Annotated in this window: 193 protein-coding genes and 18 pseudogenes (1 of these 211 cut by a window edge); 94 read left to right on the forward strand and 117 right to left on the reverse strand. The window is 71.2% G+C overall.

From position 1 onward, the window contains the following. Positions 1-50: 50 nt before the first annotated feature. The 8 genes from NLX86_RS11050 to NLX86_RS11085 form a co-directional block, all read right to left on the reverse strand. Positions 51-764, reverse strand: coding sequence for a 4'-phosphopantetheinyl transferase superfamily protein (locus tag NLX86_RS11050; RefSeq protein ID WP_254371465.1), 714 nt, complete (start codon positions 762-764; stop codon positions 51-53). Further along, a complete protein-coding gene (locus tag NLX86_RS11055; RefSeq protein WP_254371466.1) occupies positions 764-4,702 on the reverse strand; it encodes an amino acid adenylation domain-containing protein in 3,939 nt (1,312 codons plus the stop codon). The genes NLX86_RS11050 and NLX86_RS11055 overlap by 1 nt, the downstream gene beginning before the upstream one ends. After that, on the reverse strand, positions 4,699-5,937 hold the full coding sequence (locus tag NLX86_RS11060; protein ID WP_254371467.1) for a cytochrome P450: 1,239 nt from the start codon (positions 5,935-5,937) through the stop codon (positions 4,699-4,701). Before NLX86_RS11060 ends, NLX86_RS11055 begins: the two co-directional genes overlap by 4 nt. Position 5,938: 1 nt before the next feature. Continuing rightward, positions 5,939-6,238, reverse strand: coding sequence for an MbtH family protein (locus NLX86_RS11065; protein WP_374213867.1), 300 nt, complete (start codon positions 6,236-6,238; stop codon positions 5,939-5,941). After that, complete coding sequence (locus tag NLX86_RS11070; RefSeq protein ID WP_254371469.1) at positions 6,235-6,984, reverse strand: thioesterase II family protein; 750 nt, start codon at positions 6,982-6,984, stop codon at positions 6,235-6,237. The genes NLX86_RS11065 and NLX86_RS11070 overlap by 4 nt, the downstream gene beginning before the upstream one ends. Positions 6,985-6,987: 3 nt before the next feature. Next, on the reverse strand, positions 6,988-9,096 hold the full coding sequence (locus NLX86_RS11075; RefSeq protein WP_254371470.1) for a non-ribosomal peptide synthetase: 2,109 nt from the start codon (positions 9,094-9,096) through the stop codon (positions 6,988-6,990). Next, a complete protein-coding gene (locus NLX86_RS11080) occupies positions 9,093-10,604 on the reverse strand; it encodes an aldehyde dehydrogenase family protein (protein ID WP_254371658.1) in 1,512 nt (503 codons plus the stop codon). Before NLX86_RS11080 ends, NLX86_RS11075 begins: the two co-directional genes overlap by 4 nt. A gap of 329 nt (positions 10,605-10,933) precedes the next feature. Further along, positions 10,934-11,893: a BTAD domain-containing putative transcriptional regulator gene (locus tag NLX86_RS11085; protein ID WP_254371471.1), complete on the reverse strand. Its 960-nt coding sequence runs from the start codon at positions 11,891-11,893 to the stop codon at positions 10,934-10,936. Positions 11,894-12,191: 298 nt separating this feature from the next. Between NLX86_RS11085 and NLX86_RS11090 the strand changes: the two genes are divergently transcribed. The 3 genes from NLX86_RS11090 to NLX86_RS11100 all read left to right on the forward strand — a co-directional run bounded on the left by NLX86_RS11090 (position 12,192) and on the right by NLX86_RS11100 (position 15,751). Continuing rightward, a complete protein-coding gene (locus NLX86_RS11090; protein WP_254371472.1) occupies positions 12,192-13,796 on the forward strand; it encodes a tryptophan halogenase family protein in 1,605 nt (534 codons plus the stop codon). A gap of 121 nt (positions 13,797-13,917) precedes the next feature. Continuing rightward, on the forward strand, positions 13,918-14,472 hold the full coding sequence (locus tag NLX86_RS11095) for a flavin reductase family protein (protein WP_254371473.1): 555 nt from the start codon (positions 13,918-13,920) through the stop codon (positions 14,470-14,472). Beyond that, positions 14,459-15,751 (forward strand): cation:proton antiporter, encoded by a 1,293-nt coding sequence (locus tag NLX86_RS11100; protein ID WP_254371474.1) that lies wholly within the window; start codon positions 14,459-14,461, stop codon positions 15,749-15,751. Before NLX86_RS11095 ends, NLX86_RS11100 begins: the two co-directional genes overlap by 14 nt. A 68-nt stretch (positions 15,752-15,819) precedes the next feature. On the opposite strand, the gene NLX86_RS11105 is transcribed toward NLX86_RS11100, so the two are convergent. The 7 genes from NLX86_RS11105 to NLX86_RS11135 all read right to left on the reverse strand — a co-directional run bounded on the left by NLX86_RS11105 (position 15,820) and on the right by NLX86_RS11135 (position 21,021). Then, entirely contained in the window at positions 15,820-16,122 is a 303-nt protein-coding gene (locus NLX86_RS11105; protein WP_254371475.1) for a DUF1876 domain-containing protein, read from the reverse strand. Positions 16,123-16,444: 322 nt separating this feature from the next. Then, complete coding sequence (locus NLX86_RS11110) at positions 16,445-17,428, reverse strand: radical SAM protein (RefSeq protein ID WP_254371476.1); 984 nt, start codon at positions 17,426-17,428, stop codon at positions 16,445-16,447. A 5-nt stretch (positions 17,429-17,433) separates the two neighbouring features. Then, positions 17,434-18,243 carry a phosphate/phosphite/phosphonate ABC transporter substrate-binding protein gene (locus tag NLX86_RS11115; protein ID WP_254371477.1) on the reverse strand — a complete coding sequence of 270 codons (810 nt, stop codon included), beginning with the start codon at positions 18,241-18,243 and terminating at the stop codon, positions 17,434-17,436. A gap of 61 nt (positions 18,244-18,304) precedes the next feature. Then, positions 18,305-19,429 (reverse strand): acyl-CoA dehydrogenase family protein, encoded by a 1,125-nt coding sequence (locus tag NLX86_RS11120; RefSeq protein WP_254371478.1) that lies wholly within the window; start codon positions 19,427-19,429, stop codon positions 18,305-18,307. Then, a complete protein-coding gene (locus NLX86_RS11125) occupies positions 19,426-19,848 on the reverse strand; it encodes a hypothetical protein (protein ID WP_254371479.1) in 423 nt (140 codons plus the stop codon). The genes NLX86_RS11120 and NLX86_RS11125 overlap by 4 nt, the downstream gene beginning before the upstream one ends. 28 nt (positions 19,849-19,876) lie before the next feature. Then, positions 19,877-20,425 (reverse strand): TQO small subunit DoxD, encoded by a 549-nt coding sequence (locus NLX86_RS11130; RefSeq protein ID WP_254371480.1) that lies wholly within the window; start codon positions 20,423-20,425, stop codon positions 19,877-19,879. A 449-nt stretch (positions 20,426-20,874) separates the two neighbouring features. After that, the gene (locus tag NLX86_RS11135; protein ID WP_254371481.1) at positions 20,875-21,021 is read right to left on the reverse strand and encodes a hypothetical protein; all 147 of its coding nucleotides are present in this window, start codon (positions 21,019-21,021) and stop codon (positions 20,875-20,877) included. 3 nt (positions 21,022-21,024) lie between these two features. On the opposite strand from NLX86_RS11135, the gene NLX86_RS11140 reads away from it, so the two are divergent. Then, a complete protein-coding gene (locus NLX86_RS11140; RefSeq protein ID WP_254371482.1) occupies positions 21,025-22,713 on the forward strand; it encodes an HEXXH motif-containing putative peptide modification protein in 1,689 nt (562 codons plus the stop codon). On the opposite strand, the gene fxsT is transcribed toward NLX86_RS11140, so the two are convergent. From fxsT to lnt, 7 genes are all read right to left on the reverse strand, one after another. After that, the gene (fxsT, locus tag NLX86_RS11145) at positions 22,673-27,130 is read right to left on the reverse strand and encodes an FxSxx-COOH system tetratricopeptide repeat protein (RefSeq protein WP_302061224.1); all 4,458 of its coding nucleotides are present in this window, start codon (positions 27,128-27,130) and stop codon (positions 22,673-22,675) included. The two genes, NLX86_RS11140 and fxsT, sit on opposite strands and share 41 nt — an antisense overlap. After that, positions 27,127-28,248: a MoxR family ATPase gene (locus tag NLX86_RS11150; RefSeq protein WP_254371484.1), complete on the reverse strand. Its 1,122-nt coding sequence runs from the start codon at positions 28,246-28,248 to the stop codon at positions 27,127-27,129. The genes fxsT and NLX86_RS11150 overlap by 4 nt, the downstream gene beginning before the upstream one ends. Continuing rightward, a complete protein-coding gene (locus NLX86_RS11155) occupies positions 28,245-29,723 on the reverse strand; it encodes a hypothetical protein (RefSeq protein ID WP_254371485.1) in 1,479 nt (492 codons plus the stop codon). Before NLX86_RS11155 ends, NLX86_RS11150 begins: the two co-directional genes overlap by 4 nt. Then, the gene (locus tag NLX86_RS11160; protein WP_308409573.1) at positions 29,720-30,712 is read right to left on the reverse strand and encodes a trypsin-like peptidase domain-containing protein; all 993 of its coding nucleotides are present in this window, start codon (positions 30,710-30,712) and stop codon (positions 29,720-29,722) included. The genes NLX86_RS11155 and NLX86_RS11160 overlap by 4 nt, the downstream gene beginning before the upstream one ends. 72 nt (positions 30,713-30,784) lie before the next feature. Continuing rightward, on the reverse strand, positions 30,785-31,138 hold the full coding sequence (locus NLX86_RS11165; protein ID WP_254371486.1) for a CU044_2847 family protein: 354 nt from the start codon (positions 31,136-31,138) through the stop codon (positions 30,785-30,787). 97 nt (positions 31,139-31,235) lie between these two features. Beyond that, positions 31,236-31,715, reverse strand: coding sequence for an NUDIX domain-containing protein (locus tag NLX86_RS11170; protein ID WP_254371487.1), 480 nt, complete (start codon positions 31,713-31,715; stop codon positions 31,236-31,238). 32 nt (positions 31,716-31,747) lie between these two features. Continuing rightward, complete coding sequence (gene lnt / locus NLX86_RS11175) at positions 31,748-33,361, reverse strand: apolipoprotein N-acyltransferase (RefSeq protein WP_374213863.1); 1,614 nt, start codon at positions 33,359-33,361, stop codon at positions 31,748-31,750. Positions 33,362-33,541: 180 nt separating this feature from the next. Here lnt and NLX86_RS11180 point away from each other — a divergent pair, with 180 nt between their 5' ends. After that, a complete protein-coding gene (locus NLX86_RS11180; protein ID WP_254371488.1) occupies positions 33,542-34,606 on the forward strand; it encodes an O-antigen ligase in 1,065 nt (354 codons plus the stop codon). A gap of 689 nt (positions 34,607-35,295) precedes the next feature. On the opposite strand, the gene NLX86_RS11185 is transcribed toward NLX86_RS11180, so the two are convergent. Then, positions 35,296-35,856: a hypothetical protein gene (locus NLX86_RS11185; RefSeq protein WP_254371489.1), complete on the reverse strand. Its 561-nt coding sequence runs from the start codon at positions 35,854-35,856 to the stop codon at positions 35,296-35,298. A 69-nt stretch (positions 35,857-35,925) separates the two neighbouring features. Beyond that, the gene (locus tag NLX86_RS11190) at positions 35,926-36,714 is read right to left on the reverse strand and encodes a glutamate racemase (RefSeq protein WP_254371490.1); all 789 of its coding nucleotides are present in this window, start codon (positions 36,712-36,714) and stop codon (positions 35,926-35,928) included. A gap of 58 nt (positions 36,715-36,772) precedes the next feature. Between NLX86_RS11190 and NLX86_RS11195 the strand changes: the two genes are divergently transcribed. Beyond that, positions 36,773-37,948, forward strand: coding sequence for a glycosyltransferase (locus tag NLX86_RS11195; RefSeq protein ID WP_254371491.1), 1,176 nt, complete (start codon positions 36,773-36,775; stop codon positions 37,946-37,948). A gap of 13 nt (positions 37,949-37,961) precedes the next feature. On the opposite strand, the gene NLX86_RS11200 is transcribed toward NLX86_RS11195, so the two are convergent. Continuing rightward, a complete protein-coding gene (locus NLX86_RS11200; RefSeq protein ID WP_254371492.1) occupies positions 37,962-39,266 on the reverse strand; it encodes a TerD family protein in 1,305 nt (434 codons plus the stop codon). A 270-nt stretch (positions 39,267-39,536) separates the two neighbouring features. Between NLX86_RS11200 and NLX86_RS11205 the strand changes: the two genes are divergently transcribed. From NLX86_RS11205 to NLX86_RS11215, 3 genes are all read left to right on the forward strand, one after another. Beyond that, entirely contained in the window at positions 39,537-39,986 is a 450-nt protein-coding gene (locus NLX86_RS11205) for a DUF6643 family protein (protein WP_254371493.1), read from the forward strand. 44 nt (positions 39,987-40,030) lie between these two features. Beyond that, positions 40,031-40,855, forward strand: coding sequence for an MOSC domain-containing protein (locus NLX86_RS11210; protein ID WP_254371494.1), 825 nt, complete (start codon positions 40,031-40,033; stop codon positions 40,853-40,855). A 194-nt stretch (positions 40,856-41,049) separates the two neighbouring features. Next, the gene (locus NLX86_RS11215) at positions 41,050-43,461 is read left to right on the forward strand and encodes a right-handed parallel beta-helix repeat-containing protein (RefSeq protein ID WP_254371495.1); all 2,412 of its coding nucleotides are present in this window, start codon (positions 41,050-41,052) and stop codon (positions 43,459-43,461) included. Here NLX86_RS11215 and NLX86_RS11220 read toward each other — a convergent pair. Continuing rightward, complete coding sequence (locus tag NLX86_RS11220) at positions 43,421-45,805, reverse strand: hypothetical protein (RefSeq protein ID WP_254371496.1); 2,385 nt, start codon at positions 45,803-45,805, stop codon at positions 43,421-43,423. The genes NLX86_RS11215 and NLX86_RS11220 overlap by 41 nt on opposite strands. A 232-nt stretch (positions 45,806-46,037) precedes the next feature. Between NLX86_RS11220 and NLX86_RS11225 the strand changes: the two genes are divergently transcribed. Both NLX86_RS11225 and NLX86_RS11230 read left to right on the forward strand, forming a co-directional pair. Further along, positions 46,038-46,937 (forward strand): DeoR/GlpR family DNA-binding transcription regulator, encoded by a 900-nt coding sequence (locus NLX86_RS11225; RefSeq protein WP_254371497.1) that lies wholly within the window; start codon positions 46,038-46,040, stop codon positions 46,935-46,937. Positions 46,938-46,999: 62 nt separating this feature from the next. Further along, positions 47,000-47,479, forward strand: a complete 480-nt coding sequence (locus NLX86_RS11230; protein WP_254371498.1) for an SRPBCC family protein — start codon at positions 47,000-47,002, stop codon at positions 47,477-47,479. A gap of 6 nt (positions 47,480-47,485) precedes the next feature. Here the strand turns inward: NLX86_RS11230 and NLX86_RS11235 are convergent, their stop codons facing one another. Further along, positions 47,486-48,619: a PLP-dependent cysteine synthase family protein gene (locus NLX86_RS11235; protein WP_254371499.1), complete on the reverse strand. Its 1,134-nt coding sequence runs from the start codon at positions 48,617-48,619 to the stop codon at positions 47,486-47,488. Positions 48,620-48,846: 227 nt separating this feature from the next. Here NLX86_RS11235 and NLX86_RS11240 point away from each other — a divergent pair, with 227 nt between their 5' ends. Together NLX86_RS11240 and NLX86_RS11245 are read left to right on the forward strand one after the other, a co-directional pair. Beyond that, the gene (locus NLX86_RS11240; RefSeq protein WP_254371500.1) at positions 48,847-49,167 is read left to right on the forward strand and encodes a hypothetical protein; all 321 of its coding nucleotides are present in this window, start codon (positions 48,847-48,849) and stop codon (positions 49,165-49,167) included. Positions 49,168-49,333: 166 nt separating this feature from the next. Beyond that, positions 49,334-49,864 carry an ATP-binding protein gene (locus NLX86_RS11245; RefSeq protein WP_254371501.1) on the forward strand — a complete coding sequence of 177 codons (531 nt, stop codon included), beginning with the start codon at positions 49,334-49,336 and terminating at the stop codon, positions 49,862-49,864. A 56-nt stretch (positions 49,865-49,920) separates the two neighbouring features. Here NLX86_RS11245 and NLX86_RS11250 read toward each other — a convergent pair. Then, positions 49,921-50,414: pseudogene (locus tag NLX86_RS11250) on the reverse strand (ABC transporter permease); the annotation flags it as partial. Positions 50,415-50,430: 16 nt separating this feature from the next. Next, positions 50,431-50,964, reverse strand: a pseudogene (locus tag NLX86_RS11255) (ABC transporter ATP-binding protein). Positions 50,965-51,276: 312 nt separating this feature from the next. Here NLX86_RS11255 and NLX86_RS11260 point away from each other — a divergent pair. The 4 genes from NLX86_RS11260 to NLX86_RS11275 are packed head-to-tail and all read left to right on the forward strand — an operon-like array spanning position 51,277 to position 53,344. Further along, complete coding sequence (locus NLX86_RS11260; protein WP_254371502.1) at positions 51,277-51,684, forward strand: hypothetical protein; 408 nt, start codon at positions 51,277-51,279, stop codon at positions 51,682-51,684. Further along, entirely contained in the window at positions 51,681-52,445 is a 765-nt protein-coding gene (locus NLX86_RS11265; RefSeq protein ID WP_254371503.1) for a transcriptional regulator, read from the forward strand. Before NLX86_RS11260 ends, NLX86_RS11265 begins: the two co-directional genes overlap by 4 nt. Before the next feature lie 37 nt (positions 52,446-52,482). Continuing rightward, positions 52,483-52,923, forward strand: a complete 441-nt coding sequence (locus NLX86_RS11270; protein WP_254371504.1) for a roadblock/LC7 domain-containing protein — start codon at positions 52,483-52,485, stop codon at positions 52,921-52,923. Between the two features lie 46 nt (positions 52,924-52,969). Then, on the forward strand, positions 52,970-53,344 hold the full coding sequence (locus tag NLX86_RS11275; RefSeq protein ID WP_254371505.1) for a hypothetical protein: 375 nt from the start codon (positions 52,970-52,972) through the stop codon (positions 53,342-53,344). Positions 53,345-53,398: 54 nt separating this feature from the next. Here NLX86_RS11275 and NLX86_RS11280 read toward each other — a convergent pair whose 3' ends face one another. The 3 genes from NLX86_RS11280 to NLX86_RS11290 are packed head-to-tail and all read right to left on the reverse strand — an operon-like array spanning position 53,399 to position 56,344. Continuing rightward, positions 53,399-54,634, reverse strand: a complete 1,236-nt coding sequence (locus NLX86_RS11280; protein WP_254371506.1) for an ROK family protein — start codon at positions 54,632-54,634, stop codon at positions 53,399-53,401. 34 nt (positions 54,635-54,668) lie between these two features. Then, entirely contained in the window at positions 54,669-55,364 is a 696-nt protein-coding gene (locus NLX86_RS11285; protein ID WP_254371507.1) for an alpha-ketoglutarate-dependent dioxygenase AlkB, read from the reverse strand. Next, a complete protein-coding gene (locus NLX86_RS11290) occupies positions 55,361-56,344 on the reverse strand; it encodes a helix-turn-helix transcriptional regulator (RefSeq protein WP_254371508.1) in 984 nt (327 codons plus the stop codon). Before NLX86_RS11290 ends, NLX86_RS11285 begins: the two co-directional genes overlap by 4 nt. A 61-nt stretch (positions 56,345-56,405) precedes the next feature. Here NLX86_RS11290 and NLX86_RS11295 point away from each other — a divergent pair, with 61 nt between their 5' ends. Further along, entirely contained in the window at positions 56,406-57,629 is a 1,224-nt protein-coding gene (locus NLX86_RS11295) for an MFS transporter (protein ID WP_254371509.1), read from the forward strand. Positions 57,630-57,759: 130 nt separating this feature from the next. On the opposite strand, the pseudogene NLX86_RS11300 reads toward NLX86_RS11295, so the two are convergent. After that, positions 57,760-57,984, reverse strand: a pseudogene (locus NLX86_RS11300) (BBE domain-containing protein); the annotation flags it as partial. Between the two features lie 92 nt (positions 57,985-58,076). On the opposite strand from NLX86_RS11300, the gene NLX86_RS11305 reads away from it, so the two are divergent. Further along, positions 58,077-58,895 carry a hypothetical protein gene (locus NLX86_RS11305; protein ID WP_308409574.1) on the forward strand — a complete coding sequence of 273 codons (819 nt, stop codon included), beginning with the start codon at positions 58,077-58,079 and terminating at the stop codon, positions 58,893-58,895. 8 nt (positions 58,896-58,903) lie between these two features. Further along, positions 58,904-59,389 carry a hypothetical protein gene (locus NLX86_RS11310; RefSeq protein WP_254371510.1) on the forward strand — a complete coding sequence of 162 codons (486 nt, stop codon included), beginning with the start codon at positions 58,904-58,906 and terminating at the stop codon, positions 59,387-59,389. A gap of 269 nt (positions 59,390-59,658) precedes the next feature. On the opposite strand, the gene NLX86_RS11315 is transcribed toward NLX86_RS11310, so the two are convergent. Further along, entirely contained in the window at positions 59,659-59,811 is a 153-nt protein-coding gene (locus NLX86_RS11315; protein WP_254371511.1) for a hypothetical protein, read from the reverse strand. 23 nt (positions 59,812-59,834) lie between these two features. Here NLX86_RS11315 and NLX86_RS11320 point away from each other — a divergent pair. The 3 genes and pseudogenes from NLX86_RS11320 to NLX86_RS11330 form a co-directional block, all read left to right on the forward strand. Then, positions 59,835-60,161, forward strand: a pseudogene (locus NLX86_RS11320) (MFS transporter); the annotation flags it as partial. 72 nt (positions 60,162-60,233) lie between these two features. Beyond that, positions 60,234-60,578, forward strand: a complete 345-nt coding sequence (locus tag NLX86_RS11325) for an SCO4225 family membrane protein (protein WP_254371512.1) — start codon at positions 60,234-60,236, stop codon at positions 60,576-60,578. 21 nt (positions 60,579-60,599) lie between these two features. After that, positions 60,600-61,343, forward strand: a complete 744-nt coding sequence (locus NLX86_RS11330; RefSeq protein WP_254371513.1) for a maleylpyruvate isomerase family mycothiol-dependent enzyme — start codon at positions 60,600-60,602, stop codon at positions 61,341-61,343. Between the two features lie 58 nt (positions 61,344-61,401). On the opposite strand, the gene NLX86_RS11335 is transcribed toward NLX86_RS11330, so the two are convergent. Both NLX86_RS11335 and NLX86_RS11340 read right to left on the reverse strand, forming a co-directional pair. After that, positions 61,402-62,547, reverse strand: a complete 1,146-nt coding sequence (locus NLX86_RS11335; RefSeq protein WP_254371514.1) for a transposase — start codon at positions 62,545-62,547, stop codon at positions 61,402-61,404. Next, positions 62,502-63,128 (reverse strand): transposase, encoded by a 627-nt coding sequence (locus tag NLX86_RS11340; RefSeq protein WP_254371515.1) that lies wholly within the window; start codon positions 63,126-63,128, stop codon positions 62,502-62,504. Before NLX86_RS11340 ends, NLX86_RS11335 begins: the two co-directional genes overlap by 46 nt. A 64-nt stretch (positions 63,129-63,192) precedes the next feature. Between NLX86_RS11340 and NLX86_RS11345 the strand changes: the two genes are divergently transcribed. Then, entirely contained in the window at positions 63,193-64,425 is a 1,233-nt protein-coding gene (locus NLX86_RS11345) for an IS4 family transposase (RefSeq protein ID WP_254371516.1), read from the forward strand. 173 nt (positions 64,426-64,598) lie between these two features. Here NLX86_RS11345 and NLX86_RS11350 read toward each other — a convergent pair whose 3' ends face one another. Next, positions 64,599-64,997: a MarR family winged helix-turn-helix transcriptional regulator gene (locus NLX86_RS11350; RefSeq protein ID WP_254371517.1), complete on the reverse strand. Its 399-nt coding sequence runs from the start codon at positions 64,995-64,997 to the stop codon at positions 64,599-64,601. 87 nt (positions 64,998-65,084) lie between these two features. Between NLX86_RS11350 and NLX86_RS11355 the strand changes: the two genes are divergently transcribed. Both NLX86_RS11355 and NLX86_RS11360 read left to right on the forward strand, forming a co-directional pair. Next, entirely contained in the window at positions 65,085-66,578 is a 1,494-nt protein-coding gene (locus NLX86_RS11355) for an MFS transporter (RefSeq protein WP_254371518.1), read from the forward strand. 71 nt (positions 66,579-66,649) lie between these two features. Next, positions 66,650-66,781: pseudogene (locus tag NLX86_RS11360) on the forward strand (DUF6332 family protein); the annotation flags it as partial. Positions 66,782-66,895: 114 nt separating this feature from the next. Here the strand turns inward: NLX86_RS11360 and NLX86_RS11365 are convergent. Then, on the reverse strand, positions 66,896-67,465 hold the full coding sequence (locus tag NLX86_RS11365) for a recombinase family protein (RefSeq protein ID WP_254371519.1): 570 nt from the start codon (positions 67,463-67,465) through the stop codon (positions 66,896-66,898). 305 nt (positions 67,466-67,770) lie between these two features. Between NLX86_RS11365 and NLX86_RS11370 the strand changes: the two genes are divergently transcribed. Continuing rightward, complete coding sequence (locus NLX86_RS11370; RefSeq protein WP_254371520.1) at positions 67,771-68,148, forward strand: hypothetical protein; 378 nt, start codon at positions 67,771-67,773, stop codon at positions 68,146-68,148. Between the two features lie 28 nt (positions 68,149-68,176). Here the strand turns inward: NLX86_RS11370 and NLX86_RS11375 are convergent, their stop codons facing one another. The 8 genes and pseudogenes from NLX86_RS11375 to NLX86_RS35010 all read right to left on the reverse strand — a co-directional run. After that, complete coding sequence (locus NLX86_RS11375; RefSeq protein WP_254371521.1) at positions 68,177-68,686, reverse strand: hypothetical protein; 510 nt, start codon at positions 68,684-68,686, stop codon at positions 68,177-68,179. 5 nt (positions 68,687-68,691) lie between these two features. Beyond that, complete coding sequence (locus NLX86_RS11380; protein ID WP_254371522.1) at positions 68,692-69,048, reverse strand: hypothetical protein; 357 nt, start codon at positions 69,046-69,048, stop codon at positions 68,692-68,694. Between the two features lie 114 nt (positions 69,049-69,162). After that, on the reverse strand, positions 69,163-69,783 hold the full coding sequence (locus NLX86_RS11385) for a polymorphic toxin-type HINT domain-containing protein (RefSeq protein ID WP_254371661.1): 621 nt from the start codon (positions 69,781-69,783) through the stop codon (positions 69,163-69,165). A gap of 195 nt (positions 69,784-69,978) precedes the next feature. Next, positions 69,979-75,888: pseudogene (locus NLX86_RS11390) on the reverse strand (DNRLRE domain-containing protein); the annotation flags it as partial. A gap of 385 nt (positions 75,889-76,273) precedes the next feature. Beyond that, entirely contained in the window at positions 76,274-76,765 is a 492-nt protein-coding gene (locus NLX86_RS11395) for a DUF6245 family protein (protein ID WP_254371523.1), read from the reverse strand. A gap of 171 nt (positions 76,766-76,936) precedes the next feature. Next, a complete protein-coding gene (locus NLX86_RS11400) occupies positions 76,937-78,652 on the reverse strand; it encodes a Tn3 family transposase (protein ID WP_254371524.1) in 1,716 nt (571 codons plus the stop codon). 48 nt (positions 78,653-78,700) lie between these two features. Beyond that, positions 78,701-79,321: a hypothetical protein gene (locus NLX86_RS11405; protein ID WP_254371525.1), complete on the reverse strand. Its 621-nt coding sequence runs from the start codon at positions 79,319-79,321 to the stop codon at positions 78,701-78,703. Between the two features lie 259 nt (positions 79,322-79,580). Next, positions 79,581-79,979 (reverse strand): annotated as a pseudogene (locus NLX86_RS35010) (DUF4158 domain-containing protein); the annotation flags it as partial. Positions 79,980-80,173: 194 nt separating this feature from the next. On the opposite strand from NLX86_RS35010, the gene NLX86_RS11410 reads away from it, so the two are divergent. Then, positions 80,174-80,269: a hypothetical protein gene (locus NLX86_RS11410; RefSeq protein ID WP_254371662.1), complete on the forward strand. Its 96-nt coding sequence runs from the start codon at positions 80,174-80,176 to the stop codon at positions 80,267-80,269. On the opposite strand, the gene NLX86_RS11415 is transcribed toward NLX86_RS11410, so the two are convergent. Then, positions 80,230-80,835 carry a response regulator transcription factor gene (locus NLX86_RS11415; protein WP_254371663.1) on the reverse strand — a complete coding sequence of 202 codons (606 nt, stop codon included), beginning with the start codon at positions 80,833-80,835 and terminating at the stop codon, positions 80,230-80,232. The genes NLX86_RS11410 and NLX86_RS11415 overlap by 40 nt on opposite strands. Beyond that, the gene (locus tag NLX86_RS11420; protein WP_254371526.1) at positions 80,736-82,118 is read right to left on the reverse strand and encodes a sensor histidine kinase; all 1,383 of its coding nucleotides are present in this window, start codon (positions 82,116-82,118) and stop codon (positions 80,736-80,738) included. Before NLX86_RS11420 ends, NLX86_RS11415 begins: the two co-directional genes overlap by 100 nt. Before the next feature lie 214 nt (positions 82,119-82,332). On the opposite strand from NLX86_RS11420, the pseudogene NLX86_RS11430 reads away from it, so the two are divergent. Further along, positions 82,333-82,760 (forward strand): annotated as a pseudogene (locus NLX86_RS11430) (nitroreductase family deazaflavin-dependent oxidoreductase). Here NLX86_RS11430 and NLX86_RS11435 read toward each other — a convergent pair. Further along, positions 82,744-84,063, reverse strand: coding sequence for a geranylgeranyl reductase family protein (locus tag NLX86_RS11435; RefSeq protein ID WP_254371527.1), 1,320 nt, complete (start codon positions 84,061-84,063; stop codon positions 82,744-82,746). The pseudogene NLX86_RS11430 and the gene NLX86_RS11435 overlap by 17 nt on opposite strands. A 161-nt stretch (positions 84,064-84,224) precedes the next feature. Here NLX86_RS11435 and NLX86_RS11440 point away from each other — a divergent pair, with 161 nt between their 5' ends. After that, positions 84,225-85,589: a dipeptidase gene (locus NLX86_RS11440; protein WP_254371528.1), complete on the forward strand. Its 1,365-nt coding sequence runs from the start codon at positions 84,225-84,227 to the stop codon at positions 85,587-85,589. Between the two features lie 83 nt (positions 85,590-85,672). Further along, positions 85,673-86,422, forward strand: a complete 750-nt coding sequence (locus NLX86_RS11445) for an MBL fold metallo-hydrolase (RefSeq protein ID WP_254371529.1) — start codon at positions 85,673-85,675, stop codon at positions 86,420-86,422. On the opposite strand, the gene NLX86_RS11450 is transcribed toward NLX86_RS11445, so the two are convergent. Continuing rightward, entirely contained in the window at positions 86,381-87,418 is a 1,038-nt protein-coding gene (locus NLX86_RS11450) for an NUDIX domain-containing protein (RefSeq protein WP_254371530.1), read from the reverse strand. The genes NLX86_RS11445 and NLX86_RS11450 overlap by 42 nt on opposite strands. A gap of 350 nt (positions 87,419-87,768) precedes the next feature. After that, the gene (locus NLX86_RS11455; RefSeq protein WP_254371531.1) at positions 87,769-88,728 is read right to left on the reverse strand and encodes an ROK family protein; all 960 of its coding nucleotides are present in this window, start codon (positions 88,726-88,728) and stop codon (positions 87,769-87,771) included. Between the two features lie 124 nt (positions 88,729-88,852). On the opposite strand from NLX86_RS11455, the gene NLX86_RS11460 reads away from it, so the two are divergent. Together NLX86_RS11460 and NLX86_RS11465 are read left to right on the forward strand one after the other, a co-directional pair. Continuing rightward, positions 88,853-89,917 (forward strand): LacI family DNA-binding transcriptional regulator, encoded by a 1,065-nt coding sequence (locus NLX86_RS11460; RefSeq protein ID WP_254371532.1) that lies wholly within the window; start codon positions 88,853-88,855, stop codon positions 89,915-89,917. Between the two features lie 398 nt (positions 89,918-90,315). Beyond that, positions 90,316-90,516, forward strand: a complete 201-nt coding sequence (locus NLX86_RS11465; RefSeq protein WP_254371533.1) for a DUF4236 domain-containing protein — start codon at positions 90,316-90,318, stop codon at positions 90,514-90,516. Between the two features lie 138 nt (positions 90,517-90,654). Here the strand turns inward: NLX86_RS11465 and NLX86_RS11470 are convergent, their stop codons facing one another. The 5 genes from NLX86_RS11470 to NLX86_RS11490 form a co-directional block, all read right to left on the reverse strand. Beyond that, entirely contained in the window at positions 90,655-91,962 is a 1,308-nt protein-coding gene (locus NLX86_RS11470) for an aldolase/citrate lyase family protein (protein WP_254371534.1), read from the reverse strand. 152 nt (positions 91,963-92,114) lie between these two features. After that, on the reverse strand, positions 92,115-93,077 hold the full coding sequence (locus NLX86_RS11475) for an electron transfer flavoprotein subunit alpha/FixB family protein (protein ID WP_254371535.1): 963 nt from the start codon (positions 93,075-93,077) through the stop codon (positions 92,115-92,117). 57 nt (positions 93,078-93,134) lie between these two features. After that, positions 93,135-93,920 (reverse strand): electron transfer flavoprotein subunit beta/FixA family protein, encoded by a 786-nt coding sequence (locus tag NLX86_RS11480; protein ID WP_254371536.1) that lies wholly within the window; start codon positions 93,918-93,920, stop codon positions 93,135-93,137. A 190-nt stretch (positions 93,921-94,110) separates the two neighbouring features. Next, positions 94,111-94,617: a flavin reductase family protein gene (locus NLX86_RS11485; protein ID WP_254371537.1), complete on the reverse strand. Its 507-nt coding sequence runs from the start codon at positions 94,615-94,617 to the stop codon at positions 94,111-94,113. A 134-nt stretch (positions 94,618-94,751) separates the two neighbouring features. Beyond that, positions 94,752-95,165 (reverse strand): thioredoxin family protein, encoded by a 414-nt coding sequence (locus NLX86_RS11490; protein WP_254371538.1) that lies wholly within the window; start codon positions 95,163-95,165, stop codon positions 94,752-94,754. Between the two features lie 76 nt (positions 95,166-95,241). Here NLX86_RS11490 and NLX86_RS11495 point away from each other — a divergent pair, with 76 nt between their 5' ends. Both NLX86_RS11495 and NLX86_RS11500 read left to right on the forward strand, forming a co-directional pair. Beyond that, positions 95,242-95,658 carry a DUF4395 domain-containing protein gene (locus tag NLX86_RS11495; RefSeq protein ID WP_254371539.1) on the forward strand — a complete coding sequence of 139 codons (417 nt, stop codon included), beginning with the start codon at positions 95,242-95,244 and terminating at the stop codon, positions 95,656-95,658. Positions 95,659-95,803: 145 nt separating this feature from the next. Beyond that, positions 95,804-96,526: a 1-acyl-sn-glycerol-3-phosphate acyltransferase gene (locus NLX86_RS11500; RefSeq protein WP_254371540.1), complete on the forward strand. Its 723-nt coding sequence runs from the start codon at positions 95,804-95,806 to the stop codon at positions 96,524-96,526. A gap of 23 nt (positions 96,527-96,549) precedes the next feature. Here NLX86_RS11500 and NLX86_RS35015 read toward each other — a convergent pair whose 3' ends face one another. The 7 genes and pseudogenes from NLX86_RS35015 to NLX86_RS11535 form a co-directional block, all read right to left on the reverse strand. Continuing rightward, the gene (locus NLX86_RS35015; RefSeq protein WP_374213864.1) at positions 96,550-96,684 is read right to left on the reverse strand and encodes a hypothetical protein; all 135 of its coding nucleotides are present in this window, start codon (positions 96,682-96,684) and stop codon (positions 96,550-96,552) included. A gap of 184 nt (positions 96,685-96,868) precedes the next feature. Beyond that, positions 96,869-97,453 (reverse strand): transglutaminase domain-containing protein, encoded by a 585-nt coding sequence (locus NLX86_RS11510; protein ID WP_254371541.1) that lies wholly within the window; start codon positions 97,451-97,453, stop codon positions 96,869-96,871. A gap of 75 nt (positions 97,454-97,528) precedes the next feature. Further along, positions 97,529-98,590 carry a low specificity L-threonine aldolase gene (locus NLX86_RS11515; protein WP_254371664.1) on the reverse strand — a complete coding sequence of 354 codons (1,062 nt, stop codon included), beginning with the start codon at positions 98,588-98,590 and terminating at the stop codon, positions 97,529-97,531. Further along, on the reverse strand, positions 98,587-99,342 hold the full coding sequence (locus NLX86_RS11520; protein ID WP_254371542.1) for an SDR family oxidoreductase: 756 nt from the start codon (positions 99,340-99,342) through the stop codon (positions 98,587-98,589). Before NLX86_RS11520 ends, NLX86_RS11515 begins: the two co-directional genes overlap by 4 nt. Positions 99,343-99,368: 26 nt before the next feature. Beyond that, entirely contained in the window at positions 99,369-100,754 is a 1,386-nt protein-coding gene (locus tag NLX86_RS11525; RefSeq protein ID WP_254371543.1) for a DUF6421 family protein, read from the reverse strand. An 81-nt stretch (positions 100,755-100,835) separates the two neighbouring features. Further along, positions 100,836-101,117: an alpha/beta hydrolase fold domain-containing protein gene (locus NLX86_RS11530; RefSeq protein WP_308409576.1), complete on the reverse strand. Its 282-nt coding sequence runs from the start codon at positions 101,115-101,117 to the stop codon at positions 100,836-100,838. A gap of 54 nt (positions 101,118-101,171) precedes the next feature. Further along, positions 101,172-101,995 (reverse strand): annotated as a pseudogene (locus NLX86_RS11535) (LLM class flavin-dependent oxidoreductase). A 125-nt stretch (positions 101,996-102,120) separates the two neighbouring features. Between NLX86_RS11535 and NLX86_RS11540 the strand changes: the two are divergent. The 3 genes from NLX86_RS11540 (at position 102,121) to NLX86_RS11550 (ending at position 103,550) form a co-directional block, all read left to right on the forward strand. After that, complete coding sequence (locus NLX86_RS11540) at positions 102,121-102,291, forward strand: hypothetical protein (RefSeq protein WP_254371545.1); 171 nt, start codon at positions 102,121-102,123, stop codon at positions 102,289-102,291. Positions 102,292-102,384: 93 nt separating this feature from the next. Continuing rightward, on the forward strand, positions 102,385-102,681 hold the full coding sequence (locus tag NLX86_RS11545) for a hypothetical protein (RefSeq protein ID WP_254371546.1): 297 nt from the start codon (positions 102,385-102,387) through the stop codon (positions 102,679-102,681). Between the two features lie 185 nt (positions 102,682-102,866). Beyond that, positions 102,867-103,550, forward strand: coding sequence for a glycerophosphodiester phosphodiesterase family protein (locus NLX86_RS11550; protein ID WP_254371547.1), 684 nt, complete (start codon positions 102,867-102,869; stop codon positions 103,548-103,550). Here the strand turns inward: NLX86_RS11550 and NLX86_RS11555 are convergent. After that, entirely contained in the window at positions 103,540-104,100 is a 561-nt protein-coding gene (locus tag NLX86_RS11555; protein WP_254371548.1) for a GNAT family N-acetyltransferase, read from the reverse strand. The genes NLX86_RS11550 and NLX86_RS11555 overlap by 11 nt on opposite strands. A gap of 199 nt (positions 104,101-104,299) precedes the next feature. Here NLX86_RS11555 and NLX86_RS11560 point away from each other — a divergent pair, with 199 nt between their 5' ends. The 5 genes and pseudogenes from NLX86_RS11560 to NLX86_RS11580 all read left to right on the forward strand — a co-directional run bounded on the left by NLX86_RS11560 (position 104,300) and on the right by NLX86_RS11580 (position 108,138). After that, complete coding sequence (locus NLX86_RS11560) at positions 104,300-104,869, forward strand: DUF5134 domain-containing protein (RefSeq protein WP_254371549.1); 570 nt, start codon at positions 104,300-104,302, stop codon at positions 104,867-104,869. A gap of 103 nt (positions 104,870-104,972) precedes the next feature. Further along, positions 104,973-105,908: a M56 family metallopeptidase gene (locus tag NLX86_RS11565; RefSeq protein WP_254371550.1), complete on the forward strand. Its 936-nt coding sequence runs from the start codon at positions 104,973-104,975 to the stop codon at positions 105,906-105,908. Positions 105,909-105,941: 33 nt separating this feature from the next. Further along, on the forward strand, positions 105,942-106,652 hold the full coding sequence (locus NLX86_RS11570; RefSeq protein ID WP_254371551.1) for a phosphatase PAP2 family protein: 711 nt from the start codon (positions 105,942-105,944) through the stop codon (positions 106,650-106,652). Further along, a pseudogene (locus NLX86_RS11575) lies at positions 106,649-107,352 on the forward strand (HAD family hydrolase). Before NLX86_RS11570 ends, NLX86_RS11575 begins: the two are co-directional and overlap by 4 nt. Before the next feature lie 159 nt (positions 107,353-107,511). Further along, the gene (locus NLX86_RS11580) at positions 107,512-108,138 is read left to right on the forward strand and encodes a TetR/AcrR family transcriptional regulator (protein ID WP_254371552.1); all 627 of its coding nucleotides are present in this window, start codon (positions 107,512-107,514) and stop codon (positions 108,136-108,138) included. On the opposite strand, the gene NLX86_RS11585 is transcribed toward NLX86_RS11580, so the two are convergent. Then, entirely contained in the window at positions 108,129-109,625 is a 1,497-nt protein-coding gene (locus NLX86_RS11585; RefSeq protein ID WP_254371553.1) for a hypothetical protein, read from the reverse strand. The genes NLX86_RS11580 and NLX86_RS11585 overlap by 10 nt on opposite strands. A gap of 139 nt (positions 109,626-109,764) precedes the next feature. On the opposite strand from NLX86_RS11585, the gene NLX86_RS11590 reads away from it, so the two are divergent. Together NLX86_RS11590 and NLX86_RS11595 are read left to right on the forward strand one after the other, a co-directional pair. After that, complete coding sequence (locus NLX86_RS11590) at positions 109,765-110,433, forward strand: DUF305 domain-containing protein (RefSeq protein WP_302061252.1); 669 nt, start codon at positions 109,765-109,767, stop codon at positions 110,431-110,433. A 99-nt stretch (positions 110,434-110,532) separates the two neighbouring features. Then, positions 110,533-111,906, forward strand: coding sequence for an FAD-dependent oxidoreductase (locus NLX86_RS11595; RefSeq protein WP_254371554.1), 1,374 nt, complete (start codon positions 110,533-110,535; stop codon positions 111,904-111,906). Between the two features lie 35 nt (positions 111,907-111,941). Here NLX86_RS11595 and NLX86_RS11600 read toward each other — a convergent pair whose 3' ends face one another. Next, positions 111,942-112,304: a helix-turn-helix transcriptional regulator gene (locus tag NLX86_RS11600; protein ID WP_254371555.1), complete on the reverse strand. Its 363-nt coding sequence runs from the start codon at positions 112,302-112,304 to the stop codon at positions 111,942-111,944. A 168-nt stretch (positions 112,305-112,472) separates the two neighbouring features. On the opposite strand from NLX86_RS11600, the gene NLX86_RS11605 reads away from it, so the two are divergent. Next, entirely contained in the window at positions 112,473-113,552 is a 1,080-nt protein-coding gene (locus NLX86_RS11605; protein WP_254371556.1) for an NADH:flavin oxidoreductase/NADH oxidase, read from the forward strand. A 99-nt stretch (positions 113,553-113,651) separates the two neighbouring features. Here the strand turns inward: NLX86_RS11605 and NLX86_RS11610 are convergent, their stop codons facing one another. Beyond that, positions 113,652-115,013, reverse strand: coding sequence for a wax ester/triacylglycerol synthase family O-acyltransferase (locus NLX86_RS11610; protein ID WP_254371557.1), 1,362 nt, complete (start codon positions 115,011-115,013; stop codon positions 113,652-113,654). A gap of 201 nt (positions 115,014-115,214) precedes the next feature. Here NLX86_RS11610 and NLX86_RS11615 point away from each other — a divergent pair, with 201 nt between their 5' ends. The 4 genes from NLX86_RS11615 (at position 115,215) to NLX86_RS11630 (ending at position 119,010) form a co-directional block, all read left to right on the forward strand. After that, the gene (locus NLX86_RS11615) at positions 115,215-116,300 is read left to right on the forward strand and encodes a sialidase family protein (RefSeq protein WP_254371558.1); all 1,086 of its coding nucleotides are present in this window, start codon (positions 115,215-115,217) and stop codon (positions 116,298-116,300) included. A gap of 35 nt (positions 116,301-116,335) precedes the next feature. After that, on the forward strand, positions 116,336-117,013 hold the full coding sequence (locus tag NLX86_RS11620; RefSeq protein ID WP_254371559.1) for a uracil-DNA glycosylase: 678 nt from the start codon (positions 116,336-116,338) through the stop codon (positions 117,011-117,013). Continuing rightward, positions 117,010-117,993: a BadF/BadG/BcrA/BcrD ATPase family protein gene (locus tag NLX86_RS11625; protein WP_254371560.1), complete on the forward strand. Its 984-nt coding sequence runs from the start codon at positions 117,010-117,012 to the stop codon at positions 117,991-117,993. The genes NLX86_RS11620 and NLX86_RS11625 overlap by 4 nt, the downstream gene beginning before the upstream one ends. Before the next feature lie 96 nt (positions 117,994-118,089). Further along, positions 118,090-119,010 carry a sirohydrochlorin chelatase gene (locus tag NLX86_RS11630; RefSeq protein ID WP_254371561.1) on the forward strand — a complete coding sequence of 307 codons (921 nt, stop codon included), beginning with the start codon at positions 118,090-118,092 and terminating at the stop codon, positions 119,008-119,010. A 76-nt stretch (positions 119,011-119,086) separates the two neighbouring features. Here NLX86_RS11630 and NLX86_RS11635 read toward each other — a convergent pair whose 3' ends face one another. From NLX86_RS11635 to NLX86_RS11645, 3 genes are all read right to left on the reverse strand, one after another. Next, positions 119,087-120,136 carry a lactonase family protein gene (locus tag NLX86_RS11635; protein WP_254371562.1) on the reverse strand — a complete coding sequence of 350 codons (1,050 nt, stop codon included), beginning with the start codon at positions 120,134-120,136 and terminating at the stop codon, positions 119,087-119,089. A 52-nt stretch (positions 120,137-120,188) separates the two neighbouring features. Beyond that, complete coding sequence (locus tag NLX86_RS11640) at positions 120,189-121,490, reverse strand: nitric oxide synthase oxygenase (RefSeq protein ID WP_254371563.1); 1,302 nt, start codon at positions 121,488-121,490, stop codon at positions 120,189-120,191. Between the two features lie 157 nt (positions 121,491-121,647). Continuing rightward, complete coding sequence (locus NLX86_RS11645; protein ID WP_254371666.1) at positions 121,648-123,150, reverse strand: FUSC family protein; 1,503 nt, start codon at positions 123,148-123,150, stop codon at positions 121,648-121,650. A 646-nt stretch (positions 123,151-123,796) separates the two neighbouring features. Between NLX86_RS11645 and NLX86_RS11650 the strand changes: the two genes are divergently transcribed. Beyond that, positions 123,797-124,276: an Lrp/AsnC family transcriptional regulator gene (locus NLX86_RS11650; protein WP_254371564.1), complete on the forward strand. Its 480-nt coding sequence runs from the start codon at positions 123,797-123,799 to the stop codon at positions 124,274-124,276. A gap of 80 nt (positions 124,277-124,356) precedes the next feature. Here the strand turns inward: NLX86_RS11650 and NLX86_RS11655 are convergent, their stop codons facing one another. The 9 genes from NLX86_RS11655 to NLX86_RS11695 all read right to left on the reverse strand — a co-directional run bounded on the left by NLX86_RS11655 (position 124,357) and on the right by NLX86_RS11695 (position 131,934). Then, positions 124,357-124,632 carry an SCO5918 family protein gene (locus NLX86_RS11655; protein ID WP_254371565.1) on the reverse strand — a complete coding sequence of 92 codons (276 nt, stop codon included), beginning with the start codon at positions 124,630-124,632 and terminating at the stop codon, positions 124,357-124,359. Positions 124,633-124,677: 45 nt separating this feature from the next. Next, complete coding sequence (locus tag NLX86_RS11660; RefSeq protein WP_254371566.1) at positions 124,678-126,222, reverse strand: DEAD/DEAH box helicase; 1,545 nt, start codon at positions 126,220-126,222, stop codon at positions 124,678-124,680. Between the two features lie 195 nt (positions 126,223-126,417). After that, positions 126,418-126,621: a cold-shock protein gene (locus NLX86_RS11665; RefSeq protein WP_018536328.1), complete on the reverse strand. Its 204-nt coding sequence runs from the start codon at positions 126,619-126,621 to the stop codon at positions 126,418-126,420. 340 nt (positions 126,622-126,961) lie between these two features. Then, positions 126,962-127,438 carry a DUF3574 domain-containing protein gene (locus NLX86_RS11670; RefSeq protein WP_254371567.1) on the reverse strand — a complete coding sequence of 159 codons (477 nt, stop codon included), beginning with the start codon at positions 127,436-127,438 and terminating at the stop codon, positions 126,962-126,964. Positions 127,439-127,445: 7 nt separating this feature from the next. Continuing rightward, the gene (locus tag NLX86_RS11675; protein ID WP_254371568.1) at positions 127,446-128,363 is read right to left on the reverse strand and encodes a DNA-binding protein; all 918 of its coding nucleotides are present in this window, start codon (positions 128,361-128,363) and stop codon (positions 127,446-127,448) included. 59 nt (positions 128,364-128,422) lie between these two features. Next, entirely contained in the window at positions 128,423-129,640 is a 1,218-nt protein-coding gene (locus NLX86_RS11680; RefSeq protein ID WP_254371569.1) for an MAB_1171c family putative transporter, read from the reverse strand. A gap of 2 nt (positions 129,641-129,642) precedes the next feature. After that, positions 129,643-130,113 (reverse strand): toxin, encoded by a 471-nt coding sequence (locus NLX86_RS11685; protein WP_254371570.1) that lies wholly within the window; start codon positions 130,111-130,113, stop codon positions 129,643-129,645. 212 nt (positions 130,114-130,325) lie between these two features. Beyond that, positions 130,326-131,303 (reverse strand): polyprenyl synthetase family protein, encoded by a 978-nt coding sequence (locus NLX86_RS11690; RefSeq protein ID WP_254371667.1) that lies wholly within the window; start codon positions 131,301-131,303, stop codon positions 130,326-130,328. A gap of 208 nt (positions 131,304-131,511) precedes the next feature. After that, positions 131,512-131,934: a secondary thiamine-phosphate synthase enzyme YjbQ gene (locus NLX86_RS11695; RefSeq protein WP_254371571.1), complete on the reverse strand. Its 423-nt coding sequence runs from the start codon at positions 131,932-131,934 to the stop codon at positions 131,512-131,514. A 581-nt stretch (positions 131,935-132,515) separates the two neighbouring features. On the opposite strand from NLX86_RS11695, the gene NLX86_RS11700 reads away from it, so the two are divergent. The 4 genes from NLX86_RS11700 to NLX86_RS11715 are packed head-to-tail and all read left to right on the forward strand — an operon-like array spanning position 132,516 to position 137,744. Further along, positions 132,516-133,679, forward strand: coding sequence for an FAD-binding oxidoreductase (locus NLX86_RS11700; RefSeq protein WP_254371572.1), 1,164 nt, complete (start codon positions 132,516-132,518; stop codon positions 133,677-133,679). Between the two features lie 39 nt (positions 133,680-133,718). Continuing rightward, the gene (locus NLX86_RS11705) at positions 133,719-135,059 is read left to right on the forward strand and encodes a VOC family protein (protein ID WP_254371668.1); all 1,341 of its coding nucleotides are present in this window, start codon (positions 133,719-133,721) and stop codon (positions 135,057-135,059) included. Next, on the forward strand, positions 135,056-136,612 hold the full coding sequence (locus NLX86_RS11710; protein WP_254371573.1) for an aldehyde dehydrogenase family protein: 1,557 nt from the start codon (positions 135,056-135,058) through the stop codon (positions 136,610-136,612). Before NLX86_RS11705 ends, NLX86_RS11710 begins: the two co-directional genes overlap by 4 nt. 43 nt (positions 136,613-136,655) lie before the next feature. Then, the gene (locus NLX86_RS11715) at positions 136,656-137,744 is read left to right on the forward strand and encodes an NAD(P)-binding domain-containing protein (RefSeq protein ID WP_254371574.1); all 1,089 of its coding nucleotides are present in this window, start codon (positions 136,656-136,658) and stop codon (positions 137,742-137,744) included. Between the two features lie 74 nt (positions 137,745-137,818). Here NLX86_RS11715 and NLX86_RS11720 read toward each other — a convergent pair. Both NLX86_RS11720 and NLX86_RS11725 read right to left on the reverse strand, forming a co-directional pair. Continuing rightward, a pseudogene (locus tag NLX86_RS11720) lies at positions 137,819-137,971 on the reverse strand (aminodeoxychorismate lyase); the annotation flags it as partial. Between the two features lie 122 nt (positions 137,972-138,093). Beyond that, entirely contained in the window at positions 138,094-139,938 is a 1,845-nt protein-coding gene (locus NLX86_RS11725; protein ID WP_254371575.1) for an ABC transporter ATP-binding protein, read from the reverse strand. 110 nt (positions 139,939-140,048) lie between these two features. Between NLX86_RS11725 and NLX86_RS11730 the strand changes: the two genes are divergently transcribed. Together NLX86_RS11730 and NLX86_RS11735 are read left to right on the forward strand one after the other, a co-directional pair. Further along, a complete protein-coding gene (locus tag NLX86_RS11730) occupies positions 140,049-140,492 on the forward strand; it encodes a MarR family winged helix-turn-helix transcriptional regulator (RefSeq protein WP_254371576.1) in 444 nt (147 codons plus the stop codon). 178 nt (positions 140,493-140,670) lie between these two features. Next, complete coding sequence (locus NLX86_RS11735) at positions 140,671-140,967, forward strand: hypothetical protein (protein ID WP_254371577.1); 297 nt, start codon at positions 140,671-140,673, stop codon at positions 140,965-140,967. A gap of 27 nt (positions 140,968-140,994) precedes the next feature. On the opposite strand, the gene NLX86_RS11740 is transcribed toward NLX86_RS11735, so the two are convergent. Beyond that, complete coding sequence (locus NLX86_RS11740) at positions 140,995-142,596, reverse strand: peptide-N4-asparagine amidase (protein ID WP_254371578.1); 1,602 nt, start codon at positions 142,594-142,596, stop codon at positions 140,995-140,997. Positions 142,597-142,740: 144 nt separating this feature from the next. Between NLX86_RS11740 and NLX86_RS11745 the strand changes: the two genes are divergently transcribed. Both NLX86_RS11745 and NLX86_RS11750 read left to right on the forward strand, forming a co-directional pair. Next, positions 142,741-144,552, forward strand: a complete 1,812-nt coding sequence (locus NLX86_RS11745; protein ID WP_254371579.1) for an ABC transporter ATP-binding protein — start codon at positions 142,741-142,743, stop codon at positions 144,550-144,552. Next, the gene (locus tag NLX86_RS11750; protein WP_254371580.1) at positions 144,549-146,339 is read left to right on the forward strand and encodes an ABC transporter ATP-binding protein; all 1,791 of its coding nucleotides are present in this window, start codon (positions 144,549-144,551) and stop codon (positions 146,337-146,339) included. The genes NLX86_RS11745 and NLX86_RS11750 overlap by 4 nt, the downstream gene beginning before the upstream one ends. Positions 146,340-146,528: 189 nt before the next feature. Here NLX86_RS11750 and NLX86_RS11755 read toward each other — a convergent pair whose 3' ends face one another. Further along, on the reverse strand, positions 146,529-147,320 hold the full coding sequence (locus tag NLX86_RS11755; RefSeq protein ID WP_254371581.1) for a metal-dependent hydrolase: 792 nt from the start codon (positions 147,318-147,320) through the stop codon (positions 146,529-146,531). A 130-nt stretch (positions 147,321-147,450) separates the two neighbouring features. Between NLX86_RS11755 and NLX86_RS11760 the strand changes: the two genes are divergently transcribed. Together NLX86_RS11760 and NLX86_RS11765 are read left to right on the forward strand one after the other, a co-directional pair. Continuing rightward, positions 147,451-149,964 carry a DEAD/DEAH box helicase gene (locus NLX86_RS11760; RefSeq protein WP_254371582.1) on the forward strand — a complete coding sequence of 838 codons (2,514 nt, stop codon included), beginning with the start codon at positions 147,451-147,453 and terminating at the stop codon, positions 149,962-149,964. Between the two features lie 36 nt (positions 149,965-150,000). Beyond that, positions 150,001-150,903, forward strand: a complete 903-nt coding sequence (locus NLX86_RS11765; RefSeq protein WP_254371583.1) for an acyl-CoA thioesterase II — start codon at positions 150,001-150,003, stop codon at positions 150,901-150,903. Between the two features lie 18 nt (positions 150,904-150,921). Here NLX86_RS11765 and NLX86_RS11770 read toward each other — a convergent pair whose 3' ends face one another. Continuing rightward, the gene (locus tag NLX86_RS11770) at positions 150,922-152,139 is read right to left on the reverse strand and encodes a CdaR family transcriptional regulator (RefSeq protein ID WP_254371584.1); all 1,218 of its coding nucleotides are present in this window, start codon (positions 152,137-152,139) and stop codon (positions 150,922-150,924) included. A 55-nt stretch (positions 152,140-152,194) separates the two neighbouring features. Continuing rightward, positions 152,195-152,359: a hypothetical protein gene (locus NLX86_RS11775; RefSeq protein WP_254371585.1), complete on the reverse strand. Its 165-nt coding sequence runs from the start codon at positions 152,357-152,359 to the stop codon at positions 152,195-152,197. Between the two features lie 165 nt (positions 152,360-152,524). On the opposite strand from NLX86_RS11775, the gene NLX86_RS11780 reads away from it, so the two are divergent. The 10 genes and pseudogenes from NLX86_RS11780 to NLX86_RS11825 all read left to right on the forward strand — a co-directional run bounded on the left by NLX86_RS11780 (position 152,525) and on the right by NLX86_RS11825 (position 164,720). Then, positions 152,525-153,490 (forward strand): DUF3068 domain-containing protein, encoded by a 966-nt coding sequence (locus tag NLX86_RS11780; RefSeq protein ID WP_254371586.1) that lies wholly within the window; start codon positions 152,525-152,527, stop codon positions 153,488-153,490. Between the two features lie 155 nt (positions 153,491-153,645). Next, positions 153,646-154,824, forward strand: a complete 1,179-nt coding sequence (locus NLX86_RS11785) for a glycosyltransferase family 4 protein (RefSeq protein ID WP_254371587.1) — start codon at positions 153,646-153,648, stop codon at positions 154,822-154,824. Positions 154,825-154,830: 6 nt separating this feature from the next. Further along, positions 154,831-155,613: a class I SAM-dependent methyltransferase gene (locus NLX86_RS11790; protein WP_254371588.1), complete on the forward strand. Its 783-nt coding sequence runs from the start codon at positions 154,831-154,833 to the stop codon at positions 155,611-155,613. After that, positions 155,606-160,279: an alpha-(1->3)-arabinofuranosyltransferase family protein gene (locus NLX86_RS11795; RefSeq protein ID WP_374213865.1), complete on the forward strand. Its 4,674-nt coding sequence runs from the start codon at positions 155,606-155,608 to the stop codon at positions 160,277-160,279. Before NLX86_RS11790 ends, NLX86_RS11795 begins: the two co-directional genes overlap by 8 nt. Then, complete coding sequence (locus NLX86_RS11800) at positions 160,276-161,649, forward strand: condensation protein (RefSeq protein ID WP_254371589.1); 1,374 nt, start codon at positions 160,276-160,278, stop codon at positions 161,647-161,649. Before NLX86_RS11795 ends, NLX86_RS11800 begins: the two co-directional genes overlap by 4 nt. Continuing rightward, the gene (locus NLX86_RS11805) at positions 161,646-162,365 is read left to right on the forward strand and encodes a bifunctional 2-polyprenyl-6-hydroxyphenol methylase/3-demethylubiquinol 3-O-methyltransferase UbiG (RefSeq protein WP_254371590.1); all 720 of its coding nucleotides are present in this window, start codon (positions 161,646-161,648) and stop codon (positions 162,363-162,365) included. Before NLX86_RS11800 ends, NLX86_RS11805 begins: the two co-directional genes overlap by 4 nt. A 4-nt stretch (positions 162,366-162,369) precedes the next feature. Continuing rightward, positions 162,370-163,278, forward strand: a complete 909-nt coding sequence (locus NLX86_RS11810) for a DMT family transporter (protein WP_254371591.1) — start codon at positions 162,370-162,372, stop codon at positions 163,276-163,278. After that, the gene (locus NLX86_RS11815; RefSeq protein ID WP_254371592.1) at positions 163,268-163,477 is read left to right on the forward strand and encodes a Trm112 family protein; all 210 of its coding nucleotides are present in this window, start codon (positions 163,268-163,270) and stop codon (positions 163,475-163,477) included. Before NLX86_RS11810 ends, NLX86_RS11815 begins: the two co-directional genes overlap by 11 nt. Next, positions 163,474-164,276, forward strand: a pseudogene (locus NLX86_RS11820) (FkbM family methyltransferase). The gene NLX86_RS11815 and the pseudogene NLX86_RS11820 overlap by 4 nt, the downstream one beginning before the upstream one ends. Positions 164,277-164,288: 12 nt before the next feature. After that, complete coding sequence (locus tag NLX86_RS11825) at positions 164,289-164,720, forward strand: YchJ family protein (RefSeq protein WP_254371593.1); 432 nt, start codon at positions 164,289-164,291, stop codon at positions 164,718-164,720. Here NLX86_RS11825 and NLX86_RS11830 read toward each other — a convergent pair. After that, positions 164,684-165,517 (reverse strand): DUF6397 family protein, encoded by an 834-nt coding sequence (locus NLX86_RS11830; RefSeq protein WP_254371594.1) that lies wholly within the window; start codon positions 165,515-165,517, stop codon positions 164,684-164,686. The genes NLX86_RS11825 and NLX86_RS11830 overlap by 37 nt on opposite strands. Before the next feature lie 156 nt (positions 165,518-165,673). Continuing rightward, positions 165,674-166,072, reverse strand: coding sequence for a roadblock/LC7 domain-containing protein (locus NLX86_RS11835; protein ID WP_254371595.1), 399 nt, complete (start codon positions 166,070-166,072; stop codon positions 165,674-165,676). A gap of 101 nt (positions 166,073-166,173) precedes the next feature. On the opposite strand from NLX86_RS11835, the gene NLX86_RS11840 reads away from it, so the two are divergent. Then, the gene (locus tag NLX86_RS11840; RefSeq protein WP_254371596.1) at positions 166,174-166,602 is read left to right on the forward strand and encodes a PPOX class F420-dependent oxidoreductase; all 429 of its coding nucleotides are present in this window, start codon (positions 166,174-166,176) and stop codon (positions 166,600-166,602) included. A 13-nt stretch (positions 166,603-166,615) separates the two neighbouring features. On the opposite strand, the gene NLX86_RS11845 is transcribed toward NLX86_RS11840, so the two are convergent. From NLX86_RS11845 to NLX86_RS11865, 5 genes are all read right to left on the reverse strand, one after another. Further along, positions 166,616-167,233 carry an ATP/GTP-binding protein gene (locus tag NLX86_RS11845; protein WP_254371597.1) on the reverse strand — a complete coding sequence of 206 codons (618 nt, stop codon included), beginning with the start codon at positions 167,231-167,233 and terminating at the stop codon, positions 166,616-166,618. Then, the gene (locus NLX86_RS11850; RefSeq protein ID WP_254371598.1) at positions 167,214-167,627 is read right to left on the reverse strand and encodes a DUF742 domain-containing protein; all 414 of its coding nucleotides are present in this window, start codon (positions 167,625-167,627) and stop codon (positions 167,214-167,216) included. The genes NLX86_RS11845 and NLX86_RS11850 overlap by 20 nt, the downstream gene beginning before the upstream one ends. A gap of 5 nt (positions 167,628-167,632) precedes the next feature. After that, a complete protein-coding gene (locus tag NLX86_RS11855; protein WP_254371599.1) occupies positions 167,633-168,070 on the reverse strand; it encodes a roadblock/LC7 domain-containing protein in 438 nt (145 codons plus the stop codon). Next, complete coding sequence (locus tag NLX86_RS11860) at positions 168,067-170,670, reverse strand: nitrate- and nitrite sensing domain-containing protein (RefSeq protein ID WP_254371600.1); 2,604 nt, start codon at positions 170,668-170,670, stop codon at positions 168,067-168,069. The genes NLX86_RS11855 and NLX86_RS11860 overlap by 4 nt, the downstream gene beginning before the upstream one ends. Positions 170,671-170,753: 83 nt before the next feature. After that, positions 170,754-171,530 (reverse strand): MHYT domain-containing protein, encoded by a 777-nt coding sequence (locus NLX86_RS11865; RefSeq protein ID WP_254371601.1) that lies wholly within the window; start codon positions 171,528-171,530, stop codon positions 170,754-170,756. Between the two features lie 151 nt (positions 171,531-171,681). Between NLX86_RS11865 and NLX86_RS11870 the strand changes: the two genes are divergently transcribed. Then, positions 171,682-172,281, forward strand: coding sequence for a class I SAM-dependent methyltransferase (locus NLX86_RS11870; protein WP_254371602.1), 600 nt, complete (start codon positions 171,682-171,684; stop codon positions 172,279-172,281). A gap of 29 nt (positions 172,282-172,310) precedes the next feature. Here NLX86_RS11870 and NLX86_RS11875 read toward each other — a convergent pair. Further along, positions 172,311-172,610: pseudogene (locus NLX86_RS11875) on the reverse strand (oxygenase MpaB family protein); the annotation flags it as partial. Positions 172,611-172,992: 382 nt separating this feature from the next. Here NLX86_RS11875 and NLX86_RS11885 point away from each other — a divergent pair. Continuing rightward, positions 172,993-173,193, forward strand: a pseudogene (locus tag NLX86_RS11885) (aldo/keto reductase); the annotation flags it as partial. 403 nt (positions 173,194-173,596) lie between these two features. On the opposite strand, the gene NLX86_RS11890 reads toward NLX86_RS11885, so the two are convergent. The 9 genes and pseudogenes from NLX86_RS11890 to NLX86_RS11925 all read right to left on the reverse strand — a co-directional run. Then, the gene (locus tag NLX86_RS11890; protein WP_254371603.1) at positions 173,597-174,307 is read right to left on the reverse strand and encodes a transposase; all 711 of its coding nucleotides are present in this window, start codon (positions 174,305-174,307) and stop codon (positions 173,597-173,599) included. Then, positions 174,285-174,554 (reverse strand): hypothetical protein, encoded by a 270-nt coding sequence (locus tag NLX86_RS11895; protein ID WP_254371604.1) that lies wholly within the window; start codon positions 174,552-174,554, stop codon positions 174,285-174,287. Before NLX86_RS11895 ends, NLX86_RS11890 begins: the two co-directional genes overlap by 23 nt. Positions 174,555-174,776: 222 nt before the next feature. After that, complete coding sequence (locus NLX86_RS11900; RefSeq protein WP_254371605.1) at positions 174,777-175,091, reverse strand: AAA family ATPase; 315 nt, start codon at positions 175,089-175,091, stop codon at positions 174,777-174,779. 123 nt (positions 175,092-175,214) lie between these two features. Beyond that, positions 175,215-177,653, reverse strand: coding sequence for an excinuclease ABC subunit UvrA (locus NLX86_RS11905; protein WP_254371606.1), 2,439 nt, complete (start codon positions 177,651-177,653; stop codon positions 175,215-175,217). Positions 177,654-177,892: 239 nt separating this feature from the next. Next, positions 177,893-178,087: pseudogene (locus NLX86_RS11910) on the reverse strand (pyridoxamine 5'-phosphate oxidase family protein); the annotation flags it as partial. 157 nt (positions 178,088-178,244) lie between these two features. Further along, positions 178,245-178,655, reverse strand: coding sequence for a VOC family protein (locus NLX86_RS11915; RefSeq protein WP_254371607.1), 411 nt, complete (start codon positions 178,653-178,655; stop codon positions 178,245-178,247). 10 nt (positions 178,656-178,665) lie between these two features. Further along, positions 178,666-179,109, reverse strand: a complete 444-nt coding sequence (locus NLX86_RS11920; RefSeq protein ID WP_254371608.1) for a helix-turn-helix transcriptional regulator — start codon at positions 179,107-179,109, stop codon at positions 178,666-178,668. A gap of 101 nt (positions 179,110-179,210) precedes the next feature. Beyond that, entirely contained in the window at positions 179,211-179,324 is a 114-nt protein-coding gene (locus tag NLX86_RS34415) for an AAA family ATPase (RefSeq protein WP_302061230.1), read from the reverse strand. Positions 179,325-179,415: 91 nt separating this feature from the next. Beyond that, a pseudogene (locus NLX86_RS11925) lies at positions 179,416-179,753 on the reverse strand (DUF2236 domain-containing protein); the annotation flags it as partial. Positions 179,754-179,917: 164 nt separating this feature from the next. On the opposite strand from NLX86_RS11925, the gene NLX86_RS11930 reads away from it, so the two are divergent. Further along, positions 179,918-180,154, forward strand: a complete 237-nt coding sequence (locus tag NLX86_RS11930) for a hypothetical protein (protein ID WP_254371670.1) — start codon at positions 179,918-179,920, stop codon at positions 180,152-180,154. 12 nt (positions 180,155-180,166) lie between these two features. On the opposite strand, the gene NLX86_RS11935 is transcribed toward NLX86_RS11930, so the two are convergent. Continuing rightward, positions 180,167-180,499, reverse strand: coding sequence for a zf-TFIIB domain-containing protein (locus NLX86_RS11935; protein ID WP_308409577.1), 333 nt, complete (start codon positions 180,497-180,499; stop codon positions 180,167-180,169). 119 nt (positions 180,500-180,618) lie between these two features. Between NLX86_RS11935 and NLX86_RS11940 the strand changes: the two genes are divergently transcribed. After that, complete coding sequence (locus NLX86_RS11940; RefSeq protein WP_254371609.1) at positions 180,619-181,446, forward strand: hypothetical protein; 828 nt, start codon at positions 180,619-180,621, stop codon at positions 181,444-181,446. 17 nt (positions 181,447-181,463) lie between these two features. Here the strand turns inward: NLX86_RS11940 and NLX86_RS11945 are convergent, their stop codons facing one another. From NLX86_RS11945 to NLX86_RS11955, 3 genes and pseudogenes are all read right to left on the reverse strand, one after another. Then, on the reverse strand, positions 181,464-182,009 hold the full coding sequence (locus NLX86_RS11945) for an MOSC domain-containing protein (RefSeq protein WP_254371610.1): 546 nt from the start codon (positions 182,007-182,009) through the stop codon (positions 181,464-181,466). A 77-nt stretch (positions 182,010-182,086) separates the two neighbouring features. Continuing rightward, a complete protein-coding gene (locus tag NLX86_RS11950) occupies positions 182,087-182,269 on the reverse strand; it encodes a hypothetical protein (protein WP_254371611.1) in 183 nt (60 codons plus the stop codon). Positions 182,270-182,309: 40 nt separating this feature from the next. Continuing rightward, positions 182,310-183,178: pseudogene (locus tag NLX86_RS11955) on the reverse strand (fatty acid desaturase). Between the two features lie 253 nt (positions 183,179-183,431). On the opposite strand from NLX86_RS11955, the gene NLX86_RS11960 reads away from it, so the two are divergent. The 3 genes from NLX86_RS11960 (at position 183,432) to NLX86_RS11970 (ending at position 188,874) form a co-directional block, all read left to right on the forward strand. Beyond that, positions 183,432-186,416 carry a DEAD/DEAH box helicase gene (locus tag NLX86_RS11960; RefSeq protein WP_254371612.1) on the forward strand — a complete coding sequence of 995 codons (2,985 nt, stop codon included), beginning with the start codon at positions 183,432-183,434 and terminating at the stop codon, positions 186,414-186,416. Further along, complete coding sequence (locus NLX86_RS11965; protein WP_254371613.1) at positions 186,413-187,708, forward strand: SWF or SNF family helicase; 1,296 nt, start codon at positions 186,413-186,415, stop codon at positions 187,706-187,708. Before NLX86_RS11960 ends, NLX86_RS11965 begins: the two co-directional genes overlap by 4 nt. A gap of 800 nt (positions 187,709-188,508) precedes the next feature. Further along, positions 188,509-188,874, forward strand: a complete 366-nt coding sequence (locus NLX86_RS11970; RefSeq protein ID WP_254371614.1) for a VOC family protein — start codon at positions 188,509-188,511, stop codon at positions 188,872-188,874. A gap of 9 nt (positions 188,875-188,883) precedes the next feature. On the opposite strand, the gene xylA is transcribed toward NLX86_RS11970, so the two are convergent. After that, the gene (gene xylA / locus NLX86_RS11975; RefSeq protein WP_254371615.1) at positions 188,884-190,056 is read right to left on the reverse strand and encodes a xylose isomerase; all 1,173 of its coding nucleotides are present in this window, start codon (positions 190,054-190,056) and stop codon (positions 188,884-188,886) included. A gap of 94 nt (positions 190,057-190,150) precedes the next feature. On the opposite strand from xylA, the gene xylB reads away from it, so the two are divergent. The 10 genes from xylB to NLX86_RS12025 all read left to right on the forward strand — a co-directional run bounded on the left by xylB (position 190,151) and on the right by NLX86_RS12025 (position 219,005). Next, a complete protein-coding gene (gene xylB, locus NLX86_RS11980) occupies positions 190,151-191,605 on the forward strand; it encodes a xylulokinase (RefSeq protein ID WP_254371616.1) in 1,455 nt (484 codons plus the stop codon). Then, entirely contained in the window at positions 191,602-192,813 is a 1,212-nt protein-coding gene (locus tag NLX86_RS11985) for an ROK family transcriptional regulator (protein WP_254371617.1), read from the forward strand. Before xylB ends, NLX86_RS11985 begins: the two co-directional genes overlap by 4 nt. A gap of 55 nt (positions 192,814-192,868) precedes the next feature. Beyond that, positions 192,869-193,465, forward strand: a complete 597-nt coding sequence (locus NLX86_RS11990) for an N-acetylmuramoyl-L-alanine amidase (RefSeq protein ID WP_254371618.1) — start codon at positions 192,869-192,871, stop codon at positions 193,463-193,465. A gap of 74 nt (positions 193,466-193,539) precedes the next feature. Continuing rightward, positions 193,540-194,790, forward strand: a complete 1,251-nt coding sequence (locus NLX86_RS11995; protein ID WP_254371671.1) for a GAF domain-containing protein — start codon at positions 193,540-193,542, stop codon at positions 194,788-194,790. Positions 194,791-194,941: 151 nt separating this feature from the next. Next, positions 194,942-196,411: an aldehyde dehydrogenase family protein gene (locus tag NLX86_RS12000; protein ID WP_254371619.1), complete on the forward strand. Its 1,470-nt coding sequence runs from the start codon at positions 194,942-194,944 to the stop codon at positions 196,409-196,411. Then, positions 196,408-197,991 (forward strand): APC family permease, encoded by a 1,584-nt coding sequence (locus NLX86_RS12005; RefSeq protein ID WP_254371620.1) that lies wholly within the window; start codon positions 196,408-196,410, stop codon positions 197,989-197,991. Before NLX86_RS12000 ends, NLX86_RS12005 begins: the two co-directional genes overlap by 4 nt. Positions 197,992-198,023: 32 nt before the next feature. After that, complete coding sequence (locus NLX86_RS12010; RefSeq protein ID WP_254371621.1) at positions 198,024-199,598, forward strand: GMC family oxidoreductase; 1,575 nt, start codon at positions 198,024-198,026, stop codon at positions 199,596-199,598. Positions 199,599-199,699: 101 nt separating this feature from the next. Further along, positions 199,700-201,223: an aldehyde dehydrogenase family protein gene (locus tag NLX86_RS12015; RefSeq protein ID WP_254371622.1), complete on the forward strand. Its 1,524-nt coding sequence runs from the start codon at positions 199,700-199,702 to the stop codon at positions 201,221-201,223. Positions 201,224-201,543: 320 nt separating this feature from the next. Continuing rightward, positions 201,544-209,079 carry a SpvB/TcaC N-terminal domain-containing protein gene (locus tag NLX86_RS12020; RefSeq protein WP_254371623.1) on the forward strand — a complete coding sequence of 2,512 codons (7,536 nt, stop codon included), beginning with the start codon at positions 201,544-201,546 and terminating at the stop codon, positions 209,077-209,079. A 29-nt stretch (positions 209,080-209,108) separates the two neighbouring features. Next, entirely contained in the window at positions 209,109-219,005 is a 9,897-nt protein-coding gene (locus tag NLX86_RS12025) for a neuraminidase-like domain-containing protein (RefSeq protein ID WP_254371624.1), read from the forward strand. A gap of 92 nt (positions 219,006-219,097) precedes the next feature. On the opposite strand, the pseudogene NLX86_RS12030 reads toward NLX86_RS12025, so the two are convergent. The 8 genes and pseudogenes from NLX86_RS12030 to NLX86_RS12065 form a co-directional block, all read right to left on the reverse strand. After that, positions 219,098-219,334: pseudogene (locus NLX86_RS12030) on the reverse strand (hypothetical protein); the annotation flags it as partial. Further along, a complete protein-coding gene (locus tag NLX86_RS12035; RefSeq protein ID WP_374213868.1) occupies positions 219,256-219,675 on the reverse strand; it encodes an SDR family NAD(P)-dependent oxidoreductase in 420 nt (139 codons plus the stop codon). The gene NLX86_RS12035 and the pseudogene NLX86_RS12030, both read right to left, overlap by 79 nt. Next, positions 219,572-219,814 (reverse strand): hypothetical protein, encoded by a 243-nt coding sequence (locus NLX86_RS12040; protein ID WP_254371625.1) that lies wholly within the window; start codon positions 219,812-219,814, stop codon positions 219,572-219,574. The genes NLX86_RS12035 and NLX86_RS12040 overlap by 104 nt, the downstream gene beginning before the upstream one ends. Next, on the reverse strand, positions 219,811-220,548 hold the full coding sequence (locus NLX86_RS12045; RefSeq protein WP_254371626.1) for an isoprenylcysteine carboxylmethyltransferase family protein: 738 nt from the start codon (positions 220,546-220,548) through the stop codon (positions 219,811-219,813). The genes NLX86_RS12040 and NLX86_RS12045 overlap by 4 nt, the downstream gene beginning before the upstream one ends. A 26-nt stretch (positions 220,549-220,574) precedes the next feature. Then, entirely contained in the window at positions 220,575-220,841 is a 267-nt protein-coding gene (locus NLX86_RS12050; protein ID WP_254371627.1) for a hypothetical protein, read from the reverse strand. A gap of 140 nt (positions 220,842-220,981) precedes the next feature. Beyond that, entirely contained in the window at positions 220,982-221,203 is a 222-nt protein-coding gene (locus NLX86_RS12055) for a hypothetical protein (protein ID WP_254371628.1), read from the reverse strand. After that, entirely contained in the window at positions 221,200-222,186 is a 987-nt protein-coding gene (gene lgt / locus NLX86_RS12060; RefSeq protein ID WP_254371629.1) for a prolipoprotein diacylglyceryl transferase, read from the reverse strand. Before lgt ends, NLX86_RS12055 begins: the two co-directional genes overlap by 4 nt. 102 nt (positions 222,187-222,288) lie before the next feature. Continuing rightward, positions 222,289-222,627, reverse strand: coding sequence for a hypothetical protein (locus NLX86_RS12065; RefSeq protein WP_254371630.1), 339 nt, complete (start codon positions 222,625-222,627; stop codon positions 222,289-222,291). 369 nt (positions 222,628-222,996) lie between these two features. Here NLX86_RS12065 and NLX86_RS12070 point away from each other — a divergent pair, with 369 nt between their 5' ends. The 5 genes from NLX86_RS12070 to NLX86_RS12090 all read left to right on the forward strand — a co-directional run bounded on the left by NLX86_RS12070 (position 222,997) and on the right by NLX86_RS12090 (position 228,633). Then, entirely contained in the window at positions 222,997-223,227 is a 231-nt protein-coding gene (locus NLX86_RS12070; protein WP_254371631.1) for a heavy metal-associated domain-containing protein, read from the forward strand. Further along, positions 223,224-225,749 carry a heavy metal translocating P-type ATPase gene (locus tag NLX86_RS12075; RefSeq protein ID WP_254371632.1) on the forward strand — a complete coding sequence of 842 codons (2,526 nt, stop codon included), beginning with the start codon at positions 223,224-223,226 and terminating at the stop codon, positions 225,747-225,749. Before NLX86_RS12070 ends, NLX86_RS12075 begins: the two co-directional genes overlap by 4 nt. A 28-nt stretch (positions 225,750-225,777) precedes the next feature. After that, positions 225,778-226,491 (forward strand): response regulator transcription factor, encoded by a 714-nt coding sequence (locus NLX86_RS12080; protein WP_254371633.1) that lies wholly within the window; start codon positions 225,778-225,780, stop codon positions 226,489-226,491. Next, entirely contained in the window at positions 226,472-227,884 is a 1,413-nt protein-coding gene (locus tag NLX86_RS12085) for an ATP-binding protein (RefSeq protein WP_254371634.1), read from the forward strand. The genes NLX86_RS12080 and NLX86_RS12085 overlap by 20 nt, the downstream gene beginning before the upstream one ends. A gap of 302 nt (positions 227,885-228,186) precedes the next feature. Beyond that, a complete protein-coding gene (locus tag NLX86_RS12090; RefSeq protein WP_254371673.1) occupies positions 228,187-228,633 on the forward strand; it encodes a heavy metal-responsive transcriptional regulator in 447 nt (148 codons plus the stop codon). Between the two features lie 115 nt (positions 228,634-228,748). Here NLX86_RS12090 and NLX86_RS12095 read toward each other — a convergent pair whose 3' ends face one another. Both NLX86_RS12095 and NLX86_RS12100 read right to left on the reverse strand, forming a co-directional pair. Then, on the reverse strand, positions 228,749-229,081 hold the full coding sequence (locus NLX86_RS12095; RefSeq protein ID WP_254371635.1) for a hypothetical protein: 333 nt from the start codon (positions 229,079-229,081) through the stop codon (positions 228,749-228,751). A gap of 201 nt (positions 229,082-229,282) precedes the next feature. Further along, on the reverse strand, positions 229,283-229,984 hold the 3' end of the coding sequence (locus NLX86_RS12100; protein ID WP_254371636.1) for a 2Fe-2S iron-sulfur cluster-binding protein. Its footprint extends 843 nt past the window's final position; the window shows 702 of its 1,545 coding nt (coding positions 844-1,545); the start codon falls outside the window, past its right edge; the stop codon is at positions 229,283-229,285.

The raw sequence follows: 229,984 nt of genomic DNA on the forward strand, positions 1-229,984 counted from the left end.
GCGACCGACGACAACGCGGCGAGGCGCGGCCCGCCGCGGAGCGGCTGATGTCACTGCGGGCACGCGAGCCCGGCATGCGGCCGGACAGGGCCTAGCAGCCGCAGTCGTACGTGTTCCCGGGCCGCCACGCATCCGACGGCACCTCCGCCACCCCAGTCCGTCAGCCGCCAGTCCGTCAGCCGCCAGTCCCGCCAGCGGGGCGCCTCGTCCCCGTACACCGGAACGTCGAGGCAGCCCAGCTCGTCGAGCGAGGCCACCCCGACCTTGACCAGGGACTCCTTGCGCACCCACTGGCGCAGGAACGCCCGCCGGGGGTCCGGGTGCGCTCGCAGTGCCGCCAACTCCCTTTCGTTGCAGGCCAGTTGGGCGAGCCGCCAGTCCAGTGGCCCGCCGCCGTCGGCCTCCACATCGATGCCCACCGGGCCGTGGGCCGCGACGGCCGCGACCCAGCCCCTGGTGTGCGCGAAGCTGACTCCGAGTCCGGGCGACTCCACGAGCCGCGGCCGGCCGTGCGGCCGGTCGCACTGCCCGCAGCTCTGCACGACGGTGAGGCTCTGCGCCGGGCAGCCGAGGAGCCGCCCGGCGCAGAGCCTGACCAGGGCGTGGGCGGCCAGGAAGTCGTCCCGGTCGCCCGCCGACCGGAGGGCGTCGGCCCGGGCCAGTTCGGTACGGGTCAGCAGCGCCCGTACGTCACCGGCCGCGGCCAGCGCCTCTCCGGTCCGCGCGGCCAGCGCGATCCCGCCCCTCTCACCCAGCTTGCCCATCACTGCTTGCGGCGCAGCACCGCGTAGTAGCCCGGCAGCCGCAGGGCGTCGGAGTCCGACTGCGGGTCGATGGCGTGCAGTTCGATCGCCTCGTCGTCGACGACCTCCCAGTCCGTCTCGGGGAAGGCCTCGGTCAGCTCGGGCCGCGTGAAGCGGTGCGAGTGCCGGACACCGGCCGCCTCCAGCGGGCCGACCAGGTCCTCGGCCCGGCCGCGCTTGCCGCCGACGAAGCCGAGGTAGCCGAAGGAGTTGCTGGAGTAGTCGGGCTCGTGCACGATCAGCACCCCGTCGGGGCCGAGCAGCCGGCCGGCGACGGTGGCGAGCCGGGCCCGGGCGGCGCTGTCCAGCACATGGAAGACACCGCGGACGAAGATGTTGTACGGCCCGTCGGCCAGCGCCACGGCCTGCTCGGCATCGGTCATGTCGATCGCCAGGTACGCGACGTTCGGCAGCCCTGCCGCCTCGCGCCTGGCGTGCTCGATGGCGCTGGCCGAGACGTCGACGCCGACGACACGAGGGTAGTGCGGGGCGAGTTCCCGGCTGTAGCGGCCGTTGCCGCAACCCAGGTCGATGACCGGCAGCCCGGCCTTGAAGTGCCGCTCGGCCTGGCCGAGCAGCCAGTGGAACTCCTCGCCGCTGTCGGCGTCCCAGATGACGTCGCCGCCGCGGCCGGTCCGCTCGATGCCGGCCCAGTAGCGCTCCCAGGCGTCGCCCGTGTCACGCTCCTCAGTCTGCCCGGGGACTGAGGTCTCGTCGCCGGGCGGCGGCGAGAAGCGCTCCCAGATCTCCTCCTCGCCGAGCGCGTCGAGCAGCGCGAGGAACTCCTCGAACATCGCCTCGATGACGCCGTCCGGGTAGACGGCGGGCAGGAAGTCCCAGTTGAAGGTGAGGCCGCCGGCCTTCTCGAAGACCTGGAAGTCCAGGGAGACCTGGGGCGTCTGGGAGATGCCGTAGACCGGTACGCCCAGCTCGGTCTCCTCGTACTGCGGCGGGTGTCCGGCGAGGCTCGTCATCACGATGGGCATGGCGGGCGCAAGGGAGCCGCGCAACTTGGTCAGTTCGCGCAGCACCTGCACTCCGCTGAAGTAGCGGTGCTCGAGGTCGGCCCACAGCCGGCGCTGGATCGCCTGGGCGCGCCTGGCGAAGGTGGTGTCCTGCTGTTCGACGGCGAGCAGCAGGGTGGTCGTGGTGTCCGCGAGCAGCGCGTTGACCTGGGGGTGCAGCGGCAGCCGGTTGAAGAGGGGGAAGTTGATGGTGAAGCGAGCCTGCCCGGCGGCCCGGCCGAGGATCTCGGCGTAGGCGGCGGCCAGCACACCGGAGGGAGTCACCTCGCGGGCGTGCGCCCGCTCCTGGATCCGGGTCCACAGGTCCGGGTCCACGACGTGGCTGCGCCGCTCGAACCGTACGGGCAGTGCGGGTGCGTCGGCCGGGCGCTCCGGCAGCTCGGGGGCGGGCGGCAGGGTGGCGAGCCGGTCGCGCCAGTACCACTCGGAGCGGCGGTACAGCTCGCTGTCACGCAGCGAGTTCCCGACTGCGAGCACATAGTCGCGGAAGGTCAGCTCCAGCGGCGCCGGGTCGGCGTCCGGCTCGGTGTAGAAGGTGACCAGGTCGGGGATGAGGACCTGGAAGTAGCTCCAGGCGTCGGCGACCAGGAAGTCCAGCGACAGATGGATCCGGGCGCGGCCGCCGCCGAGCAGGCTGATCCGTACGTCGAACAGCGGCCAGCTGTCGGCGTCCAGCACCTGGTGGGACAACTGCTCGCGCAGGGCGGTCAGTTCGGCTTCCCGCGTCGCGTTTTCGAGACCGCCGAAGTCGGTGACCGGGATCTCGTACGCCGGGATCTGCGCGTACACCTGCTGCGTGCCGTCGGGGAGGATCCGCGTGCGCAGCGCGTCGTGCCGCTCGACGAGCCGTCGCCAGGCGCCCTCGAACCGGGGGACGTCGAGCCGCTCGCTCTCCCACTCGAAGTACCCGTGGCAGCCGACGTTGCCCAGCTCGACCAGTCCGCCGCGGCCGATCCACAGCGCCTGCTGGCTCTCCGTGAGGGGGAACGGCTCGAAGCGCCGCTCCGGGTCCGGGACGATGGCTGGGAGTCCGCCGAACTCACCGCGTCCGGTGGCACGTTCGCTGGTGATGAGGGTGGCGAGTTCGGCGACGGTCGGACAGGTGGACAGATCGGAGAGGCTGAGCTCGACGCTGTAGCGCCGGCGGATCTCGTCGATCAGCTGGAACGCCAGCAGCGAATGCCCGCCCAGTTCGAAGAAGTTGTCGTGGATACCGACGCCGCTGCTGCGGAACGCCTCCTCCCACAGCCGGACGATTCCGTCCTCGACCTCGTTGCGCGGCGCCTCGTAGCCCGCGCTGACGCCCTCGCGGATCTCCGGGGGCTCGGGCAGCCGGCGACGGTCCACCTTGCCGTTGGCCAGCCGCGGCAGTTCGGGCAGCACGACGACCGTGCCGGGCACCATGTAGTACGGCAGTGTGCGGGCCACCTCGGCGCGCACCGCACCGGAGTCCGGCTCCGCGCCGGCCTCGGGCGACACATAGGCGATGAGCCGCTTGTCGCCCGGACCGCGCTCCTGGGTGACGACGACGGCCTCGGCGACGCCGTCCAGCCGAGCGACATGGGTCTCGACCTCGCCCAGCTCGACCCGGAAGCCCCGGATCTTCACCTGCGAGTCCGATCGGCCCAGCAGTTCCACCGCGCCGTCCTCGCGGCGGCGGGCCAGGTCCCCGGTGTCGTACAGCACCGGGTGCGGGTCCCCGTCGACCACGTTGGGACGGAACTTCGTCGCGGTCAGCTCGGGCCGGCCGTGGTAACCGGCGGCGACACCGGCGCCGGACACATGCAGGCGGCCGACCTGCCCCGTCGCCACCTCACGGTCGTCCTCGTCCAGCAGATGGACCCGGAGGTTGGCGATGGGCACACCGACCGGCACCTGCCGGGTCGTGCGGATCTCCTCGGGTGTGGCCTGGCTGGTGAAGTCGATGCCGGCGCCGAGGTCGAGGCAGGACAGCACGTTCGTGGTCTCGGTGGTGCCGTACGTCATCACCACGCGGAACGGCGTGTCGGTGAGCGGCCAGCTGTGCACCCGCTCGGCCGTGGTCACCAGGATCCGCAGCGCGCTGTCGGCCGGCCAGTCGAGGCCCCAGACGGGCTCGGCGAGCGCGGCGACCAGCATGGTGTGCGTGATGCGCTCCCGCACCAGCCAGTCGCGGATCTGCTCGGGGGTCTGCGCCTGTCCGGCTTCGGGGATGTGGATCGCGGCGCCCGTCGGCAGATAGGGCAGCCACTCCATGATCTGTACGGCGAAGCCCGGCGTGGACATCCACGAGGCGCGGTCGCCGGGGCGGACCCCGTACGCGCGCTCGGTCCAGTGCACCAGATTGGTGAGCGCCCCATGCTGCTCCAGGACGGCCTTGGGGGTGCCGGTGGAGCCGGAGGTGTAGATGAGGTGGCTGACGGTGTCCGGGCCGGTGGGGACGCCGGTCGGCGCCTCGGACTGGCCACGGCCGGCCGTGGCCACCTCGGCCCGCACCACGCCCTCGGGTATCCGCGGGCCGAGTTCGGCGGAGGTGAGGACCAGCAGCGGCCCGGCGTCGCCGATCATCGCGGCGAGCCGGTCGTCGGGGTTGACCGGGTCGAGGGCGACGATCGCGGCGCCCGTCTTGAGGATCGCGAGCGAGCCGATGACATAGTCCGCGCTGCGCGGGTAGCACAGTCCGATCCGCTCGCCGGGGCCGGCGCCGTGGGCGATCAGCGCGTGGGCCAGCCGGTTGGTGGCGGCCTCGAGTTCCGTGTACGTCCAGGACCGGTCGCCCTGCACCAGGGCGGGGGCCGCGGGGGTGCGGGCGGCCTGCTGGGCGAGCAGCTCGGGGTATCCGGTGGCGGGGAAGTCGGTGTCGGTGCGGTTGAAGTCGACGAGTGCGGTGGTCACAGCGCGGCCCTTTCTGCTTCTGCGAAGGCTCGGCTGCGCAGCAGCCGCACCGGGAGACTCTTGATCCCCCAGGTGAAGTTGGATGAGTTGAAGACGGCGGGACCGGTGAGTTCGAAACCGTCCAGCACGGCGAGCATCTCGGTCAGCAGGGCGCCGAGTTCGAAACGGGCCAGCCGGGCGCCGAGGCAGAGATGGCGTCCGTGGCCGAAGGCGACATGCCGGTTGGGGCGGCGGTCGACCCGGAAGGTGTGCGGGTCGGTGAAGACGTCCTCGTCCCGGTTGGCCGAGACGTTCCACAGCGTCACCCGGTCGCCCGCGGCGATCGAGACCCCGTTGATCTCGGTGTCGCGCCCGGCGGTGCGCAGCGCGTGCACACCGGGGGTGGTCCAGCGAAGGATCTCCTCGACCGCCGGGGCGATGCCGTCGGGGCCGAGGCGGCGCAGCAGCTCCCACTGCTCCGGCTGCTCGGCGAACATGTGCACCGCGCCGGCGGCGGAGTAGCGGGTGGTCTCATTGGCGCCGGAGAGCACGCCATTGCAGTTGAAGACGATCTCCTCGTCGCTGAGCGGGCGCGCGGTGCCGTCGCCCTCGTCGACGAGGGTGTCGTGGGCGATCTGGCTGACCAGGTCGTCGCCGGGGCGGGCCCGGCGCTCGCCGAGCAGCTCGATGAAGTAGAGGAAGATCTCCGAGTGCGCGTTGCTGCGCACCGTCTCGTCCGGCGAGTCGAAGGCGTCGGTGGTCAGGGCCCCGATCCAGGCCCAGTCGGCGCGCGGAATGCCCATCATCGCGCAGACGACCCGGTTGGGGAGCTGCTTGGCGAGGTCGATGAAGTCCAGCTCGTCGCGCTCGGCGGCCTCGGCCACCAGCTCGCCGACGACCATCTCGACCAGGGCCTCGAGCCGGGGCATCTGCTGCGGTCCGAACGCCTGGTACAGCGCCCGCTTGAGACGGGTGTGCTGGGGCGCGTCGGAGACGATCAGCATCCGCTGGGTGACGGCGGCGACGGCGGCCGGATCGCTGCCCAGCCGCATGCCCTGCCCGGAACTGAAGGTGTCGCTGTCCGCGTAGACCCGCACGATGTCGCGGTGCTTGCTGAGCACCCAGAAGCCGTCGTCGCCGTCACCGCCGCCGGGTTCGGGGTGCCAGTGGACCGGCGAGTTGGCGCGCAGCCAGGTGAACGCGGGCCAGAAGTCGTTGCGGCCGTACGGGGCCGGGTCGAGCAGATCGATCCGCATCTCAGACTCCTCCGCGGGTTGACGCGCGCAGGCTCAGCGGCCGGGTGTCGGTCCAGTGCGCGTCCACATGGGCGGCGCACTCGTCCTCGGTGCCGGTGAACCCGGCCGGCGTCCAGCCGTCGGGCAGAGCGCGCACGGCGGGGTACAGCGCGTACTGCTCCTCGTGGTTGACCAGGACCTGGTAGGTGGTGGGCACGGTGTCCTCCGGGCTCGGGCGGGGTGTTCGGGCCGAGGCACTAGGGGCTGTCCGGCCGATCAGGGCCGGGTAGGAAAGATCCGCCGGACAGCCCCTAGCTGTCAGGCGGGACGGGAGAGCAGGGCGTCGTCGCCGCGCAGCAGCCCGGCCAGGTGCTTCAGTACGGGCTCGGGGCGGCGCAGTACGGCGTGGTGGCCACCGGTTGTGCGGTGCCGGTGGAAGCCGGCCGTGGTGACCGCGGCCCAGCCGTCCAGCTCCGCGGAGGTGACGGTCTCGTCGCCGTCGGCGCCCCAGGCGTGTACGGGGAGGTTGAGGCGGGCGCCGGGCGTATGCGCGTAACTCAGCGACAGCCGCGCGTCCTTGCGGAGCATCTCGACCATCAGGGCGCGGGTGTCGTCGTCCAGGAAGGCGGGGTCGAGCCCGGCCGTGTCGAAGAGCTTGTCCAGCTCCTCGTCGTCGTCGACGATGCCCCGGCCGGCGCCGTCCCAGTGGCCGGGCGCCCGGCAGGCGCTGACGACCAGGGCCCGCGGCGGGACCAGGCGGGCGAGTTCGTAGCCGAGCAGTCCGCCGAAGCTGTGGCCGAAGACGACCAGCGGCCGGTCGGCGGCGACGGTGCGGACCAGTTCACCGGCGATGGCCTCGACTGCCTCGCCGAAGGTGTCCGGCATGGCCTCACGCCAGCGGTTCTCCCGCCCCGGCAGCTGGACGCCGTACACCTGGGCGGTACCGGCCAGCACCGGCTGCCAGGCGCGGAACTGCTGGCACCCGGCGCCCGCCGGGGGCAGACAGAGCAGTGCGGGCAGGGCGCTGTCCTCGGGCCCGCCGGGCCAGGTGGAAATCCAGGTACCCATGACTCAGCCTCCCCCGCCGACGAACTCGCCCGGACGCGCGGCGGCGACGCCGTCGGCGACGGGCCCGTCCGTGCTCGCGGCGGTGGAGCCTGCGTGGGGAGGCTCGCCCGAAGGCGCAGCGGCGGGCGCGGCCGGGTTACCGGCGGCGGGCGCGGCTGCGGTTGCCGGTTCGGCCGGTGGACCGGTCACCGCCGGCCCCGCCGGCCCCGCCGCGAGCCGGTCGAGTGCGGCGGCGAGGGCCGCCGCCGTCGGGTGGGCCAGCAGTGTGCCGAGGGTCGGCCGGAGTCCGGTGCGGCGGCGCAGCTCCGCCACCGCGCGGGCGGCGGCCAGGGAGTGGCCGCCCAGGTCGAAGAAGTCGGCCTCGGGGCCGGGCACTTCGCACTCCAGCACCTCGGCCCACACGGCCATCACCTCGCGCTCGCGCGCGCTCGCGTCGACCACCGGCGCCGACTGCCCGTCGGGGGCGGTCAGTTCGCGCGCCAGCGCCTCCCGGTCGGCCTTGCCGGTGCTGAGGGTGGGCACCCGGTCGAGCACCCGTACGGTGGCGGGCACCGCCGCCTCCGGCAGCAGCTTGCGGCAGCGGTCGGCGACCCGGCCGGCCAGTGTCACCGGGTCGGTACCCGGTGCGGCCACCACGGCGAGGCCCAGCGTCTGCCCGGAGGAGAGCGGGCAGCAGGCCGCGGCGACCACCTCGGGCAGTTCGGCGGCGATCCGTTCCACCTCCCCGAGTTCGATGCGGTGGCCGCGGATCTTCACCTGGTCGTCGCGGCGCCCCCGGTACTCCAGTTCGCCGCTCGGGCGGCGCACCACCAGGTCGCCGGTGCGGTACATCCGGGAGCCGCCGCCCTGGAACGGGTCGGGCACGAAGCGCGAGGCGGTCATTCCGGGCCGTCCGCGGTAGCCCCGGGCGACGGCGGGGCCGCCGAGGTACAGCTCCCCCTCCGACCCGCCCGGCACCGGCCGCAGCTCGTCGTCCAGTACGTACGCCCGGTAGCCGGGCAGCGGTCGTCCGATGGCGCTCACATCGTCACCCCGCTCACTGTCGGCCCAGGTCGCCGCGATGGTCACCTCAGTCGGTCCGTACACATTGAGCAGCCGGCGATCCCGTGCGAAACGCTCGGCGAGCGCGGCCGGGCAGGCCTCCCCGGCCACCACGACCACCTCGGCGGAATCGAGCCCTCCGCCGTGCGCGGCCAGCAGCGAGGGAGTGAGGGATGCGGTGCGCAGCCCGGCGGGCAGCGCCTCGCGCCCCTCGGCGGCGGCCTCACGCAGCCCGTCGAGGGAGAGATCGACCAGGGCCACGCCCTGGCCGTGCACGAGATAGAGCAGCGTGCACCACAGCCAGCCGTCGAACGCGGGCGAGACGGCGTTGAGTCCGAGCCCGCCGGGGGTCAGACCGAGTCCGGCGAGCGCGTCGATGAACGTGTCGAGGCCGCGGTAGGTGACCTCAACTCCCTTGGGGCGGCCGGTTGTTCCGGAGGTGTAGATCAGATACGCGCAGGTGTCGGGGACGGGGACGGTCACCGCGAGCGACCCGGCGGCGGCACGCCGGCACTCAGCCGGGCTCAGGGTGCGGACTCCGGTGAGGTCGAGCCCGGCCGGTACGTCGGCGGCGGCGACCAGTACGGCGGCCTCGGCGTCCCGCAGTACGTGCCCGAGCCGCTCAACCGGATGCCCGGCATCCAGGGGTACGGCGGTGGCACCCAGGCTCCAGACGGCGAGGAGGGCGGGCACGCTCTCCCGGGACCGGCCCAGCAGCAGCCCGACGGCGGTCTCGGGTCCGGCGCCGGCGGCAGCGAGCGCCGCGGCGATCTTTGCCGTACGGGCAGTGAGTGCCGCATACGTCAGGGTCCCGTCGGCGGCGCTGACGGCGGTCTCGTCCGGCCGCTCGCGAGTCCACCGCTCCAGAACCGCGAACAGCGGCGGCAGTGCGCCCCGTTCGTGTCCCGCGTCGCTGTCGTCGGGCGCGGCGTACCGGGGCGGCACACCGCGACGTCCGGGTCCGCCGACCCCGGCGCGCGGTGACCCGCCGTCCTGGGCCTGTGGCGTGCCGCCGGCCGGAATGCCAGGGGTGGCGGTCGCCTGCGCGGGCACGGCGTGCTGGGCGGTCATCCCTCGTTCCTCTCCGTGTCCGAGGGGCGGGCGGGCGCGGTCGCCCGCAGCCGGGGGCCGACCACCTGGCCGCCCGGACCCTGCGGCAGCTGCATCGACTTGGTCTCCAGGAACGCCTCCAGTCCGGCGGTTCCGCACTCGCGGCCGATCCCGGACTGCTTGAACCCGCCGAACGGCGCGGCGGGGTTGAACTGTCCGCCGTTCACGTCGACCAGTCCGGTGCGGAACCGTCGCGCGATCCGCTCGGCACGGTCGTCGGCGCCCGACCAGACCGCGCCGTGCAGCCCGTAGCGGGTGCCGTTGACGATCCGCACCGCCTCGTCCTCGTCGTCGTACGGCATGACGCACAGCACCGGCCCGAAGATCTCCTCCTGCCCGATCGTGGTCAGCGGGTCCACATCGGCGAAGATCGTCGGCCGGACGTAGTACCCGGTCTCCAGTCCGGCCGGGCGCTCCGGACCGCCGCGTACCAGGCGGGCCCCGCCCTCGGCGGCGCCGCGCCGTATGTAGCCGGTCACCCGCTCGTGCGCGGCCGCGGACACCAACGGGCCGAGGTCGGTCGCCGGGTCGCGCGGGTCGCCGGTCACGTATCCGTCCATCGCGTCGCCGGCGATACGTATCGCCTCGTCCTGGCGGTCCCTGGGCACCAGCAGGCGGCTCCACTGCAGGCAGGTCTGGCCGGAGTTGAACAGCATCTGGTCGACGGTGGCGCGCACCGCCGCGTCCAGGTCCGCGTCGTCCAGGACCAGGCTGGCGTTCTTGCCGCCCAGCTCCAGATGGACCCGCTTGACGCCGTCGGCCCCCAGCGCGGACACCTCGCGGCCGGCGCGGGTGGAACCGGTCAGCGACACCACATCGACCAGCGGATGGGTGACGAGGGCCGCGCCGACCGTGCCGCCGGCGCCGACGACCATGTTGAAGACGCCCGGCGGCAGATCGGCCTCGGCGAACACCTCGGCGAGCAGCCGGGCGTGCAGCGGGGTGATCTCGCTCGGCTTGTGCACCACGGTGCAGCCGGCCGCCAGCGCGGGGAGGAGCTTCTGCACGGTAAGGAGCAGCGGGGTGTTCCACGGGGTGATACAGGCGGCGACCCCGGCGGGTTCGCGCACCACGAGCGAGTGTCCGACCCGCTCCTCGAAGGCGTAGGAGGCGGCGGTCTCGACGCAGTGGGCCGCCATGCCGATGGAGAGGCCGACATGGGTCTGACGGGCCATCCGGGCGGGCGCTCCCACCTCGGCGGTGATCACTTCGGCGAACCGGCCGGCCCGCTGTTCCAGGCCCTCGACCACCCGGCGGAGCAGGGCGGCCCGTTCGCGTACGGGCGTGCCGGCCCAGCCGGCGAACGCCGCGGCGGCGGCGCGCGCGGCCAGGTCGCCATCGCGGGCCGTGCCCGCGGGCACGGTGGCCAGGGGCTGTTCGGTACTCGGGTCGGTCACCACGAGGCGGCCGTCGGCGTCGGAGGTGGTCCAGCGGCCGCCGATCCACTGGTCGTCGTAACGGGGCGGCAAGGGGGGCGCGTACGGCTCGGCCTGTGGTGCGCCGGAGTCCTGCGGCACGGTCAGCACGGTCACGGTGGGGTCCTCACTGAGTCGCTTGATCGCTGGATCGCTGAATCACTAAGTCGCTGAAACGCTGAATCGCTGAATCGCAGATCGACGTGCGGGCGGGGCGAGGGCGGCCGGCGGGGCGGCCGGACAGCCCCAGGGGTGTCTTGACGATCAGGCCGCTCAGCCTGCGCCCGCCGGGGAGCGGCTGGTGGACGCGGCGGGGCGCGGTGCGCCGGGCGGCCGCGGGCCGGCGTGATCCGCGTGATCCGCGTGATCCGTCGGACACCCCCTCAACCGGCCAGCCGGGCGAGGCCGGCGGCACGGGCGTCCGGCCTGGTGCGCCGTACCGGCCGGAGCCGGCCGGTCGCGAGGGTGGCGGCCTCCGCCGGGACGGGTGCGGTCGTCCGCATGGCCGCGGTCCTGGCAGTACGGGCCGTACGAACGGCGGCGGGCGCGGCGGGCCCGGCAACAGTCCCGGCACCGGACCGGGCGGCCGGAATCATCGCGCGCAGCAGCAGCTCGGTCTCCCGGGCGGGTGCCACGGCCAGCTCGTCGCGCAGACGCCGCGCGCACAGCTCGTACCAGCTCCGTACGGCCGCGAGTTCGCCCCGCCTGCCGTGCGCCGTCATCAGCGCACGGTAGGTCTCCTCGTGGTGGCGGTCGATCTCCAGCGTGCGCCGGCAGCTCTCGATCAGCTCCGCGAAGTCCTCGCGACCCTCGGCATCGGTGCGCAGGACGACCAGCGCGCGCAGTGCCAGGGACCTGAGGTACTCGCGCTGCTCGGCGACCCAGTCGGCGCTCTCGCCCCGGAGGAACTCGCCGCCGTACAGCGCGATGGCGGCCCGTAAGCGGGTGCGGGCGAGCACGGTGTCGCGCTTGGCCGAGGCCCGCAGTCCCGCGTGCACCAGTTCCTGGAAACGGTCCACGTCGGACCACAGGTCGGCCACGTCCAGGACATAGCCGAAGTCGCGGTAGAGCAGCCGGATCCCGGAGTCCGAGGGCCGTTCCGGGTGCGCGTCGAGCACCCTGCGCAACGCGTGCGCCGCGACCTTCAGGGAGCTGCCTCCGGAGGATCCGTCCGAGCCGGGCCACAGGGCCTCGTACAGCCGGTCACGGGTGAGCGTCTGGCCCCGGTGGATCACCAGGTACTGGAAGAGTCCGCGCGCTTTGCCGGCCCGCCACCGCTCGACGGGGCTGCCGTTCACGGTCAGCTCGAAGTCTCCCAGGAAACGGATCCGAACCTTCCCCAAGCTCTCGGCTCCTCCCCCGAGCTCTCGGCTTCGCTCGAGCAGGGGGGACCCCCATGAGCAGGGGATGCCCCTGTGCCGCGCTTCCTCGGTCACCGCGGTGGTCATCGCTTCCTCCCGGAGGTCCGTCCGTCACATACCGATCTGCGTGCCGATCTGCGTGCGGCGAGTGTGTTCCGGGCCCCTACAACCGCCCTATACCGGCCAGGACTTACGCGTGTAGCTCCGTAATAGGGCGGCTGCCCACACTGATGCCTCGACCACCCCGACCGGCGCCGTTCTCCGAAATGAGGGCTGATACATGACCAGCACCGACACCCGGCTCCAGAAGGTCGTCATCCTGGGCGGCGGCACGGCCGGCTGGATGACCGCCGCGTATCTCGGCAAGGCACTCCAGGGCACCGTCGACATCACCGTGCTCGAGGCGCCGACGATTCCGCGCATCGGCGTCGGCGAGGCCACGGTGCCGAACCTGCAGCGCTCCTTCTTCGACTACCTCGGTATCGCCGAGGACGAGTGGATGCGGGAGTGCAACGCCAGCTTCAAGATGGCCGTACGGTTCGTGAACTGGCGCACCGAGGGGCAGGGTGAGGCCGCGGCGCGTGAGCTTCCCGACGGCCGGCCGGACCACTTCTACCACCCGTTCGGCCTGCTTCCGGACTACGACCAGACTCCGCTGTCGCACTACTGGTTCAAGCGCAAGTACGAGGGCCGCACCACCGAGCCGTTCGACTACGCCTGCTTCCGTGAGCCCCCGGTGATGGACGCGATGAAGGCGCCGCGCTGGCTCGACGGCCGGTCGGCCACCCGCTACGCCTGGCACTTCGACGCCCAGCTCGTCGCCGACTACCTGCGCCGCTTCGCCACCGAGAAGCAGGACGTGAACCATGTCCAGGACGAGATGACGCGCGTCCAGCAGGACGAGCGCGGCTATGTCACGGCGCTGCACACCAAGAGCGGTCAGGTCCTGGAGGCCGACTTCTTCGTGGACTGCTCGGGCTTCCGCGGTCTGCTGATCAACCAGGCGATGGCGGAGCCGTTCATCGACATGAGCGATCACCTGCTGTGTGACAGCGCGGTCGCCACCGCCGTCCCGCACGACGACGAGGCGAATGGCGTGGAGCCGTACACCTCGGCGATCGCGATGTCGTCCGGCTGGGCCTGGAAGATCCCGATGCTGGGCCGCTTCGGCACCGGCTATGTGTACTCGAGCAAGTTCACCGACCAGGACGCGGCCACAGCCGAGTTCTCCGAGATGTGGGGTCTGGACCCCGAGGAGACCAAGTTCAACCACATCCGCTTCCGGGTCGGGCGCAACCGCCGCGCGTGGGTGAAGAACGTCGTGAGCATCGGTCTGTCGTCCTGCTTCCTTGAGCCGCTGGAGTCGACCGGCATCTACTTCATCACCGCGGCGATCTACCAGCTGGCCAAGCACTTCCCGGACAAGACGTTCAACGACGGGCTGGTCAACAGCTTCAACCACGAGATCGAGGTGATGTTCGACGACACCCGAGACTTCATCCAGGCGCACTTCTTCTACGCGCCGCGCAACGACACGCCGTTCTGGCAGGCCAACAAGAAACTGACCCTCCCCGACAACATCCAGCAGAAGATCTCCGCGTACAAGGCCGGTCTGCCCATCAACTCGCCGATCACCGACGAGTCGACGTACTACGGGAACTTCGAGGCCGAGTTCCGCAACTTCTGGACGAACGGCAGCTATTACTGCATCTTCTCCGGCCTGGGCCTGGTCCCGGACGCGCCACTCCCCGCGCTCGCGCACAAGCCCGAGTCGGTGGCCGGCGCCGAGCCGCTGTTCGAGGCGGTCAAGCGCCAGCAGCAGAACCTGCTGGAGACGCTGCCCAGCGCTTACGACTATCTGCGGCGGCTGCACGGCGGCGTGTAGGGCGAACGACCTTCGCCGTCCCCTCGGCGCGGCGGCCCACCGCCGCTTCCACGGCCCGGCAGCACGGCTCTCCCGCCGGCTGCCGGGCCGCACTGCTCCAGCGACCCTTCAGGAGTCAGACATGCCCAACTCCGCGCCCCAACCGGCCGATCTGCGCCCCTTCATGGCCGGGTTCCCGTCCGGGGTCTCGGTCGTCACGACCCTCGACGCCGATGCCTCCCCGCGTGGCATGACCTGCAGTTCCCTGGCGAGCGTCGCGCTCGGCCCACCCACCCTGGTGGTGTGCATACGCACGGCGAGCCCGACTCTCGACGTCCTGCTCGCGCAGGGCCAGTTCGCTCTCAACCTGCTGCACGAGCGGGCGCGGGCCACCTCGGATCTGTTCGCCTCGGGGGCGCCCGACCGGTTCGAACGCACCGAGTGGCGGCTGCCGCTGGGCGCGGGCGGCCCGCATCTGACTGCCGACGCGCACGCCATCGCGGACTGCGCGGTCGTCAAGACCGTCGGCTTCGGGGACCACACGGCGGTCTTCGCCGAGGTGAGCCGGGTGACAGTACGGGAGACGGCGCAGCCGCTGCTCTACGGCCGCCGCCGCTACGCCCGCTGGTCCGACGCCGCGGCGGTACCGCAGCCGGCCGCGGCGCCGTCCGAAGGAGCCGCCCGTGTCCGCCGCTGATCCGCTGCCCGCGCTGCTGGTCGCCGTACCGGTGGTGATCCTCGTCTGCCAGGCGGGCGCGGCGCTCTTCCGCCGGTTCGGGCAGCCGCCTGTGGTCGGCGAGATCGCGACCGGCATTCTGCTCGGGCCGTCACTGCTGGGATGGGTGTGGCCGGGGGCGCAAGCCTGGCTCTTCCCGGACGCCGTGCTCCCGTTCACCTCGATGCTCGGCCAGCTGGGCCTGCTCTCGTTCATGTTCCTGGTCGGTCTGGAACTGGACCTGGGCGCGCTGCGCGGTCACAGCCGGATCGCGGTCGCCGTCAGCCAGGCGGGCATGCTGCTGCCGATGGCGCTCGGCGCCGTGCTGGCGCTCGGGATGTACGGGCAGCTCGCCCCGGACGGGGTCGGCCGGCTGCCGTTCGTCCTGTTCGTCGCGGTGGCGATGAGCATCACGGCGTTCCCGGTGCTGGCCAGGATCCTCATCGACCGGGGCCTGTACGGCACTCCGCTGGGCGCGCTCGCGATGGCCTGCGCCGCCGTGGACGATGTCACCGCGTGGTGCCTGCTGGCCGTGGTGGTCGCGCTCGCGTCGGCCGGCTCCCCGATGGATGCGGTAACCACGGCCGCGCTCGCCGTGGCCTTCGCGGCGTTCATGCTCTACGCGGTGCGGCCGCTGCTCGCCCGGTGGGCGGCACGGGCCGACCGGGCGAACGACGCGATGGTGCTGGTGGCGCTGTGCAGCGGACTGAGCCTGTCCGCCCTGGCCACCGACGCGATCGGGGTGCACGCCCTCTTCGGGGCCTTCCTGTTCGGTGTGGTCACCCCGCGAGGAGCCCAGCGCGTCGAGGTCTCGGCCGCCCGGCTGCGCGCCGTCGCCGTGCCCGTACTGCTGCCCCTGTTCTTCGTCCACACGGGCCTGCGCACGGACATCGAGGTCCTGGCGGCGGACCCGGTGCAGTGGCTCTGGGCGGGTGCGGTCCTCGCCGTCGCGGTGCTCGGCAAATGGGGCGGTGCGGCGGGAGCGGCCCGCGCCTGCGGCCGGTCCTGGCGGGAGGCCCTGTCGATCGGCGCGCTGATGAACTGCCGCGGTCTGACGGAACTGGTGGTTCTCAACATCGGTCTGGAACTCGGCGTCATCGGGCCGCAGTTGTTCACCATGCTGGTCCTGATGGCCCTGATCACGACGGCCATCACCTCCCCGGCGGTCAGCCGGCTGCACCCCGCCCCGACCCCGCTTCCGGCACCACCTCTGGACGTCGCCCCGGATATTTCACCCGCCGTCACGCCGTCCCGGGGCTGACCGACGGCGCGGTGCGACGAGCCGGCCCACGGCAGACCATGCCGTGGGCCGGCTCGACCATCGCCGCCCTAGGTCGCCGTGACCGTCCAGCCGTACGGCGGCGGCTCCTCCCGCCCTTCCACGGTTCCGGCGCCGACGGCCTCCAGGTCGTGGTCGGCGGCCCTCATCAGCTGTACGGCGACATCTCGCATGGCACGGCTCGCCGCCAGCTCGTCACCGATCGCGGGCACGTCCACGTCCTGGGGGTTGCATCGGGCCACTCCATGACCGGTGAGCGTCATGGCCCCGGTATCCAGCACCGCCCGGGCCCGCGTCGTGCCGTCCTCCTCGGCCAGATAGAGGCGAACCTGCCACTCCAGCGTCCGAGTCATCGCGTACCTCCTCGCCCGCGTTCGGCCACTGCGCGCCGCCGCGACGCAGTCCTTCCTGCCTCCAGGATCCACCTCGGGCGGTCAGGCCGCTGGCTGGAGCTCCTGCCGCACCGCGACCGCGTTGAGGCGAATCGTGTACGGCGCGATGTCCTCGATGGTCAGGGAGCCGAGCTTCGCCGCCGGTTTCCTCGTCCTGGAGCGCGAACAGCAGGTCGCGGTAGTAGCTCGTGCTGTCCGCGGCCTCCCGGTAGAAGGAGAGGCCGCACTCGCGCCCGGGATCAGTATGCCGTCCGGGCCGCCGCCGTCCGGCCGGTGCTGCCGGTCACGCGCAGGGGAACGTGCGGGCGGTGGAATCCGCGGCGTTCCGGTAGGCGCGGAACTGCTCCCGTACGAGATCGATGGCGGCATCGAGAGGGAAGATGTCGCGGGTGACGAGCTGTTCGTCGTTGTCGGCTCCGACGGGGTGCCAGTAGACGCCGTCGGCGGTGATGGTGACCTCGGGGATCAGGGTCTGCACGGTGAGTTCCAGGCCGTCGTCGGCGGCCCCCTCATGAGCGAGGGGGCGCACCACCTGGTGCTCGCGGGCGATACCGAGCGAATCGAGGAAGGTCCGCAGGTCCCTCTCCTCGTGCCGGTCGTCGGTGGTGAGCGTGGCGGCCACCCGTACGGTGAAGCCCTCGCCGAGGGCGGTGCGGATGCCGGCGACGGCTTTGGCCCAGGTTCCCTTGCCGCGATGGGAGTCGTGCAGGTCGGGGGTGGCCGAGTCGAGGCTGATCTGCAGAGCGAGGCTGTCGCGGGGCATCGCCCGGAGCATCTCGAGCCGGTGTCCGCGGAAGAGCATGCCGTTGGTGAGGAGAGTGGTGGGCAGCGCGGAGGTGCAGTGGGCGACGATGTCGCCGAGGTCCGGCAGGAGGAACGGTTCACCGCCGGTGAGCAAGATCTCAAGGACTCCGGCGGCCGGGGCTGCGTCCGCGATCTGCTGGACCCGGTCCACGCCCAGAGCGCGCCGGGCTGTCTGCGGTGACGACCGGGCGCAGCAGTAGTCGCAGGCGAGGTTGCAGTCGAAGTTGGTGTAGAGCCACAGGCGTGCCCCGGGACGGCGGTCCGCACGCAGTACGGCGATGGGATCCGGGGGGCGCCCGCGCCGTACCGTAATGCTGGTGCCGTCGCCGGCCACGAACGTGTTGCCGGTACGGACGCACCACGCGGCGGCCAGTTCCGCTTCGTCCGATGACGCGACAGGCAGCGTGACGGCGTCTCCGTCCGCTGTGGCGGAGAGTTTCTCGATCAGCTCAAGGATATCCATCGGGATCACCATCGGGGCGCGATCTGCTGTTCCTCGACCGCTTCGAACAGGTCGGCGTACCCATCGAGTTCAGGGCGCACCCAGCGCTTGAGGCCTTCCAGTTCCAGGATCCTGCGGTGCTCGGGATCATCCCAGTCCATGGCCAGCAGATGTGCTGTCCAGGCGCTGGCGCGGTCGGGGTCGAGGGTGTCGAGCGTGCTGAAGTTGCAGTGGCAGTAGGTGGGACTGGTCCAGAAGGACTCCAGCGTGCCGGGCATCAGCTCGTCCCGTCCGATGGACTCCCAGGTGGTGATGCCGATCGCGGCGGCGTCGGCGTCGCCGTCGAGTACGGCCCGGATGGAGTCGAGTTCGCTGCGGCCGGTGTCGCCGTGCTTGCCGATGTCGCTGTCCGTACGCAGGAGTTCCACGTCCGCGAGAGCGAGGCCCTGGCGGCTCAGATAGTGCAGCGGCAGGATCGCCGCCTGCGCCGAGTCGCGGCTGCCCAGCGCCAGGCGTCGCCCGGTGAGGTCGCCGGGGCCGCGCAGTCCGGCTCCCGCGCGGCATACGAGGTGGCTGCGGAACGCCAGGTCGGTGTCGCGCATGGCCAGCGCCCGGGCGCGGCCATCGGTCTGGAGCACGGTGCGGACCCAGGCCAGGTTGGTGTTCCAGGCGATGTCGACCGTACCGGCAAGCAGTGCGTCGACCTGCCGGCCGTAGTTGGAGAACAGGACGAAGTCCATCTCGACCGGGGCAGTGCGGAAGTAGTCGCGGATGCCTTCCCAGATGGGCACCACGTTGGGGGTGTAGGCCACTGCTCCGACGACCAGCGGTTCCATGCGACTCTTCCTTTCCTGGTTGGCCTTTCCTGGTTGGCCTTTCCTGGTTGGCCTTTCCTGGTCAGCCGAAGACCGGCTGGCCGGTGATGGCCTTGCCGTAGAAGTCGTAGAGGGCGTCGGCGGTGGGGGCCATGACATGTCCGGCGCGTGCGTCCCGGAAGAACCGTTCGATGGCGAGGTGGTTGGAGAAAGCGGCGCCGCCGCATACGCGCATGGCGTCGTCGGTGACAGCGAGAGCGGTGTCGTTGGCCAGCGCCTTGACCCCGAGGACATGGAGGGGCGTCTGCTCGTCGGGGGCGGCGATGGACTCCGCCGCCCTCCGCATGTAGGCGCTCGCCGCTTCGAGCTGCAGCGACATCCGGGCCAGCCGGGCACGGATGGTGGGCAACTCGGCGAGTGTCTGGCCGGTGTGCTCCAGTCTGGCGCTGCTGGTGTGCCGGACTGCCGCCTCGAGGGCCGCTCGGGCAAGGCCGAGCGAGACGGCGGCGTTTCCGAGGTTGAACCAGGGCATGACCGTGTCGGTCATCAGGGCAAGCCCCGTACCGGCAGGGCCCAGACGCGTCGGGTCGGGTGCGGTCACCTCGAACCGCATCGGTGCGGATGCGTTGCCGCGCAGTCCGAGTCCTCGGAACGAACCCGTGACGCTCACGCCTGGCCGGTCCGCTTCGATGGCGTAGAGGTCGACCGTGCCGGGTTCGTCGGCCGACAGTACGGAGGTGACGTAGAGCCCGGCGTGTCCGGCGGAGGTCACCCAGCTCTTGTCCGCGGTGAACCGCACGTCCTCGCCGCCGTTGCGCTTGGCCTGCGAGACCGGCGCCCAGAAGTGCGAGCGGGAGCCGGGCTCGCTGAACGCCAGGGTGGCCAGGGTCCTGCCGGTGGCCAGGCCGGCCGCCAACGCGGGCAGTGCCGGGGGTGGTGCGGCCAGTACGGTCATGGCGCCGCAGACGTGCATCAGGTAGACCATGGCGGTCGAACCGCAGACGGCCGCGAGCTCCGCCGCCACATGGGCGAACTCCCGCGGACCGGCTCCCGGTCCGCCCTCCCGTGCGGGAATGGTCAGGCCGAGCAGGCCGGACTCACCCAGAGCCGAGACCGCCTCCTCGGGGAACCGGCCGTCCGCGTCGACCGCGGGGGCGTGCTCCGCGGCCACGGCCAGAACCGGCTTGAGTGCGCTGTCCAGGTTCATATGGGGTCATGCCTTCCCTGGGAGGGAGCGGAGGACGGAGTCTGGGTGGCGGCAGGGGTGACAGCAGGGGCGAGGCCGAGAGCGAGCAGTCCCACGGCGAAGCCGAGCAGCAGGGCCACGGTGGAGCCGTCGCCGCCGAGCAGGTTCGCCCCGGTCCAGCCGATCTGAACCAGTTGCAGGACGGCGGCCGCCAGGAATCCGGTACCGGCCAGTACGATCAGCGCCCGCACCCCGGAGAGCCCCGCGGCAATCGCCACGGCGGCCAGGATCAGCAGGACCAGCGTTCCCGTCCCGCCGAGCGTGACCAGCCGCCACGGCGTCCCGTCCGCGATCCCCAGTACGGTGCTCGCCGCCGCCCCCAGGCCCAGGCCGACGGCGGTCCGGGCGGTCGCCGTACGTGGTGCGCGGGATGCGTTCACCGGATGCCTCCTTGGGACTTCGGGGCCGTTACGACGTGCGCAGCAGCAGGCGTGAGAACCGGCCACCCTGCTGCCGCCAGACGGGGCGCAGGGCGCCGTCCACGCCGTACGCGCGTCCCGCCGCGGTGGCCAGGAGCGCCAGGTGCGCGACGTACATGAGGATGTACGACCAGAACCACTCGTGCGGGGTGTTCAGCACGGAGAACGTGATGGCTGTCGTCTGTGCCAGGCCGACCAGCGCCCAGAACCGGGTGGCCAGGCCGACCAGCAGGAACGCGCCGAGGCACGCCTCGACTGCGAACGCGGCCCACGCGAATACCGCGAAGTGCGGAAGGATCACGTGCTCGACGAGCCAGGCCCATGGGGCGAAGACCTCGTTTTCGACCCCTTTGAGCGTCCAGTCGTACAGGTCGCGCGGCGGGTCGGACTTGTTGCCGAAGCGGGGTGGGTGCTTCCAGGAGACGTTCTGGATCCACAGCAGGCCGACCGCGACACGGCATACGGCCAGCACCACACGGGAGGGCCGTGAAGCCGCCAACGGCTCCGGTCCGGGAGTCGTTCCGCTTCCCACAGCCATGGTGAGCGACCCCTCTCGTCACTCCATCCGGACTCGTTGCACCCAGGTGGTCTCCTTCGATCCACTCACACTCTCGAACGGGCGGCAACCCGTGTCGTCCTTACGGAATACGGACGTCCCGCCCGGGCACAGTGGTCGCGAGGCGGAGCTGTCCGGGAGTGGGTCTTCCCCAGCGGGGGCGCTTCGGTCACCATGAGGGTATGGCGTATACGGCGGGAACCATCGAGAGCCTGCGCTCGGACCTCATCGATCTGTCAGCTGTGCCCTTGGGCGAGCTGAGAGAGGTGAATGGCCTGCCGGAGGCACTCACCTTGCTGCACGAGCAGCTGGCGCATGCCGCGGCTCCGTTGTGCGAGAGCGGCATGGCCCCCACGTGCGGAGGTGCGCCCGGCGGTGCACCGAGTGCGCACCCGTGACATTTGATCACGCCTGAGCCCTATCGGATCCCGTTACGGACCCTCGTCGGCGTTGCTGTCGGCGATGTGGAACAGCGGGATCTCGTACTGCTCGGGTCGGCGCAGCGCAGCCGCCTGCTCCTGGCGCTCACCGCCATCCTTGAGCTGGCCAAGCACCCGGACGACGGGCGGTCGCGGCATGGCGTGCCACCGACGCGTCCCGCTGCCGCGTGGGCTCTGCTGGGCGCCGTACAGCACGCCGAGCCCGAAGCTGTGGAGGCCGTGCTGCGCGATCCCGCCGTCGGTGCCTGGGCGTTCCAACTGCTGCGGCAGCTCGCGCACGCATCGGTGGCCGCCTCGTCGGATGCCCCGCCGTGGGCAGGGACGGCTGTGCTGGGATCGCTGGCCGCCGCCGCCGCGATACGTGCCGGCACCCGGTGCTCGCTTCGGGTGCCGGCACGCAGAGGGCGGCTCTGGCTGCCCTCATTGGGGCTGACCGGTGCTGTGAGCCGCGGCGAGTGGCCGGTGGTGGGGGTCGAACGCGGCCCGAGCGGTACGGTGATCTTCGGTGACAGCGGGTCGGTGCGCCTACCGAAGGATCTGTCGTCCCCCGCTGAGGGCTGGTCTCCCCTGCCGCGCGTCGGCGCCGCCCAGCAGGGCCGCGAACCGGCCGCCGGACTGGACCACCTGTCGCCGTACCGCGACTTCCGCTCCCTGCGCGATCCTGTTGACCTGGCGCCGGAAGACGTGGAGCTATGGCGTGCCCGGACGGCTGACGCCTACGAGTTGCTGCGTGCGTGGGATCCCGCCGCGTACCGTGTGGTGACCGGGACGGTCCGGTCGCTGGTCCCCATCGAAGGAGCGGGGGCGTCACGGATCACCAGTGCGTCGGTTCCTGACGCCTACGGTGCGGTGTCGATGTCGCTGCCCGCCGACCCGCTGTCCTTCGCGGCAACCCTCATTCACGAGGCACGGCATCAGCTGCTGTTGGCCGTGGGCGACCTGACTCCCCTGTTCACGCCGGTGAAGGAGGGGCCGGAACCTGCGTACTTCGCCCCTTGGCGCGACGATCCGCGACCGCTGCGCGGACTGCTGTACGGAGCTCACGCGTTCGCGGGAGTGACATCCTTCTGGCGTCGGCGCCGACCGGTGGACGGCGAGCGAGCCGACTTCGAGTACGCCCTGCACCGCTGGGAGTTACGTACGGCGCTCGCTGCCCTGCGCAACGCCACCGGCCTGACGGAGGCCGGAGGACTGATCGTCGCCGCGCTGGCCGAATCGGCCGGCGAGTGGTGGGCGGACCCGGTGCACGGGTTGCCCGGGCAGCTCGCGGATCTGTGCTGCCGTGACACCCAGGCCACCTGGCGGGCAGCGCACCTGGTGGTGGACGAACGCAGCGCCGGCCGGCTCGCACAGCACTGGCTGGACGGTCACCCGCCGCCGGTCCTGCTGCCCGCAGCCCGTCTGACCACACGACCGGCAGCACCCGGGCGGGCCAGAACCAGGCTGGCCCGGCTGCGCTTTGCCGACCCCAAAGCCTTTGACCGCGTGCGGGCCGACCTGGGCGCCGGAGCCGTCAACCCGCTGGGCATCACGGGGGCCACGCCGGCGGACGCGGCCCTGATCGCCGGGGACATCGAAGAGGCCGTCGGCCGCTATCGCGCGGCAGCCGGCAGTACCGCCGCCTGGATCGGTATCGGCTTGGCCGGAGAAGCGCGGGCCGCGCTGCTCGTGGAGCGCCCGGAACTCGTCCTGGCGCTCCACGCCGCCTTGCTGCGCCGAGGTGTCGAAGCCGGGCCGGAGGAACTGGCCGAGTGGCTGGGGTCGCACCCTCGGTCCCCGGAAACCCCCGTCAGATGCTCAGCAGGTCGATGTCGCAGTCGGCCCGCTTGAAGATCTCCGCGTCCTGGGTGGCCGGATGGTCGGGCCCGTGCACCGCACGGGCCGCGGCCAGCGCCTTGCCGTGCAAGTCCCTGAACTGTGCCGTCTCGCCCAGGCTCTTCAGGTCGTACGAGAGGTTGAGCATGATCGCGATGGTCGCCGGATGCCTCTCCCCTCGCGCCTCAATGCTCCGGTGCAGCAGTTCGGTGTCCATGTCGTGGGCCTGCCGGTGCTCGCCGACCGCGAAGAGGTCACTGGCGAGGTTCGTCCGCGCGAGCAGTGAGCGCGGGTGGTTCGGGCTGAGAACCCTGCTGAGGCCGTTGACGGCCGCCTGGTCCAGCGACTGGGCTTCGGTGACGCGGCCGAGCAGACGCAGGGTCACCGCGAGGTTGGTGGCGGTCGCGTAGGCGTGCGGGTGATCCTCGCCCAGCAGGGCCCGGCATTGCTCCATGGTCCGTTGCCCCAGCTCCGCGGCTGCGGCAAGGTCGCCGGTCTGGCGGAGATCGGTGGCGTGGTTGAGCGCGGCTCGCACGGTCTCGAGCGACTCGGCTCCCGAAGTCCTGCGGAGCATCTCCAGCACCTTCGAGGACACTTCCAGCGCTGCCCTGTGGTCGCCAAGTTTGCGGTGGGTGACCGACAGTTCCCGGGCCACCCGCAGGGTCATGGAGTGTTCCTCGCCCAGCATCCGCGGCATGAGGTCCCTGAGCTTCGCCTGGCTCTCCCCCGCGGCCTGGTACCGGCCGAGTTCCTGGAGGTCGATGGACATCTGGTACAGGCTGCTGAGGGTGTTGAGGTGATCGTCGCCGAGTACCTCGATGCGGCGCTGGTAGGTGTCCTCGTCGAGCCGGTACGCCTCCTCGAAGTCTCCCGCGAGCCGCAGGCTCACCGCGTAGTTGTGAGCGGCCTGCAGTGTGCCGGGATCGTCGGGCCCGAACTCCCGAAGCGTTGTCTCGTAGGCTCGCTGATCCAGCTCGCGCGCCTGGTAGAAGTCACCCCGCAGACGGAGCAGGATCGCCATCACGCTCAGGGCTCGCTGGGTGGCCTCGTTGCGTTCGCCGAGCACCCGGCGGCAGCGCTCGACCAGCTCCGACTGGAGTTCGTACGCTTCGTCGTACTGGTTCTGCCAGCGCAGGGCCAGGGCGCGGACCTGGTCGATCGCGATGACGTGCTCGTGGTCGTCGCCGAGTGCGCGCCGCCAGATGCCGGCTGCCTCTTCCGCGACTTCCAGCGCCTCCACGTAGTCGCTACGAGCCTGAAGAAATACGGCCTCGTTCAGCACCAGTTGGCGGGCCCAGGGGTCCTCGCAGTCCACCATCCGGGTGGCCCGGACGTGGGGCAGCAGAGCCGAGTAGCGGGGCCAGTCCTCGGGGCGCTGGGGGTTCCTGGGATCGGCATTGGCCAGGATCTCGTGAGCGTAGTGGCGCATTTCGGCACGCTCTTGGCTGTTCATCTGTTCGATGAGGACGCGCTGCACCAAACGGTGGACCTGAATGGTCGAATGCCGGTGGTCGATCCGGGCCAGGGCGTAGCGCCCGATTTCGCGGACTGCCTGGGAGAGTTTGATCGGGTCGTCCAGGGCAGCGCGCAGGGCGACCGGAGCGGTGACACCGCGTACCGCCTCGAAGAAGTTCCGGGAGATCGGCTCGGGTGCGAAAAAGGCGCAGATCTGCAGGAGCTGAAGGGCTGCGGGATGGTCCTCGCGAAGACGGTCGAGGGATACGTTCCACGCCGCCGCGACCGGAAGGTCGTAATCGGCGGGGGGTGCGACCTCGAGCAACTCCGAGCACTTGGTTTCGAAGAGATCCAGGTACTGACGGGCAGGCATACCCGTCTCGGCGAGCCACACAGCGGCCTGCTCCACAGCCAGTGGCAGGTCGCCGAGTGATTCGGCCAGCTGGTCGGCTGCCTCGTCGGGAATCTGCGGACTGCGTCGCTTGATGAGAGCGACGCTTTCCGTACGTGTGAACACATCAACCTCGAGTGAACTGGCCAGAGTCGACCACTGGGAATTGCGGGAGGTTACCATCACGCGTCCTGGACCGTTATGGGGAAAGAACTTCCGGACCTCGTGCGGGTTTTCCGCATTGTCAAAGACCAGGAGCCAGTTCGAGTAGGGGTTGCCCACTCGCAGCGCCTCCAGGACGGCGGGCACGGCGCTTCGGTCGGCGCCTGCCCGCAAACCCATCTGTTCCCCGAGTTCGATAAGGGATTGCACGATCAGGTTGGTCTGTTCGGACGGAATCCACCAGATCAGCTCGTAATCCTTGCCGTGCCGGTACACGTATTCGATTGCGATCTGCGATTTACCGACACCACCCATGCCGTGCAGGGCCTCGGGGAGGACGGCTGTGGTCACACCACTGGCCAGGCGCTGGCGCAACTGGGTGAGAAGATCCTCGCGACCCGTGAAGTTCCTGTTCCTGAGCGGCAGATTCGCACCGATTCGCCGAGGCGCCGATGTGGCTTCTGTCAGCCCAGTCGAGGGAATGGACTGCGACACGGTGGACACGGAACCTCCTGGGACTGCTGAAGCTGACGACTCCTGCTGGGCGGGCACAGGAAGAGGTGGAAGGCGCGACGGGCCCACCGTAGTCGATCTGTGACCCTGTGTCATACGGGCTGGTAGATCCGGTGCGGCTGCATGCTGACGCTCCTCGTTCAGCAACTGCTGCAGCCGGTTCGCCCGGGCCGCGTACGGCCCGGAAAGAGCGCAGAGGGCGGTGCGCAGGGGCCGCACGAAGGGCCGGGTGCGGTCGTCCAGCGGGGGGTCGGCGGCGTCGGCCCGCCAGGCGACCAGGGCGTCCCCACCTGGCACCACGGATGCCAGTCGTGGGCCCAGGTGGGTGGAGACCTGTCTCAGGACGCTCATCGTCTCGGCGCGCGTGCCGAGTCCGAGCAGTTCCTCCCGGACGCCTTCGGTGAAGTCGAACGACACCTGCTGCGCGTCCTCCACGTCGTCTCCCTCGCGGGTGCGCCGCAGCAGACCGAACAGCATGATCTCGGCCAGGTTCCAGGCCTCCGCGCCTGGGAGCATCCGCTGGATCAGGCGCATCACAGGCAGATTGAGCGGAGCCGCCGCGAGCCGGCGGGCCAGGTCGAAAGCCATGGGCGAAGCCTTCGCCATAAAGCGGCCCACCGTCTCACGGGCCCGTCCGGGCAGCGGTTCCGCCAGGGTGACCCGGTGATGGGGCCGGGCCCCCAGATCGCCGTGAATGCTCGTGAGCAGCGCCGCCACGACATGGCGCCCGCCGGCCGAGGCGACCAGCCGCGCCCAGCGGCCGAGTGAACCCGCGGTCAGTTCCAGCAGCGGTACGGGTACCGGCACGGCGGAACTCGCCCGAGACGGCTCACCGAGCAGGGGCGAGGCCGCACCGGAGTGGGTGACGCCGATGCGCCGGTTCGGTGCGGCGGCACTCGGTACGGTCAACTGGGCCCTGACAGCGGTGGGGAGCGTGAACTCCCACAACTCCTGGGGCAGCACGCTCAGGACGGCTGTGGGCGATGCCTGTGCCACTGCGTACAGGTAGGCGGCGGCATCGCCGTTGCGCCATGCCTCGGCGACCCCGTCGGTCACCACGAGCACGAGCGTGTCCGGGCCGGGTGTCCGGATGCCTGATGTGGTTCCCAGAGCGCGGATCCGCCCGCCCTCCGCCGCGATGTCGAGTCGGGTCGTGTGAATGGCGCGGAAGGCCGCTGTCTGCTCCATCAGCTCCAGTAGCCGGCGCACCGTGTCCGGCCAGAGGGCCAGGGACGGATGCTCGTCCACCAGCAGGGACAGATCCAGGCGGCGGTCCTCCGTCGGACTGCAGACCGGCAGCCACAGCCCGTCCGCCGCGGCGCGCTCCGCCGTGGCCTCCTCGTCGAGCTGCCAGGCGCCGGGGAATGGGCGGCGTAACCGCAGCGGCCGCAGGGCCCTGCTCAGGGCGAGGCCGCCCGACAGCGGCAGAGCCGCCGGCCAGAGGTCCTCCGGCTGCTGCCGGGAGACGGTCCACGGTTCGCCGGCCGGCACAGCGAACCCTTGGGCGTCGGCCGGCGGGTCCCCCGCGGTGCCCTGGTGCGTGGCCGGGGCGGTCACCCGTTCCTCACGCGTGCGGTCCGAGCCGCCGTGCTCCTGCGCCGTTCCCATGCCCGTGCCCGTGCCCGTGTCCGCATCCACATCCGTATCGGCATCCGTATCGGCATCCGTATCGACATCCGTGTCGACCGGCCTGTCTTCGCTCGGGACGTTACGCCCGTTGCCGTCGCCGGACCGTGTGCTTGCCGGCGTCTCCCGGCCGGGGGGCTGCGGAGGGCGGGACGCCGTACGTCCGGGTCGCCAGTCCCGGTACGGATACGGAACAGCCGCGTCCTGGCACGCTGCCAGATACAGCGCGTCCATCAAGTCCTGCCTGGACGGCCGTGGCGGCGGGCCCTCTGCCCGCCCGGTCATCCGGTCCTCGTTCCCGGCCCTGTCCCGTCCAGCCGGTGCCACAGCGCTTCGGCCAGCTCCAGCAGATCACCGTCCTGCCCCTTCGAGCGGTGCGAGGTCGCCAAATAGAGAGAGTTGAGCAGCTGGTCGATGGAGAGTCCGCCCCGTTGCCTGCTGCGTTCCAGGAACCGCGCGATCAGAGTGCCGCCCCATTCGTCGACCGTCTCCGAGCCGAAGTGGGCGGTCAGCATGTCGGCGAGATCGGTCTCGTCGGGCTCCGGCATATGGAGCAGCAGGCATCGCCGCAGGAAGGCCGGCGGGAACTCGCGTTCGCTGTTCGACGTCATCACGACGATGGGGAAGGCGTTGCAGGTGACCAACCCGTCGCTGATCTCCACCTCACGGCCCGGATCATCCGTCAGGACCGTGACGGTCGGATGCCTGCGCCGGGCACGAAGCAGTTCCGGAATGGAGAACGAGCCCTCTTCGAAGACGCTGAGCAAGTCGTTCGCGAGATCGAGGTCACTCTTGTCCAGCTCGTCGATGAGCAGCACACGTGGCTCCGCATGGGGCAGCAGGGCGGTGCCCAGCGGCCCGAGCTGTACGTAGTCGCCGACGGCGGGCGGCGGCGTGGCCTCCTCGTGCTCTGCGTCGGGGCCACCGGCAGCGGCCCGCAGCGCCGCGGTGTCCTGGACCCGGCCGATCGCGTCGTACTCGTAGAGCCCTCGCTGAAGCGTGGAGCGGCTGGTGATGTGCCACCGCAGCACACGTCCCAGCCGTAATTCGCGGCTGATCCGGTAGGCGAGGCTGGACTTTCCTGTGCCCGGCCGCCCGCTCACCAGCAGCGGACGGCGCAGCAGAATGGCCGAGTTCACCATGTCCGCTTCCAGGGGCGCCGCCTCGGAGGAGGCGCGTACCGGGGGATGCGCTCCCAGCCGGCGTACGGTCTCCGCACTGTCGAGAGGCGGTGGCGGAAGGACCGGTCCGCCGTTGAACCGACGCCAGGGCGGGGGCGGGGGCAACAGATCGCCCAGACTGGTGTCTTGCAGGCGCTCGCCGGTGCCCCGGTAGATCCACCATCGGGGTCGGGCATCGTGCGGCTCGGTGCCTGTTGCGGGGGTGTCATCGGGAAGCGTCAAGGACTCTCCTCCCCAGTTGTGGCAGGAACCGCGGAGGTACCCGCAGTCGCTACAGGCATCCGGCTCGGGTCGTCCCACAGCAGAGCGATGTGACGGCCGACAACCAGATCCTCTTCAGGATCGCGGTCGCTGGATGCTATGCGCAACGCCTTGACCACGCCTGGTAATTCGCGCGGATCGTGCAGGCCGAGCAGGGAGCGGAGCGCCGTCCGGAAGGCCGGGTCATTGCCTGCTCTGCGGTCCCACAACACCACAGGCACCCCAGCTCTCAGCGCCTCTCCGAGTTCGTCCAGATATCCGTGCGCCCTCTGTTCACCTCGCGCGCCTCCGGGAGGCTCGCTGAGCACGACGACCGCGGGTGGCGGGTCGGACAGCAGATGCCGTCTGCCGTCTTCGGGGAACCAGTGGACCCGACCCGCGTTTCCCTCGGTGAAGGCGTCCCATCTTCTCCCCCAACGACCGTGCAGATCACGGTGGTTCAGCCGGTCGAGACTACGCACGACGACCTGATGATCTTCCCCCAGCACTGCGCCCACCCCTTGGAACGAAGCCTTGCGCCATCGTTCCACACGGAGGTCCAGAAGGTCCCGCGGAAGCATGAACTCCAGGGCGAGGTCGGATTTCAGGAAGTACGCCCACTCACTCTCGGCCTCCCGGATCAGGGCCTGCACCTCGCGCTCGGCGTTCCTCAGGTCGATTCTTCGGTCGGTGCCCCGCAGTTGCTCACCCGGGTGCGCTCGCCGCCAGTGGGACAGGAGAGTGTCGCTCCCCGGCCCGGAGTCCAGCAGCGGGCAGAGCCGGATGATGAGGTAGTCCGACGGGCTCCAGACATCAGTACGTTCGGCGCCGGGGTCCTTCTCGACGGGAGGGGCCGGCGGTTGCTCGGCCGGCCGGAACGGGTCGTGGTCCTGAGCCCACTCGATGATCTCCAGCTGGAGTACCCCCTCGGCGCCGAGAGCCAGCAGCTGTTGCAGCACCTGGAAGCAAGGCAGCGGCTCGCCGGGGCGGGCGCTGAGCGTGGCTGCGTGCAGAAAGACCGCCCACGGCTCCACGCAGTGGACCGGGGCCACCAGGCGCCCCCCAGCGTGCAGGAACTCCGAGTAGCGGCGGTACAGGTCGGGTATCCGCACCCCCTCCAGAAGGCCGAACAGCTCGTCCCACTCCTCGTTGTCCAACAGCTCCACCTCCCATGCCGCGGTGGCCACCTTGAGCTTGCGGATCGCGACCGAATTGCCCGCGCGCATCTCCAGGTTCTCCACCAGGGAGGCAAGCCCGGCCGGCCGTTCGCACAGCTCCTCCATCAACTGGACGACGAGGCCCCGCTGAGAGGTACCGGTTGTGCTGTCCAGGGCGGACCGGGACTCACGGCCCAGTCTGTGCACGAGCTGGCGCAAGGTGTCGAGATCCTGCAGACAGCCGACTTCCGTGACCGCGTCGACCAGATACCTCGGCAGCCCCCGGCGGGCAGCAGTCATGCACCGCCCTCCGATCCGGACTCCGCGGCGCAGCAGATGCGATCGAGGGTGCCCGCCGCCGCCAGCGCCGACACCGACCCGCCACCCAGATTCAGTACCGCGGCGCGCAGCGCCGGGCAGCCGTCCCGGTGGTCCATGCATGCCTGGACCACGGCCTGGAGTTGCTGACGAGGCCAGGCGTGGTCACGGATATTGCGGCGGACGGCTGCGGGAAGCGCCTCGCGAAGAGCGCGGCCCGAGTCGTAACCAATCTGCGGGACGTCCAGTAGCTCATCGGCCAGTTGGTACTGCTGTTCCACGGCCGGGGGCCTGCAGGGCCGTGGACCTGCCGGACGAACAGCACCCGCGAGGGGCGGCCAGAGTCCGAGGGCGGTCTCGACCGGAAGCATCCAGGCGATCTTCGCGGTCCGGTCGGAGTGCGCGGCCGTAATGAGGCCGATGACCCGCTGCCGTACGGGATCCCACACCGCCGCGCCGCTGAAGCCACGCTCCACCGCGGCGCCGGTGGTGCGTAAACCGTCCAGTTGCACCCATTCCGGGCAGGGGCCACCTACCCCTGTCACCCGTGCGGTGGCGATGAGGCCGGCGGGCGCACCGCGCGGGTAGCCGATGACCGCGACTCGCTGCCCCTGCGGCACACCGCATGGCGCCAGGGGCAACGGCCCGCAGCCGCCCGGGAGAGGAGGTTGTCCGGATTCCAGAGCCAGAACTGCGAAATCACAGCTGTCAGCGGTAGCACCACCGGGCTCGGGAGTGTCGAACGAGGGCGACGGGGACCAGCCCTCGGCCAACGGCCGGGCCGTGGCAGCCCAGTCCCGCCCCGGCAATTCGACCAACAGCTCACCGGACGACCCACCCAGGGCCGTTGTGACCACATGAGCACAGGTCAGTACATGCGCCGCGGCCCCCTTCGGAGCCACCAGAACGCCGGCTCCCCATAACGTGCCGTCCAGGGACAGCACCCGCACCTGACCTCGTTCCGGACCCACGCAGATCGTCTCCCCCGAGCGTCACACATGTCCCCGCACCCGTAGATCCCAGTGTAAGAGCGGAGTTGAGAGTCAGGGGCTCGCCGGACCGGCGGAGTCCGCATCCGCGGCGGCCCGGCGCCACACCATGGAGACCTTGAGGTGCCCTTCACCCTCCCCATGAGCGATGACGACCCCCGCCTTGGCGTTGAACCGCACGCCGAATTCGACGGTGACCTCCTCCGGCGGCCGGGGCAGCGAGACGAGCCGATCCAGCGTGGCCTGGGCAACCCCCCGGATACGGTCCAGCCCGGCATCCAGCGAGCCAGTCGCTTCGGCGATCGCGTCGCCGATCCGGGAGACGGCGACGACCCCGGGCTCGTCGTCACCGATCTCGACGATGACCTCTCCGCCGTCTTCCGTACGAAAGCTGACCAGTTGAACCACCAGGCTCCCCCTCCGCCGCAGCTCCCACGTCCATGGGAAACTTCGAAGGTACCTCTCCGATGTGGCCGGGACCCGTACTTCAGTACATGACCGTGGGTCAGTCCATGACCGTGGGTTCGAACCAGGTGGGTTCGTCGGTGAGGGACTGCTTGATCCGCTGGAGCGAGAAGTCGTTCAGCTCGGGCAGTGCGTCCACGGAGAACCACGCGACGTCCAGCGACTCGTCGTCGTTGACCCGCGCCTGTCCGCCGGCCGACCGGCAGCGGAACGTGATGTCCATGTACTGGCACACGTCGCCGTTGGCGTAGGTGACCGGCGGCAGCCCCTGCACGAGGACGACCCGTTCCGGCACGCACCGCACGCCCGTCTCCTCGTACACCTCGCGGACCGCGGTCTGCGCGGGCTGCTCGCCGGGGTCCGGGATCCCGCCGATGACCGACCACTTGCCGGTGTCGGCGCGGCGGCCCAGGAGCACCTGCCCCTCGTCGTCGAACACGATGGCGGTCACGCCGGGCAGCAGGAGCAGCTGGTGGCCTGCCGTGGCCCGGATCTCACGGATGAACTCGGGGGTTGCCATGCTGTGACCCTAGGTTCTGTGCGGCGGACGTTTCAGTTCTGCGTACGGCGACGCGCGCGTACGACCAGGCCCAGGGCCCATCCGGCGCCGCCCGCGGCGAGCGCGACGATCACGGCCTCGGGGATGGTTCCGAGCCGGGTCGCGGGGGTCAGCGAGGAGCGCAGCGGCACCTCGGCCACGAGCGCGGCGGGGGTGAACATCCGCGTCTTCTGCACCACTTCGCCGTCAGGGCTGATGACCGCGCTGACACCGCTCGTGACGGGCACCAGGACGGCCCGCCCGTGCTCGACCGCCCGCACGCGTGACATGGCGAGCTGCTGGTAGGTCATCTCGCTGCGCCCGAAGGTCGCGTTGTTGCTGGGCACCGAGATGATCTGGGCGCCCTCGCTGACCGTGTCGCGCACGGCCCAGTCGAAGGCCGCCTCGTAGCAGGTCACGAGGCCGACCCGGGTGCCCGCCATGCTGAAGACGCCGGGCTCGCTGCCGGGCCCGAAGTCGCGCCGGACCCGGTCGACGTCGGAGCTGAAGACGCGGGCGACGGCGCGCATCGGGATGTACTCGCCGAAGGGCTGGATCTGCCGCTTGTCGTAGGTGCCGGTCGGCCCCTTCTCCGGGTCCCAGAGGATCTGGGTGTTGCGCAGCGGTCCGGTCGCCGGAGCGATCACGGCGCCGACCGAGACGGGTGCGTCGATCGCCTTCACGGCCTTGTCGATGACGTCGTAGGCGTCGGGGTTCGCGTACGGATCGAGATCGGAGGAGTTCTCCGGCCAGACGACGAAGTCCGGTTGCGCCACCTCGCCGGCCTTGACGTCCTCGGCGAGTTCGACCGTGCGGTGGGCGTGGTTGTCGAGCACCGCGCGCCGCTGTGCGTTGAAGTCGAATCCCAGCCGGGGCACGTTGCCCTGGATGACCGCGGCGGTCGCGGTTCCGTCCTCCGCGCCGGCGTCGACGAGGGGGCGGGCCGCGAGCGCCGCCGTGACCGGGACCAGGATGGTCAGAGCCGCGGCGGCCGCGGCCCTGCGCGGCAGTTCGCCGGTGCTCCGGTACGTACGGGCCTGGCGTACGGCCTCGAAGAGACCGAACCCGCACAGGGCCACCGCGAAACCGAGCACCGGGGTGCCGCCCACCGCCGCGAGCGGCAGGAAGAAGCCGTCCGCCTGACCGAACGCGATCTTGCCCCAGGGGAAGCCGCCGAACGGGCCGCGGGCGCGGGCGGCCTCGGCCGCGACCCACACCGCCGCTCCCCACAGCGGCCAGAGCGGCACCCGGGAGACGAGCGCGACGCCCAGGCCCGCCCCGGCGACGAACAGCGCCTCCAGCGCGGCGAGTGCCAGCCACGGCACCGGCCCCACCTCCTCGCCGGTCCACACCAGCAGGGGGAGCAGGAAGCCCAGCCCGGCGAGATAGCCCAGCCCGAACGCGGCTCTGAGCCGTCGGCCGTACACACACCATCCGAGCAGCGCGAAGGCGGGCAGGGCCAGCCACCACAGCGGGCGGGGCGGGAAGCTCAGGAAGAGCAGGATGCCGGAGAGCGCTGCCGCGCCGGCCGGTACGAGCCGCCTCAGCAGCCTGGTGCCGCGCGCGGCGGGGGACGCGTGCGGGGCCAGCTGGTCCGGCTCGTCTACGGGGGTGGTGGTGGCGCTCACGTGGCGGAGTCTACGGCGGGGCGGCGAGTCCCCTCCATCCCGGCCGCGCCGGGATGGCTGCGCCGGGATGGTCCGGCCAGGATGACTGCGCCCGTGCAGCAACGTTCCTGCGCAACCGTCCACAAACCCGGGTCACTGTCGTTACCGTGTGCCCAGTCCTATTGCGGGGGGGTCGACAGGATGACGGCACCGGCAGGCCGGTCTGCCGTGCGGGAGCGCGGCGGCGTGCCCGATGCGGCGGGTGTCATGGTGCTCGGCGCCTGCGCCGTGTGGTCGCTGCTGAGTGCGTACGGCCGGGAGGCGCGGCCCGAGGGCGTGCTGCTCGCCGTCCTCGCCGTCGCCGCGGGGTACGCGTGCGGGCGGATCTGCGGTTCCCTGCTGCCGGTCGCCGCCGCGGCCACCGTCGCGCTTGCCGCGCTCGGCCTGGCCCTCGCCTCCCCCGACGGCATCCACGGCATCCCCGCTACGACCGCCGCCCCGGCCCCCGGTCACACGGGCGCGGACGCCGCCCTGTCGGCACTGGCGGCGGGCGCCGCGTGCTGCGCCGCCTCGGCGGCCGGGCCGCCGGTGCTGCGGTTCGCGCTCCGGCTGCTCGCCCTGGGTATCGCCGGCGCGGCGGCCGCCCTCGGCTCGGCCGCCGGGTGCTTGGCGGCGCTGGGGGTGCTGCTCTGCTCGCTGGCGGCGTCCCGGATGCGGCGCCGGCTGGTGGGCCTGGCGGGGCTGGCGCTCGCCGCCGGGCTGATGGCCGGCCTGTCCTGGGCCGTCGCGGAGGACGCCCTGCCGGACGGCCTGTCCGTGTCCCTCGAAGGCCATCTGACCCGGAACCGGGTGCTGCTCTGGGAGGACGCGGTCGAACTGGCCAAGGAGTATCCCGTGCTGGGGGCTGGGCCGGACCGGTTCGGGGGGCTCAGCCCCACCGCCCAGCAGTCACCGGAGTCGGACGGCAAGCCGCACTCGGCCGCGCTGCAACAGGCGGCGGAACAGGGAGTCGTGGGGGTGGCCCTGCTGGGCGCCGCGTTCGGCTGGGTGCTGTACGGGCTGTGGCGGTCGCCGCGTCCGACACCGGTGGTACTCACCGCGGGGGCGGCGCTGACCGCGCTGGCGGCGTTCGCGAGCGTGGGAAACGCGCTGAGCTTCACCCCGGTAACGGCGGGCGCGGGCCTGCTGGCGGGCCTGGCAACAGCCCGTCCGCTACGCGAGGACGCCCCGGAACCCCGCCTGGAACCAACACGCCGTTCCTCTTGACTGAGCAGGAGTGAGCCCGCTCAGCCGCACGCCCCGAACGGTCTTGGGCGCACTGGTCCCCGGCGTACTCAACCCCCGGGGCGGCGACACGATCCTGTGCGTGGTCCGGGCCCGGGAGGTCGGTTCCCTGCGCGATCCGGCCCAATGGGTACGGCCAGAGGCGACGGGGAGGCCCTGAACCATCACTCCGGTGGAGCGGGGGCCCCGCACGCCGACGCCGTACCCGGCGTCCCAGATCACACGATCACGTTAACCCGGACGGCCCAGGACGCCGCAAGCCCGGAAGCCGACCATCACACGATCGAGTTAGACCGCCCTCGTGCACGCTCCCCGGCAAGCAGCTGACGACCCCCACGCCTGACGCCGCACGGCCTGCCATCCCCACGGGCCGCCCCGCCCGCCCCGCGGAGCGCGGCACCGGCGTGAGCGCCGCTGTCGCGTCACCCTCCGCCGGTTCGTGGCCGCCGCCGGGGCACCCCAGCCGCAGGCCACAGATCCCGCCTCACAGGGCTGGCCGCTCTCCCCGCCGGACCGGCCGCGCGCGGGGCAACAACGGGCGGCCTGAGCGCCGCTGTCGCGTCAGTCTCCGCCGACGTCCTGGCCGGCGTCGGGGGAACGATCGCCGGCCGCAGATTCCGCCGGTCGCCGGCCCCCGCCGGACCGTCCGTCACCGCTCCCGCGCGGAGCGCCTACGCCTCGGCGGTTGTGCCGCCCGGTGGCATGCGGAGGAGGGTGCGGATGATGCGTACCGCCGCCTCCGCGTCGTCGACCGTCACCGTGAAGTCCCGGCCGTCGCCCAGGCTGAGCACGAGGCCCTCGCCTCGGCGTACGACCACGGCGGTGCCCATGCCGGGCCGCCAGCGGTAGCCCCAGCCGCCCCACTGGCGGGGCGTGACCTTCGGGGCGAACTCGGCGCGCACCACGTGCGCGAGCAGGATGCGTCTGCGGGGCACGCCCATGTGACCGCACCGGACCTCAAACGCGTCCCGGTCCACCGTTACCGCCACATGGACGAACGCCAGGGTGCCGTAGAGCATGATCAGCCCGGCTGCGACACAGCCGACCACCGACATCAGCAGGGGTGCCAGTCCGGAGGTCCAGCTGGAGGCGACTGCCAGTGCGATGCCGAGCGCCACGCATGCGGCACCGGCGGCGGCGAACAGCCACTGCACACGGTTGGTGGCGCGGCCGCTCCAGAGCTCGGGCGGGGGCTCGATGATGCCCCCCTCGACGCGGAGGTGGTGCTTCATGGCAAGCAGCGTACCTACGATCCGGTCCCGTAGCAGCTCGTCACTCAGAGTGAACGGACAGTGCGTCCGTCAGCGCACCGGGGCCGCCGTTCCGACGAGCAGGCGGCCTTCCGCGTACGTCAGAGCCTGGCCCGGAAGCTCCGCGTCGCGGCCGCTGAGCAGGACCGTCAGCCGACGGCTCGGGTCCGCGTCCGGGGCGGGCAGTGCGCCGATGCGGCGCAGCGCCTGGGCGGCGACGGCATCCGCGGAGCCGTGCAGCACGACCGGCGGCAGGTCCGGCGGCTGGACGGCCGCCCGGATGCGCTCGGCGACCAGCTCGTAGTGCGTGCAGCCGAGGACGACGGCTCGTACATCACCCGGAGTGAGCGCGGCGGCGGCCGCCACGGTCCGGTCGATGGCGGCTTCGTCGGCCTCTTGTACGGCGTCCGCGAGCCCGGGGCACGGCACCTCGGCGACCGCGACACCGTCCGCGAACGCGCTGATCAGCCCGCGCTGGTAGGGACTGCCGGTGGTGGCCGGGGTCGCCCAGATCGCGACCGGGCCGCCGCCGGCTGCGGCCGGCTTGATGGCCGGTACGGTCCCGATGACCGGGATGTGCGGTTCCAGCTCGTCGCGGAGCGCGGGCAGCGCGTGCACCGAGGCGGTGTTGCACGCGACGATCAGTGCGTCGGGGCCGTGCGCCGCCGCGGCCCGGGCCACGGCCACCGCGCGCTCGGTGACATCGGCGGGCGTGCGCGGGCCCCAGGGCAAGCCGTCGGGGTCGCAGGAGAGGACGAGATCGGCGTCCGGCCGCAGCCGGCGTACGGCTGCGGCGGCCGCGAGCAGGCCGATTCCGGAGTCCATGAGCGCGATCTTCATCCGGTCACCATAGTCGACAGCCCTTGCGTTCCCTGGCGGGTGGGGCAGACTGCGGCGGGTGAGCGCCGTTACCTGGACCGCACTGGGATCGCTGGCCGCGTGGCTGTGGTTGCTACTGGGGCACGGGTTCTTCTGGCGTACGGACGTACGCCTGCCGCCCCGCACGGACCCGCCCCGGTGGCCCTCGGTCGCCGTCGTGGTGCCGGCCAGGGACGAGGCGGAGATGCTGCCGGCGAGCCTGCCTTCGCTGCTCGCCCAGGAATACCCCGGGGACGCGGAGATCTTCCTCATCGACGACGGGAGTTCCGACGGCACGGGCAAACTGGCCCGGGACCTGTCCGTTCGGTTCGGAGGGCTGCCGCTGACCGTCGCCTCTCCCGGCGAGCCGGAGCCCGGCTGGACGGGGAAGCTGTGGGCGCTGCGGCACGGCATCGCTCTGGCCCGCGCGGCCGGGGAGCCGCACTATCTGCTGCTGACGGACGCGGACATCGCTCATGAGCCGGACAGTCTGCGGGAGTTGGTGGCCGCGGCCCGGTCGGCGGATCTCGACCTGGTCTCCCAGATGGCCCGGCTGCGCATCGCGAGCGGCTGGGAGCGGCTTGTCGTTCCGGCGTTCGTCTACTTCTTCGCCCAGCTCTATCCCTTCCGGTGGGTCAACCGGCAGCGCGGGCGGACGGCCGCGGCGGCGGGCGGCTGTGTGCTGCTGCGCACCGAGGCCGCCGTACGGGCCGGGATCCCGGCGAGCATCCGGCAGGCGGTGATCGACGACGTCTCGCTCGCCCGGGCCGTGCGGCGCAGCGGCGGCACGATCTGGCTCGGGCTCGCCGAACGCGTGGACAGCGTGCGTCCGTATCCCCGGCTGAGCGATCTGTGGCGGATGGTGTCGCGGAGCGCGTACGCACAACTGCGGCACAACCCCCTCCTACTGCTGGGGACCGTCGTGGGCCTCGCGGTGGTGTACCTCGCGCCCCCGGTCGCTCTGTGCGCCGGGGTGCTGTCCGGTCACGCCCCCGCCGCCTGGGCGGGGGGCCTGGCGTGGCTGCTGATGACGGGGTCGTACGTCCCGATGCTCCACTACTACCGGCAGTCGCTGTGGCTCGCGCCACTGCTGCCGTTCACGGCGGCGCTGTATGTGCTGATGACCGTCGACTCGGCTGTGCAGCACTACCGCGGCCGCGGCGCGGCCTGGAAGGGGCGGACCTACTCCAGGCCGCAGGCCGCCCCGGACCGATGAGCGCTCGGCACCGTCACTTCCTGCCCGGCGTCCAGTTCATGCCCCAGCCGTAGGTGTAGTCCATGGTGCGCTGCGGGCTCACTCCGCGCTCCGGTACGAGGAAGCGGGCCTCCCGCTGGACGACCAGGTCCGAGCCGGTGTTCGTGATGAGGGCGAGCGAGCAGACCGTCGAGGGGACGGTGCACTCGCCGAGCGAGAAGTCGATCGGTGCGCCGTTCAGCGGCTGGAGGGTGACCGTCGCGTCCAGATCAGCGAAGCTGCGCGCGCCCTCGTAGATCGTCACGAAGATGACAACGCGTCGGAGCTTGTCCTTGTGGTCCAGGTTGATGGTGAGGTTCTCGCCGCTGGCCGACCCGCCGGTGCGGTCGTCGCCGTCGAGGTGGATGAAGGGCGGCTGGTGCAGCGAGCCGAAGGCGTTGCCGAGCGCCTGGACGACTCCCTTGCGGCCGTCGGTCAGTTCGTACAGCGCGCACAGGTCGAGGTCGAGGTCCGCGTGCATGGCGACGGCCCGGCCGAGCTTGGCGCCCCAGCCCTTGAACTGCTTGCGTACCTGCCAGCTGAGGTTGACCCGCATGGCGCCCGAGGTGCCGCCCTGCTTGGTGAGGGAGACGGAGGGGGCCTCCTTGGTCAGCGTCACCTTGGTCAGCCGTACGGGGCCGGCCGGCGCCGCGGCGGCCTGCGCGGGAGCCGCGACGGGAGCCGGGGGAGCCGACTGCACCGGCGGCGCGACGGGGGCGGGAGCCGGGGCCGGGGCGGCGACGGGTGCGGCGGCCGGTGCGGCGGCCTGCTGCGGTTCGTCCACACTGATCCCGAAGTCCCTTGCCAGGCCCTCGAGTCCACTGCTGTAGCCCTGCCCCACCGCCCGGAACTTCCAGGCGCCCTGGCGGCGGTAGAGCTCGCCGAGGACGAATGCCGTCTCGACGGTGGCGTCCTCGCTGTCGAAGCGCGCGACCTCCGAGCCGTTCGCCGCGTCGACGACCCTGACGTAGAGGCCGGGCACCTGCCCGAAGCTGCCGCCGTCCGAGGAGGCCGCGAGCACCACCGTCTCGATGGCGGGCTCCACACGCGCGAGATCGACGGAGAGCGTGTCAGTCACGCCGTCGCCGGCCGTCGCCTTCCCTTCGTGGCGCACCGCGCCCGAGGAGTGGACCGCCTGGTTGTAGAAGACGAAGTCCGCGTCGGAGCGGACCTTTCCCGAAACGAGCAGCAGAGCCGAGGCGTCCACGTCCGGCACACCCCCCGCCCCTGAACGCCAGCCCAATTCCACGCGCACGGCCTGTGCCGGCACGGAAACGTTCGTTCCCTTACGCATTGACATGCTCGCCCCCATCGCGAGTCCGGGTGCCCGGAGATTTCGTACGGCCAACCTAATCCCTGACGCCCGCCGGATCCCCGAAGGTCTCGGAAGATCGCCGGCCGACCCGCCGGTAACCCCCCACAACCTCGTCCTTTACACGATCCGAACCCCTGCGGACGACCGATTTTCCCAAGTTCGCTCGCATTGGGGATCCCCGGTCACTCACCGCACAAGAAACAACCCTCTTATCGGGCTCCCCAACCAGCACATCGTGGGCTTAACTTATGTGCCATGACCTCCCCCCGCGCCACCTATGGCGGCGGTTACTACTCCGCGCCGTCTTTCCCGGACACCCCGATCTACGACTCGCTGGTCGCAGAGCGGGGCACCCCGCAGATCGCCCCGATCCGGGTCCCCTCCGCGTACGACACCGGCAACAGCTACCTGCCGGCGCTCCCCTCGGCGCTGCCCGCCCTCCCGGCCGCGCCGTCCCAGTACCAGACGCCCCCGCACGCCTACCAGTACCAGCAGGCCATGCCGCAGCCCGTTCCGCTGCAGTACGCGCCCGCGCCGTACATCCCGCAGCAGCCCGCCGGGCCGCGCGGGTACCCGGGGGCCCAGCCGCAGCAGCAGCGTCCGGTCGCCACCGGGTACGAGGCCATGCGCCCTGCGGCCCCGCGCCCCGCGCCCGCGCCCTACGAGGACCCGTACGGCCGCCAGTACCAGAGCCGCGGATACTGACCTGAGGTCCGTCCTGCCGTCCCCGCGGCTGGCAGGATGGCCTCATGTCGAACTCCTCTCTCCAATCGCTTCATGTCCACCCCGTCAAGTCGGTAGCGGGGTGTGCTCCCGGCGAGGTGGTCGTGGAGCCTTGGGGGCCGGCCGGGGACCGCAGGTGGGCGCTGATCGACGGTGACAGCAAGGTGGTCACCCAACGCCAGCAGCCACGCCTGGCGTTGGCGGCCGCCGAGCCGCTGCCCGGCGGCGGAATCCGGCTGACCGGGCCCGGTCTGGAGCCGTTGACCGTCGAGGTACCCGAGCCGTCCGGCACCACCGTGATGGAGATCTTCGGGCGGAAGGTCGAGGCCGTACTCGCGCACGAGGTCGCGCACGCGTGGTTCAGCGACCATCTGGGCGCCTCGGTCCGGCTGATGCATCTCGACGACCCGGCGCACCGCAGGCCGGTCGACCCGGACTTCGCGCTGCCGGGCGAGACGGTGAGCTTCGCCGACGGCTATCCGCTGCTCGTCACCACCGTCGCCTCGCTGGATGCCCTCAACTCGCTCATCGCACAGGGCGATCATCCCGACGACGGCCCGCTGCCCATGAACCGCTTCCGGCCGAACGCCGTCGTGGACGGCACGGCGCCCTGGGCCGAGGACGACTGGAAGCGCATCGCGATCGGCGAGGTCACCTTCCGGGTGGCAAAGCCCTGTGGCCGCTGTGTCATCACCACCACCGACCAGCTCACCGCCGAGCGCGGCAAGGAGCCGTTGCGCACGCTCGCCCGTCACCGACGCTTCGGCGACCAGCTGGTCTTCGGCCAGAACCTCGTCCCCGAGACCACTGGGACGCTCCGGGTCGGCGACCCGGTGCGCGTACTCGCGTAGGGCCCGCCCCTGCGGCGGCTGATGCATCGGCAGTACGTCCGGCTGGACCGGGCCTGGGCCGCGGCCGGTCCGGAATGGGGCCGTACCGGCGCGGGCAGCTGACCTGTCAACTCGCGCGCCCCGCGCGCGCTACGGTGGACCGGACAAGGGCCTAGATCAGTCGCGTCCGTTCGAGGTGGGGGCACAGCAGCGCCATGGCACAGGGCACGGTCCAGGTGACGCACACCGGCTCGTCGAGGTGGCGCCGCCGCACGGGCGAGTACGCCTCCCTCGCCGCGGCCCTGGAGGCCGCCGGAGACGGCGACGTCCTGTCCATCGCCCCCGGCACCTACCGCGAGAACCTCGTCGTGCGCCGCGCGGTCACGCTGCGCGGCCCCGACGGGACGGCCGGCTCGGTACGGATCGCCCCGGTGGACGGTGTCGCTCTCACCGTGCACGCCTCCGCGACCGTGCAGGACCTGTATCTGGAAGGCCAGGACTCGGCCGCCCCCGCGCTGCTCATCGAGGACGGCGCCCCCGAACTGTCCGGTCTGCGGGTGGTCACGCGTTCCGCCGCCGGCATCGAGGTACGGGGCGGCGCCAGGCCGACCGTCCGCCGCTGCACGGTCGACAACCCGGGCGGGGTCGGAATCGCCGTGCTCGACGGCGGGGGCGGGGTGTTCGAGGAGTGCGAGGTCGTCTCCGCGGGCCAGTCCGGCGTCTCGGTACGCGGCGGCGGGCACCCGCGCCTGGAGCGCTGCCGGGTGCACCACTCCTCCGGCGCCGGGCTGGCCGTCAACGGCGAGGGCAGCGGCCTGGACGCGATCGGCTGCGAGGTGTACGAGATCAAGGGCACCGGAGTGCAGATCGCGTCGCGGGCCGGCGCGCATCTCACCGACTGCAGCGTGCACCGGACTTCGGCCGACGGCATCACCCTGGACACCGACGCCGTCCTCACCCTCTCCGACTGCGACATCCACGACATCCCCGAGAACGCGGTCGACCTGCGCTCCCGCTCGGTCCTGACGCTGACCCGCTCGACCGTGCGCCGGTTCGGCCGCAACGGGCTGTCGGTGTGGGACCCGGGCACCCGGGTGGATGCCAACCAGTGCGAGATCCACGACAGTACGGGCGACTATCCGGCGGTCTGGATCAGCGACGGGGCTACCGCCGTGCTCGACTCATGCCGGGTGCACGACGTGCCGGACGCCCTCTTCGTCCTGGACCGCGGCTCGCGCGCCGAAGTCGTCGACAGCGATCTGTCCCAGGTCCGCAACACGGCCGTCTCGGTGAGCGACGGGGCGACCGCGCAGCTCGACGACTGCCGGATCCGGGAGGCTTCGACCGGCGCCTGGTTCCGTGACCACGGCAGCGGCGGCACCCTCGCCAACTGCACCATCGACGGCGCCCAGACCGGTGTCATCGTCACCAAGGGCGCGGACCCCACCCTGGAACGCTGCACGGTCACCTCGCCCGCCGAGGCCGGGTTCTACGTCTCCGCCGCAGGACGCGGCACGTTCCGCGGCTGCCGGGTGACGGACAGCGGGGGCTTCGGCTTCCACGTCATCGACGGCTGCCGTACGACGCTGACCCGCTGCCACACCGAGCGGTGCACGCGCGGGGGGTACGAGTTCTCGGAGGACAGCCCGTTCGTCGAGGACTGCACGAGCGACGAGAGCGGCGTACGGTCCTCCGGGTACGAGCCGCCGGCGCCCGCGGTGCAGACCGCTGCCGCGGCCCAGACGCCCGGACTGCTCTCCGCGGTGCCCGGCCCGCGCGCCGTGCAGACCGCGCCGGGACCGGCGGCGCCTGCCGTACGCGGCTCGAAGGCCGTCCTCGGTGAACTCGACACCCTGGTGGGCCTGGAGAGCGTCAAGCGCGAGGTGCGCGCCCTCACCGACATGATCGAGGTCGGCCGGCGCAGGCAGCAGGCCGGCCTGAAGGCCGCGTCGGCGCGCCGGCACCTGGTCTTCACCGGCTCCCCCGGCACCGGCAAGACCACGGTGGCCCGGCTGTACGGCGAGATCCTCGCCTCCCTCGGGGTACTGGAGCGGGGGCACCTGGTGGAGGTCTCGCGCGTCGACCTGGTCGGCGAGCACATCGGCTCGACGGCGATCCGTACCCAGGAGGCGTTCGACCGGGCGCGCGGCGGTGTGCTGTTCATCGACGAGGCGTACGCCCTCTCGCCCGAGGACTCCGGGCGTGACTTCGGCCGGGAGGCCATCGACACGCTGGTGAAGCTGATGGAGGACCACCGGGAGGCGGTGGTGGTCATCGTCGCCGGGTACACCGCCGAGATGGAGCGCTTCCTGTCGGTCAACCCTGGTGTCGCGTCCCGTTTCTCACGGACCATCAGGTTCAGCGACTACGCCCCCGAGGAGTTGCTGCGGATCGTTGAGCAGCAGGCCGAGGAGCACGAGTACCGGCTCGGCAGCGGCGCCGCCGAGGCGCTGCTGAAATACTTCACCGTCCTGCCCAAGGGGCCCGCGTTCGGCAACGGCCGGACCGCGCGCCAGACCTTCGAGTCGATGGTCGAGCGGCACGCGGGCCGGGTCGCACAGCTCACCGAGCCCAGCACGGACGAACTCACCCTGCTGTACCCGGAGGATCTGCCGGAGCCTGTGTGAGGCGCTGCCCCGGAACGCCAGGCGCGTCCGGTGCGTCAAGTGCGTCAGGTGCGCACGGCTCCAGCCGGTCGAGCAGGGCGTCGCGTTCGACCGCGAAGGCCGGGTCGGCCTGGTAGTCGGAGTGGCCCAGGATCGGTTCCGGCAGCGGGCGTTCGGTGGTGCGTCCGTACACCAGGGGGTCCTTGAGCGGGCCGCAGTCCACCTCCCGTTCCCCCTCGGAGGTCCGGTCGCCGGGCAGGACCGGGCCGCCGATCGGGTCGGTGGCGCGCCAGAGGTTGCGCCAGCAGTCCACCTCCCGGTGCAGGGCGGCGAGCGGGCCGGGCCCGAAGTACGCGGGGAACCAGCGCCCGTACAGCCGCTGGAGGGGCGAGCCGTACGTGAGCAGGGCGACCCGGCGGCGGGCCCGCGGCGGCAACTGCCAGACCGCGGCGGCCGCGAGGACGCTACCCTGCGAGTGCCCGGAGATGACCAGCCGGCCGCCGGTGCGGTCGGTCCAGCCGGCCATCCGCCAGGTGAGGTCGGGGACGGCGCGCTCGGCGTAGCAGGGGGGCGCGAAGGGGTGGGCCGCGCGCGGCCAGAACGTACCCACGTCCCAGAGGATCCCGATGGTCCGGCGGGCCGAGGCGTCCTTGTAGGCGCGGCGGCCCCAGGTGACGAAGAGTATGAAGCCGAGGCCGATCAGCCAGGAGCCGAGCGCCTGCGCGGTCTGCACACCTGACGCGACGAACGGGTGCGTCCCGTCGGCGGCTTCCCCCGGCACCTCGTGGCTTGCCCAGGCGCCCGCGAGGGCCCCGGCGCCGAGGAGCAGGGTCACGGCCGAGGTGATGCCCACGAGCCGGGGCGCGGCCTCGGTGAGTGCGGCGGTGGCCCGCGCGCCGGCGATGCCGCGGGTCCGTGCCGCGTCGGGCCGTTCACCCGGATAGTCCGCCTCCACCTCGGCGAGCAGCCGGTGCCTGAACCGCAGGGTGCGCCCGGCGAACCAGCCGGCCAGCGCCAGCACGACGACCAGCAGCGGCGGAATGACCGCGGCCTGCCAGGAGAGAAGCACCGGAGGGCCCGCGATGGTGCCGCGGCCCATCCCCGGGGTGCCGCCGTCGTCGAGCCAGTCGGCGACCCGCTGGGCCACGCCACCGGACATCACGCCGCCGAGCGCGCAGGCGAGCATGGCGATGGCCGGCCCGCCGAGTCCCCGCAGGGCGGTGGTCCCCTCGGGGTGGCGCCGGTGGAGCCGCCAGGCGGTGACGGCGAGGGCGACCACCAGCAGCCCTTGGGCGAGGGTGATCACGCCGAAAGCCCGGTCCCCCGGCAGCATGCCGCGCGACGACCAGCCGGGGCGGGACCATCCGGCGTACAGCAGGGCCAGGACAAGCAGGCCGAGGGCGCCCAGCGGCAGCAGCCCGACCACGGCCCGGTCGAGCCGGGCGTCGGGGCGCGACTCCTTTCGGCCCCTGCGGCACACCACCCACAGGACGGCGAACGCGCCCACGGCCAGCAGGGCTTCGGTCAGCCACCCGCAGATCTCCAGCAGGGCGCTGCCGCCGTCCCGCCGGTCGAAGCGGGCCGCCGCGCCGGCTACCGCGGCCGCCACGGTCAGCAGGCCGGCCGCGGTGTGGGCGGCACGCAGCCGGGCCACCAGCCTGCGGCCGTACCAGAATCCGGGCCGGCCGAGGGCGGGGCCGGGGCCGGGCGCGTCGTCGCGCGGATCATGGGAGGTGGGCAGCGGCTGCTGCGATTCGTAGGCGCTCCAGGTGCGGTTGGAGAGGTACCACAGCAGCCCGGTCAGCGCGGCGGGCACCAGGGCGGCCAGGGCGAGCCGCCGGCCGGGCTGCGACCACCAGCCGCCTCCCGCGGGCGACAGGAAGCCGAGCCAGGAGCGGGGCGCGGCGCAGTCGGCCGAGCCCGCGCACTGCCAGGCCACCAGGTCGAGTGCGACCTCGCAGGCCGCGGCGGTGAGCAGCACGGTGAGGCTGAGGGCCACCAGGCGGACGAGGACTCCGTATGTACGGACGGTCCTGGCCATCCCCCGGCCGGAGGGCCGCATCCAGTGGGCGAGGTTGGCGACCATGAAGGGCAGCAGGATCAGCCAGAGGGCGCGGGCGCCGTTGCCGGAGGTCAGCCGGGACCAGCAGTACGCCTCGGGGACCGGCCGGTCGCGATACCGCTCGGGGTGGAGTTCCGCGTCGGCGTCGTCGGTGCGCCGGAAGACGGCCGCGGTCTCGTCGCCGGTGATGCGTACGGTGCGCGGGTCGCCGAGCATGCCGGCGGGGGTGGCTCCGCCGACGCCGTGCACCAGCAGTTCGAGCGCGAGTTCCCCGTTCTCCGGGGCGGGGGTGGCACGGGGCACGGCGGGGGCTCGCTCTCGGGTGGGGGCGGGGTGCGGGGCGTGGCGGGGCAGGGCAGGGCGGGCGTGGGCAGCCACCAGGATCCCGGTACGGCGGCCTGCGCTGCACCCGTTCTCACGGAATCTCCCCAGCTCCCGGCCCGTTCAGCAGGTGGAGCAGGGGCCGGTGGCGCATGGCAGGATGTGGAAACCTCAGCACTCCCGTGCTTCACGACCCGGAAGGACAGGCCTGGCGGTGAGCGAGAATCAGAACCTCCTCGCGGAACAGCGCCGCGCGATGATCCTGGACGAGGTCATGCGGCGCGGCGGAGTGCGCGTCAACGAGCTCACCCGGAAGCTCAACGTGTCGGACATGACGGTCCGTCGCGATCTGGACGCGATGGCCAGGCAGGGCGTGATCGAGAAGGTGCACGGCGGCGCCGTGCCGGTGGTCGAGGCGAGCACGCACGAGCCGGGGTTCGAGGCGAAGTCGAGCCTGGAACTGAGCGCCAAGGACGACATCGCGCGGGCCGCGGCGGCGATGGCCGTACCGGGCAGCGCGATCGCCCTGTCGGGCGGGACCACGACGTATGCGCTGGCGCACCATCTGCTGGATGTGCCGGATCTGACGGTGGTGACCAATTCGGTGCGGGTCGCCGATGTGTTCCACTCCGCGCAGCGGACGTCATCGGGCGGCGCGGACCGGGGTGGGGCGGACCGGGGAGGGGCGGCCACGGTCGTGCTCACCGGCGGGGTGCGTACTCCGTCCGACTCGCTGGTGGGGCCGGTGGCCGACCAGGCGATCCGCTCGCTGCACTTCGACGTGTTGTTCCTGGGCGTGCACGGGATATCGGTGGAGGCGGGGCTCTCCACGCCGAATCTGGCCGAGGCGGAGACGAACCGCAGGTTCGTGCAGGCCGCGCGGCGGGTGGTGGTCGTCGCCGACCACACGAAGTGGGGGACGGTGGGCCTGAGTTCCTTCGCCTCGCTGGAGGACGTCGACACCTTCGTGACGGACACCGGCCTGTCGGACGAGATGCGGGCGGAGATCGCCGAGCATGTGCCGGGGCTGGTGGTCGCGGGCGGACCGGAGCAGCCGGGCGAGGCCGCGGAGGAGCCGGCAGGCGAACCGGCAGATGGGCGCGCTGACATCTGACGGAGCGTCAGCTATGGTGTCGGGGCCGTCAATCACCCGATTCCGCTGGGGGTGCACATCCCATGACACGCCGACTCCGCCCCGTCGGGCTCGACTTCGTCGAGACCGCTCCACTTCGCCTGGTCTTCGCGGCCGAGGTGTCCGCACCTCCCGAGGCCGTGTACCGGGCGCTCGCCGAGGAGGTCGATGCCTGGCCCCGCTGGTTCACCTCGGTGACCCTGGCCCGGCCCGTCGCCGGAGGGGCGGGCCGCGAGGTCCGGCTCAAGGGCGGTACCCGGTTCCTCGAGACGATCATGGCGACGGACCGCGCGGAGCGGTACGCGTACCGGGTGGACGAGACCAACGCCCCCGGCCTGCACGCGCTCCTGGAGGAATGGCGGCTGACACCCGCGGGGTCCGGCACCCGGGTGCAGTGGACGTTCGCCGCGGCCGGCGCCGCGCCGCTGCGTATCTCCCTCAGGCTGGGGCGTGCGGCGCTGGGCCGGGCCTTCCGCGACGCGGTGCGCAATCTGGACCGGCGGCTCGCCTCCACCACCGGGTAACCGGGGTCAGGAGGGCCAGACACCCGTCGCGAGGAGAGAGGTGATCGCGGCGGAGTACGGCGCGATGTCCAGGCCCTGCTCCGCCAGCCAGTCGTCCGAGTAGTACTTGTCGAGATAGCGGTCGCCCGGGTCGCAGATCAGCGTGACCACGCTGCCCTTGCGGCCTTCGGCCACCATCTCCGCGACGATCTTCAGCGCGCTCCACAGCCCGGTGCCGGTGGAGCCGCCCGCCTTGCGGCCGATGGCCTGTTCCAGCGCGCGTACGGCCGCCACGCTCGCCGCGTCCGGCACCTTCATCATCCGGTCGATGGCACCGGGCACGAAGCTCGGTTCCATGCGCGGCCGGCCGATGCCCTCGATGCGGGAGCCGCAGTCGCTGCTCGCCAGCGGGTTGTTGTGGGTCCAGCCGTCGAAGAAACAGGAGTTCTCCGGGTCGGGTACGCAGATGCGGGTGTCGTGCTGCATGTAGTGGACGTAGCGCGCGATGGTCGCCGACGTGCCGCCGGTTCCCGCGGTGGCGACGATCCAGGTTGGCTCCGGGTATCGCTCCAGCCTCAGCTGCTGGTAGATGGATTCGGCGATGTTGTTGTTGCCGCGCCAGTCGGTGGCCCGTTCTGCGTAGGTGAACTGGTCCATGTAGTGGCCGCCGGTCTCCGCCGCGAGTGCGGCCGACTCCTCGTACATCTTGCGCGAGTCGTCCACGAAGTGGCACTGGCCGCCGTGGAATTCGATGAGGCGGCACTTCTCCGCGCTCGTCGTACGTGGCATCACCGCGATGAATGGGACGCCGACCAGCTTGGCGAAGTAGGCCTCGGAGACGGCGGTCGAGCCGCTGGACGCCTCGATCACCGGGCGGCCGGGCCGGATCCAGCCGTTGCACAGCCCGTAGAGGAACAGCGAGCGGGCGAGCCGGTGCTTGAGACTGCCGGTGGGGTGGGTCGATTCGTCCTTGAGGTAGAGATCGATCCCCCACTGTTCGGGCAGCGGAAAGAGAAGCAGATGCGTGTCGGCGGAGCGGTTGGCGTCGGCCTGGACCTTGCGTACCGCTTCCTTCAGCCATGCCCGGTAATCCGGATCACTGCGGTCCACATCGATGGTGGTCAGGGCTCTGCCGGTCCGCGCCTGCTCGGTAGTGCTCATCCGCGCCGCTCCTCGTCGTTTCTCCGGTCCGCACAGTGCCATCCGGAAATCTCGGCCCCCACCAGCAATTTACCCCCCTCACCTGCACAAATGATGACTTTGGGTTTCCATCGGGATCGCTTCTGGAAGGCACACTGGTGCGGGAGGCCGGGCCCATGCAGACTGCCCAGCAGGACATACGTACCTGTCCACGAGGGCGGCATCCGGCGAGAAGGGGGCGAAGTGGCATGGCTGAACCTGAGTTCAGTGCGACGGGCGTACGGATCGAACGATGGCCCCGCGCACTCACGAGGGCCGGGAAGGTCCTGATCAGGGACGGCAGGCTGGAGTTGCTCACCAGCAACGGCAAGGAGATCGACAGCGCGCCGCTCGGCTCGGTGAGCGCGGGCAGGCCGTGGTTCACCGGCGGTGAGAGCACGGTGGCCCATGTCAACGGCACGCGTTACCGGCTGCGGATGGGGCAGCGCGACCACACGCCGGAGGCCGCCGACGAGACGGCCGGCCGCTTCCTGGACGCCGTGCGCCGGGGACGTGACCCCCGGGACTGAAGGGGCGCGAGTTGCAGAGCGGCAACGCCTGGTTCACGCTGGTGTGACATCACTCAGGGTTTACCGGCGGTGACGCTGCGAACCAGCCCGCCGGACCACACAGCAGGCAGCCTCTGCTGGATCCGATCTTCGTCTTCTTCCGGACCTCATTCGGGGAGTCGCAGCCGTGATCAGCCATCCAAGCAGGCACTGCACGGTGGAGCTCCAGGCTCTGCCGTCGCGGATCGGCCAGGTCCGCAGGATCGTATGCGCGCATTTGCGCTACTGGCATCTGGACGCGTTGATCGACCGGGCGGCGCTCGGCGTCACCGAGCTGCTGACCAACGTCCACCGGCACGCACAGCCTGACAAGACGTGCACCGTGGAGATCGAGCTGCTCCTCGACCGGCTCACCGTGTCGGTCCGTGACCACGACCCGCGACTGCCCACGGTCGGGCAGGCCGATGCCCTCTCCACCGGCGGGCGCGGCCTCGCGCTGATAGCGGCGGTGAGCGAGAGCTGGGGCGTACGCCCGGAGAGCAGCGGCGGCAAGGTCGTCTGGTTCACCCTGCCGGCGCCCTCGCCCGCCGAGTCGTTCCCGCCCCGGCCGGTGTACGGCGCGACGACCACCGGCCCGTTCCCAGGCCGGGAGCTCGAACCGCAGGGTGCGGCGCCGGTGCGGGAGCACGCGCCCGTCAGATCGGCCCTCGCGGGCTGACCCGACGGACCGACCTGGCCGGAGCCGGGCTCAGCCTCACTCGGAGCCGGACTTCGCCCGAGCCGCAGCCCTCCGCTCTCGGCCGCGCCTCGGTTGACGACGACCTCGCCGGTGGCGGCGGGCGCCCGCCCCTCGGCGAGCCGGTACTGGTTGAGCTGCGGGTCGTCGATCCAGTTGCCCGCGAGAGTGGGCGGGCCCTGGCCGCCGATGGGCTTGCCGCTGCCGCCGACGAGCTGGCCGGCGCCCTGGATGCTCGGCGCGGCGGCGGCCACGCCCGGCGTCCGCTCGATCTTCTCGACGAGGGAGGTAGGGAGGTGGCGACGGGCCGGCGGGTGCCCTGGCTCTCGCCGGGGACGGTGACGACGTCGGCGCTGCGGACGACGGCGTCCGTGCCGCTGCTGGCGTTGCCGAACATCGTGGCGAATCCGGCGCGCAGGGTGTCGCCCATGATGAGCGTGCCGGCGAGGAAGGCGACGCCGAGCGATACGGCGATGAAGGTCCCGGCGAAGCGCCGCTTGTGTGTACGCAGGGAGGCGCGGCTGATCCGCAGCGACGCGGGGGGGGGCTCATGAGGGCACCCCCTGGGCGTCGAACGCCTTCAGCCGATCCCGTACCCGCTCGGCGGTGGGCGCCGCCATCCGGTCGACAAGCCGGCCGTCCGCGAGGAAGACCACCTCGTCGGCGTGCGCCGCGGCCACCGGGTCGTGGGTGACCATCACGACCGTACGCTCCATCTGCCGTACCGCGCGGCCGAGCAGCCGCAGCGCCTCCTCGCCCGAGCGCGAATCGAGGTTGCCGGTCGGCTCGTCGGCGAACACGACGTCGGGGCTGCCCGCGAAGGCGCGGGCCACGGCGACGCGCTGCTGCTGGCCGCCGGAGAGTTCGCTCGGGCGGTGGTGCAGCCGGTCGCGCAGGCCCACGACGTCGATGAGCGCGTCCACCCACGCGGGGCCCCCATGATCGCGGTGAAGCGGCCGGCCGGAAGCCGACGCTCACCCCGTCCAGGGCCGTACTTCGGTGTCGCCCGAGCCGTAGACCTTCACGGCGTCGACGACCCGGGCTGCCGCCGCCGTACCGGTGGCCGTGGTGGTCGCGGTCATGCCGCACCGTCCGCGGGAAGAAGAGGACCCACGGGCCGGGTCCGTCGTGCGCCAGCGTGTTCATCTCGGTCAGCTCCTCGGGAGGTTGTTCGTTGTCGCTTCCGAGGTTCGCGCCGGGAGGGGGTCCGGGGCGTCGTACAGCCGGCGGCAGTACACGTACGACGACGGGAGTACCGCGGGGACCGGCCCCTGCTCCGCATGTTCCATTGGAAAATGCCAGAACTCCCTCCCCCGCTCGCAACGTTGCGTAGCCTCGTCCTCACTGCCGCACCCGCAGTGACGGAACGATCACCCAGGGGAGGGGGCCGACGCGTGCCCGGAATCGACGAGTGCCTGCTCGAAGCCATGACGCTGCCGGGCGCGCGCGGTGCCGCCGTGGTCGAGTGGATCAGTGGGCTCGCGCTCGGCACCATCGGCGATTCACCGAACGGCAGTCATGAGACAACCGCCGCCGAGACGGCGGAACTTGCCCGGATGGCCGCCGAACAGACCGCGTTCGCCGCCCCGGTGGCGGACGGCGGTCCCGGCGACGCCGCCAAGGCGGTGCCCGTGGAGGACGTCGTCATCACCACCCCCACGGCGTACCACCTGATGCGTTTCGTCGAAACGGCCTTCGACAACGGCGTGTTCATCCATCTGTGGCTCGGCCGTGACGAGGGCAACCTGGCACTCGCGCGGATCCGCCTGCGGGACCTGGCGGATCGGCTCGCTCTGATATGAGCGCCGCGATCTCCCCCATGCTCGTCCGGCTCGCGTCCGAGCGCGCCACCGGAGCGCTCCTGCGGGACGCCGGCACGCTCTACCTCGTCGACGGCCGCGTCGTACACGCGGAGAGCCCGGCCTCGCCCGGCGTCGATGTACTGCTGACGGCGACCGGGCGGCTGGCCGCCGAGGGCTGGCAGGAGGCGCTCGACCGGGCCGGCGCCCGCCGTCAGGTCGGCCGGTTCCTGGTGGACAGCGGCCGGCTCACCGACGGTGAGCTGGAGATATGCCATCTGGGCGCCCTGTTCGACGCGGCCTTCTTCGTACTGGCCCCCGCCAGCGGCCCGACCCGCTTCCGCTACGGCGCCGTCCACTGGCTCGGTCCGGTACGGCCGGTGACCGCCGAGGCGGTCGAGCGCGAGACCCGGCGCCGCAGAAAGCTGCTGGAAGACCTGTGGCCGAGCCCGGAGGTGGACAGCGCGCCCGTCGTGCGCAGGCAGGCCGTCCGCAGTCCGCCGGTCACTCCCCGGCAGCGGGCCGTGCTCGATCTCGCGGACGGAGTACGCACCCCGGCTGCCATCTCCCGACTGCTGGGCCGCCCCGCCTTCCACACCCTCATCGACGTACGGCGGCTGGCGGCCGCCGGGCATATCGCGACACCCCGCGACCCGGCCCCGCCCGGCCCGTCCCCCGCTCCCGCCCGGGTCCCGGAGGTCTCCACCGACCCGGACATCGCCCTGCTGCGCCGGCTCCGTGACGCCCTGGAGGCACACCTGTGATGGTCCTACCCGCCCCTGAGGCCCCCTGCCCGCCGTCATGAAACGCGTCCTGCGACAGCGCGCCGAAAGGAGGCAGTTGATGGCGGCCGAGCCCGAAGTGCTGGACGAGCTGCGGAGGTTGCGCGCCCGTGTGCCCCATGTGACGGGCGCGGTGGCGGCGAGCATCGACGGCCTCGTGCTCGCCCAGGAGGTGGTGGCCGTGGAGCCCGAGGGGATCGCCGCCCTGACGGCGGCCGCCCTCGGGGTCGCGCTGCGGCTGGCGGACACCACAGGCCAGGGGGAGTTCCGCGAACTGCTGGTGCGGGCCGAGCGCGGCTATGTCGCGACGTACGCGGCGGGTTCGGCGGCCGTCCTGACCGTACTGGCCGGGCCGCACACCAATGTCGGCCGGCTGCACCTCGAAGGCCGCCGGGCCGGGGCGCGCATCGCGGAGCTCGTCGACGCCGCACTCGACCGGGCGGAGAGCACCACCCCGTAGAGCACGTCACCCGTCAAGCAGGTAACAGGAAGGAAGCACAACGATCATGGCCAACACCGAAACCTCCCTCAAGGAAGCGATGACCTCCATCGAGGGGGCCCTCGGCGTCGCCCTCGTGGACTACTCCAGCGGTATGGCGCTGGGCACTCTGGGTGGTGGCAAGGACCTCGATCTGACGGTGGCCGCCGCGGGCAACACCGATGTGGTCCGCGCCAAGGCGCGCACGATGGAGCACCTCGGCCTGAAGGACGGCATCGAGGACATCCTGATCACCCTCGGCAGCCAGTACCACCTGATCCGGCTGCTGTCGGGGCGTGGCAAGGACAGCCTGTTCCTCTACCTGGCGCTGGACAAGGGCCGGGCGAATCTCGCGATGGCCCGGCACCAGCTCAAGAGGATCGAAGCCGACCTGGAGGTCTGACACCGGTGCCGGTACGGGGAGCCGCCCAGACATGACCGGCTCCCCGTACGGCGCTCAGGCCAGCGCGGCCAGCGGGTCGTCCAGTACCGGCTGCCAGGCCAACTCGGCCGCCCCGACCAGGCTGTTGTGGTCCAGCGTGCAGGGCAGAATCGGTACGCCTCCGCTGCGGCCCCACAGGCTGCGGTCGGCGACGACCGCGCGCAGCCGCTCCGGGCCGGCGTCCAGCAGCTCGCGGTGCAGCCCGCCGAGGATGATCCGGTCAGGATTGAGGATGTTGACCAGCCCGGCCAGACCCAGGCCGAGCCGGTCGATGAGCTCCTCGGCCGCGTGTCGCACGTCCGGGTCGTCGTACTCCCCCCGCAGCAGGTCGCGGGACTGCTGCAACAGCGAGACCTCGGGGCCCGGTTCGCGCCGCGCGGCGGTGAGGAAGGCGAGCGGATCGGCCTCGACGTCGAGGCAGCCGCGGCTGCCGCAGTGGCAGGGGCGGCCCTCCGGGTTGACGGTCAGGTGGCCGACCTCGAGGGCGAGGCCGGCGCTGCCGGAGTGCAGCCGGCCGTCGAGGACCAGCGCGCCGCCGACGCCGCGGTGGCCGGTGGCCACGCAGAGCAGGTGCTGCGCGCTGCGGCCCGCCCCGTGCCGGTGCTCGGCCAGGGCCGCGAGGTTGACGTCGTTGCCGGTCAGGGCAGGGCCCGCGAGGCCGGCGGCGCGTACCCGCTCGGCGAAGATGGCGCGGACGGGAGCACCGGCGGGCCAGGCGAGGTGCAGGGGGTTCAGAGCCGTACCCTCCGGTTCCGCGACGGCGGACGGTACGGCGAGACCCGCGCCGATGCACCGGCGCCCGGTGTCACGCAGCAGGCCCGCGCCCGCGTCCACCACGGCGCCGAGCACCTGCGCCGGGTCGGCGGAGACGGTCACGCAGCCGGGGGCGGTGGCGACGATCCGGCCGCCGAGCCCGACCAGCGCGGCGCGGAACCCGTCGGCGTGCACCTGGGCGGCCAGCGCGACCGGGCCCGTCTCATCGACGGCGAGCCGGTGCGAGGGCCGGCCCTGCGAACCGCCCGCGACGCCGGGCCGGGAGTCGACGCGGATCAGCCCGAGCGCTTCCAGCTCCGCCGCGACCGCGCCTGCGGTGGCCCGGGTGACGCCGAGTTCGGCCGTGAGGACGGCGCGGGTGGGCGCCCGGCCTGTGTGGACGAGCTCCAGGGCGGGTCCCAGTGCGCCACGGCCCCTCTCGATCTTGGTCCGCGGGGACACATCCCCCACCCTGCGCGTGGCCGCGTTGCCGTTCATGAAGGCGAGTTTCGCATGATCCCCGGGCCCGGCGTCAGCCGCTCCCGCCGTCGGTGGCGGGGAGCGGGTTCGTAGCGCTGCCGGTGAAACCGCTGACCCGGAGTGTGATGTTCAGGCGTCCGCTCAGGCCGAGCGCGGGCGGCGCGGTGCCGGGACGGACGCGTGGCACCCCGTGGTAGGCGAGGCGGGAGGCACCGCCGAACACGAACAGATCTCCGCTGCGTAGATCCACATCGTGGTACGGGCGCCCACGTGACTCCGTGTTGCCGAAGCGGAAGACGCAGGAGTCGCCGAGGCTGATCGACACCACCGGGTCGTCGGACCTCTCGTCGCTGTCGCGGTGCATCCCCATCCGGGCCTCCGCACCATAGAAGTTGATCAAGGCGATGTCGTACCGGGCCGGGCAGGGGTCCCCGCCGTACGCTTCCTCGACGGCCTTGCGCGCCAGGTCGCCCAGCCACCGCGGCAGCCGTTTCACCGGGGCGTTGTCGCCGTCGACGACGGTGCGCGCATAGCCGTGCGGGTACCAGTGCCACCCGAGGCAGACCTGCTGGGCGGTCATCGTCCCGCCGCCCGGCGTACGGACCGTCCGCATCCCCGCCGGCGGGGATGCCCACTCACGGCAGGCCGCCACCAGCTCCCGCTGCTGTTCGGGCCCCAGCCAGTCCGGCACGTGCACCGCGCCGTCCGCCGGCACGGTCCGGTTACGGGGGAACAGTTCGACGTTCATACGTCTTCATTGTCGCTCTGGGCGCTGACCAGCACCTGGCCCGCGTGCGTCCGGTAATAGAGCACCGACCGCCCGGCGCGCCGGCGCTCGACCAGGCGGGCGTCGAGCAGGACCTTGAGGTGGCGGCCCACCGATCCCAGCCCCTGCCCGGTCAGCGCCACCAGCTGCGTCGTGCTCTTCGGGGTGTCGAGGAGGACGAGGACGCTCGCCCGCGCGGGCCCGAGCAACGCGTCCAGGGCCTCCGGCACGGGCGCCCGGTCCGCCCCGGCCAGCGGGCCCGAGCACGGGTAGACGACGGCGTAGCGCTGGGTGGATTCCCAGGAGACCCAGCCCTGGCGTGGCGTGATCGGCACGAACAGCAGCTGCGCCCCGGAGATCTCGCGCGGCGGGTAGTCGTACGTGTTGATCTGCAGCCGGCTCTCGCCCAGCCAGAGCATTCCGGGGCGCATGGCGTCCAGTGCCGCTGCCCAGCCGCCCTGGCTCAACTGCGCCGTACGCGCGACGACATCGGCCTCGATGATCCGTCGTCGCCGCGGCCAGGTGGGAAGCACCGATTCCGTCCAGACCCACTCCAGGAGTCCGGCGGCGCGTTCCGGCAGATCGGAGCGGCGCAGCGCGGCGGGGAGCGGGCCGCCGCCCAGCGACACGGCCAGGTCGGCGCGCGCGGCCTCGGCCGGCGTCTCGCGTATGCGCGCCAGCTCCTGCCCGAAAGAGGACTCGCCTTCCTCGGTGGGGGTGGGGGTGAGGAAGTCCGCATTCCAGCGGCGCCCGAGCCCGGTCCGTACGAGCAGTGCGGTGACCGGGTCGGCAGCCAGCCGCTCCCGGTAGGCGGGCAGGTGTGCGTCGAGCCACGCGCGCTCGCCCGGGTGCGCTGCCGTTCCCCGCTCCAGGGTCTTCAGGCTCGCGATGACCTCGGCCAGCGGGGAGGTGACGAACCGGCTTCTCGCGAGCGTGTCGGCGTTGACCTGCCACCAGCCCATTTGTTTCGCCTCCCAGCGAAACAATAACGCCCGCGGGGCGGGGCCATTGAGCCTTGGGGCCATGCGCACGTACCAAGAACTCTTCCGGACACCGGAGTTCACGCCGTTCTTTCTGACCGCCTCGCTGCAGGTGGCCGCCCAGACGGTGGGCGGCCTGGCCCTCGGCACACTGATCTACGCGGCGACCGGCTCACCCCTGCTCTCCGCCCTCGCCATGTTCGGCCCCTCCCTCGCCCAGGTGATCGGCGCGACGACGCTGCTGTCGGCGGCCGACCGGCTGCCGCCGCGCGCCGCCATGACGGGCTTGGCGCTGCTCTTCGGCCTCGGCGCCGCCGCCCAGGCCGTTCCCGGGCTGCCTGTGTGGGCCGCCTTCGCCGTCCTCCTGGGCCTCGGGATGATCGCCTCGCTGGGCGGCGGCGTGCGCTACGGACTGCTGGGCGAGATTCTCCCGAGGGAGGGGTACCTGCTCGGCCGGTCCGTGCTGAACATGTCCGCCGGCACCATGCAGATCTGCGGGTTCGCGGTCGGCGGCGTGCTGGTGACCACCCTGTCACCTCGCGGCACGCTGCTCACCGCCGCCGTCCTGTACGTCGCCGCCGCGGCGGTCGCGCGGTTCGGCCTCAGCAGCCGGCCGCCGCGTGCCGCCGGGCGGCCGTCGGTCACCCAGACCTGGCGGAACAACGCGCGGCTGTGGTCCTCCAAACCCCGCCGCTACGTCTACCTCGCCCTGTGGGTGCCCAACGGGCTGATCGTCGGCTGCGAGTCCCTGTTCATCCCCTACGCGCCTGCGCACTCGGGGCTCCTGTTCGCCTTCGCCGCACTCGGCATGCTGGCCGGGGACACGCTGACCGGCCGGTTCGTCCCTCAGCGGTGGCGGGCACGCCTGGGCGCCGCGCTGCGCCTGCTGCTCGCCGCTCCGTACCTGGTCTTCGCCCTGCACCCGGCGCTGCCCGTCGCGGTGGCGGTCGTCGTGCTCGCCTCGATCGGATACTCGGCGAGCCTGCTGCTCCAGGAGCGGCTGATGTCGCTGACGCCGGATGAACTGAGCGGCCACGCGCTCGGACTGCACTCCTCCGGAATGCTCACCATGCAGGGCGTGGGCGCCGCCCTCGCGGGCGCCGTCGCCCAGTTCACCTCGCCGGCGACGGCGATGGCCGTGATCGCGGCGGCCTCAGTCGCGGTCACGCTGGCCCTGGCGCCCGGTCTGCGCCCGGACCGCAGACCGCCCGGCCCCGATGGGGTGCGCGACCTCCGCGATGTCCGCGACCTCCCGACTGCGAAGTAGCCGTCCTCGTGGTTGCGGCTTGTACGAACCGGGGGCCGACCCGGGGGCTGAGGAACATCCGTGTCAGATCGTGTGCCGGCGCCGCGGCCACAGCATCTTGGGTACGGACGGCAAGACCCGGTCGTCGTGGCTACTGGGCCGGCTTGATGTTCTGGTTGGCGTGGAAGAGGTTGTCCGGGTCGTAGGTTCGCTTGACCTGTGCGAGCCGGTCGTAGTGGTCGCGGTACGTGGCCCGGACCCGCTCCTGGCCCTCGCCCGCACCCATGAAGTTCACGTACGAGCCGCCCATGGAGTGCGGGTGCAGCTCCTCCCAGTAGTTGACGCACCATTGCCTGATGGCCTCGCGGCCGGCTGGGATCGCGCGACATCGAAGAACTGGAGTCGACCGCCCACGCGTTCCGCGCCTGGGACCACAAGTACGGTGGCGGCCTGCGGCGCAAGGCCGTCGTGGGACAGCTCAACGAGGTGGCAGCGCATCTGGAAGAGCACCAGGCGCCGGAAGTGGAGCAGCGGCTCTACCGAGTCATGGCACAACTCGGGGGCACGGCGGCCACCATGGCCTGGGATTCCGGGCTTCAGAAGCGCGCCCAGGACTACTACCAGCTGGCTTTGCGTGCTGCTCACGCCGGGGCGGATAGGGCCTTCGGTGCCAACGTCCTGGCGGGCATGGCCCGCCAGATGCTCTACCGCGACAGACCTCAGGACGCCCTTGAGCTGGTACACCTCGCTCAGAAGGGGGCGCTCGACAGCGCGGGCCCCCGCGTACGGGCCATGCTCCACACACGCGAGGCATGGGCATACGCCGCACTGGGGCGCACTTCAGCTTTCCAGCGAGCAACGGCCGAGGCTGCTGAGGCCCTCGCCGACGCTGAGCCCGGTCGGGAGCCCTACTGGATCGCTTACTTCGACAGCGCCGAACTCGCCGGCGTCAGCGGCGGCCGTCTGCTCACTCTGGCCCGGCAGGAGCCTCAGCGCCATGCAGAGGCCGCAGCGGACTCTATCCGGAAGGCACTTGCGACGCGCGGCCCTGAAGCGGGGCGCAGCCACGCCTTGGACGTGATCGGCCTGGCCGAGTGCTACTTCCTGACCGGCGACGTGACGGGCGCCGTGGAGCACACACACCGCGCGGTGGATGCCGCGGCCCGAACCCAGTCCAGCCGCGTACGTGCGCAGCTGGGGCAGCTCTACCCGTACACAGTCGGGCGGGGGGCGTCGCGGCCGGTGAGCGAGGCGCGGGCTAGGCTCCGCGACGCGTTGTCGACCTGAGGAGAATTGTGACCATCTTCGCCGTAACCGGGCACATGGACCTGACCGAGGACAGCGTCCCCCTTGTTCGTGACGCGCTGCGACGGCTGCTCGAGAGCCACGCCGCCGCGGACCTGACCGGCATCTCGTGCATCGCCAAGGGCAGCGACTCACTGTTCGCTGAGGCGGTGCTCGAGGCCGGCGGGCGCCTGGTCGTCGTGATGCCGTCGAAGGACTACCGGCAGAAGAAGGTGAAGACGGACCACGAAGCAACCTTCGATCGGCTCATTGAGGCTGCTGCGGAGGTCGTTGTCCTGCCGCACGAGGCTGCGAACCGTCAGGCGTACGAGGATGCGAACCATACGCTGCTCGAGCGCGCGGACCGCCTGATCGCTGTGTGGAATGGTGAGCCTCCATCGGGGAAGGGAGGCGGCACTGCGGACACCGTCATCGAGGCGCGCGACGCGGGTCTGCCAGTGGACATCGTGTGGCCTCACGGGGCCGCGAGGTGCTGACGGACCGAGGCGCAGCCGCTGTGTAACCCCTGGTTCACGGCGCGCGACGGACGGTGCGTCCCGGGCATGACGACTTCCCCTCCCGCCCGTAGGCGAGAGGGGAAGTCGTTACGTGCCGGGCGCCGGTTCCTCAGCTGGAGTTTCCGCATCGGGCGGGGACTCGATCAAGCCTATGTTCACGAGCGTGACCGTGTCCGCCGCAGTGACGTCAATCCGCCGTACCGCCGGGCGCTCCCCCGGCTTATCCTGCTCGGGCATATTGGCCTCCTTCAGCACAGCATGGCGATCAGTCCAGTCGCGGCGCCGACAGCCCCGGTAAGTACGCCGACCGTGGGAAGCGGCAAGCGACGGCCCTTCAGCTGCTCGACCTCCGCACGAATCTCGCCGAGGGCCTTGTCGGTGTCCTCCTTGAGCTGCTTCACGTCCGCCTCGGTACGGTCCGAACGCTGCACCAGCAGCGCGCATGCTGCTCGGTTCGCTCGCGCCCACGGTCTGGCTCGCGCTCCTCGGCTTCGCCGTCACCGGGCTCGGCCTCGCGAACCTCTTCCCCGTGGCCATCGACCGCGCGGGCGCGCTCGCGGGCCCGACCGGGGTGGCGGCCGCGTCGACGCTCGGCTACGGCGGGATGCTGCTCGGCCCGCCCGCGATCGGGTTCCTGGCCGAGTGGTTCTCGCTGCCCGCCGCGCTGACGACGGTGGCTCTGCTCGCGGCCGTCGCCGCGCTCATCGGGTACTCGGTACGCCACGTATCCGTACGGGCGCGGGCTGAGTAGCCGTACTCAGGCGTGCCGCAGTCCCAGGCGCCAGGATGAGGCCACATCGCACGGACCGACGAGGAGAACACCATGGTCAAGGCACGGCTGCGCGGACTGGCACGACTCACGTTCGGCAACCCTCTCTCGCTCGCCTACCTCGGCCTCGTCGCGGCGGCGGCGCTCGTCCTGGCCTACGACCAGCTGTTCGTCACGCACGAGGACGCGTCCTTCGCCGGGGTGGGACTGATCTTCACCGCCGCCCCGACGGTCTTCGGGTTCATCGCCGCGGAAGAAGCGATCTGGGGGCTGGAGGGGTCCGGCTGGTACTTCTCGCTCGGAATCGCGGCTTCCGTGCTCTTCCAGTCGTTCGTCCTCGGACTGCTGCTGCGCCTGCTGAACGGCCGAGCGCGCCCGGCGCACCCCCAGGGCGCCTGACCTGCTGGCACAATCGCCCGCATGGACGTCGCCGAACACATCAAGGCCCTTGACACGGAAGGCCGGTTGCTGGCCTCCGCCGCCGAAGCGGCCGGGCCGGACGCGCCCGTTCCCACCTGCCCCGGCTGGACGGTGCGGGACCTGCTCCGGCACACCGGCGTGGTCCACCGGTGGGCGACGCGTTTCGTCGCCGAGGGAGCCACCGGGTTCCTGCCGGACGCCGGCCAGCCGGAGCTGGACGGGGCGGAGCTGCTGGAGTGGTTCCGGGAGGGCCACGAGCTGCTGGTCGCCGCGCTCCGTGCCGCGCCCCCGGACCTGGAGTGCTGGAGCTTTATGCCCGCGCCGTCACCGTTGGCGTTCTGGGCGCGGCGGCAGGCACACGAGACGGCGGTGCACCGACTGGACGCGGAGTCCGCGCGGGCCACGCACGCGGGCGGTGTGGAAGCGGCGTTCGCCGACGACGGCGTCGACGAGCTGCTGCGCGCCTTCCACGCCCGCCCGAAGAGCCGGGTGCGGACGGCGGAACCGCGCATCCTGCGCGTACGGGCCACGGACACCGCCGCCGTCTGGACGGTGCACCTGTCGGCCGCACCGCCGCGTGCGGAGCGTACGGACGAGGGGCCCGCGGACTGCGAGGTGAGCGGACCGGCGGAGGTGCTCTACGCGACCCTGTGGAACCGGCTGCCGCTTTCCGCGCTGACCGTCACGGGGGACGAATCGCTCGCCCGGCTGTGGCGGGAGACCTCCGCGATCACCTGGGCCTAAGCGCGCCCGAGCGGGGGCTAGGGGCAATGCCGTGACTCTGTTGGTGATGTTGACGGGGTCACACGGCGGCTGAGCACAGGGTGCGGAAGCGGGTGGCCCGGCGTCGCGTTCTGGGTTCGGCATCGAGCCAGTCCGCGACACGGGCGATGTTGCAGGCCAGTGCGGTGAGCACGTGCTGGACGTGGGTTTTCGCCAGGCCGCGGTAGCGGGAGCGGCGCAGGCCGTGGACGCGGACGTTCTGCGAGAGGGTGGCTTCGATGCCGGCACGGATTGCGTAGCGGTGCTGCCATTGTTCAGTGGCCTGGTCGAGCCGGTTGCGCATCTGGATCTCGTGGAGTTCGCGGGTGGGCAGCAGGGCGAGGGCCCGGGGCCGGGTGGCGGAGGTGGTGCACTGCGAGCGGACCGGGCAGGCCAGGCAGTCGGCCTTGGCGAACTTGACCTGGATGTAGTCGTGTCCGCTGATCCGCAGTGGTCTCCACTCGCGGCTGACCGCGCCCTGGGGGCAGGTGGCCTGCTGGTGGTCCCAGTTGATGCGGAAGGCGGACTTGGCGAAGCCCGAGCCGGCCTTGGCCTGGTGGCTGTGGTCGGGGACCACCGGGCCGAGCAGGGTGATGCTGTGCACCCGAGCGGCCCGTTCGATGTGCGCCGGGGTGATGTAGCCGGCGTCGACGATGTGCTCGCAGGGCAGTAATTCCCGCTTGGCGAGGTCGTCGTGGATGGTCTGGGTCATCTCGACGTCCTGCACGGTGGAGTGCGTCGTGGCCACGTGGACCACCAGCTCGGGGCGCTGTTCGTCGCAGGACTCGGTCAGATGGACGCGGTAGCCGCTCCAGGCGGTGTCCCGTTTGACGCAGTAGTGCGCATCGGTGTCGTAGGGGGAGTCGAAGCGCAGGTGAGCTGGGGGCAGGGCGTGGCCGTCCCGCCAGCGCAGGCGTCCGTGCGCGTCCCAGTAGTAGTGGTGGACCCACACTTGGCGGAGGATCTCCACCTGCGGCAACAGCCGCAGGTGAGGCGGGGCGGACGTGGCCCAGGCAGCGGCGAGGATCGTCTGTCCGTCCCGGCCCGTCTGCTCGGCCCGCTCGGTCACCGCTGCCTTCCCGCCCGGCAGCCTGCCGATCTCCACCCGGCGTCCGTACCGCTTTCCCCACTCCGGCTCGATCAGCGGTCGCAGCCAGTCCGGGGCGGCCTCGGCCAGCTCCTCCAAAGCGGCCCGCAGCGTTTCCCGACCAGCTCCAAACGGCTCAGGAAGCGCACTGCGGCCAGCACATGGGTGGCGTCGGTGCGCTGCCGTCCCCGGCTCTTGAGCAGCCCGGCCTCCCCCAGGCGCTGCAGCATCGCCTCCAGCAGCCGGTCGGCAGCGCCGTCCTCGGCCAGCCGGGCCCGGAACTCGCACAGCACCGAGTAGTCGAACCCGGGATCGTCCAGCTCCAGGCCCAGCGCGTACTTCCAGTCGATCCTGGTCCGCACCGCGTCCGCCGCCGCCCGGTCGGAGAGGTTCTCCGCGAACTGCAGCACCGACACCAGCGCCAACTGCCCCGGCGACAGGCCCGGCCTGCCGTCCGTGGGATACAGCCCGGCGAACTCCTCATCCTCGAACAGCACGTCCAACCGGTCCCTGATCAGCATCGCCGGCGTGGCCTTCGGACACGCCGCACGCGCCGTCCGCACCGTCCTGACCGGGATCCACTGATGACTCTCCGACCGCAGCGACACCGCGACCACCCCCACCGACGACACCACCCCGCCCTCATCCAGCCAAGCACCCACCGCGCCAGCTGTCAGCACCCCACCAACATCGCCAACAGAGTCATGCTGGTGACTTAGATGTCTCGGGCTCGTTGGTTGGGTTATGGCGAGGGTGGGGCGGGCGGAGTCGCCGGCGGGCGAGCGGTTGTCGGATCGGATCGCGATCGGGGTGTTGACGCGGGCGTTTCCGCCGGAGCTGGTCGATGAGGTGATCGCGGAGTGTGGGCGGGCCGAGCAGCGCAGTCGGCTGCTGCCGGCTCGGGTGGTGGTCTACTTCGTGCTCGCGATGTGCCTGTTCTTCGGCCAGCCGTATGAGGAGGTCGCCCGCCTGCTCGGCGAGGGGCTTCAGGGTGGACGTCGCTGGCGACAGGGGTGGCGGGTACCGACGACCGCCGCGATCGGCCGGGCGCGGGAGCGGTTGGGCGCCGAGCCGTTGAAGGTGCTGTTCGCGCGGGTGTGCCGGCCGGTGGCGGTGCCCGGCACTTCGGGTGCCTGGTATCGGCGGTGGCGGCTGGTCGCGGTGGACGGCACGACATTCGATGTCGCGGACACGCCGGCGAACAACGTGTTCTTCGGCCGTCCGGGCTCCGGCCGTGGGCCGGGCGCGTTCCCCCAGGCAAGGGTGGCCGCTCTGGCCGAGTGCGGCACCCACGCGGTCTTCGCGACGGCGCTCGGGCCGCTGTCATCCAGCGAGCAAGCCCTGTCGCGGCAGCTGCTGTCCCGGCTGACGGCTGGCATGCTGCTGCTGGCCGACCGCGGATTCTATGGATTCGAGCTGTGGCAGGCCGCCCGGGCCACGGGTGCGGACCTGTTGTGGCGGGTGCGCAAGAGCGCGGCCCTACCGGTGCTGGAGCGTCTGGCGGACGGCTCCTACCTCAGCGCGGTCCATGCTGAACCGGACAGGAAGCAGCGCCGCAACCCGGTGCCCGTGCGCGTGATCGAGTACACGCTGGGCCCGGGCGGCGGCGGGGACGTCTACCGGCTGATCACCACGGTGCTCGACCCAGAGGTGGCACCGGCCGCCGACCTGGCCGCGCTCTACACCCAGCGGTGGGAGATCGAGACCACCTTCGACGAGATCAAGACCCATCAACGCGGACCGAAGCTCGTCCTGCGCTCGAAGTATCCGTGGGGCGTGGAGCAGGAGATCTACGGTTTCCTGCTCGTGCACCACGCCATCCGGCAACTGATGCACCAGGCCGCCCTGGACCACGAAGTCGATCCCGACCGGATCTCCTTCACCCGGTCCTTGCGGATCGTGCGCCGCCAGGTCCCCGCCCAGGCGGCGTTTTCCCCCCGGCCGGCTCGCCGGGGCACTGACCCGCACCCTGGCTGAGATCAGCCAGCGCCTGCTGCCCCGACGACGCCACCGGACCTGCCCCCGCGTGATCAAACGCAAGATGTCCAACTGGCCCCTCAAACGAGCCGAACACCACAACTGGCCACCACCGGCAGCCGCCACCATCAACATCTCCCAGCAGCGAACGACCTAAATCACCAGCATTGCCCCTAGGGCCGGTCGGCGAGCATGCGGGAGAGCACCTCGCGCTGGAGCGGTTTGACCTCGGCATGGCGTGCCCGGCCCCCGTCGGTGAGTACGACCCGTACTCCCCTGCGGTCCTCGCTGCACATCACCCGCGTGACCAGGCCGTCCTTCTCCAGCCGCGCGACCAGCCGGGACAGCGCGCTCTGGCTCAAGTGGACGCGGGCCGCGAGCTCCTGCACCCGGTACGAACAACTGCCGTCCTCCGCCGTGCCCTCGGCGAGCACGTCGAGCACCTCGAAGTCGCTGGCGCCGAGCCCGTGCTGATGGAGCTCGCGATCGAGCTCGCAGGTCGTACGGGCATGGAGGGCGAGGATGTCCCGCCACTCCTCCACCAGCCGGTGATCGGCGTTCTTCGGTGCCATGACCGCACGGTAGCAGAAATCGGCACCTTTGTTGCATCGGAATTAAATGCACTTGCATTCAATGCATGCGCATGTACTGTGCTGCTCATGACCTCTCCGCTCAACGCCCCCTCCTCCACACAGGAGCGCTGGAGCCCCCGTCTGTGGGGCACCCTGCTGGTGCTCTGCGCCGCGATGTTCCTCGACGCCCTCGACGTCTCGATGGTCGGCGTCGCGCTGCCGTCCATCGCCACCGACCTCGGCCTGTCCACCTCGACCCTGCAGTGGATCGTCAGCGGCTACATCCTGGGCTACGGCGGGCTGCTGCTGCTCGGCGGCCGCGCGGCCGACCTCCTCGGCCGGCGGAACGTCTTCCTGATCGCCCTCGCCGTCTTCGCGGTCGCCTCGCTGCTGGGCGGCCTCGTCGACTCCGGACCGCTGCTCATCGCCAGCCGCTTCATCAAGGGGCTGAGCGCCGCGTTCACCGCGCCCGCCGGCCTCTCGATCATCACCACGACGTTCCCCGAAGGCCCGCTGCGCAACCGGGCCCTCAGCATCTACACCACCTGCGCGGCCACCGGCTTCTCCATGGGCCTGGTGCTCTCCGGGCTGCTCACCGAGGTGAGCTGGCGGCTCACCATGCTGCTGCCCGCGCCCATCGCGCTGATCGCGCTGATCGCCGGACTCCGGCTGATCCCGCGCAGCAAGCGCGAGGCCACGCACCGCGGTTACGACCTGCCGGGAGCAGTCACCGGCACCGCCGCGATGCTGCTGCTCGTCTTCACGGTCGTGCAGGCGCCGGAAGCGGGCTGGGCCTCCGCCCGCACGCTGCTGTCGTTCGGCGCTGTCGCCGCGCTGCTCGCCGCCTTCGTGGCGATCGAGCGGCGTACCGCGAGCCCGCTGATCCGGCTCGGCGTGCTGCGCTCCGGCAGCCAGATCCGGGCGAACCTCGGCGCTGCCACGTTCTTCGGCTCCTACGTCGGCTTCCAGTTCGTCGTCACGCAGTACATGCAGTCGCTCCTCGGCTGGTCTGCCCTGCAGACCGCGCTCGCCTTCCTGCCCGCCGGGGCGCTGGTCGCCCTCTCGTCCACGAAGATCGGATCGGTGGTCGACCGCTTCGGCACCCCGCGGGTGATCGTGACGGGCTTCGCCCTGCTGGTCGTCGCCTACGCGCTCTTCCTGCGCATCAGCCTCACCCCCGCGTACGCGGCGGTCATCCTGCCCTCGATGCTGCTGCTCGGCGCGGCCTGCGCACTCGTCTTCCCCTCGCTCAACATCCAGGCCACCAACGGCGTGGACGACCACGAGCAGGGCATGGTCTCGGGTCTGCTCAACACCTCGATCCAGGTGGGCGGCGCCATCTTCCTTGCCGTCGTCACGGCGGTCATCACGGCGGGCGGCGAGGCGAACGGATCGCCCCAGGAGGTGCTGGACAGCTTCCGGCCCGGCCTGGTGGTGGTCACCGCCGTCGCGCTGGCCGGCCTGCTCATCACCCTGACCGGGCTGCGCAGGAACCGCGTGCCGCAGCAGACGATCATCGTCGTCAAGTCTCTTCAGGAGGAGGCCGACGCCGAGCGCGTAGCCGCCGCCGTCCGCGACTGACACCGCAGGGGGAGGCGGGGGCCGGCGGGTGCGTGTTGCCCGTCGGCCCCCGCCCTGTGACACTGCGGGGCATGGGCAGACGTACGCAGGCGGAGCGGGACGCGATCACGGTGGAGATCGGATACGCGGTGTTCGCGGCCGCGTTGGTGTGCGGCGCGGTCGCCGGGCCGGCGCTCCTGTTCGATCTGGCGCGGCCCTTGGAGCGGGGTCTTGGCCCGGTTCTCGTATAGCTACGGCCACCCGACAAGTAACGGAAGGTAGCGATCCAGGCGTGTTTGGTCGGCTCGGTGGTGCTCAAGGTCGCCAAGGAGATGCGCCTACGGTGTGGTCGGTGCCAGGTTCTTGCCCAGGTGGCGGTAGATGGTGGGGCGGGTAACGCCGAACTCGTCGGCGATCTGCTGGACGGTGTAGTCGCCGGAGTCGTACATCTGCCGCGCGAGCCGCACCTGGCGGGGCCCGAGTTTGGGCTTCTGGCCGCCGGTTCGCCCCCGGGCGCGTGCGGCCTCCAGGCCGTCCACGGTGCGTTCCGACATCAGGGCGTGCTCGAACTCGGCGACCGCGCCCAGGATCTGGAAGAACATTCTGCCGACGGCGGTGGAGGTGTCGATGCCCTGGTCGAGCACGACCAGGTCGACGCCGCGGGTCTGGAGGTCCTTGGCCAGCTCGATGAGGTTCTCCAGGGAGCGGCCGAGGCGGTCGAGTTTCGTGACCACGAGCTGGTCGCCTTCGCGGGCGACGAGGAGCGCCTTGTCGAGCTCGGGTCGGCGGGCGAGCTTGCCGCTCGCCTTGTCAGTGAAGATCCGTTCGCACCTTGCGGCTTTGAGGGCGTCATGCTGGGATTCGGGGTGTTGATCCCGTTTCGATACGCGGGCGACGCCGATTCTCATGGCCCCGGAGTGTATCGGATTCGGGGCTGCGCGTGACATAGGCGCGTACACGGCATGCGTTACGGTCGCGGCCTGCGGGAACGGCATGTTGATCTTTGTGTACGCGAACGATCGTTTTCATTCACGCTCTCCGTTAAAGATTTCGACCGCTGTCATCTGTACACATTTCAGCGTCAAGATCAATTTCGGCGCGGCTCTGCTACTGCCGCTCAAACCTGAGTTCTGACGATGGGCGTCCGGTGGCTCGTCGCTCGGTACACAGTCCATCTCGGTCCCCTGCCGGGCGAAGGTGAGAGACTGCCTGCATGTCGAAGAAGCGTCCCCGGACCGTGAGCTTCGCCGCGGTGCTGGAGTCTCTGGGGTCGGCGGACCCTGATGATGGTCCTGATGTCCTGTCTCCCGCGGGTTCGGGGGAGATCGTCGATGCGGACGGTTGTCGATGGGCCGTCAGCCGGGGCCCCTTGGATGTGCGGTTGGCCAAGCGGCTTGTTCGCTCAGCCGATGTGATGATCGTCGGCGAGAGCGCCGGTGATCGCCAGCGCCCTGTACCTGCGAGGGAAAGGGATGCGGCGTGGGCCAGGATTAAGGACCGTATCGATAGCGATGGCCTGCCGAGTTACCAGCCGTACGAGTTCGCTTCCGCGGACGGCCGCAAGCTGCTCTACATCGAGCAAACGTGCTGATCCCGACGGGCCGTCCAGGGCTCGGGGGTCAGTCTTCCGGGTCGTCAGGTAGCTCATGCTGCGTGTCGCGGACGGTCCAGTCGTCGGTCATCAACGTGATGCCATGAGGGACGAGCAGAGCCAAGAGGCCGTCGCGGGACAGCAGTGCGGCGGCGGCCTCGGCAGGGTCGCCGCTCAAGTGCTGGAGTGTTGGAGTGGCTGCCGCCGAATGTGCAGCTGCGAAGCTGGTCCAGGCGTCCCGGTCCGTCACCTCGAACGTCCAGGTGCCTGACACCACGAGAAGCTCACTGCCGTGCTCCGCATCGGATACGACCGCGTGGTCCTCGGAAGGCTCTTCCCAGACCTCTTCCTCCAGCTCGGCGAACGGGCTGTCCCAGTCTGTCTCTTGGCGCACACACTCGCCGTAAGACGCTGCGGCTCTTCTGAGTGCTTCGAATGCTTCAATGCCCGCTTCGCCGGCCCGATCCGGTGCGGACATGACGAGGGCGTGATGCCGAAGAGCCGCGATGAAGTCGTCGAGACGATGTTGCATGCTCACGAATCTCAGCTCCAGTCACGGTATCGGTGAGTAATCGGCTTTTCGCGCTTCGGTGGGTTGCTGCTTGCGTCAGGGCTGCTTCCAATGGCAGAAGCGGGCGTCCAGGGGGAATCCGCCATGAATCGCTTGCGGAACACCGTGCCGGGCGTCGCGAAGGCGACATCAAGCGCCTCTCGGGGAACCTTGCTGCTGTCGGTACGTCGAGGAACTTTGCGGTAGCCGCACGCCTGCATGAGCCCTGTTGCCGAGGCCCAGCTGTCAGACGCCACCACTACTTCGTCGAGAGCATCGCAGGCGTTGCTCTCGTCGGCCAGGACCGCGTATGCGATCACACGGTCCGCGACTCGGGTTCTGGCACTCATGCCACCCATGTTCACTCCATCAGTTGCGGATGGCGAGGCCGCCATGAGGTGGCCTCGCCATCCAGTCCCTGTGACGGGATTGACTGTACTGGTCAGCTTAGAGCTGTCCTCTGGTTAGCCCCGGCGTCCGAGACCACGCCCGTGCCAGCGGTAGTGGATGGTCCCGTACCGGCCGTTCTTACGCCACGTCAGGTGGGCGTGGCCACCATTGCTGCACGGACCGCGAAGCTCGCAGCTGTAGCCCCTCCGCCTCAGCCGCTCGTGATCCTTTCTGCGCTGCTGATATGCCTTCCGCTTGCTGCTGAACCACTTGCTGCTGTTTCTCGGACCACAGTTGTGGACGAGGGCTGGCTGCCCGTCGGCGATCACGAGGAATGTGTGGCTGCCGGCGACAGTCAGGTTGAATACGGTGCGGACCGCCTGAGTGTGACGTGTCGCGGTGACGATAGGTGTCGTACCGCTCGTATTGATGAGACGCGTTCCGGCGTTCAGCTCGGACGCGTTGACCCAGCCCCGGCCTTGTGCGTAAAAGGGGTGGCCAGCTGTGGCGGTGATCTCCTTGGGCTTTCCGTCGCCGTCCGCGTCGACGGAAAGGGTGACCAGGTCCTTGACTCCTGTGCCGATGATGACGTCACTGACCACGGAGATCGTGATCTCGCCGGTCAGCTCGTCAGCAGCGAGGACTGAGTCCCCTGTCCTGACCTCGCTGATGGGCTTGGTGCTGCCGTCAGCCATGACGACTGGCGTGTCGGGGAGGAAGGAGTTGCTGCGGCAGCTGCGGCCGATGGTTCGTGCGGCGCGGATGGCGCGGTAGCCGCGGTAGGCGCGGTAACCCCAGGCGGCTGCGCCGAGGCCGGGGATGAAGCCGGCCGCCGTGAGGGCGATGTCCCATTTATTGCGCCAGGCCCAGCGTTTGGCCCTCTTGAAGACCTTCTTCCAGCTCCACTTGCCGTCGAGGTCGAAGCAGTTGACGGGGTCGGCCGAGCAGTATTCGTAGGCGTTGGCGTTGCCGCCCTTGACTGGGTCCATGGACAGGAAGCGGCCGGTGGCCGGGTTGTACTGGCGTACACCCATGAGGGTGTAGCCGGCGACCGTCTCGCTGGAACGCTGTTTGCCTCCGAGCCAGCCGTATCGGACGGCCTTCTGGTCGCTGCGCGCGTTGCCGTACTCATCGGTGTCCAGGGCGATCGGCGCCTCGCCCGCGTTGAGCGGGAGTTGCAGGGCTACGTCACCATGGATGTCGGTGAACTGGAGCACGGCGTCACCGGTGGCGCTGGTGACCGCGCCGAGGTTCCCGGAGAGGGAGTCCACATTTCGGGTGAGCGCGCCGGTGGCGGTGTTCTCGATGATCCAGCGGGGGTTGTCACCGTCGCTGTCGTAGTGGTTGAGCTTGTTCTCCGTCGGCGACCAGGTGCCCGCGCTGTTGGTCTCCACCGTCCAGGACCGGAAGCGGTGGTTGGCGTCGAGCTGCCAGGTCTGGCGCTTGCTGTTCGCGGTCTGCTGGTAGGCGAGGTCGTTGGCGTAGTAGCCCACGCTCACGCCGCCGGGCAGGGCAGTGGTACGGCCGAAGGCGTCGTAGGCGTATCCGGAGTCAGTGATGCGGTCGGCGCTGTCGAAGGTGGAGGTCTTGCTGGTGCCTCCGGTGGTCGGGCAGTCCAGACCGGGGGCTGCGGCTGCCGTGGTCAGGGACGTGCGGTTGGCGTGCTTGTCGAAGCCGTAGGTCCGGCGGGTGCAGACCGTCTCCACGGTGTCGTCGACCGTGATCAGACGGCCGACGGCGTCGTAGCGGTAGGTCTGGTCGGACCATCCGGAGTGGATGGTGGTCTGGCCCTGGATGGATTCGGTGACCGCGTCGGACATGACGACGGTGCCGTCGCTGTCCCGGGTGTAAATACGGTCGGCCGGGGCGCCGGTGGTGTCCTCGGTCTGGGTGACGGTGTAGCCGCCGGGGAGATTCTCAGTGGCGACCGAGCCGTCGGCGTCATAGGTGGCCTGGAAGACGCCGGCGATGGAGTCGGTGGTCTTCGTGGCCAGGCCACGCGGCTCGGTGGTGTGGTCGTAGGTGTAGGTGACGGTGGACGGGACGGTGTCGCTGATCTTGACCGGACGGTCGAGCAGGTCGTACTCGGTGGTGGTCTTTCCGCCGTCGGCGTCGGTGTAAGAGATCTGCCGACCGAGCTTGTCGTACGCCGTGGTGATGGTGCCGCCGGTGGGGGAAGTTGTCTTGATCTCCTGGCCGGTGGCCGGGTCGTACTCGGTGGTGGCGTCGGGGACTGCCTGGCCTGTGCCGCCGGTCATCTTGACCGTGACCGGGCGGCCCGCCGAGTCGTAGGTCGTGGTCGTGGTGCGGGTGACGCCGTTGGCGGTCTCGACTCCCTTGGTCGCATTGCCCCACCAGTCGTACTCGGTGGTGGTGGTCGGCAAGGCGGAGGGGTTACTGCCGCCGCCGGTGATTGCTCCGCCGGGCCCGACGGAGCAGACCAAGTCAGCCCACTCGGGGCGTCCGGCGCATGTGCCTGTTCCGGTGGCCGACCAGTACGTGGTCACCGTGGTGCCTGCATCCGTGCCGGTGCTGCCAGTGTTGAGCGTCTTGACTGCCCGGCCCTGGTCGTCGTACTCGGTCGTGGTGGTGATGGCCAATCCGGCCGGGTCCCGGATGGACTTGGTCGGCAGGCCCTTGGCCCAGTCGAAGACCGTCTGGGCTACCCGGGTCTCGCCCTGGACGCTCGGGTGTTCACGGACCTGGGCGCCGGTGGTGCTCTTGGTGACCTGGTCCTTGACCTTGGCGGTGCCGTCGGTGGGCCGGCCGGTGTCGTACTCGTTGACTGTCCAGCTACGGACGAACACCGGGGTGCCCGCCGCCACCAGCGTGGTGGTTCCGGACTTGAGATCGGAGGTCAGGTCGACACGCCGCAGCGGGCCCAACTCCTCCAGCTCCCGGGTGCCGTTGTCGTTGTAGACCGAGCGGGTCGACAGCAGTTCCGCGCGCTCGGCGGAGACCAGGCTCGCGATACCGAGTTCGGCTTGGGCTGTCTTGTCTGCGGCGGTCACCCCGAGGGCGAGGCCACGGTTGGCTGCCGTGAGGTCACGAACGGTGTTGCCGAACCGGTCGTACTCGGTGGTGGTGATGTATCCGCCGGGCGTGGCATCGTTCACTGAGCGTCCGGAGACGCCGAGGTAGGTGATGTCCGCACGCGCGTAGGACGCTGCGGTCAGGGTGTCGCCGGAGCTCGCGGCGGGGACGGCGTCCGCGGGGAAAACGGCCGTGGCGTCGGTGGGTGCGTCCGTCTGCCCCCATGTCTTCACGTCGGCGGCGCCCAGCTTGTAGGGGGCATTAGCACCGGTGAGCGGAACGTCGTAGACGATGCTGGTCGCGGCTTCACCTTCGATGACATCGGCCGTGCCCTGCTTAAGGCCCGGCCTGGATGCCTTGAGTAGCATGCCGTCACCGGCGGCGCTGCTGGAGCCGGCCTTGCCATAGGTGAACGTCCACGGCAGTTCGCCGGGCGGGGTGAGCTTGGTGATCCGGCCCGCGCTGTCGTAGGCGTACTCCGTCTTCAGCGACGGTGTGATCTGCGGGTTCCATGTCTGGATCAGTCGACCTGAGTCGTCGTACAGATACATCTGCACGGATTTGGATGTCGCCGCTGCGGCACCGGGCACAGTGGACCACAGGCGGATCTCCTTCACCTGACCGCTGACGTCACCGAGAGCGGTGGCGGTGGCGGTGGTGGAGGTCGCGTACACCAGTTCCATGACGCGGCAGCCCTTGGTGGCCGAATCCGCGGTGCATGCCGCGGTCGTGGCCGCCGACGTCGGGGCGATGATCCGCTTCGGGCGGGCCAGCTGCTTGCCCTCGACGGTGACGGACTCCGACACCACAGTGGTTGTGGAGCTGGCCAGACCGTCCAGCAGCGTGCTGGAGACTTGCCAGGTCTCGGCCGCCGCATCGGGCTTGGTGAACTCCGTCACGGTCCCTTCGGTGTCCGAGAGGGTGAAAGTGCCGGTGACGCTGCCCTTGAGGGTGAGGTCTTCCGCGCCGGGTTCGGGGATCCAGCCGTTCTTCGCTGCGTTGGCGGAGAAGTGGGTCTCCTCGCCGCCGGAGTCGACCACCGCGACGGCGGTGTCGGATGTCTTGCGCAGGTGGGAATACTCCGAATCCGTGGCCTCCGCCACGGTGCCGCTGACCCACTCCTTGCCGAAGATCGGGGCCTGGCCCACCTGCTTCGTTCCGGCGTCCGGGGTCCGGGAGGAAGCCGAGCGGCTGATCGACAGGTCGAAGGAGGACGCGTCCGTCGCGGAGAGCGTGTAGTTGCCGGTCAGCAGGTTCACTCAGCCTGGGCCGACCTCGTCAACTGCAGCACCAGCGGCGTTTCGGTCGACGACGAGAGTCAGCGGTTCGGTGCTGCCCGCAGCGGAGTTGGGGCCGGCGAAATCGGCCTTGATCTCGACGCTACCGTCGGGGTCGACGGTGCTCGTGGCGTTCCAGACCAGCGGGGTGTTCTGGCCGCCGACCATGGCGACTGGCCAGGCGGTCAGGGGCATGCCGCCGGAGGTGACGTGACTGGCCGGGATCTGCACCCAGGGGTCGGCCTCGGAGCGGCGCCAGGAGAAGGACACTGAGTCGTACTTGGCGCCGTCGGCCTCGGCGATCAGCGGCAGGCGGCGCGCGGTGCGCTCCCCGTCTGACGGCTGGAGGAATCCGCCGGGGCCGGCGTGGAAGGTGTAGTCGATGGCCTCCGATTTGTTGTCCGCCTTGTCCACGGCCCTGACCTGGAGGGTGTGGGTGCCGTCGCGGGCTGGCGCGATGGAGATCGGCTTGTCCGCGGTGGAGCCGCTGGTGGAGACCTTGGTCCAAGTGACGCCGTCGAGTGACCACTCGAGCCAGTTGTGGTCGGCGGCGGGTGGGGTGACGGTGAAGGTTCCGGCTTGGCCTGCGCCCTTGACCCACGCCGTGGACGGGTAGTCCGTCGACACGATCTTGGTGGGGGCGGAGGGGGCGGTGGCGTCGACGGTGAAGGTCTTCCACGCCGACCAGCCGGTGTTGTAGTGCGTGCCGTCGTACGGCGAGGTACGGAACTTGTACGTCTTGCCGTTGGCCAGCACACCGGCCGGTACGGTCACCGAGGCGACCTGCCCGGAGGGCACGAACGGGGAGACGATGACATCGCCGACCTGGGTGTCGGTGACGGAGTCGAAGATCTGGAAGGTGCCGTTGACCTCGTCACCGTTGGCGTCGACGAAGGTGTCCCGCAGGGTCGGCGTCACCGTGTTGACGGTGTAGGCGCCGGAGTAGGAGAAGTAGGGCGGGCCGGCCTCCTGCTTGGTGCCGGTGCGCGGCCGGTAGTTGTAGGTGACTACCAGCTTGGGCGGGTTCGATGCGGCGTTGGCGGAGTTGACTCGCTTCCACTGCGCGGTCACCGTCTCACTGGTGGCGCGCAGGCCCATGCCGGAGGTGGAGTTCTTGGCCGAGGCCCACTCCTGCACGAGGGTGGTGACGTCGGCGTTGATCCAGCCGTCCGGGGCCGATGTGCACGCGCTGTTGCCGCGGGTCTCGGTGGAGGTGGCCTTCTTCGCCGTCCAGGCCGGCTGCGCGGTCCAGCGCGAGGCGGTGGACGCCTGGCCGGCCGACCACACCTCCCACGACTGGGCGGTGCACGCGGTGTTGCCGGAGTGGAAGTTCCACAGGCTCAGCTTCGCGTCGGTCACCAGCGCATCGGAGATCGGCGCGGTGTTCCAGGTGATGAACGACCTGGCAGTGCGCGGGGTGCCGTCGCCGTTGACGGTGCCGGGGTTGCCGAGGTCGAGCTCGGTGTCGGCCGACCAGTCGACGGTCTCGCCCTGCTGGACGTAGGTGTCGAAGACGTTGGACAGCGACGAGGTGGACGGGTCCACCGTGACCGGGTACTTCGTCTCCGGGTCGGCGAGGAACTTGGGATCAGGGGTGATGACGAGGTCGACCGCACCCTTGCGCTGGACCACCTTCATGTCGACCTTGGCCCGGTTGGTGTGCTCGCCGGAGACTTTGTCGACCTTGGCGTCCCACATCACCGGGGCGGGCATGACGGCCCGCTTCTTGTTCTTCTTGTCGGTGAACAGCAGGCTGCCGTCGGCCTGCTGCTTGACCTTCAGGCCCTTGGCCTTCAAAGGCAGCGTGTACGTGTAGCCGTCCGTCTCCGGGCGCTGCTGGATGTCGACGTACTGCTCGTAGCCGGTACGGGTGGCCTCGACCACCACGTTGGCACCGGGCACGGCGTTGACGTATGTCGCGCGGGTGCCGTCCAGCTTCGGGGCGGGCAGACCGCCCTTCCACTGCAGGGTGATCTGCTCATCACCCTCACCCAGGGTCACCAGATCACGTGGTGCGGCACTGCCGGTGTCCTTCAGCGAACGGGCCTTGACGCCGCCACCGGCGTTCAGCCGCAGCCCGTTGGGGTGCGCCTTCGGCTCCACGGTTCCGTCGCTCTGCTCGACCAGGGTCAGGTCGACCGGGCGCCACTGGCCGTCCTCTTCGAAGCGGATGGGGCCGGCGCTGAGCTCCGTGGTGAGCGAGCCGTCCTTGTTCACCCACGTCGTCGATGTCTCGGTGCGCTCGGACAGCGCCTCGACACGCTTGCCGGACAGCCTCGCGGCCACCCGTGCCGACGGCAGATCGGCCGCCTGCGTGACTGCGGGCTTCGCCTTCTTGTCGGACCCGCTGCTCTCCGCGGCGAGTGCCGTACTCGCGCTGTCGAGAAGCGAGAAGGACAAGGCCAGGGCGAGACTCCCCGCTATGTAGCGGAGACTCCCCCCGGACCAAGGCCGTCCGCGCTCCTCTGGCGCGGGCAGATGAACCGTCATGAATCCTCGATCTCGTAAGATTTGCTGTGCATCACATGTGTGATGCCGATGTGACCGTATCGAGAAGGAAAAGGCCCACAACTGTGGCAAGGCGGCGGAAGAGTGGCGCAGCGGGTTCCTGAAATGAGGAGTGATATGCGCCACTTGTGGAGCGCCTGGAAGTGCCCGAAGCACGCTGCTTCCACATGGACGAAGACCGGGAACTCTCAGCGGTCAGCCGCCCTCGGTACCGTGATGCCGCACTGGAGGAGCTGTTGTTCCCGCGCCGGCCTTCAGGCCTTCTTCGCCGCGGCCTCCTGCTGCTGGACACGGACCTGCTGGACATCACCGGGTGTGGGCGTCACCGTCACCATCCGCTTCTACAGGCCGACCGACTTGAGCATATTCAGCAGCATGTCGGTGTTGCCGACTGCGCTTCGGCCTGCGCGGCCAGTCTCTCCACGTCGGTGGTGGCGACCCCATCCTGGCTCGCGGCGATCACACCGAGCAGGGTATGCAGCCCGGTCGCGGCGTGCGCGGCCGCGAGCGGGATCGGCCCGGTCTCCTGGTGCTGGGCCATCAGTCTGAGCGGGGTGCCGGCCCGCAGCACCTGCCAGCGAATGAACTCCACCCGCCGGGCCGGCTCATCGAGAGAGGCCCCGGACGCGTTCAACTGCTCTTCCCACGCCGCGTGATGGGCTTCGTCGTCCAGCGGGATCGAGTCCGCTACGACCGCCTCGGCCTGCACTCCGCCCAGCAGCGCGTTGACCAGCCGCACCCGGTACGCCTGCGGGCCGCCGAGCCGGGCCGCCTCCGCAGCGTGCTCCTCAGATGTGTTGGCGCCGTGGTAGCACCCCAGGGCGGCCATCGCCGCGGCGATCTGCTCTACCGTGGCCACAGTCTCGTCCCGGACCTTCTCATGCTAGCTCACCAGGGAAGGCTGTCGACGCCGCTCATCCCGCGTCCGGGGAAGCGGCAACAGCCCAGCCGTTTGAGAGGGCCCTCAGACCTTCAAGATCATCCCATGGCCCGTTTCTCCGGGGATGAGGAAGGGCCGGGGCAGCCTTCGTCAGCTTTGGGTCGTGGCTGCCTCGCCCTGCGGACTGCGCGGTCCGGGCACCGTGGGCGGTGTCGCGGCGAGGTCCAGGTCGAGGCGGCTGTTCATATCCAGTTCGAATCTTCCATACGGATTCACATGGGTCCAGAACAGCGGGGACAGGCCCCGCCGGTCCGCCTCGGTGAGCTTGTCCGCCCACTTCGGGTCGGCCAAAACCTGCTGTACAAACAATGTATTCACATGCACGAGACTCGACTGCAAAAGGTGCAGGGCGAGCATCGAGACCTCCTGGCTCTCCTTGTCCGCCCCCGTCAGGTCGCCGTCCTTGCCGTAGAACAGGTCCTGGTTCGCCGAGTTCCAGTTCTCCACCACCTGCAAGCCCTCACCGATCTCCCTCCGCATCTCCGCATCGGAGAGGTAGTCGCAGATGAACGCCGTGCGCACCGCGCGCCCCAGCTCCTCGATCGCCTGGTAGGTCGGGTGCTTGGGGCCGCCCTTGGTGAACCGGCGCAACACCTGCTCGGCCTCCGCGGTGCCCAGCCTGAGCGCGGTCGTGTACTTCACGATCTGGTCGTACTGCTGGGCGATCAGGTCCCAGTCGATCGTCCTGGCCGAGAGCACCGGGGCCAGGCGGGGCCAGTTCTTGTCCTCGCCCGCGGCCGGCCGGTACAACCGGGCCCGCCCGATGTTCTTGAGCCTGGGCATCAGCTTGAAGTCCAGCATGTGCGCGAAGGCGAACCCGACGATGGACGCGCCGTGGGTGTCGGTGTACTGGCGGTCGACCTCCATGTCGGTGCAGTGCCGCAGCACGCCCTCGATCATCGCAGCGACCTCGGAGGCCGAACAGGACTTCAGCTGGCTGTAAACGCACACCGATTTTCGTTCCACATGCCAATAAACCACGACCCCGGCGCCCCGGTAGCGCTGGTGCCACTCCGTCATGAAGTTCGACGACCACGCACCGAACTTGCGGCTGTCAGAGGCGCACGCGGTCCCGGTGCCCCACCACATCTCGTCCCGCGCGGCGAAGGTGGCGTTGACCAGCTTCACCAGCGCGGCGCGCATGTTGGCCCGGTTCACGAACAGGTGCCGCACCCGGCGAAGCGTCGCCTCCGACTCGCCGTGCTTGCCGGTCACCGCGACCCGCTTGATGCCCATGTTCGTGCCCAGTCCGAAGAGAACCAGAAGGAGCCTTCTGCAAAGGACGTCCCTGGACAGGTTCTCCCGCGTTGCCACCGAGGTGAACTCGGCGATGAAATCGGTGTCGAACTCCGCGTACTTCAAGATGTCCAGGAGGTCGATGGTTCCCCAGCGCCGTTCAATCTCCATCTTGACGGCGACGAGGTTTTCCGGCTCGTCCTGCTTGGGGCGCGGTGAGACCTTGATCCACCCTTCGCCGCCTCTCTTCACGATGGCCACCCCGTCGGTGGTGTCCTGCGCCAGCGCGGCCTCGAACCGGTCCAGGGCTTCGCGGTGCTTCTTCTGCAGCTCGGCGATGAACCTCGCCGGGTCCTGGGGCTTTTGGATCGCGTCGTAGTGCACGTCCCGGTTGTCCTCGAAGTCCTGTGGCAGGTCGTCCTCCGGGTTGCGCCACCGGTTCGCCCCCACCACCCATATCTCCCGGCGCCGCAATGCTTCACGCAGGCTCACCAGCACGCACAGCTCGTACGGGATGCGCTCCACACGGCCCTTGTCATCCACCACCGCCGCCCGCCACTGATCAGGCACCACACCCTCCAGCGGCACCGACTCCGCTGCGTCGAAGAACGCGCCCTCCTAGGCGATGGGCGGGTCCAGATACCGCTGGAGCAAGTCGATCGCGTCCATCACCGGCCGGTAGGCGGTGTTGTTGCACTTCAACGTCAGAGCCTTCAGCAACGGCGCCAGCATCCGCCGCCAGTGCGCCGAATACGCCGAGCGCAACACCGTACGGATACGCGCCTTGTACTTGGCCTCGTTCGCCGCGGCCTCCGCCGCCAGCACCTTCAGCGTCTTCTCCCCGCCGACCACCGGGTAGATCACCCTGCGGACCGTGCCCGACGGCTCGGACAAAGCGGCCTCGGCGACCCGCAGCATCATCGCCTCCTTGCCCCGCACCTTCTTCAGCTCGCCCGTCAGCTCCTTGTCGACCTTCTTCTCCGCCCTGGTATTGATCTTCAGCACCAGTTGGATGAACAGCTCCACCAGCGAGTCGGTGATCTCCGTGTGCCGCACGTGGCACAGCGCGGCCAGCAGCGTCAGACGCATCGGCGGCTTCATCCGCTCCAGATTCGCCGGGTATTCCTTCGCTGCGCGCGCCCGCCAGGCGTCCACCTGCTTCTCCGACACGTCCGCGAACAGGTCCGCGGGCAACTCCAGCCTCCGCACCCGCTGGAGCTTGTCCACCTCCGCGAACAAGCTCTCCAGCCCCGGCGCCCCCGGGGTCCGCCTTGAGTTCGGCGAAGAATGACCGCCCGCCACCTGTTGTCGCCTGGTCGCCGGACGGTTCCGCGCCCACCTCGCCGCCCGCGATCAGGTCCTCCAGCCGCGAACGCGTCGCGTGGGGCAGCCGGTCCACGGTGTTGCGGCAGAACTGCGCGTCGAAATTTTTGACGGCCTTGCCCACCAGCCGGCCGACCTGACCGGGCGTCGGCGGCTCGATGTGGTCATTGCGGCAGCGGGCTACTACCGCCTCCGCCAGCCGCTCGCGGGACATCTCCACCCCGCACAGCTCCGCCGTCAGCCACTCGGCCAGCTTCTCCTGGTCCTCCTCGGTGTTCGCCCGGAAGCCGAAGGCGTCACGGATCTCCGTCCTGTGGCGGGTGGCCGCCCGGCCCTGCCAGTCGTACCCCGCCCACTCCTGCGCCGGCACCTTCACCTGCTGGGCCACATACGCCACCGCAGCGGCCGGGACTTCCCCGTCAGTCTCCGGGAAGCGGGCCTCCACCTCGAAGAACTTCAGCAGCATCGCAAAGCCCAGCCGGTTCGCCCTGGACTTGTTCCGCAGTCGCTTCATATCGTCTTCGAGCAGTGTCCAGACCTCGATGAGCTCTTCCGGTTCCCAGTCCTGACGCACCCGTTGCTCCTTCGCCCAGCCAGTTGGATCACCACATCGTGGCGACCCCTCAGCAGAAGCGGAACGAAGGAATCCAAACCGAGGCCAGATGGTTACTCAGCGTTACTTATCGGGTGGCCGTAGCTATACGAGAGCTGGGCCGTCTTGGCCTGGCGGGCGTTGCCGCCGCCGCGCTCGTGTTCGTCCTGCGACTCGTGCATGTGCTGTGGCGCTACGCGAGCAGGCCGAGCGCGAGCCCGCCCGCCGCGGGTCAGCCGAGCCAGCCCGGCCGTACCAGCCCCGACTCGTAGGCCAGTACCACCAGTTGGGCCCGGTCCCGGGCGCCGAGCTTGACCATGGTCCGGCTGACATGGGTCTTGGCGGTGAGCGGGCTGACGACCAGTCGGCGCGCGATCTCCTCGTTGGACAGACCGATTCCCACCAGGGCCATCACCTCCCGCTCCCGCTCGGTGAGTTGACTCAGTCCCTCGGCCGCCGCGGGCTCCTTCGACCGGGCCGCGAACTCGGCGATCAGCCGGCGCGTCACGGGCGAGAGCAGCGCGTCGCCGTCCACGACGGCCCGTACCGCCCGGAGCAGTTCCTCCGGCTCGGTGTCCTTGACCAGAAAGCCCGAGGCGCCGGACCGGATCGCCTCGAAGACGTACTCGTCGAGCTCGAACGTGGTGAGCATGACCACCTTCACCGCGGCGAGCGACGCATCGCCGGTGATACGCCGGGTGGTCGCGAGTCCGTCGAGCCGGGGCATCCTGATGTCCATCAGGACGATGTCGGGGCGCAGTTCGCGTACCAGGCGTACGGCCTCCTCGCCGTCGGCCGCCTCTCCCGCCACCTCGATGTCCGGCTGGGCGTCGAGCAGCGCCCGGAAGCCTGCCCGTACCAGCAGCTGGTCGTCGGCGAGCAGAACGCGGATCGAGGGTGCTCCTTCGGTGCCAGGGGAAGACGGGCCAGCACCCGGAAACCGCCGTCGCGGCGCGGGCCGGCTTCGATCGTGCCACCCGGCGCGGCGGCGCGCTCGCGCATCCCCACCAAGCCGTTGCCGCTGCCGCCCGCGTCGCCGCCGGTGGCGGGTCCCTCGTCGTCGACGCGCAGTTCGAGCCCGTCCGGCGCCCAGCCGATCCGGACCTTGGCGGTCCGGGAGCCCGAGTGCCGGACGACGTTGGTCAGCGCCTCCTGGACGATCCGGAAGGCGGCGAGGTCCGCGCCCGGCGGCACCGCGGTCGGCTCGCCGTACGTCTCGACGTCCACGGTGAGCCCCGCGCCCGCTGCCTGTTCGACGAGTTCCGGCAGCCGGTCGAGGCCCGGGGCGGGTGCGCGCGGCGCGTCGCCCGGCGTGCGCAGGGTGTCCAGGACCTGCCGGACCTCCCCCAGCGCCTCCTTGCTCGCCGACTTGATGGTGGTGAGCGCGGTACGGGCCTGCTCCGGGTCGGTGTCCAGCAGCGCCAGCCCGACCCCCGCCTGGACGTTGATCACCGAGATGCTGTGCGCCAGTACGTCGTGCAGCTCCCGGGCGATGCGCAGCCGCTCCTCGCCGACGCGGCGCTTCTCGGCCGCCTCGCGCTCGGCCCGGTCCCGGGCCCACTGCTCCCTGCGTACGCGGACGACCTCGGACGCGGCGAGAATCGCCGCCACCCAGGCGCCGACAGCCAGCTCCGGACCCCAGGGCGACGGCCCGTCCCCGGCCGGCGGCAGCACCTTGTAGAGCCGGTGGCCGATCAGCAGATGGCCCGCCCACAGGGCGCCGACCGCGCCCCAGGCCGCTCTGCGGTGTCCGCTGACGACGGCGGAGAGGGCGCCCAGCGCGACGCTGATGAACACCGGGCCGTACGGGTAGCCGCCGGCCAGGTACACCAGCGCCGCGGCCGACGTGCCGAACGCCACCGGCACCGGGTACCGGTGCCTCAGCACGAGCATCGCCGGGCCGATGAGCAGCAGGATTCTGGCGAACGCGTCGACCGGCGTGCGGTCGAGCTGACCGTGCTCCGCAAAACCCGTCCCCACCTGCGCGAACACCGCGACCGCGAGGGAGGAGGCCCAGGGCGGGCGGCCGGGCGCCCGCCCGGCCGTCCACTGCCGCCACCTGGGCGGTCCGCCCCGGTGCCAGGGCGGACCGCCGCAGGAGCGCGCACGCTGCTCTTCCATACCGGCCACGCTAGACCGGGCCCGGCGGGCGGGGCGTCAGCCGGGCGGGGTGATCAGGCGTACTCCTCGCGTAGTAGCTCGTCGGAGGCAGTGGCCGGGGCCGGCGCTGCGGACACTGCACCAGCGGGTGCTGCGTCAGGACCCGGCGCTGCTGCCGGAACCGGTCCCGGCGGCCTGGCCGTTCAGCAGGCCCACGCCGTGGGCCAGTTGGGCCGTGAGTGAAGAACGCCTCACGCTCCTCGACGACGCGGTTGAACTGCCCGAAGAGCTCGAAGGCAACCTCGCCGGCACGAACGAACTGTCCGTGCTCGGCCGCAAGAGCGGCGAGTGGCGCCGCGTCCCGGTGAACCCGCTGCCGTACGAGGGCGGCCCGTATCTGGTCTCCGCCCGCGGCCACTCCGAATGGGTGCGCAACATGCGTGCCGCGGGCGGCGGGAAGCTCCAGGTCGGCCGGAAGACGCGGACCTTCACCGCCGTCGAACTCTCCGACGACGAGAGCCCGAGATCCTCCGCACCTACCTCGAGCGCTGGGGCTGGGAGGTCGGCCGCTTCTTCGGCGACGTCAACGCCAAGTCCTCCGACGAGGAGCTGCGTGCCGCGGCACCCAAGCACCCCGTCTTCCGGCTCACCGTGACGCGCTGACCTGCTCCTGGCCCCGTTCCTCCTGCCTGCGGCCCTGCTGCCTCCGGTCGAACGCGGTCAGCGCGCGCCGGGCCGCCGGGTGGGTCCGTACCAGCTCGGCCAGCGACGTCGACCCTCGGGTGATCCGGGCGAACGCCCGCCAGGCCGGCCGGAAACCGGTGATCGCCGCGTGCAACAGCCCCGGGCGGCGCTCGAAGACCGTGAGCATCCGCCGCCCGACTCCCATCTCCACCCCCAGCCCGGCCTTGATGGCGAAGGCGTAGTTGAGGGCCTGCCTGCGCGCGTCCACCGCATCCTGGGCCTCGGCGATCCGCACCGCCCACTCCCCCGCGAGGCGCCCCGAGCGCAGCGCGAACGAGATCCCCTCCCGGGTCCACGGCTCCAGCAGCCCCGCCGCGTCGCCGCACACCAGCACCCGGCCGCGGGACAGCGGCGAGTCGTCACTGCGGCACCGCGTGAGATGGCCGGACGACAGCGACGGTTCAAAACCGGCCAGCCCCAGCCGGGCGATGAAGTCCTCCAGATAGCGCTTGGTGCCGGCACCCTCGCCGCGCGCCGAGATCACCCCGACGGTCAGGGTGTCGCCCTTGGGGAACACCCAGCCGTAACTCCCCGGCATCGGGCCCCAGTCGATGAGCACCCGCCCCGCCCAGTCCTCGGCGACCGTGGCGGGAACGGGGATCTCCGCCTCGAGACCGAGGTCCACCTGGTCGAGTTTCACGCCGACATGGGCTCCGATCCGGCCGGCACTGCCGTCCGCGCCGACGACGGCCCGCGCCAGAATCGTCTCCCCGCCGGACAGTACGACGGCGACGGTCCGGCGGTCGGGTACGGCGGGCCCGTGCTGCTCGACCCGGCTCACCGTCACGCCCGTACGCAAGGTCGCGCCCGCCTTCCGCGCCTCCTCGACCAGCCCCGCGTCGAACTCGGAACGGTTGATGAGGCCGAAGAGCATGTGCCGGGAACGGCGGGTGCGGGTCAGCTTCCCGTTCAGCGAGAAGGTGACGGCGTGCACCCGGTCTCTGAGAGGGAGTTGGAAGCCGGGTGGCAACGCGTCCCGCGACGGGCCGATGATGCCGCCGCCGCACGTCTTGTACCGGGGCAGTTCGGCCTTCTCCAGCAGCAGCACCCGCCGCCCGGCGACCGCCGCCGCATACGCCGCGGAAGCCCCCGCGGGGCCCGCCCCCACCACGACGACATCCCAGACCGACTCGCCGGCCGCCCCGCCCGTCCCGCCCGTCCCGCCGACCTCGCCGGCCGGCTCGTCGCGCTCGCTGCCGGTGTCTGCGTTCTCGCTGCTCACGATGTGCTTCTGCTCCTGATCCGACCAGTTGCTCCGGCTACCGACCGCATCCTACGGCGCGGGCCTGCCCGGCCCCGCTGTGGGAGGATCGGCTCCATCCAGCCGTACACGCGTACGTACACCTACACGTACACAACGTCGCACCCACGAGGAGCGTGCCCATGTCGCCGAACCCGGTCGCCGAGACCATCGCCTCGCTGATGCCCCGCGCCAAGACGGAGCTGGCCGAGCTGGTGGCCTTCCAGTCGGTGGCGGATCCGGCCCAGTTCCCCAAGAGCGAGTGCGAGGCGGCTGCCCGCTGGATCACCGACGCGCTGCACGCCGAGGGCTTCCAGGACGTCGCACTGCTCGACACGCCGGACGGAACGCAGTCGGTCTACGGCTTCCTGCCCGGCCCCGAGGGCGCGCCCACCGTTCTCCTCTACGCCCACTACGACGTGCAGCCGCCGCTCGACCTGGCCTCCTGGGACTCCCCGCCGTTCGAGCTGACCGAGCGCGACGGCCGCTGGTTCGGGCGCGGCGCCGCCGACTGCAAGGGCGGCTTCATCATGCACCTGCTCGCGCTGCGCGCCCTCAAGGCCAACGGCGGCATCCCGGTCTCCGTCAAGGTCATCGTGGAGGGCTCCGAGGAGCAGGGCACGGGCGGCCTGGAGCAGTACGCCGAGGCGCACCCCGAGCTGCTCACCGCCGACACGATCGTCATCGGGGACACCGGCAACTTCCGGGTGGGCCTGCCGACGGTCACGGCGACCCTGCGCGGCATGACCATGCTGCGCGTCCGTATCGACACCCTCCAAGGCAACCTGCACTCCGGCCAGTTCGGCGGCGCCGCTCCGGACGCGCTCGCCGCGATGATCCACGTACTGGCTTCGCTGCGCGCCGAGGACGGCTCGACGACCGTCGACGGGCTCGGCACGGACGCGACGTGGGACGGCCTGGACTACCCGGAGGAAGACTTCCGCAAGGACGCCAAGGTGCTCGACGGCGTCGGGCTGATCAGCCACGGCACCGTCGCCGACCGGATCTGGGCCCGGCCCGCCGTCACCGTGATCGGCATCGACTGCCCGCCGGTCGTGGGCGCCACGCCGTCCCTCCAGGCGAGCGCCCGCGCCCAGATCAGCCTGCGGGTGCCGCCCGGCCAGGACGCCGCCGAGGCCACCAATCTGCTGACCGCGCACCTGGAGTCGCACACGCCGTGGGGCGCGCGGGTGTCCGTGGAGCAGGTGGGCCAGGGGCAGCCGTTCCAGGCGGACACCAGCAGCCCGGCGTACACCTCGATGGCCGAGGCGATGCGCGTCGCGTACCCGGGTGAGGAGATGCAGTCCTCCGGTATGGGCGGCTCGATCCCGCTGTGCAACACCCTCGCGGCGCTCTACCCCGAGGCGGAGATCCTGCTCATCGGCCTGAGCGAGCCGGAGGCGCAGATCCACGCGGTCAACGAAAGCGTCTCGCCGCAGGAGCTGGAGCGGCTCTCGGTCGCCGAGGCGCTGTTCCTGGTCAACTACGCCGAGTCCAAGAAGCGTTGAGCGTTGAGTGTTAAGCGCTCGGCGTAGATCGCCGGCAGCGAATATCCATGCGTCGAGCGGCGCCCGGTAACTACGTTCGCCACATGGATCTCGTAGAGGTAATCCCCGAGCAGCTCCACATGTTCCGCTTCCCGATCGGCCAGGCGTACCTCTGGCGCGACGGCACGGAACTGACCCTGATCGACGCCGGAAACGCCACGTCGGCCCACGAGATCGAGGCGGCGGTACGGAGTCTGGGCCTACGCCCGGAGAACATCCGCCGGATCGTCCTCACCCACTGCCACCGCGACCACATCGGCGCGGCCGAGGAACTCGCGGGCCGCTACGGGGCGTCGGTCCTGGCGCACCGGCTCGACGCCCCGGTGATCCGCGGCGAGCGGCCTGTGCCCGAGCCCGTACTGCTGGACTGGGAGCGGCCGTTGTACGCGCACGGGCTCACCGTGCCGCCCGCTCCGGCCACCCGCGTGGACCGGGAGCTGGCGGACGGCGACGAGCTCGGCTTCGGCGACGGGGCGCGGGTCCTGCACTCCCCCGGCCACACGGACGGCAGCATCGGCGTCCATCTTCCGCGGCACGGCGTGCTGTTCACGGGTGACTGCGTGGCCGGCGTCGGCCAGGTGATGGTGGGGGTGTTCAACGTCGACCGGGCCCGGGCCGTCGCCTCCTTCCGGCGGCTGGCGGCGCTCGCCCCGTCCACCGTCTGCTTCGGCCACGGCGACCCGCTGACCCAGGACGCGGCGGCCGTACTGAAGGCGTCGGCCGACGCCTCGGCCGACGACTCAACCGACGACTCAACCGACGGGGACTCCGGCTTCGAGGTTGAGCACGGTTGACCGCTCGCGGGCCCGCAGCGCCCAGCGCAGCCGGTCGAAGCGGACCGGCGGCAGCAGCCCGGACGCTTCCTCCTCGGTGACGAAGCGCCAGCCGCGCAGTTCGGCGCACGGCAGCAGCAGGCTCCCGGCCTGCTCGCTGTCGAGCCGGCCGCCGTCGAACAGCAGCCGCAGTCCGCCGTACCCCGGCGGCCTGGGCGGCTCCCAGTCGACCACCAACAGCCTGGGTACCTGGTCCAGCTGGAAGCCGACCTCCTCGGCGACCTCACGCATCCCGGCCCGGGCCGGCGCCTCGCCCCGCTCGACGACGCCGCCGGGAAACTCCCAGCCGGGCTTGTACGTCGGATCGACGAGCAGCACCCGGTCGTGCTCGTCGAAGAGCAGCACCCCGGCTGCGAGCGTCTCCGCGGTGGGCTCGGGTGTCTGCACGATGTCGCAGGCCCCGGCAGCCCCGGTCCGTACCGCCTCGGCGATGCACGCGGCCGTCGCGTACGGCGTGAGGGCGCTGTTGTCGATCACATGGGCGTCGGCGGTGAGCCAGGTCAGCGCGGTGCGGTACGGCTCGATGTGGTCGTACGCCCACTGCCTGACGCGCTCACTGCCCTCGGGGTCGCCGTCGAACTCCTCGCGGTCGGCTATGCGTTCGCGCAGGATCGTTTCCTCGGGGGCGAGCAGCACATGCCGTACCGGAATGCGCCGGGCGGCGAGCCCCCCGAAGATCTCGTCGCGGTACTCCTGCCGCAGCACGGTCATGGGCACCACCAGCACTCCGCCCAGCTCGGCCAGCAGCGAGGCCGCGGTGTCGACGACCATGCGGCGCCAGATGGACAGGTCCTGATAGTCGCTCACGTCGGTGAGCCGCTTCTGCGGCAGCAGGCTTCGCAGTCCGGCGCCGATGAGTTCCGGGTCGTAGAACGTGCTGTTCGGGATCAGGTCGATCAGTTCGCGTGCCGCGCTCGTCTTGCCCGCACTGAACGCACCGTTGATCCAGACAATCACGATTCCCCCTCTTCCGTAGCCCTCAGTGGCTTGCCCGCAACACCCTGCCACGGAAACCCGGAACCGGGGACGGTGCGTCGTCCCGTACCGGAGCCGAGCGGGCCGCCCGACGCGGCGCGCGCGTCGCGTGGGCGCCGGGCGGAGCCGACGGCGGCGGCGGTCAGGCTCCGGACGCGACCATTCCGGCGCAGACCGACGACGACACCGTCACGCGAGGCGCGCGGGACTACAGCGCGCCCGCCATGGCTGGTGCGAACCTGCGAGCCTGCGAGCCGGGCCATCAGGCGACGCGTGCGGGTCGGCGGGGCGAGGCCGGCCGCCACTGCCGGCCCCGCTCCGCGGCGCGGCGTTCAGCCGGTGACCGCCGCCGGTGCCTCGTTCGCTCCCGCGAGCGAGGCGGCCGCCGCCGCGCCCACCAGGCCCGCGTCCGTGCCCGTCAGCGCGGGCACGACGCGCAGGCCGCGCACGAACGACAGCGTCGCGTAGTTCTGCAGCGCGCGGCGCAGCGGTGCGAAGAGCACCTCGCCCGAGCCGGCGACTCCCCCGCCGATCACCGCGATGTCGATCTCGACGAGCGTCGCGGTGGCGGCGATCCCGGCGGCCAGCGCCTGAGCCGCCCGGTCGAACGAGGCGCCGGCGACCGGGTCCCCGGCCCGCGCGGCGGCAGCGACCGCGGCGGCCGTGAGATCGCCGTCCGGCCCCGGACGCCAGCCGTTCTCGACCGCGCGCCGCGCGATGTTGGGGCCACTGGCGATCCGCTCGACGCAGCCTCTGGACCCGCACGGGCACAGATCGCCGTCCAGGTCGACGCTGATGTGGCCGATGTGCCCGGCGTTGCCGGTCGGGCCCGGGTGAAGCCGACCGCCCAGCACGAGGCCGCCGCCGACACCGGTCGAGACGACCAGGCACAGCGCGTTGTCGAAGCCGCGGGCCGCGCCCTGCCAGTGCTCCGCGGCCGTCATCGCGACCCCGTCGCCGACCAGCGTGACGGGCATGCCGCCGACGGTCCGGCGCACCCGCTCGACGAGCGGAAACCCGCGCCAGCCGGGGACGTTGACCGGGCTGACCGTACCCGCGACGGCGTCCACCGGGCCCGCGCTGCCGATGCCGAGGGCCTGCGTGCGCGCCCACAGCGGCGATTCGGCCAGCTCGGCGAGCACCGCGTCCACGGCGCGCATCACCGTCGCGCCGTCCTCCTGGGCGGGCGTCGGGCACTGCGCACGGACCAGAATCCGCCCGCCGCCGTCCACCAGCGCGCCGGCGATCTTGGTGCCGCCGATGTCGAGGGCGGCGACGAGGTCGGTGTGCATCAGGGTCGGATCTCCAGGTGGGAGGGGGCGAGAGACGGATTCGGTGACCAGTCTCCCTTCCTCTGACAACGTTGTCCAGGCTCTATGCTCGACACCACACTTATAGGATCCTCCGACGACGCCAATGCCGACAACGACAGGACAGCGCACCGTGGCCGAGACCGCCCGCCAGCCCGAGCCCCGTTACGGCAACCGGCCGACCATGAAGGACGTCGCCGCCCGCGCCGGAGTCGGCCTCAAGACGGTCTCCCGAGTGGTCAACGGAGAGCCGGGTGTCACCCCGGACACCGAGCGCCGCGTCCAGGAGGCCATCGACGCCCTGGGCTTCCGTCGCAACGACAGCGCCCGGGTGCTGCGCAAGGGCCGTACGGCCAGCATCGGCCTGGTCCTGGAGGATCTCGCCGACCCCTTCTACGGCCCGCTGAGCCGCGCCGTGGAAGAGGTGGCCCGCGCCCACGGCGCGCTGCTCATCAACGGCTCCAGCGCCGAGGACCCCGAGCGCGAGCAGGAACTCGTGCTCGCGCTGTGCGCCCGCCGCGTGGACGGGCTGATCGTCATCCCGGCCGGTGACGACCACCGCTACCTGGAGCCCGAGATCAAGGCGGGCATCGCCACCGTCTTCGTGGACCGCCCGGCCGGCCGGATCGACGCCGACGTGGTGCTCTCCGACAGCTTCGGCGGTGCCTGCGAGGGCGTCGCCCACCTGATCGCCCAGGGCCACCGCCGGATCGGCTTCATCGGAGACCAGCCGCGGATCCACACGGCGAGCGAGCGGCTGCGCGGCTACCGCGCGGCAATGGACGAGGCCGGGCTCCCGGTGGACGGGTCCTGGGTATCGCTCGGCTCCACCGAACCCTCCCGGGTCCGGTCCGCCGCCGCCGCGATGCTCAGCGGGCCGCAACCTGTCACCGCTCTGTTCGCGGGCAACAACCGGGTGACCGTGACAGCGGTACGCGTCCTGGCCGGCTGGGACCGCCCCGTCGCCCTGGTCGGCTTCGACGACATCGAGCTCGCCGAGCTGCTCCAGCCCGGCCTGACCGTCGTCGCTCAGGACGCCGCGCGGCTGGGCCGGACGGCCGCCGAGCGACTGTTCCGCCGGCTGGAGGGCGCGGGCGGCGCGCCCGAGCGGATCGAGTTGCCGACCCGGCTGATCGTGCGCGGCTCGGGCGAGATCCCGCCCTCGGCCTGACGGGCGGTTCACCCGGTCACCCGGTGCACCGGGTTCAGCAGACCGGTGCGGGGGCGGGCTCGCCGCCACCGTGCGAGCCTGTGGTCCCTCCGCCGCCGGCCCTCGAAGCTCCGGCGAACCGGAACCGGTCGAACCGCCCGACGAGCCGGCCCCCGCCGACTCCGCCGAACCACCCTCCGTACCGCCGAATCCCTTGCCGCCGTCCCCGCCCCGGGCGGTTTCGCGGTGCCGGACGGGGACGCCTCGCCGCTTGCGGCGCCCTCGGACGCAGCGGGGAGGGCGAGCCGCTCCGGCTACGGCCCTCGCGCTGACGCCTTGTGACGAAGCGTCAGGGTCAGTGCGAAGCGCGTAACGACGGGAACGCTGGGAAGACGCACGATCAACGAAAGGAGCACGACGTGCCCGTCACCTTCCGCAAGAGCTTCCGAATATTCCCGGGCGTCCGCCTCAACATCAACCGGAAGTCCGTGTCCATCACGGTCAGCAAGGGCGATGGTGCCAGGCGCACTTACTCCTCGACAGGTCGGCGCACGACCTCAGTGGACCTTCCCGGCCCCTTCGGCTACCGCAAGACCACCACACGCCGCAGCCGCCGCTGACCGTAGGCGCCCAACGTTCAGCCTCTCGGCCGTACGCCTTCTCCCCCGAAGACACCGCTGCCCCGCTCCCTGTGTGGCGGCTGTGGTCGCGTACGGAGTACGGGGCAGAAGCGGCGGGCTTTGGGGCCCCTGTTGGCGCTACGGAGTGGTGACCGTCAGGGCTGCCCGGCGCGGGATCGCGAACGCCTCCAGATCGGCGCGGGTCAGGCCGGTGAGCCGGGCGACCTCTTCGGTGTCGAGGGCGCCGCAGTCCAGTCCGCGCAGCAGATAGCCGCTGAGGGCCTTGGCGGTGGCGGGCTCGTCCATGATGTCGCCCTCCGTCTTGGCCACATAGGCGGCGAGCCGGGCGGCGGCGGGCTCAAGTCCCTCGCGGTAGAAGGCGAAGACGGCGGCGTAACGGGTGGGCAGGTGGCCGGGGTGCATGTCCCAGCCCTGGTAGTACGCACGGGCCAGCGCGCGGCGGGTGAGGCCGTAGTGCAGCTTCCACGCTTCGTGCACGTGCGCCGTCGGGCCGACCGGCAGGACATTGGTGGAGCCGTCCGAGACGCGTACGCCGGTGCCGGCGGCGGCGACCTGCATGACGGCCTTGGCGTGGTCGGCGGCCGGGTGGTCGCTGGACTGGTAGGCGGCGCTGACGCCGACGCAGGCGCTGTAGTCGAAGGTGCCGTAGTGCAGTCCGGTGGCCCGGCCCTCGGCGGCGTCGATCATACGGGCGACGGCGGCGGTGCCGTCGGCGGCCAGGATCGACTGGCTGGTCTCGATCTGGATCTCGAAGCCGATCCGGCCCTGCTCCAGTCCGCGTGCCTTCTCGAACTCCTCGGCCAGCCGCACCATCGCGGTGACCTGCTCGGGGTACGTCACCTTGGGCAGCGTCAGGACCAGGCCCTCGGGGAGCCCGCCCGCCTCCATCAGGCCGGTGAGGAAGATGTCCAGCGTGCGGATGCCGCGGTCGCGGACGGCCGCCTCCATGCACTTCATCCGGATGCCCATGTAGGGGGCGGTGTTCTCGGGGGTGCCGTGCGCGAACGCGTCGGCGACCAGGCGCGCGGCGCGGGCGGCGGCGGAGTCCTCCTCGTCGTCCGGGCGCGGCCCGTAGCCGTCCTCGAAGTCGATACGCAGGTCCTCGATGGGCTCCCGCTGGAGCTTGGCCCGTACGCGCTCGTAGACCGGGCCGGCGAGTTCGTCGGAGATGCCGAGGACACCGGCGAGGGTGGCGGCGTCGGGGGCGTGCTCGTCGAGGGCGGCGAGGGCCTGGTCGCCCCAGGAGCGGACGGTGCCGGGCTCGAAGACGTCGCCGGGAACGTAGACGGTGTGGACGGGCTGGCGGGTGCCGGGGTCTCCCGGGTAGCGGCGGGCGAGCTCCGCGTCCACCGGGGCGAGGGAGGCGCTGATGCCCTCGCTGACCGCGCCTGCGAGGCTCGTTGCCACCTTCTCGTGCTGACCCATCCCGCACCCTCCTATTTTCCGCTTCACGGAATCAACAATCCGTATAGCAAAATTAGTCTCCGTGCCGACCTGCGTCAATGTTTGCCCGGAACAGCCCGGGGCCGCGCGGTGAAGATCACCACGCGGCCCCGGGTTTGCCGAGATCCTGCAGGTCAGCCCTTGCGGGTCTTGACCTCGTCGGTCAGCTGCGGGACGACCTCGAACAGGTCGCCGACGACGCCATAGTCGACCAGGTCGAAGATCGGGGCTTCGGCGTCCTTGTTGATGGCGACGATGGTCTTGGAGGTCTGCATGCCGGCGCGGTGCTGGATGGCGCCGGAGATCCCGGAGGCGATGTAGAGCTGCGGGGAGACGGACTTGCCGGTCTGGCCGACCTGGTTGGAGTGCGGGTACCAGCCGGCGTCGACGGCGGCGCGGGAGGCGCCGACGGCGGCACCGAGGGAGTCGGCCAGGGCTTCGATGATGTGGAAGTTCTCGGCGCCGTTGACGCCGCGGCCGCCGGAGACGACGATCGCGGCCTCGGTCAGCTCGGGGCGGCCGGTGGACTCGCGCGGCGTGCGGGAGACAACCTTGGTGCCGGTGGCCTGCGCGCCGAAGGTCACGGCGAGCTGCTCGACCGTGCCGGCGGCCGGAGCGGCCTCGACGGGGGCCGAGTTGGGCTTGACGGTGATGACCGGGGTGCCCTTGGAGATGCGGGACTTGGTGGTGAAGGCGGCGGCGAACGCCGACTGGGTGGCCACCGGGCCCTCGTCGCCGGCCTCGATGTCGACGGCGTCGGTGATGAGGCCGGAGCCGATACGGACCGCGAGGCGGGCCGCGATCTCCTTGCCCTCGGCGGAGGAGGGGACGAGGACGGCGGCCGGGGAGACGGCCTCGTAGGCGGCCTGCAGCGCGTCGACCTTGGGGACGACGAGGTAGTCGGCGAACTCGGCGGCGTCGGCGGCCAGCACCTTGACCGCGCCGTGCTCGGCGAGCACGGAGGCGGCGGCGTCGGCACCGGCGCCGAGGAAGACCGCGACGGGCTCGCCGATACGGCGGGCCAGCGTCAGCAGTTCGAGGGTGGGCTTGCGGACGGCGCCGTCCACGTGGTCGACGTAGACGAGAACTTCAGCCATGGGACTTCTTCTCTCCTGCAAGTACGAAGAACTGGGGGCAGTTGGGGGCAGAGAGCCTTAGATGAACTTCTGGCTCGCAAGGAACTCGGCCAGCTGCTTGCCGCCCTCGCCCTCGTCCTTGACGATCGTGCCGGCGGTGCGGGCCGGACGCTGCGCGGCGGAGTCGACCTTGGTCCAGGCGCCCTCGAGGCCGACCTCGTCGGCGTCGATCTCCAGGTCCTCCAGGTCCAGGGACTCAACCGGCTTCTTCTTGGCGGCCATGATGCCCTTGAAGGACGGGTAACGCGCCTCGCCCGACTGGTCGGTCACCGACACCACGGCAGGCAGGGACGCCTGAAGCTGCTCGGCCGCGGCGTCGCCGTCCCGGCGGCCCGTCACGGTGCCGTCCTCGACCGAGACCTCGGACAGCAGCGTGACCTGCGGAACGCCCAGGCGCTCGGCGAGGATCGCCGGCAGCACGCCCATGGTGCCGTCGGTGGAGGCCATACCGCAGATGACCAGGTCGTAGCCGGTCTTCTCGATCGCCTTCGCGAGCACCAGCGAGGTGCCCATCACATCCGAGCCGTGCAGATCGTCGTCCTCGACGTGAACGGCCTTGTCCGCACCCATCGACAGCGCCTTGCGCAGCGCGTCCTTGGCATCCTCCGGACCCACGGTCAGCACGGTGATCTCCGCGTCGTCCGCCTCGTCGGCGATCTGCAGCGCCTGCTCGACCGCGTACTCGTCCAGCTCCGACAGCAGGCCGTCCACGTCATCGCGGTCGACGGTCAGGTCATCGGCGAAGTGCCGGTCGCCGGTGGCGTCGGGCACGTACTTCACACAGACAACGATCCTCAAGCTCACGCCGGCTCTCCTACTGCATCGTCTCTATTGAGCTGCCTTGTGCTTGGCAGCATAGGCGCCTTACTGGGCGGATCCCGGTCGGGGCGGGCCGCGCTCCGAACGAAATATTACTCGTCAGTACACCCAGCTACTTCCCGGTAAGCAAGCGCTTTGAACTGTGACCTTGGCAACGCTGCGTAACCGGCGGGCGTCAGTCCCTCAGCGCGTTGAAGCGCCCCTGGTGGTAGATCAGCGGCCGCCCCGCTCCCGCGGGGTCGCCGACGACGGCCTGCGCGACCACGATGCGGTGGTCCCCGGCCGGCACCCGCGCCACCACCCGGCACACCAGCCACGCCAGCACGCCGTCGAGCACCGGAACACCCTCCGGCCCGGTACGCCATTCGGTGGGCGGTGCGAAGCGGTCGGCACCGCTGCGGGCGAAAGTGGCGGCCAGCTCCTGCTGGTGCTCGCCGAGTATGTGTACGCCGATGTGCTCGGCCTCGGCGATGACGGGCCAGCTGGAGGAGCCGCTGCCCACCCCGAACGAGATCAGCGGCGGCTCGGCGGCGACCGAGTTGAGCGAGGTGGCGGTGAATCCGACGGGGCGCTCCCCCGCCGCGGTGATCACCGCGACACCGGCGGCGTGCTGCCGGAAGACGGAGCGCAGGAGGTCGGGCGAGGCCGGCCGGAGAGTGCCGATACCGGGCGAAGCCGTCATGGACTTGTCCTTCTGCCAGCCGTCTGGACCCGGCCGTGGAGAAGGAGTTGTGGCCGCATGGCGTCAGACTGACGATTCGTGGTGGGTGCAGTCAAGTGCTCACCGGGAGATGCGAGCCGCGTCAAGGCCCCCGCTCACACCGCTTCGCCGAGTGCGGCGATGACGTCGGCCTTCCGGGGCTGCCCGGCGGCCCTGCGGACGATGCGCCCCCGGCCGTCCAGCACCAGCACGGTCGGCGTCTTCATGATGCCCAGCTCACGCACCAGGGCGAGGTGCTCCTCGGCGTCGAGTTCGACATGGGCGACACCCGCCACCATGGCCGTCACATCGGCGAGTGTCCGCCGGGTCGCCCGGCAGGGCTGGCAGAAGGCGCTGGAGAACTGGACCAGCGTCGCCCGTGTCCCCAGTTCCGCGCCCAGCTCGGTCGCGCCGAGCCGCCTCTCGTTGTCCCGCGCGCGCACCTTCAGCCTCCCGCCGCGCCGCTTGTGCAGCAGCCCGAAGGCGCTCGCGGCCGCGAGCACCACCACACACACCATCAGTCCGGTCATCCCCCGTTCCAGCATTCACGGGACCGCAAGAATTCCCGGTCCTCGGCGCGGTACCGGCTGCGCCATGCTGGTGCCCATGGACATCGACATCAGGGGCCCCCGGTTCGGCGCGGCCGTCACCACCGTCGTGCTGGCTGGCGTACTGATCACCGGGAGCGTCTGGCTGCTGGCGTGGCAGACGCTGTGCTTCGCGCTGGGCGCGTTCGCCGGCGTACAGCGTTCGCCGTACGGACTGCTGTTCCGCACCGCGGTCCGGCCGCGCATCGGCCCGCCGACGGAGTTCGAGGACGCGGCGCCGCCCCGCTTCGCGCAGGCCGTGGGCCTCGCCTTCGCCGCGGTCGCTCTGGCCGGCTACGCAGCGGGCGCGCTGTGGCTCGGGATGACGGCGACTGCGGCCGCTCTGGCCGCCGCCTTCCTGAACTCCGCGTTCGGCTACTGCCTGGGCTGCGAGATGTACTTGCTGCTGCGCAGGGTGACGGCGCGCTCCGGCTGACGTGACGAGAATCTCGCCGCCCGCGGGCGGCAGGACTGGCCACTCGCGCGCGCATGGGGCACGATCTGCACCATTGCCGCAACCTACGGCAGCGTAACTTCCGCCGGGAGAACCCCCCAGGCATGAGAGAAGGGTCCCCCTCGAGATGGCAGAACTGGTATATCGCCCCGTGATCGGTGCGGCGCACACCCTCTTCAAGGCGCTCGATCTGCGGATCGACATGAAGGGGACAGAGAACATCCCGCGCACGGGCGGTGCCGTCCTGGTCTCGAACCACATCGGCTATCTGGACTTCATCTTCACGGGACTGACCGCCCGGTCCTCCAACCGGATGGTCCGCTTCATGGCCAAGGAGTCGGTGTTCCGGCACACGGTGTCCGGGCCGCTGATGCGCGCGATGAAGCACATCCCGGTGGACCGGGCGAAGGGTGAGGCGTCCTACGCGCACGCGCTCGACGCCTTGCGGTCCGGTGAGATCATCGGCGTGTTCCCGGAGGCGACGATCTCCCAGTCCTTCACGCTGAAGAGCTTCAAGTCGGGTGCCGCGCGCCTTGCCCAGGAGGCCGGCGTGCCCCTGATCCCGATGGCACTGTGGGGTACCCAGCGGATCTGGACCAAGGGCCGCCCGCGCAACTTCGGCCGCAGCCACATCCCCATCACGATGCGCGTCGGTGAGCCGATGCCGGCACCCACCGACGAGTACGCCGGTGCGATCACCCGGCGGCTGCGCGAGCGCGTACAGGAGCTGCTGGAGGCCGCGCAGCGCTCCTATCCCGTACGCCCCAAGGACGCGCAGGACACCTGGTGGATCCCCGCTCACCTCGGCGGGACGGCGCCGACCCCCGATCAGGTGCGCGAGGCAGGCTGAGCGGGCGGGCCCCGGCCGAAGCGTCACCCCGGGGTACGGACCGAAATGTCCGCCCCGGGGCTGTACTTCTCCAGCGTCTCGGCGAGTTCGTTGCCCGCGGCCATGAGTTCGACACGGGGCATGGGGGCCAGGCTCTCCAGCAGGAAGACGGCGTTCACCGACTCCTCGGTGAGCCGCCGGGTCGCGGCGTCCAGGAGGGCGGAACTCGCCTCGTCGCTGGGCCCGTTGACGAGACCGCGGGCCTCGACGGCGAGAGGGGTGAATCCCGGTACGAGCGCGCGTACCTCGTCCGAGACAGCAGTGCGAGAGTCATGTCCTGCCTTGCGTCGAAGTGGCGGGGCGTCAGAGTGCGGTGGGCAGCAGCTGCCACAACTGGCCCCGGCCGGAAGCCTCCTGGAGCGATTTCAGCACGGGCTGCGGGGGCGACGCGTACACGGTGGGGTAGTCGGTCTCGCCCTCCTCGGTGCGGGCCGTGAAGGCCAGTTGTTCCCGGTCCGGCGAGAACTGCGCGTCGATTCCTGGTTTGTTGCCGCGCGGGTCCTGCCGCGCCCATGTCTCGTGGCCCGGGAGCTTGACGGCGACCAGGCCGTGGATGACCCCCAGCCCCTGGTAGCACATACCGGTGGGGATGCCTTCCGCGAGCCCGCGCAGCAGGGCGGCCAGGGCGTGCGCCTTGGCGTAACAGATGCCGGTGCGCTGCCCGAGTACGTCGGAGGCGCGCCAGGTGACGCGCATGTCTCCCGAGTCGTACGAGTGCGGGATGGTGTCGCGTACGAATTCGAAGGCGGCTTTGGCGTATGCGTATGCGTCGGACGCTTCCGCGCGCAGGCGCGCCGCCGTCTCCCGTACCAGTGGGTGCTCGTGGTCGATGACCTCATCCGCCGCCAGATACGCAGCTGTTTCGGGTACTTCCTGGATCAGCTCCATACCCGCCGAGGCCACGCAAACGGCCGACCGGACGTCAATCGAAATCCGGTCGGCCGCATAGCTATGCAATTCCTGCTACTTGCTCATCTCTTCCTTGAGCGCCACAAGGAAGCCGTCCACGTCGTCCTCCGTGGTGTCGAAGGCGCACATCCACCGGACGTCGCCGGCCGCCTCGTCCCAGAAGTAGAAGCGGTAACGCTTCTGCAGGCGCACGCTCACCTCGTGCGGCAGCCGCGCGAAGACCGCGTTGGCCTGCACCGGATACAGGATCTCCACGCCGTCGACGGTACGGACCCCGTCGGCGAGCCGCTGCGCCATGGCGTTGGCGTGCCGGGCGTTGCGCAGCCACAGGTCCTTGGCGAGCAGCGCCTCCAACTGCACCGAGACGAAACGCATCTTGGAGGCGAGCTGCATCGACAGCTTGCGCAGATGCTTCATCGCCCGCACGGCGTCCGGGTTGAGGACGACCACGGACTCGCCGAAGAGCATGCCGTTCTTGGTGCCGCCGTACGACAGCACGTCCACACCCACGGTGTTGGTGAACGTGCGCATCGGTACGTCCAGGGACGCCGCGGCGTTGGCTATCCGCGCGCCGTCCAGGTGGACCTTCATGCCGCGCTCGTGGGCGTGCTCGCAGATGGCCCGGATCTCGTCCGGCGTGTAGACCGTGCCGAGTTCGGTGTTCTGGGTGATCGAGACGACCTGCGGCATCGCCCGGTGCTCGTCCTCCCAGCCCCAGGCCTGCCGGTCGATGAGCTCAGGGGTGAGCTTGCCGTCCGGTGTGGGTACGGTGAGCAGCTTCAGCCCGCCCATGCGCTCGGGCGCGCCGCCCTCGTCCACGTTGATGTGCGCGGACTCGGCGGCGATGACGGCGCCCCAGCGGTCGGTCAGCGCCTGGAGCGCGACGACATTGGCTCCGGTGCCGTTGAAGACGGGGAAGGCTTCGGCGTACGGGCCGAAGTGGCTTCGGATGATCTTCTGCAGGTGCTCGGTGTAGTCGTCCTCGCCATAGGCGACCTGGTGGCCGCCGTTGGCGAGGGCGATCGCCGCCAGAACCTCCGGATGCGCTCCCGCGTAATTGTCGCTGGCGAATCCGCGCACCGCCGGGTCGTGATGCCGGCGGGCGTCGGTCCTCAGGTTTGCGGGGTCAGCCACAGACGGGATCCGTTCACTTCCTGGGCGGGTCGGTCCCAGACGCCGGCGATGGCCTCGGCCAGCTCCCTGACGTCCGTGAAGCCCGCGAACTTCGCGTTCGGGCGCTCGGCGCGCATGGCGTCGTGCACCAGTGCCTTGACCACCAGGATGGCAGCCGCCGTACGGGGCCCCTCCGCGCCCCCCGCCTTGCGGAAGGAGTCGGCCAGTGCCAGCGTCCACGCCTCGGCCGCCGCCTTGGACGCGGCGTAGGCGGCGTTGCCCGCGGTGGGCTTGGACGCGCCGGCCGCGCTGATCAGCAGATAGCGGCCGCGGTCGCTGCGCAGCAGCCCGTCGTGGAACGCCAGCGAGGTGTGCTGGACGGTCTTGATGAGCAGCTTCTCCAGCAGCTCCCAGTCGGCGAGGTCGGTCTCCGGGAAGGTGGCACTGCCGCGCCAGCCGCCGACGAGGTGGACCAGACCGTCGATCCGGCCGAACTCCTTCTCGGTACGGGTCGCCCACTCCCGGGCCGCGCCGAGATCGAGCAGGTCGACGGTGTCACCGACGACCGTGGCCCCGCCGTGCGCGTACCGCGCCGCGTCGACCGCCTCCGCCAGGCGCGCCGCGTCGGCGTCGGAGGCGACCACGGTCGCGCCCGCCTCCGCGAGTGTCAGCAGGGTGGCGCGGCCCGCCGGACCGGCTGCGCCGGCCACCGCGATCACCGCTCCGCTGAGCTTCCCGTTTCCGTTTCCGTACATGGACGTCGCCTCCTGCGCACGAGTGCTCACGCGGCGCCCGCCGCGGTGATCCCCTTGGTGGAGGCAATCACGTCCTTGAGCTTCTTGGCGAGCGCCTCAAAGAACATGCTGAGCGGAAACTCGTCCGGAAGCACGTCGTCGACGAGTTTGCGCGGCGGCAGCGTCAGGTCGAGGGCGTCCGGGCCCTTGGCCCAGCGCGATCCCGGGTGCGGAGCGAGGTAGGTGGAGACCAGCTCGTACGCGGCGAACCAGTGGACCAGCTTCGGGCGGTCGATGCCGGCCCGGTACAGCTCCTCGATCTCCGCGCAGAGCTGGTTGGTGACCTGCGGGGCCCGGTCCCAGTCGATCTTCAGGGTGTTGTCCGTCCAGCGGACCACGTCGTGCTTGTGGAGGTACGCGAAGAGCAGCTGGCCGCCCAGTCCGTCGTAGTTGCGGACGCGGTCACCGCTGAGCGGGAAGCGGAACATCCGGTCGAAGAGCACGGCGTACTGCACATCGCGGCCATGGGCGTTGCCCTCGGCCTCCAGCTTCACGGCCTCCTTGAAGGCGGTGAGGTCGCAGCGCAGCTCCTCCAGCCCGTACATCCAGAACGGCTGGCGCTGCTTGATCATGAACGGGTCGAACGGCAGGTCGCCATGGCTGTGCGTGCGGTCGTGGACCATGTCCCACAGGACGAAGGCCTTCTCGCAGCGCTCCTGGTCGGACACCATCGCGCGGATGTCGTCGGGCAGCTCGAGACCGAGGGTGTCGACGGCCGCCTCGGTGACCTTGCGGAAGCGGGCCGCCTCGCGGTCGCAGAAGATGCCGCCCCAGGTGAAGCGCTCCGGGGCCTCGCGCACGGCGATGGTCTCGGGGAAGAGCACCGCGGAGTTGGTGTCGTAACCGGCGGTGAAGTCCTCGAACGTGATGCCGAGGAACAGCGGGTTGTCGTAACGCGTGCGCTCGAGCTCGGCGAGCCAGTCGGGCCACACCATGCGCAGGACGACGGCCTCGAGGTTGCGGTCGGGGTTGCCGTTCTGCGTGTACATCGGGAAGACGACAAGGTGCTGCAGGCCGTCGGCGCGCTGCCCGGCGGGCTGGAAGGCGAGCAGCGAGTCCAGGAAGTCCGGGACCACGAACCCGCCGTCGGCCCACTTGCGCAGGTCCGCGACGAGGGCGCGGTGGTACGCGGCGTTGTTCGGCAGCAGCGGAGCGAGCTCCTGGACCGCGTCGACAACACGCTCCAGCGTGGCCTTGGCGGCGGCGCGGGAGGGAGCGCCCTCGGCGCCGAAGTCGATGGACCCGTCCTTGGACTGCCAGGGACGGATCTCTTCCACGGCGGTCTTGAGCACGGGCCATGCCGGGTGGTCGATCACCCGCTCGTCGGTGGCTATGCCCCCACCGGGCAGGTCCTGCACAAGAATTTCCGTCATGACACTTCCTTCACAGGAGAACCTCGCGTTAAGACACCGTATACGCGCGAGGCTCTCCCGTTCAAGTGGGATCTCGGGAAATTATCCCGCCCCGACCCCACCTCCACCGCAATTTTTGCCGTCAGAGGCCGTCGAGGCAATCGCTTCATCGGCGAGAGCGTCGCGCGCGTCGTCCAGGTAGGCCGGCAACGAGAAGAACCCGTGGAACATGCCGGGGTGGTGCCTCTCGGTGACCTCCACTCCGGATGCCCGCAACCTCTCCACGTACGCGCGACCCTCGTCACACAGCGGACCGCATCCGGCGGTTTCCGCGGCGTGCCCGGCCGCCCGGCGCAGCCCACGGTGGCGCCCGACTCGCGGCACAGGGCTTCGGCGCAGGGCCGCGGCGGGGGCCGGCCGGTCGGTCGGCCTCCAGGGTCATGCGCAGTTCTCCTCGCGTGTGCTCCGGAAGTGCGGGATGACCTTCTCGCCCCACTGCCGGAGGGTCTCCAGGCATGCCTCCTGCGGCACGGTGCCCATCTGGATCAGGCACATGATCTCGTCGGCGCCCGCGTCGCGGAGCCGTTCCACGTACGCGATCGCGTCGTCCGCCGTGCCGTAGGCGTGGTCGGCGTTGAAGGTCGCGGTGGCGGTGGGGCGGACCGGGATGCGGTCGGTGCCCCGATGCCCAGCTCCGCGGCCTGGGTGAGGGTCTCCGTACGACTGCAGGCGAGGAAGAGCGGCGGATGCGGGGCCTGCCGGGGGCGCGGCAGGATCGGATGCGGACCGATGTCGATCAGTTCCCCGTGGTACTCGAGTTCATCCTGCTGCCACGCCTTGCCGACGATCCGCAGGGCTTCCTCCACCTCCTGGGCCGTACGGTCCCTTTCCACCCCGCACAGGGACGTCTCCTGTACGGTGCCGCCGCGCCCCGCGCCGAGGTCGAGGCGGCCGCCGGAGAGCAGGTCGAGCATCGCCGCGCGCTCGGCGACCCGGACGGGGTGGTTGAAGTTGAACGGCATGCACACCACCCCGTGGCCGATCCGGGTGGTGCTGGTCTTCGCGGCCACCCAGGTCAGGAAGATCTCGGGGGCGCTCATGTGCGCGTACCACTTGAGCGAGTGGTGCTCGACGGCCCAGACGCGGTCGAAGCCCATACGCTCGGCGAGCACCGCCTGTTCGACGCTGTCCCGGATGACCTGGTGCTCCCGCTCGACGGTCGGGTCGGCCAGCTGGGCTTCGAAGATCACGGAGAATTTCACGCTGCCTCCAGGGGGTTGCGTCCCGCGCCCTGCGTCATTTCAATTCGCTATGTCAGATCTCGAGGAGGCAAGAGCCGGGACCGGGGGCATCGGGATCGGGTGAACTCCCGCCGACCGCCTGGGCGGTGCTGGGTCTGCTGTCCTTCCCGGGCGCGCGGACCGGCTACGAGCTGAAGAAGTGGGCGGACGCCTCGCTGCGCTTCTTCTACTGGTCGCCCGCCATCAGCCAGATCTACGCGGAGCTGCGCCGCCTTGAAACGCTCGGGTACGCGACCTCGCGGCGCTCCGGACCCTAGGCGTCCCGCACCACACGCCAGTACACGATCACCGGGACCGGCCGCGAGGCGCTCGCCCGGTGGGCAAGGGACACCGAGGAGGCCGGGCCCCCCGTGCTCAAGCACCCGCTGCTGCTGCGCGTCCGGCTCGGCCATCTCGCCGACCCCGCCCGGCTGCGCGCGCTCGTGGCGGAGCACATCGAGCGCACCCGGGGCGAGCTGCGGCAGGTGCGGGACGCGCCGGCCCGCGCCCGGGGAGTCGAGGAGTGGGCGGATCCGCAGGTCGCGCTCCGCTGGAGCGAGCGGCAGCAGCTCGCCGAACTGGAACTGGCGCAGGCGCTGGCGGAGGATCTGGCCCGGATGGCGCGGGCGCCGCGTCAAGATGCGCAGGACGCGCCCACGCACGGGTGACGGGATGCACGGCCGGGCGACGCCGGAGGCGGGGCGGGCGGGAGCCGCCCGGTTCCGGCCGGGGGAAAAGCGCCGTGTGAGGCCGGTCCCATTGTCGGGGCAGGCCGTTAGGCTGCCTGCTTGCCGCGTGGTCGGTGTCAGGTCGCCGCGCGGGATTGCCGCCGTCGACGGAAGCGAGAGAGACCTTGACTTTCCTCACCATCGGTCATCGCGGGGTCATGGGTGTGGAGCCGGAGAACACCCTGCGGTCCTTCGTCCGCGCGGAACGCGCGGGCATGGACGTCATCGAACTGGACCTGCACCTGAGCAAGGACGGCGCACTCGTGGTGATGCACGACGCCGAGGTCGACCGCACCACGGACGGCAAGGGCGCCATCGCCGACATGACCCTCGCCGAGCTGCGGGAGCTCGACGCCGGCCAGGGCGAGCGCGTCCCGGTCTTCGAGGAGGTCCTCGATGCCGTGCGGTCGCCCCTGCAGGCGGAGATCAAGGACGTGGCGGCGGCGCGGGCCCTCGCCGACGTCATGCACCGGCGCGACCTCACCGGCCGGGTCGACGTGTCGTCCTTCCACGACGAGGCGGTCGCCGAGATCGCGCGGCTCGTACCGGGCGTACGCACCACGCTGATCGGGAGCCACTACGGCGCCGACGTGGTGGACCGGGCCCGCGCGGCAGGAGCGGAAACGATCGCTCTCAACATCCGCAGGCTCACGCTGGAGACGGTCGAGAGCGCGCACGCCGCCGGGCTGAAGGTCATCGGCTGGGTGGTCAACACCCAGGATCATCTGCGCCTGGTCCGGGCGCTGGAAGTGGACGGCGCGACGACCGACTACCCGGAGATCCGGCGCACCGGCCGCTTCACGGCCTAGAGGCGAGCGCCTTGACCAGCAGCTCGAACTCCAGGTCGTCGCGCTGCGGGATGCCGAAGCGTTCGTCGCCGTACGGGAACGGGGTCGTCTTCCCGGTGCGCCGGTAGCCGCGGCGCTCGTACCAGGCGATCAGGTCGTCCCGCGCCGAGATGACCGTCATGTGCATCTCGCGGGCGCCCCAGGTCTCGCGTACGGAGCGCTCGGCCTCGGCGATGATCACCTTGCCGAGGCCCGCGCCCTGGAGTTCCGGGCGAACCGCGAACATGCCGAAGTACGCGCTGTCGCCGCGGTGTTCGAGCTGGCAGCAGGCGACGAGCCCGCCGTCGCGATGCACCACGAGCAGGCGGCTGAGGGGGGACCTGACCACGTCCAGGACACCCTCGGGGTCGGTGCGCTGCCCCTGGAGGATGTCCGCCTCCGTGGTCCAGCCCACCCGGCTGGCGTCGCCCCGGTAGGCCGACTCGATCAGCTCGACGAGGGCCGGCACATCGGCCTCGGTGGCGTCCCTGAAGGTGAGTTCTGCTGCGGCCTGGTGCGGGGCGGTGTCCATCGGGTGCGGTCTCCGTTTCACGTGCTGGTGTCCCGGCGCCCGGTCCTGCAGCAGGCGCCGGTCCCGGGCACTGCAGAGCGTAACCCGGCCCTGTCCGGCGGTCCGTGCGCTCCCCCACTACCCCGCTGCGCTCGCGTGCGCGCCGGGGGCCGTGGGCATCACCACCCCTGAGGGACACCGTCGAACGGGGAGGTGCGCCTTGCACGGTCCGGTGACGTCCGCATGGCTGCTCGTCGCGCTTTGCGCAGCGACCGGCGCCTACTGCCTGCTGCGGCTGCGCAGTCCGTCCGAGGAGCAGCGCAGCGCGGCCGGCAGCGAGGCGGTGATGGGCTTCGGCATGGCCGCCATGGCGGTGCCCACGGCGGTGGCCGGCCCGCCGGAGTGGGCAGGGGCGGTGCTGTGCGGGGTGTTCGGTGTCGCCGCGCTGCGGGCGCTGTGGCTGTCCCGGCTGGGCGCTCACCATCTGCACCACCTCGTCGGATCGCTGGTGATGGTCTACATGGCGGTGGCGATGCTGCCCGGCGGCGCCCCCGCGGGGCACGGCGCGGCCACCGCGGCGGGTGGCGTTCCGCTGCTCACCGGGGTGCTGCTGGCGTACTACGGGGTGTACGTGCTGCGCACCGGGGCCGGGCTGTTGTCCGTCACGGCTGCCGCCGCGGCCGGGGGGCCGGGAGGCGCCGGGTTCGCGTGGGGGGTGCGGCCCGAGGTGACGACGGCCTGCCGGCTGGCCATGGGAATCGGGATGTTCGCCATGCTGCTCGCCCTGTGACCGCCGCGCGGCTCCGGGCGCCAGGTCCCCCGCGAAAGGTGTCGTCCGTCACTTGACGGTCAAGGTCATACCCGTGAGTAGCAGTCGCTCATACGCTGGAGCCATGATGGTCCCCTGCGTGCTGCTGCTGCTCGGCGCACTGGCCGCTGTCGTGGCCCCGAGGCTGCTGGCCCGGGCCGACTGGCCGGAGCGCGAGCCGGTGGTGGCGCTGTGGGTGTGGCAGTGCGTGGTGGCCGGGGTGCTGCTGTCCTTCGCGCTCTCGATGACCCTCAGTGCGTCCGCCGCCTGGCAGGCCGTGCGGGGCCGCGTGTTCGCCCCCGCGCCGAACGGGGTGGTCGAGGCGTACGCCCTGGGGGTGGGCGGCCCGTGGGCGGCCGGCACCGCGCTCCTGCTGGCCTGCGGCGCCGTCTGGACCGCCGCGATGCTCACCCAGGAGATCCGCCGCACGCGCGCCCGGCGCAAGCGGCGGCGCACGGAACTCCTCGTGCGCTCCCCGCTGCTGCCGGGCGAGCAGCCCGGCCCCGAACGCCTGGTCGTCCTGGAAGGCACGCGTCCCGATGCCTGGTGGCTGCCGGGCGCCGCGCCCCGACTGGTCATCACCACGGGCGCACTTCAGCGCCTGAAGGGGCGTCAGCTGGACGCCGTGCTCGCCCATGAGCAGGGTCATGCCGCGGCCCGGCACGACTGGCTGCTGCACTGTTCCGCCGCCCTGGCCACCGGCTTCCCGCAGGTGCCGGTGTTCGCCGCGTTCCGCGACGAGATGCACCGGCTGGTGGAACTGGCCGCCGACGATGTCGCCTCGCGCCGCTTCGGCCGGCTGACCATCGCCCTCGCGCTGGTCGAACTCAACGAAGACCGGGGGGTGTTCGGCCCATGCCCCACCCCGCAGGCGCAGGTGCCGCAGCGGGTGCACCGGTTGCTCACCGCGACACCCCGGCTGACCGCGGGCCGTCGCCTGCGGCTGACGGCGGCCGCCGCGCTGGTGCCGGTCGTCCCGCTGCTCGTCGCGTTCATCCCCGGACTCAGCGCTCTCGGATAGCCCGGCGGACCCGCGATCGGCGATGATCGCGCCATGCGCTTCACGGCTCCGCCCCCCAAGTCCGGTACGCCGTCCGCTCGTCCGCCGCGAGCGGGGGCGGTGATCGCGGCGCTCTCGGTCCTCGCGGTGCTGTCGGCGGTTCTGCTGGCGCTGGTCGCTGCCGAGTGGGCGCCGCTTCTCGCGTACGACCGCGAGGTCGCCGACGTGCTGCACCGCAAGGCGGTGAAAGATCCCGGGTTCGCCCGCCTGAACCGGGTGCTGAGCGACTGGGTCTGGGACCCGTGGACGATGCGGATCATGCTCGCGCTCGCCACGGGGTGGCTGTGGTGGCGGGGTGAGCGGGTGCTCGCCGGGTGGGTCGTGGTCACCGGCGTCGTGGGCACGGTCGTACAGCAGGGCCTCAAGGCGGCCGTCGGGCGGGACCGGCCGCGCTGGCCGGATCCGGTGGACTCGGCGCACTACGCGGCCTTCCCGTCCGGGCACGCGATGACGGCCGTGGTCGCGTTCGGGCTGCTGCTCTGGCTGCTGCGCAGGTTCGGGGCGCGCGCCCCGGTGTGGCGGGCAGCCCTCGCCGTGGCGGCCGTCTCGGTGGTCGGCGTCGGCGTCACCCGGCTGTATCTGGGGGTGCACTGGTTCTCCGACGTCGTCGGCGGCTGGCTGCTCGGGGCCCTGGTCGTGGCGCTCTCGGTCACCCTGTACGAGCGGTGTGGTTCCGGCGGGGTCCGGGGAGGATCGCGCATATGACGATCAAGGCTGTGCTGTTCGACTTCTCCGGCACCCTCTTCCGTATCGAATCCACCCCGTCCTGGCTCGGCGCCGTCCTCGACGACTTCGGGATCACGCTGCCCCGGGCGAGTTTCTGGCGTACGCGCGGCAGCTGGAGACGGCGGGGGCGCTGCCCGGTGGCGCCGACCCGGTCGTGGTGCCGCCGGAGCCGGCCGAGTTGTGGGCGACCCGCGACGAGAGCACCGAGCGCCACCGCGCGGCGTACACCGGTCTGAGCCGGCAGGTCGCCCTGCCCGATCCTCGGCTGCACGACGCGCTGTACGAACGCCATAGGACTCCCGCCGCGTGGACTCCCTACCCCGACGCGGCCGACGTGCTCGGCGCTCTGCGGGGGCGGGGAATCGGCGTGGGTGTGGTCAGCAACATCGGCTGGGACCTTCGGCATGTGTTCCGGGCCCATGGCCTCGACACCCATGTGGGCACGTACGTCCTGTCGTACGAACACGGTGTCCAGAAACCGGACGCGCTGCTCTTCCGGACGGCCTGCGAGGCGCTCGGCCGGCATCCGGGGGACGTGCTGATGGTCGGCGACGACCGTCGTACGGACGGCGGAACGGCGGCGCTCGGCTGTGCGGTGCACTTCGTGGACCATCTGCCGGCGGCGGAGCGGCCCGACGGGCTGCGGCCGGTGCTGGACCGGGTGGGGAAAGGGCGCTGATCGTGTCCCGGGCCGGTACAGCAGACTGCCGCCGGCACTGGACGATCCCCCGCGTCGCCCAGTACCGACGGCACAACCGCACCACGAGCACCCCGGAAGGGCCCGGTGCGGCATGCGCTGAGTATATTGGCTGGGAGCCAGTCAACGCAGGAGTCAAGCATGTCCCCGCGCAGCGCCTCGGTCAATGAAGAATTGCGCAGGCGTTCCCGGGAACGCCTGCTGCAGGCGACGCTGGACCTCGTCGGGGAGCGCGGTTACGAGGCCACGACCTTGGCCGACATCGCCGACCGGGCGGGTGCGGCCCGCGGACTGGTGTCGTACTACTTTCCCGGAAAGCGCCAGCTCCTGCAGTCCGCGGTGCACCGGCTGATGCACCGCACGCTGGAGGCCGCCCTGGAGCGGGAGCCGCGCACCGACGACGGTCGCGAGCGGCTGGCCCGGGCCATCGACGCGATTCTCGGCCTGGCGCGGGACCATCCGGTGCTGATGCGGACGCACATGGCCGGCATTCTGCAGGCAGAGGGCTTTGTGCAGTGCCCCGAGCAGCAGCGCCTCGCGGAGCTGCTGCGCGACACCGTCGCCCGGGCCGGATCGACGGATGTGGACACCGACTATCCGCTGCTGCGGGCCCTGCTCATGGGCGCGGTGGTGGCGGTGCTGCTGCCGGGGGCGCCGATGCCGCCGGCCCGGCTGCGGGCGGAGCTGTTCCAGCGGTACGGGCTGGACTGGGAGCTGGGTGTTCCGCCGGGCGGCAAACCGCCCGGCGGAACTCCTGATCAGCGGTAGTCGGGCTGGGTCTGCACGTTGAGCTCGCGCAGCCGCACCCACTTGGCGCCGTCAGTGCGCCGGTCGTCGAGCTTCAGTACGTCGAAGCCCTTGGCGATGTCGTTCGAGTAGATGTGGCCGTTGTAGTAGTACGCGGACCACGGACCCGCGGTGGTGACGCGGTCCAGAGTGACCGGCCCGCGCTCGAAGTACGCGATCTCCTTCGGCTCGGCCGAGTTGGTGAAGTCCCATACGGAGACGCCACCCTGGTACCAGGCCTGGACCATGATGTCGCGGCCCTTGACCGGGATCAGCGAGCCGTTGTGCGCCACGCACACCTCGGTGTCCGCCTGGTGACGGTCGATCTTGTAGTAGCTCCGGAAGACCAGCTTGCGCTTGTCGCCCTTGCCGGTGATGTCGTAGATGCCGTTGGCACCCCGGTTCGGGCCGACCTCCGCGTTGCAGGTCGCGGCGCCGCCGCCGCCCAGCTCGTCGGTGAAGACGATCTTGTTGGCCCGCTGGTTGAAGGTCGCCGAGTGCCAGAACGCGAAGTTCACGTTGTCCTGGACCCTGTCGATGACCTTCGGGTTCTCCGGGTCCTCGATGTCGAAGAGGATCCCGTCACCCATGCAGGCTCCGGCAGCCAGGTCCTTCGACGGCAGCACCGTGATGTCGTGGCAGCCGGTGGTCTTGGAGACGCCCGGGTTGGTGGGCCCGCCCGGGTTGCCGCCGCCGTCGGGCCCCTCACCCGGGAAGAGCACCGGGAAGTTCACGACCGCCGCCTTCTCGGGGGCCTTGCGCGGCACCTTGATGACGGAGATCCCGTCGTGCGGCGGCTGGCAGTCCGGGAAGGCCGCGTTGGGCGAGTACGACGAGACGTACACGTAGATGTTGCGGCGCTCGGGCACCAGGGTGTGTGTGTGCGAGCCGCATGCGGTCTCGACAGCGGCGACGTACTTCGGGTTCTCCTTGTCGCTGATGTCGAAGACCTTCATGCCCTCCCACGACGACTTCTCGGTCGCGGGCTGCGAGGTGCTGCTGCAGGAGTTGTCGCTGCGCGAGGAGTCGGTGGAGAGGAAGAGCAGGTCACCGGAGACGGAGATGTCGTTCTGGGCCCCGGGACACAGCACCTGGGTGACGGTCTTCGGGGCCTTCGGGTTGCTGATGTCGAAGATCACGAAGCCGTCGTAGTTGCCCGCGAAGGCGTACTCGCCCTGGAAGGCCAGGTCGGTGTTGAGGCCCTTGAGGGCGTCCTTCGGGATGTTGGTGAGATGTTCGATGTTGTCGCTGTGGACGATCTCGTCCACACCGGGTATCTCGCCGCTCGCGACGGCGGACCGGGTGTCGGCCGCCAGTTCCTTGGAGACCTGCCCCTGGGTCGGGGCGTCTCCGGGATCGGGTGTGGCAGCCGCGGGACCGGCCGCCAGAAGTGTGGCGAAGAGCCCAGCCGCGGCTGCGGCCACACCCAGGTATCTGCGCCGCACGCGGGTGTTGTGCAACGAGGTCACGTCGTCCTCCCTTGTATCCGTTCGGAGTTGAACGGGTCACGGACCACGGCAGTATCTTCCTTTGCATGCACATTCCAACAGATGGCAACGAAGATGTAATCGAAGTCCTTGATCACCGCTGTCACAGGAGGCCGTTGTGTTGATCAGTCGTCAGAAGCGTGCGGGTGCCCGCCTGTTCACCGTCTCGGTGACGGTCGTGGCCGCGGTACTCGCTCTCGGCGCCTGCGAGTCGGGCGGCGACGCCGAGTCGCCGAAGCGCGGCGCCGCGCCGGGGCCCTCGGTGGTCGCGCCGGGCAGACCCGGCGAGCCGGCCAGGACCCTGTCGGCCGAGGACGCCGCGGCGGAGCGCGCGGACGACAGCCCCAACGCGGCCGATTTCACGTACGCCCAGATGATGATCGAGCACCACACCCAGGCTCTGACCATGACGGAACTGGCCCGGAAGCAGGCCGGATCCGAGAAGGTGAAGCGGCTCGCCGACCGCATCGCGGCCGCCCAGAAGCCGGAGATCGGAGCCATGCGGGGGTGGCTGGACAGCCACGGCGGGGCGAAGAAGCAGGACGGGCATCAGCACGGCGCGATGCCGGGAATGGCCACCGAGAAGCAGCTCGGGGACCTGCGCGGCGCCAGGGGCAAGGCGTTCGACGCTCTCTTCCTGAAGCTGATGATCACTCACCACGACGGCGCGGTCACGATGGCCACCGAGGCGCTCACCGACGGGAACAACATCGCCGTCGAGGAGATGGCGACCGACGTCATCGCCCAGCAGACCGCCGAGATCGGCCGCATGCGGTCCATGACCCCGTGACGCATCCGAGTGCCGTGACACACCGGTCCCGTCGGGCCGTGGCCCGGCGGTGGGTCCCGGTGTCATCCTGGTAGCACCCAGCGGGAAGGGAGCCCCGCCGTGCTTCGTGTCGCCGTTGTCGGTTCAGGCCCGAGTGGGGTCTACACCGCGCAGTCGCTCGTCCAGCAGAACGAGGTGCCGGGCGTACGGGTCGATGTGCTGGACCGCCTCCCGTGCCCGTACGGGCTGGTCCGCTACGGCGTCGCGCCCGACCACGAGAAGATCAAATCGCTGCAGGGCGCGCTGCGGACCGTTCTGGAGCACGACCGGATCGGCTTCGTCGGCAATGTCGAGGTCGGCGGCCCGGAGCTGCCGCCCAGCCGCCTGCTGGAGCTCTACCACGCGGTGGTGTACTGCGTCGGCGCCGCGAAGGACCGCCGGCTCGGGGTACCGGGCGAGGACCTGGCCGGCAGCCATTCGGCCACCGAGTTCGTCTCCTGGTACAGCGCGCATCCGGACGCGGCCCCGGACAGCTTCGCCCTGGGGGCGCGCTCCGCGGTGGTCATCGGCGCGGGCAATGTGGCGGTGGACGTGACCCGCATCCTGGCCCGTGGCGCGGACGAGCTGGTCCCGACCGACATGCCGCAGTCGGCGCTCGGCGCGCTGGCGCTGAGCCAGGTGCGCGACGTGTACATGGTGGCCAGACGGGGCCCTTCGCAGGGCAAGTTCACCACCAAGGAGCTGCGGGAACTGGGCTCGCTGCCGGACGCGGACGTCGTCGTCGACGCGGCGGAACTGGCTCTCGACCCGGCCTTCGGGGACCCGTCCGGGCTGCCCGCCGTGAACCGGCGCAATGTCGAGGCGCTGCGGAACTGGGCCGTTCAGCCGCCGCGCGGCGGCGCGCGCCGGATCCACCTGCGGTTCTTCCTGCGTCCCGTGGAACTGCTCGGCGCGGCGGGCCGGGTCACCGGGGTGCGGTTCGAGCACACGCTGCCCGACGGACTGGGCGGGGTGACCGGCACCGGTACGTACGAGGAGATCGAGGCGCAGCTGGTGCTGCGCTCTGTCGGATACCGCGGGGTGCCGATGCCGGGGCTGCCGTTCGACCCGGCGCACGGCACGGTGCCGAATGCGGCGGGCCGCGTGCTGCGCGACGGTGCGCCCTCCCCCGGCGAGTATGTCGCCGGCTGGATCAAACGCGGGCCGACCGGGGTCATCGGCACCAACCGGCCGTGCGCGAAGGAGACGGTGACGTCGCTGCTGGCGGACGCCGCGCTGCTCGGGCAGCGCCAGGTCGCCGGCGAACCGCTCGACGTACTGCGGCAGTCGGGGCTGCGTCCGGTCGAGTGGCCGGGCTGGCTGGCGATCGAGGACGCGGAAGTGGCCCTGGGGCGCTCGCTGGGCCGGCGGTCGGTGAAGATCGCGGACTGGCCGGGGCTGCTCACCGCTGCCGGGATCCCTGAGGAGCGACCGAGCGCGGCGACACACCCGTAGCCTGGGGCCCGTAGCCGGCGGGCCGGAACCGGCTGTCAGACGCGGGCGGCCGCGTGCGCGAGCCGGTCCTCCTGGCGGGCGGCCGCGGCCAGAACCCGGTCGAGCAGGCCGGGGAAGAGCGCTTCGAGGTCGGCCCGGCGCAGCCCGTTCATCTTGGCGGTTCCCCGGTAGGTCTGCTGGATCACGCCGCTCTCCCGCAGCACCCGGAAGTGGTGGGTGGTCGTCGACTTGGTGACGGGCAGGTCGAAGTACGAACAGGAGAGTTCGTCCTCGGCCGCGGCGAGATCACGGACCACGATCAGCCGGATGGGGTCGGAGAGCGCGTGGAGCACGCCTTCGAGGCGAATGGCGTCGCGCTCGGGGTGAGCGAGCTCGCGGCTGCTCGATGCGGTGGTCACGGTGACTCCATCTCCGTCGTCGTCGGTCGTCGTCCGTCGTAGTCGGGTCGTCGTTCCAGCCGTTTCATTGTACGAGAACCCTCGTAGTTTGACACTCGCCGTACTACGATGGGTATCGTACGAGCCCTACCCGACGCCGTCGTGAATCGTCGTGAAATGGAGTCTGCCGTGAGCGCGCTGTTCGAGCCCTACACCCTGCGGTCGCTGACCTTTCCCAACCGCGTATGGATGGCCCCGATGTGCCAGTACTCGGCTGAGGTCTTCGGCCCGAACTCGGGCGTCGCGAACGACTGGCACTTCGCGCATTACGCGGCACGCGCCACCGGCGGCACCGGGCTCGTCCTCATCGAGGCGACCGCGGTCAGCCCCGAGGGCAGGATCAGCCCGGCCGACCTCGGCATCTGGAACGACACCCAGGTCGAGGCTCTCCGGCGGATCACCGGTTTCCTCAAGGGCCAGGGCACCGTACCCGGCATCCAGCTCGCGCACGCCGGGCGCAAGGCGTCGACCGACCGCCCCTGGAACGGCGGCGCGCCGGTCGGCCCCGAGGCGCACGGCTGGCAGCCGCTCGGCCCCAGCCCGGTCGCGTTCGACGACGGGCACCCGGTCCCCGACGCGCTGACGGCAGAGCAGATCCGAGCGGTCGTCGGACAGTTCGCGGACGCAGCGCGACGCGCCCTGGCGGCCGGCTTCGAGGTGGCCGAGGTACACGGCGCGCACGGCTACCTGATCGGTGAGTTCCTCTCCCCGCACAGCAACCACCGGACCGACGAGTACGGCGGCTCGTTCGAGAACCGGACCCGGTTCGCGCTCGAAGTCGTCGATGCCGTACGGGCGGTGTGGCCCGATGAGCTGCCGCTCTTCTTCCGTATCTCCGCCACCGACTGGCTTCAGGAGGCGGGCTGGACCGCGGACGACACCGTACGGTTCGCCAACGACCTGCACGCCCACGGCGTCGACCTGCTCGACGTCTCCAGCGGTGGGAACGCCGCCCGGGTGCGTATCCCGGCCGGCCCCGGCTACCAGGTGCCGTTCGCGGCCCGGGTGCGGGCGGAGACGGCGCTGCCGGTTGCGGCGGTGGGGATGATCACCGAGCCCCGGCAGGCCGAGAAGATCGTCGGCAACGGCGAGGCGGACGCCGTGCTGCTCGGCCGCGAGCTGCTGCGCAACCCGTCCTGGGCCCGGCACGCGGCCCGCGAGCTCGGCGCCGAGGCGCACATCCCGCAGCAGTACCACCGCTCCGTCTGACCAGTGGCGGACACCAGCGGAGCGCACACCAGCGGAGCGCGGGCCTTGGGGGCCCGCGCCCCTGTGGTGTCCGACGCGGCTTCCGCGTGACGCGGCGCGTTACGGGACGGCTTCCGCCGCCTCGCGCAGGGCGGCGAGTTCCGCGGTGATGGCGGCCGCGAGGTCGTCCAGGTCCGGCACGGCCTCGCCGTCGGCGATCAGCCCGTAGTGGACCGTGCCGCGGTACGTCGAGACGGCCACCGCCAGGGACTGCCCGCGGGCCAGCGGCGCCAGCGGGTAGACCTCGCGCAGCGTGCTGCCTCCCAGCGACAGGTTGACGCCGGGCAGCGGCACGCTGGTGACCAGGATGTCGAAGAGCAGCCGGGCCGCCTGGGCGACGACCGGGCCGCCCAGCCGGTGGCCGAGCGGCGGGACATGGTCGGCGAGCAGTGCCACCGCCCCGGCGCCCCGGGACGGGCCGGCGTCTTTGTTGCGGTCCATGGCCGCGCGCACGGTGGCCAGCCGGCTCAGCGGCTCGGGGTCTGACACCGGGAGCCGGACGAGGTAGCCGGACAGCCGGTTGCCCGCCCCCGGAGCGCTTCCGGGCCTGCGGCGGGAGACCGGGATCAGGGCGCGCGGGGCCAGTTCGCTGCTGCTCTCGCCGCGCCCCTCCAGCCAGCGGCGGAGCCCGCCTGCCACGACGGCGATCAGGACGTCGTTGACGGTGCCGCCGCTGACCTTCCGGACCCGGTGCACGTCGTCGAGGTCGAAGGCGACGGCGGCCATCCGGCGGGTGCCGCCGGCCGGGGCCGTCAGCGCGCCGGTGCCGCGTACGGGCCAGTTCGCGCGGGCGACGGCCGCGCCGATGTCCAGCGCCTGGCCGATGTCGCCCATGGCGTCACCCATACGGCCGCGGATCGCGCCCGGCAGCCGTCGCGGATCGAGCAGCGGGATCGGGAACCCGGTGGTGGCGGCTTCTTGCGGCTGGGGCGCTCGCGGTGGCCGTGGGCGTTCGGCCGGTGGCGCCCCGTCGAACAGCGCCGCCGCGAGCGCGAGCGCCCGCAGCCCGTCCGCGAGCGCGTGGTGGAACTTGAAGAGCACGGCGAACGAGGTGTCGTCCGGCCCGGCGATGACATGGGCCTCCCACGGCGGCCGCGCCCGGTCCAGCGGGCGTTGCATGAGCATGCCCGCCACGGTGTGCGGGTCGGCGCCGGCCGGCCGTACGAGATGCACATGGTGCTGCGGGGAGAAGCCCGGGTCGGGCTTCCACGCCGCGCCGCCCACGGGCAGCCAGACGTCCCGGATGCGCCTGCGCAGCTGGGGAACCCCGGCCGACCGTGCTGCCAGCAGGTCCGCGGCCTGGTCGGCGGCGGCCGCCGAGTGCGCGGTGAAGACTCCCAGGGCACCGAGGTGCATGGGGTGTCCGTCGGACTCGATGTGCCAGAAGGCCAGGTCGAGCGGGGAGAGGAGATCGGTCGTCAAGGTGTGCCTCTCGGGTCGAGGGCAAGAAACTGCAGTCAAGCGCCCTTGGTCGATTACGGTCAAGTAAGTTCCGTATACGCACGGTTAACTATCGGTATCGATCACGCGGTTCGGCGACCCGGCGCGCTCCGGAAGACGTTGTCAGTGGGTGGGTGCAGACTGGCCCGTATCTCAGACAACGGCGTCCTGGAGGTGTCGGCCATGACCGACGTTCTGCTCACCGTAGGCACCCGTAAGGGCCTCTTCACCGGCCGCAGGCGCGGCGGACGGTGGGAATTCGACGGACCCCACTTCAACGCCCAGGCCGTGTACTCGATCGCCATCGACAAGCGCCGGTCCGTACCCCGGCTGCTGGTCGGAGGGGACAGCGCGCACTGGGGCCCGTCCGTGTTCCACTCGGACGACCTCGGGGCGAACTGGACCGAGCCGCAGAAGGCGGCGGTGAAGTTCCCCAAGGACACGGGAGCCTCTCTGGAGCGGGTCTGGCAGCTCCATCCGGCGGGCCCCGCCGCCCCGGACGTGGTCTACGCGGGCACCGAACCGGCGGCCCTGTTCCGTTCCGAGGACGGCGGCGTCACCTTCGAGCTGGTCCGGCCGCTGTGGGAGCACCCGACCCGGTCGCAGTGGATGCCGGGCGGCGGCGGGGAGGCCGTGCACACCGTGGTCACGAACCCGCGCGACGCGGACGCGGTGACGGTGGCGGTGTCCACGGCGGGCGTGTTCCGCTCCCTGGACGGCGGGGCGAGCTGGGCACCGTCCAACAGCGGAGTCTCCGCGGTCTTCCTGCCGGACCCCAACCCGGAGTTCGGCCAGTGCGTGCACAAGATCGCGCAGGACGCGGGTGACATGGATCGGCTGTATCTGCAGAACCACTGGGGCGTCTACCGCAGCGACGACGCGGGCGCGAAGTGGACCGACATCGGGGCCGGCCTGCCGTCCGACTTCGGCTTCGCCGTGGCCGCCCATCCCCACCGGGCCGATGTGGCCTATGTGTTCCCGATCAACGCCGATGCCGACCGGGTGCCCGCCGGACGCAGGTGCCGTGTCTACCGGACGAGCGACGCGGGAGGCAGCTGGGAGGCGCTGTCCGCCGGGCTGCCGGACGGGGACCACTACGGCACGGTGCTGCGGGACGCCATGTGCACCGACGACTCCGATCCGGCGGGCGTGTACTTCGGCAATCGCAACGGCGAGGTGTACGCGAGCGCGGACGACGGGGACAGCTGGCAGCTCCTCGCCTCCCATCTGCCGGATGTGCTCTGCGTGAGGGCGGCGGCCATCGGTTGATACGGGGGCTGACCGCACCAGTAGACTGACCGCCCGTGACAGCACGACCGTTGAACGAAATTGTCGAGCCGGGCTGGGCGCGTGCGCTCGCGCCGGTGGCGCAGCAGATCGCCGCGATGGGCGACTTCCTGCGCGCCGAGATCGCCGCGGGGCGTACGTACCTGCCGGCCGGAGCAGATGTGCTGCGTGCCTTCCAGCAGCCGTTCGACGAGGTGAAGGTCCTGATCGTGGGTCAGGACCCGTATCCCACGCCCGGGCACGCCGTCGGGCTTTCGTTCTCCGTCGCGCCCGAGGTGCGGCCGGTGCCGGGCAGCCTGGACAACATCTTCCGGGAGCTGCACACCGACCTCGGCCTGCCCCGGCCGTCCAACGGTGATCTGACGCCATGGACCCGGCAGGGTGTGCTGCTGCTCAACCGGGCCCTCACCACGGCCCCGCGCAAGCCCGCGGCACACCGCGGCAAGGGCTGGGAGGAGGTCACCGAGCAGGCCATCCGGGCGCTCGCCGCGCGCGGCAAACCCCTGGTGTCCGTGCTGTGGGGGCGTGACGCGCGCAATCTGCGCCCGCTGCTCGGCCCGCTGCCGGCCGTGGAGTCCTCCCACCCCTCCCCCATGTCGGCGGACCGCGGTTTCTTCGGCTCCCGTCCGTTCAGCCGGGCCAACGAGCTGCTGACCCGGCAGGGCGGGCAGCCGGTGGACTGGCGGCTGCCGTGAGCTGGGTCCTCGGGGTCGACTCCGGCGGTTCCGGACTGCGGATCGCGCTGGGCCGTGCGGCCGAGGACGGACCGCCCGCGGTACCGGCCGAACTGGTGAGCGCGGGCGGCCCGGTGCGCACCGGGCCGATGGGGATCGACGCCGGACATCTGCTGGACATGCTGCTGCCGGCCGTGGCCGGGCTGCTGGAGCGGGCCGGCGCGGACGGGATCGACGCCGTCGCCGTGGGCGCCGCCGGTCTGGCGACGCTCGGCGACGACCTGCGCGCCCAACTGCCCACGGCGCTGGAGCGTTCGCTCGGTGTACGGCGCCTGGCGCTGGCCGCCGACGCCGTGACGGCGTACGCGGGCGCCCTCGGCCAGCGACCCGGCGTGGTGGTCGCCGCCGGTACCGGAATGATCGCACTCGGCACGGACCTGGCCGGATGGCGCCGGGCGGACGGCTGGGGACACCTGCTCGGCGACTGCGGGGGCGGCGCGTGGATCGGCCGGGCCGGCCTCGAAGCCGCGATGCGCGCGCACGATGGCCGGCGGGGTGGTTCCGCCGCACTACTGGCCCGTACGGAAGCGGTGTTCGGGCCCGCGCCGGGGCTGCCGGGGCTGCTCTATCCGCGTACCGACCGGCCCGCTGTGCTCGCCTCGTTCGCGCCCGAGGTGGCGCGGTGCGCGCAGACCGATCCCGTCGCGTCCGCCATCCTGCGTGCGGCCGCCCGTCAGATCGCCGAGACCGCCGCAGCGGCCTGCCCGCCCTCCGGGGAGTGCGAAGTCGCCCTCACCGGCGGTCTGTTCAGGATGGGCGACCCACTCCTCGTACCGCTGCGGGCGGAGTTGACCGAACTGGTGCCGCACACCCGGCAGGTGCCGGCCGCGGGCGATCCGCTGCACGGAGCGGTGCGTATCGCGTCGGCGCTCGCGACCGGGACCCTGCGGTTGCCGCACGACGCGCGGCTGCTCTCCGTGGTGGCAGACCCGGGCAGTTGACCGCGTTTGTCATTCATTGGATAAACACGGACAGATGCCGCCCGACCGCCCCCTCACCGAACAGCCGAGCACACAAAACCAGTAGCATGCGACGCCATGAGCTCCCCCACTGGGCCCGCATCCGGCCTGCCTGTACGAATGCCGCGACCTCGCCAGCCCGGACGGCACCGCCGTCCGGAACCCGTGGTGGCTCCCGAGGGCGCGCCCGCTCTGGTTCTCGCCGTCCCCGGCACGCCCGGGACCGCCACCCGCAGCCTGGCGGAGGAAGCCATCAGTATCGCGCGCTCCGAGCTGCCCGGCCTTGACGCCCGCATCGGCTACCTGGACGGCGACGACACCGAGTACCCCACCCTGCAGACCGTCCTGGCGCACACCGCCGCCGAACGCGCCGCGCGCGTCGGGCAGGCCCGCGCCGCCGGCCGGGAGGTGGCCGACCCCGACGGTTCCGTGGGCGTCGTGGTGCCGCTGCTCGCCGGCCCGGACAACGCGCTGATGCGCCGTATACGCCAGGCCGTCATGGACAGCCAGGCGCCGGTCGAGCTGTCCGACGTGCTCGGCCCGCACCCGCTGCTCGCCGAGGCGCTGCACGTCCGCCTCTCCGAGGCCGGTCTGGCCCGCGCCGACCGTGCACGCCTGTTCACGGTCGCGACCGCGGCCGACGGCATCATCCTGGCCACCGTGGGCGGCGAGGAGGCCGTGCAGGCGGCCGGCATCACCGGAATGCTGCTGGCCGCGCGCCTCGCGGTGCCGGTCATGGCCGCGGCGCTCGACCAGGAGGGCTCGGTGGCGGCGATCGCCGAGCAGCTGCGTGGCTCCGGTTCGGTGCAGCTCGCGCTCGCGCCGTACGTGATCGGTCCCGAGGTGGCGGAGGGGCTGCTCGACAGCGCCGTCAAGGAGGCGGACTGCGCCTCGGCGGAGGCGCTCGGCGCCTACCCGGCGATCGGCAAGCTCGCGCTCGCGCAGTACACGGCGGCGCTGGGCATCCCCCAGCCGTCGGACGGCGCCCCGGTCCGCTGACGCGTCCGTACAGCTGTGCTGCGGGCCCGCTCCGGATGCTGGAGCGGGCCCGCTGCGTACATACGTGCGTAAGGCGTCAGGCGAAGATCACGCAGGAGGCCGCGGGGGCCCCGATCGAACCTGCGTGCCGTGGGATGCCCGACCGCTCGTCGATGTCGAACCAGGTGACGTCACCGGAGCGCTCGTTCGCCGCGTACAGCCGGCGCCCGGTCGGGTCCAGGGTGAGATCGCGCGGCCAGTGGCCGCCGCAGTCCACCGTGGTGACCAGGACCGGCTTGTCGACGCTCCCGCTACCGTCGAGTGCGAGGACGGCGAGGGAGTCGTGCCCCCGGATGGCGGCCCAGACAAACCGGCCGTCGTGCGAGACGACCACCGCCGAGGGGTAGGCGGTCACCTCGACGCCCTCGGGCAGCACCGGCGTTTCGCCGAGCGGTTCGAGCCGGCCCGCCTCCGCGTCCCAGCGGCAGACCGTGAGCGTCGGCTCCAGCTCGCCGAGGACGTACGCATGACGCCCGTCCGGGTGGAAGGCCAGATGGCGCGGCCCGGTGCCCGGCCGCAGCGCAGTCTCGCCGTGCGGTCGCAGCACGCCGCTGTCCGGGTCGAGTACGCAGATCCGTACCGAGTCGGTGCCGAGGTCCACGCTGATCACCCACCGCCCCGAGGGGTCGGCCAGCACCTGATGCGCGTGCGGTCCCCGCCGGCGCTCCGGGTCGGGCCCGGCGCCGTCGTGCGGCAGGACCGAGGTGACGTCTCCCAGGCCGCCGTCCGGACGGACCCGCAGCGCGGTGACGCTGCCCGAGCCGTAGTTGGCGGTCAGCAGATGACGTCCGGCCGGCGCGAGGTGGGTGGGGCCCGCGCCCTGTACGGGTACGGGCGGGCCGAGCGGCACGGCCCGGCCGGCGACCACGCTGAACGCGGCGGCCGCGCCTTCGGCGCTCTCACTGACCGAGTAGAGCACCGCTCCGCCGGGCGCGAGCGCCAGGAAGGACGGGTCCGCGACGGCGTCGGTCGCCGCCAGGGCGGTCAGCGCGCCCGTCTCCCGGTCGACGGCTGCGGTGACGATGCCCTGCCCGCCCGCCGATGTGAACGACCCGATGTATGCCCGCCCGGCGTTCTCGCTGCCCACCGCACTGCCCTTCTCCGTGATCGCGTCCGTCCGGCCGACGGTAGCAGGCGGTCTAGACCAAGTCCCCGCCGTGGGCGCGGAACTGCGCCTCGGGATGGTGGACGAACGCCGGGTGCCGCTCGACCATGTCGTACGTCCGGTGGAACACCGGCGTCGCGGACCCCGAGATCGGCGGCACGATCCACGACCAGTCGGCGCTCACCTCCCGGCCGGCCCGCTGCTCCCGGTCGAGATGGGCGAGGAAGCGCTGCGACTCGGTGTGGTGGTCGGTGACGGTGACTCCGGCCCGGTCGAAGGAGTGCAGCACGGCCCGGTTCAGTTCGACCAGTGCCCGGTCCTTCCACAGCGAGCGGTCACTGGAGGTGTCGAGGCCGAGATGTGCGGCGATCCGGGGCAGCAGGTCGTACCGGTCGGTGTCAGCCAGGTTGCGGGCGCCTATCTCGGTGCCCATGTACCAGCCGTTGAAGGGCGCGGCCGGGTAGCAGATGCCGCCGATCTCCAGGCACATGTTCGCGATCGCCGGGACGGCGTGCCAGCGCAGGCCCCAGTCCGCGCACCAGCGGTCCTCCGGGTGGTCGAGGTCCACTTCCAGGACGGCATCGGCCGGCAGCTCGAACCAGCGGGGCTTGTCGTTGCTCCCCTGGACGATGAGCGGCAGGACGTCGAAGGGGGTGCCGGGGCCGCCCGGCCAGCCGAGCCGCTGCGCGGCCGCCGTGATCCCGACGTTGCGCGGATCCCCGACGACGCCGCCTGTTCCTGTGCCTGCGCCTGTCTCGTAGCCGGCGTAGCGGACCAGCTGCTCGTTCCAGATGTGCGGAGCCGGACGCTCGGGGGTCTCCGGAGCGAACACCGTGATCAGGGGTCTTATCCGGCCGCCGTTGGCGGCCTCGCGCAGATGGGTCGCGCACTGGCGGGCGATGTCCTCCGCGTCGGTGAGGTCCCGGCAGTCGCGTACCCGCAGGGAGTGCCAGTACAGCCGGCCTATGCAGCGGCTGCTGTTGCGCCAGGCCACGCGCGCCCCGTGCGCCAGCTCTGCGGGTGTGTGCCGGTACGTGCCGGTGGCCGCGATGTCGGAGCGGACCTCGGCGAGCCGCCGGGCCGGGTCGCCCGCCTCGGGCACCTCCCGGTGGTACAGCGCGAGGAACTCCTCGGCCGCCCTGATGATGTCCTGCGGCCGGCTGCCGGGCCGCTGGGCGGACTGGGCGGACTGGGGCGGAGCGGGCGGCTGGGAATGACCTGCGGGGCAATGCGCCGGTGCGGGTTCCCCGGCGGCCCCCTCGTGCCGGTCGGCCGGTGCCGGGACCTCCGTGAGCCGGGCCCGCCGGTCACCGGCTCGGCGCAGGAACTTCCGCATCGCACACCCCCAAGCTGAGTGGTACGCGGACCGCTCCCGCACGGCCCGCGGGAATCACCCCTGTGTTTCCGCCGGGTTACCCAGTGTGTGCGCTTGCCGAACCTGTAGATGCCGGGTGAAAGTGCCTCATTCAAGCTCCTGGTGTCTATGCCGCAGGTCAGGCGGCCACAAGCGGGGCACGCGGAGAAGTGTGCAGAGGGACCGCGAGATCCGCGAGTGCCTTTTCGAGGTCCGTGAGGTGGCTGAGGGCCGCCTCGGCGCCCGGGTGGTGCCGGTCGGCCGGCTCGGGGGCCGACGGCGGGTCCGCCGGCCGGGCTCCGGGAGACACCAGCACCTGCACCGCGGCCTCGACCCGCCGGCAGGCGGCCGTCAGCCGGGCGTCGTGCGAGGCAGCCGGGTCGGCCGCCACTGCGGCCAGCCCGCGCACCTGCCCCGCGCAGTCGTCGAGCAGGACGATCACCTGGCGGGCCCGGGCCTTGCGGGCGCGCAGCGGGCTGAGCGGGTGCACGAGCGGGGCGAGAGACAGCCGCACCCGGCCGAGCAGCAACTCCAGCTCGGCGGCGTGGGGCGCCGGGTCCGCGCCCTCGTCGCCGGCGAGGCGCCGGGCGGTCTCGGCGGTGCAGTTCCGTACGCAGAGCAGCGCGCGCTGGATCCACGCGTCCGTCGCCGCGTGCGTAGTGACCGGCAGGACCAGGGCGACGGCGAGGGCCGCGCCGAGCGCGCCGAGGGCGGTCTCCTCGAAGCGGAGCAGCAGCAGCCCCGGGTGCAGGACGCCCAGCAGTCCGTACAGCAGACCGGCCATGACCGTCACGAAGAACATCATCCAGCTGTACGAGGGCACCGCCGTGTAGAAGATGCCGAAGACGCACACCGCGACCAGCGCGGCCGTGGGGGCGGGCGCGCCATGCAGCGGAATCGCGACGAGCAGCCCTCCGGCGATGCCGGCGACCGTGCCCACGACACGACGGAAGCCGCGGACCAGCGTCTCCCCGCGCGAGGCGGTGTTGACGAAGATCCACCAGGCGGTGCCGACGGCCCAGTACCAGCGGTCCTCGGAGAGCAGCCGGCCGACGGTGAGCGCGAAGGCGCACGCCGCGGTGGCCTGGAATGCCTGCCGGGTGGTGGGGCGCGCGAGGCCGCTGCCGGGGAGGAGGGCGGGTACGGCGGGCGGCGGGTTGCGTCGCTCGATCGGCCAGAGGACGAACCGGACCGCGGCGGACGAGGCGACGGCCAGGGCCACCGCCGCGTACAGCTCGGGCAGCTGACCGGGGACGGCATGCAGGAACTGCGTGACGAAGAACATCATGAACGCGAAGATCCCGAGCGCGTGGCCGCGCGGTCCCCAGCGGCGTGCGTAGACCCCGCAGAAGACCACGAGGACGAAGGCCGCGTCGCGGGCGGGGGCCACCCCGTGGAGGGCGGTGGCGAGGGCCAGTACCGGGAATCCGACCGCCGGCAGCAAAGCGGTAGTGACGCCTTGGCGGCGCACGGTCGCATCCGTGACGGTGAAGAGGGCGAGCAGGGCCGCCAGTCCCCCGGTGATCGAAGCAGTCAGAGAGAGACCGCACAGCTCGGCGAGGGTTACAGCGGCGCCGACGCCGATCACCGCGCGCAGCGAGTTCCTGAGTCTCACACGCCCCAAATCCGGAGCCACGAACATCTTCTTCACGGCGGTGTGCCGCCCCCCTTGCAGTGGTGCCCGCCGGCCCGCCGGCTGCCCGGGGATGGTGGGCGGCGCAGGCACGGCGAAGGCGCCGCGCTCCGGGCCGGCCTCGTTGCCGACCGGCGCTGCGCGGCGCCGTAAGTACATGGATACGCCACAGATAAGCATCTGTAGGGACAATAGCTCAAGTGGACTCTGGAACACTGGGCCATTGGCTCAGTCAAGTGCCGTGATCCTCGGCCAGGAGGATGCCAACGGACCGGTAGCCGACACACCCGCGTCCGCGTCGATACACCGCGGCCGGACCCTCAAGGGGCACAGTGGCGCCATGCGACCAGAGGATCCGTAGCTCGACGCCCTCCTCGCTCCACCGCAGCGCCGACACCCAGCGGAACGGCTCCGACCGTAACCGCTGTCTTGAAGTGCATTCGTGATCAGTCAAACCAGCATCCTGCAACGACGCCTGCCGAATGTCAGAGCTGCGGCAGCCAAGGGTCACAAACTCGCCACCAAGGCGCCGGTGCCTCCTGCGCCGACCGTAAGACAACAGGTAGTCAGTCGGCGGTGAGTTCCGACCAACCTGAACTGAGCCATTGGTACACTCAACGCCACCCTTCCTCAGCCAGAAGGAGGCCAACGGACCATGGCGGTCGATGAGCTCGACACCCGGATCCTGCGCCTGCTCATCGAGCAGCCGCGCACCAGCGTGCGCGAGTACGCACGGCTGCTCGGCATCGCCCGCGGCACCCTGCAGGCCCGCCTCGACCGGCTGGAGCGCGACGGTGTGATCACCGGCACCGGCCCGGCCCTCTCCCCGGCCGCGCTCGGTCATCCGGTGCTGGCGTTCGTCCACATCGAGGTCACCCAGGGTGATCTGGACGAGGTGGGCGATGCATTGGCCGCGGTACCGGAGATCATCGAGGCGTTCTCGATCACCGGGGGCGGGGACCTGCTGACGCGGGTGGCGGCGCGCGACAACGGCCACCTCGAAGACGTCATCCAGCGGCTGATCCAGCTGCCGGGAGTAGTCCGTACCCGCACCGAGGTGGCCCTGCGCGAACGGGTCCCGCACCGGCTGCTGCCGCTGGTGGAAGCGGTCGGACGGGCCGCCCGCAAGCCGTGACGGGCGGGAGTCCCGCACATGCGGAGGCCCTGGCGGCGGTACGGCAGGGCTGAGGGCGCGCGATCCGCGCTGCCGCGTCCTCAGCTGCCGGGAGTCGCCGGTGCAGTCCCCGGAGTGAGCGCGGAAGCAGGGCGGCAGGTGAAGCCCAGGCGCGTCAGCGCCCTGGTCACTTCACCGGACGTGAAGTCGCGGCGGTCCTGCCTGGTGATCACTTCACCCACCTGCTTTACGGGGTAGGTGCGGCGGCCGATGATCACGCACTCACCTGTGACCGACTCGGGCTTCTTGCCCTTCATCGCGTCCTGCACCTCGCTCTTGGTCAGATCGAAGGGGTAGCGGGCGATGACGAAACGCATGGTGCCTCAATCGGGTGGGGGAACAAGCCGGACAACGCGCTCGGACTAGGCGGCTCGGCGGACCCGCGCGGCCTTGCGGGCCTCGGCAGTCTGGCGGGCCTCGGCGGACCGGCGGGACTCACCACGGGAGCGGCCGGGCTGACCCGGAACGGTGCCCCGGCCGCGGAACGGGGCGCCGCCGCGCTTGGGGCGCTCCGTGACCGGCGCGCTGACGCTGAGGGGGATGCCGGAGGGGGCCTGGGCGCCGGTGATGCGGCTCAGTTCGGCCTCGCCGGAGCGGACCTGGGTGATCTGCGGGGTGATGCGGGCGTCTGCCATGAGGCGCGCCATGTCGCGGCGCTGGTTGGGCAGCACCAGCGTGACGACGCGGCCGGACTCGCCTGCGCGGGCGGTGCGGCCGCCGCGGTGCAGGTAGTCCTTGTGGTCGCTGGGCGGGTCGACGTTGACCACCAGGTCGAGGTTGTCGACGTGAATGCCGCGCGCCGCGACGTTGGTGGCCACCAGCGCCGTGACCTGGCCGGTCTTGAACTGGGCCAGGGTGCGGGTGCGCTGGGGCTGGGACTTGCCGCCGTGCAGCGCGGCGGCGCGTACGCCGCTGTTCAGCAGGTGCTTGGTGAGCTGGTCGACGGCGTGCTTGGTGTCCAGGAACATGATCACCCGGCCGTCGCGCGCTGCGATCTCCGTGGTGGCGGCGTACTTGTCGGCGCCTTGTACGTGCAGTACGTGGTGCTCCATCGTGGTCACCGCGCCCGCCGAGGGGTCGACCGAATGGACCACCGGGTCGTGGAGGTAGCGACGGACCAGGAGGTCGACGTTGCGGTCCAGCGTGGCTGAGAACAGCATCCGCTGGCCGTCGGGGCGTACCTGGTCGAGGAGTTCGGTGACCTGGGGCATGAAGCCCATGTCGGCCATCTGGTCGGCCTCGTCCAGGACGGTGATGTTCACCCGGTCCAGGCGGCAGTCCTTGCGCTCGATGAGGTCCTTGAGGCGGCCGGGAGTCGCGACGACGACCTCGGCCCCGGCGCGCAGTGCACTGGCTTGCCTGCCGATCGACATGCCGCCGACGACAGTGGCCAGCCGCAGCTTCAGGGACCGGGCGTACGGGGTGAGCGCGTCGGTGACCTGCTGGGCCAGCTCGCGCGTGGGGACGAGGATCAAGGCCAGCGGCTGCCGGGGCTCGGCGCGCTGTCCGGCGGTGCGCGCCAGCAGCGCCAGGCCGAAAGCGAGCGTCTTGCCCGATCCGGTGCGCCCCCGGCCCAGCACGTCCCGCCCTGCGAGGGAGTTCGGCAGCGTGGCCGCCTGGATCGGGAACGGCTCGTCCATGCCGAGGCCGGTGAGCGTCTTCAGCAGCTCGACCGGCATGTCCAGCTCGCCGAAGGTCGCAGCCGCGGGGAGGGCCGGGGTGATGCTGACCGGCAGCGCGAACTCCCCCTGCGGGGCGGAGGGACGGCGCCCGTATGCACCGGAACGGTTGCCGGGGCGGCCCTGGCCCTGGCCCTGCGGGCGGAAGCGGGCGCCGCGATCGGAACCGGCGGAGCCGCCCTTGTGGGGGTTGGAGTAGCGGTCGTTCGTGCGAGTTGAGCGGTTCACTGAGAACCTTCCTCGATATGGCACGTATCGAGGAATTCTCGGCAGGAACGAGCCGAATGAATTGCAAGAACGAGCCGAATAATTGTGAAACGAAGCCGGCCGCAGTGCCGCCGCGGCGGGCAAATCCTGCAAACAGCAACGAGCTGGGACCCGCACCCCAAGGTGCGTGCCCCAGCTGCGTCGTACGCTTCAGCGTCAGGCGGGAACGATGTTCTCCGCCTGCGGGCCCTTCTGGCCCTGCGTGACGTCGAAGTTCACCTTCTGACCTTCCTGAAGCTCACGGAAGCCCTGGGTGGCGATGTTCGAGTAGTGGGCGAAGACGTCGGGGCCGCCACCCTCCTGCTCGATGAAGCCGAAGCCCTTTTCCGCGTTGAACCACTTCACGGTGCCAGTAGCCATGTCAAATCTCCTTCGGGGCAGTGCCCGGGGGTCCGCACTGTGCGGACCCCGGCGTCGCCGCGATGATTGCCCCGTCCGGAAAACAGCACCGAAAATACAAAAGTGCCCGACGACATAAGGTCGTCAACGGGCACTTGAAGTCTATGGGAACCACAACTGCAACTGGCTCCACAGTAGCACGCCGCGAACATTTGGGCACGGCAAATACTATCTTTCGTCCGGATCGATTCCCCTCGAAGGGGAGGAGACCGTCCTTGTTGTAGATGCCGCCGTCCTGGTTGGTCACGTGACCAACCAGGACCAGCGGCACATGCCGGGCCGGGGTCAGGGTCAGCCAGGCTCAGAAGTCGGCCCGCGCCCGGACGTCGGCGCGACCGACGGACTCCAGGCCGTAGGTCTTGCAGTAGAGGCTGCGGATGTACTCGATGTCGGCGTCGCGGTCCTGAGCCTGTGTCACGGGATAGAGCACAGTCAGCTCGTACGATCGCTCGCGGTTGATGTCACCGTCCTTGTCACGCCATTGGCCGCGGCCCTCCTGGAGGGTCAGTCCGGACGGGAAACGGGGCGTGACCACGTCGGCGACGAACTCCATGAACTCCTCGTCGGAGATGGGCGGGCTGCCGTTGTGACGGCCGGTGCCGAAGTAGAGATGTGTCGACACATATGGGCTGCCCTGCTCGCCGGCCGTCTGCTGTGTCGCCGCCGAGGTGACAGGTGTGTGGAAGGCGACGTCGGACACCGGCCCTCCGGCAGTGAAGAGGAGCACGACCGCTGCGAAGACGACGGCCGCAGGCGTCGATATCCGTATGTGCCGCATGGGGTCCCTATCTGTTGTTCCTGTTGGGGAAATTGGTCCGGACCGCCGAGGTGGGCAGGGACTCCAGCAGGAAGGCTGCCGCGTCCCGCACAGGTGCCGGAGCGTCGGCGCACTGCCGCAGGCTGATCGCAGTCCTGGCGAGTGTCTCGGTCGTCCGTACGGATCCGATGCGGGCGGCGCGGGGAGCGACGTCCGCGATGAGGTCCTCCGCCTCGCTCCAGGCGCGGGCCCGCGCCAGCGCTGAGAGGAGCTCCGCGGTGAACAGGTGCCGGTAGGAAGGACCGGGAGCTGTGGCCGCGTGGTGCAGGAGGGGGATGGCCTGGTCCCATCGGCGCAGTCGGGCCAGCACCCAGCCCTGGTGGCCGAGCAGCTCGGTCTGGTCGATCCACCAGGCCCAGTGCGGGTCGTGGCGCGAGATGCCGTCCAGGAACCGGCTCTGGGCGCGGGAGATCAGATCCAGCGGCTCCCTGGTGTTGCCCAGCATGGCGATCGCGTGCGCCTGGCGGACCAGGACGAGGCTGCTGACCCTGGCCGGGAGGGCGCGCGGCCCGGTCACGCGGAAGGCGGTCTCCAGGGCGGCCCGCGGGTGTCCGGTATGGGCCCCCAGCATGCTGTGGTTCAGCAGCACCAGCCGTGCCGTCCAGCGGTCGCCGCAGAGTTCCGCCAAGGCCAGCGCCCGTGCGTTCATACGGTGGGCCTGGCGGTAGCAGCCCGCGTCGAAGAGGATCCAGCCGATGACTTCGCACAGCTCGGCAAGGGCCGAGAGCCGGTCGCTGTCCTGGCCGCGCAGGCTCCTGGGATCGGCCGACAGTTCCGGGATGCGCTGCACGGCCTCGCGTGCGGCGGGCACCGCGGCCGTCGCGCCGTGCGCGGCATCGAGGGCCACGAGGCGCTGGGTGGTGCGTACGGCCAAAGGGATCACCATGACAGGGTCGTCGTCTCGCGACGCCACCGTGTGAGCCGGGCGGGTCCTGGCCGGCTTCGTCATGACAGGAGGCGGGCATCGGTGTGGCCGCGGCGGCCCTGGCCGAGGGCGGTGAACGATGACGCCACTCGGGTCAGCCACTCCACCTCGTCACGGAAGTCCTCGTAAGGCGGCCGCGCGGGAATGTCGGACGCGTCCGACGCGTCGGCCCGCTCGGCTCTCTCCTCGGCCGGACGGCTCAGTACGGCACGCATCTGCAGCGCTTCGCCCAGGGGGGAGGTGGGGTCCTCCGGGAGCTCCAGGGAGCGGGCCACTCGGGAGAAGTCCGCGAGTGAGAGCGAGGTGCGGAGCATCAACTGGCCGTCGCGTATCTCGATGACACGCCGGTAGAGGCTGTAGTGCGGATCCCGGGGCGGGATGAGATCACGTGGCCAGGCCCGTGGCGGGTCCAGCGCGATGTCCGGCGACGCCTGGTACAGCGCCCACCACAATGGCCGCAGGCGGAGATAGGAGCGGTAGCTGCGGATCCAGCCCAGCGCGCGGGTGATATGGATTCCCCAGGACGGAATGGTCCAGCCGGCGATCTGGAGCAAGGCACCGATGCTGCCGCTCGTCCACTGAATGGGGTCAAGGCCCGTTCCGTCGAAGTGCAGCCTGGTGCCGGCGATCTGAATGCCTCGAGTGACGCAGTAGACCAGGATGAGGCTCGCGCCGACGGTCACGGTACGCATACCGACCTCGAGCCATTGACGGTTGGCCATCTTGGTGAAGCGAAGCGACAACCGCACGGTCTCGAACTGCCCCACGGCACAGATCAGGAGGTAGAAGGACATGTACAGCGCATATCCGCCGTCCTGAATGCTGAGCAGAATGGTCGACGTCGCCGTTTCGGACTTCGCCACAGGACCGACGCCGAAGGACGCGATCACAAGTACGCAGAGCGCGGCGCCGAAGAACAACACGCGGCGGCGCGCCATGCGACGGGCCTCAGCGGGCGGGGACGACCAGTAGACGAGGACGACCTGCTGGGCCGCGGTGAGCACGACCACCGCGACCTGGGTTATCAGTGAAGTGATGTTCGGGAGCCCGAAGAAGTCGGAGATGTGCAGGCGGAGAAGGTCCAGGTCGACCAGGAAGCTGATCCCGGAGCAGAGGAAGTAGGTGCACAGGGCCCACAAAGCGATGTCATGTGTTCTGCGCAGCAGGTCCGGAAGCCGGTAGCTGAAGGCCGCGAGGCCGCCGATGGCGCAGATCCACGCGAGGACTCCGTAGATCACGCTCACCCCTGGTCCGGTTTGCCGAGACCGTTCTCAATACGAGAGACGATTTCGGCGGCCTCTTCCGGGACGCCCCAGGCCGGTTCGGTCCATCGCTTCGCGGCCCGGGCCAGGATCAGCGAGGCCATCGTCTCGGCCTCCTGCTCCTCGTCGTCACTGTATCGGGAGCGCATCAGCATCCCCCGTACAGCGGCGGGGTCGACGTCCGAGAACAACTGGCCAGAATCACTGTGATCCAGTTGCACGGACCCGCGGTGCTCGAAGGCGATATGGGCCAGTTCATGGGCGATGATGTGTTCCTTGTGCGACGGCGTAGCCGCCTTCTCGAACACGATGACGTCGAAGTCATCCATTTTCAGCCATATGCCGAACAGATGGCGCTCGGGGAAAGGTGTCGAAATCAGATGGATGGGGCGCCGACGCCGCGCACTCAGATATCGGTGAAGTTCATCGATGCCGCAACCGTGCTCCATACCCCACTCCGCGAGCAGCGCCTCACAGGTATGGCGAACCTCTCTGAGGCGGCGCCTGAGCCGCCTGTCTTCCGACGAAGGTAACGCAGAGCCAGGTAACTTCATCCTCAGTCCTCCGGCGAGCCCCAGTGGCCGCCCTCGCCCGGTCATGCTCGGGCTCTCGATCCCCGAGTCGACAACGCGGCCATGATGCCACACCCTCAACTCGCCGATCAGTGCGGCAAGTTCCCCTGAAGGAGCATCTGAGCCGACAGGTCCACGAGTTGCCGCAGTACGGGCAAGTAGTCTTCGTCACCACCCAGTTCACCCAGAACGCGATACGCCTCATCGCGAAACTCGTCAACGTCCTCACGGTACTGATGAAGATTGGCAGGCGCGAGAAGGAGGTCAGTGAGTTCCGACCTCGCTTGACCAGAATTTCTCGAGGCGGCGCACAAGCCCAGGATGCGCTCCCTGGAGTGAGGTGACGCTTCCTCGATGGCGCACGCGAGCAGATAAGTTACAGTGCCGTTCATCAGGTCTTCATTTCGACCGGACAGGATATCTTCCTGATCATTGAATATCTGCCACAGGACGCCGAAGACGTAGCCGAATTCACGCCATAGCTCTATTCTCTCACTCTTCGCGCCCGACAATGTCGCAGCCATTGCGGTTATCATGCCGAAGGGCCCGCCGGACTTACCTCGGTATGCCGTGATTGCCGATTTACGCGTAGCGCTGCCGACATCTCCCCGAATGTCAACCAATTGCCCTTCGGCGGCAACGATCCAGCCGTTCACGAGTTCAGCCGTCAGAGCGCTGCGTACCGACTCTGGAACCTGTTGCGACTGAATAATCTGAATGGGAAGCATATTTCCACTGATCACGGACGCAAGCAGCGCTTCGTTCTCGCCGAAGTCACCGGCAGGAGTCACAGCATGCCCGTCGGCCAGGTCATCCAGATAACATGCCGAAGTCCACCACAGCACGTGCACGGCGGACACGGGAACAGCCGGTGTGGGGGTGCCTGTCTCAATGGCATGCACGAGCAGCGGTAACACCGACAGAGGATGCTTCAACTTCTGATGCTGCAAGAGTTTGGCGACTGCGTTCTTGGCTGCGTCCGACGATGAGCCAAGCCGTTCGAGAGCGGCCTCTATCTCTGCCTCGACATCCGGCGAGAATTGCCGATGCAGGTCCGAGTACGACATGGAATTCACGTAGCGACCTCCATCGTGAGAATATTCTTTGCGCGCCGACGTACGGCACCGATTCGATCATTCTGGATGGAGGGGAGCTAGAGCGATTTCACGCCAATGGCCGGTTCCTTGTGGGTGCACGCGCCGTGGTTGTCGGGCGCGCCGGCGTTCACGTCACCGAGGAGCCTGCCGATGTCGGCCCAAGGCCCTGACCGACAGATCAGCCCAGGAAGCTCAGCCGCACCTGGCGGTCCGGGTTGTCCTTGTTCGTGTCGACCAGGCACACCGACTGCCACGTGCCGAGCTCGAGTCTGCCGCCGAGTACCGGCAGGGTGGCGTGGGGAGGGACGAAGGCGGGCAGCACATGGTCCCTGCCATGGCCCGCGCTGCCGTGCCGGTGCTGCCAGCGGTCGTCCGCGGGCAGCAGGGTGTGCAGCGCGGACAGCAGGTCGCTGTCGCTCCCCGCGCCCGTCTCGATCACCGCGATTCCGGCGGTGGCGTGCGGTACGAAGACGTGAAGCAGCCCATCGCGCCCGGAAGCGGTCTCGGCCAGGAACTGCTCGCACGCGTGGGTCAGATCGGTCACCGTCTCGGCGTTGCCGGTGGTGAGGTGCAGGATGCGGGTCGTGAAGGCCTCGGACATACGTCCAATGGTCGCCCATCCCCCCGGCATCACGCGGATGGCCTGCGCGGCATGTTGCCGCAGCCGCTGACGCCATTTCAGGCGGGCAAGCCCCCTGGTGCGCCGCCCCCTGCCGCAGTGCGTCGAGCAGTACCTCCACCGACGGCCGGCGGGGCGCGGGCAGGATCCGGTACCAGTCTGCGGCGTCCACCAGCCGCGCCCGGTCCCTGGCCAGCGGGCGTCCGGGTAGTCCAGGCCGAGCGCCAGGTCCACGCGCCCGGCCCGGACCTCCGCACAGGCCTGGTCCGCGTCCACCTCCCGGCTCACCACCCGTACGCCCGGATGGTGCTCGGCGGAGCAGCCGCAGGGCGGGCGGCAGGAACGCGGCGGCCGCCGTGCCGAACACCCCGAGTCTCAGCCGGGCCGAGATCTCCGTGCGCGTCCGTTCGAGCGCGGCGGCGGCCGCGGTCATCGTGCCGCAGCGGGACAGTTCGACCAGTGCGCGCAGTGGCGCGCCCCCGAGTGCCATGCAACAGATCTGAAAGCTCGAAAGCCGGAAGTGCCAGTGGACGCCACCAGTCGCCGCGCGCCACCATTTCCCCATGGCTTCCGTTTCCCTCCCGGAACACGCCGGTGTCGTGATCATCGGCGGTGGCGTCATCGGGGCGAGCATCGCGTTCCACCTGGCCGAGGCGGGAGTCCGGGACGTGCTGGTGCTGGAGCGCGACGAGCCCGCGTCCGGCTCGTCGGGCAAACCGATCGGCGGCGTCCGCGCCCAGTTCTCCGACCCGCTCAACATCGGGCTCGGGCAGCGCAGTCTGGCGGCCTGGCGGGAGTTCGGCGCCCGCCCCGGCGCCGAGATCGGGCTGCGGAGCGTCGGCTATCTCTTCCTGCTCGGCGACGAGGACGACGTGGCGATCTTCCGGCAGGGCGTCGAGGTGCAGAACGAACTCGGCGTACCGAGCCGGATCATCACCCCGCGCGAGGCCCACGCCCTGTGCCCGTACCTCGATCCAGGGACGATCGCGGCCGCCGCGTACTCCCCAGCCGACGGGTACGCGCTGCCGGGCGCGGCGGTCACCGGCTATCTGCGGGCGGCGCGGCGCCACGGCGCCATCGTCCGTACGCGCTGCGCGGTGACTGCGATCGACACGGACGGCGGGACGGTGCATGCCGTCCGCACCAGCGACGGCGCCGTCCGCACCCGGGCGGTGATCTGCGCGGCGGGCGCCTGGTCGGGGGCGGTCGGCGCGATGGCCGGGGTGGAGCTGCCGGTCACTCCGCTGCGCCGGCAGATCGCGCTGACCGGGCCGCTGACCCCGGCGCCGCCGCGTATCCCCTTCACCCTCGACTTCGACTCCACGTTGTACTTCCACAACGACACCGCGGACGGGCTGGTCCTCGGCCTGTCGGATCCGGGCCAGGAGCCGGGATTCGACCGGGAGTTCACCCGGGAGTGGCTGCGGCCCTTCCGGGAGGCCGCGGCGCGGCGCGTGCCCGCGCTCGCGGACCTGGACGTGGCCGGCGGCTGGGCCGGGCTGTACGAGATGACGCCCGACCGCAACGCGCTGATCGGTGACGCACCCGAGGTCAGCAGGTTTCTGTACGCGACGGGGTTCTCCGGCCACGGATTTCTGCAGGCCCCCGCGGTCGGCGAGGTCGTGCGCGACCTGTTTCTGGGCAGGACACCGTTCATCGACGTCGGCCCGCTGGCCGCCACCCGCTTCGACGGCCGCGCCGTGCGGCCCGAGGCCCACATCATCTGACCGCCAGGACCGCAATCAGGACTGCATATGGAGGCTCGTGTGATCCCCACCTGGCAGTTGCGCGCCGCGTTCGCCCGTCGCCTGTCCGACATGTACGGGACCGAGGTACCGGCGTACACCACGCTGCTCGAGGTGGCCGGCGAGGTCAACGACGACGTGCTGAAGCGCGGCGGCGACGCCGAGCGTCTCGGCAGTATCGAGCGGGTCACGGCCGAACGCCATGGCGCGATCCGGGTCGGCACACCGGCGGAACTGCGGGCGGCGGCGCAGATCTTCGCCGCCCTGGGCATGCATGCGGTGGGCTTCTACGACCTGCGCGACGCCGCCTCCAGCGCGGTCCCGGTGGTGTCCACCGCGTTTCGCCCGATCGAGGCGGAGGAGCTGGACCGCAACCCCTTCCGCGTCTTCACCTCCATGCTCACCCCGGCCGACCGCCGCTTCTTCGACGCTTCCCTGCAGAAAAGGCTGGAGGCCTTCCTCGCCCGGCGCACGCTCTTCCCGCCGGAACTGCTCGGTCTGGCCGTACGCGCCGAAGCGGAGGCAGGACTGTCCGAGGCGGACGCCGAACGGTTCCTGACCCTGGCCGTCGCCGCGTTCGAGCTCTCCCCGGAGCCCGTCGACCGTGCCTGGTACGCCGAACTGGAACGCGTCTCCGCCATCGCCGCCGACATCGGCGGCGTGAGCAGCACCCACATCAACCACCTCACTCCCCGCGTACTCGACATCGACGAGCTGTACCGGCGGATGGAGGACCGCGGGATCACGATGATCGACCGGATCCAGGGCCCGCCGCGCTGGTCCGGCCCCGATGTCCTGCTGCGCCAGACCTCCTTCCGGGCGCTCGCCGAGCCCCGCAGGTTCCGCGAGCCGGACGGCAACGTCACCACCGGCTCGCTGCGGGTGCGGTTCGGCGAAGTCGAAGCCCGCGGGATCGCGCTCACCCTGAGCGGCCGCGCCCTGTACGACGAACTCGTCGGCGAACCCGCCGAGGTGTGGCAGGCCCGCTTCCCTCGTACGGAACGCCAACTGGCCGTCGGGGACCAAGCGTTCTTCATGTACGAGCCGGTCCTCGACGGCCCGGGCGAGAGCCTGCGGCCGGCCGACGGCCTCGCCGGCCTCCTCGACTCGGGCCTGCTCACCGCCACCCCGATCGTCTACGAGGACTTCCTGCCCCGCTCCGCCGCCGGGATCTTCCAGTCGAACCTGAACGACGCGGGCACCCGGGACACCACCCGGGCGGGGACCCACTACGACGCGCACTGGCTCTCCGAAGCGATCGGGCGGCCCGTGCACGACTCCTTCGACCTCTACGCCGTACAGCAGAACCGCTCACTCGAACGGGCCCGCCTGGCCCTGGGTATTCCCAAGGAGACGCCGTGACCAGCACCACCAGTGAAATCCCCGACGGCCCTGAACTCCCCGACACCGGCTCGCTGCGTACTCGGGCGGCCGAGAGCCTGCGCCGTTGCGGTGTCGAGCCCGCATGGGACGGCGGCGAGCTGCTCTCCCGTACGCCGCTGACCGGCGGGACGCTGTTCCGTATCCCCGCTGCCTCCGCCGAGGAGACGGACGAGGCCGTCGCCGTCGCGGAGCGGGCGTTCCGGCAGTGGCGGACCGTCCCCGCGCCGCAGCGCGGCGCCCTCCTCCGGCGGCTCGGCGAGCTGCTGGCCACCCACCAGGAGGACCTTGCCGACCTGGTGACCATCGAGGCGGGCAAGATCCGCTCCGAGGCGCTGGGCGAAGTGCAGGAGATGATCGACATCTGCGAGTTCGCGGTGGGGCTGTCGCGCCAGTTGTACGGCCGCACCATGGCCTGCGAACGCCCCGGCCACCGCCTCTCGGAGAGCTGGCATCCGCTGGGTGTCGTCGGCGTGATCTCCGCCTTCAACTTCCCGGTCGCCGTGTGGTCCTGGAACACCGCCCTCGCGCTGGTCTGCGGCGACACCGTGGTGTGGAAGCCGTCGGAGCTGACCCCGCTCACCGCGCTGGCCTGCGACGCTCTGCTCGCCCGTGCGGCCGCCGACGTCGGCGCTCCCGCCGAGGTGCACCGGCTGGTGCTCGGCCACCGCGCGACCGGCGAGCGGCTGGCCGACGACCCGCGGGTCGCCCTGGTGAGCGCCACCGGCTCGGTCCGGATGGGCCGCGAGGTCGGCCCGCGGGTGGCGGCCCGCTTCGGCCGCTGTCTGCTGGAGCTGGGCGGCAACAACGCCGCGATCGTCACTCCGTCCGCCGATCTCGACCTCGCCGTCCGCGGCATCGTCTTCTCGGCCGCGGGAACGGCGGGCCAGCGCTGCACCTCGCTACGCCGGCTGATCGTCCACGAGGATGTCGCGGACCAGCTGGTGGAACGGATCGTCCACGCGTACGGCGGCCTGCCGGTCGGTGACCCCTTCGACGCCGCGACGCTGGTCGGCCCGCTCATCTCCACAGCGGCGCAGCAGGGCATGGCCGAGGCGCTCGAAGCGGCCCAGGCCGACGGCGGAAAGCTGCTCGCGGGCGGCGACCGGGTGCTGGCGGAGCAGGCGCCGGAGGCCGCGTACGCCCGGCCCGCCGTCGTCCGTATGCCCGCCCAGACCGAGATCGTGCGGACGGAGACCTTCGCACCGATCCTCTATGTGCTCACCTACCGCACTCTGGAGGAGGCCGTCGCGCTGCAGAACGGGGTCCCGCAGGGTCTGTCGTCCAGCATCTTCACCCGGGACCAGCGGGAGGCGGAGCGGTTCCTGGCCGCCGACGGCTCGGACTGCGGGATCGCCAACGTCAACATCGGCACGTCGGGGGCAGAGATCGGCGGGGCGTTCGGCGGTGAGAAGGAGACCGGGGGCGGCCGTGAGTCGGGTTCCGACGCGTGGAAGGCGTATATGCGGCGTGCGACGAACACGGTGAACTACTCGGACGACCTGCCGCTCGCGCAAGGCGTCAGCTTCCTGTAGGCGCGGCGGGAAGATCCACGCACCTTCCCCTGTTGGTAGAACCGTGAACAACTTCGGGGTACAAGAGGTGGCCGTGGTCGTGATCGGCGCCGGGCAGGCCGGCCTGGCCGGCGCCTACCATCTGCGCCGCTCGGGTCTCGAACCCGAGCGTGACTTCGTGGTCCTCGACCACGCCCCGCGTCCCGGCCGCGCCTGGCAGTACCGGTGGCCGTCCCTCACGTACGGCAAGGTCCACGGGATGCACGCCCTGCCCGGTATGCAGCTGACCGGCGCGGACGACTCCCGGCCCTCCGCCGAGGTCATCGGCGCGTACTTCGACACGTACGAGCGCACCTTCGGGCTGCGCGTACGGCGGCCCGTCGACGTACGCGCCGTACGGGAGGGCGAGGACGGCCGGCTGCTGGTCGAGACCTCGGCCGGGACCTGGTCGACGCGGGCCCTGATCAACGCCACGGGCACATGGGACCGTCCCTTCTGGCCGCGCTATCGGGGTCAGAAGCTCTTCCGGGGGCGGCAGTTGCACACCGCGAACTACCCGGGGCCGAAGGAGTTCGCCGGGCAGCGGGTGGTCGTGGTGGGCGGCGGGACCTCCGGCGTGCAGCACCTGATGGAGATCGCCGAGGTCGCGGCGGGGACGACCTGGGTGACCCGCCGGCCGCCGGTGTTCCGGGACGGACCGTTCGGGGAGGACCAGGGACGGGCGGCCGTCGCCCTGGTCGAGGAGCGGGTCCGCCGAGGGCTTCCACCGCAGAGCGTGGTGTCGGTGACCGGCCTGCCGGTCACCGAGGCGGTCCGCGCGGCCCGGGAGTCGGGCGTCCTGAACCGGCTGCCGATGTTCGACAGGTTCACCCCGGACGGGGTGGCCTGGGACGACGGGCGCGTGGTCGCGGCCGATGTGATCCTCTGGGCCACCGGATTCCGGGCCGCCATCGACCATCTCGCCCCGCTGAAGCTGCGGGAGCCGGGCGGCGGTATCCGGGTCGACGGGACCAGGGCGGTGCGCGACGCGCGGGTCCACCTGGTCGGTTACGGGCCCTCGGCCAGCACCATCGGCGCCAACCGGGCGGGCCGGGCGGCCGTACGCGAGATCCGGCAGTTGCTGGAGCGGGAGCCCGCGGTCGCCATGGGCTGACGGGCCGTCATGCTCAGCCGGACGCGGGGGCGGAAGCCGGAGCGGATGCAGGGCGGATGCAGGGCGGATGCAGGGGCGGCCGCTCGGGCCGCCGCGCGGTTCGCGTTGAACTCCTCGACGTTGCGCCGGTGCTCCTCGTAGTTCGCGGTGAAACGGGTATCCCCCGGCTTCACGGGCACGAAGTACAGCCAGTCCCCGGCGGCTGCCGCCTTTGCCGTACCGGGCGAGGCACCGAGCGCCTGGTCGACGGCCGCGTACACCTGAGCGGCCCGTCATCCCTCGGGGATGAGCAGGCTCCGGGCCCTGCGGCGGGGCGGGCCGTACGGAGTCCATTGACCATGCGGTCACGCTAACGCGACGAATAGGGCAGTTCCGGCAGAGACGCGGCCGGAGTCAGTTCGGCGTCCCTGCGGACCAGCGCGGCGTACCGGCCGTCCCGTTCCAGCAGTTCGTCGTGGGTGCCGCGTTCGGCGATGCGGCCGGCGTCGAGGACGACGATCTGGTCGGCGTCCCGGACGGTGGAGAGGCGGTGCGCGATGGTGAGGGTGGTGCGGCCCGCGGAGAGCGCGTCGATGGCCTGCTGTACGGCGTGTTCGGTACGGGTGTCCAGGGCGCTGGTCGCCTCGTCGAGGATGAGGACGGGCGGGTCGCGCAGGATGGTGCGGGCGATGGCGAGGCGCTGCTTCTCGCCGCCGGAGAAGCGGTAGCCCCGCTCGCCGACGAGGGTGTCGTACCCGTCGGGCAGGGATGCGATGTGGTCGTGGATCTGGGCGGCGCGGGCGGCCTCCTCGATCTCCTCGTCCGTGGCGTCCGGCTTGGCGAAACGCAGGTTGTCGGCGACCGAGGCGTGGAAGAGGTAGGTCTCCTGCGAGACCACGCCGACGGAGCGGGCGAGAGTGTCGAAGTCCAGGTCGCGCACGTCGACACCGTCGAGGGTGACGCGGCCGCCGGTCACGTCGTACAGCCGGGGCACCAGGTAGCTCAGCGTGCTCTTGCCGGAGCCGGTCGCTCCGACGACGGCCAGGCTGCCGCCGGCCGGGACCGTGAGGTCGATTCCGTACAGGGTCGTCCCGTGCTTCGGGTCGTAGCCGAAGTCGACGTCCTCGAAGCGCACTTCGCCCTTGGCCTGCTCGATCCGGACCGGGTTCGGGCGCTCGGTGATGTCCACCGGGAGGTCGAGGTACTCGAAGATCCGCTGGAAGAGGGCGAGCGAGGTCTGGATCTGCACCCCGGTGGAGAGCAGGCTGACCGCGGGCCGGAAGAGGCCCTGCTGGAGCGAGACGAAGGCGACGAGCGTGCCGATGGAGACGGCGGGGCCGCCCGACTGGAGGGCGAGGCCGGCGGCCCAGTAGATGACGGCGGGCATGGCGGCCATGACGATCCCGATGGTCGACATCCGCCACCGTCCGGCCATGCTGGAGCGGACTTCGAGGTCGACTAGGCGCTCGGACTCCTCGGCGAAGCCCTTGGTGAGCGAGTCGGCGCGGCCCATGGTGCGGCCGAGCAGGATGCCGCTGACGGAGAGCGACTCGGTGACCGTGGCGGCCATCGCGGCCATCTGCTTCTGCCGCTGCGTGGTGATCTTCTTGCGTTCCCGGCCGACCCGGCGGCTGATCCAGACGAACACCGGCAGGAGGAGGAGCGAGACGACGGTGAGGCGCCAGTCGAGGGCGAGCATCGCGACGACGGTGGCGACGACGGCGGTCAGGTTGGAGACGAGAGAGGTCGCGGTGGAGGTGACGGTGGCCTGCATGCCGCCGATGTCGTTGGCGATGCGGGACTGGACCTCGCCGGTGCGGGTCCTGGTGAAGAACGCGAGCGGCATGCGCTGCAGTTGGGCGTAGACGGCGGTGCGCAGGTCGTGCATGACGCGCTGGCCGACCGTCGTGGAGATGAAGGTCTGCAGGACGCCGAAAACGCTGGTCACCACGGCGGTCAGGATCATGCCGAGGGCGAGCAGGCTGAGCAGCCCGGTGCGGCCCTGGGGGATCGCGGTGTCCAGGATCTCGCGGAGCAGGAAGGGCGAGGCGACCGCCACCAGCGAGGAGGCGCCGACGAGGAGCCCTACGACTGCCAGGCGGGCGCGGTAGGGGCGGAACAGCCTGAGGATGCGCCGCAGCTGGGCCGGGGGCTCGGGCTGCGCCGGATCGAGACGGCGGACAGGGGGTGTCCAGCTGGATTCTTCGGGGTGCATGGGCTCCTTCATCGGGGTGAGACGACCGGCTTTCACCGGTCGGATTTTCTGGAGCTTAGCTCACTGTTACCTATACTCACAATGAACGGGGTCCTGATAGTGTTCCCGCTATGAGCACCGCCTCCGACACCGACGGCATGCTGGCCGAGCAGCTGCTCCGGCTGACCCGCCGTCTGCACCGCATCCAGAAGCGCCAGCTGGAGCCGATCGGCATCACGCCGGCCCAGTCCCGGCTGCTGCGCACGGTCGCCCACTACGAGCGGCCGCCGCGAATGGCCGATCTGGCGGAGCGCCTGGAGGTCGTCCCGCGCGCCGTGACCAGTCTGGTCGACGCGCTGGAGGCGAGCGACTGCGTGCGCCGGGTCCCCGACCCGACCAACCGCAGAGTGATCAGGATCGAGCTCACCGAGACCGGCCTCGCCACCCTCGGCCGGCTGCGCAGCGCGCGCCGGGCAGCGGCGGAGGACATACTCGCCCCCCTGACCGCCGCTCAGCGCGACGTGCTCGGCGGGCTGCTGTCCACCCTGGTCGACGGGCCGGACCGGCGCTGCTGAGCGGCAGGCGCCGGACCGGGGATCGGCGGGCTGGGCCGGACCCGGCCGCCCTGCCGCCCGCCTCCTTGGACCGCCTTGGACCGCCTTGGACCGCTTTGGACAGGCGGACCCGGGTCCATGAGCCTACGGTGGTCCGAGAACACCAGCGAGCAGAGCTGTCGGCCTTAAGGAGGCCGTGATGGAGGAGCAATTCGTCTGGATGACGACGCGCCGCATCGCGCCGGGCGTGTTGGGGGAGTTCGAGCGGGCCTGGCGGCCCGACTCCCCGCCACAGGGCATGAGTCGCGCCTTCGCGTACTGGTCACAGGACGGCCAGGAGGTCATCGGGGTTTCGTTCTGGGAATCGCGGGAAGCGTGCGATGCCTGGCGCACCTCCGAGGCGGAGACGCGGCGGCGCGCGGCCATGGCCCCGTACATCGCCGAGGAACGGGAAGGGTTCTACCTCGGCCGCGAACTCACCCTCCCGGTGCGGTAGTCCACCCGGCGGGGCAACCGATGCCGGTCAGCAGTTCCGGCGGTCCTGGGTCAGGGTGCCCTGGACGGTTCTGAGGCTGCGGTCGTAGCAGCCGTGCGTGCCGTACAGCCGGTAGCGCTCGGCTGACGTGCCGATCGCGTGCCGCTGATAGCGTGGGACGTTGGCGGTGTAGGTCGCGTCCCCCTCGTAGCCGTCGTCGAAGTGCGACCAGGCGACGCGCTTTCCGCCGCGTACGACAGCGGTGTCGGCTCGGTCTCCGAGCGCGAGGACCGTCCTCAGCCGGTCGCCCGCGCCGAGGGTCGTCTCGCCGTCCATGGTGTAGGTGCGGTGGACGCGGGTGACGGTGGCCGGCCCGCGTCCGTCGCTGGTGACGCTCTCGTCGTCGGTCCATCGGCCCCGCAGGGCGTCGGGGTACTCACCGTCGGCCCAGCGGTGGGCGGAGGTGTGGGCGAGCGTACGGGTGACGGTGGTGGTGACACGGCCGTGCGAGGTGTCGAGGTAGCCGGCGACGGTCAGCCGGTGGCCGGCCTTCGTGTCGAGCCGGTGCGGGGAACCGGACGTGTACGCCGAGGAGTTGGCAGGGGCGCTCGCGTCGTGGCGGGTGAGCGCGCCGGTCACGCGGTCGCTGTTCTCGTCCTGCCAGACCAGGACGTTGACGGGGGTGCTCCAGCCGCTCTGCCCCGCGGGGACGCCGGCGACGGACACCTCCACGCGGTGTGGGCGGCCGTCGTTCAGCAGGCCCGCGAAGGGCGTGAGGTCGTACTGGACGGGCTTGACGTCCAGGGCTCGGGGCGCCGGGATCACGTACCAGAGGAAGGGGTTGGACCAGCCGCCGGTCCAGACGGTCGGGAACGGCGCGGCGATGCCGGCGAGCCGGCCGTCCACCCGGATCTGCACCTCGCGGTAGGGGCCGTCGTCCGCCTTGCAGGAGTACGGAGCGGCGGCCGGCACGGTCAGGTACCAGTACTCCTCGCAGCCGCCGCCGGAGCCGGTGGCGTAGACCTCGGCGAGGATGCGCTCGCTGTTGCGCGGAGTGGTGAGTTGCGTGCCGTCGAGGGTGAGCACCTGGTCGGGGGTCTCGGCGGGCCTGGTGCGGCCGTCGGCGGCGTAGAAGGTCAGGGTCGCCTTCACATCGATGATGCCGGTGTACGTCTCGTTGACGACGTTGCCGATGAGCATCTCGACGGGCTGGGTGCGGCGCAGCGTGTCGCTGTAGCGCGTGACGTCCTTCTCCACGGACCAGGTGATGCCCTCGGGTGAGGGCTGCGGGGTGGAGGTACGCAGGACTTCGACCCCGCCGATGCTCAGATGGCCGAGACGGTCGTACTGCCGTCCCGCGACCTTTCCGTCCAGACGGAGCACCGCCTTGCTCCAGCGGCTGCCGCATTCACGCGGGGGCGTGTAACTCCCCCGGTACGGTGTGAAGTCACGGAACTGCGCCTCGGCGACGGTGACATGGCAGGACCGGGTGTCCGGGACCGGCACGGGCGGGGCGGCGCTGACCGGGTCGTGCCAGTCCCGGCCGAACTCGGTGGGGGGTTCGCCGGCCGCGGCGGCCGGCGAGGCTCCCAGTACGGTTGCCGCCGTCAGCACCAGCCCGGTGAGCATGGACATGATGTGTCGTCTCATGGGCCAGGAGTGAAGCGCGAGGTCCGCCCCCGCGCCAGAGGGCTTGGCTCGAAGTGGCCCCTCCAGCGGAAAATCGATTGCCCCGGACCGGTCCGGAAGGCGAACCTTGCACGGTTTGATCCACCCACCGAGTCATGGGGCGTCATGCAGATTCGCGATCTTCCGTATCCCGATCCGGGGGTCCCCGACGCTCGGTCCGGCCCCCGGTTCCTGCTGTGGCTCGGGCGCAACCAGCTCGGCGGCCAGCTGAGGTCTCTGGCCTGGGGACTGCTGCACTTCTGCGGTGTCGCCGGGCTGCCGCTGGGCGTCGGCATCGCCGTGCAGGCGGTCGTGGACCGTTCGGGCGGGCGCCTCGCACTCGCAGGCGGGCTGATCATGCTGTTCGGCGTGGCGATCACGGTGGGCGACACGATGCTGCACCGGACCGCCGTCACCAACTGGATCACGGCCGCGGCGCGCGTCCAGCAGTTGCTGGCCCGCAAGGCGGCCGAGCTCGGCTCGGCGCTGACCCGGCGGGTCGCCGCGGGCGAGGTCGTCGCGGTCTCCACCGGCGATGTCGAGAAGATCGGCTGGTTCGTGGAGGCGGTCTCACGGTTCGCCGCCGCCGCGATCACGGTGGTCCTGGTCTGCATCGGCCTGGTGGTGTACCAGCCGGCGCTCGGCGTCGTGGTCGCCGTCGGCGTACCCGTGCTGGCCATGGCCGTACTGCCGCTGCTCCCCCGCGCGACCCGGCGCGCCGACATCCAGCGCGAGAAGGCAGGCAAAGCCACCGAGCTGGCCTCCGACACCGTCGCGGGGCTGCGGGTGCTGCGCGGCATCGGCGGCGAGGAGTTGTTCCTCGGCCGCTACCGGCAGGCGTCGCAGGAGGTACGCAGGGCGGCCGTCCGCAGCGCCCGCATGTGGTCGCTGATCTCCGCGATCCAGGTGCTGCTACCGGGCCTGCTGCTGATCTCCGTGGTCTGGTACGGGGCGGTCCTGGCCCTGGAGGGCCGGGTCACGGTCGGCGAACTGGTCACCGCCTTCAGCGCGGTGACGCTGCTGATGTACCCGCTGCGGCACTTCGAGGAGATCGCCATGGCGTACTCCTTCTCGCGCCCCTCCGCGAAGCGCGCCGCCCGTGTGCTGTCGCTGGAGCGGACCTCGTACGACGACGAGCGTGGCGGCCTCGGTGCGGACGGGGTCCCTCCGGAAGGTGACCTCTACGACCCCGCCACCGGGCTGCTCGCCCCCGCGGGACGGCTCACCGCCGTCGTGTGCGGCGACCCGGACGCAGCCGGGCGCCTCGCCGAGCGCCTGGGCGGACACGCCGCCGAGGAGGAGAAGAGCCCCTCCGTACTGCTCGGCGGGGTGGCGCTGGACGACCTTGCCCTCGATGCCGCGCGCGCCTGCGTGCTCGTACAGGACAAGGATCCGGTGCTGCTGTCGGGGACCCTGCGGGAGCTGCTGGACGTACCGGCCTCGGGCGAGGTGAGTGCGGTGGACGCGCTGGCCGCCGCGCAGTGCGGCGACGTGCTCGACGCACTCGCCCAGGCTTCGGTGGACGCGGAGGGGGATCCGATGAGGACCCGGATCACCGAGCGCGGCCGCTCGTTGTCCGGCGGCCAGCGCCAGCGCCTCGCACTGGCCCGTTCGCTGGTCAGCGACCCCGAGGTACTGGTGCTGGACGAGCCCACGTCCGCCGTGGACTCGCATACGGAGGCCCGGATCGCGGCGGGCGTGAGCGAGCTGCGGGCTGGGCGCACCACGGTGGTGTTCGCCTCCTCGCCGCTGCTGCTGGACCGTGCGGACCGGGTTGTCTTCGTGCACGACGGCGAGGTGGCGGCGGTGGGTGTGCATCGCGAGCTGCTGCACAGCGAGCCCCGCTACCGGGCGGTCGTCACCCGGGAGACCGAGGAAGAGCAGCTGGGCAAGGTGTCCGAGCTGGAGCTACTGGAAGAGATCGAGGAGTCGGCATGATCGGCGTGGCGCCACCGGCCTACGACCCGGACGCCCCGGAGTCGGCGACGACCCTGCCCGTCGGCACGCCGGCGACGGTGCGTGCGTACGTGGCCGAGCTGCTCCGGCGGCACCGTGCGGCGTTCGTCCTGCTCGTGTCCGTCAACGCGGTCGCGGTGATCGCCTCGATGGTCGGCCCCTATCTGCTGGGCGGGCTGGTCGAGGCGCTGGCCGACGGTGTCGAGGGGGCTCGCGAGCTCCATCTGGAGCGCACCGCCGCACTGTTCGCGCTCGCGCTGGTCGTGCAGACCGTGTTCGTGCGGCTGGTGCGGCTGCGTGGCGCGATGCTCGGCGAGGAGATGCTGGCCGATCTGCGCGAGGACTTCCTCGTACGGTCGGTCGGGCTGCCGCCGGGGGTGCTGGAGCGCGCCGGCACGGGTGACCTGCTCTCCCGTATCACCACCGACATCGACCGGCTGGCCAACGCGATGCGGGAGGCCGTTCCGCAGCTGGCGATCGGTGTGGTCTGGGCGGCGCTGCTCATCGGCGCGCTCACCGTGACCGCACCGCCTCTGGCCCTGGCGGTGCTGGTCGCGCTGCCGGTACTCGTCCTCGGCTGCCGCTGGTACTTCCGGCGCGCTCCCTCGGCGTACCGCTCGGAGGCCGCCGGGTACGCGGCGGTCGCGGCGATGCTCACCGAGACGGTGGACGCCGGGCGGACCGTGGAGGCGCACCGCCTGGGCGGCCGGCGGGTGGCACTGTCCGAGCAGCGGATCAGGGAGTGGACGGCGTGGGAGCGCTACACGCTCTATCTGCGGTCGGTGCTGTTCCCCGTCATCAACGTCACCCATGTGACGATCCTGTGCTCGGTGCTGCTGATCGGCGGCTACTTCGTCCTGGAGGGCTGGATCAGCGTCGGGCAGCTGACAACGGGCGCTCTACTGGCGCAGATGCTGGTCGACCCGGTCAACCTGATCCTGCGCTGGTACGACGAGCTCCAGGTCGCCCAGGTGTCGATCGCCCGGCTGGTCGGCGTACGGGAGATCGAGCCGGACGCGGGCGACGCGGAGGTCGCGCCGGACGGGCGGGACGTGCGGGCGGACGCGGTGCACTTCGGGTACCGGGAGGGCGTCGACGTGCTCCACCGGGTGACGCTCGACGTCCGCCCGGGGACGCGTCTGGCCCTGGTCGGGCCGTCGGGCGCCGGCAAGTCCACGCTCGGCCGGCTGCTCGCGGGCATCTACGCGCCGCGGACCGGCGAGATCACCCTCGGCGGTGCGGAACTGTCGCGGATGCCGGCGGAGCGGGTGCGTGAGCATGTGGCCCTGGTCAACCAGGAGCACCACGTGTTCGTCGGCTCCCTCCGGGACAACCTGCGGCTCGCCCGTACCGAAGCGGATGACGCGGAGCTGTGGTCGGCGCTCGGGGCGGTCGACGCGGACGGGTGGGCGCGGGCGCTGGACAACGGCCTCGACACCGAGGTCGGCTCGGGCGGCGCGCTGCTCACCCCCGCCCAGGCCCAGCAGATCGCGCTGGCCCGGCTGGTGCTTGCCGACCCGCACACGCTGGTCCTGGACGAGGCGACCTCGCTGCTGGACCCGCGCGCGGCCCGGCACCTGGAGCGCTCGCTGGCGCGCGTGCTGGACGGCCGCACGGTCGTGGCGATCGCACACCGGCTGCACACGGCGCACGACGCGGATGTGATCGCGGTCGTGGAGGACGGCCGGATCAGCGAGCTGGGCAGCCACGAAGCCCTGGTGACGGCGGACGGAGCGTACGCGGCCCTGTGGCGGTCCTGGCACGGGTGAGCGCGGGCGGGGTGGTTTCCCCCACCCCGCCCCTTGCCGAAACCGGGGCTCTGCCCCGGGCCCGGCGGAGGCGGCCGCTTCGGGCCGCCACGTTCCTGCCGCGTCGCGCAGCCTCCCGGGCCCGGGAGGCTGCGCCCCCGGGTTCGGGTTGCCGGCGCCGAGGCGGGTAGGGGACGGCCGGACAGGCCCTCAGATCACGTTCAGGGCAGCCGCGCCGCCCACCCCGCCCAGGAGCATGAACACCGGCATCAGGACCTTCAGCTCCACCCAGCTGCCCGCGCGGAAGCGCAGCGGCTTCGGGGGGCCCACCGGGTACCAGCGCTTGCGGCCCATCGGGATCGGCCACAGGATCGGGCAGCCCGAGACGGTCAGCGCGTCGCCGATGTCGTGCACCAGCGCGCCCAGCACGATCGGCAGGCCCAGCCAGAGGTACTCCTGGCCGGGGGCGGTGAAGAGCCAGTCGGCGCCGCTGCCCGGCTTGTCGAGCACACCCGCGAGGATCCACGCGCTGGTCGCGCCGAGCAGCCACACCAGGACATCGCTCGACATCCGGGCGGCGCGCCACAGCAGTCCCTCGACCGCGAGCACCAGGTGGACGAAGAGGAGGGCGAGCACGGCCCAGCGGCCTCCGGTTACGGCGATCGCCGAGGCTCCGGCGCCGATCGTCACCGCCCACAGCCAGGTGTGGGTGAGCGTCCGGTGTCCGCCGGTCCGACGGGGGTCGCCCGGCTTGCGGGTCGCCTTGTAGACGGCGTAGGAGAGCTTGTCGACGATCTCGCACAGCCCGCGCGAGACCGGCCCGAAGGCGCGCGAGATGGTCGCCGACTTGTGGTCGAGGTCGGGGGCGAGCGCGGCGCCCGCGCAGATCAGCGCTCCGACGACGAGCACGGGCCACGGCATCGGATGGCCGGCGGCCGCGGCCGCGGCCCCCACCCCCAGCCAGGCCGCTGCCCCTGACAGAGAGTGTGCCGGTCCCATCATGATCGTTCCCGCCCCGTTGCTCGCGATGCTGTTGTGCTGAAGCCCAGTTGACGGGACAGCGTATCGGCCGTGATCTTCCTACCGCCGACCGGTTCCCTCATCCGGGGGGAAGCCAGGCAAGATGGGGGGTGTGACCCTCATTGATCAGCTGCCGCCGGATGCCGACCCCGATGCCCTCTTCGAAGCCTTCTCGACCTGGGCCGAAGGCCAGGGCATCACCCTCTACCCGGCTCAGGAGGAGGCGCTGATCGAGGCGGTCTCCGGGGCGAACGTGATCCTCTCCACCCCCACCGGCTCGGGAAAGAGCCTGGTCGCGGCGGGGGCGCACTTCACGGCGCTGGCCCAGGACAAGGTCACCTTCTACACCGCTCCGATCAAGGCACTCGTCTCGGAGAAGTTCTTCGACCTGTGCAAGCTCTTCGGCACCGAGAACGTCGGCATGCTGACCGGCGACGCGTCCGTCAACGCCGACGCCCCGGTGATCTGCTGTACGGCCGAGGTGCTCGCCTCCATCGCGCTGCGGGACGGCAGGGCCGCCGACGTCGGCCAGGTGGTGATGGACGAGTTCCACTTCTACGCCGAGCCGGACCGCGGCTGGGCCTGGCAGATCCCGCTGCTGGAGCTCCCGCAGGCGCAGTTCATCCTGATGTCGGCCACCCTCGGCGACGTTTCGCGGTTCGAGGAGGACCTGACGCGCCGCACCGGGCGCCCCACCTCGGTGGTGCGCTCGGCGACCCGGCCGGTTCCGCTTTCGTACGAGTACCGGCTCACGCCGATCACCGAGACGCTCACCGAGCTCCTCGAGACCAAGCAGGCACCCGTCTACATCGTGCACTTCACGCAGGCGGCGGCCGTCGAGCGGGCGCAGTCGCTGATGAGCATCAACATGTGCTCGCGCGAGGAGAAGGACAAGATCGCCGACCTCATCGGCAACTTCCGCTTCACCACCAAGTTCGGCCAGAACCTCTCGCGTTTCGTACGCCACGGCATCGGCGTCCACCACGCCGGCATGCTGCCGAAGTACCGCCGCCTGGTCGAGAAGCTCGCGCAGGCCGGTCTGCTGAAGGTCATCTGCGGTACGGACACCCTGGGCGTCGGCGTCAACGTACCCATCCGCACCGTGCTGTTCACGGCCCTGACCAAGTACGACGGCAACCGGGTACGGACATTGCGCGCCCGGGAGTTCCACCAGATCGCGGGCCGCGCCGGGCGGGCCGGCTTCGACACGGCCGGCTTTGTCGTCGCGCAGGCTCCCGAGCACGTCATCGAGAACGAGAAGGCGCTCTCCAAGGCGGGCGACGACCCGAAGAAGCGTCGCAAGGTGGTCCGCAAGAAGGCGCCCGAGGGGTTTGTCGCCTGGAGCGATTCGACCTTCGAGAAGCTGATCGCCTCCGACCCGGAGCCGCTGACCTCGCGCTTCCGGGTCACCCACACCATGCTGCTGTCCGTGATCGCCCGGCCCGGCAACGCCTTCGAGGCGATGCGGCGGCTGCTGGAGGACAACCACGAGCCGCGCCGCAACCAGCTCCGCCACATCCGCCGGGCGATCGCCATCTACCGCTCGCTGCTGGACGGCGGGGTGGTCGAACAGCTCGACACCCCCGACGCCGAGGGCCGGACCATCCGGCTGACGGTGGACCTCCAACAGGACTTCGCGCTCAACCAGCCGCTGTCCACCTTCGCGCTCGCCGCCTTCGACCTGCTGGACCCGGAATCGCCGTCGTACGCCCTGGACATGGTCTCCGTCGTGGAGTCCACGCTCGACGACCCGCGGCAGATCCTGGCCGCCCAGCAGAACAAGGCGCGCGGCGAGGCGGTCGGCGCCATGAAGGCCGACGGCATCGAGTACGAGGAGCGGATGGAGCGGCTCCAGGACGTCTCGTACCCCAAGCCGCTGGAGGAGCTGCTCTCCCACGCCTACAACGTGTACCGCAAGAGCCACCCGTGGGTCGGCGACCACCCGCTCTCGCCGAAGTCCGTGATCCGCGACATGTACGAGCGGGCCATGACCTTCACCGAGTTCACCTCGTACTACGAACTCGCCCGCACCGAGGGCATTGTGCTGCGCTATCTGGCGGGCGCGTACAAGGCGCTGGAGCACACCGTCCCGGACGACCTGAAGTCGGAGGACTTCGAGGACCTCATCGCGTGGCTCGGCGAGATGGTCCGCCAGGTCGACTCCAGCCTCCTGGACGAGTGGGAGCAGCTCGCCAATCCGGAGGTCGAGACGGCCGAAGAGGCCCAGGAGAAGGCCGACCAGGTCAAGCCGGTCACGGCCAACGCCCGCGCCTTCCGGGTCCTGGTGCGCAACGCCATGTTCCGCCGGGTGGAGCTGGCGGCGCTGGACAACGTGGCCGAACTCGGTGACATGGACCGAGAGTCGGGCTGGGACGAGGACGCCTGGGGCGAGGCGATGGACGCGTACTGGGACGAGTACGACGACCTCGGCACCGGACCCGACGCCCGCGGGCCGAAGCTGCTGATGATCGAGGAGGATCCGGCGCACGGCCTGTGGCGGGTCCGGCAGACGTTCGCCGACCCGAACGGCGACCATGACTGGGGCATCAGTGCCGAGGTCGATCTCGCGGCGTCGGACGAGGAGGGCCGGGCCGTCGTCCGGGTCACCGCCGTCGGCCAGCTCTGATGGTTCAGCCGGCTCTGTGAGAGTGGAGAACTCCTGATGACGAACCCTGCCGAACGGCTGGTGGATCTGCTCGACCTCGAGCAGATCGAAGTGAACATCTTCCGCGGGCGCAGCCCGCAGGAGTCCCTGCAGCGGGTCTTCGGAGGCCAGGTCGCCGGCCAGGCCCTGGTCGCGGCGGGCCGTACGACCGAGGGTGACCGCCCGGTGCACTCGCTGCACGCGTACTTCCTGCGGCCGGGCCGTCCGGGCGTGCCGATCGTCTATCAGGTCGAACGGGTCAGGGACGGGCGCTCCTTCACGACCCGCCGGGTCGTCGCAGTGCAGCAGGGCCGCACCATCTTCAATCTGACGGCCTCGTTCCACAGCGCGGAGACGGGCAGCATCGAACACCAGCTGCCGCCCCGGCTTGAGCTTCCCGACCCCGAGTCGCTGCCGACGGTCGCCGACGAGATCCGTGAGCACCTCGGCGAGCTGCCCGAGGCGCTGGAGCGCTTTGCCCGGCGCCAGCCCTTCGACATCCGGTACGTGGACCGGCTGCGCTGGACTCCGGAGCAGATCAAGGACGCCGATCCGCGCAGTGCGGTGTGGATGCGCGCGGTGGGGCCGCTGGGCGACGATCCGCTGGTGCACACCTGCGCCCTCACGTACGCGAGCGACATGACGCTGCTCGACGCGGTACGCATTCCGGTCGAGCCGCTGTGGGGTCCGCGTGGCTTCGACATGGCCTCGCTGGACCACGCGATGTGGTTCCACCGCCCGTTCCGCGCGGACGAATGGTTCCTGTACGACCAGGAGTCCCCGATCGCCACGGGCGGCCGGGGTCTGGCCCGAGGCCGGATCTACGACCGCGAGGGCAGACTGCTGGTTTCCGTGGTGCAGGAGGGACTGTTCCGTCCGTACGACCCGAGTGACGCGGGCGCGCAGCAGCAGAAGCAGTAACGGCCAGGTCGTACGGAATCACCGGCCGCGTCCCGGTGCCGCGCGTGCGTCGCGCAGGCGGCGGGCTCGTAACACCAGTTCCAGTTCGAAGCGCCGGTCCGGGTCGTCCACCTCGTCTCCCAGCAGTTCGCGGATCTGGCGTAATCGGTAGCGCACCGTCTGCGGGTGGACACCGAGGCGGGCGGCGATCTCGGGGGCGCCGCCCCGCGTCTCCAGCCAGGCGAGCAGTGTTTCGACAAGCCGCCGGCTGTGCGCGGGGGCGCAACTGTCGAGCGGCGCGAGGCAGCGGCGGGCCAGATCCTCGATCAGTTCCTCGGGCGGCAGCAGGACCAGCGCCTCGGTGTGCTCGGTGCAGTGCAGGACCTGGCCGGCCGGGAGCAGTCCGCGTTCCATCAGGCGTACGGCGGCCCAGGCCCAGTGCAGCGACTTGGCCGCCTCGGCGAGCGGAACCGGCGGCCCGATCGCGCCGGACCAGCCCGTCATGGCGCGCCGCAGGAGTTCGGGGCGTCCGGCCGCGTGGGGGTCGGGGACGACCATGCGCGGCTGCTCGTACTCCATGTCCAGCAGCACGTCCTGGCCCACGGCCGGGGCGACGGACTCGGGGGCCGGGCGCAGCAGGACTCCGACGGCGACCTGTTCGGGCAGCGGCCAGCCGATGCGCTCGGCATGTTCGGCGAGGGCGCCGGTCGGGTCGGTGCGGTGCTCGCTGAGCATCAGGGTGATCAACCGCCGTTGCAGCCGCAGCCGTTCGCCGGCCTGGCGGGCGGCGGCTTCGGCGTAGCCGCGTACGGACTGGGCGACGAGCCCGTCGAGGTACTCGAAGCCCGATTCCACCAGCTCGTACATGGCCGGTGGCGGAATCTCGACCTGCTGGCCGATCTCGGCGAGGCGGCGCCACGCGAGCCTCACCCCGAGGCGGTAGATGGCCTGGAGCGAGTCGAGGCTGCGGCCCTGGAGCACCTCGCCGCGGCCGAACTCCTGGAAGACCTCGAGCCGTCGTCCGTTCGGCCCGTCCTCCTCCACGAGGTGGTCCACGAAGTCCTCCAGGGCCCGGCGGATGCCGACCAGCGCCATGGGTTCGCCCGAGTCGTCGACGACGAGCGGCAGGCCGGGGTACTCCTTGCGGATCTCCGTCAGGATGGCCTGGGCGAGCGCGGGCACCTCGGCCATGGCCAGGGCCGCGAACCTGCGCGCCCGCACGCGGGGCACGTCCCGCCAGGCCGTGCGGACGGCCATGGGTTCCTCCCTCGCTGCTGGTCGGCTGCGGCTTCGGGTACAGCTACAGGTGCAACTACGGCTGAGGTGACGTCGACGGCCGGCCCGTCTCGAAGGAGACGAGCGGCACATTGGGCTGCTCGGGGGTGGCGTTCAGTGCGGCGACGATGCCGAAAGCGGCCCCCCCGGCGAGAACAGCGGCGGCCATGGTGGTCAGCACGGCAGCGGTCAGTCTGTGCATGGTTCAGCGAGCCTCTCGGTCGGAAGGCACCCCGCCCCACGGCACCGGCTCGGCGACTGCCCAGTCTGTGAGTGCCATTGACACTCCGTCAAGAGGGCGCTTACGGTCCCGGCCCGTACAGACGCACACCGTCCTGAATCCACCCTCGCGCCCGGGAGTACCCGAATGCGTCGTACCGCTTCGCCGTTGTCACTGGTCCTGCTGGGTGTCGGCGTCTTTCTGCTCGTACTGGCTCCGCTGCTCGCCTGGTACGTGGAGCCACGCGCCAAACGCACCCCGACCGATGTCGATGTCACCACGGTGTTCACCGGCACCGGCGAGTATTTCGACACCAGCAGCCTCAGACCCGTCAAGGGCAAACCGATCACCATCACCCGGCGGGTGCTGGGCGATGTCGCCGCGAGCGAGCGCAGCGGGCGGGCGGTGTGGGACGTCTCCACGGCGATCGACACGCCGGACACGCTGGCCTTCCGGGACCCGCGCCGGTCGTACCAGTGGACGCTGGAGCGCTGGGTGACCGACCGCCGGACCAACGCTCCGGTGCACTGCTGCGGGGAGACGCCGGAGTATCAGGGCGAGGCGTACCTGAAGTTCCCCTTCGATGTGCAGGAGCGGGGTTACCGCTGGTGGGACAACACGCTGGGGGCCACTGTCCAGCTGGAGTTCAGCGGTAGGAAGCGGGTGGCGGGGTACGAGGGCTACCGGTTCACCGGGGCCGTGACGGACACCCGGACGGGCACCCGGCAGGTGCCGGGGCGGCTGGTGGGCCTGCCGAAGCGAAGTCAGGTGCATGCCGAGGAGTGGTACGCCAACGCCGGTATCGAGCTCGTCGTGGACCGGCGGACCGGGCGCATCATGAACGCGAGAACCGCCCCCCGCAAGACGCTGCGCGCGCCCGGTGCGGCTGAGGCGAAGGTGGTCCTGCTGGACAGCGAGGGCCTGGAGTTCACCCCGGACACCCAGCGCGAACAGATGGCGCTGGCGAAGGCGGACAGCGGCATGCTGCGGGCGGTCGGCGAGACGGCGCCGATCGCCGGCGGAGCGGCCGGTCTGGTGCTGGCGGGCGCCGGCGCCGTACTTGTCACGCGGGGCAGAGAACGCCCGAATCCGCAGCAATCCGACACAATGTGATGAGGCGTCAGCTCCAGGGCGGGCCAAATTTGTCACCGCCGTGAGTAGCGGCATCGAACAGTGGGGCGAACACTACGTACCCCACCCCGCCACAGACCGCTCGCGCCGCTCACCCTTCCTCAACGTCCCGCACCCCGAGACGAGTTGGAGCTCGAATGCCCCAGCACGTACCCCCCACGTTGCGCGCGCCACACCCCCACCCCCTGCCCCACTCGACGCAGCTGCCTCAAGCGTCGCCTCACACGCCGCCTCACACGCCGAAGTCTCCCCATCCCCGCCGGATCGTCTTCCTCGCCCGCCGCGACCTGGGCAATCCCGCCGCCGGCGGCTCCGAACTCCTCATCGACCGCATCGCCGACGGGCTCACCGCTCACGGGCACCAGGTCACGCTCCTGTGCGGCGGCCCCGCCGCGTTCCGCGACTACCGCGTGGTCTCCGCCGGGGGCGACGCCGGGCATTTCCTGCGCGCCCGCCGCGCCTTCGAACGGCAGGTCGGCGACTGCGACCTGTTCGTCGAGGTGTGCAACGGCATGCCGTACCTCGCCCCGCTGTGGCACCGCGGACCGACGCTCTGCCTGGTCAACCATGTCCACACCGACATCTGGGGCGAACGTTTCCCCGGCCCCGCCGCGCGGCTCGGCCGAGGGCTCGAACGGTGGGCGCTGACCCGCGCACACAGTGGCAGCCTGCTGGTCGCAGTCTCCGGTTCCACGGCCGACGCGCTCCACGACCTCGGCGTCCCGCGCGACCGGATCCGCCTCGTCCACAACGGTGTCGAGGAGCCGGGCCCACTCGCCCCCAAGTCGGCGGAGCCGTTGTTCCTCGCCATGGGACGCCTGGTCGAGTACAAGCGGATCGACCTGCTGCTACGCCTGTGGGAGAGGGTCAGACCCGTCACCGGGGGCCGGCTCGTCATCGTAGGTGACGGGCCGGAACGGGACAGGCTGGAAGCCCTCGCGGGCCCCGGCGTGACCTTCACCGGCCGGGTGACGGAGGCCGAGAAACACCGGCTGCTGTGCGCGGCCTGGATGCTGCTGCACCCCTCGCTCGTCGAGGGCTGGGGTCTGGTGGTGACCGAGGCGGCGGCCCGCGGCACACCCGCCATCGGCTTCGACATACCTGGACTCAGGGACTCCGTCGACGACGGCGTCACCGGCGTACTCGCCCGCGGCGAGAGCTCGTTCGCCGCCGCCTGGTGCACGCTGGCGCTCAGCCCCGAGCGGCGCGAGGCCCTCGGCCGGGCGGCCGGGCAGCGGGCCGCGCACTTCCGCTGGGGCGCCACCGTCCGGCAGTTCCGGGCGGCGGCCGCGGAGGCCGCACTGCTGCGGAGGTGAACGGCTGTGAAGGATCCCTCCATCCGTAGATCCGTCGCTCTCTTCCGGGCGTTCATGCGCGAGCAGACCGACCCGGAACGGTGCTACACCCTGCTCGCCCACGACGCGGCCGAGCAGATCGAACGGCAGGTTCCGCTGCACGGCCGGCTGGTGGTGGACGTGGGCGGCGGACGCGGCCACTTCACCGAGGAGTTCCGGCGGCGCGGCGCGCAGAGCTTCCTCTTCGAGCCCGACCTGCGGGAACTGTGCGCGCGGGGCAGCGTTCCGGCGGGCTCGGTGGTCGCCGACGGGTATCTGCTGCCCCTGGCCGATGGCGTCGCCGACGTCTGCTTCTCCTCCAATGTGCTGGAGCACGTCGCCGACCCGCAGACGTTCCTTAGCGAGCTGGTCCGCGTCACCCGGCCGGGAGGGCTGGTCTATGTCTCGTTCACCAACTGGCTCTCCCCGTGGGGCGGTCACGAGTGGGCGCCCTGGCACTACTTCGGCGCGGACCGCGCCCGGGCCCGGTACCGGCGGCGGACCGGACGGGCCGCCAAGCACACCCTCGGCGAGAACCTCTTCGCGATCCACATCGGTCCCACCCTGCGGCAGGTACGGGCCAGGGACGACGTGAGCGTCGTATCGGCCCGCTCGCGGTACTGGCCGTTCCTCGCGGAGGCCGTGACCCGCGTCCCGGGTCTGCGCGAGATCGCCACCTGGAACCTCCTCCTCATCCTCCGGCGCCGCACAGAAACGGCGGCAGAAACGGCAGCAGCCATGAACAGCCCACTGGGAGGCACCCGTGGCTGAAACGACGTTGACCCTCCCGCCGGGCGGCCGGCCCGGTCAGCCCCGGCCCACCGCGGCGCCACCGGCCCCGCCGCCGGCCGGCCGGCCGCGCCGCAGATCGTGGCTGCTGGCCTTCTGGGCGGCTGTCTTCGTCGCGTTCCTCTCCGTGTCACCGGGCCGGATGACCTTCGAGACCAAGCTCGCAGTGGTCGCCGACCCGTGGCGGTTCATCGGCGACCTCGGGGAACTCTGGCAGAGCCGCGCCGGGTTCGGCGGGCTGTCCAACCAGTACGCCGGATACGCCTTCCCCACCCTCCCGTACTACGCGCTCACCGACCTCGCGCACATCCCGGTGTGGCTGGCCGAGCGTCTGTGGCTGTCGCTGATCGTGGCCACCGCGTTCTGGGGTGCCCTGCGGCTCGCCGAGCGGCTGGACATCGGCACCGCGCGAACCCGGCTGCTCGGCGCTGTCTGCTACGCGCTGTGGCCGACCTTCACCATCGTCGTCGGCTCCACATCGGCGGCCGCGCTGCCCGGCGCACTGCTGCCGTGGGTGCTGCTGCCGCTCACCGGCACCCGTACCGGTCCGCGCGTGGCGGCGGCCACGTCCGCGCTGCTGATCCCCTTCATGGGCGGCGTGAACGCCGCATCGACGCTCGCCTCGCTGCTGCCCGTCGGGCTCTATCTGCTCAGCCGCCCGGCCGGTCCCCGTAAGCGCGCCCTGATCGCCTGGTGGGTTCCCGGTGTCCTGCTCGCCACCGCCTGGTGGGTGATCCCGCTGCTGCTGCTCGGCGTGTACGGCGAGGACTTCATGCCGTACGTCGAGCAGGCCGACACCACCACCGGCACGATGTCCGCGACCGAACTGCTGCGCGGCGCCGGCAACTGGGTCGCGTACCTCCACTTCGGCGAAGCCTGGCTGCCCGCGGGCTGGACGGTGGCGACCGCGGCGGTCGCCATCCTCGGCTCGGCGTTCGCCGCCGCGCTGGGCCTCGCGGGGCTGGCCCGGCGCGATCTGCCGGAGCGCCGCTGGCTGCTGCTCACCGTACTCGCCGTGGTCCTCATCGCGCTGGCCGGATACGCCGGTTCCTTCGGCGCGCCCTTCCACGACACGGTCCGGGACTGGCTGAACGGGCCGCTGAAGCCCTTCCGGAGCATCTACAAGTTCCAGCCGGGACTCGCCCTCGCGCTCGCGTTCGGGCTGATGCACCTGGTGGCGGCGGCGGGGGTGAGCCGCGGGGCGCGGCCGCTCCCCGCGCGGCGCCACGCCCCCGTGATCGCCGCGCTACTCGTACTGCCCGGCCTGGCCTGGCCGTACGCCAACGGCACGATCCTGCAGCCAGGCGCGTTCAAGAAGCTGCCGAGCCAGTGGACGCAGGCCGCCGACTGGCTGGAGAAGAACGCGTCCGACAGCCGGGCCCTGGTCGTCCCCGCCACCGCCCACGGCCTCTACACCTGGGGCTCCCCCATCGACCAGCCCTTCGACGTGCTCGCCGACTCCCGCTGGGCGCAGCGCGACTTCGTGCCCTTCGGGACGCCTGGCTCGCGGCGTGCCATGGACGCGGTGGAGCAGGCGCTGATGAGCGGCACTGAAGTGCCGGGGCTGCGCGACTACTTGTCGCGCGCCGGGCTCTACCACGTCGTCGTACGCAACGACCTCGACCCGGACCAGATCGGGTACGTCCCGCCGATCACCGTGAAGCGGACCCTGGAGGCCTCCGGCTACCGGCGGGTCGCCGGATTCGACCCGGTGCTCACCGGCGGCCGCATCCCCAGCGGCACGCCGTTGCAGGTCCAGGGCATCTTCCCGCGGATGCAGGCCGTCGAGGTCTACCAGCCGGCAGGCGGCACCCGGCGCCCAGGCCCGGTCGGCCTGCAGGCGGTCGCCGATACCGCCGTGGTCAGCGGCGGGCCCGAGGCGCTGCTGCAACTGTCCACCGATCCGCGCCTGCGGGACCGGCCGACCGTGCTGACGGGGGACAACCATCCGGGGCTCGGCTCACCCGCGGCGCAGTACGTCGCGGACGGGCTGCGCCGAGCCGACACCCGGTTCGGACTGGTCAACAGCAACACCTCGTACACCTACACCGCCGGTGAACGGAACCACTCCGGGAGCCTGCAGGACCCGGGCGAGCAGCCGCGGCAGATCCTGCCGACGCAAGGGCCCGGCCACCAGACGACGGCTGTCCTGCGCGGTGCCGCCTCGGTGACCGCGTCCAGCAGTGGCAACTGGCTGTTCCACCTGCCGCAGTACGATCCGGTGAACGCCTTCGACGGCAACCCCCAGACCGCGTGGGCCGAGGGCAGTGCCAAAGACGCCGCGGGCCAGTGGCTGCGTATCGCCTTCTCCTCGCCCACCGACATTCCCGGCTCGCTGATGCTCACTCCGCTGCCCGGTGACGGGATGCGGGCCGCGCCCACGCTCGTACGGGTCGAGACCGACCAGGGCTCCGAGGACAGCCCGTTGCAGCCGAACGGAAACCCGCAGCCGGTCAAGGCGCCTGCCGGGCAGGCGAAATGGCTGAAGATCACCGTGCTCGCGGCGCAGTCCCCCAAGGCGGGGCTGGCCGGCGCGGGCCTCAGCGAGGTCTCGGTCCCCGGCGTCCAGGTGACGCGGCTGCTGCGGCTGCCCACCGACGCGCGTGACACCGACGCGCGGGCGGAGGTCTTCTCGCTGCACCGCGGCAGCGACCCGGGCGGGCTCTCGCCGGTCTCGGCCGAAGAGGGCCTGCACCGCAGGCTGAGCGTCGCCCGAGGCGGGGACTACGCCATCACGGCACAGGCGGTGCCGGTGCCGGGCGAGGCGCTGGACCGGCTCGTCACCGGCGCCGATCCGCGGCAGCGGCGGCAGATCACCGCGACCGCCGACTCCACCAGCCGGCTCGGGAACGGCCTCAGTCCGCGCAATCTCGTCGACGAGGACCTGACCACCGCGTGGATCGCGGGCGACCGGCCGGTCATCCATCTGCGCTGGACCGGCCGGAAGACGATCGACGAGATCGTCCTCGCGGCCGCGGGCGGACTCTCCACCCGGCCCGAGCAGATCCTGATCAGCACGCCGAACGGCGCGGTGACGGCGGCCGTCGACGAGAACGGCCTCGCCCGCTTCGAGCCGATCACCACGGACCGGCTGGACATCACCATCAGCCGGGCCGCGCCCCTGACCGTCCACAACCCCATCGCCGACAACCGGATGCAGCTGCCGGTCGGCCTCAGCGAGGTCTACGTTCCGGCACTCGCCGACCTGCGCACCCCGCCGCCCGCCCCGCACCTGACGTTCTCGGTGCCGTGCGGAGAGGGCCCGCAGGTGGCTGTCGACGGCACGCTGCACGCGACGAGCGCGTCGGGCACCGTGCGCGATCTGACCGAGCGCCGGCCCGTCGAGGTCACGCTCTGCCGGACCCCGGCGGGAACTCTCCCCCTGGGCCGCGGGCTGCACCAGGTGGAGGCGGGCGACGAAGGCCCCCTCGCCCTCACCGACATCACGCTGACCCGCGGTGAGGTCCGGCCGCCGGCCACCGAGCACCGGGAGGCCACCGCGGTCGACTGGCGCGGTGACCGACGGTCCGTCACCGTCGGGGCGGGCGAGGCGGGCTACCTCCAGATGTACGAGAACGCCAACGACGGCTGGAAAGCCACCCTGGACGGCGAGAAGCTGATCCCGTTGCGGATCGACGGCTGGCAACAGGCCTGGCTGATCCCCGCGGGCGCGGGCGGCACGGTGGAGCTCGTGTACGAACCCGTGGTGCTCTACGACGTGGGGCTGACCGGCGGCGCGGTGGGCGTGGCACTGCTGGCGGGTCTCGCCCTGGTACGCCGCCGGCCGGGCGCCCCGGCCGAGCCGCTGCCGGAACCGCCGGCACCCGGATGGGTACTGGGCTGCGCCGCCCTGACCCTCGTGGTCGCGGTCGTGGCGGGCCCCTTCGCGCTGATCGTGCCGGCGCTGGCGGTGGTGGCCCGCCTGCGGCACGCCCTGCTGGTGCCGATCGCCCTGCTGGCGATGGCGGGCGCCGGGACCGTGGCCGCGACGGGGGCGGGCGACCCGGTCTCCGCCGGCCGCGGCGCGTTCGCCCCGGCAGCCCAACTACTGGCCCTCACCGCCCTGTGCGCGGCCCTGGTCACGACGGACCGGCGGGTACGGGGCGGCACCCCGGCCCCATCGGCCGCCGCCCCGGATCCGGCGTCGCCAGGCGCCCCGGCCCCACCAGACCCACCGGCTCCACCGGGAACGCCGAAGGCACGGCAGGCACCGCGTCGTCCGGGCCGGCCGGGACCACCAGGCTCACCGACGGCACACGTGGCCCCAGACGCACCGAACACCCTGAAGACACCAGGCGCACGACAGGCACCAGAAGCACCAGCTCCACCAGGGTCGCAGGCGTCGCCGACGGCACACCTGGCCCTGGAGGCCTCAAGGACGACGTGGGCGCCGGAGACATCGCAGGCAGCGGGGGCGCCGTCGGCCGAGGGTCCTGCCGGGCGGGCCCGGCCCGGCACCGTGGTCCCCACGGATCCGCCTGGCGCGGGGCGGGCCCTGGGACCAGCACCGGGCGTGCGGTCGGCAGACGACGGGCCGGCGGCCGCGTTGGCCGGCGGGGCCGCCAGGGTGCCTCGGCCGGGTTCTGCAGCCGCCCCGGATCCGTCCGCCGCCGCGCCGGCCCAGTCACGGGAGGCCCCGTCCAGATGACCGCCCTGCATTCCGCCCGTCCCGGGCCGCCGGCCCAGCCCAGCCAGGGCCGGGTTCCGTTTCCGACCGTTGACGAGGTCTCCCGGCACTGTCTTCGGGAGAAGGAGCCCGAGACCGTACACATCGAGGTGCATCTGCCCCGCCAGCCGGATCCGGACCGGCTGCGGGCCGCGTTCGGCCAGGCCCTGCGCCGGCATCCGCGGATTCTGATGCGGGAGGCCCCCGGCCCCTGGTACCGGCGGCGCTACGAGTGGGAACTGACCGGCGCCCCGGACGTGGATCCGGTCCGCTTCCCGGAGCCCGGGCCCGGCGCGCTGGAGCGGGCCAGAGCCGGTGCGCTGGCGGAGGCCCCGCCGTTGTCCGCTTCCCCGCCCGTCCGGCTGGAGGTGGTGCGGCCGTCGTCGACCGACAGCGCGTGCGTGCTGCTGCTGACGCTCAACCACACCGCCCTGGACGGGCCCGCGTGTCTGCGCGTCCTGGCCACGGCCGCCGAGCTGTACGGCGGCGGCGCCGCCGTCCCCCCGGCGTCACCCGTACGGAATCCGGCCGTTACGGCGGGGCGCCTGCCCGGCGGGTCGCCACTGCCCGCCCCCGTAGGCGGGATGGCCCGTCCCGCCCGGGTGGCACCCGCGACCCCGGTCCCGGGGGCCGGCGGGAACGGCCTGCTGCTGGCCGACCTTCCGGTGCCCCGCCGGCCGGCCGGTGCCGGCTACACCGTCAACGATCAACTCCTCGTCGCCACCTGCCTGATGATCGCCCGCTGGAACCGGCTGCACGACGCCGCGCCCCGCCCGATGCGCATCACCATGCCCGTCGACGACCGGCCCCGCGGCGCCGAGATGCCCATCGGAAACGGCACCCGTCTGGTCGAGGTCGGATTCGGGGCGCGGGAATGCGCGCGGGAGCCCGGCCCCGAGGCGCTCGCCGCCCTGCTGCACCGCACCGCCGAGCGCACCCGCGCCCTGAAGTCCGCGCCCCGCCCCCAACTCGGCCACGCGGCCGCCCTCCTCACCGCCCCCGTCCTGCCGGTCGGGCTACGGGCCGCCCTGACCCGCGGCCTTCGGCGGGCAGCCGCTCCCTGGACCTCGACGACGCTGCTCAGCAATATCGGTCGCATCCCGTATCCGCTGGACTTCGCGGAGGCGGGCCGGGCGGAGGCCGTCTGGTTCTCGGCCCCCGCCCGGATGCCGCGCGGGCTGACCGTGACCACCGCCAGCACGGGAGGACGGCTGCATCTGGCGCTGCGCTGGTCGCGGGCGCTCCTCGACGACGCGGCCGGGCAGCGGCTGGGCGGCTTCTTCGCCGAGTATCTGGAGGCCATGGCGGCCCTGCCGGCCCCACCGGCCGCTTCAGGAGGTGACCGGCCATGACGGGAACCCTCCCAGCCGGCCTGCGCGAGTTCTACGAGAACCCGGCCGTCCCCGTCGCCTCCGGCGACGAGCGCAGCCGCCGCCAGGCACTCATGCTCGCCCGGGTCCTGACCCATATGCCCTCCCTCGTCGTGGACGTCGGCTGCGGCGACGGCTCCGCAGCGGCCACCGCGGGGCCCCTCCTCTCCGGTCACCGTGTCGTCGGCATCGACTGGTCCCAGGACGCCCTGCGCCGGGCCGCCACCCGGATGGACCATGTCGTACGGGGTGAACTGACGTCGGGTGGACTGCCGTTGACGGACGCGACCGCCGACGCCGTGCTCTTCAGCGAGGTGATCGAGCATCTGGTGGATCCCGACAGTGCCATGGACGAGCTGCGCCGGATCCTCAAGCCGGGCGGCCATTTGATGCTCTCCACCCCCAATCTGGCCGCCTGGTACAACCGCGTCCTGCTGTCCGCGGGGGTGCAGCCGGTGTTCTCTGAGGTCAGCCTGCGCGGCATCCACGGCAGGCCGGGGTCCCAGGTGGTGGGCCATCTGCGCCTGTTCACCGCCCGTGCGCTGCGGGGCTTCCTGACCGCTGCCGGATTCGAGGTGGTCACCCTGGCCGGCGCCCCGTTCCACGGTGTCCCCCGCCCACTGCGCCTGCTGGACCGGGCCGCCTGCGCCGCGCCATCCGTGGCCTCCATCCTCCTGGTGCACGCGAGGCGGGTGTAGGGCCGTGTGGTGGGGGGTGGTCTCGGCCCTGCTGGCCAATGTCTTCTACAGCACCGGTTTCGTACTCGAGAAGCGCGCACTGTCCGGCCTGCCGCGACTGAGCACCGGCCGGCCGGCCCGGGTCGTACGGCTGCTCATCGGCAGTCCCTTGTGGCTCGGCGGTTCCCTCGCGCTCGCCGCCGGCTTCGCGGCGCAGCTCGCCGTCTACCGCACCCTTCCCATCGCCGCCGCGCAGGGCATCTTCGTCTCCGGTCTCGTCCTGCTCCTGCTCCTCTCCTCGGTCGTGCTGGGTGAGCGCCCCAGTAGCCGCGAGCGGCGCGGCGTATTCATGATCACCGTCGCGCTGCTGATGGTCGTGGCCTCCCTCCGCGGCTCCGAAGCCGTCGGCGGGCACGCCTCGGCGAGCCGGGTCCTGCTGATCTGCCTGCCGGCGCTCGGGGCGGGACTGTGGCTGTACTGGGCCGTGGAACGCCGGGCCCGCCGCCGTCACCGGCTGCCGACCGCCGGCGTCGAATACGGCGTCGCCGTCGGCCTGTTGTACGGGGTCAGCTCGGTCGCCATCAAGGGGGTCTCCGGTCATCTGACGACCCATGGTGTCGGGGACGCGGTCTTCGCCCTGCTGAGGTCCCCGTATCCGTACATCCTGCTCTTCACCGGGGTCACCGGACTGGTGCTGTCCCAGACCGCGCTGCAGCGCTGCCGGGCATCTCTGATCGTGCCGGTGTGCACCACGGTGACCTGTCTGTTCACGGCCGCTCTCGGCACGTTCGCCTTCGGCGAGTCCCTGCCGGAGGACCCGCTGCGGCTCGCGCTGCGGCTCGGCGGCACCGCGCTCGCCGTCTCCGTCCTGCTGATTCTTCCCCGCCATGACGAAACCCCCGCTCCTGCTAAGGAACTGGCCCATGAAGCCTGACGACCCTCTGCTCCGGATCATCGCCTGCCCGATCGACAAGGGGCGGCTCATGCTGCTCCTGCCCGAGGAGGTCCTCTACAACCCGAGGCTGCACCGCCGCTACCCGATCATCGACGGGATCCCCCAACTGCTCCCGTCCTCCGGCGAACGGGTACCCGACGAGGAGCACGAGCAGATCCTCAAGCGGATCGCCCCATGACACTCGCGGCCAGGCTCGCCCCTCATCTGCCACCTCCGCTGATCGCCAGGTGCGCCGATCTGCTGTATCCGCGGTATGAGCCGGAGCTCCGCAGGCTGGCAGACTTCTGCCCGCCCGGTGGCACGGCCGTCGATGTCGGCGGCTGGTACGGCCCGTGGTCCCGGCGGCTGGCCCGACGGGCCGGCCGGGTGGTGGCCGTCGAGCCGGTTCCCATCTCGCCCGCCTGCTGGCCGCCACCACACCCGCCGATGTCGAGGTGGTGCACGCGGCGGCCACCGACCGCGACGGTGGCACGGCGCAGCTGTGGCTGCCACCGGGCGACCGCGGCAATCGCGGTGTCTCGTCGCTCGTCCGCAGGGACCTGCACGCCCGGTCGATTCCGGTGCCCTGTGTCCGGGTCGACAGTCTTGGTCTGCACGGCATCACCCTGATCAAGATCGATGTGGACGGAAGTGAACTGAATGTGCTGCGCGGCGCCGAGGAGACTCTCCTCGGTGACCGTCCCGCGCTGCTCATCCAGCTGGAGGCCCGGATCGGGCCGCTGGAAGCGGTACTGGACCTGCTCGCTCACCGCGGCTGCCGGGGCTGGGTGCTGCCGGGCCGCGACTGGCTGCCGCTGTCCGACTTCGACCTGTCGGGCCACCAGTCCCGCACCGCGCACGTCGCCGAACATGGACTGTTGCGCCGCAGCCTCACCCCGTTCCGGCGGCGGTACGTGAATTCGGTGCTCTTCCTCCACGGTTCCCGGCGCCCCGGCGGCGCGGAGGCAGCGGCTCCCGTACGAGGCCGGCATCGTTGACATAATCGGGGCGTGGCCAGACAGAACGCACGCCGGCGGACGGCGACCGCCCCCGACGCGCCCTGCCCCTGCGGGCTGGGCACGTCCTACGAGAGCTGCTGCGGCCGCTATCACTCCGGGCAGGCGAAGGCGCCCACCGCCGAACTGCTCATGCGCTCGCGCTTCAGCGCGTTCGCCGTCGGCGACGTCCCGTACCTGCGGCAGACCTGGCACCCCACGACCAGGCCGTCCCGCCTACAGCTCGACCCGGAGCAGCGGTGGGTGCGGCTGGAGATCCTCACCGCGTTGGACGGCGGGCTGTTCGACAGCGAGGGAGCGGTGGAGTTCCGCGCCCACTTCCAGGAAGGCGCGCACTCCGGATCGCTGCACGAGCAGAGCCGCTTCGTCCGTGAGGGCGGCAACTGGCTCTACGTCGGCCCCCTGTCTCCCGTCGTGGTGGAGTAGGACCCCTGCCCCGCTTCGCCCGCCCTGGCGTTCCCCGGACGCGGGGCGGGTCGGGCCCCGCGCGCGTCGTCCATGGCGAGAGCGACGCTGATCCGGTGCCAGAGCAGCTCGTCCGGATCGTCCGCGTAGAGCAGCCGCGCCGAGACCGCTTGAGCGGCGGGCGAGTCGGGGACGCCCGGTTCGGGCGCCGGGGCGAGCCGCTGAAGGTAGGCGCGTTCGTATGGATCCTCGATCACCTCCGCGAGCTGCACCGGGTCGAGTACGCAGGCCAGCGCCGCCGCCCGCACCCAGGGATCGGCGGTCTGCCGCAGCAGCAGCCCGACCCGGCGGCCGCGCCAGTTGCGCGGCCGGTGATCCTCCCCCGCGTCGAGTGCTGCGCGCGTCCTCGGCGTACAGCGCCCGGTGAGCAGCTGCGGCTCCCGGGCCGCGAACTCCGCGAGCTCATGGGCGAGGTAGAGCCAGACGACCGCCCGGTAGCGGTTGATCCGGTAGGAGACCGGGCTCACCAGTCCGCAGCGGGCGAGTCGCGTCATGCGGTGCGGGCTGATGCCGAGCAGTTGAGCCCCTTCCGCCGTACCGACGGTCCTGACCCTGCTGCGCAGCGACTCGGGGAAGCCCTCCATCCCCCGCAGCCGCTCGATCTCCTCCCGGCAAACGGCCTTCCGCCGGCCGCGCGGCCCTTCCCCTCCCGCTTCCGGACTGGTCCGGACAACGCCCAGCCGCACACCCAACGCGAACTCGCTCCGGCTCAGGCCGAGTTCGCGAGCAGCCCGGTCCGGGCCCAGCAGCTGTCCCACAGCGTCGGTTGGTACTTCGGTTGGTACTTCGGTTGGTACTTCCGCTCGTACTGCCATTTGTACGTCCATGGCGGTCCCTCCCCCGTGAGGCACGGTTACTCTCTGTGAAAACCGTAGCCCAGTGCGGAGATTCCCGTCGGTGCCTGTGGATAACTCTCAGTCGCGCCCGAACTGCCTCACGGCGACGCCCAGATGTTCACCGACCCGGTTCACGAGCAGGGTCATCTCGTAGGCGACCTGGCCGATGTCCGCCTCAGCCGTACTCAGTACACACAGACAGCTGCCGTCGCCCGCCGCCGTGACGAACAGGACTCCCTCGTCGAACTCGACCATGGTCTGCCGGACCTTGCCCGCCCCGAAGTGGCGTCCCGATCCCTTGGCGAGACTGTGCAACCCTGACGACACCGCGGCCAGATGCTCCGCGTCCTCCCGCTCGAGTCCCGTACTCGCGCCGGTCACCAGGCCGTCGTTGGAGAGCACCAGCGCATGCCGTACATGCTCGACGCGCCGTGTCAGATCGTCCAGCAGCCAGTCCAGCCCCTGTTGCAGTGCCATCTCCCGGTCCTCCCCGTTGGTCACTCACTCGTTCCCCGCGAACCGCGACGTGCCCGGCAAGCCTTCACCACCACCGCGCCGCAGGCAAGGAAGATGTGTCCATGGCGAAAATGATGACCCAGGACGAATGGCGCGCCTTCGTCTCGCACTCCACCCGCACCGGCAAGCTCTCCACCGTCCGGGCCGACGGCAGCCCGCACATCGCCCCCGTCTGGTTTGTGCTCGACGGAGACGACCTGGTCTTCAACACCGGTAAGAACACCGTCAAGGGGCGCAATCTCGCCCGGGACGAACGGCTCGCGCTGTGCGTCGACGACGACACCCCGCCGTTCGCGTATGTCGTGATCCACGGGCGCGCCGAACTCATCGAGGACCTCGACCAGGTAAGCCACTGGGCCGCTCGCATCGGCGCCCGCTACATGGGCGAGGACCGCGCAGAGGAGTTCGGGGCGCGCAACGGCGTGCCGGGTCAACTCGTCGTACGCGTAAGGATCGAGAAAGTGGTCGCCGAGGCCGGCGTCGCCGACTAGGCCTGGACAGGGGCTAGCCTGTCGGCTGTCCGACCGAGTCCAGCAGCCGCGCGGTGTGGATCCGGCCGGCGTACTCGACCAGCCGCACCAGCACCTCCTTCCCCGAGTCGCGGTCGCGCGCGTCGCACAGGACGACCGGCGTGCCGCGTTCGAGGTCGAGGGCGCGCGATACCTCGTGCGCGCCGTACGTCCGCGCTCCCGCGAAGCAGTTGACCGCCACCACGAACGGGATGTCCCGGTGCTCGAAGTAGTCCACCGCGGGGAAGCAGTCCTCGAGCCGCCGGGTGTCCGCCAGGACGACCGCGCCCAGCGCGCCCTGGGACAGCTCGTCCCACAGGAACCAGAAACGGTCCTGTCCGGGCGTGCCGAACAGGTACAGCGACAGTCCGGACCTGATGGTGATGCGTCCGAAGTCCATGGCGACGGTCGTGGTGGTCTTGTGGTCGACGCCTCCCGTGTCGTCCACCAACTCACCCGCCTCGCTGAGCTGTTCCTCGGTACGCAGCGGCCGGATCTCGCTCACCGCGCCCACGAGCGTGGTCTTGCCCACCCCGAAGCCGCCCGCGACCAGTATTTTCAGCGCAAGGGCGGCCATGTCGCCGCCAGTGCCGTCAGAGCGCTCGGAGCCCATCGATCACTTCTCTCAGGATCTTTTCGTCAGGGAGCTGTGCGGGTGGTACGGGCCGGCTGACCTTCACGTAACCGGCTTCCAGCAGATCGCCCAGCAGCACCCGCACCACGCCCACCGGCAGATCGGCGTCGGCGGCGAGTTCGGCGACCGACTGGGTCTCCGACCGGCAGAGTGCGAGCAGTGCCCGGTGTTCGGGCCCGAGCAGCGACTCGGCCGCCTTGTCGGCCGCGTTGTCGTCGACGACCACCAGCGCGATCAGGTCGAAGCGCACGTTGCTGGGCCCCGGCTTGGTCCGGCCGCCCGTCATCGCGTAGGGGCGTACGAGCGGACCGGCCTCGGCGTCGTACCACTGGCTGCCCGGCTGCTGCGGGCCGGAGTCCCTCCCCTCGGTCATGGACGTCACCCGGCTGCGGGCGGCCGGGCGGTGAAGCGCGGCGGGGTGTAGAGGTGCTCGCCTACCCGTTTGACCAGCCGGGCCATCTCGTACGCGATGAGGCCGATGTCCGCGGTCACCGCGCTCAGTACGGCGAGGCAGGAGCCGTCGCCCGCGGCGGCGACGAACAGGAAGCCGTCGTCCATCTCGACCATCGTCTGGCGTACGCTCCCGGCGTGGAAATGCCGTCCCGCACCCTTGGCGAGGCTGTGGAAACCGGAGGCCACGGCCGCCAGATGTTCCGCGTCCTCGCGGGTCAGCCCGCTCGACGCGCCCACGGCGAGGCCGTCGTTGGACAGCACCACCGCGTGCCGGACCTCTCCGACGCGTACGACCAGGTCGTCCAGCAGCCAGTCGAGTTCCCCGGACCGCTGGGCGGTTTCCATCCTCTGGTGCTCGATCATGTCTGTTCTCCTTCGCTGCCACGAGCGCTGCCACGAGCCCAGCCGTTGCGGTAGGCCGCCATACGGTCCCTGGCTTGTTCCGGGGTGCGCCGCCCTGCGTCCTCGCCGTCCGGGTCCTGGCCGGCGGCCTCCGCGTCGGGTGCGGGAGCCTCGCGCAACTGCGGGACGAGGCTGGCCTGCCGGACCCTGCGCGGGAGTTCGGTCACCGCGCCAGGGGCGTCCGGCGCGGGCGCCCCGCGCAGCCGTAGCGCGGTGACGCCGGGGGGTGTCGGGTCGGGCGTGGGCGCCGGGGCCGTGGCCGCGCTCCCCGCGGAGTCGGCGGACGGTCCCGGGGAGGAGTGCGTCGCCTGCGTCCCGGCGACGCCGGCCAGCGCGGGCCGGGACGCCGGCGCCGGCACGGCCGTACTCCCGTTGCGCGCCGGCCGCGGCCCGGGGATCGCCGCGGAGCCGTGCCGCTCCGGCCGGTCCTCGCGCTCCTCGGCCTGCTGCCGGGGCTCCTCGGCGGACCCGGCCCGCGAGCCCGTGGGGAGGGCGCTCTGCATCAGCGCGGTGGGCAGCAGGACGACCGCGGTGGTGCCCCCGTACGGCGAGGTGCGCAGATGGACCTTGATGTCGTGCCGGGCCGAGAGCCTGCTGACCACGAAAAGGCCGAGCCGGTCGCTGTCGAACAGGTCGAGGGCTTCCGACTGCTCGATCCGCCGGTTGGCATCGGCCAGCGTCTCCTTGCCCATGCCGAGCCCGCGGTCCTCGATCTCCAGCGCGTAGCCGTTGCCGACGGGTTCGCCGCTCACGCGCACTCTGGTGTGGGGCGGGGAGAACTGTGCGGCGTTCTCGACGAGTTCGGCGAGGAGGTGCGTGAGGTCGGCGACCGCGGCTCCGGCGACCGCGGCTTCCGGCAGCTGCCGGACCTCGACGCGGGCGTAGTCCTCGATCTCCGACACCGCGGCACGGACGACGTTCGTCAGCGGTACGGGCATCCGCCACGCCCGCCCGGGCGCGGCACCGGACAGGATGATCAGGCTCTCCGCGTGCCGGCGCATACGGGTGGTGAGGTGGTCGAGCCGGAACAGGTCGCCGAGTTCGCCGGGGTCGTCGGCCCGCCGCTCCATGGCATCGAGCAGGTTGAGCTGGCGGTGCACCAGGACCTGGCTGCGCCGGGCGAGGTTGACGAAGACGCCGGATATCCCGCTGGCGAGTTCGGCGCGTTCCACGGCGGCGCTGAGGGCGGCCCGGTGCACGGTCGTGAGTGCCTCCCCGACCTGCGTGATCTCGTCCTCCGCCGGGGCCCCGGGCGGGGTTTCGGCCCGTACGTCGATCTCTTCGCCCGCGCGCAGCCTGCGCATGGCGTGCGGCAGCTTCCGGTGGGCGATCTCCAGGGCGCTGTTGCGCAGGGTGACCAGTTCGACGACGAGTCCGCGGCCGATCCGCACGGAGATGACCAGGGACGCGGCGACCGCTCCGAGCCCCAGCAGCACGGCGGCGCCGGCCGGGCTGAGGACCCCGCGGGTCAGCGGGTCGGAGCGGTCGGCCGCCGTCCGGTGCGCCGCCGTCTCGATCGCGCGCAGTGCCGTGCCGACGGCGGTGTACGACTCGTCCCACGCGGTCGCGGGCACCGCATCGGCCGCCTTCCGCCCGGGCGGGGCGGCGAGCACCTTGTCCTCGGCGGCGCGCAGTTTTCCGTACGCGCTCCCGGTGGACAGCGCGCGCCACGCGGCGCGCTGGGCGTCGGGGAGGTCGGCGACGGCGGATTCGGTGAGGGCCCGCCGGGTTTCGACGGCTCCGGTGAACTGGCGCAGCCGGTCGCCGCTGAGACTCCGGCTCAACTGGGCGGCGGACAGCAGGGCGTCCTCGCGGGCCAGCATCTCGCCGGCCCGGCCGAACTCCAGCAGCACGCGTGCGTCCGAGCCGAGTTCGGCGTCCTGGATACCGGAGAGCGCGCCGCCGACGGCGAAGGCCGAGCCGATGGCTTTGGTGTACGCGGCATAGGTCGCGTCCCAGCCGGCGCGCCGGTCCGTCACGTTCTTCCGTACGCCCTGGAGCCTCTCGGCGCCGGCCACGAACTCCTCGAGCCGGTCGGCGACGCCGGCCGGCAGGTCGCCCGCGTCGGCGACGGTGTGCCGGTCGCCGAGCCGCAGTTTCGCGACCGCGCGGTCGGTCTGCCCCGCCTGCTGGTCGAGTGCGGCGGCCCGTGCCGCGTCGGGTACGGCCAGGTAGCGGACGGCTGCCCGCCGTTCGGCCTGGAGTTCGGCGACGGCCGACGCGACGGGGCTGCGGACCTCGTCGTCGACGCGCTGAAGCTGCTGGAGCCGGGCGACGTCCTGGGCGGTGCTGACGGTGGCGAACGCCCAGAGGGCGAGCAGGGAGACCACGGGCACCATCAGCAGCGAGACGATCTTGGCGCGTACGGTGCGCGGGCGCAGCCGCCAGCCCCGTGACGGCACGGGACTCGGGGCGCCGGTCGGCCCGTTCGTACGCGCGGTCAGCTGCTCCTGCGCCGCGTGTTCGTCGGCCGGCGGGCCGGCGTGCGCCCGGCGTCCGCGCGCCGGGGGCGCGGGCAGCGGCGCAGCCTCGGCGCCCAGTGTCCTGCGGGGTGTTCGCATGGCCTCCTCGTTCCGGATGACAGGGGCGGTTGGTGCCCCAGGGCTGCGGCCTGGGAGCTGAAGCCACTGGGTGGCTCGGTGGCTCAGTGGGCGGCGGCGCTCTCGCCGAGCCGCTGCGCCGACGCGGACGCCTCGCGCTCGCCCGCGGTCGGGGAGAGGGCGACAAAGGCGGACGTGAGGAAGAGGTACGACCCGAGGCCAACGGCAAGGGGGAAGACGAACTGCATCGCCGTGGCCCCGGGCAGCTCCCCGTCCGACGGGCTGACCTGCACACTCACCGCGATCATCCCGGTGTAGTGCATGCTGCTGACCGCCGCTCCCATGACGAGCGAGGCGACGGCCACCGCGAGGGGCGACTTGATGTTGAGGGCCGCCCACAGGGCGGCGGTGGCGGCAACCACGGCGATGACGACGGAGAGCACGACGCGCACCGGGTCGTAGGCGATGTCGCCGTGCAGCCGCAGCGCCGCCATGCCGAGGTAGTGCATGCTCGCCACGCCCAGCCCGGTGGTGAGGCCGCCGAGCACCAGCGCCCTGACCCGGTCCCGGCCGTAGCCGACGGCGAAGACTCCGCCGCCGACGACGACCATGGCGACGAGGAGGCTGAGGATGGTCAGCGGCACGCTGTAGTGGATCTCGGTTCCGCTGACGCTGAAGCCGAGCATGGCGACGAAGTGCATCGTCCAGATGCCGGTGCCGATCGCCGAGGCGGCCGTGATCAGCCAGTTGCAGCGCGACCGTCCGCTCGCGCTCAGTGCGCGTACGGTGCAGCGCAGGCCGAGGGCGGCGCCGATGGAGGCCATCGCGTACGACAGCACGGGGGTCAGCCAGCCGAAGGCTGCGTGGTCCAGGTGTCCCATGGCCCAGGGACGCTAGTCCGGGTGGGGGCGCGAACAGGGGGCGCATTTCGAAAGCTGATGGAATATGACAGAGATACGTTCTCGAACGATCACACCGAGTTCGAACATGCGCACCGAACGTAAGGTGTAGTCCTTGAGGGATCATGAGCGCATGAGCGACGACCACACCCACGTCCAGGAGTTCTTCGGAACGCGCGCCGCCGACTGGGACACTCGGTTCCCCGACGACGGCCCGGCATACGCCGCCGCCGTCGCCGAACTGGGGCTCCGTCCCGGGGACTGCGTACTCGACGCGGGATGCGGCACCGGCCGCGCCCTGCCCGCCCTGCGCGAGGCCGTCGGCCCGCGGGGCACGGCGCTCGGAGCCGACCTGACGACCGCGATGCTGGCGGCAGCGGTACAGGCCGGACGGGACCGCAGCGCGCGGCTGCTGCTCGCGGACGTCGCGCGGCTGCCGCTGCGCGCGCGGTCACTCGACGCCGTCTTCGCGGCGGGACTGATCGCGCATCTGCCGGAACCGGCCGCGAACCTGAGGGAGTTGGCCCGGGTGGTACGGCCGGGCGGCGTGCTGGCGCTGTTCCACCCCATCGGGCGGGCCGCCCTGGCCGCACGCCAGGGCCGCCGGATCACCCCCGACGACCTGCGCGCCGAGCCCAACCTCCGCCCGCTGCTGGCCGGTTCGGGCTGGCAGCTGACCTCGTACGCCGACGAGGACGCCCGCTTCCTCGCGCTGGCGGTACGTCAGGACTGACCGGCGCCGCCCCCGCGCGCCCCGCTCACTCGGGCGTAGTGCGGCACGCTGCGCGGTGGCAGCAGCCGTACGGCACGCGCGCGCAGGCGCAACGCGCCCCGGACCGCCGCGCGCGCGGCCGGCCGCGGGGTTTCGTACCGGAACGCAGTCAGCAGGGAGTCGTCAAGCAGCGCCAGGCTCGCACCGCGCAGCACCGGCGCGAGCGGGCGCGGATACCAGGAACCCATCAGGTCCACGGTCGCGTCGGAGACCTTGCGCCCGCCCTCGTCCCAGGCGAAGTGGGCGTCCTCGTAGTCGTCCAGGAGGCGCTCGAACTCCTCGTACGACTGGGTGGTGTGGTGCCGTACGAGGTACAAGACGTTGACGGTCAACCGATCGAGCCTGTACGGCAGTACCTGCGTGACTTCGTCGCCCAGGGGCCGCCGTGCCGGTAGCGTACGCAGCTACGCGTACGACCTGTTGCGGTGGTGGCGGTGCCTTCGGGTTCTCGACGTCGAGTGGGACAAGGTGACCTCGGCGGAAGTGCGCGAGTTCGTGCTGTGGCTGCAACGCACACGAAGCCGCGCCAGACTCCGAGGAAAAAGTCCGCCGCGACCGCAGCAATGGCTCTGCCAAGATTTCCGTGAAGCAGGCAGGTGCTTCTGTGCGCCGGTGACGCTCCGTCACCCGGGTCGCAATACTCGCTCCTGCCAGCCTGATAGCGCCGGCACGGCGAGGCCGGCGCAGACCGCGCTGCGGTGGATCATCCAGCAGCCGGGCGTGACCACGGTGATCCCGGGCGCTCGCTCCCCGGAGCAGGCCCGCGTGAATGCGGCGGCCGCGGCGATGCCGCCGCTGCCGGGCGGGACGCTGGAGGCCGTGCGCGACCTGTACGACCGGCGCATCCGGGGGCAGGTCCACCACCGCTGGTAGCCGACGCCAGCCGGAGTGAAGCCGGTCATGAGGCCGTCGATGCAGTGAAGCTTTGTGGTCGACGGGCTGGCGGCCACGAGCAGGAGACGCCTCCGGAGTAGTCGGAAGCCGGCCCGGCCCGCCTTGCCGCTTGATCGCCTTGATGTCCGTGACCCTGCCCACGATCCCGGAGCTCCAGGGGGTGCTGAGGCCCTGGATGACGGCCGGGAGGTCGTTGCGGAGGTTACGGGCGAAGTTGCGGAGTGAGGGAACCCGGCGTCGTCGGCCGCGGCGATCCAGCCGGGGAACTGTTCGCTGTCCAGCCTCGTCATGATCTGCGCGAAGCCGCGGACGTGCCCGGCGGCGTCGGTGAGTTCGGGGCAGTGGTCCAGGACGCGTTTGAGCTTGAGGTCCTCGTCGCTGGTCAGGCTGTCGGGGTGGCGGGTGAGCCAGGTGGTGACCTGGCGGACGGTGCTGTCTCAGGGAACTGGGCCAGCGGGCTGGCCAGCGCCCGCAGGGGTTCCAGCCAGCGGCGGACGCTGCGGGCGCTGCCGAGGTAACCGAGCTGCTGGAGTTCGCGGAAGAGCCGTCCGCTGTCGGTACAGCCCTCGTTCCACCGCTGGTTGAGGTAGGCAACGTACACAGACAGAGCCCGTCGGCCGAGGCGGGGCGCGGTCAGCATCTCCTCCACGGTGGCCGCGTGCGCGTAACGGCGCACGGTCTTGCGGTCCAGGCCGAGCCGGTCGGCGATCCGTCCGACACCGACGCCCTTGTCCCACAAGGCGTGCACGTCGGCGTACCGTTTACGGACCGCCGCGGCCCGCGCGCCCTTGCCCGGCACCGCGTCGGCGGGCGCATCCGGGGCGGGCTCGGGGTCGCCGGCCGAGGCGGCCAGGCAAGGACGGTGCGCGGCCACGCCCTTCTCGACCGCCTCGCACAGGTTCTTCCAGACATGCCAGCGATCCGCTGTCTGGATCGCGTCGGGTGCGGCGGCCTGGGCGGCCGAGGCGTAGGAGCCGGCCCGGTCGCGGCAGATGATCTCGATGCCGGGATGCCCGCGCAGCCACGCGGCGACGGTGCCGGCCTCGCGGTCTTCGAGCACGTCAACGGGCTCACCGGTCTCGCAGTCTCCCATAGACGTGACCCCGTTTCAGGGCGAATTCGTCAATGCCGAGTACCCGAGGCGTCCTCGTCGACGGGTCGGGCAGACGCATGAGCAGGCGGAGGATCGTGGTGCGGCTGACCGGCACGGGCAGCAGACCGGCCAGCCGGGCACCGGGCCGTCCGGCCAGCACGACACTGATCGCCTCCAGCAATCGCTCCAGCAGCGGTGTCCGGCGCCCGTAGCGCACGGTCAGACCCTCCACCTGCTCGGCGGACACGGCACCGGCACCGTCGCGGCCGTCCTGGTCACGATCCGTAACAGGTCACCCTCGGGCACCACGCACTCCACCAGCACCCGCCCAGGTGCGGCAACACCGTCTTCAGCAGCTCCTCACACAGAGCGAGTATTGCGACCCGAGTGACGGAGCGTCACCGGCGCACAGAAGGATCTGCCTGCTTCACGGAAATCTTGGCAGAGCCAAATCAATGACCTCAGCGGGTCAGTACGTGTCCCCGTCATACGTGGCCAGCTCCGCCGGAGTCGGTCGCTCGAAGTAGCTGAGCGCGTCGTCGAGTCCGGCGTCGGTGATGTGGAAAGTCCCGCTGGGCAAGTCGGCGTTGCGGCCGGCGAGGCGGCGCCGCAACTCGTCCAGTGGTGGATCAACGACACACAACACCACCCGGGCACCCAACGACCGGGCTCGGGAGTGGTAGTGATCACGTTCTTCACGCGTCCAGAGCCCCCAGTCGAGCACCACGATCTGAAGGACGCGTTCAGCAACGCTCCACTGGACACGTTCCACGGGATCACGCATGGCGTCCAGCGCGTCTCCGCGGACAGCTTCGGGTGAAGCTCATGGAGCCACTCATCAGCGGTCGAGTGGGACGAGTCGAAACAGATGAGAGAACTCGTCTCACGGTGTCCGCGAGGGCCTCGGTCAGGTGCCGACGTAGGCCGCGAGGTGCTCGCCGGTGAGGGTGGAGCGGGCGGCGACGAGGTCGGCGGGTGTGCCCTCGAAGACGATCCGGCCGCCGTCGTGGCCGGCGCCGGGGCCGAGGTCGATGATCCAGTCGGCGTGCGCCATGACCGCCTGGTGGTGCTCGACGACGATGACCGACTTGCCGGAGTCGACGAGCCGGTCGAGCAGGCCGAGCAGCTGCTCGACGTCGGCGAGGTGGAGGCCGGTGGTCGGCTCGTCGAGGACGTAGACGCCGCCCTTCTCGGCCATGTGGGTAGCCAGCTTGAGCCGCTGCCGCTCGCCGCCGGACAGGGTGGTGAGCGGCTGGCCGAGGCTGAGGTAGCCGAGTCCGACGTCGGCGAGCCGGTCGAGGATGCGGTGCGCGGCCATGGGGTATCCCCTGCTCGAAGAGCTTGGGGAAGTGCTCGCCTCGCCGGCGCCGAAGAACTCCTCGGCCTCGGTCACCGACATCGCGAGCACCTCGCTGATGTCGCGGCCGCCGAGGTGGTAGTCAAGGACCGACGCCTGGAACCGCTTCCCCTCGCACTCCTCGCAGGTGGTGGCGACGCCGGCCATCATCGCCAGGTCGGTGTAGATGACGCCGGCGCCGTTGCAGTTGGGGCAGGCGCCCTCGGAGTTGGCGCTGAACAGCGCCGGCTTCACGCCGTTGGCCTTCGCGAACGCCTTGCGGATCGGGTCGAGCAGTCCGGTGTACGTCGCCGGGTTGCTCCGCCGCGAGCCGCGGATCGCGCCCTGGTCGATCGACACCACACCCGCGCCGGCGGCCCCCGACTGTTGTGGCAGTGACCCGTGCACGAGCGAGCTCTTGCCGGAGCCGGCGACGCCGGTGACGACGGCAAGCACCCCGAGCGGGATGTCGACGTCGACGGCCTGCAGGTTGTGCGTCGTCGCGCCGCGGATCTCCAGCGTGCCGGTGGGCGTCCGGACCGTCTCCTTGAAGGAGGCCCGGTCGTCGAAATGGCGGCCGGTGATGGTGCCGCCGGCCCGCAGCCCGTCGACGGTGCCCTCGAAGCAGACGGTGCCGCCCGCCGTACCGGCGCCGGGGCCGAGGTCGACGACGTGGTCGGCGATCGCGATCGTCTCCGGCTTGTGCTCCACGACGAGCACCGTGTTGCCCTTGTCCCGCAGCCGCAGCAGCAGGTCGTTCATCCGCTGGATGTCATGGGGGTGCAGGCCAATGGTGGGCTCGTCGAAGACGTAGGTGACGTCGGTGAGCGAGGAGCCGAGGTGGCGGATCATCTTGACGCGCTGCGCCTCGCCGCCCGACAGCGTGCCCGACGGCCGGTCGAGCGAGAGGTAGCCAAGGCCGATCTTTACGAACGACTCGAGGGTCTGCTGCAGCGTGGCGAGCAGCGGCGCCACCGAAGGCTCGTCGAGGCCGCGGACCCATTCGCCCAGGTCGCTGATCTGCATCGCGCAGGCGTCGGCGATGTTGATCTTGCCGATCCGCGACGACCGGGCCGCCTCGCTGAGCCGGGTGCCGCCGCACTCGGGACAGGCGGTGAAGGTGACGGCCCGGTCCACGAATGCCCGGATGTGCGGCTGCAGCGCCTCCTTGTCCTTGGACAGGAACGACTTCTGGACCTTGGGGATCAGCCCCTCGTAGGTGAGGTTCACACCCTCGACCTTCACCTTGGTCGGCTCCCGGTAGAGGAAGTCGTGCATCTCCTTCTTGGTGAACTTGCGGATCGGCTTGTTCGGGTCGAGGAAGCCCGACTCGGCGTAGGTCCGCACGGTCCACCAGCTGTCCGACTTCCAGCCGGGGATGGTGAACGCGCCCTCGGCGATCGACTTGGAGTCGTCGTAGAGCTGGGTGAGGTCGATGTCGGAGACCGTGCCCCGGCCTTCGCAGCGCGGACACATGCCGCCGGTACGGGAGAAGGTCGCCTTCACGGCCTTGGTGCCGGCACCGCGCTCGACGGTGATCGCACCACTCGCCCGGACCGAGGGAACGTTGAAGGCGAAGGCGCCCGGCGAGCCGATGTGCGGCTGCCCGAGCCGGCTGAAGAGGATGCGCAGCATCGCGTTGGCGTCGGTGGCGGTGCCGACCGTGGAGCGGGGGTCGGCACCCATCCGCTGCTGGTCGACGATGATCGCGGTCGTCAGCCCGTCGAGCACGTCGACCTCGGGCCGCGCCAGCGTCGGCATGAAGCCCTGCACGAAGGCGCTGTACGTCTCGTTGATCAGCCGCTGCGACTCCGCGGCGATCGTGTCGAACACCAGCGAACTCTTGCCCGAGCCGGAGACGCCGGTGAACACCGTCAGCCGGCGCTTCGGGATCTCGACGCTGACGTCCTTGAGGTTGTTCACGCGCGCGCCGAGCACGCGGATCAGTTCGTGGCTGTCGGCAGCGTGCAGCGCAGGCGACTGCGTGTCCGTCCTCTTGGCCTTGCTCATCGTGTCTCCATCTGGTGGGGCGGGGCCGCCTTCGCGGTCTCCGTCGGCGTCGCCTGGCTCGATTCTTGACCAGCTTCGAGCAGTACGTCTGGTTATCGTTCGTCGGCGCGGTCGCGGCAACGGTCCACTGTCTACCTGATCGGCGGTGTCGGCCAGGTGGCGCAAGAACCAAGGCATCCACGCCGCTTCGGCCCGTGGCGCCTCTGTGCCCCGGCCACGCGGCGCGCCCGGCCGAGGCGTCAGACCAACCAGCGGCCGTCGCGCATCAGCTCGCGGTCGGGCATCTCGTTCGCCTCGCGCCAAGCCTGGATGCGACGCGGGGAGATGCGGAACCAGCGGTACGGCGTGGCCGGCGCACGCGGGTCGAAGCCGGTGCGCGCGACAAACCGGTCACCCCGCTCCTGCGGCAGCGCGTCGATCTCGAGGACCTCGACTTCGGGAGCGGGGGTCGGCACTCATCGGTCGTGAAGCAGCTCGGGGACGTTGCCATCGGGGTCGGTGACGGTGGCCACCGGGCGGCCGCCACCGGCGTCGTGCGCGGGCCCTTCACGGTGCCGTCTGTGCAGGTCATGGCTGCGATCGCCGGACGGCTCAGCGCTTCTCCTGGATGCGGATCAGGTTGCCCGCGGGATCGCGGAAGGCGCAGTCGCGAACGCCGTACGGCTGCTCGGTCGGCTCCTGGACGACCTCGGCGCCGCTGGCCTGTAGCCGCTCGAAGGTGCCGTCGAGGCCCTTGGTGGCCAGGAGGATGATGGCGTAGGTGCCCTTGGCCATCATCTCGGCGATGGTGCGGCGCTCGTCGTCGGTGATGCCGGGGTCGGCGGCCGGCGGATGCAGGACGATGGACGTGCCGGGCTGGTCGGCAGGGCCGACGGTGATCCAGCGCATCCCGTCGTATCCGACGTCGTTGCGGACCTCGAAGCCGAGGGTGTCGCGATAGAAGGCCAGGGATGCGTCCGGGTCGTCGTGCGGGAGGAAGCTCGCGTGAATGGTGATGTCCATGGCAGTCACGCTAGTTGCGGCTCGGTGCCGGCGCTTCTCGATTCCTGATCGGTCTGGTCACCTGTTTCGCCACGCACGACGGCATCCCCGCCGTCGCGCTCGCGGCGCGGCGCCGGTAGGTGCTCGGCGGCATACCGACCAGGTCGGTGAAGCGACTGCTGAAGGTGCCCAGCGACGAGCAGCCGACCGCGAAACAGACTTCGGTGACGCTGAGGTCGCCACGACGCAGCAGCGCCATCGCGCGCTCGATGCGCCGCGTCATAAGGTAGCCGTACGGCGACTCGCCGTAGGCGCGCCGGAACTCGCGGCTGAGGTGCCCGGCCGACATGTGCGCGCCGCGGGCGAGCGCCTCGACGTCCAGCGGCTGCGCGTACTCCCGGTCGATCCGGTCGCGGACGCGGCGCAGCAGCGCCAGGTCGCGCAGGTGCTGCGCCGAGGTGGGTCTGCTGGTCACATGCCAGATCGTACGTCGTGCCGGAGCTGCCTCGCGCCGCTGGCGTCCGACCCCACTCCGTGTCCGCTCGGGCGAGGCCTCAACGCGCGACTCGTCCCACCTCAACATGTCTCAGCAGCGGTCAGGCGCAGTGCCGACTGCTCTTGTTCCAAGCGTCTGGCCAGGGTCGTCTTACCGGATCCAGGCAGACCACAGGTGATGAAGAGAGTCGACATGCGCGGACCCTGGCCGCCGCCGTGATCATGAGCGAGGGAATTACGAACCGGGCTCCGCGACGCTCATGCATCGCCACCACGCCTTAGTCCGGAAAAGCAAGTCGTCGTTGCTGATGCCGTAGCCGCGGTGCATCTGGTTGATCCGGCGGATGGCGGTACGGCCGTCCTCGCCTCGAAGCCCTGCTCCACTACGCCGTCGAGGAGCAGCGCTGTGTCGTCGTACCGCTTCTGGGGGCGGTCCGTGAACTCGGCGCTCTCCGCGAGCAGCCGTCCGATGCTGTGCACGGCGTAGGTGCGGCAGAGGGCCGGTTCAAGTGCGCGGGTGAAGTCCCAGGGGAACTCTTACGTCGCGGGGAGCCGGTAGATGGTGAGGAAGTCCCGCTCCGGATCGAGCCGCAGGATCTCCTTCAGCCGGTCGAAGCGCTTCACCGCTTCGTCCCCTTCTGTCGAGGGAGGTCCAACTCTACGTTGAGGGGGAACACTTGAAAGATCAGCTGATCGCACTACTGAGGGGGCAGGTGGTCGGGGTGATCGAGAAGATCCGGCAGTTCCTCGTACGGGACAGGGGCACCGGCGGCGCGAAGCGGCCGGCGGTGGCGCGCCCCGCCGTGCAGCGGCACAACCTGTTCGAGGCGGCGGCGACCTATGTGTCGGCGTGCGCCGAGGACGACCAGGACGGCATCGAGGAGGCGGCGGCCTGGGTGTCGCCGGAGGCCCTGTCGTTCGGCATCAGTGAGCTGGCGTGCCGGGCCGTCATCGCCCTGGCGCGGGAGCGCGACGAATCGCCGCAGACCGTGGCGCGTACCCTCCTCGGCCTGCCCGCTGCCTGACGTCTGTGCCCGTCACGTCGTAGCGGGTGAGCGCCTCGGACGAGCGGATACCGGTCCGCGCCGCGTACGAGAGCCGTTCGCGGACCTCGCGCGGGGTGCGGGGCCGGTAGCCGGGCCGCCGCCGCAGCAGCCATGGGGGAACCGCAGCCCGGCCTGCAGGACGGCGGTGAGCGCCCGCCAGGCTGCCGTGTCGCGGCGCTTGGGCGCGGCGAAGGCGGAGCCCGCGTTGAGCAGCGGCCCGCCGCACTGCGGGCAGACGTCCTGGCGGACCCCTGCGAAGTCGGCCGGCTTCTTGAAGGAGGCGCGGCACGGCAGGCGGACGAAGTGGGACTTGGCTGCGGGCATGGACAAGATCGTAGGCGGGGCGGCGCAGCCGGGCCGGATGATTTTCGGACCGCCTGCTCTCGACGGCCGGGTTACCGACTGGTTAGGGTGCGCCGACGACAAGCGATCGGGAGGATGCCGTGGCCGGGACGGACGACATCGGCGGCAGCGGCGACGACAGCGACGCCGATGACTCGCTGTATGTGCTGACCGCTGTGCTGCTGACCCCGGCGCAGTTCCCGAGCGTGCTCGGTGACGACTTTCCCGAGGCGTGTGCGGCGCTCGGCCTGGAGGCGTACGAAGGCGGTTACGGCCTGGTGCTCGGCCAGGACAGCGACGGTGCCCGCTGGACCGTGGTGATCGACGACGTGTCGCTCGTCGCGGTGGCCATCGCGTCCTGGGACTGCGGCATGGAGTACGACCTGTCGCCGGACGAGCGCACGGTCGTCGTCTCGCTGGCCGGCTGGCCGCTGGCGGTCGCTGTGGCGGCGCCCGGGCTGCCGGCCCCGCACGACCCGGAGCCCGGGGCGGACGGCACGGGCCGGCCGCCGCTGGCGCCGCCTTCCGCCGAGGAGTGGGGTCCGGCGCAGAGGCGGCTCGGCGCCGACGAGATCGCGCTCCAGTGGGCCGCCTGGCGAGAGCAGTTCGACGACGCGGACGCCGTCCCGGCGGCGGAGAACGCCACCGCCGGTAAGCCGAGCCACGCGGGCGTGCGCCGAGTCCTCGAAGAGGCGCACGGCTACACGGACACCCCGCCGCCGCTCGGGCGCGTCCGCTCGGCCTTCGCCTCGGGCGGTGCCCGTACGCTGCGCGCCGACGGCCCCGGGTGGTCCATGGTGGCCAGGACGGACGACATCGCGTTCATCCTGCTGGACGACGAGCCCGGCGAGGTACTGCCGGTGGGCCGCGGCCCGGCGCTGCCCGGCCTCCTGGAAGCCCTGGACAAGGTCGCGGTCCGCCCCGCCTGAGCGGCGCGGGCCGGGATTCACACCCGCCGGAGCGGCTGGTGTGGTCCGGCCGGGAGTTCGACTGTGATCCGGTCGCCGGGGCGCACCAGCCCGCCCGTCCGCACCACGCTCATGATCCCCGCCTTGGGCACGATGTTGCCCACCGCGTCCCGGCCCACGACCTGCTTGAGCAGACCGTCCTGGAAGGCGTCGATCTGCAGGCAGGGATTTCGCAGTCCGGTCACCTCGACGACCGCCTCGGCGCCGAGGCGCAGCAGGGTGCCGGCGGGCAGGCCGAGGAGGTCGATGCCGGCGGTGGTGACGTTCTCGCCGAGCTGCCCGGGCTCGACCTTGAAGCCCTCGTCCCCCACTTCGGCGAAGAGTTCCTGATGGATGAGGTGGACTTGGCGCAGGTTCGGCCGGGTGGGGTCCTGCGCCATCCTGGAGCGGTGCTTCACTGTCACGCCCGCATGCACGTCCCCTTCGACGCCGAGCCCGGCCACCAGCGTGATGCTGTCCCGGTTCGGCTTGGTGAATGAATACGTGCCGTTACTGCTGACCGCCGTGATCGTGGCGCTGTCCATCGTGCGGAAACTTCCCTCCCCGTTGTGGCCGACCCTCCCCGTCTTGGCCGACGCCCCTGTCTTGGCCGACGACCCTGTCAGCGGCCTATCTCCTTGCGCGTGACCCTGCGGAGCCTGCGCCGCTGCGAGGAGTCCAGCAGCAGATACGCGGCCACGGGCACCCCGATCATCACCAGCAGTGCCGGCCAGAACCCGATCACCCAGATCAGGGCGACCCCTACCACCACTCCGCCGGTGGCGACCTTCGCGCTCTTCGACATCTCCGATGCCTCCTTCACGGCTGCTGCCGTTCCTGCCCGGTCAACGCCCGGTCCCGGCCACGGGTTCCCGCGACCGCAGGGGCTCGCCCACCTCGTGCAGATGGGAGAGGGCCTGGCGGTACGAGTCCACGAGTCCGGTCTCCAGCGCTCGCCGCCCGCCGCCTCGTCCGGCATCTCCATGCCCTTGTGGTTGGGCGCGAAGGCCATGCCCAGGTGGAGCCCGAGGAGCATCTGGTGCAGCAGCCCGAAGACCACACCTCGGCCCAGCGGCATGGTGGTCAGGAGCAGGGTGAGGGAGCCCGCCGCGTGGGCAGCCAGCAGCAGTCCCTCGACCACGCGCTCGCGGGCGGGCAGGCGCCGAAGGTTCTGGAAGCCGTAGACCTTCAGCGCCAGGGCTTCGAGCAGGGTCAGGGGGAAGAACAGCCATGCCTGATGGCGGGTGAGCATGCCCCGGAACCCGGCCCGTCCCCTGGCCTGCCGCTGGGTGAAGACGAGCATGTCCGCGGCGACGTCCGGGTCCTTCTCCGTGTGGTTGGGATGGGCGTGGTGCCGGTTGTGCTTGTCGTTCCACCAATACGCGCTCATTCCGAGCAGCAGGTTGGCGTGGATCAGCTGGATGACGCGGCTCCTGCGCCGGTCGGCGGTGATCTGCAGATGCCCGGCGTCGTGACCGACGAAGGCGGTCCGCGCGGACAGTACCGCCAGCACCGGCGCGAGAAGCAGCACCCACCAGGAGCCGCCGAGCACCGCCATGCCCGTCGCGACGGCGGCGAGGGCGAGCAGGTTGGCGGTGATGCCGACGGCGTAGCAGCCGGTGCGCCGCTCCAGGAGACCCTGCCCCTTCACGGTGCGCAGCAGCGGGGTGAACTCGCTGCCGGTGGCTCGTTTCTCGAGGGTGGCCTGGGACATGGGCGTCTCCGGTCTGTTGGCCGATGCGCTGACCTGATGAAACGTATGGATCGGTGACCGTCCGCAGCCATGGCGGCACCACCCGGACCGCCGTGGGGCCAGGCGGCGGGGTGGCGCTGGATACACCCGGCAGTACACCGGCAGTGCACGCGTGACCTGCGTCACTTCCAGTTCGCTCCCGTCGTCGGTCGGGTTCAGGTACGCTCGGCGGCTCCGGTCTCCACTAGTCAAATTTGAGGAATGCGTCTTCGCTGTGCACACGCTCTCCGCGGCAACGCCCTCCCAGACCTCCGAACTCGCCCGCTGTACGGCGGTCTTCCTGCCCGCCGACCCCGCCCGCACCGGCAGGGTCGCCTTCTGGCGCAGCGACGGGAGCGAGCCGCCGGCCGCCCCCGGTCAGGTCGAGGAGCTGACCGTGGTCACCGCCGATGTACGGCCGACATCCGTACGGGCGCTGCTCCTGCCCGTACGGGACGCGCTGCCCGTCCTCACCCGGGCCCGGGCCTGCGCGGACGCCGATCCGGCCGCGGCCTTCTGGGGCGCGGCCACCGTGCTCGCCCTCCAGTTCGCCGCCCGTGGGCTGCTGTTGCCCGGCCTCAGCGCCACCGACCACGACGCCTGGCGCGCGGGACCGCTGACCGCGCGGGACCTGGAGCGGGTACGGGAGCTGGCGGCCGCGATGCCACCCGCCGCCCATGCCGTGCCGCTGCCGGGCCCGACTGCGGAGCCGGCTTCGGCTTCGGCCTCGGCGTCGACTGCGGAGCCGGCTACGGAGTCCCTTCGACTGCCCGCTCCCGAGGGGCTGGTGCGCGCCTTCCTGGACGCCGTCGCCGACGGGCTGCCGCGTTCCCCGGCGGCCCCTCTGGTCACCGCAGGCCCCGCCTTCGCCGCCGTCGAGCCTCAGCACCTGCCGGAGCAGCGCACCTGGGCGGCGGACATCGCGGCCGGCCATGACGCGGGCGTACGGATCTCCCTGCGGGTGGAGGTGCTGGGCCTGGCTGACGCCGCCGGGGAAGCCGCGGACGGCGAAGCCGGCCAGGGCCCGTCGTTCCGCGCCGTGCTGCAGATGCACAGCGTCGGCGACCCGGCCCTCGTGGCGGACGCCGCCGAGGTGTGGTCCGGGTCCGCGGTCGCCGCCCGCTTCGGACCGCGGGCCAGGATGGACGTACTGCTGGCCCTGCGGCGGGCCGCCCGCACCTGGGCTCCGCTGAGGCCGCTGCTCTCCGCCGCCGTACCGGACTCCGTCGAGCTGGCCGACGAGGAGGTCACCGAGCTGCTGGGGCCGGCGGCGCGTGCGCTCGCCGCGACCGGTGTGCAGGTGCACTGGCCCAAGCAGCTCGCCCGCAAGCTCACCGCGCGCGCCGTCATCGGCCCGCAGGCGGACGGCGAGCCCGGCGGCGAAGCCGGCGACGGAGCCGAAGGGAAGGCGGCCGAGGGGAAGGCGGCCGCCGGGCGGGCCGGCTCCGGCCTGCCCTCGTTCCTCTCGGCCGACGCGCTGCTCGCCTTCAACTGGTGGTTCGCGTTGGGCGACCAGCAGCTCAGCCGGGCCGAACTGGACCGGCTCGCCGAGTCCACCAGGCCGGTGGTGCGGCTGCGCGACCAGTGGGTGCTCATCGATCCGGAGGAGGCGCGCCGGGCCCGCGAGCGCCAGGACCGTAAGATCAGCCCGGTCGATGCGCTCGGCGCCGCGCTGAGCGGTTCGGCGGAGGTGGACGGCCGGCGGGTCGACGTACAGGCGACCGGCTGGCTGGAGCGGCTGCGCGAACGCCTCGCCGACCCCGAGGCGCCGGACGCCCAGCCGGTCGCGCAGCCCGCCGCGCTCGCCGCGACCCTGCGCGACTACCAGCTGCGCGGGCTGAACTGGCTGGCCCGGATGACCTCGCTCGGCCTCGGCGGCTGCCTCGCGGACGACATGGGCCTGGGCAAGACCATCACTCTCATCTCGCTCCATCTGCACCGGCAGACCGACGAGTCGGCCGCCGGTCCCACGCTCGTCGTCTGCCCGACGTCGCTCATGGGCAACTGGCAGCGCGAGATCGAGCGGTTCGCGCCAGGAACCCCGGTACGCCGCTTCCACGGCTCCGCACGCAGCCTGGAGGCCCTGGGCGAGGGCGAGTTCGTCCTGACCACGTACGGCACCATGCGGCTGGAAGCGCAGCGGCTGGCCACCGTCCCCTGGGGCATGGTCGTCGCCGACGAGGCGCAGCACGTCAAGAACCCGCGCTCCGGGACCGCCAAGCAGCTGCGCACCATCGGCGCGAAGGCGCGCGTCGCGCTCACGGGCACGCCCGTGGAGAACAACCTCTCCGAACTGTGGGCCATCCTCGACTGGACCACCCCGGGACTGCTGGGCAGGCTCGGCACGTTCCGTACCCGTTATGCCCAGGCGGTCGAGAGCGGCAACGACCCGCACGCCGCCGAGCGGCTCTCCGCGCTGGTACGGCCCTTCCTGCTGCGCCGGCGCAAGTCCGACCCCGGTATCGCACCGGAGCTGCCGCCGAAGACCGAGACCGACCGCGCGGTCTCCCTCACCACGGAGCAGGCCGGGCTGTACGAGGCGGTGGTGCGCGAGACTCTGGCGGAGATCTCCGGCGCCGACGGCTTCGCGCGGCGCGGGCTGGTGGTGAAGCTGCTGACCGCGCTCAAGCAGATCTGCAACCACCCGGCGCAGTACCTGAAGGAGGAGCAGCCGCACATCGCCGGCCGCTCCGGAAAGCTGGAGCTGCTGGACGAGCTGCTCGACACCATCCTGGCGGAGGGCGCGAGCGTCCTCGTTTTCACCCAGTACGTACAGATGGCGCGGATCGTCGAGCAGCATCTCGCCGCCCGTGGGGTACCGACGCAGTTCCTGCACGGCGGTACCCCGGTGGCGCGGCGCGAGGAGATGGTCCGCCGCTTCCAGGAGGGTGAAGTACCGGTCTTCCTGCTGTCGTTGAAGGCGGCAGGCACCGGGCTCAACCTCACCCGCGCCGGGCATGTCGTGCATTACGACCGCTGGTGGAACCCGGCTGTCGAGGCGCAGGCGACCGACCGCGCGTACCGGATCGGCCAGACCCAGCCGGTGCAGGTCCACCGGCTGATCGCGGAGGGGACCATCGAGGACCGGATCGCCGACATGCTCACGCGCAAGCGGGAGTTGGCGGATGCCGTACTGGGCGCGGGCGAGGCAGCACTGACCGAACTGACCGACGCCGAGCTGGCGGATCTGGTGGAGCTGCGAGGGGGCGGCTCGCGATGAGCGGCGGATACGAGAACGAACGGCGCGAGAGCGAACGGCGCGAGAGCGAACGCACTTTCGCCGCGCTGCCGCCCGCGCGCGGCCGCGGCTTCGCTCAGAGCTGGTGGGGCCAGGCCTGGCTGAAGGCACTCGAAGACACGGCACTGGACAGCGAGCAGCTGAAGAGGGGCCGCAGCTACGCGCGGGAGGGCGCCGTCGGCGCGGTCTCGGTGCGGCCGGGGCGGATCACCGCGGTCGTACGGGACCGGGACCGGACCCCGCACCGCAGTGACGTCCTGCTGCAGCAGCTGACCGAGGAGGAGTGGGACCGGTTCCTCGACATGGCGGTCGACCGGGCCGGCCATATCGCGGCGCTGCTCGACCGCGAGATGCCGCCGCACCTGGTGGAGGACGCGTCGGCGGCCGGCGTCGAACTGCTGCCGGGGATCGGCGATCTGGACCCGGAGTGCGACTGCGAGGCGTGGGATCTGTGCCCGCACACCGCGGCCCTCTGCTACCAGGTGGCACGGCTGCTGGACCAGGACCCGTTCGTACTGCTGCTGATGCGCGGCCGGGGTGAGCGCGAGCTGCTCGACGAGCTCCAGCTACGGAGTGTGAAGCGGGCGGCGCGTCGGCAGCCGGAGGGGGCGCTCGGGGACGAGGACGCGCCGGAGGGCGTCTGCGCCGCGGAAGCCTTCGCGGCGCGCGCCCTCCCGCCGCTGCCCGCCCTTCCCGCTCTCCCGGATGAGCCGGGCACGCCGCCGCCGCTCGACACCGAGACGGATCCGGCACCCGGAATCGACGTGGCAGCACTGGAGTTCCTGGCCGTGGCGGCGGCCGCGACGGCGCATCGGATGCTGGCGGAGGCCATGGCGCCCGGCCATGAACGGCACCCGTCGGAGGTGGAGTTGGCGCCGGAGCAGGACGCGGTACGGCTGGCCGCGTACGGACCGGGCGGACACCTCACGGCACGGCTCGCGGCCGGCACGGGACGTGAGCGGGCCGAACTCGCCCTGGCCGTACGCGCCTGGGAGTACGGCGGCAGCGCCTCGCTCGCCGTGCTGGAGGAGGAGTGGTCCCCCGGGCCGGAGGCCATGGCCCGCGCCCGCGGGTCGCTCGACGCGGCCTGGGACGACGAACGCCCGCGGCTGCGCGCCGCGCGCAACCGCTGGACCGTGGTGGGCACCGAGACGCAGCTGCGTTACGGCCACGACGGCCGCTGGTGGCCATACCGCAAAGAGCGCGGCCGCTGGACCCCGGCGGGCCCCGCGGACCCCGACCCAGCGGCGGCACTCGCGGTCCTGACGGGCTAGCCGAGTGGGTCCGCAGTGCCATGGCCGGCCGCCGGCCGGCTGCAGGCGAGACGCCACTTTCGGCCTGGACGTGACCCAAGCCCACAGGCGGCAAGCAGGGTCGGGGCCGCTCGAGTGCGGGTTCACGCCCCGGAGGGGAACCGAAGGGGCCCACGCACTGGCCCAGGGCGCCGGGCGGCCGAAGAGGGCAGGGGCCCCCGTCAGGCCGGCAGGCGGATCGTGCCGTTCCACTGCGCATCGCGCCCCGGCAGGGCGGACCAACGGAGCCAGCCGGATCGCCGGCGCCGCGCAGGCCCTCGGCTCCGGCCGGCCAAAGGGCGCCGGACCCGTCAGGCCGGAAGGCGGGGGCACGCGTTCGAGTGCGGGTCGCGCCCCGGAAGGAAGGGGCCAGCCGGAAAGCCCAAGCCGGCAGGCCGGCGACGCCGACCAACCGAAGGGCCGAGGCACCTCGGCCCGCAGGACGGGGCGGGCCGTTCGAGTGCGCGCGCCCCGGAAGGGGAACCGAAGGAGCCGGGCACGGCCCGACAGGACGACGGGGGTCGCAGGGCCGGCGGGCCGCGAGGCCGCATGGCGGCCGGGCAGGCCCGTGGGCCGGCGGCGTGGTCGGGTGGGCTTCGACCAGCGGCGCGCCCCGACGGCCGCGCGGGCCGACGGGCCGCCGGCCTGTCCGGCGGCTCGCCCGCACGCCCCGTGCTCGGGGCGCAAGCACGGGTGGGCCGTTCGGGTGCGGGGCCGGTTGGCCCGACGTACCGTGGCAGTGTCGGTCCAGATGGTCTTGGTACGGATGGCGGGAGCCCCCGATGGCCGGTGAGATCTCCTTCTTCGAACTGGGCGTGGCGGACGCCGAGCAGGCCCGCACCTTCTACGGCGGTCTGTTCGACTGGGCCTTCGAGCCCGGCCCCTCCGACGGCGGCGGCTTCGCGATCCGGACGCCCCAGGTTCCCGGCGGGCTGCACGGCGGGGACGCCGGCGCGAGCCCGTACGTGTTCTTCAAGGTCGACGACATCGAGGCCGCACTCGCGCGCGTCCTCGAGCTCGGCGGCACCGTCGAGGCGTTCGACTCCGGCGCGGACGCCGACTCGACCGCCCAGTTCGGGCACTTCAAGCTCTGCCGCGACAACCAGGGCTCCCCGTTCGGCCTGCACCAGCCGCCACCTGCCCGCTGAGCCGAGTGCTCAGCCGCGCGCCGCCAGCAGGTGGTCCATGGCGAGCTGGTCGAGGCGCTCGAAGGCCATGCCGCGCGCGGCAGCCGCGTCGACGTCGAAGTCCTCGAACGCGCCGCGGTCGGCGAGCAGTCCGGCCGCCGTCTCGCCTTCGTCCAGCGTCGGCCGCGCGAGTTCGTCGAGCCGCGAGGCCCGCAGCGCCTCCTGGACCTCCGGGTCGGCGCGGAAGGCGGCGGCCCGCTCCTTGAGGATCAGATAGTTGCGCATGCAGCCCGCCGCCGAGGCCCACACCCCGTCGAAGTCCTCGGTCCGCGGCGGCTTGAAGTCGAAGTGCCGCGGGCCCGCGTAGCCCGCCGTCTCCAGCAGGTCGACGAGCCAGAACGCGGACCGCAGATCGCCCGCGCCGAAGCGCAGATCCTGGTCGTACTTGATGCCGTTCTGGCCATTGAGGTCGATGTGGAACAGCTTGCCCGCCCACAGCGCCTGCGCGATCCCGTGCGGGAAGTTCAGTCCCGCCATCTGCTCGTGGCCGGTCTCCGGGTTGACGCCGAACAGCTCTGGCCGCTCCAGCCGCTCGATGAACGCCAGCGCGTGGCCGACGGTCGGGAGCAGGATGTCGCCACGGGGCTCGTTCGGCTTGGGCTCGATGGCGAAGCGCAGCGCGTAGCCCTGCCCGGTGACGTACTGCCCGAGCAGGTCGAAGGCCTCCTTCATCCGGTCCAGGGCCGCCCGTACGTCTTTGGCGGCGCCGGATTCGGCGCCCTCCCGGCCGCCCCACGCCACATACACCTGCGCGCCCAGCTCGGCGGCGAGGTCGATGTTCCGCATCGTCTTGCGCAGCGCGTACCGCCGCACGTCGCGGTCGTTCGCGGTGAAGGCGCCGTCCTTGAAGACCGGGTGGGTGAAGAGGTTGGTGGTGGCCATCGGCACCACCAGACCGGTGGCGTCCAGCGCCTGCCGGAAGCGTTTGACGTGCGACTCGCGCTCGGCCTCCGAGGCGCCGAAGGGGATCAGGTCGTCGTCGTGGAAGGTCACCCCGTACGCGCCCAGCCCGGCGAGGTGCCGTACGGCGTCGACGGGATCGAGGGCGGGGCGGCTGGCGTCGCCGAACGGGTCGCGGCCCTGCCATCCGACGGTCCACAGACCGAAGCTGAACCTGTCCTCGGGGGTCGGTGAATAGCTCATTCGTGCTCCCTCGACTATTTCGTCATGGCCATTAACAAATTAGTATCCAGAGCAGCAGCATCACTGGGAAGAGTCCGCACGAACGGAGAGTCTGATGTCAGCACCCGAGGGGCCCGAGGGCCCGCTCGTCGTCGGCGTGGACAGTTCCACCCAGTCCACCAAGGCGCTGGTCGTCGACGCCGCGACCGGCGAGGTGGTGGCAAGCGGGCAGGCCCCGCACACCGTCAGCGGCGGCGCCGGCCGGGAGAGCGATCCCGAGCAGTGGTGGCAGGCGCTGTGCGCGGCCGTACGGAACTGCGGGCCCCTGGCGAGGCAGGCGGCCGCGATCTCCATCGCCGGCCAGCAGCACGGGCTGGTCACCCTGGACCGGGCGGGCCGGCCGGTCCGCCCGGCGCTGCTGTGGAACGACGTACGCTCCGCCCCCCAGAGCGAGCGGCTGATCGAGCGGCTGGGCGGGCCGGGCGCCTGGGCGGAGCGGATCGGCAGCGTGCCGGGGCCGGCGTTCACCGTGGCCAAGTGGGTGTGGCTGGCCGAGCGCGAGCCGGAGGCGGCGCGCGCGACAGCGGCCATTCGGTTGCCGCACGACTACCTCACCGAACGGCTCACCGGACACGGCACCACCGACCGGGGCGATGCCTCCGGCACGGGCTGGTGGGCGGCCTCCACCGAGGCGTACGACGAGGAGGTACTCGCACTGGCGGGCCTCTCCCCCGCGCTGCTGCCCGAGGTGGTGCGGCCGCGCGAAGTGGCCGGCACCCTGCGGGACGCCTCGGACCTCCCGTTCTCCAAGGGCATCCTGGTGGCCGCCGGCACCGGCGACAACGCGGCGGCCGCGCTCGGCCTGGGCCTGCGTCCGGGCGGCCCACCGGTGCTGAGCCTGGGCACGTCCGGCACGGTCTTCGCGGTCTCGGAGCACCGGCCCGCCGATCCGACGGGCACCGTGGCCGGCTTCGCCGACGCGCGCGGCGACTGGCTGCCGCTGGCCTGCACGCTCAACTGCACGCTTGCCGTCGACCGGATCGCCACCCTCCTCGGCCGGGACCGGGAGGCGGTGGAGGCGGGCGGCGACGTGGTCGTGCTGCCGTTCCTCGACGGCGAGCGGACGCCCCACGCACCGCACGCGTCGGGGCTGCTGTACGGGCTGCGCCACGACACCTCACCGGGACAGGTACTGCAGGCCGCGTACGACGGAGCGGTGTACGCACTGCTCACCGCCCTCGACCGGGTCTGGGACGGCGGCGCCGAACCGGGCGCTCCCCTGCTGCTCATCGGGGGCGGCGCCCGTGGGGCGGCCTGGCTGGATACCGTGCGCAGGCTCTCCGGGCGGGCCGTACAGGTGCCCGACGCACAGGAGTTGGTGGCGCTCGGCGCCGCCGCACAGGCCGCGGGACTGGTGACCGAGGAGGATCCGGCGGCGGTGGCGCGGCGCTGGGGCACGGCGCGCGGGCCGCTCCACGCGCCCCTGCCCATGGACACCGCGGCCCTGGACCGGATGGGTTCCGTACTCGCCGGCAGCGACGCGCTGTTCAGGCAGGAGAAGGGCCGATGACAGGGCCGATGACCACCCCGCTCCCCCACACCCAGCAGGACATACGCCGGCGGAACCTCTCTCTGGTGATGCATGCCCTCGCCACACAGGGACCCCTCTCCCGGGCCACGGTCGCCGGCCAGATCGGACTGACCCGTGCCGCCGTGTCCTCCCTGGTGGACGAGCTGGTGCGCGGCGGACTTCTGGTCGAGCTGGGCCCGGAGCAGCCGTCCGGTACGGTCGGCCGGCCCGGCAGCGCTCTCGCCCTCGGCAAGCGGGGCCCGGTCGGCATCGGGGCCGAGATCGGCGTGGACCATCTCGCGGTGTGCGCGGTGGACCTGTGCGGCAAGGTGCGGGCCCGCGCGACGGCCGAGGGCAGCAACCGGGGTCGCCCGCCCGAGCCGGTGCTCAAGGAACTCGGCGAGCTGGTACGGCAGGTGACGGACGCGGCCCGCGGCTCGGGGCTGCGTCCGGCCGGGCTCGCCGTCGCGGTACCGGGACTGGTGGCACGGGGCACCCGGACGGTCGTGCGCGCACCCAACCTCGACTGGGCCGACGTCGACCTCGGCGCCGCATTCCCGTACAGCGGCGGGCTCAGCGTGGACAGTCTCAGCGTCGACAACGAGGCGAACCTCGGCGCGCTCGCCGAGTTGTGGATCGGCGGCGATCCCGCGCCGCAGGACTTCGTCCATGTCTCCGCCGAGATCGGCATCGGCGCCGCCGTCGTGGTCGAGGGCCGCCTGCTGCGCGGCACGCACGGATTCGCGGGTGAGCTCGGCCATGTGCCGGTCCGTCCCGAGGGGCCGCGCTGTCCCTGTGGCGGGCGCGGCTGTCTTGAGCAGTACGCGGGTGAGGAGGCCGTGCTGCGGGCAGCCGGGCTGGCGCAAGCAGCCGTGGGTCGCCCGGTCGACCTCCTCGCCGAGCGCGCGGACCGGGGCGATCCGGCGGTCCGGCGCGCCCTGCGCGGCGCGGGCGGCGCCCTGGGGATCGCACTGGCCGGTGCGGTCAATCTGCTCGACCCGCAGGCCGTGGTGCTCGGCGGTGCGCTGTCACGGCTCGCGCCGTGGCTGCTGCCCTCCCTGGAGCGGGAGTTGGCCCGGCGCACGGCGGATCCGGCCCGCCCCTCCCTGATCGTCTCGCGGCTGGGCTCCGAAGGGCCGCTGCTGGGCGCCGCGCACTGCGTCGTACGGGCGGTCCTGGACGACCCCGCGGCGTACGCGGCCCGCTAACACCCCCGGGGGCGTCCTTCCGGGTCCGGGACCGCGCCACGTAACGTAACCGTCCATGGAGCACCGGGAGGAACACCCCAGCCGCAGACGCCTGTTGCGCGGCGCCGCACTCACCGCCGCGGCGGGCGTTCTGCTGCCGGGCGCGGGCGCCGCCTCCGCGGCCGACACCGACCATCCGCTCGCGCGCTGGTCGGGGGACTCCCCCACCAACTTCACGGCGTCGAACCGCCCTTCGGCCCACCCCGTACGGCGGCTGATCGTGCACATCACTCAGACGACGTTCACCGGCACCCTCGGGATCTTCCAGAACCCTCTCAAGAACGTCTCCGCGCACTACGTGATCCGCTCGTCCGACGGATACATCGCGCAGTGCATGCGCGAGCGGGACATCGCCTGGCATGCGGGCAACTGGGAGTTCAACGCCGACAGCATCGGCATCGAACACGAGGGCTGGGTCGACCGGCCGCGGTACTTCACCGACACGCTGTACGAACAGTCCGCGGCTCTCACCGCCGCGCTCTGCGGCACCTACGACATCCCCAAGACCCGTGAGCACATCATCGGCCACCACGAGGTCCCCGGCGCCACGCACACCGATCCGGGACCGCTGTGGGACTGGGTCCGCTACATCCGGCTGGTCAACCTCTCCTGACATCCGGGTGCTTGCCGGACCCACTGCGCCGCGACGACGATGAGCAGGGCCGAACGAGCGCCTGGGAGGCCGAGTTGACCGATGCATGGGTGGCTCTGGAGACCGGAGCCGATCCGGCGGAACGCCTGGGAGTGCTGCGCCGGGCACATGAGGCGTTCACCACGGCCGGCCACGTCGGGCGGCGCGTGAGGCCCGTGGTGGCCGAGTCGTGGCAGCGCTCCGCGCGCGCCCGGGTCAGCCCCGAGACCACGGCCCGGATCGACCTGACCGACGGGGACCTCGCCACGTACCGGGACGAGCATCCGCTGTCCCGGGTGATGCCGCTCTTCCGCGAACTGGTGGGCACGTTCGCCAGCGACGGCGAGCATCTTCTCGCGGTGTGCGACGCGCAGGGCAGGCTGCTCTGGGTGGAAGGGCACGCCGGTACGCGGCGCCGGGCCGGGCTGCTGAACTTCGTGCCGGGCGCCCACTGGGCGGAGTCCGCGATGGGCACGAACGCGCCGGGGACGGCCGTGGCCGTGGACCGGCCCGTGCAGGTGTTCGCCGCGGAGCACTTCAGCCGTCCGGTGCAGCCCTGGACCTGCGCCGCCGCGCCCGTGCACGACCCGCACACCGGTCGGGTGCTCGGGGCCGTGGACATCACCGGCGGCGACGGACTGGCCCATCCGCACTCGCTGGCGTTCGTCCGGGCGGTGGCGCGCGCGGCCGAGTCGCAGCTGGCTCTGATGACGCCACCGGCGCCCGCCCCCGTGCAGCTCGGCGCACTCGGCCGGGACGAGGCGCTGCTGGTCGCCGGCGGCCGCAAGGTGCGGCTCAGCCGCCGGCACAGCGAGATCCTCGTCCTGCTCGCCCGCCACCCGGAGGGTCTGACCGGCGACGAACTCCTCGTCGCTTTGTACGAGGACGAGTCGGTCACCCCGGTCACCCTGCGCGCCGAGCTGTCCCGGCTGCGCCACCTCCTCGGCCCCGCGCTCCTGCTCTCCCGCCCCTACCGGCCGGCCACCGCGGTCGACACGGACTTCGACGCCGTGGCCCGGCGGCTGGCCTCCGGTGCGACCGCTGCGGCGCTGAGCGCATACCGGGGGCCTCTGCTGCCCGGTTCCACGGCTCCCGGGGTGGTACGCCTGCGCTGCCGGCTGCAGGAGCAGCTGCGCGCCGCGCTGATCGCCCGCGCGGATCCGGGGCTGCTGGCCGACTGGGCGCACAGCCCGTGGGGCGAGGACGACCTTCCGGTGTGGCGGGCGCTGGCCTCCGTACTCCCGGCGGAGCGGGGGGCACCGGCCCTGGCCCGAGTACGTGCGCTGGACGCGTGGCAGGGCTCGTGACATGGCCGGGTTCTCCGGCCGGCCGGCTCTCCCGTCCTGCGGATACGGCCCGGCTTCCTTAGTGTCGGTGGATGGGGTACGCGGCGTGGCCGTCCCGGCCTGCCGGGCCCCTGACGGTGCACCTCGACTGTCGAACCCCTCAGGAGTCCCCATGCCTCAGCTGTTCATCGGCGGCCAGTGGACCGCCGCTGTCGACGGGCAGGTGCGCGAGATCCGCTGCCCCGCGGACGGCACTCTGGTCGGGACCGTCGACGAGGCGGGACCGAAGGACACAGCCGCGGCCGTCGCCGCCGCCCGTGACGCCTTCGACCGCGGCCCCTGGCCCGGTACCCCGGCCGCCGAGCGGGGCAGGCTGCTGCTGCGCGTCGCCGACCTTCTGGAGCGCGACAAGGCGACGCTGGCTCGCGCGGAGTCCCTGGACACCGGCAAGCGCCTGGTCGAGAGCGAGTACGACATCGACGACATCGCCAAGTGCTTCCGCTACTTCGGGAACCTCGCCGCCTCGGGCGGCAACGACCGGATCGTCGACACCGGCGAGCCGGACGCGGACAGCAGGGTGGTGCACGAGCCGGTCGGCGTCTGCGCGCTGATCACCCCGTGGAACTATCCGCTGCTGCAGACCTCGTGGAAGGTCGCGCCGGCACTCGCCGCGGGCAACGCGTTCGTCCTCAAGCCCAGCGAACTGACGCCGCACACCGCCATCCACCTGATGCGGCTCCTGGCCGAGGCCGGCCTGCCCGACGGCGTCGCCAATCTCGTCCTGGGCGCGGGGCCCACCGCGGGCGCGCCGCTCTGCGAGGACCCGCGGGTCGACATGGTGTCGTTCACCGGCGGGCTCACCACCGGCCGGCGCATCATGGCGGCGGCCGCCCCCACGGTGAAGAAGGTAGCCCTGGAACTGGGCGGCAAGAATCCGAATGTCGTCTTCGCGGACGCCGATTTCGAGGCGGCGGTCGACTACGCCCTGATGGCCGTTTTCCTGCACTCCGGCCAGGTCTGCTCGGCCGGGGCGCGGTTGCTGGTCCAGGAGGAGCTGCACGACTCGTTCGTCGCGGAGGTGGTCAAGCGTGCCCGCGCGATCCGGCTGGGCGGCCCGTTCGACGAGCATGCCCGTACCGGGCCGCTGATCTCCGCGACGCACCGCGACAAGGTGGAGGCGTATGTGGCGGCCGGCCTGGCCGAGGGCGCGGTGCTGCGCTGCGGCGGGTCCCGGCCCGACGACCCGGCGCTGCGCAACGGCTACTACTACCCGCCGACGGTGCTCGACGAGTGCACGCCGGCGATGTCCGTGGTGCACGACGAGTCGTTCGGGCCGGTGCTCACCGTCGAGCGGTTCCGCAGCGAGGACGAGGCGGTCGCGCTCGCCAACGACACCGTCTACGGGCTGGCCGGAGCGGTCTGGTCGCAGGACGTCGGCCGGGCGCACCGGGTGGCCTCCCGGCTGCGCGCCGGAACCGTATGGATCAACGACTTCCATCCGTATGTGCCGCAGGCTGAGTGGGGCGGCATGAAACAGTCCGGTTTCGGCCGGGAACTGGGACCGGCCGGGCTGGCCGAGTACCAGGAGGCCAAACACATCTGGCGCAATCTCGCGCCGCGTCCGCAGCGGTGGTTCGAATGAGTACGGACTCCTCCGGCCGGGAGCCGGACCCCAGCAGTCCCGTCCGGACCCAGAGTCAGGAAGACGACGATTCACTCGCCGAGCTCGGGTACCGCCCTGAGCTCAAACGCACCCTCGGCAACTTCCACACCTTCGCCGCCGGGGTCAGCTACATCTCGATCCTGACCGGCACCTTCCAGCTCTTCTTCTTCGGCGTGACCTTCGGCGGGCCCGCCTACTGGTGGTCCTGGCCCATGGTGTTCGCGGGCCAGCTGATGGTGGCCCTGTGCTTCTGCGAGCTGGCGGCCCGCTATCCCGTGGCCGGGTCGATCTACAACTGGGCCAAGAAGATGGGCGGCCCGCACATCGGCTGGCTCGGCGGCTGGCTGATGACGACGGCCACCATGGTGACCCTGTCGGCGGTAGCGCTGGCCTACCAGATCACGCTGCCACAGATCGACCCCTGGTTCCAGTTCGTCGGTGACGGCACCGGCACGACCGACGCTGCCGCCAACGCCGTGCTCCTCGGCTCCGTGCTCATCCTCTTCTCCACCCTGGTCAACGCCTTCGGCGTGCAGCTCATGGCCCGCATCAACTCCGCCGGTGTGTTCATCGAGCTGATCGCGGCCGTCGCCCTGATCATCTTCCTGGCGGTGCACATCACCCGCGGCCCCAGCACCGTCCTGACGGAGACCTACGGGCTCGGCAGCGGCGAGACTCTCGGCTACTTCGGTGCGTTCCTGACCGCGTCGCTGGCCTCCGCGTATGTGATGTACGGCTTCGACACGGCCTCGTCCCTCGGTGAGGAGTCGCACAACCCGGGTCGCAACGCCCCCCGCGCCATCCTGCGGGCTCTCATCGCGTCCTTCATCATCGGCGGACTGATCCTGCTCTTCGCTCTGATGGCGGTACCGGACCTGGCGGCGGAGGAGCTGTCCACGGGCGGCCTGCAGTACGTGGTGCTGGAGACGCTCGGTTCGACCATCGGCGAGATCTTCCTGTGGTGTGTGGTCGTCGCGATCACGGTCTGTGTACTGGCGGTGCATGCGGCCGGCATCCGGCTGATGTTCGCCATGGCCCGGGACAACAACCTGCCGGCGGGCTCTCACCTCGCCCGGGTCAGCCCGCGCTTCCGGACTCCGGTGGTGCCCGCCGTCGTGATCGGTGTGGTGGGTGTGGTCATCCTGGTGATCAACATCAATCAGCCGCAGATCTTCTCGGTGATCACCAGCATCGCGATCATCATGATCTACCTGGCCTACCTCCAGGTCACCGTGCCGCTGCTGATCCAGCGGCTGCGCGGCCAATGGCAGCCGAGGGAGGGCTCCTTCTCGCTCGGCCGGTTCGGTCTGCCCGTCAACATCATCGCCGTGCTGTGGGGCGCCGCGATGTCCATCAACCTCGCCTGGCCGCGCCCCGACGTGTACAACGCGACCGGGCCGCAGCACTGGTATCTGCGCTGGGGCGCGTTCCTGTTCATCGGCGTCGTCGCGCTGGGCGGCTTCGCCTACTACTGGTTCGTACAGCGCAAGCGTACTGGCGTACTGGATGCCCACCGCGCGGAGGTCCTCGACCCGACGCAGCCGCCACCACGGGGTTGACCGCCGCCCCCGTCTTGAGTTCTGGAGAGACGATGTCCGCAGCAAGTGCTCCGCCCGAGCCGCCCGAGTTCGACTACGTCGTGGTCGGCGGCGGCACGGCCGGCGCCGTCGTCGCCGCGCGGCTGACCGAGAACCCGGATGTCAGTGTCTGCGTCGTCGAGGCCGGCCCGTCGGACGTCGATGACGAGAGCATCCTCAGGCTCGACCGGTGGATGGCCCTGCTGGAATCCGGATACGACTGGGACTACCCGGTGGAGCCGCAGGAGAACGGCAACAACTTTGTGCGGCACGCGCGGGCCAAGGTGCTCGGCGGCTGCTCCTCGCACAACTCCTGCATCGCCTTCTGGGCACCGGCCGAGGATCTCGACGAGTGGGCGGCGCTGGGCTGTACCGGCTGGAGCGCGGCGGACTGCTTCCCGCTCTACCGGCGCCTGGAGAGCAACGACGGGCCCGGGGACCACCACGGGCGCTCGGGCCCGGTCACCATCCGTACCGTCCCGCCGAGGGACCCGTGCGGTACGGCGCTGCTGGCGGCCTGTGCGGCGGCGGGCATCCCGACCACTCCTTTCAACACCGGCACGACGGTGGTGCGGGGCGCGCACTGGTTCCAGGTCAACGCCCGTGCGGACGGCGTCCGTTCGTCCGCTTCGGTGTCGTATCTGCACCCGGTGCTGGGCAAACGCCCGAACCTGGAAGTACGGACCGGCCTGACGGCCAGACGCCTCCTCTTCGACGAGGGCGGCCGGCGCTGCGCGGGCGTCGAGTACCTGGAACCCGACACCATTCACACCGGCGCGGTCCGGGCGCGGCGCGAGGTGATCGTCTGCTGCGGAGCCATCGACTCGCCGAAGCTGCTGATGCTGTCGGGCATCGGACCGGCCGCTCATCTGCGGGACGTCGGTGTGGAGGTGCGGGTCGACTCGCCGGGAGTCGGGTCCCATTTCCAGGACCATCCGGAGGGCGTGATCATGTGGGAGGCGAAGCAGCCCATGGTCACCTCCTCCACCCAGTGGTGGGAGATCGGCATCTGCACCAGTACCGAACCGGGCCTGGACCGGCCGGACCTGATGTTCCACTACGGCTCGGTGCCCTTCGACCTGAACACCTACCGGCGCGGCTATCCGACGGCGGACAACGCCTTCTGCCTCACGCCGAACGTCACTCGGGCCCGGTCCCTGGGCACGGTCCGGCTGCGCACGCGGGACTACCGGGACAAGCCGAAGGTCGACCCGCGGTACTTCACGCACGAGCACGACATCCGCGTGATGACGTACGGGCTGCGGCTCGCCCGCGAGATCGCGGCGCAGGCCCCGATGGCGGACTGGACCGGCGCGGAACTCGCTCCGGGGCCCGGCGCGACGTCCGACGAGGAGCTGTTCGCGTACATCCGCGAGACCCACAACACCGTCTACCACCCGGCGGGGACCGTGCGGATGGGCCCGGCGGACGACCCCGGCTCACCGCTCGATCCGCAGCTGCGGGTCAAAGGGGTCAGCGGGCTGCGCGTCGCCGACGCATCGGTGATGCCGTTCCTGACTGCGGTGAATCCGTGCATCACCACGATGATGATCGGCGAGAAGTGCGCCGACATGATCAAGGAGTCCTGAACCGACCGCGACCGCAACGTGGTTGCAACGTCCCGGTGCCTAGCCTCGCGCCGAGCGCCGCCCAATGGCGGACGGCGCCCCTCACCGGGAGGCCACTGAAGATGACCCGATACGCAGCGCCCGGCAGCGACGACGCGATCGTCTCGTACGAGTCCCGCTACGACCACTGGATCGGTGGCGCGTACGTCCCGCCGGCCCGCGGCCAGTACTTCGAGAACCCCTCCCCGGTCAACGGCCGGCCCTTCACCGAGATCGCCCGCGGCACCGCCGAGGACGTGGAGCGCGCCCTGGACGCCGCCCATGCCGCGGCGCCCGGGTGGGGCCGTACCTCGGCCGGTGACCGCGCCAACATCCTGCTGAAGATCGCCGACCGGATGGAGGCGAATCTCGAGAGGCTCGCGGTCGCGGAGAGCTGGGAGAACGGCAAGCCGGTACGCGAGACGCTGGCCGCCGACATCCCGCTGGCCATCGACCACTTCCGCTACTTCGCGGGGGTGGTCCGCGCCCAGGAGGGATCGCTCAGCGAGGTGGACCACGACACCATCGCGTACCACTTCCACGAGCCGCTCGGCGTCGTCGGGCAGATCATTCCGTGGAACTTCCCGATCCTGATGGCGACTTGGAAGCTGGCCCCCGCGCTGGCCGCGGGCAACGCGGTGGTCCTCAAGCCGGCCGAGCAGACGCCGGCATCCATCCACTACTGGATGAGCCTGGTCGCGGATCTGCTGCCGCCGGGCGTGGTCAACATCGTCAACGGCTTCGGGGAGGAGGCGGGCAAGCCGCTCGCCTCCAGCGCGCGGGTTGCGAAGATCGCCTTTACCGGGGAGACCGCCACGGGGCGGCTGATCATGCAGTACGCCTCGGAGAACATCAAGCCGGTCACCCTGGAACTCGGCGGCAAGAGCCCGAACATCTTCTTCGACGACATCTGGGCCGTCGACGACGATCTTCGCGACAAGGCTCTCGAGGGCTTCACGATGTTCGCCCTCAACCAGGGAGAGGTCTGCACCTGCCCGTCCCGCGCGCTCGTGCAGCGCGGCCACTACAGCGAGTTCCTGGAAGCGGCGGTGGCCCGCACCGAGCAGATCGTGCCGGGACACCCGCTGGACACCGCCACGATGATCGGCGCGCAGGCGTCCAGCGACCAGCTCCAGAAGATCCTTTCGTACCTCGACATCGGCCAGCAGGAGGGCGCGAAGATCCTGACGGGCGGCAGGCGCGTCGAACACGACGGAGACCTGGCCGGCGGCTACTACGTCCAGCCGACCGTCTTCGAGGGCGACAACCGGATGCGGATCTTCCAGGAGGAGATCTTCGGCCCGGTCGTCTCGGTGGCGTCGTTCAGCGACTTCGACGACGCGATCAGGGCGGCGAACGACTCGCTGTACGGCCTGGGCGCGGGAGTCTGGACCCGCGACATGAACACGGCGTACCGGGCGGGCCGCGCGATCCAGGCAGGCAGGGTCTGGACGAACTGCTACCACGCCTACCCGGCGCACGCGGCGTTCGGCGGCTACAAGCAGTCCGGCATCGGCCGCGAGAACCACAAGATGATGCTGGACCACTACCAGCAGACGAAGAACCTGCTGGTGTCGTACTCCCCGAAGAAGCTCGGCTTCTTCTAACGGCCCGAACAGAGGTACCTGACTTGGCCTCTTGCCCGGGTCAGGTACCTTCGACGGCCCGCTCAGTCGTGCGGTCGCGGTCGGCCCGAGGTCGCCTGAGCCGGCAGCCGTAGCGCCGTTCCCGCCTCCGAACCAGCCGGGGGCGGTCGCCACGACAAGGACCTGGTCGTCGGAGAGGCTTGGCGCCTGCTGAGTGACGTTCCACAACCTTGTGATGTGCGCCCCACGCAATACACCCGAACGAGCGATAGCGCGCCGACAGTCACAGAACCGACAATGCTGATATCGGGGGAATATGCCGCCAGGCTGGGGGGGACACCATGCCGGACGCTGTGGTACCAGCGGCTTCCACGTCGTCGAAGGATCAGTCGGCGGGCCACGGAGGCGCCGCCGGACCGCCGTCCGTGTCGCTGCCCAAGGGCGGCGGAGCGATCCGGGGAATCGGTGAGAAGTTCACCGCGAATGCCGTGACCGGCACCGGATCACTGACCGTGCCGCTGGCGGCGAGCGCGGGCCGCTCCGGATTCGGGCCGACGCTGGACCTGCGGTACGACTCGGGCGCGGGCAACGGTCCGTTCGGACACGGCTGGCAGCTGTCATTGCCGACCGTGACGCGCAAGACGGACAAGGGGCTCCCGCGGTACTCCGGGGACCCCGAGGACGTATTCCTACTGCCCGGCGCCGAAGACCTCGTCCCCGAGCCGGGCCCTCCCCGACGACGCGAGGAAGCCGGATGCGTCCACCTGGTGACCCGCTACCGGCCGCGCGTGGAAGGACACTTCGCGCGGATCGAGCGGTGGACCGACACTGTCTCCGGCGAGGAGCACTGGCGCTCCCTTTCGCAGGGCAACGTCACGACCGTATACGGACGGACCGCACAGAGCCGTATCGCCGACCCCGCCGACGCGCGCCGCGTCTTCACCTGGCTCATTTGCGAGAGCTACGACGACCAAGGCAACGCCGTCGTCTACGAGTACAAGCCCGAGGAATCCGAGGGTGTGGACCGGCGGCTGCCGCACGAAGCCCACAGAAGCACCCACGGGGCGTCGGCCAACCGGTATCTCAAGCGGGTCCGATACGGCAATCGCGTCTCACGGCTCATCGACCCCGATCCGGACCGCGCCCAGTGGATGTTCGAGCTCGTCCTCGACTACGGCGATCACGACGCGGCCGAGCCCGGACCGGCCGAGACCGCTCCCTGGGCCTGCCGGCCCGACCCGTTCTCCACCTACCGGGCGGGCTTCGAGATCCGCACCTACCGGCGCTGCCGGCGGGCCCTGATGTTCCACCACTTCCCCGACGAGCCCGGAGTCGGCGCGAACTGCCTGATCCGCTCCACGGACCTCACCTACCGCGAGGACCCCGTCCTCTCGTTCCTCACGGCGGTGACCCAGGCCGGCTACCGGCGCCGAGACACCGGCGGCTACCTGCGCAAGCCCATGCCACCACTCGAACTCGGCTACACCACGGCGGTCATCGACGAGCGAATCCACGTCCTGGACCCGGACAGCCTGGCGCACGTACCGGCCGGCCCCGGCGGCCCCGGATACCAGTGGGCCGATCTGGACGGCGACGGCGTGGCGGGCATCCTGACGGAGCAGGCCGACGGCTGGTTCTACAAACCCCCGCTCGGCGAGGGACGGTTCGGTCCCCTCCGGCAGATCGCCCCCCGGCCCTCCACGGCCGCCCTCCGGCACGGCCGCCAGGACCTGGTCGACCTGTCCGGCAACGGCCGCCTCGACCTGGTCGAGTTAGGCGGCCCCACACCCGGGTTCTACGAACGCACGGGCTGCCCCGGTGACGACTGGGCACCGCTGCGTACGTTCCGTTCGCTGCCCGTCCTCGACTGGCGTGACCCGAACCTGCGGCTGGTCGACCTCACCGGCGACGGCCACGCCGACGTCCTGATCACTGAGGACGACGTACTGACGTGGTACCCCTCGCAGGCCGAAGCGGGATTCGCCCCGGCCCTGCGCACCCGCCCGCCGCTCGACGACGAGCACGGGCCACGACTCGTGTTCGCCGACCCCGAGCAGTCGGTCCACCTGGCCGACATGTCTGGCGACGGGCTCACCGACCTCGTCCGGATCCGTAACGGCGACGTGTCCTACTGGCCCAACCTCGGGTACGGACGGTTCGGGGCGAAGGTCGTCATGGGCGACGCGCCATGGTTCGACGAAACGGATCAGTTCGACCAGCGCAGGGTCCGACTGGCCGACATCGACGGCTCGGGGCCGGTCGACATCCTCTATCTGCATCGCGACGCGGTCCGCGTCCATCGCAACCGGTCCGGCAACAGCTGGGCACCCCCGCACGACCTGCCCGTCGCCTTCCCGCGCGCCGACAGCGTCTCCCACGTCTCCGCCTCCGACCTGCTGGGCAACGGGACCGCCTGCCTGGTGTGGTCGTCGCCCCTGCCCGGCGACACCGGTCGCCACGTCCGCTACGTCGACCTGCTGGGCGGCCGCAAGCCGCACCTGCTCACCTCCGTACGCAACAACCTCGGCGCCGAGACACACATCCGGTACGCCGCCTCCACGGCCTTCTCGATGGCCGACAAGGCCGCCGGGCGGCCATGGCTCACACGTCTGCCGTTTCCGGTGCAGGTCGTCGAGCGGGTGGAAACACTGGACCGGATCAGCGGCAACCGGTTCGTCACCCGGTACGGCTACCACCACGGCCACTTCGACGGCGTCGAACGAGAGTTCCGCGGCTTCGGCATGGTCGAGCAGTGGGACACCGAGAGCTTCACCGCGCTCGGCACAACCGCGACGAACGCGGACCCGGCGAGCGACATTCCGCCGGTCCTCACCAGGACGTGGTTCCACCTGGGCACATTCGACGAACAGGCGCCGCTCGCCCGGCAGTTGGCGGACGAGTGCTGGGCAGGAGCGGCCGGCGACGCGCCGCTGCTGTCGGACACGCTGCTCCCCGACGTACCGCTCACCCTCGACGAGCGGAGACAGGCATACCGGGCCCTCAAGGGAGCGATCCTGCGCCAGGAGGTATACGCACTCGACGACTCCGAGGCCGCCGACCGGCCGTACACCGTCTCCGAACGCTCCTACACCGTCCGCCTACTGCGGCACGCGGACGCCTGCGCACCACACCCGCCCGGCGGCGAGGCACCGCACGCCGTCCTCCATGTGCACTCCCGCGAGACGCTGACTGCGCATTACGAACGCGCCCTCCACCGCGTCGACGGGACCTGGCGCGCCGACCCGCGTGTGAGCCATGACATGGTCCTCAAGGTCGACGAGTTCGGAAACGTCCTGCGTTCGGCGTCCATCGGCTACGGCCGCCGCCACCCCGACCCGGACCTGACGCCGGCCGACCGGGAGCGCCAGGCACAGCTCCATATCGTCCTCGCCGAGAACACCTACACCCATCCCATCGACCGGCCGGACGCCTACCGCACACCGCTCCCGAGCGAGAGCCGCACCTGGGAGGTGCTGGGCCTCGCCCCGGCAGCCCGGGTGTTCGGCTTCGACGAGCTGGTCGGGCGACTGGCCGAGCCATGGCGTGAGCTGCCGTACGAGCACGAGGACGCCCGCGACCCGGCGGAACAGGCCCGCAGGCGCCTCGCGCACACCCGCACCCTCTACAGCGAGGACGATCTGACCGGCCCGCTTCCGCTCGGTGCGCTGGAACCGATGGCGCTGCCCTACGAAAGCTACCGGCTGGCCTTCACTCCCGGCCTGCTGGAGCATCTGTACGCAGACCTGGTCGATGACGAGACCCTCACCAGGGCCGGTGGCTATGTACGGCAGGGGCAGGCGGACCAGGACGGCTGGTGGATCCCGTCCGGGCGGCTCTTCTACGCACCTGAGCCGGACGGGCAACTCGACCACGCACGGCGGCACTTCTTCCTGCCGCACCGGTTCCGGGACGCGTTCGGCGCCGAGACGCAGGTGACGTACGACCCGTACGACCTGCTGGTCCAGCAGGTGCGTGACCCCGTCGGCAATCTGATCACCGCCGGTGAGCGCGAGCCCGACGGCCGGCTGACGCGAGGCGGCAACGACTACCGCGTCCTGCAGCACCGGCTGATCACGGACGCAAACCGCAACCGCGCCGAAGTCACCTTCGACGCGCTCGGCATGGTGGTCGGCACGGCGATGACGGGCAAGGCGGAAGAGCGCCTGGGCGACACCCTCGACGGCTTCGACCCCGACCCGGACGACGACACCGTCGCCGCCTACCTCCGCGACCCGCTCGCCGCCCCGCACGGGCTGCTGGCAGGCGCCACGACGCGCCTGGTCTACGACCTGTTCGCCTACGCCCGTACGCGCGAGGCCGAGCGACCCGACTGTCCCGTGGTCGCCACGCTCGCCCGCGAGACGCACGACTCCGACTTGACCGAGGGCGAGCTGTCCAAGGTCCAGCACGCCCTCTTCTACTCCGACGGCTTCGGCCGCGAGATCCAGAAGAAGGTCCAAGCGGAGCCCGATCCGCACTCCGCCGTGCGCTGGGCCGGCACGGGCTGGACGATCTTCAACAACAAGGGCAAGCCGGTCCGCGAGTACGAGCCGTTCTTCTCGTCGACGCATCGTTTCGAGTTCGCCGTCATGACCGGTGTCAGCCGCGTGCTGTTCTACGACCCGGTCGAACGCGTGGTGGCCACCCTGCACCCCGACGACACCTGGGAGAAGGTCGTCTTCGACGCCTGGCATCAGGCGGCGTGGGACGTCAACGACACCGTGCTGACCGATCCGCGCAAGGACCCGGACATCGGTGGCTACGTACGCGCCTGCCTCGACCGCCGGGGCGACTGGCGCAGTTGGTACGACCGCCGCGCCGGAGGCAACCTCGGACCCGCCGAGCGGGCGGCCGCTGAGAAGACCGTCGCCCACGCGGCAACTCTCACCAGGACCTGGGCGGACAGCCTCGGCCGCGCATTTCTCACCCTGGCGGACAACGGCTCCGAGTCGTACCCGACCCGCACCGTCCTCGACATCGAGGGCAACGAACGGGAGGCCATCGACGCGCTCGGCCGCACCGTCATACGGTACGCGTACGCCATGGGCGGTACCCGCGTCCGACAGTCGAGCATGGAAGCGGGCGAACGACTGCTCCTCCCCGACGTCACGGGCAAGCCGGTGCGCAGCTGGAACGGCAGGGGATTCCAGTTCCGCACCGAGTACGACGCGTTGCGCCGCCCCGTCCGCGGTTACGTGCAGGGCGGCGATCTGCCTGGCGAGATCCTGTACGAGACCACCGAGTACGGCGAGGGCCGCCCCGACGACACCCGGCACAACCTGCGCGGCCGCGCCTTCCGCGCCTGTGACGGCGCGGGCGTCATGCGCAGCGACGCCTACGACTTCAAGGGCAATCTGCTGCGAGCGCGACGGCAACTGGCCGTGGAATACCGCCGGTCCGTCGACTGGTCCTCCCCCGACGTCCCCCTCGAGGAGCGCGTCTACTCCACCCACACCCGCTACGACGCCCTCAACCGCCCGGTCGAGCTCACCACTCCGGACGGCAGCGTCACACGGCCGGTCTACAACGAGGCGAACCTCCTCGAATCCCTGGTGTCCCACTTACGCGGCGCGGACGACCCAACGGTCTTCGTTGCAGACATCGACTACAACGCCCGGGGGCAGCGCACCTCCATCACGTACGGCAACGGCGCCCGTACGGCCTACGCGTACGACCCGCTGACCTTCCGTCTCACCCGCCTGCGAACGACCAGGGGCGGTGACACCGGGCTCCAGGACCTGACCTACACCTACGACCCGGCCGGAAACATCACCCACATCGAAGACGCCGCCCAGCAGAGCGTCTTCTTCCGCAACCGCCGCGTCGACCCTGGCGCGGACTACACCTACGACCCGGTCTACCGCCTTGCCGAGGCCGCCGGCCGCGAACACCTGGGCCGTCCCGGCGGCACCCCCGCGCCTCCCGGCCGGAGCGACGCGCCCCGCGTCCGCCTGGCCCACCCCAACGACGGTGACGCCCTCGGCCGTTACGTCCAGCGCTACGTCTACGACGCCGTCGGCAACATCCTCACCATGTTCCACCGCGCAACCGACCCGTCCCACCCCGGCTGGACCCGCGCCTACCACTACGCGGAGCCGAGCCTCCTCGACCCGGCCCATGTCAGCAACCGCCTCACCGCCACGACGGCCGCCCCCGACGAACGCCTCCAGCCCTTCGGCTACGACGCACACGGCAACATCACCGCGATGCCGGACCTCCCGCTGATGCGGTGGGACGTCAAGGACCAGCTCCAGGCCACGGCCCGCCAGGTGGTCCACGGCGACGACGCCACCCCGGAAACCACGTACTACGTCTACGACGCCGCCGGTGAGCGCGTCCGCAAGGTCACGGACCTCCACACCGGTGCCCGCAAGTCCGAGCGGGTCTACCTGGGGGCGTTCGAGATCCACCGCGAGTACGCCGGGGACAGCGAGGTCTCCCTGGAACGCGAAACCCTGCACATCCTGGACGGCACGCAACGTGTCGCTCTGGTCGAAACCCGGACGGAGGGCGAGGACGCGAGCCCGGACCGGCTCGTACGGTTCCAGTTCGCGAATCATCTGGGCTCGGCAGCGCTGGAACTGGACGAGTCGGCGGCCATCATCTCGTACGAGGAGTTCTATCCCTACGGCAGCACGTCGTATCAGGCTGTCCGCAGCCGGACCGACGCTCCCAAGCGGTATCGCTTTACTGAGAAGGAACGCGACGAGGAGAGCGGGCTCAGCTGTCACGGGGCCCGGTATTACATCCCGTGGCTGGCCAGGTGGACGGCCTGTGACCGGGTGGTCCACATCAATCGGTACTCCTACGTACGGAATTCCCCGGTGCGGTTTGTCGATTCGGACGGAAACGAAGAGAGCGAGGGGACCAACAGGTTCTGGGGAGGAATGCGCATGCTGGGTGGCGCGGGGCAGTTCGCTGTCGGCCTGGTCGCCATCGCGGTGCCCGAACCCACAATGCTTACGAAGGTGGCCGGCGGAATCGCCGTGGTCAACGGGAGCGATGATTTCATGACCGGCATGCGCCAATTGATCTCCGGACGGCAGGAACGAGGCGCGACCGAGACCCTGGTCACGGAAGTGGCCCATGCAGCGGGACTCAACCGTCCGCAGGCGGAGGCGCTGGGAACTGGGACCAGCATGGCTCTGGGGTTCGTCAGTCCGACAGGTCCGATGACCAGCGGGCCGCGAGCCGTACCCGCGTTGGCCCAGCTCACCACGGGCGAGCGGATCCTGGTCATGACCACGGCCGAGGCGCCCCGCCTCATCGACCACGCGCGGGGCGCCCAGTTGGCGTCCCATGGCGCCCGCACCGGACACGCCATGATGGCGTCGGCGCAGGGCGGCTCCTCCTCGGAGCCGAGCGGGGGGTCGGGCGGCGGGTCGGGGTCGCCTTCCGAGCCGAACAGTTCACGTATCCCCGATGAGTACTTCGACGAGGCCCTGAAGGCCATTGACCGCGGCGAATTGTCGGCCTCGGGAACCCACCTGAACGATCTGGCCAGTTATGCGCAGGCGTCCGCCGCGAAGGCGGAACGGGGGATCTCGGGTCAGGCTGCCCACATCTCGGCCAGGTCGGCCATGCGTCCCGTCGTCGGCTATGACCCGAAGGCGGCGCTGACAAGGATTCTGGATGTGGTCACGCATCGGGGGTTCGACGACTACTGGAAGTCGGTATTCCGGGAGATGGCCAAGAGTTCGGGCCAGACAACGATCGCCGTCCGGGACTACTTCAACCACATGCGGGACGCCATCGGATACAACCCTCACTTCACCACTCAGGAGGCGAACTCCATGGTCGAGTTGCTGCGCGACGAGCTCTATGTGCAGCACGGCCTACGGGACGATGACGTCGTCCGCCTGCCGTATTCCAAGTAGGGAAGTCCTGACCAAGGGGGGACCGATCCATGGCCTCGCTTCTCGTTCTGCGCCTGCACCCCGTCGAGCCGGTCGACGGCCCCGACTTCGCCCACCACCTCGAAGGTCTCACCATCAATGCCTGGGACCTGACGACCAACAGCCCTCTACGCGGCTTCGAGATCGGCACGGCCGCCTACGTGGCCCCCGAGCAGCCGGACGTGCCCTGGATTCCGCATCCGGACACGCTGATCGCCCAGCACTCCATTGTGCCGCTTCCGCCGGACATCGAGCCGGTCATGCAGGCAGTGGCCACGGCAGTGATCAAGGTGCCGGACCCGCCGCCCGGTCACCCGGAGCACGCGACGCGTGACCTGCGGCTGGAGATCAGCCGCCAGGGCAAGCAGATCGTGCACCGGCAGGTGTACTTCAACGTGCCGGAGGCGCAGCATGCCTGGCCGATGGACCCGGCCCTCTTTCACACCCTGGTGCCGAGCCTGTTCCTCGCGCTGCCCGCCGCCGCCCCGGCCGGCCAGAACCCGCTGGAGCTGCCCGCGGACGGGACCCCGCCGCGGTTCGGCGATCTGCGGACGGCCGTGCTGGACGTGCTCGGGCACGACCCCGGCGACACCGGGGTCCTCGCCACGCTCACCCCGCAGCAGGCCCGGCACGTGGCGTACGAGATTGTGTGGAACCGCGCACTGCGGCCGCTGCCCGTGCCGCCGGAGCCGCCCAGTCCGCTGACAAAGCGGTCGCTGGAGGCGATGTACACCGGCAGGAAGAGGGACGACGACGAGAGCGAGCAGGCCCGGCGCAGGTTCGAGGGCGATCAGCAGGCGTACTACGCGAAGGGCAACGCGGAGGCCGAGCGGCTGGCGGGGTTCGTGTTCGCGCTGCGCACCGCCGTCGCTGCGGAGGCCCGGAGCCGGACGGCCGAGCGGGCCGGGATGGACTTCCCCGTACTGCTCGAACCCCCGGGGCCGCACACCGGGGCCCGGTACCGGGAGGCCAAGGTCATCCTCTTCGGCGTGGACGCCATGCCGGACCCCCGGTTCGGCGTGCCCGCCGCGTACTTCTATGTGCTGTCCGCGACCATGCCGACCTCCGTCACCGCCGAGAAGCGGTACGAACTGGCCGTCCTCGGCGAGGCGGACCGGACGCGCGATGCCCTGCGCGCGGCCGTCGCGCTGGGCGTCCTGGGGGAGGAGGCGGACGGCGACGGCATCGCGTTCGACTCACCGGCGGGCACGGCCAAGGTCAACATCAACCAAGCGGCGCGGCAGCTGCGCTCGCTCGGCGCGGCGACCGGGCCTGCCGTACCGACCCCCGTCGGGCTGGTGCAGGCGCTCGTCCAGGGATGGCTGGAGGTCAAGGACCAGCAGACCGACGGCTTCTGGACCGGGCTGTCCTCCGACGCCGATCTCGCCGCCCACCTGGAGCTGGTCCTTCGGGCCCTCACCGTCGGTCATGACCTGCTGATCACAGAGATCAAGCAGTACCCGATCACCCAGGCCGCCCAGCTCGTCGGGCGTACACCGGCCTGGTGGCGGGACCTCTTCGGCACACCGCCCGACGCCAACCTGATTCCGCCGTTCATCGTGGGTGGCAGCCCCGAGGACCGGGTGAACGCCTTTGTCCGGCACGTGGCCAAGTTCTTCGCCCTCGACGACGAGACCCATGACCGGGACCCCCTGTCGCCGGACGAGCCGCCGCGGTTCCGGCAGCTCACCGGTGATCCGCTCAACCGGTTCATGCGGAGCTACGGTTCCGGCTTCGTGTTCGGGGAGCCCTGGGACGCGGACCGGATGAAGCGTGCGGTGGCCGCGGTGTTCCCCGGCGACCCCGAGGCCTGCGCGTGGCTGGAACAGCTGATCCGTACCGTCGATGAACTCACCCTGCTGGCCAAGGCCGTTCCGGACGAGGAGAAGGACATCCGCTTCTCCGTCATGGAGGCGCTGTACGCACGCGGCTTCACCAGCCGCAGCCAGGTGAGCGACCTCTGCGCCGAGGACTTCGCCGCGGCACTGACCGGCACGGTCGCCCACCACTACGCCACGCGCATCCACGACAACGCCAGGTCCGCCGAGCGGGACCGCATCGACGACACCGCCCCGTCCTGCGGCGGATTCGTGCCCGTCAACCCCGACGGCCGTCTCGTGAACTGCCTGCCCCCGGACCACCTCTCCCCGCTCGGCCCGATCCGATATCTCCAAGAGCTGCTGCGCCTCAGCGCACGCTCCACCTGCGAAGACCCCTTGCCCACCGGCGACTTCAGCAAGCTCGGCGACCTGATCGCCGCCCGGCGCGGGCCGCTCGGAGAGCTCCTCGCCACGGACGTCAACCTGTCCACGCCGCTGCCGCTCGCCGACATCGTCAACGAGTGCCTGGAAGCAGTAGCCACCCACCCCGGCAGCCCGGCCGGCGTGGTCCACGACACCAACGCCGAGGAACTGGGCGGGCACCGGCTCAACGACCCCCATGACCCGGCCACCCTCTTCGCCGCGCTGCCCGAGCACTCCTCACCCGCCACCCCGGTCGCCGATCCCGGCGCATACGACGTCCTGCGCGGGGACTTCTCCGCCCCCGCACTGCCGTACGCGCAGGCACTGGATGTCAACCGCACCTACCTGCGCCACCTGACCTCCAGCCGGTACGCCACGATGCGGCGGTTTCGCGAACACATCACCGAGTTCGCCCTCGCCCCGGACGCCGAACCGGAAGGCTTCCAGCGGCATCTGTGGCGGTATCCGGTGCGCGCCGACCTGGCCCACGAGTACCTCGGCATCTCACCCGAGGAAGCCCGGCTGCTGTACGGCACGGACATCGCCACGGAGCCGGACGAGGGCCGGCTGCTGCTCCGGGAGCTGTACGGCTTTCCGGCCGAGGCGGTCTGCGGCACGCTGTGGACGGAGATCGTTGTACGGCTACCGGAATTCCTCGCCCGGACCGGTTTGAGCTACTGCGAGTTCCTGGAGCTGTGGCGCTCGGGCTTCGTCCCGTTCCACCGGGCCGACGACAGGAACGACGACAAACACGGTGCCCCCGGCTTCCCGGACTGCGAGCCGTGCGATCTCGACGGCTACCGCATCCGCTTCGAGAACCCCGGGGACACGACCGGGGGGCTGCGCCGGCTCGCTGTCTTCATCCGGCTCCGGAGGGCCTTGCGCGGCCTGCCCGACGGCGGATACAGCTTCCACCAGCTGCGCGACATCTGCGACGTACTCGGGCTCTTCAGGCCTGACGGCACCGTCAGCCCGGACTTCCTCCGCCAGCTCGCCGCCTTCCAGATCCTGCGCGACGACTTCCGTCTCGCCTTCACCGACGGCACCACACCGGCACCGGGCAGCGCCCCCACGACCGGCGCGGATCGCAGCCATCTGCTGTCCCTGTGGGTCGGGCCCGGCGCCGCCCACTGGGAGTGGGCCGTCGACGAACTGCTCGACCAGGTGCACGCCCAGGCCCGGCACGGCTGCGGCTGCCGCCCGCCCGAGTTCCGCAAGCTCCTCGCCGAGAACCTCGACCCGCTCTCGCTGCTGGCCGGCTTCGATCCGGGCAGCCCCTCGGACACCTGGCACGCCCGCCCCGCCCACACCCTGCGGTTCGCCGAAGTGCTCGGCAAGATCTATGCCTCCGACTTCGGCATCGGCGAGATCCTCTACCTGTTCGGCTCCGACGAACACGTCCAGGGCGACGACCCGTTCCCCCTCCAGCCGCCGAATGAGGCACTGGACGCGCCGCTCGGCCTGCCGGACGACGACACGGCGTTCTCGCTGTGGCATCTGCGCCGCGCGATGCTGGCCGTCGACGTCCCGGACGAGGAGGCCGCGGCATGGTCATGGGACCGCATCTCCACCACCCTGCGCGGCGACTTCGGATACACGCCGCACGGATCGCACGACCCACTGCTCGTGCTCGGCGAGCACCTCTTCCCCTCGGTGCTGGAGGCCGCGGGCCATCCCGTACCGGTCGACAAACGCCAGTACCGGACCGGGCTGCCGCTCGCCGACACCGCACCGCTGATGTGGAACAGCCCCCCGGACGGGCCGTTCCACTACGACACCGGCACGGAGCAGTTGTGGACCCGGCTGCCCCTGACCGACGAGTCCGTGCTCGCCAAACTCGCCAGGGTCCGGCGGCTGCGGCCCGCCGAACAGACCGCCGTCCAGGAGCTCTACTTCCGACCACGCGCCGACCTCGCCCCCTTCGCATTCCTGTTCGGCAACCCGGCCGAGGCCGAGGAGCTGCTCCTCCAGGAGCCCGACGAGGGCCGCCGATGGGCTTCCTTCCAGCGCGAGTTCGCCCGCTGCCACGCCCGCTGCCAGGTCATCGCCACACACCTGGCGGGGCACGTCGCCGCATGGACCGGTCGCAGCGGCGACGAAAGCGAGGGCGAGGGCCCGGGCCGTGCCTGGGCCCTCCTGCGACACCTGTACGCCGACGAGAACCGCGCCACCGGCCCCTGGGAGACCGACTCCGGCGCGCCGCCCGCCGTCACCTGGCCCGACCGGCCCTCCGGCGGCGCCTTCGCGGCACTGCTCGGTCTGACGGGCACCGGACTGCTCGGCGAGCTCGCACCAGAGGGCGGCCCGGTCCTCTGGCGCGAGACCCGCGGGCCGATGTCGGCGTTCGGAACCGCGCGCAACGCCGCGAACGCGCAGATCCCCACCCTGCTGCCGGCCCTCGGCCTGACGCTCACCGAAGCCCAGGAACGCTTCGTCGCCGTCCGCAACGGCTTCGCCCTCACCGCGCCCGACGGGAGGCCGCTCGGCGGCGCCCAGGGCTACCGCGCACACTGGTCCGGCACCCTGCTCGTCGACGAGGACGGCACGTACCAGTTCCGTGCCGGAGCCCCGACCCCCGACGGGCAGTCGCCCGACCTCGACGCCGCCCACGACCGGCGCTGGCGGGTGACCCTGCGGCGCGGTCAGCGCAGCTGGGTACTGCTCAGCCGCCACTGGCCGGACGAGACCGCACCCGCAGCCTGCTCGGAGCCGCTGCCGCTGCGCCGCGGGGCCTACCGTCTGACGGTCGAACTGTCGTGGCCGGCCCCGGAGTTCGACAGCCCCGACGACCTCTGCCCGGTCACCGGCGGCTTCGAGGTCAAGTACGCCGGTCCCGACAGTGGCGGCGAGCTCGTCACCATTCCGTACGAACGGCTGTTCCTTGACCGCAAGGACCGGCCGCTCGACGACGGCCTGACGGCCCCCGGGGCGGCCCGGGACGCGCTGCGGCTCCGTTTCACCAGCACCCTGCGCGACATCCGCCGCACCTACCAGCGGGTCTTCAAGGCGCTGCTGTTCGCCGACCGGTTCGCACTGTCGGCGAAACCGGCGGCCGACGACGGCCAGTCCGAGCTCGGCTACCTGCTGGCGCACGCGGAGGACTTCACCGGCACGTCCTACTACCGCGACGGCCGGCGCCACCGCACCCACCGCGCGTTCCTCGACTTCAACCTTCTTCCGCTCATGGACAACCACCTCCCGCCCACCCCCGCCCAGGACCGCCGAGTCAGGCCGACACGCCGCCGTCGGCAGGCGCTCTTCGACTGGTGGGAGCGGCTCTACGACTACACGGCCGTACGCCGCGACAGCGACGTCGCTCCGGAAAGCCCCGTGTGGCTGCTGTTCCACGAGGCCGCCGAGAACCACCCCGACGATCCCGCCCACCTCCTGCGGCACATGGGCGTCGACCTCCTCCACACCCGCCTGGTCCTGCGCCACTTCCCCCACCGCACGGTCACCGGCACCGACCTGCAGGACGAGCGCTGGGCGATCCGCGTCTGGCACGCCGACCGCTGGGTCCGCGCCTTACGGCGGCATTTCACTGTCAGGGACATCCGGGCGGCCCGACCCCACCTGTGGGCCTCGGACGATCCCGACGTCGTGGCGGCCGGCGGGACGGAGTCCGGCAACCGCAACCTGACACGTTTCGTACGCGGCGGCTGCATCGAGAACGGCAACGACGAGCCACGACGGTACGCCGACATCCGCCGCCTCAACGACGGCCTGCGCGAACGCGCCAGGGCGGCCCTCGTCGCATTCCTCTGCGGCATGGAGCGCGTGCCGCACCCACAGGGCGGATACGCGACGGGGCCCGCCGAACTGGGCGAGGTGCTGCTGCTTGACGTCGAGACGGGCCTGTGCCGGCGCACCGGCCGGATCGACGAGGCGATCGGCGCCGTCCATCTGTTCGTACGGAGGGCCGAACTCGGGCTGGAGCCGGAATTCCAGGTGTCCGCCGCGTTCCAGCGGCTGTGGCACCGCCGGTACGCGGACTTCCGGACCTGGGCCGCCTGCGCCAGGCGCACAGCCTACCGGGAGAACTGGATCGACTGGGACGAGTGGGAACGGGCCCGGCACAGCGAGGCGTTCCGCTTCCTGGAGGCGGAACTGCGACGGGACACGCTCACCGCGCCCGTCCCGGGCGGGCTGGAGCACTGGGAGAAGGGCCGACCGCCGGAACACCCCCGCCTCACAGCCCTCCAGGCGCGGGAGCCCGCGACGATGCGTGCGATCGACCCCGCGAGGGAAGGCCTCGACCTGCTCGGCACGCCCGACCGGCACGCCCGGCCCTCCTGGCTCGCGGCAGCCGGCCTGCCGTCCGGCACCCCGTCAAACGGCGGGTCCAACACCCCGTACAAGCCCCTGTCCGACAGCTCGTCCGGCAGCCCGTCCGGCAGCCCGTCCAACGCTCCCGGCTCCGCCATGAGCCGGGACCAGGAAGCCACCGGCGAACAGCTCCCGCTGTGGATCCGTGCCGCCGTCCGTCTCGGCGCCCGGTTTGTGCGCGTCGCGGCGGCGTCCCAGCCGCCCGCGTCCACCCGCTTCGTCCCGCGACACGAAGGCCCGGCCCACATCTGCTGCGCCGACTGCGGTACGCCGCATCCGGCGCTGGTCGACGAGTACTGGTTCTGGACGGTCGACACGCGCCAGTACGTGCCCGAGGCCGAGGGCCAGCACGCCGGGTGGGACTGGCACAACGAGGCCGCCCTTCCACGGCTCCTGCACTGGGACTCCTCGCGGGTCGTGTGGCTCGCTTGGTGCCGGGTGCACAATGGCGAGTTCTCGCCGCCGCGCCGTTCGGCCGCGCCGGTCCGGGTCGGCGACGGCGAGGGCGACGGTGATCTGGAATGTGTGGGCCGCGAGGCGGACTCCCTGACGTTCCGGGTCACCGGCGGTATCCCGCCGCAGGGCCATGCCCCCGGCGTGACGGGCTTCCGCTGCGACCTGCCCTCCGACGAGGCGGTCGCGCTGCCCCTGGTCACCCCTCCGGCACCGGAGGAGCCCGATGAGGAGACGGACGAGGAGTCGGATGAGAAGTCCTCCTTTCCCGGCCGCCTGCCCGCCTATCCGTACTTCGCCCACCACCACCCGGGCGCACCCCTCGTCCCCCTCCCCGCGTACGCCGTGGCGGTCAGCCTGGCCGGCTTCCTGCGCACCCACTGCCGGTTCCAGGAGGCGCTCACCTGGCACGAACGGGTCTTCGCGCCGTTGGCTTCGGACTCGGCGTGGCGGCGCGGCGGGGAGCCGCACGGCGACGAACACGCCCGGCGCCGCTCGGTGGTCCTGCACTACGCGGAGACGCTGCTGCAGTGGGGCGACGCCGTGTTCCGGCAGGGCACGCCCGAGTCCTTCGCACACGCGCGGCTGATCTTCGACACGCTGCACAAGCTGCTCGGCCGACGGCCGCGCACGGTCACCGCCCCGCCCGAGCTCGGCTGCGCACCGACCACCGTCGCCGACGCCGTCCCGCTCGCCGCCCCGCTCAACCCCCGGCTCCTCGCCCTGTACGACCACACCGCCGACCGCCTGGGCCTGATCCGCAGTTGCCTGGAAGCCAACCGCCTTCCGGCCCGCGCGCATGGCCTGGCCGGCGCGGGAGCCGGGGCCGCCGCAGCCGAGGGGACGGACCACCCGGCCCACTGCGACGACTGGTGCGCGCCCGGCAGCCCGTACCGGTTCGTCTTCCTCGTGCAGAAGGCCATGGAGTTGGCGGGCGAGGTGCGCGGCCTCGGCACCGCACTGCTCGCCGCCTATGAGAAGGGCGACGCGGAGTACCTGGCCTCCCTGCGCGCCACGCAGGAACACCAGCTGCTGGGTCTTGCCACCTCCATCCGGCGGAACCAGTGGCGGGAGTCCGACTGGCAGGTGCAGGCACTGCGCAAGGCGAAGGAGAGCGCCCAGACCCGCCGCAACCACTACGACCTCCTCGTCCAGAACAGGCTGATCAGCAGGGAGATCGAACACGAGAGCCTGACCAACACCGGGATGTCCCTGCGCACGGTGAGCACCATCACGGAGGGCATCGCGCAGATCATGGGCTTGATCCCGGACATGTTCGTGGGCTTCCCCTGTACCCAGGTCCAGCCCCCGATCGGCTCCAAGCTGGGCGGCGTGTTCTCGGCTGCGGCCAGGATCACCAACGGCCTCGCCGACATCTCGGCCGGCACTGCCGGACTGCGGCTCACGCAGGCGGGCTGGGAGCGGCGCGAGGAGGAGTGGCGCCACCAGGTCGAGGTGCTGGACATCGAGCTCGAACAGGTGGAGCGCCAGATCCTGGCGGCAGAACGCCGCCGCGACATCGCCCTCCAGGAGCTGAACAGCCACCGGCTCCAGCTGGAACAGGCGTCAGATGTAAGCGACTTCCTCCGCGACAAGTTCACCACCCACGACCTGTATCTGCACCTGCAGCAGGAGACGTCGGCCCTCCACCACCAGCTGCACGAACTGGCCCGCCACGCGGCGCGCCAGGCACAGCACGCCTTCAACGTCGAACTGGGCCACACCACCCGCGACTTCCTGCCCCCGCCGGACGTGCTCGACCTCAAGGAGAACCTGCTGGCCGGTGACCGGCTGCAGCTGGCACTGCGTCGGATGGAGTGCGCGTACCTGGACGAGAACGTCCGCGAGTACGAACTCACCAAGCACTTCTCGCTGCGGCAGGACTTCCCGCTGCAGTTCCTGATGCTCCAGGCCACCGGCGCCTGCGAAATCGAGCTGCCGGAGTGGATGTTCGACCAGGACTACGGCCACTACCTGCGCCGGATCAAGAACGTGAGCCTCACCGTCCCCTGCGTGGCCGGCCCATACACCGGAGTGCACTGCCGACTGACGCTGCTCGGCAGCACCACACGCATCAGCCCCCGGCTGACCGCGCCGCCACGGGACTGCTGCCCCACCGACGGCCGGGTGCCGCACAACGGCTACCCGGCGCTGCCCGACGACCCGCGGACCATGAACGAGTACATCGCCACCGAGGCGATCGCCACCTCGACCGGGCAGAACGACACCGGCATGTTCGAGCTGAACTTCCGGGACGAGCGGAAGCTCCCGTTCGAGTTCCGCGGGGCGATCAGCCGTTGGCGGATCGAGCTGCGCCCGGAGAACAACCGGTTCGACCTCGACACGGTCTCCGATGTCGTCCTGCACCTCAACTACACGGCCCGCGAAGGCGGGGACGCCCTGCGCCGCGCGGCGGAGGAACACGCCCGGCATCAGCTGCCGGGAGCAGGGCTGCGCTACTTCGACGTGCGGTACGACATGGCCACCGCGTGGCAGGCCTTCAGCCGGGGCCACCGCGTGGGCGGGTGCCGGGAACTGGTGGTGAGCCTTGGCCGGGGCATGTTCCCGTTCCTGCCGAGTGGCAAGGACGTACGCGTCAGGCACCTGGAGCTGTTCTTCGAGGCACCACATGCCCGGCCGGGCCAACATCACCTGGTGCGCTTCACCCCGACTCCGCGCCCCGCACACCGCCCGCGGTGCGTCCCCACCGAGCTGCGCTGCGCAGCCGGAGACGACTGGCCAGATCTGTTCCACGGGACCCTGCCGGACCCGGGCTTCGGCCCGTTGGCACACATGGGGGAGAGCGAAGTCGGCACCTTCACCTTCCCCGAGGGAGTGGAGGAGGTGACCAGGGTGCTCCTGCTCTGCGGCTATGACGTGGTGTAGGTGACTGCTGGGCTTCCTCCAGGTCACCTGCGGTCACGCTAAAAGATCAACATGACGGCGATCCTGCTGTTGTGTAACGGCTGCTCTTCGAATCAGCCGCGGTCGCGTACGGCCACGATGCCGTTGAATACCCCGGCGTACGCCGTGCCGTCCGGGCCGATGGTGATCGGCGCCCAGCAGGTGTCGCACGACGGGCCGGTGCCGGTGAACTGCTGCCACCTCTGCTCGCCGGTGCGGAAGTCGACGGCCGTCAGGTACCAGGCGTCGATGCCGAACGCGCCCGGCTCCTTCTCGTAGAAGTAGAGCAGTCCGTTGGCCGTGGACAGCTTCGTGGGGGGCCATCACTCCGGCGTTGTTTGACCAGGAGGTGGATGGGGCGCCCCACCTCGCGGACCGGCAGGACGACCTCCGCGCCGGCACGGGCGAGGCGTTCGGCCAGGCCGAGGCCGATGCCGTCGCTGGCGCCGGTGACGACGGCCAGGCGTCCGGTGAGGTCGGGGACGGTGAGGTCGAGCTGTTCGGCGCGTACGGCGGCCGCCGTGAGCGCAGGGGCCGGGCGCAGCCCGTCATCGCGACTGAGTTCGGTCGGGGGTCTGGGAGTCGTGGCCCATCTGCTGCTTGAGGTCGTCGACCTGCTGGCGCAGGACGGCCAGTTCCTGCTGACGCGGATCGGTGCCGGAGGCTGCGGTCTTGGGGCCGGTGGAAGGGGCGTCGGTGCTTTTGCGGCCAGCCCGCATCATGAACCACATCAGGGCTCCCATGCCCAGCGGGCAGGCCAGGAGGGGCACCAGCTTGATCAGTTCGCTCATTGTCGGTTTCCTTGCCGATTCGGTGGTGCGGGGAGGGTCGGAGGGGTTTCAGGGTGTGGCGGTGAGGGCCCGGCGCAGGCGGCGTTCGGAGAGCCGTCCGTAGGCAAAGGGACGGTCGTCGAGGAGGATGCCTGGGGCGAAGAGGACTCCCGCTTCGGCGCCGACCCGTCGGCCTTCCTCGCCGGGCGGTCTGCGGGGGGCGATGCCGACTTGTCGGCCGAGTCCCGGTGGGCGGCCTTGAGCTGGTCGATCTCCGCCCGCAGACGGACGACTTCGGCGGCCTCGGCGGCTTTGGCATCGTAGGCAGGGGCGGCGGGCCGCCGCTCGGGCTGGTTCCGCCGCACGTTCTCACGCTGGTAGCGCCCCATGTACCACATCATCAGGGCCATTCCCACGGGGCAGGCCAGCAGCAACAGGATGAGCGGAAGGTACTGGGACATCGTCAGCTCCTTCGGAAGGGCGGCAGGCCCGCCGTCGGTCCGCGTTACCGGCCGCTGGTCCGCGATGGGTCCGTCGGACCTGCCGCGGTGGGGGTGTCCGCCGCGGCAGGTCGGGGATGTGTCCTCTGCCGACGGATCGGGGTACGCGTCTGCCGCCTCGCGGTGTCGCCAGGACGGCAGGAAGCGGGGTGTGGTGGCCGCGTACCGTGCCCACGCGGCACCGAACCGGGCGGCGACCTCGACTTCCTCCCGCAGAGCCAAGCGCCGGTAGACCCAGACCAGCACCGGGAACATCACCAGTGTAGGCAGGGTGGGCCACATCAGGAGGAATCAGACCATGATGGCGAGGAACCCTGTGTACTGCGGGTGGCGGATCCGCCGGTAGGGGCCTTGAGTGGCCAGCCGGCCGGACTTCTGGGCGGCATCTCGGTGAACAGGGCCACCGCGAAGGCGGAGAAGCCGCCCAGCACCCGCCAGTCCCGGCCGGTGCGCGGGTGGAAGAAGCTCGCCGCGAAGATCACCAGCAGCAGGGTGCCGACGCCGATGAGAACGTTCTTGTTCAGGCACATTTTCACGGTCGACTCCATGGAGTGGGTTCTCCCTTCCGACAGTGCTCGGAAAGGGGTATACGGGGCAATGTAGGCGGGGGCTGTGAAGAGCCGGTGTGCTCGTGGTGCGCGGCCGATGTGCGTCGGCGTCGCGGGTGCCGGTGGCCTGCCGCAGCGGGCTATTTCCAGTGGCGCAGGCCGATAAAGGCCAGGACCAGGCCGCCGATCTGGGTGACGACGTGGTGCGGGTCGAAGGGCAGCAGGGTGATGCCGGTGGTGGCGCCGAGGATGCCGAGGGCGAACAGGAGCAGTCCGAACGGCATCAGGGTGTAGAGCAGCAGTCGGTCATGCCTGGTGCCCGGGCCACGGAGGCCGGTCAGGCGGTGGTGTTGCCCGGTCATCGTGTTCTCCTCGACGCGGCGGTCGGTTCCGCCACGGGATCTGTCTTCTTCTCCTGCTTGGGCGCAGTGGGCTCGGTCGTGCTCTCGTCCGGCTCGGACGTCACTGCCCGGGACTGCTCAGCGGCAGCGGCAGCCGGCCGGGCGGCGGGCGTCGGGATGCCGGGCTCGCCGGTCGCCGCTGTCAGGGCCTCGCGGATACCGGGGCGGCGCCAGATGAGGAAGGCGATGGCGGCGAGGAAGAGCAGCAGGCTGGTCCATACGTTCAGGCGCAGGCCCAGGATGTGGTTGGCGGGGTCGACGCGCAGCATCTCGATCCAGCCGCGGCCGGCTGTGTACGCGGCGACGTACAGGGCGAAGACCCTGCCGCGATCGAGGCGGAAGCGGCGCTCCGCCCAGATCAGCAGGGCCGCCGCGCCGAGGTTCCACGCGGCCTCGTAGGCGAAGGTCGGGTGGTAGGTGGCGGCGTCGGTGGCCGCCGGGCGGTTGGCCGGGTCGATCTCAAGGCCCCAGGGCAGGGTGGTGGGACGGCCGTAGAGTTCCTGGTTGAACCAGCAGCCGATCCGTCCGATGGCCTGGCCGACGAGGATGCCGGGGGCTGTCGCGTCGGCGAAGGCGGCGAAGTCGATGCCGCGGCGGCGGGCGGCGATCCAGGCCCCGAGGGCGCCGCCGGCGATGCCGCCCCACACGCCGAGACCGCCCTGCCACACGTACAGGGCCTCGACGGGGTTGCGGCCTTCGCCGAAGTACAGCTGCCAGCTGGTGATCACGTGGTAGAGGCGGCCGCCGAGCATGCCGAACGGCACCGCGACCATGGCCACGTCGAGGACGGTGCCGGCGGCGCCGCCGCGTTCGCTCCAGCGGCGCTGGCCGATGGCGACAGCGGCGATGATGCCGAGGATCACCATGATCGCGTACCAGTGAAGCATGAGGGGGCCGAGGTTCAGGTACGGGCTGGGCGGGCTCGGCAGAAAAGCGAGGGTCATGGGGTCTCTTCGCGTCGAGAGTGCGGTAAGCGGTCAGGGTGCCGGTCGCCGGGGTGGGGCCCGGACCGGCCCACACGGGGCGGTCCGGGCAGCGGCCTCGACTCAACCCATGCCGTGGTGGCCGTCCGCGGACGCGCCGCTCATCATCGAGCCGGACATCATCTTGTCCATGCCGGCCATCTTGTCCATGTCGGCGGACATCATCTTGTCCATCTGCTGCCGGGCCTTGGCGCGCTCACCTGCGGGCAGCTGGTCGGTGCAGTGGCGGATCATCTCGTCCCGGTCCAAGCCGTCGTGGGTGCCGCCCGGGGACGCCGTGGCCGAGGGGGACGGCCGCGGGTCCGTGGCCGAGGAAGAGGCGAAGGCGGTGGCACCGTAGGCGCCAAGGCCGCCGAGCAGGGCGGTGGCCACGGCCACGCCGATGGTCCTGCGCTTGATCATGATCGGGATCCCTCCTGTCGCTCTTGCGGTATGTCGCCGAAACTAGGCGCGCGCTGTGAAGGGGCCGTGAAGCGCTCATGTGCGGGCCCTGTGCGCTCACGGCGTTCCGAAGCCCCCTCCCGGCGTCCGGCGGCCCCGTCCGTACCCCGCCCACGTCCGCCGAGCACGCCACTGACCAGCGCCTTTACCTGGGGTCGGGGCCATAGACACAGCGCCAGGAACACACCCGTAGCCCCGATCGACCCATTTGCTACCCCCGGGGGGTAGGCGTAGCTTCCGAGTCGTGGAGGTCCTCGATGACGAACACCCGCTCATCCACGACGCGTCGACAAAGGTGCTGTTCCGGCACCGCTGCCCCAAGGAGGCATCGTGCCCAAAGCCATCGCGCGGCCCGTTTCCGGGATCACCTGCGGCGACTGCCCGCAGATGATCGAGGGCGTCGTCGGCGCTCTGCCCGGAGTGACGGTCGCGGAAGTGAACGCCCGCGCCGGCGTCGTTGCCGTCATCTACGACGTTCCGGCCGAACCGGCCGGGATCGAGGCGGCCGTGCTACAGGCCGGATACCGGATCACGCAGCACACGGAAGGGAAGTCGTCATGAGCGCCACGGACATCGGAGTCGTAGCCGGAGCGGTCACGCTGATCGCGTTCCTGGCCTGGTATTTCTTCGGGCCGAAGAAGTCACGCCAGGCCGAACTCGTCAATGGTGTGCAGGAGATCGGGATCACCGTGAAGGGCGGCTACTCGCCGGATCTCGTGACGGTCCGTCAGGGTGTGCCCGTCCGGCTCGTGTTCGACCGGCAGGAGAGCGGGGACTGCACCTCCCGGGTGGTCTTCCCCGACTTCGCCCTGGCTGCGTCGCTGCCGGCGAACGAGCGGACCGTGGTGGAGTTCACGCCCGACAGGGCGGGCCGGTTCGGCTTCGCGTGCGGGATGAACATGGTGCACGGCACCCTGCTGGTGGAGCCGGGCGGCGACGACAGCGAGGCGTCCGCGACCGCCGCCTCCTCCAGCGAGGCGGACCGGCCTCCCGTCGCCGCCGCGCCGGGCGCTGCGGAGCGGGAGGATGCCGAGGCCGCTGCGCGGCGGGAGGAGATCGCCGATCTGTCGCGGCGGGTCGTCTTCGGCGCGGTGCTGTCGCTGCCGGTGGTCGTGGCCGTGATGCTGCACGAGGTGTTCGGCGTGGACGTACCCCAGCTGCTGCTGAACCGGTGGTTCCAGTTCGCGCTGATCACGCCGGTGATGTTCTACACGGGCTGGCCGATCCACCGCACCGGCTGGCTCGCTTTGCGGCACCGCAGTGCCGAGATGAACGCGCTGATCACGCTCGGTACGTCCGCGGCGTACGGCTACAGTCTGCTGGTGACCGTCGCGCCGGGCGTGCTGCCCGAGGGCGTGCGCGAGGTGTACTACGAGGCGGTGGGGGTCATCCTCACTCTCATCCTGCTGGGCCGTCTGTTCGAGGCGAAGGCCAAGGCCGGGACCGGGCAGGCGATCCGCGAGCTCCTTGGCCTGCGGGCCAAGACCGCCCGCGTGGTGCGGGACGGTGTGGAGGTGGAGGTGCCCATCGAGCAGGTCGCCGCCGGGGACATCGTCATGGTCCGGCCCGGGGGGAAGGTCCCCGTGGACGGCGTGATCGTCGATGGCCGCTCCACTCTGAACGAGTCCATGGTCACCGGGGAGTCGATCCCGGTGACCAAGGGCGTGGGCGACGAGGTGGTGGGCGCGACGATCAACCAGACCGGCGCCTTCCGGTTCGAGGCGACCAAGGTCGGCGCGGACACCGTACTCGCCCAGATCATCAGGCTGGTGCAGCAGGCGCAAGCCTCGCGGGCGCCCATCCAGCGGATCGCCGACCTGGTCTCAAGCTACTTCGTACCCGCGGTGATGTTCATCGCCATCGCCACGTTCGCCGTGTGGTTCCTGATCGGCCCCGACCCGGCGCTGACGCTGGGGCTGGTCTCGGCCGTGGCCGTGCTGATCATCGCCTGCCCGTGCGCGCTGGGCCTGGCCACGCCCCTGTCCATCATGGTCGGCACGGGCAAGGGCGCCCAGGCGGGCATCCTGATCCGCTCCGCCGAGGCGCTGGAGACCGCGCAGCGCCTCGACGTGGTCGTGCTGGACAAGACCGGCACCGTCACCAAGGGACGGCCCCAGCTGACGGACCTCGTGCCCGCAGCCGGCTTCACCGGGGACGACGTGCTGCGCCTGGTGGCCTCGGCCGAACACTCCTCCGAGCACCCCCTGGGCCAGGCGATCGTGTCCGGAGCCACCGAGCGCGGCATCACCCTGGCCGGCGTGAGCGAGTTCGACTCGGTCACCGGCCACGGCATCACCGCCACCGTCGACGGCCGCCGCGTGCTGGTGGGCAAGGCATCACTGCTCGCCGACCAGGGAATCGACGCCGGCCCGCTCACGGTGGAGGCGGAGCGGCTGGCCGCCGAAGGCAAGTCGGCGATGTTCGCGGCGGCCGACGGGCGGCTGCTGGGCCTGGTCGCGGTCGCCGACACCGTCAAGGAGGACTCGGCCGCCGCCATCACCGCTCTGAAGCGGCTCGGCCTGAAGATCGTCATGATCACCGGGGACAACACGCGGACCGCCGAGGCCATCGCGGCCCAGGTCGGCATCGATCGCGTGCTGGCGGAGGTACTTCCCGAGCACAAGGCGGACGAGATCCGCCGCCTCCAGGACGAGGGCCGCCGCGTCGGCATGGTCGGCGACGGCATCAACGACGCCCCGGCCCTGGCGCAGGCCGACGTAGGCTTCGCCATCGGCACCGGCACCGACGTGGCCATCGAGGCGGCCGACGTCACGCTGATCTCCGGATCGCTGGGCGGGGTGGTCACCGCGGTGACGCTGAGCCGGGCCACCATGCGTAACATCCGCCAGAACCTGTTCCTGGCGTTCGTCTACAACACCGCCGGCATCCCCCTCGCGGCGGGCGTCCTGTACCCGGTCACCGGCTGGCTCCTCAGCCCGATCATCGCTGCCGCTGCGATGGCGCTGTCCTCGCTGTCGGTGGTGGGCAACGCCAACCGGCTCCGCCGCTTCACCGCCCGGCCGCTGCCCGGCTCCCCGACGTCGCAGGTGGACGACACGGCCAGGGCCACCGTGGCCGCATGATGGAACTCGTACGAAAGAAGGTGCATCCGTGACCGCGACGGTGCTGGTCGTCGACGACGAGGCGAAGCTGCGCGGCCTGCTGCGCGACTATCTGGAGCGCGACGGCTACACGGTGCTGGAGGCGAGCGACGGCCGGGCTGCCCTCGACCTCGCCACCGCCTCCCACCCCGACCTGGTCGTCCTCGATCTGGGTCTGCCCGGTCTGCCCGGCGAGGAGGTGGCCCGGCTCCTGCGCAAGGCCGGGGACGTGCCGATCGTGATGCTCACCGCCAAGGCGAGCGAGAACGACCGGGTGATGGGGCTGCGGCTGGGTGCCGACGACTACGTGGTCAAGCCCTTCAGCCCGCGCGAGCTGGTCGCCCGCGTCGAGGCGGTGCTGCGCCGCGCCCGCGGCAGCCGCACCCACGCCGAGGAGGAGGCCGCGTCGTACGGGGAGGGCCGGCTGCGGATCGACACAGAGCGGCGCGAGGCGCACGCCGACGGCCGGCCGGTCGACCTGACCCGCACCGAGTTCGACCTGCTGGCCGCGCTCGCCTCCCGCCCCGGGCGGGCCTGGACCCGCCTGGAGCTGGTCGGTCGCGTCCAGGGCCACACCTTCGAGGCGTACGAACGCACCATCGACGTACACGTGAAGAACCTGCGCCGCAAAATCGGCGACACCCCGCCCTCCACAGTCATCGTCACCGTCCCGGGCGTCGGCTACAAACTCGGAGTGGATCGCGATGTGGACCGCGATGCGTGAACTGCTGCGCGGCCGGTTCGCCCGCCGCCTCGCCCTGGCGTTCGCCGCTCTCGGGGTCGGTACGGCCGTACTGACCGCGGTCCTGGTGAACACCGCTTTCGGCGACCGCTTCGACGACTACCTGGCCGGACAGCAGCGCACCCGGCAACAGCAGCTGATCGCCCTGTTCGCCGCCGACTACGCCCGCGACGGCGAGTGGAAGCCCCAGGCACTGGGCGAGCTCGCGCCGACGGTGACCATGACCGGCTCGGAGGCCGAACTGCTCGACCCCGCGGGCCGCCACGTGTGGTCACTCGCCGATGCCGACGTCGACGCGGCCACGCTGGCCCTGCACCGCGAGATGATGGGCATCGGAGAGCTCGGCCCGGCCCGCAGCCTGCCGATCACCGTGGACGGAAAGCAGGTCGGCACCCTCCAGGTCCGTGTCCCCCAGGGCGTGATCCCCGCCGTCGACAAGGACTTCGTGGCATCGGTCAACCGCCTGCTCGTCGCCGGAAGCCTCACAGCGGGCCTGATCGCACTCCTCGTCGGCCTCTACACCGCCCGGCGGGCCACCGCCCCCATCGCCGAACTCACGCGCGCCGCCGACGACCTCGCGGCCGGGCAGCGCGACCGCCGGGCGACGACCATCCCCAACAACGAGATCGGCCGCCTGGCCACCGCCTTCAACACCATGGCCGACCGGGTCGAGAAGGAGGACGAGCTACGCCGCACCTTCGCCGCCGACGTCGCCCACGAACTGCGCACCCCCCTGGCCATCCTGCGCAGTCAGCTCGAAGCCGTCCAGGACGGCGTCAGCGAACCCACGGACAGGGTCATCGACTCCCTGCACGACGAGACCCTGCGGCTGGGCCGGCTCATCGCCGACCTGGAGACCCTCGCCTCCGCCGACTCCGCCGCCTTCACCCTCGAACGCGCGCCCGTGTCCCTGACCGACCTGGTGGCCGCCACCACCACCGGCCTTGCCGACCGGTTCGCCGAAGCACGGCTCACGCTGCGCACCGAGCTGGACGAGGTGAGCGTCGACGGCGATCCGGTACGGCTGCGCCAGATCGTCACCAACCAGCTCACCAACGCCCTGAAGTTCGTCCCCGCGGGCGGCACCGTCACGCTCACCCTGCGCGAGGACGACGGCTGGGCCGAGCTACGGGTCGCCGACACCGGCCCCGGCATCCCCGCCGAAGACCTCGCCCGCGTCTTCGACCGCTTCTTCCGCGGCCGCGACACCCGCGCCGACGGCTCCGGCATCGGCCTCGCCGTCGCCGCCGAACTCACCGCCGCCCACGGCGGCACCCTCACAGCCGACAGCGAGGTCGGCCACGGCACCACCTTCACCACCCGCCTGCCCGCCCTCGGCCGCGTTCCCTCAGTCGCCGCACGCGAAGAGCCTTGACCTTGCCCCTGGGGCCGAGTTTTAGCCTCGGTCACGACGGAAGAGAAACGATATATGGAGGCGAAATCGATGCCATTCCGTGAGGGCGAGGTCTACCGGTGCCCCGATCCGGGCTGCGGGTGCGAACTGACCGTGACCAAAGCGGCCCCGCCGAGCTGCACCGGACAGAACAATCCGACCTGCTGCTGCGGCAGGACGATGACACGGGCCGAGTAGCCAGTCAGCCCTGAGGTCAGGCTCGTCCGCGAGCCCTCTACCAGCCAGTGGCAGACATACCCAGATGAGGACGATTCGTGAGCGGTATGACCGTGGGCAAAGCGGCGGACCTGGTGGGTGTGAGCGCCAAGGCCATCCGGCTGTGGGAGGCCAGGGGCCTGATACCTCGGGCAAGCCGTACCGAGTCCGGGTACCGACTCTTCGACGAGGCGGACCTGGAGGTGCTGCGCTTCATCCGGCGCGCCAAAACGCTGGGTCTGACCCTCGAAGAGATCAACGACATCCTGGACCTGCAGCGGGGCGGAGCCCAGCCGTGCGGCCGAGTCACCGAGATGCTCGACGCCCACCTCCTCCGGATCGACCGCAGACTGGCCGAACTCCAGCAACTGCGCCAGGTCCTGCTCGGCGCCCGGCGCGCCGCCGACCGGACCCGTCGGACCGGCGGCGAAGCCGTTGTCTGCCAGGCCATTGAATCTCAGCCCGACCCCGATCAGTGGCCCCCCGGGCCACCTCGGCACGGCCAAGAGGGCTGACAGACTCCCGAGGCCAGGCAAGGAACGCGGGGCGACAGGAGTGTGGCGATCGCCTTCGCAGCCCGGGATTCGCCATCGCCGTGCGCGCCCGCGTTACTCGTCGGCCGACGGCGGTTCAGCCGTCACCCATGCCGCTCATCTCGCCCATGTCGTCCCTGTCGTCCTGCATGCCCATGTCGCCCGATCGCATGTCGTCCATGCGGTCGTCCTCCATGCCCATGTCGCCCATGCCCCAGCCGGCTGTGCCGGTGCCGGGGGTCGCGGACGGGTTGGGCGATGAGCTCGTGGACGGACTGGTCGGAGCGGTCGGGGTGGGTGTGCCGGGATCGCCTGCGGCGACTGCCGCGGTGGCGAGGGCCACGGAGACTCCGATGGCGGCGACACCTCCGGCGACAGCGAGAGCGGTGCGGCGCCCCAGCCTCTGTCGTAGTGAATTGACCTTGCTCATGTGAGACATCCTTCTCGGTGCGTGGGCCTTGCTTCCGGTCCGGCGGAGCGGAACTGACGTGCCAGTGGTGGCTGTTGCTCACTGCCTGCTGAGATCCCCGGCCCGGGTCGTACGGTGAGGTGCGGCTCGGTGTCGGCGAAGGATAGGGCTGCGCAAGTTCGCTCGGACGGCCTCTCGGTCGCGAGGATGGGGCAGGTCGGGTCACAGGTCCACGACCAGACGGGGGGTGCGGGAGCGTGAGACGCAGGGGTAGATGATGTCGCGGCGATCCCGCTCGCCGGCGGGCAGGACGGTGTCGCGGTGGTCGGGGGTGCCGTCCAGGACGCGAAGTTCGCAGGTGCCGCAGAAGCCTTCCTCGCAGGAGGACGCGGCGCCGGGGGTGGCCTCGCGGATCACCTCCAGCAGCGTGCGGTCGGCCGGGACCGGCAGCACGCGCCCGGAGCGCCGCAGCTCTACCTGGAACTCCCGTGCCGGGGCCGGGCGACCAGCCTGCTGCGGAGCGTTCCCGGGGGCTGAGAAGCGTTCGATGTGCAGGTGCCGGTCGGAGAAGTCCGCGGCGACGGTCTTTTCGGCGGCTCTGATCAGCGGTTCGGGGCCGCAAGCGTAGACGGCTGCTCCCGGTGGGGTTTCGGCCAGGGCGGCCGCGAGGTCGGGCAGGCCGTCGGAGTCCTGGGGGACCAGGCGGACCCGGTCGCCGCCGAGGGCGGCCAGTTCGTCGGCGAAGGCCATGGTGGCCCGGGAGCGCCCTCCGTAGAGCAGGTGCCATTCGCGCCCGGCCGCGGCCACGGCGCGGACCATGGGCAGGATGGGCGTGATGCCGATGCCGCCGGCGATGAACAGATAGTGGTCGGCCAGGACCAGCGGGAACTTGTTACGGGGGCCCCTGATGGCGGCGTGCTGGTC

It is taken from the genome of Streptomyces sp. A3M-1-3 (genome assembly GCF_024213665.1).
In the GTDB taxonomy this organism is placed as follows: domain Bacteria; phylum Actinomycetota; class Actinomycetes; order Streptomycetales; family Streptomycetaceae; genus Streptomyces.

What these genes read in the sequence shown, in the direction of transcription:
- NLX86_RS11050 (WP_254371465.1), bottom strand. Translation starts at nt 764, where the DNA reads ATGGGCAAGCTGGGTGAGAGGGGCGGGATCGCGCTGGCCGCGCGGACC.
- NLX86_RS11060 (WP_254371467.1), bottom strand. Translation starts at nt 5,937, where the DNA reads ATGCGGATCGATCTGCTCGACCCGGCCCCGTACGGCCGCAACGACTTC.
- NLX86_RS11070 (WP_254371469.1), bottom strand. Translation starts at nt 6,984, where the DNA reads ATGGGTACCTGGATTTCCACCTGGCCCGGCGGGCCCGAGGACAGCGCC.
- NLX86_RS11075 (WP_254371470.1), bottom strand. Translation starts at nt 9,096, where the DNA reads ATGACCGCCCAGCACGCCGTGCCCGCGCAGGCGACCGCCACCCCTGGC.
- NLX86_RS11090 (WP_254371472.1), top strand. Translation starts at nt 12,192, where the DNA reads ATGACCAGCACCGACACCCGGCTCCAGAAGGTCGTCATCCTGGGCGGC.
- NLX86_RS11095 (WP_254371473.1), top strand. Translation starts at nt 13,918, where the DNA reads ATGCCCAACTCCGCGCCCCAACCGGCCGATCTGCGCCCCTTCATGGCC.
- NLX86_RS11105 (WP_254371475.1), bottom strand. Translation starts at nt 16,122, where the DNA reads ATGACTCGGACGCTGGAGTGGCAGGTTCGCCTCTATCTGGCCGAGGAG.
- NLX86_RS11110 (WP_254371476.1), bottom strand. Translation starts at nt 17,428, where the DNA reads ATGGATATCCTTGAGCTGATCGAGAAACTCTCCGCCACAGCGGACGGA.
- NLX86_RS11115 (WP_254371477.1), bottom strand. Translation starts at nt 18,243, where the DNA reads ATGGAACCGCTGGTCGTCGGAGCAGTGGCCTACACCCCCAACGTGGTG.
- NLX86_RS11120 (WP_254371478.1), bottom strand. Translation starts at nt 19,429, where the DNA reads ATGAACCTGGACAGCGCACTCAAGCCGGTTCTGGCCGTGGCCGCGGAG.
- NLX86_RS11130 (WP_254371480.1), bottom strand. Translation starts at nt 20,425, where the DNA reads ATGGCTGTGGGAAGCGGAACGACTCCCGGACCGGAGCCGTTGGCGGCT.
- NLX86_RS11135 (WP_254371481.1), bottom strand. Translation starts at nt 21,021, where the DNA reads ATGCCGCGACCGCCCGTCGTCCGGGTGCTTGGCCAGCTCAAGGATGGC.
- fxsT (WP_302061224.1), bottom strand. Translation starts at nt 27,130, where the DNA reads ATGACCGGGCGGGCAGAGGGCCCGCCGCCACGGCCGTCCAGGCAGGAC.
- NLX86_RS11155 (WP_254371485.1), bottom strand. Translation starts at nt 29,723, where the DNA reads ATGACTGCTGCCCGCCGGGGGCTGCCGAGGTATCTGGTCGACGCGGTC.
- NLX86_RS11170 (WP_254371487.1), bottom strand. Translation starts at nt 31,715, where the DNA reads ATGGCAACCCCCGAGTTCATCCGTGAGATCCGGGCCACGGCAGGCCAC.
- NLX86_RS11180 (WP_254371488.1), top strand. Translation starts at nt 33,542, where the DNA reads ATGACGGCACCGGCAGGCCGGTCTGCCGTGCGGGAGCGCGGCGGCGTG.
- NLX86_RS11185 (WP_254371489.1), bottom strand. Translation starts at nt 35,856, where the DNA reads ATGAAGCACCACCTCCGCGTCGAGGGGGGCATCATCGAGCCCCCGCCC.
- NLX86_RS11190 (WP_254371490.1), bottom strand. Translation starts at nt 36,714, where the DNA reads ATGAAGATCGCGCTCATGGACTCCGGAATCGGCCTGCTCGCGGCCGCC.
- NLX86_RS11200 (WP_254371492.1), bottom strand. Translation starts at nt 39,266, where the DNA reads ATGTCAATGCGTAAGGGAACGAACGTTTCCGTGCCGGCACAGGCCGTG.
- NLX86_RS11205 (WP_254371493.1), top strand. Translation starts at nt 39,537, where the DNA reads ATGACCTCCCCCCGCGCCACCTATGGCGGCGGTTACTACTCCGCGCCG.
- NLX86_RS11210 (WP_254371494.1), top strand. Translation starts at nt 40,031, where the DNA reads ATGTCGAACTCCTCTCTCCAATCGCTTCATGTCCACCCCGTCAAGTCG.
- NLX86_RS11215 (WP_254371495.1), top strand. Translation starts at nt 41,050, where the DNA reads ATGGCACAGGGCACGGTCCAGGTGACGCACACCGGCTCGTCGAGGTGG.
- NLX86_RS11230 (WP_254371498.1), top strand. Translation starts at nt 47,000, where the DNA reads ATGACACGCCGACTCCGCCCCGTCGGGCTCGACTTCGTCGAGACCGCT.
- NLX86_RS11235 (WP_254371499.1), bottom strand. Translation starts at nt 48,619, where the DNA reads ATGAGCACTACCGAGCAGGCGCGGACCGGCAGAGCCCTGACCACCATC.
- NLX86_RS11240 (WP_254371500.1), top strand. Translation starts at nt 48,847, where the DNA reads ATGGCTGAACCTGAGTTCAGTGCGACGGGCGTACGGATCGAACGATGG.
- NLX86_RS11265 (WP_254371503.1), top strand. Translation starts at nt 51,681, where the DNA reads ATGAGCGCCGCGATCTCCCCCATGCTCGTCCGGCTCGCGTCCGAGCGC.
- NLX86_RS11270 (WP_254371504.1), top strand. Translation starts at nt 52,483, where the DNA reads ATGAAACGCGTCCTGCGACAGCGCGCCGAAAGGAGGCAGTTGATGGCG.
- NLX86_RS11275 (WP_254371505.1), top strand. Translation starts at nt 52,970, where the DNA reads ATGGCCAACACCGAAACCTCCCTCAAGGAAGCGATGACCTCCATCGAG.
- NLX86_RS11280 (WP_254371506.1), bottom strand. Translation starts at nt 54,634, where the DNA reads ATGAACGGCAACGCGGCCACGCGCAGGGTGGGGGATGTGTCCCCGCGG.
- NLX86_RS11285 (WP_254371507.1), bottom strand. Translation starts at nt 55,364, where the DNA reads ATGAACGTCGAACTGTTCCCCCGTAACCGGACCGTGCCGGCGGACGGC.
- NLX86_RS11290 (WP_254371508.1), bottom strand. Translation starts at nt 56,344, where the DNA reads ATGGGCTGGTGGCAGGTCAACGCCGACACGCTCGCGAGAAGCCGGTTC.
- NLX86_RS11295 (WP_254371509.1), top strand. Translation starts at nt 56,406, where the DNA reads ATGCGCACGTACCAAGAACTCTTCCGGACACCGGAGTTCACGCCGTTC.
- NLX86_RS11325 (WP_254371512.1), top strand. Translation starts at nt 60,234, where the DNA reads ATGGTCAAGGCACGGCTGCGCGGACTGGCACGACTCACGTTCGGCAAC.
- NLX86_RS11330 (WP_254371513.1), top strand. Translation starts at nt 60,600, where the DNA reads ATGGACGTCGCCGAACACATCAAGGCCCTTGACACGGAAGGCCGGTTG.
- NLX86_RS11345 (WP_254371516.1), top strand. Translation starts at nt 63,193, where the DNA reads ATGGCGAGGGTGGGGCGGGCGGAGTCGCCGGCGGGCGAGCGGTTGTCG.
- NLX86_RS11350 (WP_254371517.1), bottom strand. Translation starts at nt 64,997, where the DNA reads ATGGCACCGAAGAACGCCGATCACCGGCTGGTGGAGGAGTGGCGGGAC.
- NLX86_RS11355 (WP_254371518.1), top strand. Translation starts at nt 65,085, where the DNA reads ATGACCTCTCCGCTCAACGCCCCCTCCTCCACACAGGAGCGCTGGAGC.
- NLX86_RS11365 (WP_254371519.1), bottom strand. Translation starts at nt 67,465, where the DNA reads ATGAGAATCGGCGTCGCCCGCGTATCGAAACGGGATCAACACCCCGAA.
- NLX86_RS11370 (WP_254371520.1), top strand. Translation starts at nt 67,771, where the DNA reads ATGTCGAAGAAGCGTCCCCGGACCGTGAGCTTCGCCGCGGTGCTGGAG.
- NLX86_RS11380 (WP_254371522.1), bottom strand. Translation starts at nt 69,048, where the DNA reads ATGAGTGCCAGAACCCGAGTCGCGGACCGTGTGATCGCATACGCGGTC.
- NLX86_RS11385 (WP_254371661.1), bottom strand. Translation starts at nt 69,783, where the DNA reads ATGGCTGACGGCAGCACCAAGCCCATCAGCGAGGTCAGGACAGGGGAC.
- NLX86_RS11420 (WP_254371526.1), bottom strand. Translation starts at nt 82,118, where the DNA reads ATGGAAGAGCAGCGTGCGCGCTCCTGCGGCGGTCCGCCCTGGCACCGG.
- NLX86_RS11440 (WP_254371528.1), top strand. Translation starts at nt 84,225, where the DNA reads ATGTCGCCGAACCCGGTCGCCGAGACCATCGCCTCGCTGATGCCCCGC.
- NLX86_RS11445 (WP_254371529.1), top strand. Translation starts at nt 85,673, where the DNA reads ATGGATCTCGTAGAGGTAATCCCCGAGCAGCTCCACATGTTCCGCTTC.
- NLX86_RS11455 (WP_254371531.1), bottom strand. Translation starts at nt 88,728, where the DNA reads ATGCACACCGACCTCGTCGCCGCCCTCGACATCGGCGGCACCAAGATC.
- NLX86_RS11460 (WP_254371532.1), top strand. Translation starts at nt 88,853, where the DNA reads ATGCCGACAACGACAGGACAGCGCACCGTGGCCGAGACCGCCCGCCAG.
- NLX86_RS11470 (WP_254371534.1), bottom strand. Translation starts at nt 91,962, where the DNA reads ATGGGTCAGCACGAGAAGGTGGCAACGAGCCTCGCAGGCGCGGTCAGC.
- NLX86_RS11475 (WP_254371535.1), bottom strand. Translation starts at nt 93,077, where the DNA reads ATGGCTGAAGTTCTCGTCTACGTCGACCACGTGGACGGCGCCGTCCGC.
- NLX86_RS11485 (WP_254371537.1), bottom strand. Translation starts at nt 94,617, where the DNA reads ATGACGGCTTCGCCCGGTATCGGCACTCTCCGGCCGGCCTCGCCCGAC.
- NLX86_RS11490 (WP_254371538.1), bottom strand. Translation starts at nt 95,165, where the DNA reads ATGACCGGACTGATGGTGTGTGTGGTGGTGCTCGCGGCCGCGAGCGCC.
- NLX86_RS11495 (WP_254371539.1), top strand. Translation starts at nt 95,242, where the DNA reads ATGGACATCGACATCAGGGGCCCCCGGTTCGGCGCGGCCGTCACCACC.
- NLX86_RS11500 (WP_254371540.1), top strand. Translation starts at nt 95,804, where the DNA reads ATGGCAGAACTGGTATATCGCCCCGTGATCGGTGCGGCGCACACCCTC.
- NLX86_RS11510 (WP_254371541.1), bottom strand. Translation starts at nt 97,453, where the DNA reads ATGGAGCTGATCCAGGAAGTACCCGAAACAGCTGCGTATCTGGCGGCG.
- NLX86_RS11520 (WP_254371542.1), bottom strand. Translation starts at nt 99,342, where the DNA reads ATGTACGGAAACGGAAACGGGAAGCTCAGCGGAGCGGTGATCGCGGTG.
- NLX86_RS11525 (WP_254371543.1), bottom strand. Translation starts at nt 100,754, where the DNA reads ATGACGGAAATTCTTGTGCAGGACCTGCCCGGTGGGGGCATAGCCACC.
- NLX86_RS11555 (WP_254371548.1), bottom strand. Translation starts at nt 104,100, where the DNA reads ATGGACACCGCCCCGCACCAGGCCGCAGCAGAACTCACCTTCAGGGAC.
- NLX86_RS11565 (WP_254371550.1), top strand. Translation starts at nt 104,973, where the DNA reads ATGATGGTCCCCTGCGTGCTGCTGCTGCTCGGCGCACTGGCCGCTGTC.
- NLX86_RS11570 (WP_254371551.1), top strand. Translation starts at nt 105,942, where the DNA reads ATGCGCTTCACGGCTCCGCCCCCCAAGTCCGGTACGCCGTCCGCTCGT.
- NLX86_RS11580 (WP_254371552.1), top strand. Translation starts at nt 107,512, where the DNA reads ATGTCCCCGCGCAGCGCCTCGGTCAATGAAGAATTGCGCAGGCGTTCC.
- NLX86_RS11615 (WP_254371558.1), top strand. Translation starts at nt 115,215, where the DNA reads ATGACCGACGTTCTGCTCACCGTAGGCACCCGTAAGGGCCTCTTCACC.
- NLX86_RS11630 (WP_254371561.1), top strand. Translation starts at nt 118,090, where the DNA reads ATGAGCTCCCCCACTGGGCCCGCATCCGGCCTGCCTGTACGAATGCCG.
- NLX86_RS11640 (WP_254371563.1), bottom strand. Translation starts at nt 121,490, where the DNA reads ATGCGGAAGTTCCTGCGCCGAGCCGGTGACCGGCGGGCCCGGCTCACG.
- NLX86_RS11645 (WP_254371666.1), bottom strand. Translation starts at nt 123,150, where the DNA reads ATGTTCGTGGCTCCGGATTTGGGGCGTGTGAGACTCAGGAACTCGCTG.
- NLX86_RS11650 (WP_254371564.1), top strand. Translation starts at nt 123,797, where the DNA reads ATGGCGGTCGATGAGCTCGACACCCGGATCCTGCGCCTGCTCATCGAG.
- NLX86_RS11655 (WP_254371565.1), bottom strand. Translation starts at nt 124,632, where the DNA reads ATGCGTTTCGTCATCGCCCGCTACCCCTTCGATCTGACCAAGAGCGAG.
- NLX86_RS11665 (WP_018536328.1), bottom strand. Translation starts at nt 126,621, where the DNA reads ATGGCTACTGGCACCGTGAAGTGGTTCAACGCGGAAAAGGGCTTCGGC.
- NLX86_RS11670 (WP_254371567.1), bottom strand. Translation starts at nt 127,438, where the DNA reads ATGCGGCACATACGGATATCGACGCCTGCGGCCGTCGTCTTCGCAGCG.
- NLX86_RS11675 (WP_254371568.1), bottom strand. Translation starts at nt 128,363, where the DNA reads ATGGTGATCCCTTTGGCCGTACGCACCACCCAGCGCCTCGTGGCCCTC.
- NLX86_RS11685 (WP_254371570.1), bottom strand. Translation starts at nt 130,113, where the DNA reads ATGGAGCACGGTTGCGGCATCGATGAACTTCACCGATATCTGAGTGCG.
- NLX86_RS11690 (WP_254371667.1), bottom strand. Translation starts at nt 131,303, where the DNA reads ATGTCGTACTCGGACCTGCATCGGCAATTCTCGCCGGATGTCGAGGCA.
- NLX86_RS11695 (WP_254371571.1), bottom strand. Translation starts at nt 131,934, where the DNA reads ATGTCCGAGGCCTTCACGACCCGCATCCTGCACCTCACCACCGGCAAC.
- NLX86_RS11700 (WP_254371572.1), top strand. Translation starts at nt 132,516, where the DNA reads ATGGCTTCCGTTTCCCTCCCGGAACACGCCGGTGTCGTGATCATCGGC.
- NLX86_RS11725 (WP_254371575.1), bottom strand. Translation starts at nt 139,938, where the DNA reads ATGCACCCCGAAGAATCCAGCTGGACACCCCCTGTCCGCCGTCTCGAT.
- NLX86_RS11730 (WP_254371576.1), top strand. Translation starts at nt 140,049, where the DNA reads ATGAGCACCGCCTCCGACACCGACGGCATGCTGGCCGAGCAGCTGCTC.
- NLX86_RS11735 (WP_254371577.1), top strand. Translation starts at nt 140,671, where the DNA reads ATGGAGGAGCAATTCGTCTGGATGACGACGCGCCGCATCGCGCCGGGC.
- NLX86_RS11740 (WP_254371578.1), bottom strand. Translation starts at nt 142,596, where the DNA reads ATGAGACGACACATCATGTCCATGCTCACCGGGCTGGTGCTGACGGCG.
- NLX86_RS11745 (WP_254371579.1), top strand. Translation starts at nt 142,741, where the DNA reads ATGCAGATTCGCGATCTTCCGTATCCCGATCCGGGGGTCCCCGACGCT.
- NLX86_RS11750 (WP_254371580.1), top strand. Translation starts at nt 144,549, where the DNA reads ATGATCGGCGTGGCGCCACCGGCCTACGACCCGGACGCCCCGGAGTCG.
- NLX86_RS11755 (WP_254371581.1), bottom strand. Translation starts at nt 147,320, where the DNA reads ATGATGGGACCGGCACACTCTCTGTCAGGGGCAGCGGCCTGGCTGGGG.
- NLX86_RS11765 (WP_254371583.1), top strand. Translation starts at nt 150,001, where the DNA reads ATGACGAACCCTGCCGAACGGCTGGTGGATCTGCTCGACCTCGAGCAG.
- NLX86_RS11770 (WP_254371584.1), bottom strand. Translation starts at nt 152,139, where the DNA reads ATGGCCGTCCGCACGGCCTGGCGGGACGTGCCCCGCGTGCGGGCGCGC.
- NLX86_RS11775 (WP_254371585.1), bottom strand. Translation starts at nt 152,359, where the DNA reads ATGCACAGACTGACCGCTGCCGTGCTGACCACCATGGCCGCCGCTGTT.
- NLX86_RS11780 (WP_254371586.1), top strand. Translation starts at nt 152,525, where the DNA reads ATGCGTCGTACCGCTTCGCCGTTGTCACTGGTCCTGCTGGGTGTCGGC.
- NLX86_RS11785 (WP_254371587.1), top strand. Translation starts at nt 153,646, where the DNA reads ATGCCCCAGCACGTACCCCCCACGTTGCGCGCGCCACACCCCCACCCC.
- NLX86_RS11800 (WP_254371589.1), top strand. Translation starts at nt 160,276, where the DNA reads ATGACCGCCCTGCATTCCGCCCGTCCCGGGCCGCCGGCCCAGCCCAGC.
- NLX86_RS11805 (WP_254371590.1), top strand. Translation starts at nt 161,646, where the DNA reads ATGACGGGAACCCTCCCAGCCGGCCTGCGCGAGTTCTACGAGAACCCG.
- NLX86_RS11815 (WP_254371592.1), top strand. Translation starts at nt 163,268, where the DNA reads ATGAAGCCTGACGACCCTCTGCTCCGGATCATCGCCTGCCCGATCGAC.
- NLX86_RS11835 (WP_254371595.1), bottom strand. Translation starts at nt 166,072, where the DNA reads ATGGCACTGCAACAGGGGCTGGACTGGCTGCTGGACGATCTGACACGG.
- NLX86_RS11840 (WP_254371596.1), top strand. Translation starts at nt 166,174, where the DNA reads ATGGCGAAAATGATGACCCAGGACGAATGGCGCGCCTTCGTCTCGCAC.
- NLX86_RS11845 (WP_254371597.1), bottom strand. Translation starts at nt 167,233, where the DNA reads ATGGGCTCCGAGCGCTCTGACGGCACTGGCGGCGACATGGCCGCCCTT.
- NLX86_RS11850 (WP_254371598.1), bottom strand. Translation starts at nt 167,627, where the DNA reads ATGACCGAGGGGAGGGACTCCGGCCCGCAGCAGCCGGGCAGCCAGTGG.
- NLX86_RS11855 (WP_254371599.1), bottom strand. Translation starts at nt 168,070, where the DNA reads ATGATCGAGCACCAGAGGATGGAAACCGCCCAGCGGTCCGGGGAACTC.
- NLX86_RS11860 (WP_254371600.1), bottom strand. Translation starts at nt 170,670, where the DNA reads ATGCGAACACCCCGCAGGACACTGGGCGCCGAGGCTGCGCCGCTGCCC.
- NLX86_RS11865 (WP_254371601.1), bottom strand. Translation starts at nt 171,530, where the DNA reads ATGGGACACCTGGACCACGCAGCCTTCGGCTGGCTGACCCCCGTGCTG.
- NLX86_RS11870 (WP_254371602.1), top strand. Translation starts at nt 171,682, where the DNA reads ATGAGCGACGACCACACCCACGTCCAGGAGTTCTTCGGAACGCGCGCC.
- NLX86_RS11890 (WP_254371603.1), bottom strand. Translation starts at nt 174,307, where the DNA reads ATGGGAGACTGCGAGACCGGTGAGCCCGTTGACGTGCTCGAAGACCGC.
- NLX86_RS11900 (WP_254371605.1), bottom strand. Translation starts at nt 175,091, where the DNA reads ATGCGTGATCCCGTGGAACGTGTCCAGTGGAGCGTTGCTGAACGCGTC.
- NLX86_RS11905 (WP_254371606.1), bottom strand. Translation starts at nt 177,653, where the DNA reads ATGAGCAAGGCCAAGAGGACGGACACGCAGTCGCCTGCGCTGCACGCT.
- NLX86_RS11915 (WP_254371607.1), bottom strand. Translation starts at nt 178,655, where the DNA reads ATGGACATCACCATTCACGCGAGCTTCCTCCCGCACGACGACCCGGAC.
- NLX86_RS34415 (WP_302061230.1), bottom strand. Translation starts at nt 179,324, where the DNA reads ATGTCGACTCTCTTCATCACCTGTGGTCTGCCTGGATCCGGTAAGACG.
- NLX86_RS11935 (WP_308409577.1), bottom strand. Translation starts at nt 180,499, where the DNA reads ATGCCCGCAGCCAAGTCCCACTTCGTCCGCCTGCCGTGCCGCGCCTCC.
- NLX86_RS11945 (WP_254371610.1), bottom strand. Translation starts at nt 182,009, where the DNA reads ATGGACAGCGCCACGATCACGGCGGTCAGCAGTAACGGCACGTATTCA.
- NLX86_RS11950 (WP_254371611.1), bottom strand. Translation starts at nt 182,269, where the DNA reads ATGTCGAAGAGCGCGAAGGTCGCCACCGGCGGAGTGGTGGTAGGGGTC.
- NLX86_RS11965 (WP_254371613.1), top strand. Translation starts at nt 186,413, where the DNA reads ATGAGCGGCGGATACGAGAACGAACGGCGCGAGAGCGAACGGCGCGAG.
- NLX86_RS11970 (WP_254371614.1), top strand. Translation starts at nt 188,509, where the DNA reads ATGGCCGGTGAGATCTCCTTCTTCGAACTGGGCGTGGCGGACGCCGAG.
- xylA (WP_254371615.1), bottom strand. Translation starts at nt 190,056, where the DNA reads ATGAGCTATTCACCGACCCCCGAGGACAGGTTCAGCTTCGGTCTGTGG.
- xylB (WP_254371616.1), top strand. Translation starts at nt 190,151, where the DNA reads ATGTCAGCACCCGAGGGGCCCGAGGGCCCGCTCGTCGTCGGCGTGGAC.
- NLX86_RS11985 (WP_254371617.1), top strand. Translation starts at nt 191,602, where the DNA reads ATGACAGGGCCGATGACCACCCCGCTCCCCCACACCCAGCAGGACATA.
- NLX86_RS11990 (WP_254371618.1), top strand. Translation starts at nt 192,869, where the DNA reads ATGGAGCACCGGGAGGAACACCCCAGCCGCAGACGCCTGTTGCGCGGC.
- NLX86_RS12000 (WP_254371619.1), top strand. Translation starts at nt 194,942, where the DNA reads ATGCCTCAGCTGTTCATCGGCGGCCAGTGGACCGCCGCTGTCGACGGG.
- NLX86_RS12005 (WP_254371620.1), top strand. Translation starts at nt 196,408, where the DNA reads ATGAGTACGGACTCCTCCGGCCGGGAGCCGGACCCCAGCAGTCCCGTC.
- NLX86_RS12010 (WP_254371621.1), top strand. Translation starts at nt 198,024, where the DNA reads ATGTCCGCAGCAAGTGCTCCGCCCGAGCCGCCCGAGTTCGACTACGTC.
- NLX86_RS12015 (WP_254371622.1), top strand. Translation starts at nt 199,700, where the DNA reads ATGACCCGATACGCAGCGCCCGGCAGCGACGACGCGATCGTCTCGTAC.
- NLX86_RS12020 (WP_254371623.1), top strand. Translation starts at nt 201,544, where the DNA reads ATGCCGGACGCTGTGGTACCAGCGGCTTCCACGTCGTCGAAGGATCAG.
- NLX86_RS12025 (WP_254371624.1), top strand. Translation starts at nt 209,109, where the DNA reads ATGGCCTCGCTTCTCGTTCTGCGCCTGCACCCCGTCGAGCCGGTCGAC.
- NLX86_RS12040 (WP_254371625.1), bottom strand. Translation starts at nt 219,814, where the DNA reads ATGAGCGAACTGATCAAGCTGGTGCCCCTCCTGGCCTGCCCGCTGGGC.
- NLX86_RS12045 (WP_254371626.1), bottom strand. Translation starts at nt 220,548, where the DNA reads ATGTTCCCGGTGCTGGTCTGGGTCTACCGGCGCTTGGCTCTGCGGGAG.
- NLX86_RS12050 (WP_254371627.1), bottom strand. Translation starts at nt 220,841, where the DNA reads ATGGAGTCGACCGTGAAAATGTGCCTGAACAAGAACGTTCTCATCGGC.
- NLX86_RS12055 (WP_254371628.1), bottom strand. Translation starts at nt 221,203, where the DNA reads ATGACCGGGCAACACCACCGCCTGACCGGCCTCCGTGGCCCGGGCACC.
- lgt (WP_254371629.1), bottom strand. Translation starts at nt 222,186, where the DNA reads ATGACCCTCGCTTTTCTGCCGAGCCCGCCCAGCCCGTACCTGAACCTC.
- NLX86_RS12065 (WP_254371630.1), bottom strand. Translation starts at nt 222,627, where the DNA reads ATGATCAAGCGCAGGACCATCGGCGTGGCCGTGGCCACCGCCCTGCTC.
- NLX86_RS12075 (WP_254371632.1), top strand. Translation starts at nt 223,224, where the DNA reads ATGAGCGCCACGGACATCGGAGTCGTAGCCGGAGCGGTCACGCTGATC.
- NLX86_RS12085 (WP_254371634.1), top strand. Translation starts at nt 226,472, where the DNA reads ATGTGGACCGCGATGCGTGAACTGCTGCGCGGCCGGTTCGCCCGCCGC.
- NLX86_RS12090 (WP_254371673.1), top strand. Translation starts at nt 228,187, where the DNA reads ATGACCGTGGGCAAAGCGGCGGACCTGGTGGGTGTGAGCGCCAAGGCC.
- NLX86_RS12095 (WP_254371635.1), bottom strand. Translation starts at nt 229,081, where the DNA reads ATGAGCAAGGTCAATTCACTACGACAGAGGCTGGGGCGCCGCACCGCT.